The 224,416-nt window shown below is 63.0% G+C and carries 217 protein-coding genes, 6 tRNA genes and 4 pseudogenes (2 of these 227 cut by a window edge); 120 read left to right on the forward strand and 107 right to left on the reverse strand.

Annotated features, from left to right (window positions below; translation table 11 throughout):
- Window positions 1-734, forward strand: the final stretch of a protein-coding gene (pepN, locus tag M3484_RS00295) for an aminopeptidase N (protein ID WP_249495285.1). It extends 1,918 nt beyond the left edge of the window; 734 of the gene's 2,652 nt are visible here — the last part of the coding sequence; its start codon lies beyond the left edge, outside the window; it ends in the stop codon at window positions 732-734.
- A gap of 120 nt (window positions 735-854) precedes the next feature.
- Window positions 855-1,388, forward strand: coding sequence for a hypothetical protein (locus tag M3484_RS00300; protein ID WP_249495286.1), 534 nt, complete (start codon window positions 855-857; stop codon window positions 1,386-1,388).
- Window positions 1,389-1,473: 85 nt separating this feature from the next.
- Here the strand turns inward: M3484_RS00300 and M3484_RS00305 are convergent, their stop codons facing one another.
- Window positions 1,474-2,106, reverse strand: coding sequence for a transglycosylase SLT domain-containing protein (locus M3484_RS00305; protein ID WP_249495287.1), 633 nt, complete (start codon window positions 2,104-2,106; stop codon window positions 1,474-1,476).
- Window positions 2,107-2,501: 395 nt separating this feature from the next.
- Here M3484_RS00305 and gatB point away from each other — a divergent pair, with 395 nt between their 5' ends.
- From gatB to M3484_RS00320, 3 genes are all read left to right on the forward strand, one after another.
- Window positions 2,502-4,013, forward strand: coding sequence for an Asp-tRNA(Asn)/Glu-tRNA(Gln) amidotransferase subunit GatB (gene gatB / locus M3484_RS00310; protein WP_249495288.1), 1,512 nt, complete (start codon window positions 2,502-2,504; stop codon window positions 4,011-4,013).
- A gap of 189 nt (window positions 4,014-4,202) precedes the next feature.
- On the forward strand, window positions 4,203-4,517 hold the full coding sequence (locus M3484_RS00315; RefSeq protein WP_092896846.1) for a DMT family transporter: 315 nt from the start codon (window positions 4,203-4,205) through the stop codon (window positions 4,515-4,517).
- A gap of 173 nt (window positions 4,518-4,690) precedes the next feature.
- Entirely contained in the window at window positions 4,691-5,140 is a 450-nt protein-coding gene (locus M3484_RS00320; RefSeq protein ID WP_249495289.1) for a DUF4177 domain-containing protein, read from the forward strand.
- A gap of 9 nt (window positions 5,141-5,149) precedes the next feature.
- On the opposite strand, the gene M3484_RS00325 is transcribed toward M3484_RS00320, so the two are convergent.
- Window positions 5,150-6,256: a pyridoxal phosphate-dependent aminotransferase gene (locus M3484_RS00325; RefSeq protein ID WP_249495290.1), complete on the reverse strand. Its 1,107-nt coding sequence runs from the start codon at window positions 6,254-6,256 to the stop codon at window positions 5,150-5,152.
- An 84-nt stretch (window positions 6,257-6,340) separates the two neighbouring features.
- Complete coding sequence (locus tag M3484_RS00330) at window positions 6,341-7,129, reverse strand: inositol monophosphatase family protein (protein ID WP_092896854.1); 789 nt, start codon at window positions 7,127-7,129, stop codon at window positions 6,341-6,343.
- Between the two features lie 180 nt (window positions 7,130-7,309).
- Between M3484_RS00330 and M3484_RS00335 the strand changes: the two genes are divergently transcribed.
- The gene (locus M3484_RS00335; RefSeq protein WP_249495291.1) at window positions 7,310-7,786 is read left to right on the forward strand and encodes a DUF2867 domain-containing protein; all 477 of its coding nucleotides are present in this window, start codon (window positions 7,310-7,312) and stop codon (window positions 7,784-7,786) included.
- Window positions 7,787-7,823: 37 nt separating this feature from the next.
- Here the strand turns inward: M3484_RS00335 and M3484_RS00340 are convergent, their stop codons facing one another.
- Window positions 7,824-8,681, reverse strand: coding sequence for a L,D-transpeptidase (locus M3484_RS00340; protein WP_249495292.1), 858 nt, complete (start codon window positions 8,679-8,681; stop codon window positions 7,824-7,826).
- Between the two features lie 152 nt (window positions 8,682-8,833).
- Entirely contained in the window at window positions 8,834-9,739 is a 906-nt protein-coding gene (locus tag M3484_RS00345) for a LysR family transcriptional regulator (protein ID WP_249495293.1), read from the reverse strand.
- Between the two features lie 88 nt (window positions 9,740-9,827).
- Between M3484_RS00345 and metF the strand changes: the two genes are divergently transcribed.
- Both metF and aroQ read left to right on the forward strand, forming a co-directional pair.
- Window positions 9,828-10,697: a methylenetetrahydrofolate reductase [NAD(P)H] gene (metF, locus tag M3484_RS00350; RefSeq protein ID WP_249495294.1), complete on the forward strand. Its 870-nt coding sequence runs from the start codon at window positions 9,828-9,830 to the stop codon at window positions 10,695-10,697.
- A gap of 200 nt (window positions 10,698-10,897) precedes the next feature.
- Window positions 10,898-11,335, forward strand: a complete 438-nt coding sequence (aroQ, locus tag M3484_RS00355; RefSeq protein WP_249495295.1) for a type II 3-dehydroquinate dehydratase — start codon at window positions 10,898-10,900, stop codon at window positions 11,333-11,335.
- Window positions 11,336-11,771: 436 nt separating this feature from the next.
- Here aroQ and M3484_RS00360 read toward each other — a convergent pair whose 3' ends face one another.
- The 3 genes from M3484_RS00360 to M3484_RS00370 form a co-directional block, all read right to left on the reverse strand.
- Window positions 11,772-12,026 (reverse strand): hypothetical protein, encoded by a 255-nt coding sequence (locus M3484_RS00360; RefSeq protein WP_249495296.1) that lies wholly within the window; start codon window positions 12,024-12,026, stop codon window positions 11,772-11,774.
- A gap of 408 nt (window positions 12,027-12,434) precedes the next feature.
- Entirely contained in the window at window positions 12,435-12,701 is a 267-nt protein-coding gene (locus M3484_RS00365) for a YMGG-like glycine zipper-containing protein (protein ID WP_092896870.1), read from the reverse strand.
- A gap of 130 nt (window positions 12,702-12,831) precedes the next feature.
- Entirely contained in the window at window positions 12,832-14,109 is a 1,278-nt protein-coding gene (locus M3484_RS00370) for a 4-aminobutyrate--2-oxoglutarate transaminase (RefSeq protein ID WP_092896873.1), read from the reverse strand.
- Window positions 14,110-14,393: 284 nt separating this feature from the next.
- On the opposite strand from M3484_RS00370, the gene dprA reads away from it, so the two are divergent.
- Together dprA and topA are read left to right on the forward strand one after the other, a co-directional pair.
- Window positions 14,394-15,611, forward strand: coding sequence for a DNA-processing protein DprA (dprA, locus tag M3484_RS00375; protein WP_249495297.1), 1,218 nt, complete (start codon window positions 14,394-14,396; stop codon window positions 15,609-15,611).
- A gap of 123 nt (window positions 15,612-15,734) precedes the next feature.
- A complete protein-coding gene (topA, locus tag M3484_RS00380) occupies window positions 15,735-18,479 on the forward strand; it encodes a type I DNA topoisomerase (RefSeq protein WP_249495298.1) in 2,745 nt (914 codons plus the stop codon).
- Window positions 18,480-18,647: 168 nt separating this feature from the next.
- Here topA and tkt read toward each other — a convergent pair whose 3' ends face one another.
- Window positions 18,648-20,663, reverse strand: a complete 2,016-nt coding sequence (gene tkt, locus M3484_RS00385) for a transketolase (protein WP_249495299.1) — start codon at window positions 20,661-20,663, stop codon at window positions 18,648-18,650.
- Between the two features lie 223 nt (window positions 20,664-20,886).
- Between tkt and M3484_RS00390 the strand changes: the two genes are divergently transcribed.
- The 3 genes from M3484_RS00390 to M3484_RS00400 are packed head-to-tail and all read left to right on the forward strand — an operon-like array spanning window position 20,887 to window position 22,512.
- Complete coding sequence (locus M3484_RS00390; protein WP_249495300.1) at window positions 20,887-21,528, forward strand: hypothetical protein; 642 nt, start codon at window positions 20,887-20,889, stop codon at window positions 21,526-21,528.
- On the forward strand, window positions 21,521-22,165 hold the full coding sequence (locus tag M3484_RS00395) for a cell division protein ZapA (RefSeq protein WP_249495301.1): 645 nt from the start codon (window positions 21,521-21,523) through the stop codon (window positions 22,163-22,165). Before M3484_RS00390 ends, M3484_RS00395 begins: the two co-directional genes overlap by 8 nt.
- The gene (locus M3484_RS00400) at window positions 22,162-22,512 is read left to right on the forward strand and encodes an MliC family protein (RefSeq protein WP_249495302.1); all 351 of its coding nucleotides are present in this window, start codon (window positions 22,162-22,164) and stop codon (window positions 22,510-22,512) included. The genes M3484_RS00395 and M3484_RS00400 overlap by 4 nt, the downstream gene beginning before the upstream one ends.
- Window positions 22,513-22,621: 109 nt before the next feature.
- On the opposite strand, the gene grxD is transcribed toward M3484_RS00400, so the two are convergent.
- The 6 genes from grxD to M3484_RS00430 all read right to left on the reverse strand — a co-directional run bounded on the left by grxD (window position 22,622) and on the right by M3484_RS00430 (window position 28,106).
- Window positions 22,622-22,981 (reverse strand): Grx4 family monothiol glutaredoxin, encoded by a 360-nt coding sequence (grxD, locus tag M3484_RS00405; RefSeq protein WP_092896892.1) that lies wholly within the window; start codon window positions 22,979-22,981, stop codon window positions 22,622-22,624.
- A gap of 157 nt (window positions 22,982-23,138) precedes the next feature.
- Complete coding sequence (locus M3484_RS00410) at window positions 23,139-23,381, reverse strand: BolA/IbaG family iron-sulfur metabolism protein (protein ID WP_092896895.1); 243 nt, start codon at window positions 23,379-23,381, stop codon at window positions 23,139-23,141.
- A 67-nt stretch (window positions 23,382-23,448) separates the two neighbouring features.
- Window positions 23,449-23,949, reverse strand: coding sequence for a GNAT family N-acetyltransferase (locus M3484_RS00415; RefSeq protein ID WP_249495303.1), 501 nt, complete (start codon window positions 23,947-23,949; stop codon window positions 23,449-23,451).
- Window position 23,950: 1 nt separating this feature from the next.
- Entirely contained in the window at window positions 23,951-24,373 is a 423-nt protein-coding gene (locus M3484_RS00420) for a GNAT family N-acetyltransferase (protein ID WP_249495304.1), read from the reverse strand.
- A 32-nt stretch (window positions 24,374-24,405) separates the two neighbouring features.
- Complete coding sequence (purL, locus tag M3484_RS00425; protein WP_249495305.1) at window positions 24,406-26,580, reverse strand: phosphoribosylformylglycinamidine synthase subunit PurL; 2,175 nt, start codon at window positions 26,578-26,580, stop codon at window positions 24,406-24,408.
- Window positions 26,581-27,212: 632 nt separating this feature from the next.
- The gene (locus M3484_RS00430) at window positions 27,213-28,106 is read right to left on the reverse strand and encodes a LysR family transcriptional regulator (protein ID WP_092901534.1); all 894 of its coding nucleotides are present in this window, start codon (window positions 28,104-28,106) and stop codon (window positions 27,213-27,215) included.
- 213 nt (window positions 28,107-28,319) lie between these two features.
- On the opposite strand from M3484_RS00430, the gene murI reads away from it, so the two are divergent.
- The gene (gene murI / locus M3484_RS00435; protein ID WP_092896906.1) at window positions 28,320-29,132 is read left to right on the forward strand and encodes a glutamate racemase; all 813 of its coding nucleotides are present in this window, start codon (window positions 28,320-28,322) and stop codon (window positions 29,130-29,132) included.
- Window positions 29,133-29,193: 61 nt separating this feature from the next.
- Here murI and M3484_RS00440 read toward each other — a convergent pair whose 3' ends face one another.
- Window positions 29,194-29,814, reverse strand: a complete 621-nt coding sequence (locus M3484_RS00440) for a thiamine phosphate synthase (RefSeq protein WP_092896909.1) — start codon at window positions 29,812-29,814, stop codon at window positions 29,194-29,196.
- A gap of 197 nt (window positions 29,815-30,011) precedes the next feature.
- Here M3484_RS00440 and M3484_RS00445 point away from each other — a divergent pair, with 197 nt between their 5' ends.
- Together M3484_RS00445 and M3484_RS00450 are read left to right on the forward strand one after the other, a co-directional pair.
- Entirely contained in the window at window positions 30,012-30,782 is a 771-nt protein-coding gene (locus tag M3484_RS00445) for an RNA methyltransferase (protein WP_249495306.1), read from the forward strand.
- Window positions 30,783-30,893: 111 nt separating this feature from the next.
- Window positions 30,894-32,132, forward strand: a complete 1,239-nt coding sequence (locus M3484_RS00450) for a lytic murein transglycosylase (RefSeq protein WP_249495307.1) — start codon at window positions 30,894-30,896, stop codon at window positions 32,130-32,132.
- Window positions 32,133-32,135: 3 nt separating this feature from the next.
- Here M3484_RS00450 and M3484_RS00455 read toward each other — a convergent pair whose 3' ends face one another.
- The 3 genes from M3484_RS00455 to purD form a co-directional block, all read right to left on the reverse strand.
- Window positions 32,136-32,894, reverse strand: a complete 759-nt coding sequence (locus tag M3484_RS00455; protein ID WP_092901536.1) for an EcsC family protein — start codon at window positions 32,892-32,894, stop codon at window positions 32,136-32,138.
- A 92-nt stretch (window positions 32,895-32,986) separates the two neighbouring features.
- The gene (locus M3484_RS00460) at window positions 32,987-33,475 is read right to left on the reverse strand and encodes a GNAT family N-acetyltransferase (RefSeq protein WP_249495308.1); all 489 of its coding nucleotides are present in this window, start codon (window positions 33,473-33,475) and stop codon (window positions 32,987-32,989) included.
- Between the two features lie 173 nt (window positions 33,476-33,648).
- Window positions 33,649-34,926 (reverse strand): phosphoribosylamine--glycine ligase, encoded by a 1,278-nt coding sequence (purD, locus tag M3484_RS00465; protein WP_249495309.1) that lies wholly within the window; start codon window positions 34,924-34,926, stop codon window positions 33,649-33,651.
- A 157-nt stretch (window positions 34,927-35,083) separates the two neighbouring features.
- Here purD and ctaA point away from each other — a divergent pair, with 157 nt between their 5' ends.
- A complete protein-coding gene (gene ctaA, locus M3484_RS00470) occupies window positions 35,084-36,268 on the forward strand; it encodes a heme A synthase (RefSeq protein WP_249495310.1) in 1,185 nt (394 codons plus the stop codon).
- Complete coding sequence (locus M3484_RS00475) at window positions 36,268-37,755, forward strand: carboxypeptidase M32 (protein ID WP_249495311.1); 1,488 nt, start codon at window positions 36,268-36,270, stop codon at window positions 37,753-37,755. The genes ctaA and M3484_RS00475 overlap by 1 nt, the downstream gene beginning before the upstream one ends.
- On the opposite strand, the gene M3484_RS00480 is transcribed toward M3484_RS00475, so the two are convergent.
- The 4 genes from M3484_RS00480 to chrA all read right to left on the reverse strand — a co-directional run bounded on the left by M3484_RS00480 (window position 37,743) and on the right by chrA (window position 41,829).
- Window positions 37,743-38,939, reverse strand: coding sequence for an MFS transporter (locus M3484_RS00480; RefSeq protein WP_249495312.1), 1,197 nt, complete (start codon window positions 38,937-38,939; stop codon window positions 37,743-37,745). The genes M3484_RS00475 and M3484_RS00480 overlap by 13 nt on opposite strands.
- Window positions 38,940-39,027: 88 nt before the next feature.
- Window positions 39,028-39,546, reverse strand: coding sequence for a class I SAM-dependent methyltransferase (locus tag M3484_RS00485; protein ID WP_249495313.1), 519 nt, complete (start codon window positions 39,544-39,546; stop codon window positions 39,028-39,030).
- A gap of 311 nt (window positions 39,547-39,857) precedes the next feature.
- Window positions 39,858-40,328, reverse strand: coding sequence for an SspB family protein (locus M3484_RS00490; protein ID WP_092901539.1), 471 nt, complete (start codon window positions 40,326-40,328; stop codon window positions 39,858-39,860).
- A 130-nt stretch (window positions 40,329-40,458) separates the two neighbouring features.
- Window positions 40,459-41,829 carry a chromate efflux transporter gene (chrA, locus tag M3484_RS00495; protein WP_249495314.1) on the reverse strand — a complete coding sequence of 457 codons (1,371 nt, stop codon included), beginning with the start codon at window positions 41,827-41,829 and terminating at the stop codon, window positions 40,459-40,461.
- Between the two features lie 860 nt (window positions 41,830-42,689).
- Here chrA and M3484_RS00500 point away from each other — a divergent pair.
- Window positions 42,690-43,628, forward strand: coding sequence for a CehA/McbA family metallohydrolase (locus M3484_RS00500; RefSeq protein ID WP_092896936.1), 939 nt, complete (start codon window positions 42,690-42,692; stop codon window positions 43,626-43,628).
- A 34-nt stretch (window positions 43,629-43,662) separates the two neighbouring features.
- On the opposite strand, the gene M3484_RS00505 is transcribed toward M3484_RS00500, so the two are convergent.
- A complete protein-coding gene (locus M3484_RS00505) occupies window positions 43,663-44,541 on the reverse strand; it encodes a LysR family transcriptional regulator (RefSeq protein WP_249495315.1) in 879 nt (292 codons plus the stop codon).
- A gap of 175 nt (window positions 44,542-44,716) precedes the next feature.
- Here M3484_RS00505 and M3484_RS00510 point away from each other — a divergent pair, with 175 nt between their 5' ends.
- The 9 genes from M3484_RS00510 (at window position 44,717) to pgi (ending at window position 58,108) form a co-directional block, all read left to right on the forward strand.
- Complete coding sequence (locus tag M3484_RS00510; RefSeq protein WP_249495316.1) at window positions 44,717-47,158, forward strand: GcvT family protein; 2,442 nt, start codon at window positions 44,717-44,719, stop codon at window positions 47,156-47,158.
- A gap of 108 nt (window positions 47,159-47,266) precedes the next feature.
- The gene (locus M3484_RS00515; RefSeq protein ID WP_249495317.1) at window positions 47,267-49,726 is read left to right on the forward strand and encodes a GcvT family protein; all 2,460 of its coding nucleotides are present in this window, start codon (window positions 47,267-47,269) and stop codon (window positions 49,724-49,726) included.
- A 61-nt stretch (window positions 49,727-49,787) separates the two neighbouring features.
- Window positions 49,788-50,621 carry an isocitrate lyase/PEP mutase family protein gene (locus M3484_RS00520; RefSeq protein WP_249495318.1) on the forward strand — a complete coding sequence of 278 codons (834 nt, stop codon included), beginning with the start codon at window positions 49,788-49,790 and terminating at the stop codon, window positions 50,619-50,621.
- A 309-nt stretch (window positions 50,622-50,930) separates the two neighbouring features.
- Window positions 50,931-51,419, forward strand: a complete 489-nt coding sequence (locus M3484_RS00525; protein ID WP_249495319.1) for a hypothetical protein — start codon at window positions 50,931-50,933, stop codon at window positions 51,417-51,419.
- A gap of 292 nt (window positions 51,420-51,711) precedes the next feature.
- Window positions 51,712-53,148 carry an aldehyde dehydrogenase family protein gene (locus M3484_RS00530; protein WP_249495320.1) on the forward strand — a complete coding sequence of 479 codons (1,437 nt, stop codon included), beginning with the start codon at window positions 51,712-51,714 and terminating at the stop codon, window positions 53,146-53,148.
- Window positions 53,149-53,300: 152 nt separating this feature from the next.
- The gene (locus M3484_RS00535; RefSeq protein ID WP_249495321.1) at window positions 53,301-54,200 is read left to right on the forward strand and encodes an NAD(P)-dependent oxidoreductase; all 900 of its coding nucleotides are present in this window, start codon (window positions 53,301-53,303) and stop codon (window positions 54,198-54,200) included.
- 157 nt (window positions 54,201-54,357) lie between these two features.
- The gene (gene zwf, locus M3484_RS00540; RefSeq protein WP_092896948.1) at window positions 54,358-55,812 is read left to right on the forward strand and encodes a glucose-6-phosphate dehydrogenase; all 1,455 of its coding nucleotides are present in this window, start codon (window positions 54,358-54,360) and stop codon (window positions 55,810-55,812) included.
- Entirely contained in the window at window positions 55,809-56,480 is a 672-nt protein-coding gene (pgl, locus tag M3484_RS00545; protein ID WP_249495322.1) for a 6-phosphogluconolactonase, read from the forward strand. The genes zwf and pgl overlap by 4 nt, the downstream gene beginning before the upstream one ends.
- 23 nt (window positions 56,481-56,503) lie before the next feature.
- A complete protein-coding gene (pgi, locus tag M3484_RS00550) occupies window positions 56,504-58,108 on the forward strand; it encodes a glucose-6-phosphate isomerase (protein ID WP_249495323.1) in 1,605 nt (534 codons plus the stop codon).
- A 70-nt stretch (window positions 58,109-58,178) separates the two neighbouring features.
- On the opposite strand, the gene M3484_RS00555 is transcribed toward pgi, so the two are convergent.
- The 3 genes from M3484_RS00555 to M3484_RS00565 form a co-directional block, all read right to left on the reverse strand.
- Entirely contained in the window at window positions 58,179-58,532 is a 354-nt protein-coding gene (locus M3484_RS00555; protein ID WP_092896957.1) for a RidA family protein, read from the reverse strand.
- 120 nt (window positions 58,533-58,652) lie between these two features.
- The gene (locus M3484_RS00560; RefSeq protein ID WP_249495324.1) at window positions 58,653-58,922 is read right to left on the reverse strand and encodes a hypothetical protein; all 270 of its coding nucleotides are present in this window, start codon (window positions 58,920-58,922) and stop codon (window positions 58,653-58,655) included.
- A gap of 390 nt (window positions 58,923-59,312) precedes the next feature.
- Window positions 59,313-60,086, reverse strand: coding sequence for a hypothetical protein (locus tag M3484_RS00565; protein WP_249495325.1), 774 nt, complete (start codon window positions 60,084-60,086; stop codon window positions 59,313-59,315).
- A gap of 588 nt (window positions 60,087-60,674) precedes the next feature.
- On the opposite strand from M3484_RS00565, the gene M3484_RS00570 reads away from it, so the two are divergent.
- Window positions 60,675-60,749: transfer RNA gene (locus tag M3484_RS00570), tRNA-Thr, on the forward strand.
- A gap of 338 nt (window positions 60,750-61,087) precedes the next feature.
- Here the strand turns inward: M3484_RS00570 and rsgA are convergent.
- On the reverse strand, window positions 61,088-62,179 hold the full coding sequence (gene rsgA / locus M3484_RS00575) for a ribosome small subunit-dependent GTPase A (protein ID WP_249495326.1): 1,092 nt from the start codon (window positions 62,177-62,179) through the stop codon (window positions 61,088-61,090).
- Window positions 62,180-62,374: 195 nt separating this feature from the next.
- On the opposite strand from rsgA, the gene M3484_RS00580 reads away from it, so the two are divergent.
- Complete coding sequence (locus M3484_RS00580; RefSeq protein ID WP_249495327.1) at window positions 62,375-63,010, forward strand: hypothetical protein; 636 nt, start codon at window positions 62,375-62,377, stop codon at window positions 63,008-63,010.
- An 82-nt stretch (window positions 63,011-63,092) separates the two neighbouring features.
- On the opposite strand, the gene M3484_RS00585 is transcribed toward M3484_RS00580, so the two are convergent.
- The 10 genes from M3484_RS00585 to M3484_RS00630 form a co-directional block, all read right to left on the reverse strand.
- A complete protein-coding gene (locus M3484_RS00585; protein ID WP_249495328.1) occupies window positions 63,093-63,521 on the reverse strand; it encodes an Arm DNA-binding domain-containing protein in 429 nt (142 codons plus the stop codon).
- Between the two features lie 292 nt (window positions 63,522-63,813).
- Window positions 63,814-65,370 (reverse strand): glutamine-hydrolyzing GMP synthase, encoded by a 1,557-nt coding sequence (guaA, locus tag M3484_RS00590; protein WP_249495329.1) that lies wholly within the window; start codon window positions 65,368-65,370, stop codon window positions 63,814-63,816.
- A 62-nt stretch (window positions 65,371-65,432) separates the two neighbouring features.
- A complete protein-coding gene (locus tag M3484_RS00595) occupies window positions 65,433-66,509 on the reverse strand; it encodes a 2'-deoxycytidine 5'-triphosphate deaminase (protein ID WP_249495330.1) in 1,077 nt (358 codons plus the stop codon).
- Window positions 66,510-66,625: 116 nt separating this feature from the next.
- A tRNA-Pro gene (locus M3484_RS00600) sits at window positions 66,626-66,704 on the reverse strand.
- A 112-nt stretch (window positions 66,705-66,816) separates the two neighbouring features.
- Entirely contained in the window at window positions 66,817-67,941 is a 1,125-nt protein-coding gene (locus M3484_RS00605) for a MerR family transcriptional regulator (RefSeq protein ID WP_249495331.1), read from the reverse strand.
- Between the two features lie 136 nt (window positions 67,942-68,077).
- Window positions 68,078-68,380 (reverse strand): integration host factor subunit alpha, encoded by a 303-nt coding sequence (gene ihfA / locus M3484_RS00610; protein WP_092896980.1) that lies wholly within the window; start codon window positions 68,378-68,380, stop codon window positions 68,078-68,080.
- A gap of 119 nt (window positions 68,381-68,499) precedes the next feature.
- The gene (locus tag M3484_RS00615) at window positions 68,500-69,471 is read right to left on the reverse strand and encodes a beta-ketoacyl-ACP synthase III (RefSeq protein ID WP_092896982.1); all 972 of its coding nucleotides are present in this window, start codon (window positions 69,469-69,471) and stop codon (window positions 68,500-68,502) included.
- Window positions 69,468-70,634 carry a phosphate acyltransferase PlsX gene (gene plsX / locus M3484_RS00620; RefSeq protein WP_249495332.1) on the reverse strand — a complete coding sequence of 389 codons (1,167 nt, stop codon included), beginning with the start codon at window positions 70,632-70,634 and terminating at the stop codon, window positions 69,468-69,470. Before plsX ends, M3484_RS00615 begins: the two co-directional genes overlap by 4 nt.
- 27 nt (window positions 70,635-70,661) lie before the next feature.
- Window positions 70,662-70,868: a 50S ribosomal protein L32 gene (gene rpmF, locus M3484_RS00625; RefSeq protein ID WP_092896987.1), complete on the reverse strand. Its 207-nt coding sequence runs from the start codon at window positions 70,866-70,868 to the stop codon at window positions 70,662-70,664.
- A gap of 286 nt (window positions 70,869-71,154) precedes the next feature.
- Window positions 71,155-71,757, reverse strand: a complete 603-nt coding sequence (locus M3484_RS00630; protein WP_249495333.1) for a YceD family protein — start codon at window positions 71,755-71,757, stop codon at window positions 71,155-71,157.
- Window positions 71,758-72,028: 271 nt separating this feature from the next.
- On the opposite strand from M3484_RS00630, the gene M3484_RS00635 reads away from it, so the two are divergent.
- Window positions 72,029-72,487 carry an outer membrane protein assembly factor BamE gene (locus tag M3484_RS00635; protein WP_249495334.1) on the forward strand — a complete coding sequence of 153 codons (459 nt, stop codon included), beginning with the start codon at window positions 72,029-72,031 and terminating at the stop codon, window positions 72,485-72,487.
- Window positions 72,488-72,542: 55 nt separating this feature from the next.
- Here the strand turns inward: M3484_RS00635 and msrB are convergent, their stop codons facing one another.
- Window positions 72,543-72,941 carry a peptide-methionine (R)-S-oxide reductase MsrB gene (msrB, locus tag M3484_RS00640; RefSeq protein WP_249495335.1) on the reverse strand — a complete coding sequence of 133 codons (399 nt, stop codon included), beginning with the start codon at window positions 72,939-72,941 and terminating at the stop codon, window positions 72,543-72,545.
- 92 nt (window positions 72,942-73,033) lie between these two features.
- Between msrB and M3484_RS00645 the strand changes: the two genes are divergently transcribed.
- Entirely contained in the window at window positions 73,034-73,750 is a 717-nt protein-coding gene (locus M3484_RS00645; RefSeq protein ID WP_249495336.1) for a hypothetical protein, read from the forward strand.
- A 12-nt stretch (window positions 73,751-73,762) separates the two neighbouring features.
- Here the strand turns inward: M3484_RS00645 and M3484_RS00650 are convergent, their stop codons facing one another.
- The 3 genes from M3484_RS00650 to M3484_RS00660 are packed head-to-tail and all read right to left on the reverse strand — an operon-like array spanning window position 73,763 to window position 76,035.
- Window positions 73,763-74,746 (reverse strand): methyltetrahydrofolate cobalamin methyltransferase, encoded by a 984-nt coding sequence (locus tag M3484_RS00650; RefSeq protein WP_092896998.1) that lies wholly within the window; start codon window positions 74,744-74,746, stop codon window positions 73,763-73,765.
- Window positions 74,747-74,771: 25 nt separating this feature from the next.
- Window positions 74,772-75,686: a methylenetetrahydrofolate reductase gene (locus M3484_RS00655; protein ID WP_249495337.1), complete on the reverse strand. Its 915-nt coding sequence runs from the start codon at window positions 75,684-75,686 to the stop codon at window positions 74,772-74,774.
- Between the two features lie 34 nt (window positions 75,687-75,720).
- Entirely contained in the window at window positions 75,721-76,035 is a 315-nt protein-coding gene (locus M3484_RS00660) for a virulence factor (RefSeq protein ID WP_092897005.1), read from the reverse strand.
- 249 nt (window positions 76,036-76,284) lie between these two features.
- On the opposite strand from M3484_RS00660, the gene M3484_RS00665 reads away from it, so the two are divergent.
- The 15 genes and pseudogenes from M3484_RS00665 (at window position 76,285) to M3484_RS00735 (ending at window position 86,212) form a co-directional block, all read left to right on the forward strand.
- Window positions 76,285-77,418 carry a Ppx/GppA phosphatase family protein gene (locus M3484_RS00665; RefSeq protein ID WP_092901548.1) on the forward strand — a complete coding sequence of 378 codons (1,134 nt, stop codon included), beginning with the start codon at window positions 76,285-76,287 and terminating at the stop codon, window positions 77,416-77,418.
- Between the two features lie 15 nt (window positions 77,419-77,433).
- Window positions 77,434-78,180, forward strand: a complete 747-nt coding sequence (locus M3484_RS00670) for an RlmE family RNA methyltransferase (protein ID WP_249495338.1) — start codon at window positions 77,434-77,436, stop codon at window positions 78,178-78,180.
- A gap of 430 nt (window positions 78,181-78,610) precedes the next feature.
- A tRNA-Leu gene (locus M3484_RS00675) sits at window positions 78,611-78,694 on the forward strand.
- Window positions 78,695-79,066: 372 nt separating this feature from the next.
- Window positions 79,067-79,375, forward strand: coding sequence for a transposase (locus M3484_RS00680; protein WP_349306257.1), 309 nt, complete (start codon window positions 79,067-79,069; stop codon window positions 79,373-79,375).
- Complete coding sequence (locus M3484_RS00685; protein ID WP_249495340.1) at window positions 79,372-79,596, forward strand: hypothetical protein; 225 nt, start codon at window positions 79,372-79,374, stop codon at window positions 79,594-79,596. The genes M3484_RS00680 and M3484_RS00685 overlap by 4 nt, the downstream gene beginning before the upstream one ends.
- 325 nt (window positions 79,597-79,921) lie before the next feature.
- Window positions 79,922-80,203 (forward strand): annotated as a pseudogene (locus tag M3484_RS23865) (phage tail assembly chaperone); the annotation flags it as partial.
- Window positions 80,200-80,418: a helix-turn-helix transcriptional regulator gene (locus M3484_RS00695; RefSeq protein WP_249495342.1), complete on the forward strand. Its 219-nt coding sequence runs from the start codon at window positions 80,200-80,202 to the stop codon at window positions 80,416-80,418. The pseudogene M3484_RS23865 and the gene M3484_RS00695, both read left to right, overlap by 4 nt.
- Window positions 80,415-80,771 carry a hypothetical protein gene (locus tag M3484_RS00700; protein ID WP_249495343.1) on the forward strand — a complete coding sequence of 119 codons (357 nt, stop codon included), beginning with the start codon at window positions 80,415-80,417 and terminating at the stop codon, window positions 80,769-80,771. The genes M3484_RS00695 and M3484_RS00700 overlap by 4 nt, the downstream gene beginning before the upstream one ends.
- Before the next feature lie 126 nt (window positions 80,772-80,897).
- Complete coding sequence (locus M3484_RS00705) at window positions 80,898-81,632, forward strand: LvrA C-terminal domain-related protein (protein ID WP_249495344.1); 735 nt, start codon at window positions 80,898-80,900, stop codon at window positions 81,630-81,632.
- A 496-nt stretch (window positions 81,633-82,128) separates the two neighbouring features.
- Complete coding sequence (locus M3484_RS00710) at window positions 82,129-82,383, forward strand: hypothetical protein (RefSeq protein WP_249495345.1); 255 nt, start codon at window positions 82,129-82,131, stop codon at window positions 82,381-82,383.
- A gap of 110 nt (window positions 82,384-82,493) precedes the next feature.
- The gene (locus M3484_RS00715; protein WP_249495346.1) at window positions 82,494-82,850 is read left to right on the forward strand and encodes an ArsR/SmtB family transcription factor; all 357 of its coding nucleotides are present in this window, start codon (window positions 82,494-82,496) and stop codon (window positions 82,848-82,850) included.
- Window positions 82,847-83,278: an arsenate reductase (glutaredoxin) gene (gene arsC, locus M3484_RS00720; RefSeq protein ID WP_502942414.1), complete on the forward strand. Its 432-nt coding sequence runs from the start codon at window positions 82,847-82,849 to the stop codon at window positions 83,276-83,278. Before M3484_RS00715 ends, arsC begins: the two co-directional genes overlap by 4 nt.
- The gene (gene arsB, locus M3484_RS00725; protein ID WP_249495347.1) at window positions 83,278-84,336 is read left to right on the forward strand and encodes an ACR3 family arsenite efflux transporter; all 1,059 of its coding nucleotides are present in this window, start codon (window positions 83,278-83,280) and stop codon (window positions 84,334-84,336) included. The genes arsC and arsB overlap by 1 nt, the downstream gene beginning before the upstream one ends.
- A complete protein-coding gene (gene arsH, locus M3484_RS00730) occupies window positions 84,333-85,022 on the forward strand; it encodes an arsenical resistance protein ArsH (protein WP_283258253.1) in 690 nt (229 codons plus the stop codon). The genes arsB and arsH overlap by 4 nt, the downstream gene beginning before the upstream one ends.
- Window positions 85,022-86,212 carry an MFS transporter gene (locus tag M3484_RS00735; RefSeq protein WP_249495348.1) on the forward strand — a complete coding sequence of 397 codons (1,191 nt, stop codon included), beginning with the start codon at window positions 85,022-85,024 and terminating at the stop codon, window positions 86,210-86,212. The genes arsH and M3484_RS00735 overlap by 1 nt, the downstream gene beginning before the upstream one ends.
- A 238-nt stretch (window positions 86,213-86,450) precedes the next feature.
- Here M3484_RS00735 and M3484_RS00740 read toward each other — a convergent pair whose 3' ends face one another.
- Window positions 86,451-86,795, reverse strand: coding sequence for a hypothetical protein (locus M3484_RS00740; protein ID WP_092897023.1), 345 nt, complete (start codon window positions 86,793-86,795; stop codon window positions 86,451-86,453).
- Window positions 86,796-86,851: 56 nt separating this feature from the next.
- On the opposite strand from M3484_RS00740, the gene M3484_RS00745 reads away from it, so the two are divergent.
- The gene (locus M3484_RS00745) at window positions 86,852-87,004 is read left to right on the forward strand and encodes a hypothetical protein (protein ID WP_249495349.1); all 153 of its coding nucleotides are present in this window, start codon (window positions 86,852-86,854) and stop codon (window positions 87,002-87,004) included.
- A gap of 471 nt (window positions 87,005-87,475) precedes the next feature.
- Window positions 87,476-88,138, forward strand: a complete 663-nt coding sequence (locus tag M3484_RS00750; protein WP_249495350.1) for a hypothetical protein — start codon at window positions 87,476-87,478, stop codon at window positions 88,136-88,138.
- A gap of 423 nt (window positions 88,139-88,561) precedes the next feature.
- Here M3484_RS00750 and M3484_RS00755 read toward each other — a convergent pair.
- Window positions 88,562-88,636, reverse strand: a tRNA-Asn gene (locus M3484_RS00755).
- 80 nt (window positions 88,637-88,716) lie between these two features.
- The gene (locus tag M3484_RS00760; protein ID WP_249495351.1) at window positions 88,717-89,661 is read right to left on the reverse strand and encodes an MBL fold metallo-hydrolase; all 945 of its coding nucleotides are present in this window, start codon (window positions 89,659-89,661) and stop codon (window positions 88,717-88,719) included.
- Between the two features lie 24 nt (window positions 89,662-89,685).
- Here M3484_RS00760 and M3484_RS00765 point away from each other — a divergent pair, with 24 nt between their 5' ends.
- From M3484_RS00765 to M3484_RS00790, 6 genes are all read left to right on the forward strand, one after another.
- Entirely contained in the window at window positions 89,686-90,999 is a 1,314-nt protein-coding gene (locus M3484_RS00765; protein WP_249495352.1) for an ATP-binding protein, read from the forward strand.
- Window positions 91,000-91,122: 123 nt separating this feature from the next.
- The gene (locus M3484_RS00770) at window positions 91,123-91,755 is read left to right on the forward strand and encodes an ATP-dependent Clp protease proteolytic subunit (RefSeq protein WP_092897993.1); all 633 of its coding nucleotides are present in this window, start codon (window positions 91,123-91,125) and stop codon (window positions 91,753-91,755) included.
- A 202-nt stretch (window positions 91,756-91,957) separates the two neighbouring features.
- A complete protein-coding gene (clpX, locus tag M3484_RS00775; RefSeq protein ID WP_092897991.1) occupies window positions 91,958-93,223 on the forward strand; it encodes an ATP-dependent Clp protease ATP-binding subunit ClpX in 1,266 nt (421 codons plus the stop codon).
- A gap of 216 nt (window positions 93,224-93,439) precedes the next feature.
- Window positions 93,440-93,817, forward strand: a complete 378-nt coding sequence (locus tag M3484_RS00780) for an NADH:ubiquinone oxidoreductase subunit NDUFA12 (RefSeq protein ID WP_092897989.1) — start codon at window positions 93,440-93,442, stop codon at window positions 93,815-93,817.
- Between the two features lie 40 nt (window positions 93,818-93,857).
- On the forward strand, window positions 93,858-94,340 hold the full coding sequence (gene mlaD, locus M3484_RS00785) for an outer membrane lipid asymmetry maintenance protein MlaD (protein ID WP_092897987.1): 483 nt from the start codon (window positions 93,858-93,860) through the stop codon (window positions 94,338-94,340).
- On the forward strand, window positions 94,340-94,759 hold the full coding sequence (locus M3484_RS00790; RefSeq protein ID WP_249495353.1) for a DUF2155 domain-containing protein: 420 nt from the start codon (window positions 94,340-94,342) through the stop codon (window positions 94,757-94,759). The genes mlaD and M3484_RS00790 overlap by 1 nt, the downstream gene beginning before the upstream one ends.
- On the opposite strand, the gene aat is transcribed toward M3484_RS00790, so the two are convergent.
- From aat to accB, 3 genes are read right to left on the reverse strand one after another with little or no spacing between them, the layout of a single operon-like run.
- Entirely contained in the window at window positions 94,699-95,346 is a 648-nt protein-coding gene (aat, locus tag M3484_RS00795; protein ID WP_249495354.1) for a leucyl/phenylalanyl-tRNA--protein transferase, read from the reverse strand. The two genes, M3484_RS00790 and aat, sit on opposite strands and share 61 nt — an antisense overlap.
- A 6-nt stretch (window positions 95,347-95,352) precedes the next feature.
- Window positions 95,353-96,708 (reverse strand): acetyl-CoA carboxylase biotin carboxylase subunit, encoded by a 1,356-nt coding sequence (gene accC, locus M3484_RS00800; RefSeq protein ID WP_249495355.1) that lies wholly within the window; start codon window positions 96,706-96,708, stop codon window positions 95,353-95,355.
- Between the two features lie 9 nt (window positions 96,709-96,717).
- Window positions 96,718-97,212 carry an acetyl-CoA carboxylase biotin carboxyl carrier protein gene (gene accB, locus M3484_RS00805; protein WP_092897979.1) on the reverse strand — a complete coding sequence of 165 codons (495 nt, stop codon included), beginning with the start codon at window positions 97,210-97,212 and terminating at the stop codon, window positions 96,718-96,720.
- A 63-nt stretch (window positions 97,213-97,275) separates the two neighbouring features.
- On the opposite strand from accB, the gene M3484_RS00810 reads away from it, so the two are divergent.
- From M3484_RS00810 to preA, 4 genes are all read left to right on the forward strand, one after another.
- Complete coding sequence (locus tag M3484_RS00810) at window positions 97,276-97,554, forward strand: hypothetical protein (RefSeq protein WP_249495356.1); 279 nt, start codon at window positions 97,276-97,278, stop codon at window positions 97,552-97,554.
- A complete protein-coding gene (locus tag M3484_RS00815; protein ID WP_249495357.1) occupies window positions 97,551-98,867 on the forward strand; it encodes an NAD(P)-dependent oxidoreductase in 1,317 nt (438 codons plus the stop codon). Before M3484_RS00810 ends, M3484_RS00815 begins: the two co-directional genes overlap by 4 nt.
- Window positions 98,868-99,008: 141 nt before the next feature.
- Complete coding sequence (locus tag M3484_RS00820) at window positions 99,009-99,545, forward strand: DedA family protein (protein ID WP_249495358.1); 537 nt, start codon at window positions 99,009-99,011, stop codon at window positions 99,543-99,545.
- 126 nt (window positions 99,546-99,671) lie between these two features.
- Window positions 99,672-100,973: an NAD-dependent dihydropyrimidine dehydrogenase subunit PreA gene (gene preA / locus M3484_RS00825; protein WP_092897973.1), complete on the forward strand. Its 1,302-nt coding sequence runs from the start codon at window positions 99,672-99,674 to the stop codon at window positions 100,971-100,973.
- A gap of 214 nt (window positions 100,974-101,187) precedes the next feature.
- Here preA and M3484_RS00830 read toward each other — a convergent pair whose 3' ends face one another.
- Entirely contained in the window at window positions 101,188-101,493 is a 306-nt protein-coding gene (locus tag M3484_RS00830; protein ID WP_249495359.1) for a hypothetical protein, read from the reverse strand.
- A 94-nt stretch (window positions 101,494-101,587) separates the two neighbouring features.
- Window positions 101,588-102,232, reverse strand: a complete 645-nt coding sequence (locus M3484_RS00835) for a TetR family transcriptional regulator C-terminal domain-containing protein (protein WP_092897969.1) — start codon at window positions 102,230-102,232, stop codon at window positions 101,588-101,590.
- Window positions 102,233-102,355: 123 nt separating this feature from the next.
- Between M3484_RS00835 and M3484_RS00840 the strand changes: the two genes are divergently transcribed.
- The 8 genes from M3484_RS00840 (at window position 102,356) to M3484_RS00875 (ending at window position 111,857) form a co-directional block, all read left to right on the forward strand.
- Entirely contained in the window at window positions 102,356-103,633 is a 1,278-nt protein-coding gene (locus tag M3484_RS00840; protein ID WP_249495360.1) for a Zn-dependent hydrolase, read from the forward strand.
- 17 nt (window positions 103,634-103,650) lie between these two features.
- Entirely contained in the window at window positions 103,651-104,139 is a 489-nt protein-coding gene (locus tag M3484_RS00845; protein WP_249495361.1) for a hypothetical protein, read from the forward strand.
- Window positions 104,140-104,152: 13 nt separating this feature from the next.
- A complete protein-coding gene (hydA, locus tag M3484_RS00850; protein ID WP_249495362.1) occupies window positions 104,153-105,604 on the forward strand; it encodes a dihydropyrimidinase in 1,452 nt (483 codons plus the stop codon).
- Window positions 105,605-105,678: 74 nt separating this feature from the next.
- Entirely contained in the window at window positions 105,679-106,980 is a 1,302-nt protein-coding gene (locus M3484_RS00855) for a helix-turn-helix domain-containing protein (RefSeq protein ID WP_249495363.1), read from the forward strand.
- Between the two features lie 155 nt (window positions 106,981-107,135).
- Window positions 107,136-107,558, forward strand: a complete 423-nt coding sequence (locus M3484_RS00860; protein WP_092897959.1) for a response regulator transcription factor — start codon at window positions 107,136-107,138, stop codon at window positions 107,556-107,558.
- 168 nt (window positions 107,559-107,726) lie between these two features.
- Window positions 107,727-108,020 (forward strand): hypothetical protein, encoded by a 294-nt coding sequence (locus M3484_RS00865; protein ID WP_249495364.1) that lies wholly within the window; start codon window positions 107,727-107,729, stop codon window positions 108,018-108,020.
- Window positions 108,021-108,027: 7 nt separating this feature from the next.
- On the forward strand, window positions 108,028-110,703 hold the full coding sequence (locus tag M3484_RS00870; RefSeq protein WP_092897957.1) for an ATP-binding protein: 2,676 nt from the start codon (window positions 108,028-108,030) through the stop codon (window positions 110,701-110,703).
- Window positions 110,704-110,822: 119 nt separating this feature from the next.
- Window positions 110,823-111,857, forward strand: coding sequence for a FliM/FliN family flagellar motor switch protein (locus tag M3484_RS00875; protein WP_249495365.1), 1,035 nt, complete (start codon window positions 110,823-110,825; stop codon window positions 111,855-111,857).
- A gap of 64 nt (window positions 111,858-111,921) precedes the next feature.
- Here the strand turns inward: M3484_RS00875 and M3484_RS00880 are convergent, their stop codons facing one another.
- A complete protein-coding gene (locus tag M3484_RS00880; protein ID WP_249495366.1) occupies window positions 111,922-112,359 on the reverse strand; it encodes a protein tyrosine phosphatase family protein in 438 nt (145 codons plus the stop codon).
- Between the two features lie 178 nt (window positions 112,360-112,537).
- On the opposite strand from M3484_RS00880, the gene M3484_RS00885 reads away from it, so the two are divergent.
- Together M3484_RS00885 and M3484_RS23530 are read left to right on the forward strand one after the other, a co-directional pair.
- Window positions 112,538-112,774, forward strand: coding sequence for a hypothetical protein (locus tag M3484_RS00885; RefSeq protein WP_249495367.1), 237 nt, complete (start codon window positions 112,538-112,540; stop codon window positions 112,772-112,774).
- A gap of 410 nt (window positions 112,775-113,184) precedes the next feature.
- On the forward strand, window positions 113,185-114,996 hold the full coding sequence (locus tag M3484_RS23530; protein WP_349306254.1) for an enoyl-CoA hydratase-related protein: 1,812 nt from the start codon (window positions 113,185-113,187) through the stop codon (window positions 114,994-114,996).
- Window positions 114,997-115,033: 37 nt separating this feature from the next.
- Here M3484_RS23530 and M3484_RS00895 read toward each other — a convergent pair whose 3' ends face one another.
- Entirely contained in the window at window positions 115,034-115,249 is a 216-nt protein-coding gene (locus tag M3484_RS00895) for a hypothetical protein (RefSeq protein WP_092897950.1), read from the reverse strand.
- A 145-nt stretch (window positions 115,250-115,394) separates the two neighbouring features.
- Between M3484_RS00895 and M3484_RS00900 the strand changes: the two genes are divergently transcribed.
- Window positions 115,395-115,640 carry a DUF2312 domain-containing protein gene (locus M3484_RS00900; RefSeq protein ID WP_092897948.1) on the forward strand — a complete coding sequence of 82 codons (246 nt, stop codon included), beginning with the start codon at window positions 115,395-115,397 and terminating at the stop codon, window positions 115,638-115,640.
- Between the two features lie 69 nt (window positions 115,641-115,709).
- On the opposite strand, the gene M3484_RS00905 is transcribed toward M3484_RS00900, so the two are convergent.
- The 4 genes from M3484_RS00905 to M3484_RS00920 form a co-directional block, all read right to left on the reverse strand.
- The gene (locus tag M3484_RS00905; RefSeq protein ID WP_092897946.1) at window positions 115,710-116,546 is read right to left on the reverse strand and encodes a metal ABC transporter permease; all 837 of its coding nucleotides are present in this window, start codon (window positions 116,544-116,546) and stop codon (window positions 115,710-115,712) included.
- The gene (locus M3484_RS00910) at window positions 116,543-117,406 is read right to left on the reverse strand and encodes a metal ABC transporter permease (protein ID WP_249495368.1); all 864 of its coding nucleotides are present in this window, start codon (window positions 117,404-117,406) and stop codon (window positions 116,543-116,545) included. Before M3484_RS00910 ends, M3484_RS00905 begins: the two co-directional genes overlap by 4 nt.
- Window positions 117,407-118,303 carry a manganese/iron ABC transporter ATP-binding protein gene (locus M3484_RS00915; RefSeq protein ID WP_249495369.1) on the reverse strand — a complete coding sequence of 299 codons (897 nt, stop codon included), beginning with the start codon at window positions 118,301-118,303 and terminating at the stop codon, window positions 117,407-117,409.
- Window positions 118,304-118,385: 82 nt separating this feature from the next.
- Window positions 118,386-119,288, reverse strand: coding sequence for a metal ABC transporter substrate-binding protein (locus M3484_RS00920; protein ID WP_249495370.1), 903 nt, complete (start codon window positions 119,286-119,288; stop codon window positions 118,386-118,388).
- A gap of 194 nt (window positions 119,289-119,482) precedes the next feature.
- Here M3484_RS00920 and M3484_RS00925 point away from each other — a divergent pair, with 194 nt between their 5' ends.
- The gene (locus M3484_RS00925; protein ID WP_092897938.1) at window positions 119,483-121,024 is read left to right on the forward strand and encodes a trimethylamine methyltransferase family protein; all 1,542 of its coding nucleotides are present in this window, start codon (window positions 119,483-119,485) and stop codon (window positions 121,022-121,024) included.
- A gap of 69 nt (window positions 121,025-121,093) precedes the next feature.
- Here the strand turns inward: M3484_RS00925 and M3484_RS00930 are convergent, their stop codons facing one another.
- Window positions 121,094-121,516: a GFA family protein gene (locus M3484_RS00930; RefSeq protein WP_092897936.1), complete on the reverse strand. Its 423-nt coding sequence runs from the start codon at window positions 121,514-121,516 to the stop codon at window positions 121,094-121,096.
- Window positions 121,517-121,599: 83 nt separating this feature from the next.
- Window positions 121,600-121,887, reverse strand: coding sequence for a DUF6477 family protein (locus M3484_RS00935; RefSeq protein ID WP_249495371.1), 288 nt, complete (start codon window positions 121,885-121,887; stop codon window positions 121,600-121,602).
- A 200-nt stretch (window positions 121,888-122,087) separates the two neighbouring features.
- Here M3484_RS00935 and M3484_RS00940 point away from each other — a divergent pair, with 200 nt between their 5' ends.
- Window positions 122,088-123,266, forward strand: coding sequence for a DUF6456 domain-containing protein (locus M3484_RS00940; protein ID WP_249495372.1), 1,179 nt, complete (start codon window positions 122,088-122,090; stop codon window positions 123,264-123,266).
- Window positions 123,267-123,354: 88 nt separating this feature from the next.
- Here the strand turns inward: M3484_RS00940 and aqpZ are convergent, their stop codons facing one another.
- Window positions 123,355-124,050 (reverse strand): aquaporin Z, encoded by a 696-nt coding sequence (aqpZ, locus tag M3484_RS00945; protein ID WP_092897930.1) that lies wholly within the window; start codon window positions 124,048-124,050, stop codon window positions 123,355-123,357.
- Between the two features lie 159 nt (window positions 124,051-124,209).
- Here aqpZ and lipA point away from each other — a divergent pair, with 159 nt between their 5' ends.
- The gene (gene lipA, locus M3484_RS00950; RefSeq protein WP_249495373.1) at window positions 124,210-125,160 is read left to right on the forward strand and encodes a lipoyl synthase; all 951 of its coding nucleotides are present in this window, start codon (window positions 124,210-124,212) and stop codon (window positions 125,158-125,160) included.
- A gap of 27 nt (window positions 125,161-125,187) precedes the next feature.
- Here the strand turns inward: lipA and M3484_RS00955 are convergent, their stop codons facing one another.
- From M3484_RS00955 to hpt, 3 genes are all read right to left on the reverse strand, one after another.
- Complete coding sequence (locus tag M3484_RS00955) at window positions 125,188-126,105, reverse strand: c-type cytochrome (protein WP_249495374.1); 918 nt, start codon at window positions 126,103-126,105, stop codon at window positions 125,188-125,190.
- A 77-nt stretch (window positions 126,106-126,182) separates the two neighbouring features.
- Window positions 126,183-126,353, reverse strand: a complete 171-nt coding sequence (locus tag M3484_RS00960; protein ID WP_171909509.1) for a hypothetical protein — start codon at window positions 126,351-126,353, stop codon at window positions 126,183-126,185.
- A 183-nt stretch (window positions 126,354-126,536) separates the two neighbouring features.
- Complete coding sequence (hpt, locus tag M3484_RS00965; protein ID WP_502942415.1) at window positions 126,537-127,160, reverse strand: hypoxanthine phosphoribosyltransferase; 624 nt, start codon at window positions 127,158-127,160, stop codon at window positions 126,537-126,539.
- A 135-nt stretch (window positions 127,161-127,295) separates the two neighbouring features.
- On the opposite strand from hpt, the gene M3484_RS00970 reads away from it, so the two are divergent.
- Window positions 127,296-127,763 (forward strand): type II toxin-antitoxin system RatA family toxin, encoded by a 468-nt coding sequence (locus tag M3484_RS00970; protein ID WP_249495375.1) that lies wholly within the window; start codon window positions 127,296-127,298, stop codon window positions 127,761-127,763.
- 93 nt (window positions 127,764-127,856) lie between these two features.
- On the opposite strand, the gene M3484_RS00975 is transcribed toward M3484_RS00970, so the two are convergent.
- Genes M3484_RS00975 through M3484_RS00985 form a run of 3 tightly spaced genes read right to left on the reverse strand, consistent with a single transcriptional unit; the run spans window position 127,857 to window position 130,035 of the window.
- Entirely contained in the window at window positions 127,857-128,357 is a 501-nt protein-coding gene (locus tag M3484_RS00975) for a CinA family protein (RefSeq protein WP_249495376.1), read from the reverse strand.
- Complete coding sequence (locus M3484_RS00980; protein ID WP_171909508.1) at window positions 128,345-128,854, reverse strand: phosphatidylglycerophosphatase A family protein; 510 nt, start codon at window positions 128,852-128,854, stop codon at window positions 128,345-128,347. Before M3484_RS00980 ends, M3484_RS00975 begins: the two co-directional genes overlap by 13 nt.
- A complete protein-coding gene (locus M3484_RS00985; RefSeq protein WP_283258255.1) occupies window positions 128,851-130,035 on the reverse strand; it encodes a bifunctional 2-C-methyl-D-erythritol 4-phosphate cytidylyltransferase/2-C-methyl-D-erythritol 2,4-cyclodiphosphate synthase in 1,185 nt (394 codons plus the stop codon). The genes M3484_RS00980 and M3484_RS00985 overlap by 4 nt, the downstream gene beginning before the upstream one ends.
- 297 nt (window positions 130,036-130,332) lie before the next feature.
- On the opposite strand from M3484_RS00985, the gene dusB reads away from it, so the two are divergent.
- The 10 genes from dusB to M3484_RS01035 all read left to right on the forward strand — a co-directional run bounded on the left by dusB (window position 130,333) and on the right by M3484_RS01035 (window position 143,033).
- Window positions 130,333-131,340, forward strand: coding sequence for a tRNA dihydrouridine synthase DusB (dusB, locus tag M3484_RS00990; RefSeq protein ID WP_249495377.1), 1,008 nt, complete (start codon window positions 130,333-130,335; stop codon window positions 131,338-131,340).
- Entirely contained in the window at window positions 131,337-132,434 is a 1,098-nt protein-coding gene (locus M3484_RS00995; RefSeq protein ID WP_092897914.1) for a two-component system sensor histidine kinase NtrB, read from the forward strand. Before dusB ends, M3484_RS00995 begins: the two co-directional genes overlap by 4 nt.
- Window positions 132,435-132,437: 3 nt before the next feature.
- Complete coding sequence (locus M3484_RS01000; RefSeq protein ID WP_249495378.1) at window positions 132,438-133,817, forward strand: response regulator; 1,380 nt, start codon at window positions 132,438-132,440, stop codon at window positions 133,815-133,817.
- Between the two features lie 63 nt (window positions 133,818-133,880).
- Window positions 133,881-136,235 carry a sensor histidine kinase NtrY-like gene (locus M3484_RS01005; protein WP_249495379.1) on the forward strand — a complete coding sequence of 785 codons (2,355 nt, stop codon included), beginning with the start codon at window positions 133,881-133,883 and terminating at the stop codon, window positions 136,233-136,235.
- A gap of 1 nt (window position 136,236) precedes the next feature.
- On the forward strand, window positions 136,237-137,652 hold the full coding sequence (gene ntrX, locus M3484_RS01010) for a nitrogen assimilation response regulator NtrX (RefSeq protein ID WP_283258256.1): 1,416 nt from the start codon (window positions 136,237-136,239) through the stop codon (window positions 137,650-137,652).
- A 98-nt stretch (window positions 137,653-137,750) separates the two neighbouring features.
- A complete protein-coding gene (trkA, locus tag M3484_RS01015) occupies window positions 137,751-139,127 on the forward strand; it encodes a Trk system potassium transporter TrkA (protein WP_092897910.1) in 1,377 nt (458 codons plus the stop codon).
- Window positions 139,127-140,710 carry a potassium transporter TrkG gene (locus M3484_RS01020; RefSeq protein ID WP_249495381.1) on the forward strand — a complete coding sequence of 528 codons (1,584 nt, stop codon included), beginning with the start codon at window positions 139,127-139,129 and terminating at the stop codon, window positions 140,708-140,710. Before trkA ends, M3484_RS01020 begins: the two co-directional genes overlap by 1 nt.
- Window positions 140,711-140,944: 234 nt before the next feature.
- Entirely contained in the window at window positions 140,945-141,178 is a 234-nt protein-coding gene (gene hfq / locus M3484_RS01025) for an RNA chaperone Hfq (RefSeq protein ID WP_023664101.1), read from the forward strand.
- Window positions 141,175-142,608, forward strand: a complete 1,434-nt coding sequence (gene hflX, locus M3484_RS01030; RefSeq protein WP_249495382.1) for a GTPase HflX — start codon at window positions 141,175-141,177, stop codon at window positions 142,606-142,608. Before hfq ends, hflX begins: the two co-directional genes overlap by 4 nt.
- A complete protein-coding gene (locus tag M3484_RS01035) occupies window positions 142,593-143,033 on the forward strand; it encodes a hypothetical protein (RefSeq protein ID WP_249495383.1) in 441 nt (146 codons plus the stop codon). The genes hflX and M3484_RS01035 overlap by 16 nt, the downstream gene beginning before the upstream one ends.
- 72 nt (window positions 143,034-143,105) lie before the next feature.
- Here the strand turns inward: M3484_RS01035 and M3484_RS01040 are convergent, their stop codons facing one another.
- Window positions 143,106-145,577, reverse strand: coding sequence for a penicillin acylase family protein (locus M3484_RS01040; RefSeq protein WP_249495384.1), 2,472 nt, complete (start codon window positions 145,575-145,577; stop codon window positions 143,106-143,108).
- An 84-nt stretch (window positions 145,578-145,661) separates the two neighbouring features.
- Here M3484_RS01040 and M3484_RS01045 point away from each other — a divergent pair, with 84 nt between their 5' ends.
- Complete coding sequence (locus M3484_RS01045; protein WP_249495385.1) at window positions 145,662-146,528, forward strand: NAD(P)-dependent oxidoreductase; 867 nt, start codon at window positions 145,662-145,664, stop codon at window positions 146,526-146,528.
- Here M3484_RS01045 and M3484_RS01050 read toward each other — a convergent pair.
- From M3484_RS01050 to hemB, 3 genes are all read right to left on the reverse strand, one after another.
- Window positions 146,499-147,098, reverse strand: coding sequence for a DedA family protein (locus M3484_RS01050; RefSeq protein WP_249495386.1), 600 nt, complete (start codon window positions 147,096-147,098; stop codon window positions 146,499-146,501). The two genes, M3484_RS01045 and M3484_RS01050, sit on opposite strands and share 30 nt — an antisense overlap.
- A 6-nt stretch (window positions 147,099-147,104) precedes the next feature.
- A complete protein-coding gene (locus M3484_RS01055; RefSeq protein ID WP_092901718.1) occupies window positions 147,105-147,662 on the reverse strand; it encodes a lipid-binding SYLF domain-containing protein in 558 nt (185 codons plus the stop codon).
- Window positions 147,663-147,818: 156 nt separating this feature from the next.
- Window positions 147,819-148,817 carry a porphobilinogen synthase gene (gene hemB, locus M3484_RS01060; protein WP_249495387.1) on the reverse strand — a complete coding sequence of 333 codons (999 nt, stop codon included), beginning with the start codon at window positions 148,815-148,817 and terminating at the stop codon, window positions 147,819-147,821.
- A gap of 174 nt (window positions 148,818-148,991) precedes the next feature.
- Between hemB and M3484_RS01065 the strand changes: the two genes are divergently transcribed.
- Both M3484_RS01065 and mfd read left to right on the forward strand, forming a co-directional pair.
- Window positions 148,992-149,516 (forward strand): hypothetical protein, encoded by a 525-nt coding sequence (locus M3484_RS01065; protein WP_249495388.1) that lies wholly within the window; start codon window positions 148,992-148,994, stop codon window positions 149,514-149,516.
- A 26-nt stretch (window positions 149,517-149,542) separates the two neighbouring features.
- Window positions 149,543-152,992, forward strand: coding sequence for a transcription-repair coupling factor (gene mfd / locus M3484_RS01070; RefSeq protein WP_249495389.1), 3,450 nt, complete (start codon window positions 149,543-149,545; stop codon window positions 152,990-152,992).
- Window positions 152,993-153,066: 74 nt separating this feature from the next.
- Here the strand turns inward: mfd and M3484_RS01075 are convergent, their stop codons facing one another.
- The 4 genes from M3484_RS01075 to M3484_RS01095 form a co-directional block, all read right to left on the reverse strand.
- On the reverse strand, window positions 153,067-154,299 hold the full coding sequence (locus M3484_RS01075; protein WP_249495390.1) for a multidrug effflux MFS transporter: 1,233 nt from the start codon (window positions 154,297-154,299) through the stop codon (window positions 153,067-153,069).
- Entirely contained in the window at window positions 154,296-154,955 is a 660-nt protein-coding gene (locus M3484_RS01080; protein WP_092897892.1) for a DsbA family oxidoreductase, read from the reverse strand. The genes M3484_RS01075 and M3484_RS01080 overlap by 4 nt, the downstream gene beginning before the upstream one ends.
- Complete coding sequence (locus M3484_RS01085; RefSeq protein ID WP_249495391.1) at window positions 154,952-156,535, reverse strand: class I adenylate-forming enzyme family protein; 1,584 nt, start codon at window positions 156,533-156,535, stop codon at window positions 154,952-154,954. The genes M3484_RS01080 and M3484_RS01085 overlap by 4 nt, the downstream gene beginning before the upstream one ends.
- Before the next feature lie 439 nt (window positions 156,536-156,974).
- On the reverse strand, window positions 156,975-158,693 hold the full coding sequence (locus tag M3484_RS01095; RefSeq protein WP_249495392.1) for an extracellular solute-binding protein: 1,719 nt from the start codon (window positions 158,691-158,693) through the stop codon (window positions 156,975-156,977).
- Between the two features lie 441 nt (window positions 158,694-159,134).
- On the opposite strand from M3484_RS01095, the gene M3484_RS01100 reads away from it, so the two are divergent.
- Window positions 159,135-159,908 carry a 3-hydroxybutyrate dehydrogenase gene (locus tag M3484_RS01100; RefSeq protein ID WP_249495393.1) on the forward strand — a complete coding sequence of 258 codons (774 nt, stop codon included), beginning with the start codon at window positions 159,135-159,137 and terminating at the stop codon, window positions 159,906-159,908.
- A 123-nt stretch (window positions 159,909-160,031) separates the two neighbouring features.
- Window positions 160,032-161,048: a patatin-like phospholipase family protein gene (locus M3484_RS01105; RefSeq protein ID WP_249495394.1), complete on the forward strand. Its 1,017-nt coding sequence runs from the start codon at window positions 160,032-160,034 to the stop codon at window positions 161,046-161,048.
- Window positions 161,049-161,064: 16 nt separating this feature from the next.
- Here M3484_RS01105 and M3484_RS01110 read toward each other — a convergent pair whose 3' ends face one another.
- The 4 genes from M3484_RS01110 to M3484_RS01120 form a co-directional block, all read right to left on the reverse strand.
- Window positions 161,065-161,757: a DUF502 domain-containing protein gene (locus tag M3484_RS01110; RefSeq protein ID WP_092897882.1), complete on the reverse strand. Its 693-nt coding sequence runs from the start codon at window positions 161,755-161,757 to the stop codon at window positions 161,065-161,067.
- Between the two features lie 77 nt (window positions 161,758-161,834).
- Window positions 161,835-161,966 (reverse strand): hypothetical protein, encoded by a 132-nt coding sequence (locus M3484_RS23535; protein ID WP_283258257.1) that lies wholly within the window; start codon window positions 161,964-161,966, stop codon window positions 161,835-161,837.
- A gap of 164 nt (window positions 161,967-162,130) precedes the next feature.
- Window positions 162,131-162,583, reverse strand: a complete 453-nt coding sequence (locus M3484_RS01115) for a pseudouridine-5'-phosphate glycosidase (protein WP_349306258.1) — start codon at window positions 162,581-162,583, stop codon at window positions 162,131-162,133.
- A gap of 533 nt (window positions 162,584-163,116) precedes the next feature.
- Window positions 163,117-163,326, reverse strand: coding sequence for a carbohydrate kinase family protein (locus M3484_RS01120; protein WP_249495395.1), 210 nt, complete (start codon window positions 163,324-163,326; stop codon window positions 163,117-163,119).
- A 259-nt stretch (window positions 163,327-163,585) separates the two neighbouring features.
- On the opposite strand from M3484_RS01120, the gene uvrA reads away from it, so the two are divergent.
- The 6 genes from uvrA (at window position 163,586) to M3484_RS01150 (ending at window position 172,361) form a co-directional block, all read left to right on the forward strand.
- A complete protein-coding gene (uvrA, locus tag M3484_RS01125) occupies window positions 163,586-166,438 on the forward strand; it encodes an excinuclease ABC subunit UvrA (protein ID WP_249495396.1) in 2,853 nt (950 codons plus the stop codon).
- A 455-nt stretch (window positions 166,439-166,893) separates the two neighbouring features.
- Entirely contained in the window at window positions 166,894-167,997 is a 1,104-nt protein-coding gene (locus tag M3484_RS01130; protein WP_092897880.1) for an ABC transporter ATP-binding protein, read from the forward strand.
- A gap of 137 nt (window positions 167,998-168,134) precedes the next feature.
- Entirely contained in the window at window positions 168,135-169,214 is a 1,080-nt protein-coding gene (locus M3484_RS01135) for an ABC transporter substrate-binding protein (RefSeq protein WP_092897878.1), read from the forward strand.
- A gap of 72 nt (window positions 169,215-169,286) precedes the next feature.
- On the forward strand, window positions 169,287-169,856 hold the full coding sequence (locus tag M3484_RS01140; protein WP_249495397.1) for a DUF2314 domain-containing protein: 570 nt from the start codon (window positions 169,287-169,289) through the stop codon (window positions 169,854-169,856).
- A 148-nt stretch (window positions 169,857-170,004) separates the two neighbouring features.
- The gene (locus M3484_RS01145; RefSeq protein ID WP_249495398.1) at window positions 170,005-171,267 is read left to right on the forward strand and encodes an ABC transporter permease; all 1,263 of its coding nucleotides are present in this window, start codon (window positions 170,005-170,007) and stop codon (window positions 171,265-171,267) included.
- Window positions 171,268-171,407: 140 nt separating this feature from the next.
- Entirely contained in the window at window positions 171,408-172,361 is a 954-nt protein-coding gene (locus tag M3484_RS01150; protein ID WP_249495399.1) for an ABC transporter permease, read from the forward strand.
- A 66-nt stretch (window positions 172,362-172,427) separates the two neighbouring features.
- Here M3484_RS01150 and M3484_RS01155 read toward each other — a convergent pair whose 3' ends face one another.
- From M3484_RS01155 to M3484_RS01185, 7 genes are all read right to left on the reverse strand, one after another.
- Complete coding sequence (locus M3484_RS01155; protein WP_249495400.1) at window positions 172,428-173,366, reverse strand: AEC family transporter; 939 nt, start codon at window positions 173,364-173,366, stop codon at window positions 172,428-172,430.
- Window positions 173,367-173,387: 21 nt separating this feature from the next.
- A complete protein-coding gene (locus tag M3484_RS01160; RefSeq protein WP_249495401.1) occupies window positions 173,388-174,191 on the reverse strand; it encodes an MBL fold metallo-hydrolase in 804 nt (267 codons plus the stop codon).
- A complete protein-coding gene (locus tag M3484_RS01165; RefSeq protein WP_249495402.1) occupies window positions 174,188-175,099 on the reverse strand; it encodes a TatD family hydrolase in 912 nt (303 codons plus the stop codon). The genes M3484_RS01160 and M3484_RS01165 overlap by 4 nt, the downstream gene beginning before the upstream one ends.
- A 30-nt stretch (window positions 175,100-175,129) precedes the next feature.
- The gene (locus M3484_RS01170) at window positions 175,130-176,269 is read right to left on the reverse strand and encodes a DNA polymerase III subunit delta' (protein WP_249495403.1); all 1,140 of its coding nucleotides are present in this window, start codon (window positions 176,267-176,269) and stop codon (window positions 175,130-175,132) included.
- Between the two features lie 120 nt (window positions 176,270-176,389).
- Complete coding sequence (gene tmk / locus M3484_RS01175) at window positions 176,390-177,019, reverse strand: dTMP kinase (RefSeq protein ID WP_249495404.1); 630 nt, start codon at window positions 177,017-177,019, stop codon at window positions 176,390-176,392.
- Window positions 177,020-177,026: 7 nt separating this feature from the next.
- Window positions 177,027-178,223, reverse strand: coding sequence for a D-alanyl-D-alanine carboxypeptidase family protein (locus M3484_RS01180; RefSeq protein WP_249495405.1), 1,197 nt, complete (start codon window positions 178,221-178,223; stop codon window positions 177,027-177,029).
- 9 nt (window positions 178,224-178,232) lie between these two features.
- The gene (locus M3484_RS01185) at window positions 178,233-179,342 is read right to left on the reverse strand and encodes an SPOR domain-containing protein (RefSeq protein WP_249495406.1); all 1,110 of its coding nucleotides are present in this window, start codon (window positions 179,340-179,342) and stop codon (window positions 178,233-178,235) included.
- A gap of 556 nt (window positions 179,343-179,898) precedes the next feature.
- Here M3484_RS01185 and M3484_RS01190 point away from each other — a divergent pair.
- Both M3484_RS01190 and M3484_RS01195 read left to right on the forward strand, forming a co-directional pair.
- Window positions 179,899-179,986, forward strand: a tRNA-Ser gene (locus M3484_RS01190).
- Between the two features lie 231 nt (window positions 179,987-180,217).
- A complete protein-coding gene (locus tag M3484_RS01195) occupies window positions 180,218-180,379 on the forward strand; it encodes a hypothetical protein (protein ID WP_249495407.1) in 162 nt (53 codons plus the stop codon).
- Window positions 180,380-180,562: 183 nt separating this feature from the next.
- Here the strand turns inward: M3484_RS01195 and M3484_RS23870 are convergent.
- From M3484_RS23870 to M3484_RS01215, 4 genes and pseudogenes are all read right to left on the reverse strand, one after another.
- Window positions 180,563-181,192: pseudogene (locus M3484_RS23870) on the reverse strand (recombinase family protein); the annotation flags it as partial.
- A 1,419-nt stretch (window positions 181,193-182,611) separates the two neighbouring features.
- The gene (locus M3484_RS01205) at window positions 182,612-183,751 is read right to left on the reverse strand and encodes a helix-turn-helix transcriptional regulator (RefSeq protein ID WP_249495409.1); all 1,140 of its coding nucleotides are present in this window, start codon (window positions 183,749-183,751) and stop codon (window positions 182,612-182,614) included.
- A gap of 100 nt (window positions 183,752-183,851) precedes the next feature.
- Window positions 183,852-184,463: a hypothetical protein gene (locus tag M3484_RS01210; protein WP_249495410.1), complete on the reverse strand. Its 612-nt coding sequence runs from the start codon at window positions 184,461-184,463 to the stop codon at window positions 183,852-183,854.
- Entirely contained in the window at window positions 184,463-185,473 is a 1,011-nt protein-coding gene (locus M3484_RS01215; protein ID WP_249495411.1) for an OmpA family protein, read from the reverse strand. Before M3484_RS01215 ends, M3484_RS01210 begins: the two co-directional genes overlap by 1 nt.
- Window positions 185,474-185,611: 138 nt before the next feature.
- On the opposite strand from M3484_RS01215, the gene M3484_RS01220 reads away from it, so the two are divergent.
- From M3484_RS01220 to M3484_RS01235, 5 genes and pseudogenes are all read left to right on the forward strand, one after another.
- Window positions 185,612-186,094, forward strand: coding sequence for a hypothetical protein (locus M3484_RS01220; RefSeq protein WP_249495412.1), 483 nt, complete (start codon window positions 185,612-185,614; stop codon window positions 186,092-186,094).
- Window positions 186,095-186,326: 232 nt separating this feature from the next.
- Entirely contained in the window at window positions 186,327-186,761 is a 435-nt protein-coding gene (locus tag M3484_RS23875) for an SH3 domain-containing protein (RefSeq protein WP_502942425.1), read from the forward strand.
- 52 nt (window positions 186,762-186,813) lie between these two features.
- Window positions 186,814-187,224, forward strand: a complete 411-nt coding sequence (locus tag M3484_RS01225; RefSeq protein ID WP_143040466.1) for a beta/gamma crystallin family protein — start codon at window positions 186,814-186,816, stop codon at window positions 187,222-187,224.
- A gap of 325 nt (window positions 187,225-187,549) precedes the next feature.
- Window positions 187,550-187,999: pseudogene (locus M3484_RS01230) on the forward strand (N-6 DNA methylase); the annotation flags it as partial.
- Window positions 187,960-189,417, forward strand: a complete 1,458-nt coding sequence (locus tag M3484_RS01235) for a type I restriction endonuclease subunit R (RefSeq protein ID WP_249495414.1) — start codon at window positions 187,960-187,962, stop codon at window positions 189,415-189,417. The pseudogene M3484_RS01230 and the gene M3484_RS01235, both read left to right, overlap by 40 nt.
- 260 nt (window positions 189,418-189,677) lie before the next feature.
- On the opposite strand, the gene M3484_RS01240 is transcribed toward M3484_RS01235, so the two are convergent.
- From M3484_RS01240 to M3484_RS01255, 4 genes are all read right to left on the reverse strand, one after another.
- A complete protein-coding gene (locus tag M3484_RS01240) occupies window positions 189,678-190,511 on the reverse strand; it encodes a hypothetical protein (protein WP_249495415.1) in 834 nt (277 codons plus the stop codon).
- Window positions 190,512-190,529: 18 nt separating this feature from the next.
- Window positions 190,530-190,937: a tyrosine-type recombinase/integrase gene (locus M3484_RS01245; RefSeq protein ID WP_249495416.1), complete on the reverse strand. Its 408-nt coding sequence runs from the start codon at window positions 190,935-190,937 to the stop codon at window positions 190,530-190,532.
- On the reverse strand, window positions 190,823-191,644 hold the full coding sequence (locus M3484_RS01250; RefSeq protein WP_283258290.1) for a tyrosine-type recombinase/integrase: 822 nt from the start codon (window positions 191,642-191,644) through the stop codon (window positions 190,823-190,825). The genes M3484_RS01245 and M3484_RS01250 overlap by 115 nt, the downstream gene beginning before the upstream one ends.
- Before the next feature lie 170 nt (window positions 191,645-191,814).
- A tRNA-Ser gene (locus M3484_RS01255) sits at window positions 191,815-191,904 on the reverse strand.
- A 283-nt stretch (window positions 191,905-192,187) separates the two neighbouring features.
- Between M3484_RS01255 and M3484_RS01260 the strand changes: the two genes are divergently transcribed.
- From M3484_RS01260 to M3484_RS01280, 5 genes are all read left to right on the forward strand, one after another.
- The gene (locus M3484_RS01260; RefSeq protein WP_249495418.1) at window positions 192,188-193,204 is read left to right on the forward strand and encodes a DUF2059 domain-containing protein; all 1,017 of its coding nucleotides are present in this window, start codon (window positions 192,188-192,190) and stop codon (window positions 193,202-193,204) included.
- Between the two features lie 257 nt (window positions 193,205-193,461).
- Entirely contained in the window at window positions 193,462-193,914 is a 453-nt protein-coding gene (rplU, locus tag M3484_RS01265; protein WP_092897842.1) for a 50S ribosomal protein L21, read from the forward strand.
- Between the two features lie 6 nt (window positions 193,915-193,920).
- Window positions 193,921-194,190, forward strand: coding sequence for a 50S ribosomal protein L27 (gene rpmA, locus M3484_RS01270; RefSeq protein ID WP_092897840.1), 270 nt, complete (start codon window positions 193,921-193,923; stop codon window positions 194,188-194,190).
- Window positions 194,191-194,333: 143 nt separating this feature from the next.
- Window positions 194,334-194,954 carry a GNAT family N-acetyltransferase gene (locus tag M3484_RS01275; protein ID WP_092897838.1) on the forward strand — a complete coding sequence of 207 codons (621 nt, stop codon included), beginning with the start codon at window positions 194,334-194,336 and terminating at the stop codon, window positions 194,952-194,954.
- The gene (locus M3484_RS01280) at window positions 194,954-195,472 is read left to right on the forward strand and encodes a GNAT family N-acetyltransferase (protein ID WP_092901703.1); all 519 of its coding nucleotides are present in this window, start codon (window positions 194,954-194,956) and stop codon (window positions 195,470-195,472) included. The genes M3484_RS01275 and M3484_RS01280 overlap by 1 nt, the downstream gene beginning before the upstream one ends.
- A 46-nt stretch (window positions 195,473-195,518) precedes the next feature.
- Here M3484_RS01280 and M3484_RS01285 read toward each other — a convergent pair whose 3' ends face one another.
- Window positions 195,519-196,298 carry a PAS domain-containing protein gene (locus tag M3484_RS01285; protein ID WP_249495419.1) on the reverse strand — a complete coding sequence of 260 codons (780 nt, stop codon included), beginning with the start codon at window positions 196,296-196,298 and terminating at the stop codon, window positions 195,519-195,521.
- Window positions 196,299-196,558: 260 nt separating this feature from the next.
- On the opposite strand from M3484_RS01285, the gene M3484_RS01290 reads away from it, so the two are divergent.
- Genes M3484_RS01290 through M3484_RS01305 form a run of 4 tightly spaced genes read left to right on the forward strand, consistent with a single transcriptional unit; the run spans window position 196,559 to window position 199,657 of the window.
- A complete protein-coding gene (locus M3484_RS01290; protein ID WP_249495420.1) occupies window positions 196,559-197,440 on the forward strand; it encodes a YicC/YloC family endoribonuclease in 882 nt (293 codons plus the stop codon).
- Between the two features lie 14 nt (window positions 197,441-197,454).
- Window positions 197,455-198,090 carry a guanylate kinase gene (gene gmk, locus M3484_RS01295; protein ID WP_249495421.1) on the forward strand — a complete coding sequence of 212 codons (636 nt, stop codon included), beginning with the start codon at window positions 197,455-197,457 and terminating at the stop codon, window positions 198,088-198,090.
- Complete coding sequence (locus M3484_RS01300; RefSeq protein ID WP_249495422.1) at window positions 198,087-198,614, forward strand: gamma carbonic anhydrase family protein; 528 nt, start codon at window positions 198,087-198,089, stop codon at window positions 198,612-198,614. The genes gmk and M3484_RS01300 overlap by 4 nt, the downstream gene beginning before the upstream one ends.
- The gene (locus tag M3484_RS01305) at window positions 198,614-199,657 is read left to right on the forward strand and encodes a sensor histidine kinase (protein WP_092897828.1); all 1,044 of its coding nucleotides are present in this window, start codon (window positions 198,614-198,616) and stop codon (window positions 199,655-199,657) included. The genes M3484_RS01300 and M3484_RS01305 overlap by 1 nt, the downstream gene beginning before the upstream one ends.
- A 16-nt stretch (window positions 199,658-199,673) precedes the next feature.
- On the opposite strand, the gene M3484_RS01310 is transcribed toward M3484_RS01305, so the two are convergent.
- The 3 genes from M3484_RS01310 to mazG all read right to left on the reverse strand — a co-directional run bounded on the left by M3484_RS01310 (window position 199,674) and on the right by mazG (window position 202,111).
- Window positions 199,674-200,618 carry a nucleoside hydrolase gene (locus tag M3484_RS01310; RefSeq protein WP_249495423.1) on the reverse strand — a complete coding sequence of 315 codons (945 nt, stop codon included), beginning with the start codon at window positions 200,616-200,618 and terminating at the stop codon, window positions 199,674-199,676.
- Window positions 200,619-200,861: 243 nt separating this feature from the next.
- Window positions 200,862-200,984 (reverse strand): hypothetical protein, encoded by a 123-nt coding sequence (locus M3484_RS23540; RefSeq protein ID WP_283258258.1) that lies wholly within the window; start codon window positions 200,982-200,984, stop codon window positions 200,862-200,864.
- Window positions 200,985-201,265: 281 nt separating this feature from the next.
- The gene (mazG, locus tag M3484_RS01315) at window positions 201,266-202,111 is read right to left on the reverse strand and encodes a nucleoside triphosphate pyrophosphohydrolase (RefSeq protein ID WP_283258259.1); all 846 of its coding nucleotides are present in this window, start codon (window positions 202,109-202,111) and stop codon (window positions 201,266-201,268) included.
- Window positions 202,112-202,193: 82 nt separating this feature from the next.
- On the opposite strand from mazG, the gene M3484_RS01320 reads away from it, so the two are divergent.
- The 7 genes and pseudogenes from M3484_RS01320 to M3484_RS23880 all read left to right on the forward strand — a co-directional run.
- Window positions 202,194-203,360 (forward strand): M20 aminoacylase family protein, encoded by a 1,167-nt coding sequence (locus tag M3484_RS01320; RefSeq protein ID WP_249495424.1) that lies wholly within the window; start codon window positions 202,194-202,196, stop codon window positions 203,358-203,360.
- 60 nt (window positions 203,361-203,420) lie between these two features.
- A complete protein-coding gene (locus M3484_RS01325; protein WP_249495425.1) occupies window positions 203,421-203,852 on the forward strand; it encodes a DUF6636 domain-containing protein in 432 nt (143 codons plus the stop codon).
- Between the two features lie 112 nt (window positions 203,853-203,964).
- Window positions 203,965-204,861: a hypothetical protein gene (locus tag M3484_RS01330; RefSeq protein ID WP_249495426.1), complete on the forward strand. Its 897-nt coding sequence runs from the start codon at window positions 203,965-203,967 to the stop codon at window positions 204,859-204,861.
- Between the two features lie 63 nt (window positions 204,862-204,924).
- Entirely contained in the window at window positions 204,925-205,980 is a 1,056-nt protein-coding gene (prfA, locus tag M3484_RS01335) for a peptide chain release factor 1 (RefSeq protein ID WP_249495427.1), read from the forward strand.
- The gene (prmC, locus tag M3484_RS01340; RefSeq protein ID WP_249495428.1) at window positions 205,977-206,828 is read left to right on the forward strand and encodes a peptide chain release factor N(5)-glutamine methyltransferase; all 852 of its coding nucleotides are present in this window, start codon (window positions 205,977-205,979) and stop codon (window positions 206,826-206,828) included. Before prfA ends, prmC begins: the two co-directional genes overlap by 4 nt.
- A gap of 284 nt (window positions 206,829-207,112) precedes the next feature.
- A complete protein-coding gene (locus M3484_RS01345) occupies window positions 207,113-208,237 on the forward strand; it encodes a DUF4167 domain-containing protein (protein WP_249495429.1) in 1,125 nt (374 codons plus the stop codon).
- Between the two features lie 654 nt (window positions 208,238-208,891).
- Window positions 208,892-209,753 (forward strand): annotated as a pseudogene (locus M3484_RS23880) (transposase); the annotation flags it as partial.
- Window positions 209,754-210,082: 329 nt separating this feature from the next.
- Here M3484_RS23880 and rsmA read toward each other — a convergent pair.
- The 5 genes from rsmA to lptF all read right to left on the reverse strand — a co-directional run bounded on the left by rsmA (window position 210,083) and on the right by lptF (window position 216,921).
- A complete protein-coding gene (gene rsmA, locus M3484_RS01355; protein ID WP_249495431.1) occupies window positions 210,083-210,928 on the reverse strand; it encodes a 16S rRNA (adenine(1518)-N(6)/adenine(1519)-N(6))-dimethyltransferase RsmA in 846 nt (281 codons plus the stop codon).
- A 93-nt stretch (window positions 210,929-211,021) separates the two neighbouring features.
- Window positions 211,022-212,215 carry a peptidylprolyl isomerase gene (locus M3484_RS01360; protein ID WP_249495432.1) on the reverse strand — a complete coding sequence of 398 codons (1,194 nt, stop codon included), beginning with the start codon at window positions 212,213-212,215 and terminating at the stop codon, window positions 211,022-211,024.
- Window positions 212,216-212,511: 296 nt separating this feature from the next.
- Window positions 212,512-214,677: an LPS-assembly protein LptD gene (locus M3484_RS01365; RefSeq protein WP_249495433.1), complete on the reverse strand. Its 2,166-nt coding sequence runs from the start codon at window positions 214,675-214,677 to the stop codon at window positions 212,512-212,514.
- A gap of 1 nt (window position 214,678) precedes the next feature.
- Window positions 214,679-215,776 (reverse strand): LPS export ABC transporter permease LptG, encoded by a 1,098-nt coding sequence (lptG, locus tag M3484_RS01370; protein ID WP_249495434.1) that lies wholly within the window; start codon window positions 215,774-215,776, stop codon window positions 214,679-214,681.
- Entirely contained in the window at window positions 215,773-216,921 is a 1,149-nt protein-coding gene (gene lptF, locus M3484_RS01375) for an LPS export ABC transporter permease LptF (protein ID WP_249495435.1), read from the reverse strand. Before lptF ends, lptG begins: the two co-directional genes overlap by 4 nt.
- A gap of 214 nt (window positions 216,922-217,135) precedes the next feature.
- On the opposite strand from lptF, the gene M3484_RS01380 reads away from it, so the two are divergent.
- Both M3484_RS01380 and M3484_RS01385 read left to right on the forward strand, forming a co-directional pair.
- Window positions 217,136-218,605, forward strand: coding sequence for a leucyl aminopeptidase (locus tag M3484_RS01380; RefSeq protein WP_249495436.1), 1,470 nt, complete (start codon window positions 217,136-217,138; stop codon window positions 218,603-218,605).
- Between the two features lie 7 nt (window positions 218,606-218,612).
- Window positions 218,613-219,083, forward strand: a complete 471-nt coding sequence (locus M3484_RS01385; RefSeq protein ID WP_249495437.1) for a DNA polymerase III subunit chi — start codon at window positions 218,613-218,615, stop codon at window positions 219,081-219,083.
- Between the two features lie 52 nt (window positions 219,084-219,135).
- Here M3484_RS01385 and M3484_RS01390 read toward each other — a convergent pair whose 3' ends face one another.
- The 6 genes from M3484_RS01390 to M3484_RS01415 all read right to left on the reverse strand — a co-directional run.
- On the reverse strand, window positions 219,136-219,711 hold the full coding sequence (locus tag M3484_RS01390; RefSeq protein WP_249495438.1) for a retropepsin-like aspartic protease family protein: 576 nt from the start codon (window positions 219,709-219,711) through the stop codon (window positions 219,136-219,138).
- A 53-nt stretch (window positions 219,712-219,764) separates the two neighbouring features.
- The gene (locus M3484_RS01395) at window positions 219,765-220,385 is read right to left on the reverse strand and encodes a MarC family protein (protein WP_092897795.1); all 621 of its coding nucleotides are present in this window, start codon (window positions 220,383-220,385) and stop codon (window positions 219,765-219,767) included.
- 118 nt (window positions 220,386-220,503) lie between these two features.
- Window positions 220,504-221,103 carry a nitroreductase family protein gene (locus M3484_RS01400; RefSeq protein ID WP_092897793.1) on the reverse strand — a complete coding sequence of 200 codons (600 nt, stop codon included), beginning with the start codon at window positions 221,101-221,103 and terminating at the stop codon, window positions 220,504-220,506.
- A 127-nt stretch (window positions 221,104-221,230) separates the two neighbouring features.
- Entirely contained in the window at window positions 221,231-223,078 is a 1,848-nt protein-coding gene (locus M3484_RS01405) for an ABC-F family ATP-binding cassette domain-containing protein (RefSeq protein WP_092897791.1), read from the reverse strand.
- 202 nt (window positions 223,079-223,280) lie between these two features.
- A complete protein-coding gene (gene ilvN / locus M3484_RS01410; protein WP_249495439.1) occupies window positions 223,281-223,841 on the reverse strand; it encodes an acetolactate synthase small subunit in 561 nt (186 codons plus the stop codon).
- 64 nt (window positions 223,842-223,905) lie between these two features.
- Window positions 223,906-224,416: the 3' end of an acetolactate synthase 3 large subunit gene (locus M3484_RS01415; RefSeq protein WP_249495440.1), read on the reverse strand. Its footprint extends 1,238 nt past the window's final position; only the last 511 of its 1,749 coding nucleotides appear in the window; its start codon lies beyond the right edge, outside the window — the gene reads right to left on this strand; its stop codon occupies window positions 223,906-223,908.

A 224,416-nucleotide genomic window follows, 5' to 3' on the forward strand; every position in this document is an offset into this window, starting at 1 on the left:
TGCATGATCAGGGTATCGAACCCGATCCCGACGCGATAAGGGCTGCCCGCCGCCTTGCCGTACAGGACCTGGCTCACGCGCTCAAAGCCGACCTGGACGAGCTTATCCGGGGTCTGGCCGATGCCGGCCCCTTCGTCCCGGACGCTGCCGGTGCGGGGCGGCGGGCGCTGACCAATGCGCTGCTTGCGCTATTGTCGCGTCTGGAGGACGGCGCGGCCGCGAGGTCGGCTTTTGCCACCGCCAGCAATATGACCGCAAGCATCGGCGCGCTGACGGCGCTGCTGGATATTGGTGCAGGCGAGGCGGAACTGACGGCCTTCGCGACCCGCTGGTCCGCTGATCGCAATGTCATGGACAAGTGGTTCTCGCTGCAAATCAGCTGCGCCGCACCGGAGCGGGTGGCGGCGCTGGTTGGTGAGCTGACCCAGAGGCCGGATTTCGACCTGAAGAACCCCAATCGCTTCCGCGCGGTGTTCGGCGCTTTCGCGGCCAATCACGCGGGCTTCCACCGTGCGGATGGCTCGGGCTACCGGCTGTTGGCGGACTGGCTGTTGCAGCTGGACCCGCTGAACCCGCAGACGGCGGCCCGCATGTCGACCGCGTTCGAGACCTGGCCGCGCTATGACCCTGCGCGCCAGGGCCTGATCCGTGCCGCGCTGAGCCGCATCCTCGCCACGCCCGGCCTCAGCCGGGATCTGTCGGAAATGGCCGGGCGAATGCTCGCGGCCAGGTAACGGCCGCAGGTCAGGAAAACCTGCCGGAAGCCGCAAGCCTCCGGCCAGGATATTGACCTGCAAAGCCAGATGTCTTCACATGAGCGTGAATTTCAGAGGTGAATTGTTGGAGGTATACTATTGCCGGTTATCATCGCACTTCTCGGGATCATTGCGACGGCTGCCATCTGGTATTGGCGGATGAAGGCGGCCGGGCAGGCAGCGCAGGATCTGGTCGGCGTCGCGCAGGATGTCATGTCTGCGGCGCGGCGCTTTGGCTTTCGGCGCCGCTATAACGAACATCCGGTGGAAAGCCTGCAGGATGGCGATGTCGCCATCGCCGGCGCAGCCCTTGCCTTTCTGGAATTGACGGCTCTGCCGACCTCTGAACAGCAGGATGCGCTGCTGATCTCACTGCAACGTCATCTCGGCTATGACCGGGCGGGCGCAGAGGAGGCGGTGATCCTGGGCCGCTGGCTGATCAATGAATCGAAAGGCGCCGATCCGGGGCTGAAACGGCTGACAAAACGGGTGTGGAAACTGAAGGGCGCCGAGGGTTTTGCGCCGCTGATGCAGGTGGTGAAAGACATCGCAGCCGCCTCGCGCGATGGCAACCTGTCGCCGCGCCAGCGTGACGCGCTTGACGACATTGCCCGCCAGTTCCGCGTCAGCTGAGACGGGTGCGCGCTTTTCCCCCGACCCGAATAGTCAAACGGCCCCGCAAGGGGCCGCTTTCATATCCGCGCCATCATGGCCCGGATCAGAGTTTCGCTGACCCCGAGCACCAGGGCTGAGCCGATGTCCAGGCCGACATCTCGGCGCGCTTTTCGGATTTGCGGAACGGGCCCCAGTCGCGGCCAATGCCCTGATTGCCGGCGCCGGCAACAACCCCGTCCCGTGCCACGGCTTTCGAGAAGATCTCGACCGCACAGCTCAGATTCTCGCCACCGTCTTTCAGTGCCGAAACCGATTGCGCGTCACAGCCATGCGAGGCCGCCGTGCGCGGCGAGATCTGCATCAGCCCGATATAGCGCCCGCCACCGCCCGAAGCTTTCGGGTTCCAGGTGCTTTCATGTTTCGCAACCGCATGCATCAGCCCGACCCAGAAGGCGCGGCGTTGTTCGACAGATGCCGATTTATAGGCCGGGCACCAGCTTGCGATATCAGAGGGCACGCGCGCCGAAAGCTCGGCATCCTTCTGGGAAACGGCGGCCAGGGCCTCATAGGTCCATTCCTTTGATCCGGAATAGCGCTCCCAGCCCATTTGCGAGGTGGCGATGAAACTCTCGGAGGGAACTGCTTTGGTTCTGCCACCGGCCTGAACGCAGGCGCTCAGAGACAGGGCAACCGTTACTGCCGCAAGGGCACGCAGACCCAACCTGGAGATTTTCATGCTTCTTGCCTTCTATGGCCTCGGGACAATGCCGAAAGGGCGAACCGGATAAGAGGCAGGCCAGGGGAATCGACGGTGCGGCAATAAGCGGCAAAGCCCGGATATGCAAAGTTCTGTGCGAAAAACCGGCGGGTTCTCGCCAGTGCTCCTGGCGGGAACCTGGCGGGATTTTGCCCGAAGCGGCATTTTCCTGCGGTTTTTCCCTGCATCTGGCCCGGGATCTTCCCCTGCCTTTCCTGTGCGAAAGCCGCCCCGGTCAGGGGCAGCCGGGTCTTGCCCCCGACCCGCGCGCGCCCTAAACACCGACGGGACCGCTTAACGGGGTGCTTTTCCGGCCTCCCGCAGCGTGTGATTCTGTCAACCGACCCGATCCCGACCTGCCGCAGAGGTGGACTATGCTCGATCTGACCTATACGCCCCCCGTTCCGAAAATTATCGCCGGTGCGAAACATGACTGGGAACTGGTGATCGGGATGGAGATCCATGCCCAGGTCGCCTCGAATTCCAAGCTGTTCTCGGGAGCCTCGACCACCTTCGGCGCCGAGCCGAACACCAATGTCAGCTTTGTTGACTGCGCGATGCCGGGCATGCTGCCGGTGATCAATGAATTCTGCGTCGAACAGGCGGTCCGCACCGGGCTGGGCCTCAAGGCGGAAATCAACCTGCGCTCGGCCTTTGACCGCAAGAACTATTTCTACCCGGACCTGCCGCAGGGCTATCAGATCAGCCAGCTCTATCACCCGATTGTGGGCGAGGGCGAAGTTCTGGTCGAAATGGGCCCGGGCGTCGCGCGTCTGGTCAGGATCGAGCGCATCCATCTCGAACAGGATGCCGGCAAGTCGATCCATGACATCGACCCGAACCTGAGCTTTGTCGATTTCAACCGCACCGGTGTTGCGCTGATGGAAATCGTCTCGCGCCCCGATATCCGCGGGCCGGAGGAAGCCGCAGCCTATGTCGCCAAGATGCGCCAGATCCTGCGTTACCTTGGCACCTGTGACGGCAATATGCAAAACGGCAATCTGCGGGCCGATGTCAACGTCTCGGTCTGCCGCCCCGGCCAGTATGAGAAATACCAGGCGAGCCAGGATTTCAGCCATCTCGGCACGCGGTGCGAGCTGAAGAACATGAACTCCATGCGCTTCATCCAGGCTGCGATTGATTTCGAGGCCCGCCGCCAGATCGCCATTCTCGAAGATGGCGGCCAAGTGGTGCAGGAAACCCGGCTCTACGATCCCGACAAGAACGAGACCCGCTCGATGCGCTCGAAAGAAGAGGCGCATGATTACCGTTATTTCCCATGCCCCGATCTTCTGCCGCTGGAAATCGAACAGGCCTGGGTCGACGGGATCGCGGAATCGATGCCGGAACTGCCCGATGCCAAAAAGGCGCGGTTCATGTCGGATTACGGGCTGACCGATTACGACGCCTCGGTGCTGACGGCTGAACTGGAAAATGCCAGCTATTTCGACGCGGTCGCCAGGGGCAGGGATGGCAAGCTCTCGGCCAATTGGGTGATCAACGAGCTGTTCGGTCGGCTGAAAAAGGAAGGCCAGGAGATCGGCGAAAGCCCGGTATCCAGCGCCCAGCTTGGCGGCATTGTCGATCTGATTTCCGCGAATGTGATTTCGGGAAAAATTGCCAAGGATCTGTTCGAGATCGTCTGGACCGAGGGCGGCGACCCGGCCGTTCTCGTCGAGGAACGCGGCATGAAGCAGGTGACGGATACGGGTGCCATCGAGGCGGCGGTCGATCAGATCATCGCCGAAAACCCTGCCCAGGTTGAAAAAGCCAAACAGAACCCGAAACTTGCGGGCTGGTTCGTAGGCCAGGTGATGAAGGCCACCGGCGGCAAGGCGGCCCCCGGTGCGGTCAATGATCTGGTGATGAAAAAGCTCGGCCTCTGAGGCACGGCCAAAGGGTGGTTGCCTTCGGGCAACAGAAAACAGACAGGCTCCGGCATGGCTTGACCGCCCCGGGGCCTGTGTTATTTTTCGGCCCAAGGGCGTGAAACCGTCGCTCCGATGGCATGGGGACGACCCCGTTGCCTCAGGTTCTGCCCGGGACGGCCCGGCTCTTCTGGAGGCATGGCCGTAATGGCATGGATTTTTCTGATTGTTGCCGGGGTGCTCGAGGTTCTCTGGGCCTATAGCATGAAACTCTCGGATGGGTTTACGAAGCTTTGGCCCAGCGTCATCACGCTGGTGGCGATGGTGTTCAGCTTCGGGCTTTTGTCACTGGCGATGCGGGTGCTGCCTCTGGGCACCGCCTATACGATCTGGACCGGGATCGGTGCGGTCGGGGCGTTTGTGGTCGGGATCATATTCCTGCACGAGCCTGCGACGGCGCTGCGTATTCTTGCCGCCTGTATGATCGTCGGCGGTCTGATCCTGATGAAGCTGTCCTCCTGACCGCAGGAACGGGCTGACAATCTACCATCACCTGGGGCGCGCTGATGGGCGCCCCACAACATAGGCTGCCTGATGCGGTAATGGGGCAGATTACGGAAAAACCGTTTTGTGATTTGGACTTACAGAGAAGAATTCACTAAACTGCCTGCAAGAAACCAAAGCCGGAGAGCAGGATGCAACGGTTCGAATATAAGGTTGTTCCGGCGCCCCGCAGGGGCGAAAAGGCGCGTGGCGTCAAATCCACGGAGGAGCGTTTCGCGCTGGCCCTGAGCACGGTGATGAATGAGCTGGGCGCCGAAGGCTGGGACTATGTGCGCGCCGACAGCCTGCCTTGTGATGAGCGTTCGGGTCTGACCGGCACGAAAACCAGCTTTCAGAACATGCTGGTCTTTCGCCGCGAAATCCTTGCCGAGGCGCCGCGCGCTCCGGTGTTCACGCGGGCTGCGGTGGCGCCTGCGGCTGCGCCCGCAGAGCCTGCATCCGCTATCCCAGTGGCCGCCGCGCCCGTTGCCGCCGCCCCCGAGACTGCCGCCGTCCTGGTCCCGGTTCTGCACGCCCAGCCCCGTGAGGTGAATTCTGCGCCCTCGCTTGGCCCGGCGCGACCCGAAGTCGCGGCGGAATAGGCCCGCAGGTTATGATCCCTGCGCGGCGCGCAGGGCTTCGGGCAGGACTTCGGCGACCAGATCCATCATCGGCTCCGGCCCGAGGCTGATGCGGATACAGCGATCCAGAGGCGCGACACCAGGCATGCGGATGAACAATCCGCGTGCCTCGCATTGCGCGAGGATCCGGCGCGCATAATCGCCATCGCGACCGCAATTCATCGTGACGAAATTGGTGGCCGAGGGCAGGGGATCCAGCCCGTTTTCGCGGGCGATTGCGCTTATCCGGTCGCGGGCCGCGCTGATGCGGGCGCGGATGGTCGGGATCCAGTCCGGGTCCTGCAGCGAGGCCAGCGCGCCCGCGAGGCTGATCCGCCCCATGCCGAAATGATCGCGGATCCGGTCGAAACTTCCGGCAAGATCGGGCGCGGCAATCGCATAGCCGACCCGCGCCCCCGCCAGCCCCCAGGCCTTTGAAAAACTGCGCAACCGGATCACCTGCGGATGGTCGGCGGGAATATCGGGGATCGCCTCATCCGGTGCGAGCTCTGCATAGGCCTCGTCCAGCACGAGGAGCGTTTCCGGCGGCAGCGCATCGGCAAGCGCGCGGATCGTGGCGCCGGGATGATGGCTGCCCATCGGATTGTCGGGATTGGCGAGATAGAGGAGCCTCGCGCGATGGGTCTTTGCCGCTGCAAGCAGCGCCTCTGGGTCTTCATGCGCGCCAAGATAGGGCACCCGGACCAGGTCGGCGCCGGCGCCCGTGACGTGGAAATTGAAGGTCGGATAGGCGCCAAGGCTTGTCACCACCGTCTCGCCGGGTTGCAGCACCATCCGACACAAAAGACCGAGCAGCGTATCCACCCCCGCCGCAATAGCGATATGGTCGCGCGTGCAGCCGTGGCGGGCGGCAAGTGCCTGTTTCAGGTCGTAATTTTCGGGGTCTGCATACATCCACACCTCGGAGGCCGCAGCCTGCATCGCAGCCAGCGCGCGGGGTGAGGGGCCAAAGCCGCTTTCATTGGCGCCCAGCCGGGCGCGGAAGGGGCGGCCGGAGCGGCGCTCCAGCGTCTCGGGGCCAGTAAAGGGCACGGTGGCGGGAAGGGCGGCAATGCGGGGCGTAAGGAAGCGGCTCATGATGCGCGACAATGGCCGCTTCACCGTGCCCCGGCAAGAGGCGGGATACGCCTCTGCGGGTGGATATGGCCCGGGTCGCGCGCCTCAGCCGCGCAACAGGCCTGCGAGCTGGTTGAAGATCTGGTCATTGGCCGCGATGACCGACCCGCTGTCGAGCGGATCCTGATTTTCGCGGATGCCTTCCACCAGACCGCCGGCCTCTTTGACCAGCAAAAGGCCCGCAGCCATATCCCAGGCCTTCAGCTCGCGCTGGAAACAGCCCTCATAGCGCCCGGCGGCGACCCAGGCGAGATCAAGTGCCGACGATCCGGACGAGCGCACGCCAGCGGTGCCGGGGCTGACCAGCGAGAGGTCTTTCATCGTCGCGGGCAGTGTTTTTTGTGCGCCATGCGGGACGCCGGTGACAAACAGCGATTCATGCAGGCTGCGCCGCCCCGAGACCCGCAGGCGGCGATTGTCATTCAGCCAGCAGCCCGAGCCTTTTTCGGCATAGAACATCTCGTCCTTCGGCGCGTCATAGACCACCGCCGAGACGATCTCGCCCTTATGTTCCAGCGCGATAGAGATCGACCAGTGCGGGATCCCGTGCAGGAAGTTATTGGTTCCGTCCAGCGGATCGACGATCCAGCGCCGCGTCGGGTCCTGGCCTTCGGTGCCGCCGGTTTCCTCGCCCAGCCAGCCGTAAGACGGGCGCGCGCCCATCAGGTCTTCCTTGATGATGCGCTCGGCCTCGCGATCGGCTTTCGAGACGAAATCGCCCGGACCTTTGGCGGAAACCTGGAGGTTCTCGACCTCGCGGAAGTCCTTGACCAGCGAGCGCGCAGCCTTGCGGGCGGCCTTGATCATAAGGTTCAGGTTGGCGCTTCCCTGCATGGGCGGACTCCGGGTCAGGCATTGGCTGGAACGGATGGGCCTTACAGGGAAAGACGCGGGAAGGAAAGGGCCGGAAGCAGCTCGCAGGCGCGGTCAGGGCCGGGAATTGCGACCTTTTGTGCTATGGCGCTGTGGCTGTCCTGGCCAAAGAATGGTTCAGGGACTGACGGCAGGGAAAAGATGCAGCCAGAGATCGTAACCCTTGCCGGGCGGGACAGGCTTTGGTTTTACGATTGCGCGCGGGCCGAACTGCCGGTCGCCCTCGGCGCGTTGGAGGTCTGGAACCTGATCATGACCGGGCCACAGCCGCTGATGCAGCTGGCCTTCCGGATCCGCGATGCAGTCTCCGCGCGGTTCGGCGTGCGGCGGATCGGCGGCTTTTCCGGCACAAGCCACGACAGGGTCGGGACGGGGGATCGGCTGGATTTCTTTCGGGTCGAACATGCCGGGCCGCATCTTCTGGTTCTGACCGACCGCGACCACCATCTCGATGTGATGACCTGTATCTCGACTGCGGGAAATATGGTGGCGATCACCTCATCGGTGATCACCCATAATCTTTATGGCCGGATCTATATGCTGCCGGTCGGCATCGCCCATCGGCTTATTGTGCGCAATATGCTCCGGCGATTGCGGCGCCGGCTGATGCGGCGCTGAACCCGCCGGCCGTCCTGCGAAAGTGTGGCGCCTGTGATCAGTCGAGGATCTCGACCTTCATCTTCGACTTGCCCTCTTGCTGCACCATCGCGAAGAGCACCTTCGCATTGGCGCGGCTGAGGCGCACGCAGCCCGCCGATGCCGGGCGGCCAAGCTTTGATTCCTGATCGGTGCCATGGATCGCATAATTGCCGCTGTAGAAAATCGAATAGGGCATCGGCGCGTTGTTATAGAGCGAGGATTTATGGTTCTTTGACAGCCATTGCGGCTTGAAGCTGCCTTTGGGCGTCACTTTGCCCTTCCGCGCGGTCGAGACCGGCCATTCATGAAGGATCTCGCCATTATACCGAACCTCCATCATCTGCCGCGAGATCGAGACGCGAACCTCAATGGTCTCACGCCGGAGTTCCTCGACAATTGCTGCCGCCCGGGTCACGCCCGAGGTCGCCGCCTCCAGCACGATTTCCACCGGTATGGCAGGGTTTTGCGGCAGCGAGGAAGATGCAAAGGGCTCTGACACCAGGGGTTCCACAGTGCCGGTCCAGGTGGTTCCGGTCTCGCTCGTTCCGGGTTCTGATGTGAGAGTGCCGGGCATCGGCGCTCCGCTCATCCCCTTGGCGCTTGCGGGCGGATCCAGGATCTGGGCTGTGTCTTCACCCGTGTCCAGCGTCGCGGCAGAAAGAATTTCCTCTGCGAGGGTGCCCGCCTGCTTCACCGGATCTTCGGTGCCCGGACCCGCGGTGATGATTTCGGGTTTTATGAATTTCGCGCCGGGGGCGGTAGCGGGGCTGCTGGCGGAGCTGTCGGTCGCCGCGCCGGGTTGGGTTTCTGCCTGCAGCGGAGCCGCGGCCAGGGCCAGGAAAAGCGCCAGAGCGGGCAAGAAATCTGCGCGCATAATACTCTCCGTCATCGTCAAATCGGAAAACAGGTGGTCATGGCTCAGCTTTTGGCGGGGCCGGAAAATAGTCAACGACGATTCGGTCAATGCCAGGTTATGAAATCCCGCCTTTTACAGCGAAAAGCCGCTTAGAACAGCAAAGTTGCAGTTCAGCCACGCTGCAGCCGCACCGCCTCGATCCGGGCAAGTCGCAGGAAATGCGCCATATAGGGGCGGGTGCTGTCCTCTTCGCGCGTGGCGGCATACATGCGTTTCAGAACCGGTTCCGGCCCCAGCGGACGGGTGACATAGTCGCTGGACCTGCGCACTTCGCGCATCACCCAGTCGGGCAGCACCGCCACACCCCGGTTCGATCCGACAAGCATCAGGATCACCGCCGTCAGCTCGGCCGTGCGATGGCCACGGGGTTCCACCTTGGCCGGAGTCAGGACTTCGGTGAAGAGATCGAGCCGGTCGCGGCTGACCGGATAGGTGATCACCACCTGATCACGGAAATCCTCGGCCTGGATGAACTCTTTCGCCGCGAGCGGGTTTTGCGACGAGGCCACGAAGGTCGGATGATAGTCGAAGAGCGGATTGAAGGTGATACCGTTTTGCGCGGCCGGGTCCGAGGTGATCACCAGATCGACCTCTTCACGATTGAGCGCCGGCATGGCATCAAAAGCGAGGCCCGCGCGGATATCGACATCCACCTCGGGCCAGGCGCGGCGGAACATTTCCAGCACCGGAAACAGCCAGTCATAGCAGGCATGGCATTCCAGCGTGATATGCAGCCGCCCTGACTTCCCCGATCTCAGGGCAATGAATTCCTCTTCCAGCGCGTCGATCTCGGGCAGGATACGATCTGCGAGTTTCAGCATCCGAAACCCTGCCGCCGAAAGCCGCATCGGTTTCGAACGCCGGACAAAGAGCTCCATCCCCGCCTGATCCTCAAGCCCCGCGACCTGATGCGACAGCGCCGATTGGGTCATGTTCATCATCTCGGCGGCGCGGGCGAGGCCGCCTGCGGTATGGATGGCGCGGATGGTGCGAAGGTGGCGGATCTCGATATACATGTGCCGTATTCATAAAGATGCTGAGGATTATGAATTTGTCTCACATTGGGGAATCTGCGACAAGGGGCTTGTTCACGGAGACCCGATCATGACGAAAACGCCGCGCATCTCGTTCGAGTTCTTCCCGCCGCAGGGGCTCGATGCCTCGTTCCGGCTTTGGGATACGGTGCAGGCGCTGGCACCGATGCAGCCGGAATTCGTTTCGGTTACCTATGGCGCGGGCGGCACGACGCGCAAGCTGACCCATGAGGCGGTCGGGATCATCCATCGCAATTACGGGCTGAATGTTGCCGCACATCTGACATGTGTCGATGCGTCGAAAGCCGAGACGATGGAGATCGTCGAGAGCTATTACGAGGCCGGGGTGCGCGAGATCGTGGCGCTGCGTGGCGATGCACCCAAAGGTGCGGCCGCCTGGGAAAAGCATCCCGAGGGTTTTGCGTCTTCGGTCGAGCTGGTCGAGGCGATTGCAAAGACCGGCAAGTTCAAAGTGCGGGTCGGTGCCTATCCGGAACCGCATCCCGACAGCGCCTCGACGCAAGCAGATGTCGATTTCCTCAGGCGCAAGATCGATGCCGGTGCGACTTCGGCCATGACCCAGTTCTTCTTTGAGGCGGATACGTTCTTCCGCTTCCGCGATGCCTGCGTGAAGGCGGGGATCACGGCGCCGGTCATTCCGGGGATCCTGCCGATCATTTCCTGGAACGGGGCGAAGAAATTCGCGAAACGCTGCGGGACGGATGTACCGGCGAAGCTTGACGAGGCCTTCACCCGCGCCAAACGTGACGGGCGTGAAGAGCTTTATGCGCTGGCGCAATGCACCCAGCTTTGCGACCGGCTGATCGAGGGCGGGGTTGAGGATCTGCATTTCTACACGCTGAACCGCCCGGAGCTGACGCGCGAAGTGGTGCGCGCGCTTGGAATCCAGCCGCAGCTGGTTCTGGAAAACGTCGCCTGAGGGCGAGCGAAGGCAGTGCTGCATCCGGATAAAGACCGCTTGCAGCCTGAAGCCATCTCCCTGGCGGTTCCGTTCCCTCGCTGCGGCGAGAAGGACGGGGCCGCATTTTTTATTGTCGCGAGGGGGGTGCACCGGCTGCCCGGGCTCGGCTATCTTCGGGCGGTGAGCGGGGCCTGAAGGGCCGATGACGGGGAAATGAGATGGTAAAACAGGTCATGCTTCTGAACGGGCCGAACCTGAACCTGCTGGGCAAGCGCCAGCCGGAGATCTACGGGCATGAGACGCTCGCCGATATCGAGGCAATGGTGGCCCGGCTGGCGGAGGCGTTCGGGTTCGGGCTGGTGGCGCATCAGTCGAACCATGAGGGCGCGCTGGTGGATCATATCCATGAGGCGCGGGACAGCTCCGTTGCGATCATCATCAATCCCGGCGCCTATTCGCATACTTCGGTGGCCATCCTCGATGCGCTGAACGCATTCGAGGGGGTGGTGATCGAGGTGCATATCTCGAACATCCACAAACGCGAGGCGTTCCGCCATCATTCCTTCGTCTCGGCGCGCGCCGATGGGGTTATCGCGGGCTGCGGCACCGAAGGCTATGCTTTTGCGCTGCGTCGCATTGCGACGCTGATCGGCTGAAGCCGGATCGCCCGGGCGAAGCGTTTCCTTTCAAAGGAAACGCGCCGATTTCTTTGAAGAAATCGTCCGCCTCTGGTCAGGCGCGTGATGGCAAGGACGTGGCGCGCGCTTTGGCCAGGGAGGCCAGATCAGGCGCGCGAGCACCGCTTTGACGCCGTCACACGGCGAGAAGGCGCCGCAATACAAGATCGCCTGCGTCTGCGAGAAATCCGGCATCCAGGCCATGACCTGATTGGCGCCCGGGTAAAATGTCCCGATGCCCCCGATCACCGGGGGCGGGCAGGGAAGACCAGTCAGGTAACGTGCTGCATCAGCCCCCGCAACGTCGCTGTGAAGGGGAGCCAGGCGGCGCGGGATCAGGCCCGCGAGGTCTTGCCCGGCCAGGGCGCAGTTTCCACCTTCACGGGCACAACACGAATGGCGAGCGTGAGGGCGATCATGAGCCGCCTCGGCGGCAGGGGCGGTGCAAACGGTGCGCGACGTGCCCGAACGCCGCAAGCATTTCGGAAAGCCGCGTGGTCATCGTCACCAGATTGGCCGCCGCCACGCGGGTCAGCGTAGGTAGGGCGATCAGCAGGTCATGGCCGGGCCGTCCGTTCCACCATCTGAACACCAGCAAAGCCGCGGGTTTGGCATCCGTCGGGAGCCTGTGCCAGGGCGCGTCAAGCGGCGAGGTCAGGCCACCATCCACATGCAGGCCTCGCGGCGTCTGATCCCTTGCCGGGAACGCGCGAAGGCCAGCGCTTCGGTGACGATTGGGAATTGGATCCGATGGTCCGGGGTCAGGAACAGGATGCAGGTCACCGAAAGTGCGGTGCGGGGGGCTTATACCTAGCTATGCCGCCGACGCTGACCGAACCGCTTTGTGCCGCGATCAGACTGGCAAGAAGCCGGTCTTGCCCGAACCGTTGCGGCCGATGATGGCAACTCCCCGCGCTGACAGGTTCAGGTCCGGGCCTGCCGGGATGCTGCGTCCCGATGAACCCGCGCAGCCCCGGCGACAGATCGCTCCGGGGCTGGGTTGGAACAGGGCGGCCGGCAAACCGAACGGCATCCGACGAGCGCATGCGTTGTCGAAACCGGCAGATGCGCCTCAGGGTCAGCAGGCTGCGACGTAGCGCTGGCCGGCCGAGTTGCGGTAATAGCACTGACCTTTGGTCGAGGTCTGGCCGAGATAGGTGCCTGCAGCTGCGCCAAGAGCCGCACCGATCAGCGCGCCTTTGCCCATATCGTCGCCCGAAGACAGAGCGGCGCCTGCGGCTGCGCCGGCGACGCCGCCAAGCACGGTGTTCTGGGTAGGCGTGGTCTCGACACAGGCGGAAAGCGCCAGGCCGGAGAGCGAGAGAGCAAGGACGATCGCTTTCATGACAACCTCATATGGTTCGCTCCGCAGAGCTTTGGAGAGCTTTGGTTTTGGGCCGCGCGGTAAACGCGGCCCGATGCCAAAAGGTTCCCTGACTGCGAAGCCTCAGTCAATTACCACTTTCTGACAGCGTTCAACCCTGGCGGGCTGCCGCTACCGAGGCTTCAAGAATCCCGAGCGCTTCGGTGAAATGCGCCTCGGCGATCGTCAGCGGCGCAAGGAAGCGCACCACATTGCCGTAGACGCCACAGCTGAGCAGAATCAGCCCGCGCTTCAGCGCCTCGGCGATGATGCGTTTCACGATATCGCCATCGGGTTCGGTGGTGCCGGGTTTGCCGAATTCGGCCGCGATCATGAAGCCGGGGCCGCGGATGTCGATGATCTCGGGCGTGGTGGCGCGGATCTCTTCCAGCTTCTGCTTCAGACGCGAGCCGAGCTCGGTGGCGCGGGCATTCAGGCCCTCTTCCTCAACCACATCAAGAACCGCATTTGCCGCCGCCACCGAAAGCGGGTTGCCGGCATAGGTGCCGCCAAGGCCGCCGGGCTGGCTTGCATCCATCAGGTCAGCGCGCCCGGTCACAGCCGAGATCGGGAAGCCGCCGCCAAGACCCTTGGCCATGGTGGTCAGGTCTGCCGCCACGCCATGTGCTTCCATCGCGAACAGCGCGCCGGTGCGACCGATGCCGGTCTGAACCTCATCGGCGATCAGCACGATGCCATGCTGGTCGCAAAGGGCACGCAGGGCTTTGATCAGATCGGTCGGCAGCGGATAGAAGCCGCCTTCGCCCTGGACAGGCTCGAATATGATTGCGGCGACGCGCTCGGGGTCGACATCGTTTTTGAAGAGCTTGGTGATGCCGTCAAGCGTGTCTTTGGTGGTGATGCCATGGATCTCCTGCGGGCAGGGAACGTGGAAGACATCGGGCATCATCGCGCCGAAGCCCTTTTTATAGGGCTCGACCTTGCCGGTCAGGGTCATGCCCATGAAGGTCCGACCATGGAAGGCGCCGCCAAGGGCGATCACCGCATTGCGGCCGGTGGCGCGGCGCGCAATCTTGATTGCGTTTTCAACGGCTTCGGCGCCGGTGGTGACGAAGATCGTCTTCTTCTTGAAATCACCCGGGACTGCCTCGTTCAGGCGCTCGGCCAGACGGATATAGTTTTCATAGGGCAGAACCTGGTGGCAGGTATGGGTGAACCGGTCGAGCTGATCCTTGACCGCCGCGATCACTTTCGGGTGGCGGTGCCCGGTATTGACGACCGCAATCCCTGCGGCAAAGTCGATATAGCGGTTGCCCTCGATATCCCAGACTTCGGCGTTTTCGGCGCGGTCGGCATAGATCTGCGTCGACATGCCGACGCCTCTGGAAATGGCATCTTCGCGGCGTTTGGCGACTTCGGCGTTTTTCATGGCAGGCTCCTCTGGGCACCGGGCGGCGCGCGCGCGGCAATGGCAGCGGCGGCTGTACGACCGTCGCTTTCTTGCGCGTATTCGACCAGATCGCCGGGCGCGGATCAATGAAAGCCATGAGGCCAGATCGGCGCATTCCTTCGCGCCAGTATGACCAGATCAGGGAGGGCGCCCATGATTGCAGCGAATTTTACGGGTTCTCTGCGAAAACGCCGGAAATTCGCGCCGTCGGGCGTAAATCTTCAGCTTTCATTAACCAGGTGCCGCCAATCTCGGATCTGCGAATGAGGCGAGGTGACATGGCGGACGGTCAGCTTTCGAACCCCACACACCCCACCCCACCCCGTACGGAGGAGGAACGTCTTACGGTTCTTCGTCTCATTCGTTCCCGCAGGGTCGGCGCGGTCACCTTTCACCGGCTGATCCTGGAACACGGCTCCGCTGCCGCAGCACTGGCCGCTTTGCCGGCGATTGCCCGTGCGGCCGGGGTCCAGGACTATGAATGCTGTCCCGAAGGCGTTGCCAGGGCGGAACTCGCGGCCGGGCGCAGTCTCGGGGCGCGACCGCTTTTCCATGGTGATCCGGATTACCCAGATTTGCTGGCCGCGACCGATGACGCGCCGCCCGTCCTGTGGATGCAGGGCAATGCCACCCTGTTGCGGCGGCCACTTGTCGCGATCATCGGCGCGCGCAATGCGTCTTCTCTTGGTGTCCGCATGGCGCGCAGGCTGGCCAGGGATCTTGGCGAGGCAGGGTTCTGCACCGTATCGGGCCTTGCGCGCGGCATTGATGCCGAGGTGCATCTCGCAACGCTTGCGACCGGCACCATCGCTGTGCAGGCCGGTGGTGTCGAGGTGATCTACCCGCAGGAGAATGCCGGTCTCGCGGCGGATATCGCCCGCCAGGGGCTGCGGATCTCGGAACAGCCGCCGGGGCTTCAGCCGCATGCACGGCATTTCCCGCTCAGAAACCGCATCGTGGCAGGGATGGCCCGGGCGGTGCTGGTGGTCGAGGCGGCGGCGCGGTCCGGCTCACTGATCACGGCCCGGATCGCGCTGGATCTCGGGCGCGAGGTTCTGGCGGTGCCTGGCCACCCGTTTGATGCGCGCTCGGGTGGCTGCAATCATCTGATCCGGGATGGTGCGGCTTTGTTGCGGGATGCGGGGGATGTGTTCGAGGCGCTTGGAACCGGCAGCGATATGCCGGACCTGACCCGACAGGCGGCAAGGCCTCTGACGGGGACGGCTGCGACAAAGCTGCCCGAACGTGATCCGAAGATCGGGGCGCCCGGGCCCGAAAAACCGGCTCGTCCCAGCGTTCTCAGCGAGACCGTCCGGCTGCATGGCATGATCCTCGACCGGCTTGGCCCCAGCCCTCTGGCCGAAGACCAGCTGATGCGTGATCTTTCGCTGTCCAGCGCGGCGCTGGTGCCGGAATTGCTGACACTCGAACTGGAGGGGCGGATCCAGCGGCAGCCCGGCGGGCTTTTGTCGCGACGCTGAGGTGATGCAACAGTCCGGGACCCGCCAGGCGATTGTCAGCGTCACAGTTGACAATTGCCCCTGTTACACCACATCTGGGACCGCCCATATTGCCTGTGTAGAATACGTTCCGGAAAGGGATTCATGCCTGTCGTCGTTGTAGAATCTCCTGCCAAGGCCAAGACTATCAACAAATATCTTGGGCCGGACTATATCGTTCTCGCCTCTTATGGCCATGTTCGCGACCTGCCGCCCAAGGATGGGTCGGTCGATACCGAACACGATTTCGCGATGAAATGGGAGGTGGCGCCCGAGAGCAAGAAGCATGTCCGTGCTATTGCCGAGGCGCTGAAAACCGATGACGCGCTGATTCTGGCCACCGACCCTGATCGTGAGGGTGAGGCGATTTCCTGGCATCTGAAAGAGGCGCTCGCCTCTTCGCTGAAAAAGGGCAAGACGGTCAGCCGGGTGACCTTTAACGCCATCACCAAAGATGCGGTGACCAAGGCGATGAAGGAACCGCGCGAGGTCGATGAGCCGCTGGTCCATGCCTATCTGGCGCGGCGCGCGCTGGATTATCTGGTCGGCTTCACCCTGTCGCCGGTGTTGTGGCGCAAGCTTCCCGGCGCGAAATCGGCGGGCCGCGTGCAATCGGTCTGTCTGCGCCTCATCGTCGAGCGCGAGATGGAGATCGAAGCTTTCAAGGCGCGCGAATACTGGACAGTCAGGGCGATCCTGACCACGCCGCGCGGCCAGGAATTCGAGGCGTCGCTGGTCACGCTGGCTGGCGCAAAGCTGCAGAAATTCGACATTCCCACGCTGGCCGCCGCCGAGATGGCGGTACATGCGGTCACCTCGCGCCAGTTCACCGTGGCGGGCGTCGAGAGCAAACCCGCGAGCCGCAATCCCTGGCCGCCCTTCATGACCTCGACCCTGCAGCAAGAGGCCAGCCGCAAATTCGGCATGGGGGCGAAGCAATGTATGAACGCGGCGCAGCGCCTCTACGAGGCAGGCTATATCACCTATATGCGGACCGACGGCATCGATATGGCGCCCGAGGCGGTGATGGCGACGCGCTCCGAGATCGGCCGGCGGTTCGGTGACGCTTATGTACCGAAAAGCCCGCGCATGTATAAGAACAAGGCGAAAAATGCCCAGGAGGCGCATGAATGTATCCGCCCGACCGATATGTCGGTGGATCCGTCAAAGCTGCGCGTCGAGGAGGACCAGCGCCGCCTCTATGACCTGATCTGGAAACGCACCATCGCGAGCCAGATGGAAGCCGCCCGGATGGAGCGGACCGTGGTCGAAATCACCTCGCCCGATGGTCAGGTCGGTCTGCGCGCCAATGGTCAGGTCGTGTTGTTCGACGGCTTCCTCAAGGTCTATGACCAGGGCCGTGACGAGGAAGAAGATGACGAGGGCCGCCTGCCGCAGATCATGCAGGGCGAGGCGGTAAAACCGGCCCCCGGGGCGCTGAAAGAGGCGTTTTCCAAAGCAGCCGCGCGGGCTGCGGGCGATAAGGAAGAGCGCATCGCTTCGGCGGTTCTGGGCGAGGGCGGCGCGGTTCTGGCCTCGCAAAGCTTCACCCAGCCGCCCGCCCGCTATACCGAGGCGACACTGGTCAAGCGGATGGAGGAACTCGGGATCGGGCGCCCCTCGACCTATGCCTCGATCCTGACGACGATTGTTGACCGCGAATATGTCCGCAAGGACAAGAACCGGCTGATCCCCGAAGATAAGGGGCGGCTGGTGACGGCCTTCCTGTCGAATTTCTTCCACCGCTATGTCGAATATGATTTCACCGCCGCGCTGGAAGGCGAGCTGGATGACGTCTCGGCGGGCGAGCGGGATTACAAGGATGTGCTGGCACGGTTCTGGCGTGATTTCTCGGCCGCGGTGGCGGAAACGGCAGATCTCCGGATCGGCGAGGTTCTGGATAAGCTTGATGAATTCCTTGCGCCGCATCTTTACCCGCCCCGCGCAGACGGATCTGATCCGCGTATCTGCCCGACCTGCGGCACTGGCCGTCTGCATCTGAAAACCGCGCGTTCGGGCGGGGCCTTTATCGGCTGCGGCAATTATCCGGAATGCCGTTACACGCGGCCCATCGCCGGCGATGCGGAATCGGCGGCCTCGGATGGGCGGATCCTCGGTCAGGATGATCAGGGCAACGAGATCTCCCTGCGGGCAGGGCGCTTCGGCCCCTATGTCCAGCGCGGTGAAGCGACCGAGGCGCAGCCGAAGCCTGACCGCTCCAGCCTGCCCAAGGGCTGGACCCCGGACACACTGACGCTGGAACGCGCGTTGCAGCTTCTGTCGCTGCCGCGCCAGATCGGGGCGCATCCGGAAGATGGCGAGGCGGTGGAAACCAATCTCGGCCGGTTCGGCCCCTATGTGAAACATGGCAAGACCTATGCCAATCTCGCCGATGCCGAAGAGGTGTTCAGCCTTGGCATGAACCGCGCGGTGGAACTGCTGGCGCAGAAAAAACTGCGCGGGCCGGGCGCGCGCGGCGCAGCAGCGCAGCCGCTGAAATCGCTGGGCGAGCATCCTGATGGCGGCGAGATCCAGGTGATGCCCGGGCGCTACGGGCCTTATATCAAATGGGAAAAGGTCAATGCGACACTGCCCAAAGACATCGCGCCCGAGGCGGTGACGCTGGAAGAGGCGCTTGCTCTGGTGGCTGAGAAGGCCGCGAAATCTCCGGCGAAGAAGGCGAAAAAGGCCCCCGCCAGGGCGGCAACGGCCAAACCTGCGGCAAAGAAAGCGCCCGCGAAAAAGGCTCCGGCAAAGAAAGCTGCGGCTGAGGGAGTGGCGGCACCTGCGGTTAAGAAAACCGCTGCGAAAAAGCCAGCTGTGAAGAAGGCGGCTGCGTCAGAGGCCTGACCGGCTCTCTGTGCGGTTCCCGGCCCGACTGGCCGATCAAAACGGGCGGGGGATTTCCTCCGCCTTTTTCTTTGCGTGATCGGGTGGCAGGAGGCGGGGAGGAAACCGGAGGTCCAAAGAAAAAGGGCGGCCCGCAAGGCCGCCCTTTTGTCATTCTGTCCGCGCCGCTCAGAGCAGCGCTTTGACCTTTGCCACAGTGGCTTCGGCGGTGATGCCGAATTCTTTGTAAAGACGGTCGTAGGGGGCCGAGGCGCCGAAGGAGGACATGCCGACGAAATCGGCCTTGGCTTCCTTGCCGCGCTCGCCCAGCAGCCAGCGATCCCAGCCCTGACGCACACCGGCCTCGATGCCGACGCGCACCGGACCTGCCGGCAGCACCTTTTTGCGCCAGGCTTCGTCCTGCTGCGCGAAAAGCTCCATCGAGGGCAGCGAGACCACGCGGGTGCCGATGCCTTCGGCCTGCAGCAGGTCACGGGCCTTCATCGCAATCTCGACCTCGGAGCCGGTGGCGATCAGGATCGCCTGACGCTTGCCCTCGGCTTCGGCCAGAATATAGCCGCCTTTGGCGGTCATGTTCTGGTTGGTATGGGTCTTGCGCACGGCGATCAGGTTCTGCCGCGACAGCGCCATGACCGAAGGCGTGGTTTTCTGGGTGAAAGCGATTTCCCAGGCTTCGGCCACTTCGGTCAGATCGGCCGGGCGGAATACCAGCGTGTTCGGGGTCGAGCGCGAGATCGCCAGATGCTCGACCGGCTGGTGGGTCGGGCCATCTTCGCCAAGGCCGATCGAGTCATGGGTCATGACATAAACGACCGGCAGACCCATCAGCGCCGAGAGGCGCATCGCGGGGCGGGCATAGTCGGTGAAGGCCATGAAAGTGCCCGAATAGGGCCGGACGCCGCCATGCAGCGCCATGCCGTTCATCGCCGAGGACATGCCGTGCTCGCGGATGCCCCAATACATGTAACGGCCCTTGCGGCTGTCCACGTCAAAGGCGCCCAGATCGGCGGTTTTGGTGTTGTTCGAGCCGGTCAGGTCAGCAGAGCCGCCGAAGGTCTCGGTCAGGATCGGGTTGATGACGTTCAGAACCTGCTCCGACGCCGAACGGGTCGCGAGTTTCGGCTGGGTCTCTGCGGCCTGTTTCTTAAGCGCACGGATGGCGCCTGCGAGTTTCGCCGGGACATCCAGCGCGAAGCTGCGCTCGAATTCGGCTTTTTTGCCGGTGGGAAGGGCCGCGAGACGGGTTTCCCATTCTGCGCGGGCGCTCGCACCCGGCTTGCCCAGCGATTCCCACCAGGTCTTGATCTCTGCCGGGATGGTGAAGGGAGCAGCGGTCCAGCCGTAAGCGGCTTTTGCGGCTTCGAGCTGCGCCTTGTCGGTCAGCGCACCATGGCCTTTCGACGTGTCCTGCGCGGCATGACCAAGCGCGATATGGGTCTTGCAGTCGATCAGCGCCGGGCGCGGGCTGGCCTTGGCTGCGGTAATCGCGCGGTCGATATCTTCCGGGTCATGGCCGTCGCAATGGAACACATCCCAGCCCGAAGCGGCAAAGCGCGCGCGCTGGTCGGTCACGTCCGAGAGCGACACTTTGCCGTCGATGGTGATGTCGTTATTGTCCCAGAGCACGATCAGGCGCGACAGTTTCTGGCGACCGGCAATGCCGATGGCCTCCTGGCTGACACCTTCCATCAGGCAGCCGTCACCGGCGATGACATAGGTGTAATGGTCCTGGATTTTCGCGCCGTATTTGGCACGCAGGTGTTCCTCGGCCATGGCGAAGCCGACGGAATTCGCGATGCCCTGACCCAGCGGGCCGGTGGTGGTTTCGACGCCCGAGACATGGCCATATTCCGGGTGACCGGCGGTGATGGCGCCCCATTGGCGGAAGTTCTTGATCTGATCCAGCGTCACATCGGCATAGCCGGTGAGGTAGAGCAGCGAATAGATCAGCATCGAGCCGTGTCCGGCCGACAGGATAAAACGGTCGCGGTCGGCCCAGCGGGGCGCGGTCGGATCGAATTTCAGATGCTTTGAGAAGAGCACCGTTGCGACATCGGCCATGCCGATCGGCATGCCGGAATGGCCTGAATTGGCGGCTGCCACCGCGTCGAGCGTCAGCGTGCGGATGGCGGCGGCGCGCATCCAGTGATCGGGGTGACGGGCGCGAAGGGCTGCGATGTCCACTTGGGTGATCCTCTGCGATGATAGCGGAAACAGGAAGCGGCATAGTCCCGCCCAGGCCCAAGATCAAGCGGCGAGGCAGCTCTGATGGCAAGCCGCTGGCCGGAAAGGGGAAATAAGCGCGGCGATGCGGCGCCCAAAACGCGTTAAACTGAGGTGAAGGGGTTTCGCCTGCGATTCGTGCAGGCTATCCTTGCAGCAAGACCAAAAGCCGGTGAGGGCGGGTATGCAGGAAATTGTCGAGTTCGAGCGTCGTATTTCATCGGCCTTGCGGCGGATAGAGGTCGGGTTTTCCGCCATCGACGCCGCGCGGGCAAACGGGGCGGAGCAGCTGGCGCTGGCCGAAGAACGGGCCAGAGAGGCCGAAGCGGCACGGCTCCGGGCCGAAATGGCGCGTGATGCCCAGACGGCGCGGGCCGCCGGGGCGGTCGAGGCTGCGGAACGCGCGGGGCGTCAGGCCGCGGATGAGATTCGCGCCGCCAGAGCCGAGGCACGGGCCGAGTTCGAGGCCCTGGGCGGGCGCGAGGAGCCCACCCTTGTCAGAATGCGCGAACGCCTCGCCGAGGCGCGTGAACGCGAGGCCGCGCTCAGGGCCGCTTATGAAGAGCAACTGGCCGCGCTTACCGAACAGCTTGATGCCCAGGGGCTGGAGCTGGCGCGGATGACGCGCAGCGCGGCGACGCTGCGCGAGGAACTGCGCCGGATCACCGAGGCCTCGGCAGCGGGGCTGGTGGATGCGGCAGCGGTGAACCGGGCGATGCTGACGGAGCTTGATGCGCTGCGGGCGAGCCGGCTGGCCGAGATGGCCGAACTAGACGGGATCGCCACCGCATTGAGCATGCAGATCGGGGAGGCGGAACATGCCTGATATCGAGGTGATGATCGGCGGGCGCGGTTTTATGGTGTCCTGCCAGCCGGGAGAGGAACATTTCCTGCGCTCGGCTGCGGCGCAGCTGGATGTCGAGGCACAGCCCCTGGTGGCGTCGATGGGGCGGCTGCCGGAAACGAAGATGTTGCTGATGGCGGGGCTGATGCTCGCTGACCGGACGGCGGCGCAGGAAGAGGAAATGCGCGAGCTGCGGGCGAAGCTTTCGATGCTGGAGGACCGGCCGGAGCCGGAGGCCAAGCGTATCGAGGTGCCGGTGATCCCGCCACAGGTGCCGCTGACCTTCGCCGAACTTGCCGCCCGGGCCGAAGCCCTGGCCGAGCGGGTCGGTGAGAAAGCCACAGAGACGCAGCGCAGCGCCGTGGCCGATTCAGGGCAGGGCACGCTGAAAAAGGCACCGGCCAAATCGGGCGCGATCCTGCAGGCAGAGGATGCGAAGCCCGAAGGCGATCTGGTCAATGCCGTGGGGCGCGGTCCCAACCTGTCGCCTGTGCCGGACTATGACCCGGAAGGCGACCTGCCGAACGTCTTTGCCCGGCCGGATACCGATCCGGAAGAGCCGGCGCCCGGTGACCAGTCAGACCCTGCAGATGCCCCCCCCCGGAGGACGGAAGAATGAGAAACGGATCTGTCGCAGCTGCGGCTCTTTTTGCCACGACCCTGATCGCCACTATGGCCCAGGCCGAGGCGCAGGACAGCACGTTCCAGACCACCCGCTACCTGTGTGAGCGCGGCGTGGAAGTGCCGGTCACCTATGTGAATGCGCCGGATCTGTCGCTGGCTGTGCTGAATGTCGAAGGGACACAGATCACGCTGGAGATCGAAACCTCTGCCTCCGGTGCCCGCTATGGCTGGCCCTCGGATGGGGCGCATTACATCTGGTGGACAAAGGGCGAAACCGCCTTCCTGATGTGGTCGGAAGGTGGTGAGGAAAAGACCATCCTCGACGGCTGCCAGCAGCAATAAAGCAAATCGCCCGGGCTGCTGCTCCGGGCGGTTGCCAGAAGCCGAAATCTTCAAAGATTTCGGCACGGTTCCTTTGAAAGGAACCGGCGCGGGTGGGACGCGCGCGCCCTCAGCCGTTGGCTTCGCGGATCTTGTCAGCGGCTTCCTTGTTAAAGCTGACGCCGTTCTTCTCGAACAGCGCATCCAGCTCGCCCGAAAGCGTCATCTCGGTCACGATATCGCAGCCGCCGACGAATTCGCCTTTGACGTAAAGCTGCGGGATGGTCGGCCAGTCGGAGAAATCCTTGATCCCCTGACGGATTTCCGCATCGGCCAGCACATTCACATCGGCAAAGTCGACGCCCATGTAATTCAGCACCCCCGCGACGCGGCTGGAAAAGCCACATTGCGGCATGGTCTTGGTGCCCTTCATGAACAGCACCACAGCGTTTTTCTCGACGGTTTCGCGGATCTGATCCTGCGCGCTCATTTCAGTTTCCTCTCGGCTCGCCAGTGCTCGGCCCGGCGTTTATGCGGCGTAGCTGCCGCCATGTTTCAGAAAGCCCTGCAACTGCCGCAGCACCCGGCAAGGGGAAGCAGCGCGGAAAGTGCCGCCGGACCCTGCAGAGACGCTCCGGCATATATGCTCATTCCGGTGCCTTGGTGGTCAGTGCCAGGGCATGCAATTCTCCATGCGCCCCGTCCATCTTGCCCTTCAGGCTGGCATAGACGGCGCGCTGCTGCTGCACGCGGTTCATATCGCGGAAGCTCTCGTCGATCACTTCTGCCGCCCAGTGATTTCCGTCTCCCGCGAGATCGGTGATGGTGATCTTTGCCTCGGGGAAGGTCTCCCGGATCAGGGCCTCAATATCCTTGCCTTCCATTGGCATCGGGCTGCTCCTTGCTCATTCGCTGAAAGATGTAAGCTCTGGTTGCAGGGGCTGCAAGGGAGATGGCTCAGCGCGCCTCTTGCCAGTCACTGCGCAGCAGGCCGAAAAGATGCAGATCGACATTGCGCCCGACATCCGGGCGATACCAGTGTTCGCGCTGCACGCCCTCGCGCCGGAAGCCGAGCTTTTCATAAAGCGCCATCGCGCGCGGGTTCTCGCCCGAGGCATCAAGCCAGAGGCGGCGCGCCTGCAGCCTGTCGAACCCATAGCGGATCAGCTGACCGACAAAGGCGCGACCGCGCCCGCCGCCGGTCACGGCCAGCGCGAGGCGGCGCAGTTCTGTCCTTCCTGAAGGATCGCCGATCTCGCAAAAGAGGGCATAGCCGATCGCGGTGCCATTCTCTTCGGCGATCAGCAGACGGGAATCGGGTGCGGTGACATAGGCCGCCAAAGCGGCCTCGTCCTCGTCGGTGATGAAAGCGCGGTTTTCGGGGCGCTGCGCGAGGGCGCGGATAAAGGCGAAATCGTTGGCGGTGGCCAGTCTCAGATCGATTGGATGCAGATCCATCTCAGCCCCTTATCCTCTGCCATTCCGGCGCCAACATCGAGAACGCATGACAATCGACCCAGATGCCGCCCCGCTTCCAGCATTGCCGCATATTGCCCTCGAAGGTGAAGCCCGCACGCCGCATCGCTGTCATGCCGGCAGCATTGTCGAACACCACGTCACACATCAGACGATGCGCGCCCAGCTCGTCGAACACCACCGCCAGCATGTCCCGGATCAGTTTTTGCCCCTGGCCCGGACCATCGACCGCGAAATTGTCGAGATACCAGACCTGGTCATAAAGCATATGCAATGTCGCAAAGCCCGCGAAACCCTGGTCCTCACGGATCAGGATCTCGCAATCTTCGGCCTCCAGCATCTCTTGCAGCTGTTCGATGCCCTTATCCATCAGGGCAGAAGGGTGGGCCTTGATCAGGAGGTCCACCCGGGCAAGATCATCCGCTGTTGCGCGCCGGATCACAGACCCACAGCAGTGGCAAAGGCACTGCGATACAGTTCCGAAAGCCCGGCGAGGGAGGCGCTGTCCTGGCCGAACGTCACCTTGTCGCCGCCGAAAGCGCCGATCCGGGTGACTGCAACGCCCGCGGTGATGGCTGCGGCCTCAATCTCAGCCGCAGCACTTTCGCGGACTGCGAGCAGATAGCGCGCCTGATCCTCGCCAAAGAGCGCCGAGATGTCGCCCGGGATCAGGGTGATGCCGGTGCCGGCCGCTTCTGCCATTTCAAAAGCCGCCAGCGCCAGGCCGCCATCGCTGAGATCAGAGGCTGCGGTGATCGATTTGCGATGGGCGCGGACGAAATCGCCGTTTTTCTTTTCTGCGGCCAGGTCGACCGGCGGCGCATCGCCGCGCTCATCTCCAAAGGCTTCTGCGATCAGGGCGGACTGGCCGAGATGGCCAAAGCTTTCGCCAATCAGCAGCGCCACGTCACCGGCTTGCGGCTTGCCGTTGATCAGATCATCAAGCGAGGCGAGGATCCCCACCGCGCCGATCGTCGGCGTCGGCAGGATGCCCGAGCCATCGGTCTCGTTGTAAAGCGACACGTTGCCCGAAACGATCGGCATGTCGAGCGCCGAAACCGCCTCGCCGATGCCTTTGATGGCACCGACGAATTGCCCCATGATTTCAGGCTTTTCGGGGTTGCCGAAGTTCATATTGTCGGTGGTCGCCAGCGGCAATGCGCCCATGGCGGTCAGGTTGCGATAGGCCTCGGCCACCGCCTGTTTGCCACCTTCGAACGGGTTCGCCCTGACATAGCGCGGCGTCACATCCGAGGTGAAAGCCAGCGCCTTGGTCGTGCCATGCACGCGCACGACGCCTGCGGGCAGGCCCGGGGTGACGACGGTATCGGCGCCGACCTGGCTGTCATACTGCTCAAACACCCAGCCCTTATGAGCGTAGTTCGGGCTCGACAGCAGCACTTTCAGCCCGTCGATTGCCCCGATCTGGGGCACTGCGCCCAGCGGTTCGGCTTTCGGCGTTTCGACCCAGGGGCGGTTATATTCCGGCGCGCTCGATGACAGCTTTGACAGCTGGATATCTGCCTTGATCTCATTGCCGTGCAGGATCAGGAAGCGGTCTTCCGGGATCGTCTCGCCCACGATGGCGAAATCGAGATCCCATTTCACAAAGATCGCGCGGGCGACATCTTCCAGCTCGGGGTTCAGAACCATGAGCATCCGCTCCTGGCTTTCCGAGAGCATCATCTCATAGGCGGTCATATTGGCTTCGCGCTGCGGCACCTGATCAAGCTGCAGTTTGATCCCGAGGCCACCCTTGTCGCCCATCTCGACCGCAGAACAGGTGAGGCCTGCGGCCCCCATATCCTGGATCGAGATCACGGCGCCGGTCTGCATCAGCTCAAGGCAGGCTTCCAGCAGGCGCTTTTCGGTGAAGGGGTCGCCGACCTGAACGGTGGGGCGTTTTTCCTCGATCGTGTCGTCGAATTCGGCGGAGGCCATGGTCGCGCCGCCAACGCCGTCACGGCCGGTCTTTGCGCCAAGGTAGACCACCGGCATGCCGACACCGCTCGCCGCCGAGTAGAAGATCTTGTCGGTATCGGCGAGGCCGGCCGCGAAAGCGTTCACGAGGCAGTTGCCATTATAGGATTTGTGGAAGCGCACTTCGCCGCCCACGGTCGGCACGCCGAAAGCGTTGCCATAGGACCCCACGCCCTCGACCACGCCTTTCACCAGATGTGCGGTCTTGTGATGCGAGGGCAGGCCGAACGACAGCGCATTCATCGCAGCGATGGGCCGCGCGCCCATGGTGAAGACGTCGCGCAGGATACCGCCGACGCCGGTCGCGGCGCCCTGATGCGGCTCGATGTAAGAGGGGTGGTTGTGGCTTTCCATCTTGAAGATGACCGCCTGACCATCGCCGATATCCACCACGCCCGCATTCTCGCCAGGGCCGCAGATCACCTGCGGGCCGGTCGTAGGCAGGGTGCGCAGCCAGACCTTCGACGACTTGTAGGAGCAATGCTCGTTCCACATCGCCGAAAAGATGCCCAGTTCGGTGAAAGTGGGCGCGCGGCCGAGGATCTCCAGCAGGCGCGTATATTCGTCGGGTTTGATCCCATGCGAGGCGATGAGCTCCGGGGTGATTGCGGGGTCGCGTGCGGCGTCTGACATGATCGGGCCTCCGGGTCTGCAGCTCTGGTCTGGTCGGGCCTGCTGCGGCACTTCTGCGGCAATGCAGGAAATCTGCGCGCGTCTTATTGCATGACGCGCGCCTGGGGAAGGGCTCTGCCCGGTTTGCGGCAGGAATAGGCGTCAGGATAATGCGCAGATGCGACAAAGGCGCCGCCGGTACGCGCAGCCTTGCCGCTGTTGGTGTGATTCCCGGCGTTTCTGCGCGTGCAGCGGCCTGTTGGCACAAAGCAAAAAAAAAAGGCCGAGCAAAGCTCGGCCCAAGTCCAACAGGGAGGTATGAGGCCGATCAGGTTGCCCCGATCCGTGCCTCGTAGCCTGATTTATGGGCTGTTTGCGAATTATGCAAGTGCAGCAATGTCGCAGTCCGGGCAATGCAGCCATGCGCTCTCCGCATGGCTGCGTCTTCGCCTTGTTTGCGGTAACGCCGCAACGCAGATTCCGGTCTCATCCGAAACCCGGCAGGGAGCGGCACTGGCCGGCCCGTCCCCTCGGAACTGCCATCGTGGGCCTGTCAGCACCCACTCAGGAATGAGGGCTGTGCTGCACAGGAGATGGCAGAGGGAACGGGTGCGGCCGCAGGGCGAAAGTGGTCCGGGCCCCGGCGAGGCGTCTCAGCTGCCGTGACTGCGGCGGAAGGTCGAGATCTCTTCCGTCACGAAGTCGCGGAAGGCGGCCACGCGTTTTGAGTGCCGCAGTTCTTCGGGATAGGCGAGGAAGACCGGCACTTCGCCCGATTCGATGTCTTCCAGCACCCGCACCAGATGCGGGTTTTCCTCGGTCGTGTAATCGGGCAGCACACCGATGCCGAGATGGTTGATCACGCCCTGCTGCACACCGAAATAGTTGTTCACATGCAGCGTCGAGGGGATGTCATATGCCATGATCTCCTGCACCAGCCGCGCGCCTGCCGCCACCTGGGGGGTGCCGGGATGCTGGCAGATCAGGCGGTGCTGGCTGAGATCGGCCATGGTTTTCGGCGTGCCGTTGCGGGCGAGATAATCCGGCGTCGCGTAAAGGCGCATGCGGATATTCATCAGCCGGCGACGGATCAGATCGGCCTGGCTGGGTTCTTTCATGCGGATTGCCACATCGGCCTCGCGCATCGGCAGGTCGAGGACACGTTCTTCGAGCATGAGGTCAATCTTGAGCGCCGGGAATTTGTCGTAAAGCCGCGCGAGACGTGGGGCGAGCCAGAGCGTGCCAAACCCCATCGTCGTGGTGACGCGCAATTCGCCAAAGACCTCATCCTCGCTGTCGCGGATTCGGGCTGCGGCGGCATCGAGCCGTTTTGCCATGGCCTGGGTGGCTTCGAACAGAAGCTCGCCCTGTTCGGTCAGGATAAGGCCGCGCGCATGACGGTGGAACAGCGTCACGTCGAGGCTTTCCTCAAGTGCGCGGATCTGCCGGCTGACGGCGGATTGCGACAGATGCAGCACCTCGCCCGCATGGGTGAGGCTGCCTTTGTCGGCCACCGCGTGAAAAATCCTCAGCTTATCCCAGTCCATCTGTCTGCCCTGTTCCATCGGGTCGGGACAGTAGCACAAGCTATGCGCCGGGGGAAAACCTGATCACGCATTTTTGCTGTGACGACAGGGATTTGGCAGGAAAGTCACGGATGCCCCGACGGCAGGCCCTTTCACGGTGTATCTGTTGCGCCTATGATTGCAGCATAAGGCGGTGAACCCGTCAGATTTTCCACCCGGTGAGAGGGCAGGCAGATGGCAGTTGGCGTTTTTGATTCGGGTTTGGGCGGGCTGACGGTGCTGGATGCGGTCTCGCGCCGTCTTCCGGAAGTGCCCTTTGTCTATTTCGGCGACAATGCCCATGCGCCTTATGGCGTGCGCACCGCCGATGACATTTACAACCTGACCTGTGCGGCAGTGGAACGGCTCTGGGCCGAGGGCTGCGATCTTGTGATCCTCGCCTGTAACACGGCGTCAGCTGCGGCTTTGCGGCGGATGCAGGAAACCTGGCTGCCGTCTGACAAGCGGGTGCTCGGTGTGTTCGTTCCGCTGATCGAGGCGCTGACCGAACGGCAATGGGGCGACAATTCGCCGCCGCGCGAGGTTGCGGTGAAACATGTGGCGCTGTTTGCGACGCCTGCAACGGTGTCCTCGCGCGCCTTCCAGCGCGAACTGGCGTTTCGCGCGATCGGGGTCGATGTCGAGGCGCAGCCCTGCGGCGGTGTGGTCGATGCGATCGAACAGGGTGATGAGATCCTTGCCGAAGCACTTGTGCGCAGCCATGTCGAGGCGTTGAAGCGCCGGATGCCGCAGCCCGAGGCCGCGATCCTTGGCTGCACGCATTACCCTTTGATGGAAAAGACCTTTCAGGAGGCTCTGGGCGAGGGGGTCAGGGTTTACAGCCAGGCGAGGCTGGTGGCCGAAAGCCTGAGCGACTACCTCGAGCGGCGGCCGGAAATGCTTGGACCGGGCACCGTGTCGAAGTTTCTGACCACCGGCGACCCGGTCTCGGTTTCGGCCCATGCGACACAGTTCCTGCGGCGCGGCATCAAATTCGAAAAAGCCTGAAACAGTCGGGAAGATCATGGCGGCGACGGCCGGAGAGGTCGTCGCGCGCGGAGAGAAGGTCTCAGCCCAACGGTGCGATCAGCGTTTTCAGCGCCGCGAGCGGGTCTTCGGCGCGCCAGATCTCTTCGCCAATCGCGAAATGGTCGGTGACGGGGGCGAAACGGGTGATCAGCGCGGGCGTCAGCGCGCCTTCGGCGATCACCGGCACTTCGATCACTTCTGACCACCATTCGAACAGGTCCCAGTCGACCTGGCTGCCATCGCCGAGACCGGTTTCACCGACCGGGCCAAAGGCCACGTAATCGGCACCGGCTTCGGCGGCATTCATCCCCTCATGGCGGGTGATGCCGCAATGGGCGCCGATGATCGCATCCTGGCCGAGATCTTTGCGCGCCTTTCTGACCGAACGCGCGCCATCGGTGAGATGCACGCCGTCCAGACCGTGACGCTCGACCAGCAGCAGGTGGTTGTCGATCACCACCGCCACGTCGCGCTGATGCGCGATATCGCGGCAGATATCGGCGGCGAGACCCTGGTCATCGATGTTTTTCGTGGCCAGCGAGATGCGCAGACAGGCGATTTCCACCGCATCAAGCACCCGCGCCAGCTGGTCCGGGAACAGATCGGTCTGGAAGCTCGGGGGGGTGATCAGATTGATCTGCGGGCGGTCATCTGCGGCCATAATCAAAGGCTCCGTAACTGTGTCGGGCGGATTTAGCAGCGTTTGCGGGCTTTGGCTATGGGCGGAAGGGGGCGCTGCCCCCGTCTGCGCTATGCGCAGCCTCCCCCGGGATATTTTTGGACAGATGAAAGGGCTTTGCTTGTTTGCGCCCGGCTGAGAGGCTATCTGGCGGGCGGTTTTCAGATGGGGGCGCGCAGATGGCACAGGCTGATATGGTGGATCCGGTGATCGTGCTGGTGCGGCCGCAGATGGGCGAGAATATCGGCGCGGCGGCGCGGGCGATGCTGAATTTCGGACTGGACCGGATGCGGATTGTCGATCCGCGCGACGGCTGGCCGAACCCGAAGGCCAATGCGATGGCGAGCGGGGCGGGGCGGGTGCTGGATCAGGCCGGGGTGTTCCCGGATGTGGCGCGCGCGGTTGCGGATTGCGATTTCGTTTTTGCCACCACGGCGCGGTCGCGCGAGCTGGTGAAAGAGGTTGTCACGCCTGAGCGCGCCATGGCGATGGCGCGCGAGATGGGGGCGGCGGGCAAGAAGATCGGGATCCTCTTCGGGCCGGAGCGGGCGGGGCTGGAGAATGGCGATATCATCCATGCCAATGCGATTGTGACGGTGCCGGTCAATCCCGAATTCTTTTCGCTGAATCTCGGTCAGTCGGTTCTGCTTCTGGCCTATGAATGGGGGCGCCAGGGCAGTGAGGTTCCGGCCTCGGCTATGGGATTTGCGCGGACAGAGCTGGCGAGCCGCGAAGAGGTGGAGCGGCTGGGCGATCATTACGAGATGCGGCTGGAGGAGGCGGGGTTCTTCTTTCCGCCCACCAAAGCTGCGGGCATGCGGCTGAACCTGAGGAATATGTGGGGGCGGCTGGCGCTGACCCGTGCCGAGGTGCAGACTTTGCATGGGATGCTGCGTCAGATCCTGTTTCGCAAGGGCCAGGAGAGCGGCCAGGATGAGCCGCGCGGGTAACTTCCGGCGAACCCCTGCCGGTGGCCGCGAGAGGGCCCCGGCTCGGTCTTTGCCTGGCGGGGCGGATCGGGTAAACTTGCGCCAAATCTAAAACAAAGGCAGGCAGGCGTTATGATTACCCGCAGATTTTTCACCGCGACCGCTGGTTTTGCGTTGCTTTCCGGCTGTGTCGGGGGCGCCTCCCGTATGGGCAGCGCGGTTCCTGGCAGCCGTGAGACGCCGGCGCCGCGTGCGGTGGCGGATCGCGGCTGGGACAGCTGGGTTGCGAATTACCGCAACCGGGCCGCGGCGCGGGGGATCTCTGCCGGCACGCTCGATATGGGGTTCCGCCATGCGGGGTTCCTGCCCGAGGTGATCGAAAGAGACCGCAACCAGACCGAATTCAAACGCTCGCTTGAGGATTACCTGTCAATCGCGGCCTCGGATGAGCGGGTCTCGCTCGGGCGCGAGATGTATGCCCGCTATGGCGCGACGCTGGCCGCCATCGAGCAGCGCTACGGGGTCGAGGGCAATGTCGTCGCAGCCTTCTGGGGGCTTGAGAGCTTTTTCGGCACAAGGCGCGGCAATGTGCCGGTGATCTCGGCATTGTCGACGCTCGCCTATGAGGGGCGGCGCGCGGCGTTTTTTGAGAGCCAGCTTGATGGCGCGCTGAAAATCCTTCAGGCCGGTGATGTTCCTGCTGACCGGATGGTCGGCAGCTGGGCCGGTGCCATGGGGCATACCCAGTTCATCCCGACCTCGTATCTGCAATATGCCGTTGATTTTACAGGCGACGGGCGGCGTGACATCTGGTCGGACGACCCGACCGACGCTCTGGCATCGACCGCGAATTATGTGGCGCGCACCGGCTGGCAGCGTGGCCTGCCCTGGGGGATGGAGGTTTCGCTGCCCTCGGGGTTTGCGGCGGCACTGCTCGGGCGTGGCAAGGGGAAATCGGCTGCGGAATGGGAGGCGCTTGGCGTCTCGCGCAGCGGCGGCGGCGGGCTGTCGGGTGGCTCGATCATCCAGCCGGGCGGGGCGGGAACACCGGCCTTCCTGCTGACGCAGAATTTCAACGTGATCCTGCGCTATAACAATGCCGAGAATTACGCGATCGGCGTCGGGCATCTGGCCGACCGGATCAAGGGCGGCGGCCCGGTCAGGGCGGATTTCGGGCCGGACCGCACCGGCCTGACCAAGGCCGACCGTCAGGATCTGCAACGGCGCCTGACCGCGCGCGGCTTTGACACCGGCGGCAGCGACGGTGTGATCGGTCCGAAATCGCGCGAGGCGATCTCGGCCTGGCAGGCCCGCAGCGGTATGGCGGTGACGGGTGAGCCCTCGGCCGCGCTGCTTGCCTCTTTGCGATAGGCCTCAGGCTTTGGTGATGCGGGGCCGGGCGGTTGCGGTGGCGAATTGCTCCAGCACCGGCCCGGCGCCGTGTTCCTCGGCCAGCCGCAACAGCCCGAAGCGGATCGCCGCCATCTCGCGGTAATAGCGCAGGAAAGCGGCATTGATCGCAGCCCCCGAAACCGCCCCCATTACCGGCACCGCCTGGGCCATGAGCTTCTGGCCAAGGGCCGCGGCAAGTTTCGGTGCGATGGTGGCGATCAGCTGGTTCAGCGCCGGCCCGGTCAGGGCGGCGCGGGCCGAGAAAAACGCCGTATTGATCCCGTCATCCGCCGCAATCGGGCTGCCCGAGCCAAAGGTGCGCAGCGCTTCTGACATGATCCAGGGATCGTCGGGGTCGTAACCCAGCTTTTCAGCCTCACGCCGGATCGCATGCAGCAGCACAGTGATTGTGAACGGAAGTTCGGCAAGCCCGCCCATGATCCCACCGGCCCCGCCGGCAATCCCTGCACCAATCGCGGCGGCAAGCGTGCCACGATCCCCGCTGCCGGGAAGCCTGCCGCCCTGGCGTGCCACCATCCAGGCCCGCTCCAGCGCCGCCGCAGTCACAGTTTCGGCTCGCTCGCGAAATCCTGCGGGAAGGATCGACATCTGGTCTTCCAGCCTGCCGCCAAACCGGGTCAGAAGCGCCATAACCGGCCCATTGGCCTTTTTCCAGCGCAGCGCGAGGGCATCGACGCCGGCACGGCATTCGGCGGGCAGCGGCAGGTCGGGCAGGGTCATGTTTTCATGGCTCATATCCCGCATATGGGGAGGGCGGAGCGCCGCACAAGACCAGGCCCCGAACGCAAGCGATATCGCGTGGCCGGGCGGCATCAGGTTGCGCGCGAAACCACGCCGGAAACCCCTGCCCAGGCGCCCGCTTTCAGCTCGAGCCCCAGAACCCGGTCGGGGTTGGTCGGGGGTGGCATCACGACATCAGCAAGTTTTTCAAAGCCAAAGCGGCTGTAATAGGGCGCGTCGCCCACCAGGAGCACCCGCTCCCAGCCCAGCTTGCGCGCCTCGGCGAGGCTTTCCGAGATCAGCAGCCCGCCCAGACCCTCACCCTGACGCGTCGGGTGGACCGCGACCGGGCCGAGAAGCAGAATGTCCACCGTGCCGATCTTTGCCGGCCAGTAGCGGATCGCCCCTGCGAGGATCCCGTCGCCATCGCGCAGACAGAGGCACAGAGGCGCGATGGTCGGCACGCCGTCCCGCAGCCGATAAGACGACAAAGCCGTCCGCCCCGGCGCGAAGCAGAGGTCGTAAAGCGCCTCGACCTCCCACCAGTCTGCCTCGCTCTCTTCTTCAAGCCTGTAGACCACAGCGCCTGTCCTCTTCCCTGTGCCGCGTCCGGGCGTGGCAGCGCTTTGCCTGCCATGCCAATATGGATGTGATTGTGACAGTGTCGCCCGCGCGCCGAAGGGCCGCATCTTCTTTTTGAGAAGAATACCCGTGCCGGAGGTATTCCATCCGGGACAGCGACGCGCTCAGCGGGTCAGAGCGCGCGCCAGCCGATATCGCGTCGGCAGAAGCCTTCGGCCCAGTCGATCCCATCAACCATTCGATAGGCGGCATCGCGCGCGGCTTTCAGCGTGTCCGCGCGGCCCGTCACATTCAGCACCCGACCGCCACTGGCCAGTATATCGCCATCACGCGCCACGGTGCCGGCATGGAACACCATATGGCCGCTGTCTTCGGGCAGGGTCTCAAGCCCCTGGATCCGGCTTCCCTTCACATAGGCGCCCGGATAGCCCGCCGCCGCCATCACCACGGTCAGCGCATGATCATCGGCCCAGTTCACTTTCGCCTGCGAAAGCCGCTGATCTGCGGTTGCAATCAGATGATCCAGCACCTGGGCGCCCAGCCGCATCATCAGGACCTGGGCTTCCGGGTCGCCAAAGCGGCAGTTATATTCCACCAGCCGCGCGCGGCGTTCGCCATCGGGGCCGTCATCGATCATCAGCCCGGCATAAAGCACACCCTGATAGGGCGTGCCGCGCCGCGCCATCTCGCGGATGGTTGGCAGCACGATCTGTTCCATCGCCTGGGTCTGGAGCGCTTCGGTCAGCACCGGCGCCGGGGAATAGGCGCCCATGCCGCCGGTATTCGGGCCGGTATCGCCATCGCCGACCCGCTTATGGTCCTGGGCCGTGCCATAGGGGATCGCGGTCACGCCATCGGTCAGGATGAAGAAGCTCGCCTCTTCGCCCTGCATGAATTCCTCGATCACCACCTCGGCGCCGGCCTCGCCGAACTCGCCGCCGAACATATCTTCGATCCCGGCCAGGGCCTCGGCCTCGGTCATTGCGACGATCACGCCTTTGCCGGCCGCCAGCCCATCGGCCTTAACCACAATCGGCGCGCCCTGGGCACGGATGTAGTCCTTGGCAGGTTGCGCTTCGGTAAAGCGCGCCCAGGCCGCAGTCGGTGCGGCGCAGGCATCACAAACCTCTTTGGTGAAGCGCTTTGACGCTTCAAGCTGCGCCGCCTCGCGGCTCGGGCCGAAGGTCAGGATCCCGGCGGCGCGGGTCGCATCCGCCACACCTGCGGCAAGGGGGGCCTCGGGGCCGACGATCACGAAATCAATGGCGTTATCTTCGCAAAACGCCACCACGCGCGCCTGGTCAAGAATATCAAGGCTGGCACATTCCGCGATCTGCGCGATGCCTGCATTGCCAGGCGCCACGATCAGCCGGTCGCATTTCGGGTTCTGCTTTACCGCCCAGGCCAGCGCATGTTCACGCCCGCCGCCGCCAAGGATCAGGATATTCATCTGCTGCGCGCCCCGTTCCGGTCTGATGGTTCTGGCGCCTGATAGTCGCCACAGCCGCTGGTGGCAAGCGCCCGAAACGCCCCTGGCCGGATGCTTTGCCACCTTGAAGCCGGGGGGCGCACGGCCTAGTCTCGCGCCCGTCACGAAGGAAGGCACCATGGCCGGAAAACGCAGCATTTTCGAAGAGGTCGGCGAGACCTCGAATAACCCGAAACAACCGGGGAAGTCCGGCGTTACAGGCGGGATGATCGATCAGGGCCACAGGGGGGCGCGCGGCGCGATCCGGGTCTGGCTGATCGTGCTTTTCCTGCTGGTCGTCGCGATGATCGTGGTCGGAGGGCTGACGCGCCTTACCGGCTCGGGGCTCTCGATCACTGAATGGCGCCCTGTCACCGGGGCGATCCCGCCGATGGATCTTGTCTCCTGGACGGCGGAATTCGATAAATACCGTCAGACACCGCAATACGAGCTGGCGAATGCCGGCATGACGCTGGATCAGTTCAAGACGATCTATTGGTGGGAATGGGCGCATCGCCAGCTTGGCCGCCTGGTCGGCCTGATCTGGGCCGTTGGTTTCCTTGGCTTTCTTGTCACGAAATCCATCCCGCCGCGCTGGTCAAAGCGGCTTTTGCTGATCGGGGCGCTTGGCGGGCTGCAGGGCGCGATTGGCTGGTGGATGGTGTCTTCGGGCCTGTCGGGCAGCATGATCCGTGTCGCGTCTTACCGGCTGGCGGTGCACCTGGGGCTGGCCTTTGTCATCCTTGGTTTCATCGGCTGGTATGTATTCCTGCTGTCGCGCAGCGAATCCGCCCTTATGACGGCCAGGCGGGGCAGGGAGGCCAAGCTCTTTTCGATGTCCACCGGCCTGATGCATTTCGCCTTCCTCCAGATCCTTCTCGGGGCGCTGGTCGCGGGGATTGACGCCGGGCGTGCTTTTCCGACCTGGCCCCTGATGGGCGACAGCTTCTTCCCGGCGGATGCGTTTTACGCGACCGATATGGAGGGCAATGTCCTGCCGGTCTGGCATGCCTTCTTTGAAAACCCGGGCCTGGTGCAGTTCATGCACCGGATGGCGGGCTATCTTCTGTTCATTTTCGGCGTGGTCGTCTGGCTGCGCGGCCGCAAATCCGCGCATCGTGATACCAGGTTTGCGTTTAACATGGTTATGCTGATGCTGGTGGCCCAGGCCGGGCTTGGCATCATGGCGGTTCTCACCTCGGCGCATCTGCATGTGGCGATCACCCATCAGATCGGTGCGGTGATCCTCTGGGTGCTGATCCTGCGCGCGCGCTACCTGTCGCAATACCCGGTTGCGGGCTCGATCCGGAAAGGAACCGCCTGATGGCTGATGTCTATGACGCGCTGATGGCCCATGCCCGCGAGACTGCGGCGCTGGAACAGGTTGCGGGGCGGCTGTCCTGGGATCAGGAGACGATGATGCCGCGCGACGCCGCCGAACAGCGCGGCGAGGAAATGGCAGCGATGGAGGGTGTCTTGCATGCCCGCCGCTCTGACCCGCGTGTCGGTGACTGGCTGTCAAAGGTTGATCCGGTCGAGCTGGTCGCGAAAGCCCAGGTCGCAAAGATCCGCCGCTCTTACGAGCGCGCGCTGAAAGTGCCGGCACGCCTCGCGCAGGAGATCGCGCGGGTGACCTCGCTTTCCCAGGGCATCTGGGCCGAGGCGCGGGCGAATGAGGCGGTTACGTCTTTTCTGCCGACGCTGGAACAGGTCGTCGCCCTGAAGCGTGAAGAGGGGCAGGCGCTGGCCTCCGGGGGAAAGGCGGGCGGCGACAGCTATGACGCGATGCTCGATGATTACGAGCCCGGGATGACCGGCGCTGAATGCGCCGCGATGTTCGACGCGCTGCGTCCGCGCCTGGTGGCTTTGCGCGAAAAGATCCTTGCCTCACCGCGCAAACCTGCCGCGCTGACCGGCAGTTTCGGGGCAGATGCCCAGATCCGCCTGTCGCGCCGCCTTGCGATGGTCTTCGGTTATGACATGCAACGGGGCCGCATCGACACCGCCGTGCATCCGTTCTGTTCGGGTTCGGGGGATGATGTGCGCATCACCACCCGCGTCGCAGAAGGCGATCCCTTCAACTGCCTCTATTCCACCATCCACGAGACCGGCCATGCCGCTTACGAGCAGGGGGTCGATTCCGATTTCCTGCTGACGCCGATTGGTGGCGGCGTCTCGATGGGGGTCCATGAAAGCCAGAGCCGGATCTGCGAGAACCAGCTTGGCCGCTCGCGCCCCTTTACCGAATGGTTGTTCGGTGAGATGCGCGACCGTTTCGGCGAATTCGGCATCACCGATCCCGAAGAGTTCTTCGCCACCGTTAACCGTGTTGCACCGGGCTATATCCGCACGGAATCGGATGAGGTGCATTACAATCTCCATGTCATGCTGCGTTTCGATCTGGAACGCGCGCTGATGGGGGGGGATCTGACGGTCGCGGATCTGGAATCTGCCTGGAATGACCGTTTCCTCAAAGATTTCGGCGTGGCGGTCGACAAGCCCTCGAACGGGATGCTCCAGGACGTGCACTGGTCGGTCGGTCTCTTCGGCTATTTCCCGACCTATACTCTGGGCAACCTTTACGCTGGCTGCCTTTTCAAGGCGTTGCGTGCCGATCTGCCGGGGCTCGACCAGGATCTGGCCGCAGGCGAGATGGGGGCCGCAAATGACTGGCTCAGGGAAAACCTCCGCCGTCACGGCGCGCTTTACGGCCCGCGCGAGACCATCACCCGCGCCTGTGGCGAAGAGCCATCCGCAGGCCCGCTTCTGGATTATCTCGAAGCGAAATTCGGCGCGATCTACGGGTTCTGAGGCGCATTCCGGGGCCGCAGCGCTACCAGACCCATCGCCAGAACCGAGATGCCCGCGCCGATCAGAAACGGCGCGGCTGATCCCCAGGTGACCCAGGCCCAGCCGGCGGCGGTATTGCCGATCAGCATCACCACACCGCTTGCAAGGTTGAAGGCCCCGAAGGCGCTGCCCCGGAGCGCGGGCGGCGCGGTCGCCGCAATCATCGCGCCCAAAAGCCCCTGGCTGAACCCCATATGCAGTCCCCAAAGCGCCACACCGGCCAGAAAAACCGGCGCGCTTTGCGCAGAACCCAGCACCAGATGCGCGCCCGCCAGAAGGCCCAGACCGATCATCAGCGGCACTTTCACCGGATCCTTCCCGGATGCGGCCAGCCGGTCCGAGAAGATCCCCACCGGCCAGGCCGCCAGGGCATAAACCGCATGCAGCGCCACGATGATCAGCGGCACCCAGACCGGCGAGAACCCGGCCTCCAGCGCTTTCAACAGAAGGAATGCCTCGGAAAACCGCGCCAGCATGATCAGCCCCGCCAGCGCGATGACGCCCCTGACCGGAGCGGTCAGCAGCAGCGCGTCGCGAAACCGGAAGCCGGAGCCCTTGCCGGCCTGTGCCGCGACCGGCTCTTTGACCCGAAAGATCAGCAGAAAAATCGCGAAAGCCGCCGGCAGCGCCGCAAGCCAGAATACCATCCTGATATCCCCGGCAAAAACCAGCATGGCGGCAATCGCGAGGAGCGGCCCCAGAAAGCCGCCCAGACTGTCGAGCGACTTCCTGAGGCCAAAGGCCGCGCCCCGTATCGCGGCCGGTGTGGCGGTGGCGATCATCGCATCGCGTGGCGCAGACCTGATCCCCTTGCCGACCCGGTCCATCGCCTTGGCCAGCACGACCTGATCAAGGCTCATCGCCAGGGGAAAGATCAGCCGCGACAGCGAGCCAAGCCCATAGCCCAGCACCGCCAGCGATTTTGCCCGCCCGGACCAGTCTGCCAGAACCCCCGAAAGCGCTTTGGTCACCGTGGCCACCGCCACAGCCAGCCCTTCGATAAAGCCGATGACCAGCGCCGAGGCCCCCAGCCCACTGGCCAGAAACAAGGGCAAAAGCGTGTTCACCATCTCGGAGGACACATCCATCAGCAGGCTGACAAAGCCCAGTATCCAGACCATGCGAGGGATCGGTGAAACGGTCATTCAGAGCGCGGGCCCCTTCCTGCTGACACTAATGCTCCGGCGGGCGGGATCCCCCGCCCGGGACGGCGCGCAGGCTTTGTCGCCTCACTCACGCGCGGCGAAAGCGGTAGACCCGTGCCGGCGGCAGATTGGCCCAGACCTTATGGCCTCTGTCCACCGCCAGGCCCAGATCGCTGATGATCTCGGGCGGCACCGGCGGGCGCGGGCCATAGGTGAATTGTACATATTCTCCGTCCGGCTCCAGCACATCGAAGGCCGCACCGACAATCGCGCGGCGCACCGGGTCCGGCATCGACAAAAGCGGCAGGCCCGAGATCACCGTCGACACGCCGCTGCCGACAAGTGCCCGCACCTCCTGCGCGCCGGTTTTATGCACGGTCACGCGCGGAAATTTCCGCCGCAGGAAATCGACAAATTCATCATCGAGCTCGAAAAGCGTCAGATTCTCGGGCGGCAGGCCGCGCGCAAGAATCGCTTCGGTAAACCGTCCGGTGCCGGGCCCGAATTCCACCACTTTGCCGCTATGGGGGCCGATCTTTGCGGTCATCGCACGGGCCAGCACCCGCGACGAGGGCGCGATGGCCGAGATCTGCCGGGGATTGCGCATAAGGCGCCTCCGGAACAATGCGAGATCACTTTCCATCGCCTATCCTGTCCTCATACGGGATTACTCCCGTGTCATGTCTCAGGTCCATCCGCCGGATGAGCCGGTCTTTCGCAGCATCTCTCGCGGCACCATCGTTTCCGATACAGTCCTGCCGCGCCGAGCGCGCCGCCGACCGGTAGGACGACGACAGATGCCGCCTCTGACGCTGTCGCGGGCCGTAAAGGCCGAGGCCGTTGCCGTCGCAGCCTGGCGGGTCATGCATAAAGACGGATGACACGCATGGGAGGAGATATCCGGCTCAGTGCCCGGGCTCAGGTCTTGCGGAACTGATCAAGGCTGACAACTTCAGCCTCCTGGCGCGGCGCGGGGGCAGCATCCTCTGCCTCGTCCTCGCCTTCCTCTGCCTCGTCTTCCTCATCGTCATCATCATGCTGGCTTTCAAAGCGCAGCCCGAATTCGACCGAGGGATCGACAAAGGTCAGCACGGAATCAAAGGGGATCACCAGCGGCTCGGGCGAATTGCCGAAGTTCAGCGTCACGGTGAATCCCTCATCCGTGACCTCAAGCCCCGAGAACCAGTGTTGCAGCACCACCGTCATCTCGGTCGGGTAGCGCTCTTTCAGCCAGTCGGCGATGGCAACATCGGGATGGGTGGTGTCAAAGGTGATAAAGAAGTGATGCGCTCCGGGCAGGCCATGTGCCGCCACATCGTCCAGCACCGAGCGGATCAGGCCGCGCATAGCCTGATGCATCAGGTTTCCATAGTCGATACTGCGCGTCATCCGGTTCCCCTGCCATTTCGCGCCACCATAAAACATCTGGCCGTCAAGGAAAGGGGCGAGCGCGCGCCTCTGGCCTAAAACTCGCGGCCTGCGGACAGGGAGCCAGTGAAACTGACCCGATTTGAAGCAGTCACAAATGCGAGAGCAGCAGGGCGGCACCGGCAGCCAGTGCCAGAACAAGCGGCATCGGAAGGCGCAGCCGCCAGAGCGCGACGCCGCTCGCCAAAGCGATGGCAAGCGAGAGGGGTTTCAGCGTCGCGAGGTCAGGCAGCAGCATCTGCACCGGTCCGGCGCTGATCTCGCGATGGTCGGTGAACAGCACATGCAGAGCGAACCAGAGCGAGAGATTGGCGATCACCCCGACGACGGCAGGCGTGATCCGCGCCATGGCTCCGGCAAGCACCGGTACCGCCAGCAGCCTGTCGATAAAGGGGCTCGCGGCGAAGATGAACAGAAATGACGGCAGGAAGGTCATCCAGAGCGCAACGCCCGCGCCACCAAGCGCCATGAGGGGGCCACCATCCTGAAACCCCGCGATCCAGCCGGTGAATGAGGTCACAAGGATCAGCGGCCCCGGCGTCGATTCCGCCAGTGCCAGCCCGTCGATCATCTGCCCGGTCGTCAGCCAGCCGCGCAGATCGACCATTTCCTGCGCCATCCAGGCCATCAGTGCGTAAGCGCCGCCAAAGGCCAGCGCCGCCAGTTTCGCGAAAAAGACCCCGATCTCTGCCAGCCGCTCTGGCCCGAAAACCACCAGCAGGGCCAGCGGCACAAGCCAGAGGCCCAGCCAGAGCGCCCCTTGCCAGACGGCCTCCCGCCAGATGTCACCGGCAGCCCGTGCGGGCGCGGGCGGTTCCGTGGCCGAGGGGCTGGCCACGCGCAACGCTGGCCTGGATGCTGATCGGAGCGCCTGCAGCCCGCCCCAAAACGCAGCCGCCAGCAGGATCAGCGGGAAGGGCAGGGCAAAGACAAACAGGCCGAGAAAGGACAAAAGCGCGATGATCCGCGCCTCCTGCGTTTGCAGCGCCCTTTGCCCAAGCCGGATCAGGGCCGCCGCGACAATCGCCAGTACCGCCGCCTGGATGCCGGTAAACAGCACCGGAATCAGGGGGATGGTGCCAAACCCTGTATAGAGCGCCGCGAGGACTGTGATCAGCACCGCGCCCGGAGCCACAAAAAGCCCGCCGGCAATCAGCCCGCCTTTAATGCCGCGCAGCCGCCAGCCGATCCAGGTTGCAAGCTGCATCGCCTCGGGGCCGGGAAGCAGCATGCAAAAGGAAAGCGCGCGCGCATACTCCTCCTCGTTGATCCAGAACTTTTCTTCCAGCGCCACGCGGTGCAGCAAAGCGATCTGCGCCGCCGGGCCGCCAAAGGACCAAAGGCCGATCCGCCAGAACGCGGCCGACAATTCGGCCAGCGACGGCGCCGGGGCGCGACCCGGAAAGGGCACCTCGCGGCTGTCTGAGGGGGGGCTGGCTTTTGTCGGGCTGGCTGAAGTCATGGCTGCCAGGACGCTAGCGGGGTTTTGTGACGGGGGGAAGACGTGCCCATCATGCGCCATGGACCGATCGCGCCTCTCATCCCGCCCTCTGGCGGCTCCCGTTGCCCGGCAGTGGGTACGGGAGCCGCCTCCCTTGCGCAGAGATCACGATCTGACCCCTCCCGAGGCCCCGCATTGCGCCGTGACGATCTGGGGGGTGACAAATGGCTCAGGCTCGTCACCGCAGTGGTCATCAGATACGGCGCAGCCCGGGTGCCGGTACCGGTAACGCGGCCTGCCAGATCCATCCCGCGATGGGTGCGACCGCTATTCCGGCTATCGGGCATAGTGGGGCCTGAAGCCGGATCACGCGTTCCGCCCGCCAGCGGCATGAGGCGATGGCTTTGCACAGATCCCACGGGTGACATGTTCGGATCCGGAGGGATTTCTGACCAGGCTAAAGGGGGGGGGCGATGCCGGGATTTCGCGACAGGCAAGGCCGCCCGCTGATATTGCGGGGTCGGGCGTGGGGATCACTCGACGTCGCGAAACAGGTTGCATATCGCGCCAGGGAACATGCCCGGCCCCGCAGGGTCTGGCCCTGTGGGGCCGGTCGGAACAGCGCCGCGCAGCGCGGCCTCGCTGATTGTGGTTTGCGCATCGGGATGAGAGCCGCCCATTGCTGCCGGTGAAACCACATGCCGGCCATGCGCCGTATCGAGGTGGGGACTTGCCGCCGCCTCTGTAGCGCGGCAGAGTTGGCCGCGCCGCCCCTGTCGCATAAGCGTTACCGGAGCCGGCGATATGGTCCCTGGCCCCGCCACCCGTGCCGCCCTCGCCGGCGGCCTGGGATATTAACATGCAATTCAACCGGAGCAGACATGGTCCGCCAATCCGCCTTCACCGCCCCTGGCCGCTTCTGGCGCGGAAATCTCCACAGCCATTCGGATCGTTCCGATGGCGCGCTGCCGCCTCAGGAAGTTTGCCGCCGCTACCAGGCGGAAGGCTATGATTTTCTTGCCCTGACCGATCACTATGTCGGGCATTATGACTATCCGCTGGTTGATACCCGGCCGTTCCGGGCCGAAGGTTTCACGACCATTCTGGGGGCAGAGCTGCATTCCGGCGCGATGGAGAACGGCGAGCTCTGGCATATCCTTGCCGTTGGCCTGCCGCTGGACTTTCCGAAAGTGGGCAGCGCTGATTTCCATGCCCATCCGGGCCAGGAAACCGGACCCGAGATCGCGGCCCGTGCCGCCGCCGCCGGTGCTTTCGTGACCATCGCGCATCCGCACTGGTCGGGGATGACCCTTGATGATGCGCGTTCGATCACCGCCGCCCATGCGGTCGAGATCTATAATCACGGCTCGGCTGTCGGCGCGGATCGCGGCGATGGCGGCACGATTGCCGATCTGCTGATCTCGGAAGGGCGCGACATTACTCTGATCGCGACCGACGATTCCCATCTGGCGGTTCCCGACGCCTTTGGCGGCTGGACCATGGTGAAGGCTGAGGAAAACACCCCGGATGCGCTGCTGGAAGCCCTGAAACGCGGCGATTTCTATTCAAGCCAGGGCCCCGAAATCCATGATTTCCGCGTCGAAGGCGACCGGGTCATCGTCGAATCGAGCGCCGTGGAATGGGTGATCGCCATCGGCCATGGGTCAAGCTCAAACGTCACACACGGATCCTCCATGACCCGTGCCGAAGTGCCGCTGAAATGGCAGGGCGAGACGCCCTGGATCCGGGTTGTGGTTATCGACGCTGCCGGTCGGCGGGCCTGGACCAACCCGATCCGGCGTGACCAGGTTTCCGCCTGAGCTAAATGTTCCCGCCGGAGGCAATCGACAGCCGTCATGCCTCCGGCTGCGTCTGAAACGCACCATGCCCGCCAAGCTTGCGGCTGACGATCCGGCTGAGCTTTCGGTGCAGTGGCGTGATCCGGTGCCTGATATGCATCGCCGCATAGACCGGCTGGCGCAGAACCGGCGCATCCGCCACCGCCATGACCTTGCCGGCGGCGATCATCTCCCGGGCTGTCGCCTCCAGCACATAGCCGGTGCCGCCCATTCCCATCAGAAGCGAGGTGACCGAGCCGCTTTGCCCGACCGAGATCGGTGAATTCACCAGGTCGGGCGTGACCTGGCGGTGCATCTCCTGAAAAGCGGGCGAGAAATGCGAGAAGATGAACCGTTCCGGTCGCACCCCGGAAAGCGCAGTCACTTCGGTCGAGACCATGTGATAGCCGGCATCGCCCAGGCTTTCGAAATGCAGATCCGGATGCGGTTTCGGTGAAAACATCACCGCGAAATCAAGGATCCCTGTGAGCAGATCCGCGCACATCTGATTGGAATAATCGGGCTCGATATGAAGCGCGATATCGGGAAATTGCCGCCGGATCCCGACAACCCATTCGCCGAGATAAATCGCCGAGAGGTCATTCTGGATCCCGAGCCGCAGCAGATGTCCGGCACCGGTCGGCACCTGGATATGGCGGCGCGCCTCGTTCCATTCATGCCGCAACATGCGGGCATGGGGCTCAAACCGTTTGCCTTCGGTTGTCAGCATGGTGCCGGCGCGGGAACGGTCAAAGAGCCGCGCGCCGAGCGCGGTTTCCAGCACCTGGAGGCGGGCCGAGATGGTCGATTGCGTGACGCCGAGGCGCTCGGCCGTGCGGTGGAAGCTGCGGCTTTCGGCAAGATCGAGGAAGGTCTCGATAAGTTCGATTTGCATGGCTGCGTTCTTTCTGAAGCCGCCGGGGGCAGGCCCCCGGATCCCCGGACTGTTGCTGTCATGAGGATGGCCAGGTGAGCGGTTCTGATCGGATAGGCCGATCAATAGCCGCCTCTGCGCCGAATTGAAAGGGGCGGGAAGCTGGCGGATATTGGAGGCAATCAGGGAGAATAAAATGACGGAACTGGCCAGCGCGCGGGTCGCGATCATCGGGGGGGGCGTGGTGGGCGTCTCGGCACTTTACCACCTTGCGAAAGCAGGCTGGAAAGATGTGATCCTGCTGGAGAAAAACGAGTTGACCGCCGGGTCGACATGGCATGCGGCGGGGAATGTGCCGACCTTTTCCGCCTCCTGGTCGATCATGAATATGCAGCGCTATTCAGCGGGGCTGTATCGCGGGCTTGGTGATGAGGTCGGCTATCCGATGAATTACCATGTCACCGGCTCGGTGCGGCTGGGCCATAGCGATGAGCGGCTGCTGGAATTTAAACGTGTCGCCGGCATGGGCCGTTATCAGGGGATGGATCTGGAAGTGCTGGGGCCGGATGAGATCCGGGGCCGCTATCCTTTCCTCGAGACCCATGATCTGACCGGGGCGCTTTATGACCCCTATGACGGCGATATTGATCCGGCGCAGCTGACCCAGGCGCTGGCTACAGGGGCACGCCAGATGGGCGCGCGCATCGAGCGGTTCTGCCCGGTGACAGCGGCGAAATGGACCGGGTCGGAATGGGTGCTTTCGACGCCGAAGGGCGAGGTCCGGGCAGAATATGTCGTCAATGCCGCAGGTTACTATGCGGCTGAGGTCGGTAAGCTTTTCAATCGCCGGGTGCCGATGATGGTGATGAGCCATCAGTATCTGCTGTTCGACACCATTCCCGAACTTGAAGCCTGGTCGAAAGAAAGCGGCGCCAAGCTGCCGCTTCTGCGCGATGTCGACTCGAGCTATTACCTGCGTCAGGAGAAGATGGGCTTTAACCTTGGCCCTTATGAAAACCCCTGCCGCGCGCATTGGGCGACACCCGATGACCCGATGCCGGAGGATTTCAGCTTTCAGCTCTTCCCCGATGATCTTGAGCGGCTGGAATGGCATATTGCCGATGCGATGGCCCGGGTGCCGCTGCTGGAGAAGGCGGCGCTGCAAAAGGTCATCAACGGGCCGATCCCCTATACGCCGGATGGCAATCCGCTGATCGGGCCGATGCCCGGCGTGCCGAATGCCTTTGAGGCCTGTGTCTTCACCTTTGGCATCTGCCAGGGCGGCGGGGCCGGCAAGGTGCTGGCCGAATGGATCACCGAGGGCGCGACCGAATGGGATATGTGGTCCTGCGATCCGCGCCGGTTTACCGGGTTTGAAGATCACGATTACTGCGTCGCCAAGGGCAAGGAAGTCTATGGCAACGAATATGCGATGCATTTCCCGCATCACGCCTGGGGCGAGGGGCGCGGCAAAAAGCTGTCGCCGGTGCATGACAGGGTCGAGGCGCTTGGCGCGCAATTCGGGCCCTATAATGGCTGGGAGCGCGCGCTCTGGTATGCGCGGCCCGGTGATGACGTCACTGAGGCGGCGCAGCGCACCTGGAAACGCGAAGGGCCGTGGTTCGGGGCGGTGAAGGCCGAATGTGAGGCGGTGCGCGATGCCTGTGGTATCCTCGATCTGCCGGGCTTCTCACGTTACTGGCTGTCGGGTGAGGGCGCGGCCGCCTGGCTGCTGGAGCAGACCACCGGCAAGCTGCCATCGGTCGGGCGGCTGGGCCTGGCCTATTTCGCCGATGACAAGGGCCGGATCGTCACGGAAATGTCGGTCGCGCGCTTTGCGGAAGATGAGATCCTGCTGATCACGGCGGCAACGGCGCAGTCGCATGACCGTGCCTGGCTGGAGCGGCATCTTGCACCGGGGCTGAGCCTGACCGAGGTCACCAATGACTGGTCCTGCCAGATCCTGACCGGGCCTCAGGCGCGGGCGGTGCTGGAGGCGGCGGGGACTGAAGCTGATCTTGCGAAGGGCTGGCTCTCGCATCAGACCGGGCGGATTGCCGGGCGCGAGGTCTGGCTGGCGCGGGTGAGTTTTGCCGGGGAGCTCGGCTGGGAGATCCATTCCCGCCTGGCCGATACGCCGGTGGTATATGATGCGATCCTTGCGGCAGGCACGCCTTTGGGGCTGAAACCCTTCGGGATGTTTGCCCTGAATTCGCTGCGGATCGAGAAAGGCTATCGCGGCTGGAAGGGTGATCTTTCGACAGATTACAATGTCTTGCAGGGCGGTCTTGAGAGATTTGTCGATTGGGGGAAACCTGCTTTCCGCGGTCGCGCCGCTTTGGAGGCCGAAAGGCAGGCCGGTGTTGCAAAGCGCTTTGCGACCCTGGTGATCGAGGCAGGCGCCTTTGATCCGCCCTATATGTCGACAATCTGGAAAGGCGATCAGGTCGTGGGTGAACTGACCTCGGGCTATTTCGGGCATCGGGTTGGAAAATGCATTGGTCTCGGGATGTTGCGGGTTGATCTGAATGTGCCGGGTGAGGCGCTGGAAGTTGAGATCTTCGGCGAGCGCTTTGCTGCGGTGGTGCAGGCGGATGAACCGCTCTGGGATGCGAAGAACGCGCGGATCCGCGCCTGACTTGAAAGCGGGACCGGGGCGCTGCCCCATGCCACCGGATCGCTTGATCCGGTGGCGCTGATCCGGGGCATACCCGGGATATTTACAGACAGATGAAAGGGTAACATCGTGGTCGATGTTCCGAAAACGGCGCGGGCAGTGGTGATCGGGGGCGGCATTTCGGGCTGCTCGGTGGCCTATCACCTGGCGAAAGCGGGCTGGACGGATGTGGTTCTGCTGGAGCGGCGCAAGCTGACCTCCGGGACCACCTGGCATGCGGCGGGGCTGATCGGGCAGCTGCGCGCCAATCAGAATATGACGCGGCTCGCGAAATATTCGGCGGATCTTTATGGCAGGCTGGAGGAAGAGACCGGCGTTGCGACGGGCCTGAAACGGGTTGGGTCGATGACGGTGGCGCTGACCGCCGACCGGATGCAGGAGATTTTGCGCCAGGCGACAGTGGCGCGGATCTTCGGTGTGGATGTGACCGAGATTTCTCCTTCTGAAATCAAAGCGATGTATCCGCATCTTAACACCGATGGTGTGATCGGCGGCGTGCATCTGCCGGGCGATGGCCAATGTGATCCGGCCAATATCGCGATGGCACTGGCCAAAGGCGCGCGGATGCGGGGCGCGAAGATTGTCGAGGGCGTCAAGGTCACTGGTGTGACAGAGGGGCCGGCAGCGGGCGGCAAGCGCCAGGTCACGGGCGTCGATTACGAGGGGCCGGAGGGCCCGGGCCATATCGCGGCAGATGTGGTGATCAATTGCGGCGGCATGTGGGGGCGTGACCTTGCGGCGCAGTCGGGGGTCACGCTGCCGCTGCATGCCTGCGAGCATTTCTACCTGCTGACGGAGCCGGTGGCGGGGCTCACCGATATGCCGGTTTTGCGGGTGCCGGATGAATGCGCCTATTACAAGACCGATGCCGGCAAGATGATGGTCGGTGCGTTCGAGCCGGTGGCAAAGCCCTGGGGGATGGCGGGGATCCGCGAGGATTTCGAGTTTGATACGCTCCCCGAAGACTGGGATCATTTCGCGCCGATCCTTGAGGATGCGGCGAACCGGATGCCGATGTTCCAGACCGCCGGCATCCACACTTTCTTTAATGGTCCTGAAAGCTTTACCCCCGATGACCGCTATTACCTTGGCCCCGCGCCGGAGCTGGGCGGTTATTGGGTGGCGGCTGGCTATAATTCGGTGGGGATCGTGTCTTCGGGCGGCGCTGGCATGGCGCTGGCAGAGTGGATCACCACCGGCGAGGCTCCTTTCGATCTCTGGGATGTCGATATCCGCCGGGCACAGCCGTTCCAGAAGAACCGTCGTTATCTGAAGGATCGGGTGACCGAGACCCTGGGGCTGCTTTATGCCGATCACTATCCCTATCGCCAGGTGGTCACCGCGCGGGGTGTGCGCCGCACGCCCCTGCATGAACACCTGAAAGCGCGCGGTGCCGTTTTTGGGGAGGTTGCGGGCTGGGAACGGGCGAACTGGTTCGCGAACCCGGGGCAGGAGCGTGAATATCGCTATGCCTGGGGGCGGCAGAACTGGTTTGAGAACCAGAAGGCCGAGCATATGGCGGTGCGCGAGACTGTCGGCCTGTTCGATATGTCGTCTTTCGGCAAGATCCGGGTCGAGGGGCGCGATGCGGTGAGCTTCCTGAACCGCGTTTGTGCGGGGCAGATGGATGTGGCGGCGGGTCGTATCGTTTATACCCAGATGCTGAACCAGAAGGGCGGCATCGAGAGCGATCTGACCGTGACGCGGCTGTCGGAGCGCGCATTCATGCTGGTGGTGCCGGGGGCCACTTTGCAGCGGGATCTGGCCTGGCTGCGCCGCCATCTCGGCGATGAATTCGTGGTGATCACCGATGTGACCGCAGCGGAATCGGTGCTCTGCGTGATGGGGCCAAAATCGCGTGACCTGATGCAAAAGATCAGTCCGAATGATTTCTCGAACGCGGCGCATCCTTTCGCGACCATGCGCGAGATCGAGGTCGGCTACGGGCTCGCCCGGGCGCATCGGGTGACCTATGTCGGCGAGCTCGGCTGGGAGCTTTATGTGTCAAGCGACCAGACCGCGCATGTCTTTGAGGCGCTTGAGGCCGCGGGGGCGGATCTGGGGCTTAAGCTTTGCGGGCTGCATGCGCTGGATTCCTGTCGGATCGAAAAGGGCTACCGCCACTGGGGCCATGACATCACTGACGAGGATCACGTGCTGGAGGCCGGGCTTGGCTTTGCCGTGCGCACCAAAAAGCCGGAGTTCATCGGGCGTGACGCGGTGCTGCGGGTCGAAGCCGAAGGCGTGGCGCGGCGGATGGTGCAGTTCAGGCTGGAGGATCCGATGGTGTCCCTGTTCCATAATGAGGCGATTGTGCGCGACGGCGAGATTGTCGGCCCGGTGACATCGGCAAATTACGGTCATGCTTTGGGCGGTGCGATCGGCATGGGCTATGTGCCCTGCAAGGGGCAGAGCGAGGCGGATGTGCTGGGCTCGGCCTATGAGATCGAGGTGGCGGGGGTGCGGCATAAGGCCGTCGCGAGCCTTGCGCCGATGTATGACCCGAAATCGGAGCGTATTCGTATGTGACGGGCCGGGACGGGGGGCTTTCTGCCCCCCGAACCCCCCGAGGATATTTAAGGACAGATGAATGAAGCTGGCAGCGCGGCATCAGGATTTTGCGGATTTGCACCTTTCGGGGTGTTTTGTGATTCCCAATCCCTGGGACCGGGGATCGGCGCGGATGATGGCGGCTTTGGGAGCAAAGGCGCTGGCGACGTCGTCGGCGGCGCATGCCTTTACGCTCGGGCGGCCGGATATGGGCGGCGTCAGCCGCGATGAGGCGCTGGCCCATGCGGCGGATCTGATCTCTGCCACCGATCTGCCGGTTTCGGGCGATTTTGAGAACGGTTTCGGCGATGCGCCGGAGGTGGTGGCCGAAACCGTGCGGCTGGCCGCAGAGGTCGGACTTTCGGGAATTTCGGTTGAGGATACCCGGATGGTTGCGGGCAACCCGGCCTGTGAGTTCGGGCTTGCGGTGGAGCGGGTGCGGGCTGGGGTTGCCGCATCCCGCGCCCTTGGCCGGCCTTTCGTGTTCTGCGCGCGCGCCGACGGGGTGATGAACGGGGCCTATGATCTGGGTGAGGGGATCCGCCGTTTGCAGGCCTTTGAACTGGCCGGCGCGGATCTTTTGTATCTGCCGGTGCCACCGGGGCGGGCAGAGCTTGCGCAGGTTCTTGCGGCGGTCAGGGCGCCGGTCAATGCGCTGGCGGCGGGGCCGCTGAAGGCGATGACGGTGGCAGAGCTTGCCGCCATGGGGGTGCGGCGGATCTCGACCGGCAGCCAGATCGCGCGGCTGACCCATGCCGCGATCCGCGACGCAACGGCCGCGATGCTGGGTGAGGGAAGCTTTGCGCCGCTCAGCGCCACGGCCTCGGGGGATGAGATCGACAGGCTGCTTTTGCGAGGCGCGGCGCGGGAATGAAATCGGGCCTGCGCGGATGCCGGTTTCCGCTCAGCACGCTCGAGTTGAAGGTTGTCACCTGGGGGCGGCGCCTTTGCCGGTAGGATATGCGCCCGATCCGGCCCGGGTGAAAGGAGGATCAGCAGAAGCCACATAAAGGTGCCAGGATGGAGGTGATCCACCGCGCCGTGCCTCTCGGGCGCTGGTGATGATCGATCTGCAAATACGCCGTCTTGGGGCGTCATGGTCCAGATCAGGGCCGCGGAGATCCAGAGCGAAAATGGTGGCATCTGATGCCCGCGCGCGCTGATCGAAGAAATGTTGGCGAAGATGGCACCCCCTTTAACGCTGCCCGCGCGCGATCCGAAACATGACCATTATCCCTCGGGGACCAACATACATGCAGGGATCGCGGGTTTTGCAGTGCGTGGTATCGATCCGGATACGCTTTGCACCAGTCTTTCCAGCACGACGAAACAGGCTGGCACCCCGATCTTTGATATGGACCATGTCGGCGATGTGTTTGCGATCTGGCCTATGGTCACGGCGGGCGAAGTTGTTTGTCTCCGGCTTGGCCCGCTTCGCCGTGCCAGTGCTGCAATTCGCGAAAGAAAGCGGCGAGGTGAGGGAGGCGTGCATCTGCTGATACTGAGTGCGGCCAGCGCGCAGATGCAGCGGTTTTACCACCTGCCCGGCGGGGCCGTATCGGTGATCCCGGGAAGCAGGTTCCCCGACAGGCAGAGCGTCTGGAAAACGGCGGTCACCAATTCCCTGGCCGTGCTTTCCGGGCGAGGACTTGCAGCTTGTGAGGGGCATTGATGAGGCGCCGGACAGCGCTTCGAACGAGGCGATGAAAGAGGTCTTTATGGGCGGGCCGGGACATTATCTGGGGTCAGATCTGAGTTTGCGGCAGATGCCGACGGGGCATTGGCGAAGACGAACGAGTTTCCTGGAAAAGCCGGTTGCCGGAATGATCCGCAGATCGACGCCGCTATGCGGGCGCGGTTCAATATGTAGGGTGGCTGAGCTTGCGCCTGGGGGTAATCCACCGCAAGCTGCGCCAAAAGGCGGCGCTGCCAGGGCACCGCGATTGTAATGACTGGAGGATGATATGGCGATTTCAAAGCATCTGGGGCAATTCTATATCAATGGCGGCTGGGTAGATCCGCTGCCCGGGGGCACGAAAGCCGGGGTCGAAAACCCGGCGACCGAGGAAATCGTCGGGGATATCGCGCTTGGCACCGAGGCGGATGCGGATCGGGCGATTCTGGCAGCGCGGGCGGCCTTTGACGCCTGGACTGTGGTGCCGGTGGAAGAGCGCATCGCGCTCGTGAAGAAGATCCTCGAGGTCTATAATTCCCGCTATGAGGATTTTGCCCAGGCGATGTCGACTGAGATGGGCGCGCCGATTGAATGGGCGCGCGGCGCTCAGGCCTGGGCGGGGCAGGTTCATATCGAATCGACCATCAAAGCCGCGGAAGAGATGGTCTGGGAATATATGCGCGGCGATACCCGGATCGTGATGGAGGGGATCGGTGTCTGCGCCCTGATCACGCCCTGGAACTGGCCGATGAACCAGATCGCCTGCAAGGTGGCGCCGGCGCTGATCGCGGGCTGCACCATGGTGCTGAAGCCCTCGGAAATCGCGCCGCTTTCCGGGCTCTTGTTCGCGGAAGTCTGCCATGAGGCCGGGGTCCCGGCAGGGGTCTTCAACCTCGTGAATGGCGTAGGGCCGGTGGTCGGCGCGCGGATGTCCTCGCATCCCGAGGTGGATATGGTGAGCTTCACCGGATCGACCCGGGCGGGCACCGCGATTGCTGCCGCTGCCGCACCGACGGTCAAGCGTGTCGCGCAGGAACTGGGCGGCAAAAGCCCGAATATCATCCTGCCTTCGGCCGATATCCATGAGGCGGTGAAGGCGGGCGTTGCGGGCTGTTTCGCCAATACCGGGCAAAGCTGTGATGCACCGACGCGGATGTTCGTGCCGCGCGCCGCGACAGCGGCCGCCTATGCCGCCGCGAAAGAGGCCGCTGATGAAGTGGTGATCGGGGCGACAACCGATGCCGCGACCACGATGGGGCCGCTGATCTCGAAACTGCAATATGACAAGGTGCAGCGCCTGATCCAGGCCGGCATTGATGAGGGCGCGACGCTGATCAGCGGTGGTACCGGGCGGCCTCAGGGCGTCAATCGCGGCTGGTATGTGCAGCCGACCATCTTCGGCGATGTCACCAATGAGATGACCATCTCGCGCGAGGAAATCTTCGGGCCAGTGCTGGCGATCCTGCCCTATGACAGTATCGACGATGCGGTGCGGATGGCGAATGACACGCCCTATGGCCTTGCCGCCTATATCGCAGGCCCCGTTGAAGAGGCCAAACCGATTGCGCGGCGGTTGCGGGCCGGGACGGTGAACCTCAACTACCCGGACTGGGACACCTTCGCGCCCTTCGGGGGCTATAAGCAATCCGGCAACGGGCGCGAATATGCCGATTGGGGCATCCATGATTTCTGTGAAATCAAGGGTGTGGTCGGCTGGGGTGCCTGAACGAGGCGTCGCGCCTGCCCCCGGACGCAACTCTTCCGGGGGCGCATAGCAGATGTGCAGCGGACAGCCCTTGAATGTCCCGGGGCAGAGGCGTTGACTGTGGTCTGGCGGGGGGAGTTTCCCCCGCCTTTTCATCATCCGGAGGAGCGGCCATGCGCTATGGCTATGTTGGTCTGGGCAATCTCGGCGGTCACCTGGCGGCAAGCCTGCTCAGGGCTGGGTTCGATGTTACGGTCTGGGACCGCGATCCGGCTGCCGTTGAGCGGCTTTGCGGCAAAGGCGGCGACCGTGTCGGCTCGCTGGAGGAACTCGCGCAACAGGTGGACCATGTTTTCACCTGTCTGCCCTCGCCCCAGGCCTCGGAAACCGTGCTGGCGCAGATGCTGCCTTTCATGAAACCCGGATCGAGCTGGATCGAGAATTCGACGCTCGGGCGCGATGATGTGCTGCGGCTTGCGGGGCTTGCGCGCAGTGCGGGCGTTCGGATGATGGAGGCGCCGGTGACCGGTGGTGTCCATCTGGCGGCGAAAGGCGAGATCACCGTCCTCGCCGGGGGGGACCGCGATCTTTACGATCTGCATTTCCCGGCGCTCGAGGTGATCGGCGGCAAGATTTTCCATATGGGGCCGCTTGGCTCTGCGGCGGTGATCAAGGTGATCACTAATATGCTGGCCTTCATCCATCTCGTCGCCGATGGCGAGGCATTGATGCTGGCCAAACGCGGCGGGCTTGACCTGAAAACCGCCTGGGAGGCGATTGCGGCCTCATCGGGCAGCTCTTTCGTGCATGAAACCGAAGGCCAGCTGATCCTGAACGGCAGTTACGATGTTGGATTCTCGATGGATCTGGCGCTGAAGGATCTGGGATTCGCCATCGGCTTTGGCCGCGAATTCGGCGTGCCGCTGGATCTGGCCTCGCAGGTCAACCAGACCTTCCTGCGCGGGCGCGCGGCCTTTGGCGGCCAGGCGCAATCGACCCAGATCGTGAAACTGCTCGAGGAACTGCTTGCCACGGATTTGCGCGCCGAAGGTTTTCCGGACCGGCTGGAATGAGCGGGCGGCAAAGCCGGCATTTGCCAGAGCCCAATCCGGTGCTAGACATGGCATTGTCGGGCCGATAGAAGGCTGGCATCGTATCGTTAGCGCTAACGGTCCTGCGAAGCCGTGATGGCAACCGCACCGGACCGTGATCAGTAAAGACAGGGATTCCATGGCTTCGCGCGTCATTCCGGTCGAGATTTTCGATCTTGTGATCTTCGGTGGTACGGGTGACCTTGCCCGCAGGAAGATCCTTCCTGGCCTTTATCTGCGCTGGCTGGCGGGGCAGATCCTGCCCGAGGCCCGCGTGATCGGTGCCGCGCGCGCCGATCTGACCGAGGCAGAGTTTCGCGATTTCGTCGCCGGTGCCATAGCCGAATTCGTCCCCGAGGCGAAACGCGACGAGGCGGCGATCAGGGGGTTTCTGGACCGGCTTGGCTATGTCGCGATCGATGCGACGGGCGAACGCGGCTGGAAGGATCTCAAGGCGCTGATCCGCCCCGATGTGGTTCAGGCCTTCTATTTCTCGGTGGCGCCCTCGCTCTTTGGCGCGATTGCCGAACGTCTGACCAGCAATGACATCGCGGGCCCAGATGCGCGGATCGTGGTGGAAAAACCCTTCGGCCGTGATCTCGCATCGGCCAAAGCGCTGAACGCCGCGCTGGCCCGGCATTTCGAGGAACGCCAGATCTACCGGATCGATCATTACCTTGGCAAGGAAACCGTGCAGAATCTGATGGCGGTGCGCTTTGCCAATATTCTGTTCGAGCCCCTGTGGAAGTCGGAATATGTCGATCATGTGCAGATCACGGTGGCGGAAACCGTCAGCGTGGACGGGCGCGGCGCCTATTACGACACATCCGGCGCGATGCGCGATATGGTGCAAAACCATATCATGCAGCTTTTGTGCCTGATCGCGATGGAGCCGCCCTATCATTTCGATCCTGACGCGGTGCGTGATGAAAAGCTCAAGGTGATCCGCGCGCTGGATCCGGTGCTGCCCGAAGATATCGTGCGCGGCCAGTATCTCGCCGGTGGCGGCGAGGCGGGCTATCTGGAACATGCGGAAAACCCGGCAAGCCGCACCGAAAGCTATATCGCGCTCAAGGTGAATATCTCGAACTGGCGCTGGAAGGGGACACCCTTTTACCTGCGCACCGGCAAGCGCCTGCGGGCGCGCGAAAGCGAGATTGCCATCACTTTTAAAGAGCCGCCGCATTCGATCTTCGACGATCACGCCGGCTGGCGCGACAATGTGCTGGTGATCCGGCTGCAGCCCGATGAGGGGATGAACCTCAAGGTGATGATCAAAGAGCCGGGGCCGGGCGGTATGCGCCTGACCCAGGTACCGCTGGATATGTCCTTTGCCGATGCGCTGAAAGACAGCCTCGAAGACGTGCCTGACGCCTATGAACGGCTGGTCATGGATGTGATCCGTGGCAATCAGACCCTCTTCATGCGCGGCGATGAGGTCGAGGCCGCCTGGGCCTGGACCGATCCGATCATCCAGGGCTGGGAGACGCGCGGCGACCGGCCCCAGACCTATGATCCCGGCACTTCAGGTCCGGAGGATGCGCTGATGCTGATGCATCGGGACGGGCGGCGCTGGCGGGGGATGGGGGCATGAATTTCAACGCCTATCCCGACCGCGATTTCCTGCATCTGCAACTCGCGGACCGTATCGCCTCGCAGCTGGGGGAATTCATCCGGCGCGACGGCCGCGCGACATTTTCGGTGCCGGGCGGCACCACGCCGGGGCCGGTCTTTGATATCCTCTCGGGCGTTGATCTCGACTGGGGGCTGATCTCGGTTGTCCTGAATGACGAACGCTGGGTGCCCGAACATTCTGACCGCTCCAACACCAGGCTTTTGCGCGAACGCCTGCTGCAGGGCCGCGCCGCCAGGGCGAAACTGATCCCGCTTTACACCGCGACCGACACGCCGGAAGAGGGCATTCCCGCGCTGGAGGCCACTCTCGCGCCGGCTCTGCCGATCTCGGTGCTGCTTCTCGGCATGGGGAGCGATATGCATACTGCATCACTTTTCCCGGGTGCCGACCGTCTGGCCGAGGCTCTGGCCCCGGATGCGCCTTTGCTGATGCCGATGCGCTCGGATGCGGCGGTGGAACCCCGCGTCACCCTGACCGCGCCGGTTCTGAGCGCAGCCATGCATATCCATGTGCTGATCACCGGCGAGGCAAAGCGGGAAGCGATTGAAAAGGCGGCAGGCCTGCCTGCAACCGAGGCGCCGGTCCGGGCTGTGCTGGATCACGCCGAGGTGCATTGGGCCGAATGACGCAAAGACCGGAAGGGCAAAAAATGGATAAGTGGCAGGCGCTGAAAGCGCATCATGCGAAAGTGGCAGAGCGCCGGATCCTCTCATTGTTCGATGCGGATCCGGCGCGGGCGGCTGGCTTTTCTGCGGAGTCCGACGGGCTTTTGTTCGACTGGTCAAAGACCAATATCGACGCCGGGGGCCGCGATCTCCTGCTGGCGCTGGCCACGGCTTCGGGCGTCGCCGACAGGCGCGCCGCGATGTTTTCCGGCAAGAAGATCAATGAGACCGAGGGCAGGGCGGTGCTCCATGTCGCGCTGCGTGCCGGCGAGGAACACCGGATCCTGGTCGACGGCCAGGATGTGATCCCCGAAATCACCGCAACCCGCAAACGTATGGCGGCATTCGCCAACGCGCTGCGCTCGGGGGCCTTTCAGGGGCAGGGCGGCAAGATCACCGATGTCGTCAATATCGGCATCGGCGGCTCTGACCTCGGCCCGGCCATGGCCGCGCTGGCGCTGGTCCCCAATGCTGACGGGCCGCGCACGCATTTCGTCTCGAACGTAGATGGCGCGCATATCCATGACACGCTGGCCGGGCTGAACCCGGAAACCACGCTTGTGATCGTCGCCTCCAAGACCTTCACCACCATCGAGACCATGACCAATGCGGATACCGCAAAGGCCTGGATGGGCCGCGTGGTCAAAGACCCGGCCGCGCAATTTGCCGCCGTTTCGACCGCTGGTGATAAAACCGCCGCTTATGGCATTGCGCCCGAACGTGTGTTCGGTTTCGAGGACTGGGTTGGCGGGCGTTATTCGATGTGGGGGCCGATCGGCCTCGCGCTGATGCTGGCAATCGGGCCTGAGGATTTCGATCAGTTCCTTGCCGGCGGCCGCGCGATGGACAATCACTTCCTCGAAACCCCCTTCGCCGACAATATCCCGGTGCTGCTGGCGCTGGTGGGCATCTGGCACAACCAGCTCTGCGACTATGCCACCCGCGCCGTGCTGCCCTATGAACAACGCCTCTCGCGGCTGCCGGCCTATCTCCAGCAGCTCGAGATGGAATCAAATGGCAAATCGGTGGCGCTGGATGGTTCTTCGCTGAGCATCAACTCCGGCCCCGTGGTCTGGGGCGAGCCCGGCACCAATGGCCAGCACGCCTTTTACCAGCTGATCCACCAGGGCACCCGCGTCATCCCCTGCGAATTCCTCGTCGGCCGCCACGGCCATGAGCCGGACCTCGCGCATCAGCACCTGCTGCTCGTCGCCAATTGCCTCGCGCAATCCGAGGCGCTGCTGCGCGGCCGCTCCCTCGACGAGGCCCGCGCCATCATGGCGAAAAAAGGCCTGACCGGGGACGAGCTGGAACGCCAGGCCCGCCATCGTGTCTTCCCCGGCAACCGTCCGACGACAACGCTCGCCTATGACAGGCTCACTCCTTTCGTCCTCGGCCAGATCATCGCGCTCTATGAACATCGCGTCTTTGTCGAAGGCGTGATCCTCGGGATCAATTCCTATGATCAATGGGGGGTCGAGCTCGGCAAGGAACTCGCCCTTGCGCTGCAACCGGTGCTCGAAGGCAAAGAAACCACCGAGGGCAAAGACGGCTCCACCGCCAGCCTCGTGGCCTTCCTGAAAACCTGAGCCATATTCATCTGTCCCCAAATATCCTCGGGGGGTGAAGGGGGGCAGACAGCCCCCCTTCCTTTTTAACTCACTTCAGCGCAGCGGTCACGATGACCTCGACGCGGTAATCCGGCGTTGCGAGCTTGGCCTCGCCGGTGGCGCGCGCCGGGGTATTGCCCTGCGGCACCCAGGCATCCCAGACCGCATTCATCTCGGCGAAATCCACCATATCGGCGAGCCAGATCTGGGTCGACAGGATACGGGTCTTGTCAGTGCCTGCAGCCGCAAGGATCCGGTCCACTTCGGCAAGGCAGGTGCGGGTCTGATCCGCAACCGAGTCGCCGGGGTTCCCGACCTGGCCCGCGAGCCAGATGATGCCATTGTAAGACACGCCCTCGGACATACGCGCGCCCACGCCATAGCGTTTGATTTCCGAACTCATCTTGCACTCCCTGCTTTGGTCGGTTCCCTGCAAGGAATAGCGGTGCGGCGCGGGGAAGAAAAGCGCTCCTCCGGCAAATGCGGCGCGGCGCTTTTGTGCCGCAGGATCCGGGAGAGGCCGCTAAGGCGTGCGGCGGCACAGAAAGCTGTCACCACTGACCGGAGAAAACCAGGTCATTGTACCATCGGGGTTCATCGCCAGCGAGAGCTGGTAATCATCCTCGAAGGTCAGGGTGAATGTATCGCCCTCGGGGGCGATATCGACAATGGGCATCGGCGCTTCACCGCTGTCATAATCGCTGCCGGTAAAGGTGAAAGTCCCTACCTCGCAATCCCAGACCCCTTCGAAAGGCCAGGGCGCGGCGGCAACCGATGGCCCGGCTGCGATCACTGTGAGTACCCAGAGAAGTGCCGCCCCGCCTGAACGGCCCAGGATGCCAGAGCGGTGAGCGGAAGGATTGCGGCATGGAGCTGAACCATCAAATCCCGGATCAGGACTATCAGAGCTGAGGCCCTGGAGGCGGGTCGCCGTCCGGCCCTCGGATCTGGCCCTGGATTGCCTCATTTGCCTCATCGCGCTCCACTATCCCTCTGTCAGGGGGTGCAAATATACGTCCGTCGCTCCCCCGGAGTAAAGGGAGAGCAGTGTCCCAGATCTGGCGCTGCAGGTGTCGCCCCGGTCAAGCCTGCGGCTGGCTTGCGCTGTGACACCGGCACCCGATTGCCGACGGTCTGCTTTGATCGGGCAAGAGATGGCCGGGCCTGGCCCAGGCGCGTCCGCTCAGGGGCTGATCAGCGTGACGCCGGGCATGTCGCGGATCACTTCGATATCTTCGAGATAGGTCCGGGTGAGCCGGTCGACCGTTTCCTGCGTCCAGCCGGGCAGGGCGAACTCCATATTGATCCGCTCGGACATCGCGAATTTGTCGAGAAAGGCCGAAACCACCCGGCGGCGCTGGCTGACCGAAGCCGGCGGGTGGCTTGCGAGATAATTGCGCAGCCGTGTCAGACCGTCCCCGGCCATGATTATCGACAAAAGCTCGTCAGTCTCCTCCAGCCGGGTGTCATCGCTGAAGCTACCCACCGCCTGCAACACTTCCGGCCAGATCAGCGGCGTGTCTTCGTCGCACCAGATTGTCAGCGGCGCCCCGGGGTTTTCGGCGATGATCTGGCTGATCACATCCGACCAGCGCAGCTGGCTGATATCGGTGCCCTCGACGAATTCCTCATAGCTGCGGCTGTTCCTTTGCTTTTCGTAAAGCGCGGGCAGCCAGGTGGCGGGATTGCGGATGGCGAGAAAGAACTCGGCCTCGATATGAGGGAAGATCTGGGTAAAGGCCCGAATGCGTTCCCCGGCAAAACCATAAAGCCGGCCGCGCAGCGCCCATTGCGGAAAGGCAAGGAAACTGTCCCAGCTGAGGATCAGCCGCCCGGCCGTGTCATCATCCATGATCTGTCCGATCACCAGCGCCTGGGTCTCGACGCTGGCCGGTGCGCCGCGCAGCTGCACCGCCGTATCGCGCAGGAGCCGCCGGTAGCGCGTCGGCGCCGGCACATGAATCCCCTGTTCCGCCAGAACCGACCGATTCTTCAGCAGGCAACGGATAAGCCGCTCCTCATCGGTGCAGTGCGCACCCAGGTGGTAGACAATGCGCATGATTCGGATCGGGGCTCCCGCTGCCATCCTCGCCGCCCGCGCCAGTCGGACGGCCTGCTTTCTCCCATATACAGCACGACAGCTTGTGGCAAATGCGTTTGTCTTAAGGCGTTTGTGAGGAATTGCCCCAAAATGCGCCGGGCCATGCTTCCCGATCAATCTCCACAGGTCACATCGGCCAAAACCCGAAACCCGACCCGGCCGGCCGGATCCGGCGGCGCAACAGGGGAGGCGGAAGGGGCGCCTCTGCTGCGGCAAGCCGGTCGTTGCGCCGTCAGGACGCCAGCGCAGAGCCGACCACTGTTCCCCCCGGTAGGCGCATCGGTGCTGGCCCGCGCGGCGCTTGCGCAGACCACTGCGACCAGCGGAGGGCGCGTCGTCTCCGGCAAACTGCACCCATCGACCAGATTCGGCTTAAACCGCCAGTTTGCAGACAGCGCTCCGTCTTGCACCGGCGGGCGGGAGTTGCTACATCATCGCCCTGTGGCCCCTATAGCACAGCGGTAGTGCAGCGGTTTTGTAAACCGAAGGTCGGGAGTTCAAATCTCTCTGGGGGCACCATTTCACAATCCCTGTCCGAAATGATCGCGTGAAACACTGAACTGACGGATTAGGCTCCGGATCAGGGCGGGTCATGCCATTATGACCGGCGCTCAGATCCCTGCTTTTGCCGGCGCGTGAACCGGCAGGCCGGTGGTATGCCCTGCGCTGTCTTTGGCTCCGGAAACAGACCAAGCCAATGACCTCTCCCGCCCCTGACTTTCTTGTCGAAGGCCCGTCATTTCCGATGACTGTGCTGGCAGAACCTCTGGCAGATCAGCCTCTCCGTAAGCGGCGCGGTGCTGGTGGGCCAGTTCAGCCTCTTGCGCGCCTGGGGTCTGCGCCGGCCGGCGGGGGGTTCAGCGGCGCTTGCCGCCCGGGCGCGTGGTTTTGTTGCCGCGCGGGCCGGTCAGAATCGGGGTATTCGCGAGGTTCTCTTCATGCAGCTTGCGCCAGCGATCCAGTCGGGCGGGGTCGAGCGTTCCGGCTTTGACGGCGGCCTGCACCGCGCAACCCGGCTCATGGCCGTGGGTGCAGTCGCGAAAGCGGCATTCGGGGGTAAGCTCTGCGATTTCGGCAAACAGCTGATCCAGTCCGCTGGACAGATCGCTGACATAAAGCGACCGGATGCCGGGCGTGTCGATCACCATCGCCCCGCCGGCAATCGCATGCAGCGAGCGCGAAGTCGTGGTGTGCCGCCCCTTTGCGTCATCCTCGCGGATGCTGCCCGTCAGCTGCGCATCCTCGCCGGTTTTTTCCGCAAGCGTGTTCAGCAGGGATGACTTACCCACCCCCGACGATCCGACCAGGGCCACCGTCTGACCGGTGCCAAGCCATGGCGCCAGCACCCGGGCCGCATCGGGCGATGTTGCATCCAGCCAGACCGCCTGCAATCCGCGCTGCAATGCGACAGCCTGATCGCGAAACGCGCCCGGATCCGCGATCTTATCGGCCTTGGACAACACGATGACCGGTGTGGTTCCGGCCTCATTCGCGACGGCAAGATAGCGTTCCAGCCGCGCCGGGCTGAAATCGTCATTGCAGGAGGTGACGATGAACAGGGTGTCGACATTCGCGGCGATCAGCTGGGGCGCGCCGCCACCGTCGCTGCGCCGTTGCAGAAGGGTCTGCCGGTCAAGCCTGCGCACCAGCATCCCGCTTTCGCCATCGGTCAGGATCCAGTCGCCCACCGCATAATCTGCGGTATTGGCGCGGGGCGGCAGGGTAAGCCGGACAGGGCCCGCGACAGATTGCGCCGTCATCCTGGCGCGGTGGACGGTCGCAACCCGCATCGGCACCAGCCCTGCATCCGCCTCGCCGAGCTGATCAGAAAAGAAGGCAGACCAGCCGAGAGCAGCCAGTGCCGGATCGCTCAGGCCTGGGCCACTCAGGGCAGGGCCGCTCAGGGCGGGCGGGATCTGATCTGAGACATGTTTCACACCTGCCTGCATGTCTGTCACCCGGGACCATTGCAAGCCTCGCATTGCAGACCCGGCATGTTTTTCCTCCCGATCCGGCGCGGTCAGATATTTGCAGCTTATCGCCCGTTTAGGGCGCCCCTCGGGCTGATGCGCTGTGGCCCGGGTGGACCTGGTCCGCCTGAACGCGCTACATAGCGGTCTCGCGATCAAGAAGGGGAGCCGATCATGCTTTGGGAAATCCGGGCGCTTATGAAACCTGCCCTTTCGGTGATCGACATGATCCCGAACATCCATCGCACACCGGCACTGGCGATGCTGCGAAGGGCGGTGCTCGACGGGCGGCCCCTGTCAACGCGGCTGCACGCCGATGACAAAGAGCTGGCCTTTCTGGATGCCCATGTTGCGATGACTTCGCCTGTCGGGGCAAAGGTTCTGAAGGCGCTTTATACCGGTGGCCATCTCAGGCTGAAGAAACCTGCGCAGAAATTGCTTCCGGCGCTGGACGCCTATATCGCCACCGAGCCCGCCTTTCGCAGCGAGGTCGCGCGGATCATCGCCAGTGAAAATGCGAAACGCGATCGGCTGGCCGAGATCATCGCCAATCCGGATTGCGCAGATGAAAGCGAGCTGAACCCCTGGCTGATCGACCGGGTCATCTCGGCGCATCTTGGGCATGGTGCGACCGGTACCATGCTGATCGCCGGGCTGACCTGTGAGCGGGCAGAGCGTCTGTCCACCGGGTCCGTACACGACCCGCACCGCGCCCCGTCCGATATGATGTGCTGGTGGTTCGATCATGCGGGACAGCGTCAGGGCGATGCCGGGCCTGGTCTCGCTGATAAACCCGCATCGACCGGGTGATGCGGGGCGTCACAATCGACCGAGATCCGCACATGCGAGAGGCGCAGTTATCGTTTTCTCAGGGCCACCTTCCTGTCTTAGATCACCGCATCGTCGTCAGGGAGCCGAGACGATTGCGCCAGACGGGTAAAAGCTCCCGTTCGAAAATGGAACGCCGCATGGCACGCGTGCTGTCCGCCATCGGCGCTAACGTGAGCCACTTCTCCCCGAACTCTCCAAAACTCTTCGCTTCTTTCAATCGGCGCTTGTCGCGCTGCTTCTCGATCGCAGGCAATCGTCCTTCTGCTACTGCGCGCCTCGCATCGATGCACTTCTCTCGAGCCCGGGCAAGCGAGATACCATCGCGCCCATACCTGCCCAGATAGACAGTCTCCCGACGGCCGTTGAGCCGGTAGTCTAGTCGAAACGAGATCGCGCCGCTTGGCATGACGCGAGCATACATGCCGTCGCGGTCGGCGACTTTGTAAATTTTCTCTTTTTTCAATGCCTTAGTGGCGGCATCTGTCAGCATCTCTACTGCCTCCTGAAAAGTACCGTCAGCACGAATTCGAGGCTTTGCGACACGTTTTCTCCATTAATTTCAATGTGTTAAAGAGATAAAAGTACCGTCACAAGCCTCATTGCCCGTGACGGTACTTTCAAAAATGCGGCTAAGCAATATGCCCGAGGTCCGTCAGGCGGACCGCTAACGCCAAACTCTACCCACCGATAGCTGCCGATCGAAACAGGATGAAATAATTTTAATTTTCAGTGGCTTACGTCGTGCAATAGCTTAGTTTCGGCGGCGTTCGGTTGGGCCTGAATCATTCCAGTTCGATGGTGCCCGGCGGTTTCGATGTCAGGTCGTAGAACACCCGGTTGACGCCTTTCACCTCGTTGATGATCCGCGTCATGGTTTCACCGAGGAACTCATGGGTGAAGGGGTATGTGTCGGCGGTCATGCCGTCTACGCTCGTCACCGCGCGGATTGAGACCGCGAAATCATAGGTGCGCCCGTCACCCATCACGCCCACGGTTTTCATCGGCAGGATCGCCGCGAAAGCCTGCCAAATCTCGTCATAGAGCCCGTGTTTGCGGATCTGGTCGATATAGACCGCATCGGCCTCGCGCAGGATGGCGAGTTTCTCGCGGGTGATCTCACCAGGGCAGCGGATCGCAAGGCCCGGGCCGGGGAAGGGGTGGCGGCCGATGAAGGACGCCGGCAGGCCAAGCTCGCGGCCAAGGGCACGGACCTCGTCCTTGAAGAGCTCGCGCAGCGGCTCGACCAGTTTCAGGCCCATCTTTTCCGGCAGACCGCCGACATTATGGTGCGATTTGATCGTGACCGAAGGCCCGCCGCTGAAAGAGACCGATTCAATCACATCGGGATAGAGGGTGCCCTGGGCGAGGAACTCGGCACCCTCGATCTGGTTCGCGTATTTCTGGAACACGTCGATGAAGAGCCTGCCGATAATCTTGCGCTTGGTTTCCGGGTCGGAAACGCCTTCAAGCTCGCCGAGGAAGAGGTCGGATTCATCCGCCGCGATCAGCCTGATCTTGTAATTGTCGCGGAACATTTTAACGACTTCCGCCGCCTCGTTTTTCCGCAGGAGGCCGTGATCGACAAAGACGCAGGTCAGCTGGTCGCCGATAGCCTCATGGATCAGGATCGCCGCGACAGAGCTGTCAACGCCGCCCGACAACCCGCAGATCACCTGTTTGTCGCCGACCTGTTCGCGGATCTTCGCGATGGCTTCCTCGCGGTAGCCGGCCATGGTCCAGTCGCCGGTAAAGCCCGCAAGCCGCACGAAATTCTCGTATAGCTTTGCGCCCTTGGGGGTGTGATGCACTTCGGGATGGAACTGCACGGCATAGAAGCGGCGCGAGGGGTCGGCGGTGATCGCAAAAGGCGCATTGGGCGAGGTGCCATAGACCTCAAAGCCCGGAGCGATCTGCGACACATGGTCACCATGGCTCATCCAGACCTGTTCGTCACCGGCCTGGAACCAGCCGTCGAGAATCTCGAGATCGGCGCCTTTGCGGGTCACAAAGGCGCGGCCGAATTCAGCGGTGCCATGGCCCGATTCCACCAGGCCGCCCAGCTGTTGCATCATGGTCTGCTGGCCGTAACAGATGCCCAGGACCGGCACGCCGGCAGTCCACAGGCTTTCCGGCGCGCGGGGGCTGCCCTCACGGGTCACCGAATCCGGCCCGCCCGACAGGATCACCGCCTGGGGCGCGAATTCTGTCAGAAAGGCGTCAGAGACGCGCTGATAGGGGTGGATTTCGCAATAGACATTCAGCTCGCGCAGGCGCCGCGCGATCAGCTGGGTGACTTGCGAACCGAAATCGATGATGAGGAGGCGTTGGGGCTGGGTCATGGCTTTGCCATAGGTCCGACGCCGGAGAATCGCAAGCGGGGAATGGGGGCAGGGTGGCCCCGTCAGCGGAACTGTTTCGCCAGTTTCAGGCCCTGACCCTGGTAGTTCGATTTCAGATCGGCACCGTAGATCCGACCGGGCGGCGACGACATCCGCTCATAAACCAGCCGCCCCACCACCTGGCCATGTTCCAGCACGAAGGGGGCCTCGTGGCAGCGGACTTCCAGCACGCCACGCGAGCCATGGCCCCCGGCGGCAGCATGGCCGAAACCGGGGTCGAAAAAGCCCGCATAATGCACGCGGAACTCGCCCACCATCGCCAGGTAGGGCGCCATTTCGGCGGCATGATCGGGCGGGATCGTCACGGCCTCGCGCGAGACGAGGATATAAAACGCGCCGGGGTCGAGGATAATACTGCCGTCTTCGCTATGGACCTCTTCCCAGAAATCGCGCGCCGGGTAATGGGCAATGCGGTCCAGGTCGATCACCCCGGTATGGGGCTTGGCGCGGTAACCGGCCAGGGTGCCCTCGGTCGGGCGCAGGTCGACGGAAAAGCCGAGGCCTTCGGAAATCACCGGTGTGCCATCGACCAGCGGCACCTCCTGATGCAGCTTCGCAAGATCGGCATCCGAGAGGCGGGCTTCGCCCGCACGAAACCGGATCTGGTTCAGGCGCTGGCCCTCGCGCACAAGGACCGAAAAAGAGCGTGGGCAGACCTCGGCATAAAGCGGGCCGCTGTAAGCTTCGGGGATCCGGTCAAATTCGGTGCCGCCATCGGTGATGGTGCGGGTCAGCAGATCCAGCCGCCCGGTCGAGCTTTTGGCATTGGCGACCGCAGTGATTCCTTTGGGCAAGGCAAGGCTCTCGGCCAGTTCGATCAGATAGACGCAGCCCTTTTCCAGCACGGCGCCTTCGCTGAGGTCGATGCGATGCATCGCAAATTCCTCAAGCCGCGCGCTGACGCGGCGGCCACGGCCGGCGAGGAACGAGGCCCGCACCCGCCAGGCATACCGCCCGAGCCGCAGGTCGAGGCTCGCTGGCTGCACCTGGGCATCAAGGATCGGGCTGGTGGCTGCAATGGCCCCGTCAGCCATCAATACGCGGATTGCGTGATCGGGCAGGACGCCGCTCTTTGCCATGCTGTGCTTCCTTTCGTCCGATCCGTTGCCGTCCGGCTATTTATCCGAAACTCCCGCCCCGGTATGCCGCAAATGAAAACCGCCCGCGCTGCAAAAGCAGGCGGGCGGTTTTTCGATGGTCGGGCCGGTGAGATTCGAACTCACGACCTCCCGCCCCCCAGACGGACGCGCTAAACCAGGCTGCGCTACGGCCCGACACTGGCGCCTGAATAACGATTTCCCACGCAGGTTCAAGCACAAAGCAGCGCCGTCCTCGTCATTTTCTTCCGGGCTCTTTCGCAGGCGCGGGCGCCACAGAGGGCAGGGCTCAGCCGCCGTGCTTTTGCGCTTCGGAAAGCCTCTGACGGAGCGCGGTGATCCGCCGTGAAAGGGCGCGCAGGGAATCGTTGCGCGCAGACAGGCTGCCCGGTGGCAGCGCCCGCAGCCGTGCTGCGAGTGTCTGCGGGCGGAAGGCGGGTGTTTCGCTGGGGCTCCCGGTCAGTGCATCTGCGTGCTCTGGCCCGGCTGCGCCGGGGGCATCCGCGCTTTGTTCAGCCAGACGATCCGTTTCCGCGACTGTCACGCGGTCCGCCTCGGGAATCGGGAAGGCAGTGATGCTTGCCGTTTCTGCGGCGAGGTCATCTTCGGGGCCGATATCAAAGGCGAAAGGCGCCTCTTCATGATCGGCCAGATCCGCATCCGCCCCGGCCCCGGCAGGAAACTGAGCGTCGGGCCGGGCAGACAGATCATCGGGATTGTGGAGCTGCGCCTCTTCCTCTTCTGTCTCTTCCGCTGTGGTCATTACCAGAGATTCGTCCGGATCATGGGGCGGTTCAAAGCCCGGGAACATCGACTGACGCGGATCGAAGGCAGACAAGGCAGGCTCTTTCACGGGCGGCTCTGTGGATTGTGGGCTGGTTTCCGGCAGATCGGAGTCCGGGGGCGCTTCGCGGGACGGCTCGCCGGGGAAGGCGATGACGGTTCCGGTGGTCTCGCCTGCGGAAAGATCACCTGTGTCAGAATCAGGCCCGTCATTGCGCGCCTTTGCGTCATGCGCTTCGCTCTCAAGCGCTTCGATACTGGCCTCATTGGCCTCACGCGGGGTCAGCCTGGTCACCTCGGCGCCGCGCCGGGTGGTTTTGACCGACATTGCAGAAATCAGCGCCTCTTCCTCGGCGCTGGTCTCATCGGTCAGGCCGGCGACATGGCGCACCCCCTGTTCGCGCAGGATCTTCTGCACGCCACGGATCGTCATGCCCTCTTCATGCAAAAGCCGCCTTATCCCGGCCAGCAATGCCAGATCAGACGGGCGGTAATAGCGCCGTCCGCCCGCCCGTTTCACCGGGCGAATCTGCGGGAACCGCGTTTCCCAGAAGCGCAGCACATGGGCCGGGGTATCCAGCACCTCGGCGACTTCCGAGATGGTCCGGAAGGCGTCGGGAGATTTGTCCATCGGACGCTCCTGCCTCATCATGGCCGCAGCGTCTGAACCGCTCCGGCCGCTTTGGATAGTCTTTGCCCTGCCAGGCGGAACTGCGGCGGGCATCAGCCGGGCCGCAGATCACAGTGCCGCAAGGGCAGGCGGGCCTTCAGCTGCCGGAGCCGGCCGCCACGCGATCTTTCATCAGATGCGAGGGACGGAAGGTCAGCACCCGCCGGGGCGAGATCGGAACCTCGTCGCCGGTCTTTGGGTTGCGGCCGACCCGCGCCGTCTTCGCCCGTACCGAGAAGGTGCCGAAAGACGAAATCTTGACGGTCTCGCCGGCAACCAGCGCGTCAGAGACATGCTGCAGCACAGTTTCAACCAGGTCGGCAGATTCGTTGCGGCTCAGCCCGACTTCGCGGAACACCGCTTCGGTCAGATCCATCCGTGTAAGCGTTTTCTCACTCATGTCTCAAGGTCCCCCCCGGGATTGACCTCGCAAGGATGGCGAGTCCGGAATTGCTTTGTCAATATCAAAGACTTGTGCGGCAGGCTTCAGGCCGCGTTTCCGGCGAAAACCGGCTGGAATTACCAGCGCAGAACGACCGAACCCCAGGCAAGACCGCCGCCGATTGCCTCGGCGACCAGCAGGTCACCCTGTTTGATCTGGCCACGCGCATGGCCGACCGACATGGCGAGGGGAATCGATGCGGCCGACGTATTGCCGTGATCCTGCACGGTGACGACCACCCGCTCCATCGGAACCTTCATCCGTTTCGCGGTCGATTCGATGATGCGGATATTGGCCTGATGCGGCACGATCCAGTCGACATCGTCGCCCGTCAGCCCCAGCTTGTCGAGCGAGGCATGTGCGGTCTCGGCCAGTTTCTCGACAGCATGACGGAAGACTTCCTTGCCTTCCATCCGCAGATGCCCGGTGGTGCCGGTCGAGGTGCCGCCATCGACGTAAAGCAGATCGCGGAAGCGCCCGTCGGAATTCAGGTCAGTGGCGAGGATGCCGCGATCCGCATTGTCTCCCTGGCCTTCGACGGCCTCAAGAACCAGCGCGCCGGCGCCGTCGCCGAACAGCACACAGGTGCCGCGATCGGTCCAGTCCATCAGCCGCGAGAAAGTCTCGGCCCCGATCACCAGCGCGCGTTTCGCCTGGCCCGACACGATCAGCGCATTGGCATTCGAGAGCGCGAAGACGAAACCGGCGCAGACCGCCTGCACGTCAAAGGCGAATCCCTTTGTCATGCCGAGCCGGCCCTGCACCATGGTCGCAACCGAAGGGAAGGTCAGGTCAGGGGTCGAGGTGGCGACGACTATCGCGTCGATGTCATCGGCGGTCATTCCGGCCTGGGCCAGGGCGGCCTCGGCCGCTTTGCAGGCCAGATCCGAGGTCATCTGACCTTCAGCCGCGAAATGGCGGCGCTCGATCCCCGAGCGCGAGCGAATCCATTCGTCAGAGGTCTCGACCAGTTTTTCGAATTCGGAATTCGGAACTACCCGCTCGGGCAGGTAATGCCCTACGCCCCTGACGACTGCACGCAAAGTCATACGGATGAACCGCCCTCTTTCGCGGGACCGGTTCCGGTTGCACCGGAAGATCCCTCCGGTGACCCCTCTGGCCCCGTTTCCTCAGACGCACCATCCTGACGCGCTGTTTCGATAGATGCAAGCCGGGCCGCGATCCGTTCGGTCAGCCCGCTGAGCGCGAGGCGCCGCGCCAGCCCGATGGCCGCCGAAATGCCGGTCGCATCGGATCCGCCATGCGATTTGACCACGGTGCCTTTCAGCCCGAGGAAGACCCCGCCATTGACGCGGCGCGGGTCGATATTCTTCTGAAACCGTCTGAGCGAGCGCATCGCCAGCAGTGCCGCGATTTTGGCGAAGAAACCGGCGGTAAAGGCTTCGCGCAGGCGTTCGACCACCAGTTTTGCGGTGCCTTCGCCGGTTTTCAGCGCGACATTGCCGGTAAAGCCATCGGTCACGATCACGTCAGCGCGGGCGCCGGGGATTTCATTGCCTTCGACAAAACCGACATGGGTGAAGCCGCCCGAAGCCGCATGGGCGGCAAGGATCTCATTGGCTTCTTTCAGCTCGGCCCGGCCCTTGTGGTCTTCGGTGCCGACATTCAGCAGGCCAACACGCGGGCGCTGGATCGACAGACCAAGCGAGGCATAGGCCGATCCCATCACCGCATATTGCAAAAGATCCGAGGGCTCTGCCTTCACATCGGCGCCGACATCCAGCATCACGTTAAAGCCGCCGGGATTGCGCGAGGGCCAGAGGCAGGCAATCGCAGGGCGATTGATCCCCGGCAGCTTGCGCAGCCGGATCATCGACACCGCCATCAGTGCGCCGGTATTGCCGCAGGAGACCGCGGCCCCCGCCTCGCCATTCCTGACGCAGTCAATCGCCGCCCACATCGAGGTGTTCTGGCCATGGCGCATCACCTGGGCAGGCTTGTCCTCCATCGTCACCACTTCCGTCGCGTGACGCAGTTCAACCCGGCCTGCGAGGACCGGGGTCTTTGCAACCAGGGCAGAGAGCTGCGCCTCGTCGCCATGAAGGATGACGAAGAGATCAGGATTCCGGGCGATGGAATCGGCAAGGCCGGCGACAAAAACCGCCGGGCCCTGGTCACCGCCCATAGCATCCGCAGATATGATAACGCGGGCAGCAGTGCCGGCAGGCGAGGTGTCTTTCACGCTCTTCATGCTGGGATGCCGCTGCCCTGGGCAGGCTTATGCCGCGTCTTCGTCGATATCGACTTCGCGTGCCACAGCCACGACTTCTTTCGAATCGTAGTGGCCGCAGGACGGGCAGACATGGTGCGGGCGCTTCAGCTCGCCGCAGTTGTTGCATTCGTTCGGATTCGCAGCAACCAGCGCGTCATGAGCGCGGCGCATGTTGCGGCGGGATTTGGTAACTCGGTTCTGAGGGACGGCCATGTCACAACCTCGGGGCTTGGCTAGCGGGGACAAGCCCCTGATTTCTATAGGGCCTTCTGTTGCCAGCGGGCCTGGTTTTCCTTGTGACACAGCGCTGGCGAGACCATGCCCTCAGGGTCACAGGGACCGTTTGGACAATAGAAAACCATTGCTGTTTCACAGCTTGAATGAGGCGCGGAAAATACTCGCTTTCGGCGGAGGTTCAACCCCTATTCCGCTGCGATCCTGACCTTAGCCCGATATGTGCTCTCTGGTACCGGTCACGAAGGCCGACAGCGACCTGCGATCACGATTCCTGTGCACCATCGGGCTTGTCGCCTTTTTTCAGAAGACCCGCAAGCCCGGCAAAAGGTTTCAGGGCCTCTTGTGTCAGGGGCGTCTCTCCGGGGGGCGCAAAGACCGTCTCGCCAAGCTCTGCTCCTTCGGCGCGCGGCCAGGGCGGCAGCGCCAGCGCCAGCGCCTCGCGGGCGACATCGGCAATGTCGAGCACTTCGGGAAGCGCTTCTTCGCTGTCGCCTTCGGGGATCTCGAATTCCTCGGCCTCGGGGGGCGTCCAGTCTGAGAGGAAGCTGCGCCTGACCTCTTCGTCGATCTTCGCGGGGACGGGGGCGAGGGTGACGACACAGGACTGGGTCACATCGGCCTCCATCCTGGCGACCAGACGGAAATCAGCGCGGCCTTCCGGCAGGATCTCGCCGACAAAGGTAAAGCGGTCGATTCGTGGCAGATCGAGGCTCCGGGCGAGTTCGGCCCGCCCCGCCGCGTCCGGGCGCCAGCGAAAGCGCGTGGGCTTGCGATGCGAAAGCGTGGCCGCGCGCAGAACCGGTGCAGTGCTGTCGCGGCCTTCGGCGGCTGCGGGGGCGGGCGGATTGGGGGTCTTGGCTGCCATAGGTGTCACTTTGCCTGAATTTACTGCGGTCTTATGCCCGTCCTCAGGGCGCGGTCTTCGGATCAGATCTTCCCGGACCCTGTCGCGGCACAGATCGCGGGCCGGTACCCCGAACCGGCAATCCCGGGTGGGGTCCCGGTGAGGTCGGAGAGTGCTGCCTTGAACAAAGGGCGATCCTTCTGCTATCTCAGGGCGCAAGAGGGTATTGCCGGCCGGGACGGGCGGTTATCGACCTTATCGCAGAGAATTCGGGCAGAGCAACGGGGCAGGAATGGCAGGCAGGACTGGAATGGCGCTGCGTATGGCGGCCCTGGGGCTTCTGCTCATGGTCGCGGCCTGTGCGAAAGTCTATCGCAATCACGGCTATGTTCCCGATGATACCGAACTGGCAAAGGTCCAGGTTGGCGTCGATACCCGCGACACGGTGGCGACAAAAATCGGTCGCCCCTCGGCCCAGGGTCTGCTGAATGACCTTGGCTGGTTCTATGTACAGAGCCGGTTCGAACATTACGGCCCTAAAGAACCGACAGAGATCGAACGCCAGGTCGTCGCGATCAACTTCTCGGAAAACGGCACGGTGCAGAATATCGGTCGTTACGGACTTGAAGATGGCCGCGTGATCGAATTGTCGCGCCGAGTGACCGAAACGAATATCAAGGGCGTGAGCCTTATCGGCCAGCTTCTGGGCAATGTGGGCCGTATTCAGGCCAGTGACCTCGTCCGGAACTGATCTGACGCATTGAGGAAACGGCGCCGGTTTGCCCGGCGCCGTTTTTATTTGCCTGTCATTCGTCCTGGCGGTCGAAGTCCAGCGCCACACCGTTGATGCAATAGCGCAATCCGCCCCGCTCCGGCGGACCATCGGGGAAGACATGCCCCAGATGCGCGTCACAGCGTGCGCAATGGACCTCGGTACGGACCATGCCATGCGTGGTGTCGCGCGAGCCCTCAATGCTTTCATCGGCAACCGGCGCGGTAAAGGCGGGCCAGCCACAGCCCGAATCGTAGCGCTCCTCTGAGGTGAACAGCGGCGCGCCGCAGCAGATGCAGGTATAGACGCCGTCGCCTTCCGGCGTCTCGTCATGCGAGAAGGGGCGCTCGGTTGCATGGTGGCGGGTGACCTCATAAGCGAGATCCGAGAGCTGTGCGCGCCAGTCCTGATCTGATTTGACGATCTTGCTCATATCGCTCTCCCTGAGATGATGGGTGTCTGAGCACGAATCTAGGGCGTGGGATGGGAATGTCGAGGGGCGGGGCTGCGATCATTGCGCCACAAATGACCACGATCACGCGCGGCGGGATGCGGGCGCGGCTGGCAGGTGATGCCGGCGATATCGACGCGGTGATGGCGCTGAGGCACCAGGCCTGGCCTTCGGATGGTGTCGATCCGCTGGATGCGGTCGCGGGGCAGCTGATGATCGAGGGCAGGGACGGGCGGCTTCTGGCGACATTGCGGGTAGGGCTGGTGCCGGCTCTGGCGCTGGCGGGCAGCTATTCGGCGCGGTTCTATGACCTTGCGCCACTTGCTGCGGAAGGCGGGCTCTGGCTGGAGCCTGGCCGCTTTGCCGCAGCCCCAGGTGCCGGCTGGGAGGCGCTGCGGCTGTGCTGGGCGGCGCTGGCGCGGATCGCGCTGGAGGCGGGGGTGCGGGGGCTTTTCGGTTGCGCCTCTTTTCCGGGCGCCGACTGGCAGCATCACCGCGAGGCGCTGGCGCTGCTGGCGGCGCAGCCTGTGCCGAGCGGCGGCCTGCGCCCGGGGCCGCTTGCATCAGAGCGGGTGGCATATCCGGCGCTGGCCGGTGCGGTCAGCGATCAGAAGGCGGCGCTGGCGGGGATGCCGCCGCTGCTGCGCTTTTATCTCTCGCTTGGCGGCCAGGTCTCGGATCATGCGGTGGTGGACCGCCAGCTCGACACGCTGCATGTCTTCACCTGCATCGAGACCGACAGAATACCAAAGGCGCGCAGAGAGTCGCTGCGCGCCCTGGCTATGGACTGACAAGCCGAGGGATCAGCCGCGCGCGCGGCGCCCGCCACGACGGCCACCGGCCGCGCTTGTCGCGGCTGCCGCCGAAGCTTCCGAAAAGGTCTGGCCGCCTTCAACCGCCTCGATCACTTTCGAGAAGCGGATCCATTCGCCGCCATTCGCATCATGGTTCATCAGGAAATTGGCGGCACGGATCGCTTCCATCTCCTGCTGGCGGACCGGGTTCATGATCGCGCTGGTCATGCCGGCGCAGATTGCCATCGGCAGGAAGGCGCCGTTGATTCCATGGCGATGCGGCAGGCCGAACGAGATGTTCGAGGCGCCGCAGGTGGTGTTGACACCCAGCTCGTCGCGCAACCGGCGGACCAGCGTGAAGACCTGCTGCCCGGCAGAGCCCATGGCACCAACCGGCATCACCAGCGGGTCAACGACGATATCATGCGCCGGAATGCCGAAATCGGCGGCACGTTCCACGATTTTCTTCGCCACAGCAAAGCGCACATCCGGATCGGGCGAGATGCCGGTATCGTCATTCGAAATCGCCACCACCGGCACATTGTATTTCTTGACCAGCGGCAGCACGAGTTCCAGCCGTTCCTCTTCCCCGGTGACCGAGTTCAGAAGCGGGCGGCCCTCGCAGGCCATCAGCCCGGCCTCAAGCGCGCCCGGGACCGAACTGTCGATGCACAAAGGCACGTCGACGGTCTGCTGCACGATCTCAATCAGCTGTTTCATCAGGGGCGGCTCGACAAAGTTATTGTCGGCGTAGCGCGGGTCTTTCGCCATCATATTGGTGAAGACGGCGCCCGAATTGATGTCGAGTACGGTTGCGCCGCAGGCGACCTGTTCCAGTGCATCCCGGATGACGGTGTCGAAATTCCCCGCCTCAAGCTCGGCTGCGAGCTTTTTACGCCCGGTCGGGTTGATCCGTTCGCCGATGACACAAAAGGGCTCGTCGAAACCGATGATCACGGTTTTCGTTTTAGATTCAATGACGGTACGGGTCATTCCTGATCCTGTTGATTAAGTATGTTCAGGCAGCGCGTGCGGGTTTTCCGGCGAGGCCGCCATTGGCGGTGACCCATTCCGCATTGGTTTTGATGCCGCCCAGCGGGAAGAAATGCACCTGCTCGATCGCGAAACCGGGATTGGCGGCCTTATGGGCGGCAAGCGCGGCAAGCACATCGGTCGGCTCATAGGGAAGGAGTAGTTTGGTCACATCCAGAGCGCGTTTTTGCAGCACTTTCAAAGACGGGCCAACGCCGCAGGCAATGGCGAATTTGATCAGGGTCTGCAGCTTTGCCGGCCCCGCGATGCCGATATGGACGGGCAGGGACACGCCTTCCTGTTGCAGCCGGTTGACCCAGGCAATCACCGGTTCCGCGTCAAAGCAGAACTGGGTCGCCATCGCCATTTTCGCATCCGTCCGCTCGGCAAAGGCCGATTTCCAGCGCGCAGCCTCCATCACCGCACGATCCGAGCCATCGGCGTCGATATCCTTATTTCCCTCGGGGTGGCCCGCGACATGGAGACGCTCGAACCCGTCAAAGGCGCCCGTTTCCAGCAGCTGCATCGAGGAGTGGAAATCGCCATATGGCTTTGCGACCCCACCGGCGAGCATCAGCCCCTGGCGCACGCCGACATCTTTGTAGCGCGAGATCCAGTCGACCAGCGTCGCCTTATCCCTGATGATGCGGGCCGGGAAATGCGGCATCACCGTATAGCCTTCTTCGCCGATCCGTTTTGCGGTGGCGACCATTTCCTCGATCGGCGTGCCCTCGATATGGGCGATATAGACGCGGGTGCCCTCGGGCAGCAGCGCGCGAAAATCCGGGATCTTCTCGGCGGTGCGCGGCATTACCTCGATGGAATAGCCTTTCAGAAAGCTTTCCAGAGAGCCGCCGGATGTCGCGGGAGCGGCGGGTTTGCGGAAGGAAAACAGGGCCATCAGTCGCTCCTTTAACGTCAGTTGCATTCAGAGATCAGCCCGCGGTGGGGGGCGTGGCCCAGCCATCATTGGCAATCAGCGCTTTGATCCGGTCGGTGTCGTATTCCGCCTCTAGGCGGGCGGCGGCATCGCGGGCGATGTCATCGGGATCGCCTTCGGCCTCGCCTTCGACGGCCTTGCGCCATTCTGCGAGATAAGCGTCAGAGTCCCGCGCGCCGATCTTCATCGCACAACGGTCGATTGCCTGTTCAAACCGCTCGGGCAGCTGCACTTTCGACCCGCGCCGGCCCTTGCCGACGATGACCTGGGCGGGAATGTCTCTCCAGCGAACGATGGTGATTTCGGGCATTGCTGCGATTCCCCCCTCAAGCCTCTCTGTCTTTGTGTAGACGTCGCAAACCAGCCGCCATGGTCGGTTTTCGACATGGCGACGCCTTGCAGCGACAGCGGGCACAGGCCTGTCCGGCGCGCCGATCTCTGCGCGCCGCCAGCGCCACACCCTCGCTGCCGCCACCCTGCCATGACGTGCCCCGTGATGAAACCTTGTCATACCAGGGCCACGCTATTACATTCGTCTCAACCACATATGGAGGGCGGTATGACGCCCGAGCGTCCCCAAGGGGCGGACGCGGCACCAGTCAGGGTCGAGCCAGAGCAATCCGGTTCCCTCCCCGGTGTTTCGTCACCCCGCGAAGGCCGGGGATCAGCGCTTTACGCTGCGCTGGATCTTGGCACGAATTCGTGCCGCATGCTGATCGCCCAGCCATCGGGTGCGCAGTTCGCGGTGACGGACAGTTTTTCCAAGACCGTGCAGCTTGGCGCGGGGCTGGAAGCATCGGGACGGCTCAGCCGGACCTCGATGGCGCGCACCATCCAGGCGCTGCGCATCTGTCAGAAAAAGATCGAAAAACATGGCGTGACCCGGATGCGTCTGGTCGCGACCGAAGCCTGCAGGCGGGCGCGGAATGCCCGCGAGTTCATCCGCCAGGTGCGGCGTGAAACCGGCATGAGCCTCGAGATCATCTCGGCCGAGGAAGAGGCGCGGCTGGCCGTCGTCTCCTGCGCGCCGCTGGTCAGTGCAAAGACCGAACAGCTGCTGGTGGTCGATATCGGCGGCGGATCCACGGAACTCGTCTGGATCGACCTTTCCGCTGTTCCGCCCGAGGACCGCGCCAAATCGATCATGCGGCTCAGGACCGGGTTCAACCAGGCCTCAGATCTGCCCCAGGCGCGGGTGGTGGACTGGATTTCGGTCAAGCTCGGTGTGGCGACGCTGAAAGAACAATTCCAGGATGTCGAGGATGACGCCGCGCGTTTCGCACTGATGTCCTGGTTTTTCGAGGAAAACCTCGCCTCCTTCAGCCCTTATCACGCGCAGTCGAAACGCGACGGTTTTCAGATCATCGGCACCTCGGGCACGGTGACCACGGTTGCGGCCTCCTGGCTGGGGCTCAAACGCTATGACCGCGCCAAGGTTGACGGGCTCGAGATGACCTCGACCCAGATCGACGGGGTGATCCGCGACTATCTTGCACTTGGCCCCGAGGGGCGGCGCTCTGACCCGCGGATCGGGCGCGACCGCCATACGCTGATCATGTCGGGGGCGGCGATTTTGCAGGCCCTGATGCGGATCTGGCCTACCGAACGGCTGTCAGTTGCGGATCGCGGTCTGCGCGAGGGCCTGCTATATGCCCAGATGAGCGCCGATGGCGTACTGGATGAAGCGCCGTAAAAGAAGGGCCGCAGGATGTCGAAACCGCCAGAGGGCAAGAACACGTCGGGCCGTGGTGCGCGCGATCTGCGCGTCAAGGTCAAGACCGCCAAGGGGCGCAAGCTTTCCTCGACGCTCTGGCTGGAGCGGCAGCTGAACGACCCCTATGTCGTCCGCGCCAAACGCGACGGGTTTCGCGGGCGGGCGGCCTATAAAATCATGGAGCTTGATGACCGCTACGGGTTTCTCAAGCCGGGTGCGCGGGTGGTTGACCTTGGCTGTGCGCCGGGCGGCTGGTGCCAGGTCGCAGTGCCGCGCGTCAATTCGCTGGGCGAGAACCTGAAAAAACCGCAGGGCTATGTGCTTGGGGTCGATCTTCAGGAGGTGGAGCCGATCCCGGGGGCCGAGATCCACCAGCTCGATTTCCTCGAAGACGGCGCCGATGACAAGGTCAAGGCCTGGCTGGGCGGGCGCGCTGATGTGGTGATGTCGGATATGGCGGCGGCGGCCTCGGGCCATAAGGGCACCGACCACCTGCGGATCATCGCACTGATCGAGGCAGCGCTGGCTTTCGCCTATGACGTGCTGGAAGATGGCGGCACTTTCGTTGCCAAAGTGCTGGCTGGCGGCGCCGAGAATCAGATGCAGGCCGAGCTGAAGCGGAACTTCACCAAAGTCGCCAATGTGAAACCACCCTCAAGCCGCAAGGATTCCTCGGAAAAATTCGTGATCGCCATGGGCTTTCGCGGCCGCAACCGCGAGCAGAGCCCGGACGAGGAATGACCTGTCCGGTCGGCGGGTCATAGAGCGGGACAGAAACCGGTCCGGAAATGCTGCGACCGTGAGGGCAGGTGACGGTCGGCGCGCGGGGGGAAGGGCACTCTGCCGGAACCTGCCCCCGGCTCTCACGGATGTTTGCTGTCTGTTATGCCCTTTTGACGCGCCCGCTCCGGTAATGCCGCGACCGGGCGGAACTCTGTCCCGTGCGGGGAAGAGGCCGCTGTCCCGTCGCTTTTCAGCCGCGCCCGAGTGGCAACCTTAACCCGGATCTCAGAGTTGCGACTCCAGGACCCTTGACGCCCGGCCCGCATTGACGCCATAAGCGCGGCAGCGGGCGAAGCGACCCGGGCGTAACGGCCCGGAGACCAGTCCGCGAAACGGTGCCCTCCGGCCGGATCCTGATCCTGTCGCTGCCATGCGGGTTCCGTGCGTTGCGGGTGTGGCGGAATGGTAGACGCGACAGACTCAAACTCTGTTTCCGCAAGGAGTGTCGGTTCGAGTCCGACCATCCGTACCATGACTTTCCCGGGGAGTCTTCTTTCGCAGTAAAATAAGGGAAATTCCGACCTTTGCTGGATGAAGTTTCCACCCTGGGGATGTCAATCTGACCAGTTTTGCCCTTCATATTGCGCAGGAATTACGCACCTGCGTAGAAGGTGGTCATGGTAACATTCCGTAGCTCCCCTCGGGCGCCATAAGGACGGAGGTCTCTTGCAAAGACAAGCGGTCCTCGAAGTCATTTCCGACCAGGCAGGCTGCGAAAGAGTGGGCGGCGCGGCAGGAGTTCACGATCGCCGAATCTAACGTGGTGAGCTACTCCCCGGTAATCGGACAGTGACGGAAGCTACGATCTGACGTTTGCTGGTCTGCAAGGACGAGGAGATCAGGAATTCGGAAACGCAGGAACCCTGACGCTGGCTTCAAAGCGCGCGTTGTGCTTGAGGCCGTGAAAGGCGAGCGCACTGTGTCGGAGCTGGCGGCCGAATACGGGGTGCCTCCGACGCTGATCCATCAGTGGAAGAAGGCGCTGCTCGACGGGGCTGCGGATATGTTCGAGCGCGGCGGCAGAAAACCCGTTGCAGAATTGGATGAAGAGACGGTCCGGTTGCTGCACGCCAAGATCAGGGAGCTGGCCGTCGCCAACGATTTTTTGTCACGAAAGCTCAAGCCGTGGACCGGCAAGCGAAGCGTAGGATGATTGAGCGGGGCCATCCAGCATTGTCGATCGGCGCGCAGTGCCGCCTGCTGTCGATCTCGCGCTCGTCTTTCTACCACGAACCGGCGGGTGAGACGGATCAGAACCTCGGCCTGATGCGGCTGATCGACCGGCAATTCCTCGACACGCCCTTCTATGGGGTTCGCCAGATGACCTGGCACCTGCAGAACGAGGGGCATGGCGTGAACCGGCGCCTCGGGTAGGGCGCGATCATTCCCAAGCGTTCCGTGGTGGATCACACGCGAGGCCAGAGCGCAGGCGGCGGCGGTTCTTCGCAGGTCGATGTGCGGGTTTCGGTCGATCAGGATGGTAATTGGCAGGCGGCGGTGGAGCGGATCTCGACCCGCACCGCCGGCAATGTGGTCGGAAAGGCCGCGCCCGGAATTGTCGGGCGGTCTGTCTCAGCGACGGCCCACGCTTCGCGTCGGACGAAATCTGCCTTTGGTATCCGCTGATGCGCCGCCTGTCTCGCCAGCTCTGCACCGCTGTCGCTGCTTCGCTGAAAGGTGACAAGGTCCGCCCCCCGAGGCTGGCCGGATCCTCTGGAACACCTTCCAGCGCCTGAGTCTGACCCGAACCTATCATCCCGCCGGCCCGAATGCGCTCCAGCCCTCAGAGGTGGAGGCTTGGTGCCGGATGATGGGGCTCGCCATGGAGCCGCGCCATATCTCGATCCTGATGGAGATGGATCGTGCCTGGCTGGATCAGGTTTATGCGAAAGAACGAGCGAAGGCCTCGGGTCAAAAGACCTTGCCGCCCATGTCAAAGCAGCCGCTCTCCGCCGCGCTTCTGGACGTGATGCTCAAATGACCCCGGACGCCATTCGGAAGAAGCAGCAGCGTCGGGATCGGGACGCAAGGCGCGGGCGGCTTGGCAAAGGTGGCGGCATCTCGCTCTCGGCGCTTGAGCGCTGGATCCGCCGGCCGGAACTCGCCTTCCCGAAACCCCGTATGATCGGCCAGCGCCGGTTTTGGGTGGAGGCCGAAATCCTCGCATGGCTGGAAAGCCGGGAGGTCGCGGCATGAAGTTTGATCGCACCCTCGCGCAAGCAATGCAGCGCCTCGCCCAGTTCGAGGAATGGACCGGCACAGAGGCTCCGAGCGCCATCACCGAAGGGGAAGGTAAGGATCGCACGTTCGCGCATGATTTCCTTATTTATGCAAATGAGAACAACCTCAGCCTCGACTGGCTCTGGATGATCGCGATGCTGGCGGCCTGTGTGCCAACTCATTCCAAATCGGAATTGGTTCGCCAGAAGGGCACCAAGCGCTCAGTCACAGCCAAAGGACGGCGACAGATGGACGACATGCGGGACGGGGGCGAACGCTTCCGCCAGCTGGCTCATCGAGTCAATCGCAACCTCAGACACGGCACCTAAGCTCTTCGAGAGCCCTCTATGCCCCCGGATTTACCGGAGGCCTTTGCGGCGAGCTGAGTCTCGCTCTGTCCCGCCACGAACATTGGTTCGCGATGGCGGGCGGTGAAGTCAAATCGAGGACTAACCATGTCAGCAATCGGGACGTTTCCCGCGATCAGCCATATCCGGGTCTACCTTTTGCTGCTGATCACCATGTGGCGCCATGACGCCAGGCTTCCAAATAGCCCGACAAAATTGGCGCGGATCGCTCGCGTCCACCCTCCGCGCTGGTCCCGTGTATGGGCTGAAATCGAGAAGTTCTTCATCGTCACAGAGGATGGGTTCATCACCAATTCCCGCCTGCTCAAGGAGCATGAAAAGGCGCGTCATAAGTCCCAGTCTAGGGCTGCATCGGGCGCCAAGGGCGGCAGAGCTAAGGCATTGAAAAGCCTAAACACAGGTGTAGCAAATGCTACCGATTTGCCAGAGCATTGTCAGAGGTCAGAACCAGAAGAAGATAAATCTTCTTCCAGTGCGCGCGTGTCGCGATTTGAAGAGTTCTGGCAGGCCTACCCCCATCGAAACGGGGCGAAGAAAGGCCGAGCCGCAGCTGAGGCGAAATATGCCACTGCGGTCAAATCCGGCATTGATGAGGCAGTTCTGATCGATGCGGCCCGGCGGTATGGTTTCGACCGGCAAGTGGCGGAAGGCTTTGCCAAGGATCCTGCCACCTGGCTCCACCAGAAATGCTGGTGGGATGAAGTCGAGGTGGCGAAGCCTCAGGCCGTGAAGCACGCCGAGATTGGCGAAATCCGAATGATCGGCGGCAAGCGGAAGAAATTCGCGGGCGTCGGCGCGGGCTGGCTGGTGATCCATGACTGAGCCCTTCGACATCGACGCCTTCGAAGAGCGGGCGGCAATCATCGAGTTTGACGGGGGGCTGTCCCGCTTCGAAGCGGAAACCCGGGCGGCACTCGCCCAAGCGTGTTGACCCCCCTGGCGGGTTCATCACCGGATTGCTCGACCTGCCACCGCTGCCGCCTCGGCGAGTGCTTCGGATCGGGATGGCCCCTTACGATTATGGCATCGCTTTCGAGATCGGCACGCTTTCGGTCGGCACCGGCACGCCCGGGGCTGGGAAATCCACATTCACGACCTTTGCGGCCTATCAGGTGGCTCAGCATGAGAAAGTGAGGGTCGCGTTCCTCGCGTTCGAAACATCAGCACAGCGGATCCGCGACCAGCTTTGCCGCCTGCACGGCCGGAAGCCTTTTGATGACATGGGGCGGGACGAACAGCTCAGAGTTCTGACCGAGCTTCACCCGCAGTTCAGAATTGTTCACCGGACCTATGAGGACGGCACGAAGCACCACCTCGCGTGGCTGCGATCCATGATTTCTTCGCCGAGATGGATCGCTTCATGCAGCCGGAAAACCTGTGGCATCTGGCGCAGTATCACGAGACCCTGCCGCATAACGGATCAATGATGTCGCTCAAACGCGCGTCATATGGGGTCGAAATGCACATCTTCCGCCCGGGTGAGGGCGTGGTGCGGTATCAGGTCGGACAGCGAGTCAGCTTTGATGGCGTGCTCCTGAGCAGGTTGCTGACGACAGATCGGGTGGCGATCTGAGCGCTGAGCTTTAGTAATACGGACAAAGCGGAGGCTCGCGCTCGCCACCAACACTTGTGTTTAGGCCGTCATCGTTTTAACTAATCAAGATTTATTGAGGAGTTGATTCGATGGAGGAAGAACGCGCACTTGCTGCCTTTGCGGCGCTGTCGCAGGAAACGCGGCTCCGAATCGTGCGGTTGCTGATTCAAGCAGGACCAGAGGGTATGGCGGCAGGAGCCATCGGGGAGGTCATTGAGGCAACCACATCGCGCCTGTCCTTTCACCTGACGCATCTGGAGCATGCGGGGCTGATACGGTCACGGCGCGAGGGTCGCTTTATCATCTATACCGCGCTCTATCCGTCCTTTTCCGGCCTGATCGAGTTCCTGATGCGCGACTGCTGCCAAGGACACCCCGAAATTTGCACGCCTGCTGTTACGGCAATGGCGTGCGCCTGCGAACCCACAGCCACGGAGAAGTCATGACCATGGACATCGTGATCTACCACAACCCCGCCTGCGGCACGTCTCGCAACACGCTGGCAATGATCCGCAATGCGGGCATCGAGCCGCATGTGGTTGAGTATCTAAAAACGCCGCCGTCCCGTGATTTGCTCAGCCGGCTCATCGAGCGCATGAGGATAGCGCCCCGTGCCCTACTGCGCGAGAAGGGCACTCCTTATGCCGATTTGGGCCTTGATGATCCTGCTCTGTCTGATGAGGCCCTGATCGACGCAATGATGGAGCATCCAATCCTGATCAACCGGCCCATCGTGGTCGGCCCTAAGGGGGTCCGGCTTTGCCGCCCGTCTGAGGCCGTGCTGGATCTGCTACCCGCGCAGCAAGCCGCCTTCAGAAAAGAAGATGGCGAGCAAGTCGTGGACGAACTTGGCAATCGTGTGCGGAGCGCATGATGCAGCGTCTGTCTTTCCTCGACCGCTACCTGACGCTGTGGATATTCGCCGCCATGGCGCTGGGCATCCTGCTTGGCACCCTGTTCGCCGGCTTGTCGGAGGCGCTGAACGCCATGTCTGTCGGCTCTACAAACATTCCCATCGCCATCGGCCTGATCCTGATGATGTATCCACCTTTGGCAAAGGTGCGTTACGAGGAACTGCCGCTGGTATTCACAGACAAGCGCGTGCTGCTGCTGTCGCTCGTGCAGAACTGGATCATCGGGCCTGTGCTGATGTTTGGCCTTGCGGTGATCTTCCTGCACGATCAGCCGGAATACATGACTGGCCTGATCCTGATCGGCCTTGCCCGCTGCATTGCCATGGTTCTGGTCTGGAACCAGCTCGCGCGGGGTGACAACCAGTATGTCGCGGGCCTGGTGGCCTTCAACTCGATCTTTCAAATCCTTTTCTTCTCGGCCTACGCGTGGCTGTTCCTGACCGTGCTGCCGCCGCTGTTCGGGCTGGAAAAGAGCGTGATCGACGTGGGGTTCTGGACGGTAACAGAGGCCGTACTGATCTATCTCGGCCTGCCCTTCCTTGCAGGCTTTGTGACACGCCGTGTCCTGATCGCCCGCAAGGGTGAAGGCTGGTATCGGGACAGGTTCCTGCCGAGGATCAGCCCGATCACGCTGGTCGCACTGCTGTTTACCGTCGTCGCGATGTTCAGCCTCAAGGGCGGCGACGTGTTGCGTCTGCCTTTTGACGCGCTGCGGATCGCGATACCATTGGTGATCTACTTCATCGTCCAATTCATCGTCAGCTTTGCCATGGGTCGGTGGATCGCCAAAGACTACCCGCGCACCACGGCCATTGCCTTTACGGCCGCGGGCAATAACTTTGAACTGGCGACTGCCGTTGCCATTGCAGCCTACGGCCTGGCGTCGCCCGTGGCCTTCGCCGCCGTCATCGGCCCGTTGGTCGAGGTGCCGGTTCTTATCTTGCTCGTCAGTGTGGCCCTACGCCTTGGCCGCCGCTGGTTCCCGGGCGATGGCGCGCTGAAGGAGGCCCGCGCATGATCCCCGATTTGCCTAACCTGATGCCGGATGCACTGCATCTTCCGCTTATCGACGGTCCGCCGCCGCGCATTCTCCTGCTGTATGGCTCGCTGCGCGAACGGTCGTTCAGCCGGTTTGCCACGCTGGAGGCTGAACGCTTGCTGCGCCACTTCGGTTGCGAGACGCGGGTGTTCCATGCAGATGGCCTGCCACTGCCCGATGATGCCAAAGCCGACCACCCAAAGGTGCAGGAGCTGCGCGATCTGTGCCACTGGTCCGAGGGACAGGTCTGGACCAGCCCTGAACGGCACGGCGCGATGACCGGCGTGATGAAGTCGCAGATCGACTGGATTCCGCTGTCGATGGGAGCCATTCGGCCCACGCAGGGGCGGACGCTGGCCGTCATGCAGGTGTCCGGCGGATCGCAGAGCTTCAACGCCCTGAACCAGATGCGCATCCTCGGGCGCTGGATGAGGATGGTGACAATCCCGAACCAATCCTCAGTCGCCAAGGCGTATCAGGAATTTGGCGAGGATGGGCGCATGAAGCCGTCGCCCTATTACGACCGGATTGTGGACGTGATGGAGGAGCTGGTGCGCTTCACCCTTCTGACGCGGGACCGGCCCGACCTGACGGACCGATACAGCGAGCGGAAAGAGGCTGCCGAGAAGTTGCAGGAGCGCCTGAACCTGAAGGATGCGATCTGATGCATGCGGCGCGGCGCTGGTCGGTCATTTCCGCCCTTGGTATCGTTCAGATTTTCGCGTGGGGCAGTAGTTATTACCTGATGGCGGTACTGGCTGCACCCATCGTGGCGGATACGGGATGGGCGCAGCCGTGGGTGGTGGGCGCTATCTCGGTGGCACTGGTATGCGCCGGACTAGTGTCGCCACGAGTAGGCGGGGCCATCGCGCGCTTTGGTGGACGGCCCGTTCTGGCCGCAGGGTGCGCCCTTTTGGCATTAGGCCTAATCCTCATTGCGACGGCCCCGAACCTAGCTGCCTTCTATGCGGGATGGTGCGTCATAGGCCTTGGCATGGGTGCGGGACTTTACGACCCCGCCTTCGCCACGCTTGGCCGTCTCTATAAGCAGGACGCACGCGCCGCGATCTCGGCCCTGACCCTGTGGGGCGGGTTCGCCAGCACGGTCTGCTGGCCCCTGTCCTCCTGGCTGTTGGATCAGGTCGGTTGGCGCGGAACAGTGGCGACCTATGCCGTGATCCACCTACTGATCTGTCTGCCCCTGATCTTCGGCCTGATCCCGAGGGAGCCGCAGGTCCAGCCCGAGGCGCATCTGTGCGCGGCAGGCTCCGGGACATTGGTCGGCCACGAGTGGATGGTGTTTATGGTCATGGCCTCGATCCTCATCACGGCCGGACTGGCCGTCACCCTGATTTCGGTGCACCTGCTGACTCTCCTTCAGGCGCAGGGTCTGACTCTTTCGGAGGCCGTCGCCATAGGTGCGTTACTGGAACCGGCACAAGTTGCGGCGCGTGTCTTGGAAATGGCTGGTCGCGAACGGCACCACCCGATCTGGACGCTGATCGTCGCAACTGGCAGTGTCGCAACGGGCATCGTGCTTCTGGCAATGAATATGAATGTGCCGGGGCTGGCCGTGATCCTATATGGCGCAGGCAATGGTATCTTCTCAATCGCACGCGGCTCGCTGCCATTGGCGCTGTTCGGGGCTGTTCGCTATCCGGTCGTGATGGGCCGTCTGGCGCGGCCTTCACTTCTGGCGCAGGCCGCGGCCCCCGTGCTCGGCGGAGCGCTAATCGCAGGCACTGGTGCGGAGGCTGCTTTGATGGTCATTGCCTGCATCGGCATGGCGAACTTCATGCTGGCAATGACGATGTGGTGCATGATCCGAAAGCGCGCGAAACTACCGTCAGTTTAAGACCGAGGAAATGCGACCTCCCGCAACGGACTCAAAGCAACATTGACCTGATACACCAGAGTCAGTATGTTGTCTGTCAGGTGGGGTCGACCTGAGGCGAGGCGAAAGCTGGACGCCCAGACCCTCAGCCGCAGGACTGCCCGGATGGGCCACCCTGCGCGCACGTCAGCGAAGCTATGACCAGACGAGAGACGCGCCCGGATTGCCGAGGGCGTTTTGCTTACCGCGGGGCCGATCATCAGGCCTTCGGGCGCTTGGTCGATATCGGGAAGTTGGGGTTCTCGGCGTTATACCAGTCGCGGATCGCGCCACAGATTGTGGATAATGCGAAGCCCCGGCTCCCCCTGGAATCCAGTTCCAGGAAGTCTTCGGTGATTATCGCAGCATCCGCGCCTTGAGGGATAAACTCGTAGCGACCGTCCTCTTCGCCATATGCGGCATTCGGGTCATAGTCAGCCACCCGCCATCGACCGATCACCTCACCGTCTCTGGTGACCACCTCACCTCCGGCAAGATCCAGATCGTAACCGCTGTCCATCCACTCGTCGTGGCCAATGAAATTTATGGGGAATGTCAGGTCCATTCGCTGCGTGTCGCAGGCGCATCCGATTCCCGCAAGCACAATCACGAGGCGACCACATGGCCCAGAACACCGGAAAACTGACCCTCTCGACCAAGGAAGTAATGCAGGGCTTCACCCTCACCATCCGCATGCCTCGCGGCTTCACCATCCGCTCCCGGATCGCCTGCTGGCTGATCGGTCTGGCCGGTCGCGTGATGGATGTGCCGTGAGAGGTCGAGATGCGCCAAGATGGTGATGGATTTTGCGGATCTACCCTTTGTTCAAGCACACAGGACAAGTGACGACGCTACCTGTTTGCCCCGATCCGAAACATGGACGGCAATCCTTGCCATCTTCATGTTTGTCCCGTCCCTTGCAATGCGGACATTGGGCGAGGAAATCGAGCGTTCCCTTCCCGTTACAGGTTGAGCAATTCCGACGCTTCACCATCTTTTCCCTCGTGAGTCTGGGTACCCCAGGATGCGCCTGACATTTGCGCCGATCAACTAGAGGATAGGTGATGCACTGCACCTATTGCGGTTCGCACCGCCACGACATCCGTACATGTCCGAAGACATGGGCAGGATCCTCCGCCCGCAAGAACCTTCGGTGCAGCTACTGCGGTGGCAAGGATCACGACAAGCAGGCCTGCACCAAGCGCCACATCATATTCATAGGAGGCTGCAAAGCAGACTGGCGAGATGCGCGCAGAAATGGAGAGGCTTGGTCTTTACGCCCCCAAGCTGATTGAAGCGACAGAAGCCGCGGGGCAAAGCCTCGATGATCTTGTCAGTGAGGATAGGATCGAGAAGATCAAGAAAATGCGTGAGGAGCTTGATCGACTTCGCGGCAGTGCAGTATTTAACGCCGGAGATAACTTCGCAAAAATTGCAAATGAGGCATTCAATGCGGCGGTCAGGACGCCGCAGGGCGGGCTTCAGGAAACTCTGGGGGAAATCGCAGCACTTGCGGAGGCACTGAAGGCGGGCGGCATCGAGCTCAATGAAATAACGGCGAAGATCGACAAAATCTCCAAGATGGAGATGGATGAGCAAGCGCGTGAATTGCTCAACAGTCTGATTGAGATTTCGGCTCTTGATGGGGCAATCGAAAACGCACTGACCGCAGAGGGGGCCACTGCTGAAGTCGATGCGGTGAACGCCGCACTGAAAGTGATGAAGGACGAGCTCCTAAACATCAGGGATATGCCTGGCGTCGATAAGAATGTGGTTGATAGCCTTCTGAAGATCCTCGACGCGGCTGCTGAGACTGTCGCCCTTGTAGCGGATACCAAACCGGCGCCTAGGGTAGGGCGCGATCATTCCCAAGCGTTCCGTGGTGGTAGACACGCCCAGAGCCAGTAACACCTCGATCACTTCCAGATGGAATTCTGGTGTGCCGCCCAAAAAACGTACCCGTGCTTGCTTTACCTCGCGCAGCTGTGTGCTGAGGAATCGGATATCGTCGTCGTCAAGCTCGGTGAAATGCTGTTCGTCCTGAGGCACTGTGCTGCTCGCCTTCTTGTGGAGCGGCGGGGCTATCACGGGCGCTAGCTGGGGGCCATGTCGCGGATGTCGCACTCGGAGGGGATCAGCGCGGGCAGCATTCGTCGCGGCAGCCCCTGGCTAAACACTGGGCCGATGCGCTTCAGTTCCGATTCGTCACCTGGCAGGGCAGGGGCATTGGTGGTCAGCGCTGCTGTTACCCCATATGTTACCCGGCCCAAAACGAGAAAGGCCCGCTCGAAAGCGGGCCTTTTCTAAGTAGCTGTAATCCCTGAGGATTTATGGCTCCGGCGGTAGGGATCGAACCTACGACCAATTGATTAACAGTCAACTGCTCTACCGCTGAGCTACGCCGGAACATGGGGCGACGTATAGCCAGAGGATTCTGGGGCGGCAAGAGGCAAAACCAGAAAAACATGCGAAAAAATTCTTTTGCGTCATCGGGCGGTTACCAGGGGTGAGGGGCCGGGCCAGGCGGTGGCTGTGACCTGCTCGCGGCTGGTCAGATCGGCGATATGCGCCAGAAGGTTGCGTCTTGCCGCAGGCCAGAGGGCCTCGGGCGTATCGGCATAGACGATGGGCAGGAGGTCGTCCGGGCTCATCGGGTGCGAGGTGAGGGCGGCAAGGAGTTTGGCCTCGCGCTTCAGGCGGTGATCAATCAGCGCGGCGATTCTTCCGGCGGAATCGTCAATAACCTCGCCATGGCAGGGCAGGAGGCAGGTCCAGCTTTCTGTGGCAAGGCGCTGCAGTGACGTCATATAGGCGCCCATATCGCCATCGGGCAGCGAGACGAGGCTCGGGGCCCAGGCCATGATGTGATCACCGCAAAACAGCGCGCCGCGCCAGGCGAAGCTCAGATGCTCGGCGCTGTGACCGGGGGTGTGGAGGGTGCGAAAGGTCTCGGATCCGATCTGAAACTCTGCGCCATCTGCGAGGCGGATATCCGGCGCGAAGCTGCGGTCGATTCCCTCGCCACCGCTCAGGCCGGCTGCCTCAAGCGCCTGCATCGCCGGAGAACGGCCCGATCCGGCAGGGCCAAAGCCGTAAACCGGGGCGCCGGTCGCGCGGGCGAGATCCGGCACAAGCGCCGAATGGTCGAGATGCGGGTGCGTCACGAGGATGGCGGCGATTCTCTCGTCGGGATCCAGGGCCGCGACTATTGCCTCCAGATGCGCGGGCAAGGCCGGGCCGGGGTCGATCACCGTGACCGCACCGCGGCCGACAAGCCAGGTCGTTGTGCCCGGCCCGGTCAGCGGTCCGGGATTATCCGCAAGCACCCGGCGCAACGGCAGACCGGCAAGCGCTGTCTCGCCGATTGCCTTGTCAGTTGCCGCGCCGACAGTCGCGGCCAGCACGGACGGCTTTTCTTCTTCGGACGACATCTCTAGCCTCTTCGCATGATCACAATGAAACATCTGCTTCCGCGCGGGATCTATGGCAGGGCCGCCCTGATCCTGGTGCTGCCCATCGTCATCATTCAGCTGGTGGTGTCCATGGCTTTCATCCAGCGCCATTATGAGGGGGTGACGCGCCAGATGACGGGCGGCGTGGCGATTGATCTCGCATATCTCCTGCAGGAGTTCAGGGCCGGAAGCAGCGCGGAAGAGGCGCGGGCGCGGGCCGATGCGGTCGGCGGGCCGCTGCAGATCACGGTGACCTTTCCGCCCGGTCCGTTTGCGCCGGTCGATGACTCGGTCGCGGTCTTCGACTTCTCCGGCCAGGCAATTGTCGAGACCCTCCATGCCGAGATCCCCGAGATGCGCGCGGCCGATGTCTCGGGGGATGACCGGATTGTGCGCACCAGAATCGCGACGCCTTTCGGCGATATCCAGGCCGATATCGCGCGGCGGCGGATGTCTGCGACCAATCCCCATCAGCTTTTGGTGCTGATGGTGCTCACCTCGGTGCTGATGACAGTGATTTCGTTCTTCTTCCTGCGCCGGCAGCTGCGCCCGATCGCGAAACTGGCCGAGGCGGCAGAGGCCTTCGGGCGCGGCGAGCGGATCGCCTACCGGCCGCGCGGCGCGCTGGAAGTGCGGGCGGCAGGGCGGGCTTTCGTCGAGATGCGCGACCGGATCGAGCGCCAGATTGAACAGCGGATGCTGATGCTATCGGGCGTCAGTCATGATCTCCGGACGCCGCTGACCCGGATGCGGCTGGCGCTGTCGCTGATGCCGGAAGATGAGGACAGCCGCGACCTCCAGGCCGATGTGATCCAGATGGAGCGCCTCGTGGATGAGTTTCTTGCCTTTGTGCGCGGCGATGCGACCGAGGGGGAGGAGGATTGCGACCCCGCCGCCATCGCGACCGAGGTGATCCAGGCTGCCAGGCGCGGCGGCGGCACTGTGGCGGATCTTGTGGTGACCGGTGTCTCCCGGCGGGCGAAGTTGCGGGGGCAGGGGGTGCACCGTGCGCTTGAAAACCTGGTCGGCAATGCGCTCCGCCATGGCAGCATGGCGCAGATCAGCCTCAGCTTTTCGCCTCACACCCTTGTCTTCGCGGTGGAAGACAATGGCCCCGGCATTCCTGAGGCCGAGCGTGAAAAAGCGGTTCAGCCCTTTACCCGGCTCGGCAGCGCGCGTGACCCCAACCGGGGCGGTGGTGTCGGGCTTGGCCTTTCGATCACCGCGGATATTGCGGCGAGCCATGGCGGTGCGCTCTGGCTTGGGACAAGCAGGGATCTGGGCGGGCTCAGAGCCGAGATGCGGTTGCGGCGCTAGGGGCGCGATGCGACGGGGCGGGGAAAGGTGGGAGCCCTCCCTTGCAGCCCCTCTGGCGCATGACTAAGATTCCGGAAACTTTACGGCAGTAACACAGATATTGAACTGAAGAGGCAGGCCCCGATGCGCGATCCCGTTGAACACTATATGAATACGCTGGTCCCCATGGTCGTCGAACAGACCAGCCGGGGCGAGCGCGCCTATGACATCTATTCGCGCATGCTGAAGGAACGGATCATCTTCCTGTCCGGTCCGGTGCATGACGGCATGTCCTCGCTGATCTGCGCGCAGCTTCTGTTCCTTGAGGCGGAAAACCCGACCAAGGAAATCTCGATGTATATCAACAGCCCCGGCGGCGTGGTGACCTCGGGTCTGTCGATCTATGACACGATGCAATATATTCGTCCGAAGGTCTCGACGCTGGTGATCGGCCAGGCGGCCTCGATGGGCTCGCTTCTGTTGCAGGCCGGCGAAAAGGGCATGCGGTTCAGCCTGCCGAATTCCTCGGTCATGGTGCACCAGCCCTCGGGCGGCTACCAGGGCCAGGCGACCGACATCCTGATTCACGCCCGCAATACCGAACGGCTGAAACGGCGCCTGAACGAGATCTATGTCAAACATACCGGCAATGATCTGAAAACGGTCGAAGACGCGCTGGAGCGCGACAATTTCATGACCGCCGAAGAGGCAAAAGCCTGGGGGCTGATCGACGAGATCGTGGCCGAGCGCGGTAAGGCCGACGATCTCGCCAAGTGAGAACCGGCCAGGGAAGAATCATTTCTGGCACCGGCGCGGCAGGTTTATCGCCTGCCGTGACCGCATAATGACAGCGATGTGAAGATTGGCCCGGGAGCGGGCCATCCTCGGGCGATTTGGCGTTGTGGAGGTTTCGGACCTGTCCTAGACTTCTCCACTGAAATGGCCGCGTTATCTGCGCGGCGACTGCAAAGGGTTACGCATGGCCACCAATTCGGGCGACAGCAAGAACACGCTTTACTGCTCGTTCTGCGGCAAAAGCCAGCATGAGGTCCGCAAGCTGATCGCCGGACCGACCGTGTTCATCTGTGATGAATGCGTCGAGCTTTGCATGGATATCATCCGCGAAGAGACCAAGACTTCGGGGCTGAAAACCGGTGAGGGCGTGCCGACACCGCGCGAGATCTGCAAGGTTCTCGACGATTATGTTGTCGGCCAGGCCCATGCGAAACGGGTGCTCTCGGTCGCGGTTCACAACCATTACAAGCGTCTGAACCATTCGTCGAAACAGGATATCGAACTTTCGAAATCGAATATCCTGCTGATCGGCCCGACCGGGACCGGCAAGACGCTGCTGGCGCAGACGCTGGCGCGCATCCTTGATGTGCCATTCACCATGGCCGATGCGACCACGCTGACCGAGGCGGGCTATGTCGGTGAGGATGTCGAGAACATCATCCTGAAACTGCTGCAGGCCTCGGAATATAATGTCGAGCGCGCACAGCGCGGCATCGTCTATATCGATGAGGTCGACAAGATCACCCGCAAGTCGGACAATCCTTCGATCACCCGCGACGTCTCGGGCGAGGGGGTGCAGCAGGCGCTTCTGAAAATCATGGAGGGCACGGTTGCCTCGGTGCCGCCGCAGGGCGGGCGCAAGCATCCGCAGCAGGAATTCCTCCAGGTCGACACCACCAATATCCTCTTCATCTGCGGCGGCGCTTTTGCCGGTCTTGACCGGATCATCGCGCAGCGCGGCAAAGGGTCGGGGATCGGGTTCGGTGCCAAGGTCAAAGGCCCGGATGAGCGCGGTGTCGGCGAGCTGTTCAAAGAGCTGGAGCCGGAAGATCTGCTGAAATTCGGTCTGATCCCGGAATTCGTCGGCCGTCTGCCGGTGCTGGCAACGCTGGAAGACCTTGACGAGGCAGCTTTGGTCACCATCCTGACCGAGCCGAAAAACGCGCTGGTGAAACAGTATCAGCGGCTTTTCGAGATCGAGAATGTGAAGCTGACCTTTACCACCGAGGCGCTGTCGGCGATTGCGCAGCGCGCGATCAAGCGCAAAACCGGTGCCCGTGGTCTGCGCTCGATCATGGAAGATATCCTGCTCGACACCATGTTCGAACTGCCGGGCATGGAAGGCGTGCAGGAGGTTGTGGTGAATGAGGAAGTGGTCGGCGGCAAGGCGGTGCCTTTGCTGGTCCATACCGAAACGCCGGGCAAGAAAAAGCAGGCCGCCAGCGCCTGAGGCATTGGTCGGTGAAAGTCAGGGGGCGTGCCGGGAACGGCGCGCCCTTTTTCTGTTGTTGCGGTTGTCGCAACTCCGGATGCCTCCGGCGGGGATATTTTCAGACAGATGAAAGGCGGAACGGCGCGCCAGTAGGGGGAGGCGGCGCGCTGGCTCTGGACCTTTGGTGATGGCTGGTTCATATGGGGGGACGAAGATATGCCCGGAGAAACAGGTATGAAAAAGTTCCTGCTCAGCCTTCTGACCTGGTGGAACAGCGAGACGCTGAACACGAGGTTCTTCACCTGGAGAAACGGGGTGAAGGTGGGTGAAGATGATCAGGGCAATGTGTTCTACCAGTCGAAAGACGGTAAGAAACGCTGGGTGATCTTTAATGGTGAGATGGAGGCGAGCCGTGTCGCGCCGGACTGGCATGGCTGGCTGCATCACACCTGGGAAAAGCCGCCGACCGAGGCGCCGCTGAAACATAAGGTCTGGGAAAAGCCGCATCACGAGAATCTCTCGGGGTCGGATCTGGCCTATGCGCCGCCCGGTTCGATCCGGCGCGGTGTGCCGGCAGAGCGCAAGGATTACGAGGCCTGGGCGCCCGAATGACGGGATCGCGCAGGCCAGGGGGCAGGGTGAGGTTTCACGGATGAGTCATTCTGTTGCAGAAGTGCTGACCGGGGCCGCTGTGCTCGCCGTTGGGATCGGTTTTGCCGTCTGGGCCGCGAATGGGGCAGGGCGTGGCTTTGGCGCCACCCAGACCTATCCGCTGACCGCCTCCTTTCGTGCGGTGGACGGGATCCAGGTTGGCTCGGATGTCCGGCTCGCAGGGCTGAAGGTCGGCACGATCACAAAGCTTGAGTTGAATCCGGCAACCTTTTTCGCCGATGCCACGATCTCGATGCGGCAGGGGATCGAATTGCCGAGCGATTCCGCGATTCTGATTTCGCAGGACGGGCTTTTGGGCGGCAGTTACGTCGAGATCCAACCGGGCGGCATGGCGGATGTGCTGGGCCCGGGTGATGAGATCGAGGATACCCAGGGCTCGGTTTCGCTGATTTCGCTCCTGCTGAAATTCGTGGGCAGCGGCTCCTCTGACAGCGGCGCGGCGGCGCCGGCGGATGGCGGCTGATGCGGCGGCGGGCTCTGGCTTTACTTCTGATCTGCGCCGCTGGCCCTGCTTTCGCGCAGGGATTTGCAGAGGGCGAAGGCGCCGAGATCCGCTGGCTTGATACGTTGACCGGGCGCACCGGCGATCTGGAGCTGTCGCGCGGCCAGGCGGCGACCAATGGGCGGCTGACGATCCAGCTGAACCAGTGCCGCTACCCCCAGGAAAATCCGGCTGCCGAAGCCGAGGCCCATCTCACCATTCTTGATTCCAGCCGTCAGGACCCGGTGTTCACGGGCTGGATGCTGGCTTCTGCGCCGGCTTTGTCTGCGATGGATCACCCGCGCTATGACGTCTGGGTGCTGCGTTGCATCGTGCCGGGCTATAAGCCGCCCGAGACAATCGAGACGCCGGAAGAGACCGAAGAGGGTGAAGGCGAGTAACCCGTCGGGAGAAAGCTGGCCCTGCGGCCCAGAGCCGCGCGCAGGCGCTCGTGATAGGCGGCACGCGGGATTTCGACGCCGCCAAGGCTCGCCAGATGCGGCGTGATGAATTGCGTATCGAGCAGCAGATAGCCGCCGGCCCGCAGCCGGTGCGTCAGATAGGCGAGCGCCAGTTTTGACGCATCGGTCCGGCGCGAAAACATGCTTTCGCCGAAAAACGCCGCCCCGAGGCTGACGCCATAAACACCGCCGACCAGGGCATCATCTTCCCATACCTCGAGGCTATGGGCAAAGCCCATCTCGTGAAGCGATTGGTAAAGCGCCAGGATCTGCGGGTTGATCCAGGTCTCTTCGCGGTCGGCGCAGGCCAGAACCACATCGCGAAACGCCTCATTGACCGAGACACGCCAGGGCGCGCGGCGGATTGTTTTCGCAAGGCTGCGCGAGATATGGAACCCGTCCAGCGGCAGCACGCCGCGCCTGTGCGGATCGACCCAGTGAATTTCGGGATCGTCGCGCGAATCCGCCATAGGAAAAACTCCCGCCGCATAGGCGTGCAGCAGGAGTTCCGGGGTAGTCGCCGTCATCCGGGCTCAGTCGCGGGGCGCGAACTGGGCCGCGAGCCACTTTTCGAGCCAGTGGATATTGTAATCCCCGCTCTGAATGTCCGGCTCGTTCAGCAATGCCTCAAAGAGCGGCACCGTGGTCTCGATCCCGTCGACAACCAGCTCGCCAAGCGCGCGGCGCAGACGGGCCAGGGCCTCGGGCCGGTCGCGGCCATGGACGATCAGCTTGCCGATCAGGCTGTCATAATAAGGCGGGATCGAATAGCCGCCGTAAAGCGCCGAATCCATCCGCACCCCAAGCCCGCCCGGCGCGTGGAAGGTCTTTACCCGACCCGGAGACGGGGTGAAATTCGGCAGTTTCTCGGCATTGATACGGACCTCGATGGCATGGCCATTCACTTCGAGATCGGCCTGGGCCAGCGACATCGGCAGGCCGGCCGCGACACGGATCTGTTCGCGCACGAGATCGACGCCATAGATGAACTCGGTCACCGGATGTTCGACCTGAAGGCGGGTGTTCATCTCGATGAAGTAGAATTTGCCGTCCTCATAGAGGAATTCGATGGTGCCGGCGCCGATATAGTTGATCTTCGCAACCGCGTCGGCGCAGATCTTGCCGATCTCGGCGCGCAGTTTCGGGGTGATCGCCGGGCCGGGCGCTTCCTCGAAAACCTTCTGGTGGCGGCGCTGCAAAGAGCAGTCGCGCTCGCCCAGATGCACTGCTTTGCCTTTGCCATCCCCGAAGACCTGGATCTCGATATGGCGGGGTTTTTGCAGGTATTTCTCGATATAGACCTCGTCATTGCCGAAGGCCGCCTTGGCCTCGGAACGCGCGGTGCGGAAGGCGATTTCCAGATCGGCCTCGGTCAGCGCGGTTTTCATACCGCGCCCGCCGCCACCGGCCGTCGCCTTGATGATCACCGGATAGCCGATTTCTTTGGCCACGCGTTGCGCGGTCTCGTAATCCGGCACACCGCCATCCGAGCCGGGAACCACGGGGATCCCCAGTTCCTTCGCGGTCTCTTTCGCGGTGATCTTGTCACCCATGATCCGGATATGCTGCGCGGTCGGGCCGATGAAGGTGATGCCGTGATCTTCCAGCGCCTGGGCGAAATCGGCATTTTCCGACAGGAAACCATAGCCCGGATGCACGGCCTGGGCGCCGGAAATCTCGCAGGCCGAGATCACCGCCGCCTTGTTCAGATAGGAGCCCGAAGAGGCAGCCGGCCCGATACAGACGGATTCGTCCGCCAGCCGCACATGCATCGCATCGGTATCGGCGGTCGAATGGACCGCGACCGATTTGATGCCCATTTCCCGGCAGGCCCGGATCACGCGCAGCGCAATCTCGCCCCGGTTGGCGATCAGGAGTTTTTCAAACATCCGATGGCCTCACTCGATGATCATCAGGGGCGCGCCAAATTCGACCGGCGTCGCATCATCGACGACGATGCGCTTCACCGTGCCGGATTTCGGCGCCGGGATGTGGTTCATCGTTTTCATCGCTTCGATGATCAGAAGCGTCTGGCCTTCCTTGACCTGGGCGCCCACGGTGACGAAAGGCGCGGCGCCGGGTTCTGCCGACAGATAGACCGTGCCGACCATGGGCGAGGTCACGGCGCCCGGATGCTGGGTCGGATCTTCCGAGGCGGCAGGGGCTGCGACCGCTGCGGCTGCAGGAGCGAGCCCGGGTGCCGCTGCATAGACCGGAGCAGGCGCGGCGACAGCCGTGGTCACGATATTCGCCTGTTTGACGACCCGGACCTCAAGGCTGTCATCTTCGCCATATTCGCGTTTGACGGCGATCTCCGTCAGCTCGTTCTTGTTCAGAAGCTCGGCGAGTGCCGAGATGAATGCGACGTCTGCGTCGGAAGAATGTTTGCTCATGCCGTCCTCTGATGGCGTTTCATCGCCTGTTGACTTTGTTGCACCTGATTGAACGGCGCGGATATGGGCGCGATTGTCAGCGCTCACAAGGCCCCGTTTCTGCTGATCTCCGCTTATAGGGCAGCCATTCACCAGAGAAAAGCGCCGATCCATCACCACGGGCCTGAGGCGCTGATTGGCGCTTTTTTCAGCTGCGGGCGCGCGGCATGGCAGTCGGAACAGGGTTTAAAATTTTTCCATTTGGTAAAATTTAAGACCTGTGAGACGCTGAGCCCGGAAGAAGAAGCCCAGGAAGAGCCGAAACCAGCAACTATCCCCCAACAGAGAGGTCTTGTGCGATGAGCAACAGCCCGCTGACCCCCGGTATCGCATCGGGACGTTTGCCAGCCGAGGAATATGACCGCAATTTTCTCGACCACCTGCCGGCGCTTGATGTGCATGAGGCGCGGGTGGCCGCAGACCGGTGCTATTTCTGCCATGACGCGCCCTGTATGACGGCCTGCCCGACTGCGATTGATATCCCGCTTTTCATCCGCCAGATCGCAACCGGCACGCCGGAGGCTGCGGCAAAGACCATCTGGTCGCAAAACATCCTTGGCGGCATCTGTGCCCGCGTCTGCCCGACCGAGACCTTGTGCGAAGGGGTCTGTGTGCGCGAGGTGGCCGAAGGAAAACCGGTCGAAATCGGCCGTTTGCAGCGGTTTGCCACCGATTTTGCGATGCCGAAGGGGCATCCGTTCCAGCGCGCGGCGCCCACGGGGCGGCGGGTGGCTGTGGTGGGGGCAGGGCCCGCAGGGCTCGCCTGCGCGCATCGGCTGGCGATGCTCGGTCATGATATCGTGGTGTTTGAACGCCGCCCCCGGCCGGGGGGCCTGAATGAATATGGTATCGCGAGCTACAAATCGACCGGCGGTTTCGCTCAGGCCGAGGTGGACTGGCTTTTGCAGATCGGCGGTATCGAATTGCGCAATGGGGTGGAGCTTGGCCGTGACATCACGCTGGCCGAGCTGCGCCATACCTATGATGCGGTGTTCCTCGGGATCGGTTTGCAGGGCGTGAATCTCCTTTCCGCCGGCGGCGAGGATCTGGATGGCGTCGGCAATGCGGTCGATTTCATCGCGGATCTGCGCCAGTCAGATGATCTCTCGACGCTGCCGGTCGGGCGCGATGTGGTGGTGATCGGGGGCGGCATGACGGCGGTGGATGCGGCGGTGCAGTCGCGGCTTCTGGGGGCGGAAAATGTCACCATCGTCTATCGCCGCAGCCAGGAGAAAATGTCGGCTTCCGAACATGAACAGGATCACGCCACCAGCAAAGGCGTTCGAATCATCCATAACGCGGCGCCCCTGCGGGTGATCGGCGAAACCCGCGCCGAAGCCGTGGAATTCGCCTATACCGAGGACGGGCCCGATGGGTTGCGGCTTTTGCCCGAGACCTTCACGCTGAAAGCCGATCAGGTGCTGCGCGCCATCGGCCAGCGCCTCACCGGTCTGCCCGATGGGGTGACTGCCAAAGGCGGCAAGATCGACACCGCGCCGGCGCAGGTCTGGGCCGGGGGCGATTGCGCCGCCGGGGGCGAGGACCTGACCGTGACCGCCGTGGCCGAAGGCCGTGACGCCGCGCTCTCGATCCATCGCCAACTCTCGGGATTGTAACCATGGCTGCACAGCAAAGTGGCATCGCGATGCCGTCAGGGCCTTATACGCGAAGTTTGCGTAACTGCGACGGCGCGCCGGAGCTTTGGTCTTGTTCCCAGGGTTTTTCTCGTCCAAAGGTCTCGCAACTAGCGAGGCACTATGACCGATCTGATCGACCAGATAATCGACTTTATCGAGCGCCATCATGCGTTTGCCCCCTGGATCATGCTGGTCTTCGCGGCCGCCGAAACCACCGCTTTTCTGTCGATCCTGATCCCGTCGACGGCGATCATGGTCGGGGTGGGCGCCTTTGCGGCCAATGGCATCCTGAACTTCACAACGCTGTGGATCGGGGCCTCGATCGGGGCGATGGTCGGCTCGTTCTTCTCTTATTGGCTGGGATGGCGCTACGGCGCGTCTATTCTGCAGATGCGCCCAATGCGCGACCATCCGGAATGGAAGGCGAAGGCGAATACGGCGTTCCTCAGCTGGGGGCCGGTGACGATCTTCGCGGGTCACTTTGCCACCCTGCTGCGCCCGGTGGTCTTTCTGATGGCGGGGATGAGCGGCATGACGCTGCCACGCTTTGCCTTCTGGAACATCCTCGGCTGTATCACCTGGGCCGGGGTCGTATTGAAGTTCGGCGAGGTCGGCGGCTGGGTCATCAGCTGGGCCTGGGGCTGGCTCTTCGGCTGAACGCCCCTTCCTGCACAACATCTCAAGGCGCGGCGGATCTGCATCCGGCCGCGCCTTTTTCTTGCGCGAAACCTGTTCCCAGACACCAGAGACGGCGCAGAGCCGTTCATCTCCAGGGAGGCTCAAATGGCTGATCTTTCGACGAATTTCCTCGGTATCCGCTCGCCCAACCCGTTCTGGCTGGCCTCGGCGCCACCGACCGACAAGGAATATAATGTCGAGCGCGCATTCGAGGCGGGCTGGGGCGGTGTGGTGTGGAAGACGCTCGGGGCCGATGGCCCGCCGGTGGTCAACGTCAACGGCCCGCGCTACGGCGCGGTCTGGGGGGCGGACCGGCGGCTGCTGGGGCTCAACAATATCGAGCTGATCACCGACCGGCCTTTGCAGGTCAATCTGGATGAAATCAAATCGGTACGCCGCCGCTGGCGGGATCGCGCCCTGATCATCTCGCTGATGGTGCCTTGCGATGAGGAGAGCTGGAAAGACATCCTTAAGAAGATCGAGGATACCGAAGCAGATGGGGTCGAGCTGAATTTCGGCTGTCCGCATGGCATGGCGGAACGCGGCATGGGCTCGGCCGTGGGCCAGGTACCCGACTATATTGAGATGGTGACCCGCTGGGTGAAACAGCATTCGCGCATGCCCTGTATCGTGAAACTTACGCCGAACATCACCGATATCCGCCTGCCTGCCGAGGCTGCCAAACGCGGCGGCGCCGATGCGGTCAGCCTGATCAATACGGTGAATTCGATCACCTCGGTCAATCTCGACACGTTTTCGCCCGAGCCGATGATCGACGGCAAGGGATCGCATGGCGGTTATTGCGGCCCGGCGGTGAAGCCCATCGCGCTGAATATGGTGGCCGAGATCGCGCGGTCGCGGGAAACTGCGGGCCTGCCGATTTCGGGGATAGGTGGCGTGACCACCTGGCGCGACGCGGCAGAGTTCATCGCCCTTGGCTGTGGCACGGTGCAGGCCTGCACTGTGGCGATGACCTATGGGTTCAAAGTGGTGCAGGAGCTGATTTCGGGCCTCAGCGAATATCTCGATGAGAAGGGAATGACGCTGGATGAGCTGCGCGGCCGCGCGGTGCCCAATGTCACCGACTGGCAATATCTGAACCTTAATTACGTCGCCAAGGCGCATATCAACCAGGATGATTGCATCAAATGCGGCCGCTGCTATGCGGCCTGCGAGGATACCAGCCATCAGGCGATTGCGATGGGCCCGGGGCGTGTCTTCACCGTGAAAGACGATGAATGCGTCGCCTGCAATCTTTGTGTCAATGTCTGCCCGGTCGAGAATTGCATCACGATGGAGCCGATGGCGAAGGGTTCCGTCGATCCGCGCACCGGGCTTGTGGTCGGCGATTACGCGAACTGGACGACGCATCCGAACAACCCGTCCTCACGCCCGGCGGCAGAATAGGCGGAACGGGCTCTGGTGCCGTCCGCAGATGTTGGTTCGGCGCCACTCTCCGGTCGGGAAAGCCTGTTCCGGCGGGCCTGGCGTGTACCAGTCGTACGCAGCAAAAGATCACGCGCGACCCTGCGTGCGGCAGAGGCACATGGGCAGTGCGTGTGCCGCTTGGGGCCCCCTGGGCCATCGGAGCGCGCCGGAGGTCGCGGTTTGCCTGCGTCGCTCAGGGCACCCGGTTTGCCAGCGGATTCACCCCGACCGCGCGGAGCGTCATCATATAAGCCCGCTGCGCGGCCGCGACCTTGTCGCGCGCGGCTTCTGAGAGCAGGCTCTGATCGGTCAAAGGCGGTCTTGAACTGTTGGTCCCCGAGGCCTGAGCCACCGGACGCGCGATCTCGCTTGTGGCGGCGGCCGAAGCGCGGCTGCCGCTTTGTGATGCCGGAGCTGATCCGGCAGAAGTCCCGGCCTGGGCATTCGCAACCGGTTCTACGGCTGCCATGACCGGCCGGACGGCGGAAATGAATTCCATAACCGTCACCCCACGATAGAAAGCCCCACCCGAAGAGCCTGACACAGATCAGCGCCTCTCCCTAGGAGGTAATGTCTTGCTTTTTAATGGTCTTTCAGGGGATGCCCATGCCCGGCTGCGGCGATAACAGCCGCAGATAGAGGGTTTCAAGAAAGCCCGCGGCCTCGGTCCAGGGATCGTGACCCGCGCCCAGCACCGCGCGCGTCTGGCTTTCGAAATCGGCATAATGCTGGGTCAGGGCCCAGACCGAAATGATCAGATGCACCGGGTCCGAACGCCGGATCCGCCCCTGATCCATCCAGCGCGCCAGCAGCCGCGCTTTTTCCTGCACCAGATCGTGCAATTCCCCCTGAATCGCCTCGGAAATACGCGGCGCACCTTGCAGGATCTCATTGGCGAAGAGCCTGCTTTCACGGGGAAAATCGCGCGACAGATCCAGCTTGCGACGCATATAGGCCAGCATCTCGGCAAGCGGGTCACCGTCTTCGCGCATCGCCCGCAGGGGCTCCAGCCAGGAGGTCATCAGCCCGGTCAGCAGGTCGCGGTGGATCTCTTCCTTGGATCCGAAATAATACAGCAGATTGGGTTTCGAGAGCCCGGCCTCAAGCGCGATCTGATCCAGCGTGGTGCCGCGAAACCCCTGGGCCGAGAACACCTCCAGCGCCGCCGCGAGGATGGTCTCGCGGTTCTTTTGCTGGATACGGCTGCGGCGCGGGGCGCGGACGGTCTGGTTCTCCATAAAGTTTTTAAATCAGGCGCGGGGCATTCGGTCAAACCTCTGTCGCGCGTCCGGGGAAAATTCTTGACCATGTGGTCAGGCTGTGCTGGCTTCTGGCTGACACCACAGCAGGACGGGAACATCATGGCCAACACCAGCAGAATCGGGGCCAGAACAGGCGCAGGTGAAAACCTCCGTATCAATTCCGAACGACTGTGGGAAAGCCTGATGGAGATGGCCAGGATCGGGCCGGGTGTCGCAGGTGGCAATAACCGCCAGGCGTTGACCGATGCGGATAATGAAGGCCGCCATCTGTTTCGCGTCTGGGCAGAGGCCGCCGGCATGACCATGGGCGTCGATCAGATGGGGAATATGTTCTTCACCCGCCCTGGCGAGGAGGCGGAGGCCGAGCCGGTCTTCATGGGCAGCCATCTCGATACCCAGCCGACGGGTGGCAAATATGACGGGGTTCTGGGCGTTCTGGGCGCGCTTGAGGCCATCCGCACGATGAACGATCTCGGCATCCGCACGAAACATCCGATCACGGTGGTGAACTGGTCGAATGAGGAAGGCGCGCGGTTTGCACCTGCCATGGTGGCCTCGGGCGTTTTCGCAGGTGTCATCGACCAGGATCATGCCTGGTCGCGCCAGGACCCGGACGGCAAGCGTTTTGGCGATGAGCTGCGGCGGATCGGCTGGCTTGGCGATGAACCGACGGGCGCGCGGAAAATCCACGCCTATTATGAGCTCCATATCGAGCAGGGGCCGATCCTTGAGGCGGAAAACGTTGATATCGGCGTGGTGACGCATGGCCAGGGGCTGTGGTGGCTTGAATTCACCCTGACCGGGCGCGACGCGCATACCGGCTCGACCCCGATGGCGATGCGCAAGAACGCAGGCCTCGCTATGGCGCGGATATTTGAGCTGGTGCAGGAGGTCGCGATGGCGAACCAGCCTGATGCGGTGGGCGGTGTCGGTCAGGTGCGGTTCGCTCCGAATTCAAGGAATGTGCTGCCGGGCGTGGTGGTGTTCACCGTCGATATCCGCACCGTGGATCTGGCAAAGCTGAACCGGATGCGGGCGGCAATCGAGGAAGGCGCCGCAAAGATCTGTGCCGCGCTGGACGTCGGCTGCGCGGTCGAGGCGGTCGGGCATTTCGACCCGGTGACCTTTACCCCGGATCTGGTCGGATCGGTGCGCCGCGCAGCAGAGAGGCTGGGGTATTCCCACCGTGACATCGTTTCGGGCGCGGGGCACGATGCCTGCTGGATCGCGCGCGTGGCGCCGACCACGATGATCTTTTGCCCCTGTGAGGGCGGGTTGTCGCATAATGAGGCAGAGGCGATCAGCCCGGAATGGGCGGCGGCAGGCACGGATGTGCTGCTGCATGCCGTGCTGGAAACGGCGCAGGTCGTGGCGTGAAAAGAAAAGGCCGAGACATGACTTCTTCTCCGGTGATCCTTGCGGCGCTGCTGGCTGTTATGGGCACGGCCGCGGCGGCGGAAGGCTGGCAGCTGCAATATCTGGCGGATGGCGGCGGCTCGCGCCCGGTCGTGGTCGAGCGCTCCGAGGCCGAATTCTCCGAAGCCTATCTGCGCGATGGGGTCGGGAACGGGCTCTATCTTTCCTGCTGGACCGATGAGGGCGGCAATCGCACCATCCGCTATTCTGCCGCAGGCGAGGCGGCCTTCGGCAGCACGATCACCGCGCGGCTCGGTCTTACCGATGGCGACAGTATCGACCTGAACGAGATGCCCTATGCCGGCGGCAGCTATTTCACTGCGCTTGGCCCGGCCTCGGTGGAGCGGCTGCAAAACAGCGCCGGCGTCATCCTCTCTGTCAGGGGCGAAGAGGTCGGAACCGAATTCGATTTCGCTGCCGGGGGGCTGCGCGAGGCGCTGGCCGATCCGGTATGTGCGGGACAATAACAGGGAGAAGATCATGAGCACGGTCATCAAAGGCGGCACCATCGTAACGGCGGATCTGAGCTATGTTTCGGATGTGCTGATCGAGGCGGGGCAGATCATTGCCATCGGGCATGGGCTGAAGGGCGACAAGGTTCTTGACGCCACCGGCTGCTATGTGATGCCGGGCGGCATTGATCCGCATACCCATCTCGAAATGCCGTTCATGGGCACCTATACGGCGGATGATTTCGACTCCGGCACCCGCGCCGCGCTGGCGGGCGGCACCACGATGGTGGTCGATTTCGCGCTGCCCGCGCCGGGCCAGGGGCTGATGGATGCGCTGAAGCTCTGGGATAACAAGGGCGCGCGGGCGCATTGCGACTATTCGTTCCATATGGCGGTGACCTGGTGGAGCGAGCAGGTCTTTGACGAGATGAAAGAGGTCGCGGATCGCGGCATCAACTCGTTCAAGCATTTCATGGCCTATAAGGGCGCGCTGATGGTGAATGACGACGAGATGTTCGCGTCGTTCTCGCGTTGCGCCGATCTGGGCGCGATCCCGTTTGTACATGCCGAAAACGGCGATCTCGTCGCGGAATTGCAGACGAAACTCATGGCCGCCGGCACCACCGGGCCTGAGGGCCATGCCTATTCGCGGCCCCCGGCGGTCGAGGGTGAGGCCACCAATCGGGCCATCATGATCGCCGATATGGCGGGGGTGCCGGTCTATATCGTGCATGTCTCCTGCGAAGAGGCGCATGAGGCGATCCGCCGGGCGCGCCAGGCCGGGCAACGTGTCTGGGGCGAGCCACTGGTCCAGCATCTGACGCTGGATGAGAACGAGTATTTCAACCAGGACTGGGACCATGCCGCGCGGCGCGTGATGTCGCCTCCGTTCAGGAACAAACGGCACCAGGACAGTCTCTGGGCGGGGCTTTCCTCGGGATCTCTGTCCTGCGTCGCGACCGATCACTGCGCGTTCACCACCGCGCAGAAACGCACCGGGCTGGGGGATTTCACAAAGATCCCCAATGGCACCGGCGGGCTTGAAGACCGGCTTTCGATGCTCTGGACCCATGGGGTGCGGACCGGCCGGATCACGATGAACGAATTTGTCGCGCTGACCTCCACGAATATCGCCAAGATCCTGAACTGCTACCCGAAGAAGGGCGCAGTGCTGGTCGGGGCCGATGCCGATCTGGTGGTCTGGGATCCGGAAAAGACGAAAACGATTTCGGCTGCAAGCCAGCAATCGGCCATTGATTACAATGTCTTCGAGGGGCAGGAGGTCATCGGTGGGCCGCGTTATGTTCTGTCGCGCGGGCATGTGGCGGTGACGGATGGCCAGCTGACCTCGGCCGAGGGACATGGCAAATTCGTCGCCCGCGACCCGCGCGGGTCGGTCAGCCGCGCCTATACGCAGTGGAAAGATCTTACCGCACCACGCCCGGTGCAGCGCGGCGGCATTCCGGTCACGGGTGTGTAAGCCTCGGTTGTAAAGTTTTCACCGCGCTGTAAATTCTCCGGGCGAGCCTGTCGCAAGCCCCGCCCGGAGTTCCCATGTCACGCGCCCCTCTGATCGGCACCCGCCTGCGGGAGCGGCGCATTGCGGCGGGGATGCGGCAGGGCGATCTCAGCCGGGCGGCGGGGATCTCGCCCTCCTATCTGAACCTCATCGAACATAACCGCCGCAATGTAACTCCGGAGGTGCTGGAGCGGCTCGCACAAGCGCTTGATCTTGCGCCGGAGGAGTTTTCCGAGCGGGATCCCGGCGCTCTGGTGGCGGAATTGCGCGCGGCGGCGGCGAGTTTTCCGGGGTCGGGCGCCGAGGCGGACCGGGCAGGCGAACTTGCCGGGCGCTATCCCGGCTGGGCGCAGCTGATTGCCGATCTCCAGACCCATATCGCGGGCCTCAGGCAGGGGATGGCGGCGCTGAATGACCGGCTGGGCCATGACCCACATCTTTCGGCGGCCCTGCATGAGCTGTTATCGGCGCTGTCGGCGGTCCGGGCGACGGCGGGGATTCTGGTCGAGACCGAGGATCTCAGCCCCGACTGGCAGCGCCGCTTTCATCTGAACCTGCATCAGGACAGTGAACGTCTCGTGGGTGGCGCCGAAGCCCTGGTCTCCTGGCTGGACCATTCCGGGGAGGAGCCGGAGAGCGTCGCCGTCGCCCCCCAGGATGAACTGGAGGCCTGGCTGGCGCGGATCGGCTGGACGCTGCCGGATGAGGCGGCACCCGCTCAGATCCAGGGGCGCGAGGCGCGGGCACTGGCGCGGGCCTGGACAGGCCAGGCACAAAAGGACATCGCGATGATCCCCGAGGCGGGGTTGCGCAAGGCGCTGGCGGAGGGGGGCGATCCGGCGCTGATTGCCGCCAGATTCGGGGTGCCGGTTCATGCTGCGATGCGGCGCATTGCCTTCCGGCCCGGTTCTGACGCCGGGCTGGTGGTCTGTGATGCGTCGGGGACGCTCTTGTTTCGCAAGCCAGTGCCAGGGTTTTCGCCGCCGCGCTATGGGGCGGCCTGTCCGCTCTGGCCGCTGTTTGCGGCGCTGGCGCGGCCCGGCCAGCCGGTCCGGGCGGTGGTCGAGATGCCGCAGCCCGGCGGTGGGCGGTTTCTCTGTCTTGCCTGGTGCGAGGCGCGGCTGCCCTGGGGCTTTGCCGGGCCGGAGCTGCGCGAGGCGGCTATGCTGATCCTGCCGGCTCCGGCGCCACCGGCCGATCAGGCACCGATTGCGGCGGGAACCACCTGCCGCATTTGCCCGCGCGAGGCCTGTCCCGCACGCCGCGAGCCCTCGATCCTTGGGGCAGCGCCGACGGCGGCGGCAAAGCCGCAGCGCGGCGCGGCACGCCCCGGTTGAACCCTCGTGCCGCAATGCAGCGCGAGATCGCCTTTTGACAGGTGCAGGAAAATCATAAGATACTGGCGTTCCGGGCCAGGTGTCCGGAACCGGGAGGGCCGGGAGCGCCGCGTCACAGGCGGTTGAACGGGGCGGAAGAAAGGCGGGGGACGGGCATGGAAAACAGCCGCAAGGTGCTGCTGGTCGAAGATGAACCGAATATCGCCGAGGCGATCCAGTTCATCCTGTCGCGCGCCGGCTGGGAGGTGATCCATCATGCCGAAGGCCGCGATGCGGCCCAGATCGCACGAAGGCTGCAGCCGGGCCTTGTGATCCTTGACCATATGCTGCCCGGGCTTTCCGGGATCGAGGTGCTGACAGCCCTGCGCGCCGATCCGGTGACGGCAGGGGTGCCGGTTCTGATGCTGACCGCCAAGGGCCTGCCGCGCGACCGCGAGGCCGCCGAACGCGCCGGGGCGACGCGTTTCATGACCAAACCCTTTTCGAATGCCGAGATCGTGGCCGAGGTGCGCAGCCTGACCGGGGCTGGCGACATAGCCGGCCGGGCCGGGGCGGAGTCCGGCAATGTCACCCCATAATGTCGCCGCAGGGTTTGTGCATCTGTTGAGCCCCGGGCCCGGTTCTGTTTCTGGTGCTGCCGAAAGCGGGTGCCTTTGCCAGGCGGGGCCGCGCTCTGTCTGCTGCCGCATCGCGCAGCGTCCTTGTCTGTCGCGCAGGGCCCGCCCGGCCGAGATGGCAGGTCTCGCGTGAGGCGGCCGCTTTTTCTGGGCCGCATCCCCTATCGCCGCCGCCGGCTGCGCGATGCCGCGCGGCTGTTGCCGGTGGCGGGGGCCTTTCTGATGATCCTGCCGATCCTCTGGACGCCCGCGGGCGGTGATGGAAACCGGCTCCTGTCCTCGGATGTGATCTGGTTCTTTGTGACCTGGGCCTTGCTGATCCTTGCTGCCGCCGTGCTGGCACCGGGCCTCGCGCGCCCAGACGCGCCGCGCCCGGATGCCGCGAGGCCCGGCGTCCTGACGGGCGACGAGGAAGAAGGCTGATCCCCTGATGTCCTTCAACCTGCTGGTTGCCTCCTGCCTCGCCTATGTGATCTTCCTCTTTGCCGTCGCATTCCTCGTGGAGCGGCGCTCGGGGCAGGGCAAGCTCGGCTGGCTGCGCTCGCCCCTGGTCTATACGCTGTCTTTGTCGATCTATTGCACCGCCTGGACCTTTTACGGCGCGGTGGGATATGGCGCGCGGTCGGGGCTGGAATTCATCACCATCTATCTGGGGCCAACGCTGGTCTTCATCGGCTGGTGGTGGATCTTGCGCAAACTCGTCTATATCGGGCGCCAGCAGCGGCTGACCTCGATCGCCGATCTGATCTCGTCGCGATATGGCAAGTCGAACTCGCTCGGCGTGCTGGTCACGGTGATCGCGATTGTCGCGGTGACACCCTATATCGCGCTGCAGCTGCAATCGGTGGTGCTGGCCTTCGAGGTTTTCGCCAGCGCCGCCCCGGGCGAGGCCCGCCCGGGCGCTGGTCAGACCGCGATCTGGGTAGCGGCGGGGCTTGCGCTTTTCACCATCCTTTTCGGCACCCGCAATCTGGATGCGAAAGAACAGCATACCGGGATCGTCACTGCCATCGCGGTCGAGGCCGTGGTGAAGCTGGTCGCGCTGATCGCGGTCGGCTGTTTCGTGGTCTGGGGCCTTGCGGGCGGTGTCTCGGGGATCATGGCCAAAATCGACGCCTCGTCCCTCCATGACTGGCAGCTGCAACCGGGGCGCTGGACCGCGATCCTGTTTCTTGCAGGCGCCGCCGTGATCTGCCTGCCGCGCATGTTCCAGGTCATCGTCGTCGAGAATTCCGATGACCGCCAGCTTGCCCGCGCCTCCTGGGCCTTTCCGGCCTATCTGCTGGCGATGAGCCTTTTCATCATTCCCATCGCCGTCATGGGGATCGAAAGGCTGCCTGCGGGATCTAACCCGGATATGTTTGTCCTGACATTGCCTCTGGCCGAAGGGCAGGGCGGGCTTGCGATGCTCGCCTTCCTTGGCGGGTTCTCCTCCGCAACCTCGATGGTGATTGTCGAGGCGATTGCGCTCGCGACGATGGTGTCGAACCATATCGTGATCCCGACCTGGCTGAGGCTGCGCCGGTCGGGCGCAATTTCCGAAGATGTGCGCTCGCTGGTGCTGACCGCGCGCAGGCTTTCCATCGCGCTCGTTCTCGCGCTTGGGCTGGGCTATTACCGGCTTTCGGGCGGCTCCGGGGCGCTGGCCGAGATCGGGCTGATCTCTTTCGCGGGGGTTGCACAATTCCTGCCGGCGATGATCGGCGGCATCTTCTGGCGCGGCGCCACGCGGACGGGCGCGCTCCTCGGGCTGGCGACGGGCTTTACACTCTGGGCCTATTGCCTGTTCCTGCCGTCTTTCGGTGATGCGATCCTGCCGGCATCGGTGCTGCAGGCCGGGCCCTGGGGCCTGAGCTGGCTGCGGCCCAATGCCATGTTCGGGACCGAGGTGATGGACCCGCTGGTCCATGCGCTGTTCTGGTCGCTGATCGCCAATACCGCAGCCCTCTGCGCCGCATCGATCCTCAGCTTTCCCGGCCCGGTCGAGCGGCTGCAAAGCGCCGCTTTCGTCAATGTCTTTGATGGCCCTGTCGGCCCGCAACGCTGGGCGCGTGGCGAGGCGGAACCAGAGGCGCTCCTGATGATGACGCAGCGCATCATGGGCGAAGAAGAGGCGCAGGGCCTGTTCGAGCGCGCCGCCCGCGACCAGGGCAAGAGCGAGTCGATGCTGCCCGACCCGACCCCGGCCTTTCTGGCGGCGCTGGAAGAACGGCTTGCGGGCTCTATCGGGGCGGCCACCGCCCATGCGATGATCTCGAAACTGGTTGGCCTGGATACGGTCACGGTCGAGGATCTGATGGTGGTCGCGCGCGAATCCGCGCAGCTGATGGAACATTCCGCCCAGCTAGAGGAACAGCGTTTCGAACTTGCCCGCACCGCAACGGCATTGCGCGAGGCGAATGAAAAGCTGACCGCGCTGTCGGTGCAGAAAGACGCGTTCCTGTCGCAGATCAGCCATGAGCTGCGCACGCCGATGACCTCGATCCGCGCCTTTTCCGAGATCCTCGCCGAGGGCGACCTGCCGGTCGGCACTGTGGCGCGCTCGGGCGGGATCATCCGCGATGAGGCGGTGCGGCTGACCCGGCTGCTTGATGACCTCCTGGATCTTTCGGTGCTGGAAAGCGGCAAGGTGCAGCTCTCCGTCAGCCTTGTGAGTATGCGCGATCTGATCGACCGTTCGATCCTTGCGACCGAAAAGGTCAAGCCAGAGCGCGATATCGAATTCATCCGTGACCAGGTCGCCGAATCCGTCTGGATGCGGACCGATGCGGACCGGCTGACGCAGGTGTTCATCAATCTGATCGCCAATGCGCGCAAATATTGCGATTCGAGCCATCCGCGCATCCGCATCGCGGTGCGGGTCAGGGCCGGGCGGGTGCGGGTCGATGTCGCGGATAATGGGAAGGGCATTCCCAAGGCGCTGCAATCCATGGTGTTCGAAAAATTCTGGCGCCTTCCCGGTGAGGCGCGGGCCTCGGGAGCCGGGCTTGGCCTCGCGATCTGCCGCGAGATCGTGACCAATCTGGGCGGCACGATCGACTATCTTCCGGGGCAGGGCGGGGCGGCATTCCGCGTGGTGCTGCCGCTTCGGATCGAGCCGGGCTGAAAAACCAGGCAGTGCGGCGCTGGCAGCGGGTTTTAGACGATTTTCTCTGTCCCGTTAATATTGCGCAAACATTCTCGCGGCCAGAATGGCGCTGCCTGGACAGAACGGGAAGCATTGCCATGAGCGAGATCCTGCGCCGCAAACTCCGCCCCGCGCATGAGGAACAGGCCCGGCCCCATGCGCTGGTTGATCAGGCCTGGCGGCTGGCGCTGGCGCGGGCTTTGCGTGAAGGGGCGGGGTTGCCGGCCGAGACCACGACCCTGACATCGCGGCCCTGCGATCTGGCGGAACTGCCGGAGCTGCCGGCTGAACGCGCGCTGATTGCGCTGCTGGACGGGCCGGGTGGCGCGATGGGGGTGGCGGCGCTGTCGCCTGATCTCACGGCCTCGCTGATCGAGATGCAGACGATCGGTCGTATCGGCGCGGGTCCGCCGGGGGCGCGGCGTCCGACCCGGACTGATGCCGCGATGATCTCGCCGGTGCTTGACCGGGCGCTGGCACGATTCGACTTCCTGGTCCGCGATCTGCCGGACCGACGGGTGGAGGCCGGGTTCCGTTTTGCATCACAGCTCGATGACGCCCGCAGCATCGGGCTTTTGCTCGATGATCAGCCCTATCATCTGATGAGTGCCGTGCTTTCGCTGGCTGATGGCAGGCGCAGCGGTGAGATATTGCTCGCTTTGCCGCTGACCGGGGCCCCGGTCGCCGAGGCCTCTGCCAATACGCCGGGGTCTGAGGGATTTGCTGCGGATCTGGGGCAGACAGAATGCGAATTGCAGGCCGTGCTGGGGCGGCGGATGCTGACGGTCAATGAAGTGATGCAGCTGGAGCCGGGGCAGCTTCTGACACTGAACGACGCCAGTATCACGAAAATCAACTTGCATGGGATTGACGGGCGGGTGGTGGCGGCGGCGCGTCTCGGGCAGCAAAATGGCTATCGTGCGCTGCGGATCAGCGCTGTTGCGATGCCTGGGAGCGAGATTGAAGCCGGCAGCTTTGACATGGCCGTCGGGCGGGATCGGCCATCAGAGACCGCCGTTGGATCTTTGGATTTCCCGACCGGCTTTCCGATGGAACAGGGGCCTGCGCCCGATCCCGGTTTCGGGCCGGACACGGGTTTGGGCGAAGGGTTTGATATCCGTGTCCCGGCCTGAGCGTCTGGCCCGGAGCGGCATCGGAAGGGTTGCGCGATTCCGCCAGCCCCCCGGCTCCGATATCTCAGCTCGCGGATTTTTGCGCGGCGAGTGCCTCGATCTGCGGGGCAAGATGGGCCAGCTGATAGCCATGTTGCGCGGCGGCGGCGATCAGCTCGCTCGCAGGCCGCGTGCCAGCCTGGGACAGGGCCCAGACGATCGACGATCGGTTGCCGCTGGCGCAATAGGCTAGGACCGGGCCCGGCGCTGCGGCAATAGCTTCGGCCTGGGCCGTGACATTCTGCATCGTCAGCGCGCCGCCGATCACCGGATTGGCAAAAAATGCAATGCCAAGCGCTTCGGCCTGCGCGCGCATTGCCCCGGTATGAAGCTCGTCGGGGATCTCGGCATCGGGGCGGTTGTCGATCACTGCGCGATAGCCGGCGTCCCTGATCGCCTCAAGGTCCTCAAGGGCGATCTGGGGCGAAACGGCATAGGTTTCACTGAGCGGGCGGATATCCATCTTGACGTCCCTTCGGAAATTCTGCCGCAGCCTACTCCGCAGAGCGGCGGGGGAAAAGCCCCGATGCGGGGGGCAGCAGCTGGCGAAAAGCGGCGTGATCCTGATCTGGATCATGGTCGGGAAAGAGAATCTGAGCAAGATCAGCCCGGAAGTACCGGCAGCCGGAGGAGGAACGGCCATGGAAATTTACAACCGATTTTCGCGATTGCAGCATCTGACCCGGGAGGCGGTCAGGCTTGCTCAGGACGGCGCTTTGCAGGATCTGAACGCGACACTCGCAGAGCTTCAGGCCCTGGCGCATCGCTTTACGGCCTTGCCCGACAGCGGCGGGCGCGAGAGTCTGATGCAACGCGAGGCGAGGCGCCTGCGCGAAGAAGAGGAAATCGAACAAAGGTTCGACAATATGCCGGTGTGACATTCTCCGACCCGGCAACGGTTGTTTCTGGTGGACCTTTCGCAAGGGCAGATCTTTGCGGGCCCCGGCATAATCGCGATGGGGTCCGGGCGCGATCTGCCAGGATGTTGCGGATCTGGAGGTCACAACGGGGGCTATGGCCCTGGTTGTGGAAGAGGCCGGGAGGCCAGAGCTCCGGCGGGCTAGGGCCTGCGCTTGCAGGAGCTTGCCGGATAATCAGGGTAAGCTCTTGTCAAGCAACCGGAATGTCCTGTTAACTTGCACCCCATAGAGTGACGGGTGAAGGCGGGGGCATGACTCGGGTTGAGGGGAGTGGGACTGCGGGCAGCGGTTCTGCCAGATATGCAGCTGACGCGCATGAAACGGCGGCGCCGGATAATGCTGTTGTCGGCACAGCTGCGGCGGCACCGGTGCAGCAGAGCCTTGTCGGGCCAGACGGGTGTGTGCTTTTGCTGGAGATCGGCCATCCGCCCCTGAATGGCCTGACCCGGGAGGTGCGGGCTGCGCTTGCGGCAGCGCTCGCGGTCGAATGCAGTGCTGGAGAGACATGGGCCGGCGGCGCCCGCCCGGTGGTGATTGCCGGTGCCGCAGGCGCGTTTCCTTCGGCAACCCTAGTCGAGGCCGGCGCTGCACTTCTCGAGGGCAATCCCTCGCTGGCTGGAATTTGCCGACAGATCGATCTTTATCCCGCGCCGGTGGTGGCGGCGATTTCCGGCCGCGCCACCGGGCCGGGGGCAGAGCTGGCGCTGGCCTGTCACGCGCGGATCATGGCGATCGATGCGCGGATCCAGTTCCCCGAGGCCGGGCTGGGCCTTTCGCCCATGGCCGGCAGCAGCCAGCGTCTGCCGCGGCTGACCGGGCTGGATGAGGCGATCTCGCTGCTTTTGAATGCGACACCGCTCGATGCCGATCAGGCGCTGGCCATCGGCCTCGCCGATCATGTGACCGAGGGCGACCCCGTTCCGGCGGCGATTGCACTTGCGGCGCGGATGCCCGCCCCGGCGCCGGTGATTGCCCGCGAGGAGGGGATCCGCGACAGCACGGCATTTGGCGCCACCATCGCCCGGGCGCGGCGCGATCTGGCGCGCAATCCGATGCCGGCTCCGGCGCGGATCATCGACTGCATTGAGGCCGCGCTTTATTTGCCGCCGGAAAACGGCTTTGCGCTGGAGGCGGTGGTCTTCGATGATCTGCTGGCCACCGGGGAAAGCCGGGGGCTGATCGCCGCCGCGCGGGCCGAACGGGCGGCGCATATTTTGCCACCGGGCGTGGCTGGCAGTGGCGGTGCCGAGATCCGGACACTTGGGCTGACCGGGGCTGGCCCGCAGCTGGCCGCGCTGGCGCTGCTGGCGCTTGGCCGGGGCCTACGGGTGATCTGGGCCGGGCCGGAGGGTGGTGGTGACGCGGCGTCGCTGGAGCGGATCGCTGCCTGGGTGCGCGAGCGGCTGGAGGCCGAGACACGCTCGGGCCGGCTGAGCCAGGCGCAGCGTGACGCCGATTTCCTGCGGTTTGAGACCGGGCAGCCGGCCGGGGCGCTGGCGCAGGCGGGGCTGGTGGTCCATGCGCGGCCTGGGGCCGTGGCGGATGGCCTGGCCCGGCAATACCCGGCGACGCTGCATCTGGTGATTGGCGGGGGGGGCGGGCGCGCAGGCCTGACCATCGCGCCGTCCGGGCGGGTCTGCGAGATCAGCACCGGTGGCGTGGCGGGGCCGGTGGCGATGGGCGGGCTCTGGCGGCTGATGCGCAGTTTCGGCCTGCAGCCGGTGCTCAGCGGCACCCTGCCGCAGGTCGGGCGCCGCGTTGCGGCAAGCGGTCAGGCGGCGCTGTCGCGGATGCTTGCGATGGGCGTGCCGCGCCGGCTGATTGCGACGGCGCTGGAAGGGTTTGGCCAGGCGATGCCGGATTTGCCGGAGCCGGGGTCTGAGGTCGCCATGCGCGGTATGGCTGCCGAAGAGGTGATCCGGCGCTGGCTGGCGGCGCTGGCGAATGAGGGTTACCGGCAGATTGCGGATGGGGCGGCATCAGGGCCGGCTGCGGTGGATTTTCTGATGGTGCAGGGGCATGCCTTCCCGCGCTGGCGGGGGGGGCCGATGCATCTGGCGGAGGAGCGGGGCGCTATGGTGCTGCGCAGCGATCTGCGCCGCTGGCAGGAGGATGATCCGGTCTGGACGCCGCATCCGTCCCTGGACCGGCTGGTCTCAAAGGGGCGGTCGGCGGCATAAGTCTGCGCCCCGTTCCGGGGGGCAGCCCTGCGACTGATCAGCCGAGCGAAATGCCCATGATCACCATTGCGAGGCCCAGCACCGAAAGGCCAAGCGCGCCGAAATTCACCGCGAAAAGTTTTTGCAGCTCGCTGCGCATCTGTTCATCCGTGGCGCCCGAGCGGCGGATTTTCAGCCCGCGCAGGATGCACCAGAGCAGGCCGAAGACGCCAAGAAGCGACAGGAAGGCGCCGGGCCAGATCAGATAGGGCATTGAAAGCTCCGCCATGTGCTGCGGGATGCTGGCTAAACGCTGGCGGGCTTTCGCGCAAGAGGGGTCGCAAGAGCGGGCGGCAGCGCTTGAAATCGGCGGCCCCGGCAGGGTATCTGTCGGGCAAAGCATAAAGCGGAGAGCAGGAATGAATGACGCCTTCAATGTGACCGCCGATGAGCTGCGTCAGCTGATCGAGCGGATCGAACAGTACGAAGCCGAAAAGAAGGACATCGCCGAGCAGCTGAAAGAGGTCTATGCCGAGGCCAAGGGCCGGGGCTTTGACACCAAGGCGCTGCGCAAGATCGTATCCCTGCGCAAGCAGGATGCCGAGGAGCGCCAGGAAGCGGATGCGATCCTCGAAGTCTATATGACCGCGCTCGGGATGAACTGAGCAACGCATGCGGAATACGAAAACGGGGGCCAGTGGCCCCCGTTTTCATTTCGCACTGCGGCGCTGGTGTCAGATCGCAGCGCGGCTTTGGGCGCGGATTTGCAGGCTGCGCCGGAAAAAGGCGGCGAGGAACATCGCGGTCAGCACCAGGATGATGGTGGCGGCGGGCGAGGCATCAAGCCAGAAACTTGCCCAGATCCCGGTCATCATCGCGGTGAAGCAGGCGATGCAGGCCACGACCAGCATCTGGCCGAAGCGGCGGACCAGCAGGAAGGCGATGGCGCCTGGCGCGATCAGAAGGCCCACCGCCAGGATCAGCCCGGTTGCCGACAGCGTCGCGACGATGGTCAGCGACAGAACTGCAAGCAGCCCGTAATGCAGCATCCCGACCCTGAGCCCTGAGGCCCGCGCCTGAGCCGGATCGAAAGCCTGCAGCATCAGGTCTTTCCAGCTTACCACCAGCGCCAGCGTCACGAAGCCGGCGATCAGCCCGGCGGTCCAGAGATCCTGGACACTGACCCTCAGCATATTCCCGAACAGGATATGGTCGAGATGCGCGTCGCTCTCGATCGAGGTGTAAAGCACGATCCCGGCGGCAAACATGCCGGAAAACACCACACCCATGATGGTGTCAGGCTTGATGCGGCTGTTTTCCGACAGCCAGCCGGTCGCGACCGAGGTGAACATGCCGGCGGCAAAGGCGCCGATGATCAGCGGAAAGCCCCAGATATAGGCCAGCACAATCCCCGGCAGCACGGCATGGCTGACCGCATCCCCCATCAGAGCCCAGCCCTTCAGAACAAGAAAGCAGGACAGAAGCGCGCAGGGCACTGAAATCATAGCAGAAATCAGGAAGGCCTTTTGCATGAAGGGAAACTGGAACGGCAAGAGAAACGTCTCGATCATATCGCGTCCTCCTCGCGCAGGGCAGCGGCGGCGCGGCGTTTCGTAGCCAGAAGCCCGTGTTTCGGGGCGAAGATGAAAACGAGAAGGAAGATCGCGGTCTGCAGGCAGACGATCACGCCTCCGGTCGCGCCATCGAGGAAATAGCTGACATAGGCGCCGACAAAGCTGGTCACGGTGCCGATGGCAACCGACAGCACGATCAGCCGGCCGAAGCGGTCACAGATCAGCCAGGCGGTGGCTCCGGGTGTCACGACAAGTGCGATCACCAGAAATGCGCCGACCGTCTGCATCGCCGCCACAACCGAGGCCGACAGCAATGTGAAGAACACGCCTTTCAGAAACCCCGGATGCAGTCCGACAGAGCGCGCGTGGTTTTCGTCAAAGAACACCACCATCAGGTCTTTCCATTTCATCAGCAGGACCGCCAGCGTCACAAAGCCGATCACCGCCAGTTGCAGCGTGTCTTCGGGCGTGATGGCGAGGATATTGCCCATGGTGATGGTCTGGATCGAGACCGCCATCGGGTTAAGGGACACCATGAACAGGCCCAGCCCGAAAAACGCGGTGAAGATCAGCCCGATCACCACGTCTGATTTCAGCCCGCTCCGGTCTGAGAGAAACAGCATGGCGAGCGCCGCGAGCCCGCCCGAGAGAAAGGCGCCAAGTGCGAAGGGCAGGCCCAGCATATAGGCGCCGGCCACCCCGGGCACGACCGAATGCGAAAGCGCATCGCCGATCAGAGACCAGCCTTTCAGCATGAGATAGGCCGAGAGAAAGGCGCAGACGCCGCCGACAAGCGCCGAGACCCACATCGCATTAAGCATGTAGGAATAGGTGAACGGCTCCCAGAGGATCTCCATTCAGCGACCCTCCCGCGTGCGGGTCTCATGGCCATATTGCACCAGCGGACGTTCATCATCGGTCAGGATCGAGACATGGCGCGGGTCGTCATCGTCATGCAGCTGATCGCCCGAAAGGGTGAAACGGCGCAACACGCCGCCAAATGCCTCTTCGAGATTGTCATGGGTGAAGGTCTCGGCGGTCAGGCCATAGGCGAGTACCGTGCCCCTGACCAGCACGACGCGGTCGCAGAATTCCGGCACCGAGCCGAGGTTATGGGTCGAGACCAGCATCACGCGGCCTTCATCGCGCAGTTCGCGCAGAAGGGTGATGATCTGTTCCTCGGTCTTGACGTCAACGCCGGTAAAGGGCTCGTCGAGCAGGATCACCTGGCCATCCTGCGCCAGGGCGCGGGCCAGAAAGACGCGTTTTTTCTGGCCACCTGACAGCTCGCCGATCTGGCGGTGGCGGTAATCCAGCATATTCACCCGCGAAAGCGCCTGGTCGACCGCCGCGCGATCCGCCGCAGACGGGATGCGCAGGAACCCCATATGGCCATAGCGGCCCATCATCACCACATCCTCGACGAGGACGGGGAAGGACCAGTCGACCTCTTCGGATTGCGGCACATAGGCGACAAGGTTCTGTTTCAGCGCCTCGCGGACCGAACGGCCAAGCAGGCTGATCTGTCCTTTCGCAACCGGCACGAATCCCATGATCGCTTTGAAAAGCGTGGATTTCCCCGCACCGTTCACGCCGACCAGCGCGGTGACGGTGCCCCGCGGGATCCCGAAAGTAGCATTCCTGAGCGCGGTATGGCCGTTGCGATAGGTGACCGTGACATCCTGCGCGGTGATGCCACCACCCGGATCATCGGCTGCTGTGGCCTTTGTCCGGGGGTCTGGGGTCTGCGGCATGATAGGAAGGGCTTTCTCAGCTGGAATTATGGGAACTCTGCCACGGGAAACCGCGGCAGAGAAGTGTTTTTGAGAATGGGTCTCAGTTGGGGCTGCTCTCAAGCCCGATGGCGATGGTCTCTGCTGTGACTTTCAGCAGGTCGAGATAGGTCGGGACCGGGCCATCTGCGGTGGAAAGACTGTCGACATAAAGCACGCCGCCATAAGAGGCGCCGGTCTCGCGCGCGACCTGTTCGGCGGGGGCGGTATTGACGGTGCTTTCGCAGAAGACGACCGGGATATGGTGCTCTTTAACCCCGTCCACCACCGCGCGGACCTGCTGCGGCGTGCCCATCTGATCGGCATTCATCGGCCAGAGATACAGCTCTTTCATGCCGAAATCGCGGGCGAGGTAGGAAAACGCGCCTTCGCAGGTCACCAGCCAGCGTTTGTCTTCGGGAATGGCGGCGATGCGGGCACGCAGCGGCTCGATCGCGGCCTTCATCTCTGCCTTATAGGCCGTAGCATTGGCGGCATAGGTCGCGGCATTATCCGGGTCGTGCTCTGTCAGGGCTTTTTCGATATTGTCGATATAGATCAGTGCATTATCCAGGCCCATCCAGGCATGCGGATTGGCTTTGCCCTGATAGGATCCCGATGAGACCGCAATCGGATCAATCCCGTCGGTCAGCGTGGCCGAAGGCAGGTCACCGAGGTTTTCCAGAAAACCCGCGAACCAGAGTTCCAGATTCAGCCCGTTCCACAGGATCAGATCGGCATCCATCGCGCGGACCAGATCCTGCGGTGTCGGCTCATAGCCATGGATCTCGGCGCCGGGGCGGGTGACCGAGACCACATCGGCGGCATCCCCCGCCACATGCTGCGCCATATCGGCGATCACGGTGAAGGTGGTGACGACTTTCAGCTTGTCTCCGGCGAAGGCCAGTCCGGTGGTCAAAAGAAGGGCGGCGAGGGCGGTGGTCGGGGTTTTCAGCCAGGCTTGCATTATTTCTCCTCTCGGCATGGTTAGATGTAAATGCAAATCATTCTCAACTGTCAACTGCTGATTTGCGGGGGATCCCGGGGGCTGTCGCTGTCGTGCGCTGCAAATGTCGCAAACGGCACAAAAGCGCCGCAAACCCGAAGCGGTGAAACTTCGGGCAGGAGTATTTCCGGTTCAGAGCCGTTCAGGAGGATAAGATGTCGGAAGTGATCGAGGGTCGTCGGGCGCGGGGTGGCGGCGCGGCACGGCGCGCGGAACGCACGGCTGTCAGCTTCGAGACGGCGAAATTCATCAGCCGCAACATCCCGAATTTTGAAGTGCTGAATGAAGAGGCGCTTCAGATCATCGAATATAACGCCGAGACGATTCTCGAAGAGATCGGCGTCAATTTCGTGGAGAATCCGGCAGCCCTCGTGCGCTGGCGCGAGGCCGGCGCGGATGTGCGCGGCGAGCGTGTGCATATCCCGCGCGGCCTTGCACGCAAGCTTTGTTCGACTGCCCCCGCGACGTTCACCCAGCATGCCCGCAACCCCGAGCGCAGTGTCGAGATTGGCGGCAAAAACCTTGTGCTGGCACCGGTTTACGGCCCGCCCTTCGTCCGCGATCTGGAAGGTGGCCGCCGTTACGCGACCATCGCGGATTTCCAGAATTTCGTGAAGCTGGGCTATATGTCGAAATGGCTGCACCATTCCGGCGGCACGGTTTGCGAGCCAACCGATATCCCGGTGAACAAACGCCATTTCGATATGCTGCACGCGCATATGACACTGTCCGACAAGCCCTATATGGGGTCCGTCACGGAACCCTCGCGGGCGCAGGATTCGGTCGATATGTCGAAGATCCTGTTCGGCGATGATTTCGTCGACCAGAACACGGTGATGACCTCGCTGATCAACATCAACTCGCCGATGACCTTTGACGGCATCATGATGGGCGCGCTTGAGGTCTATGCGGCCAACAACCAGGCCTCGATTGTCTCGCCCTTCATCGTCGGTGGCGCGATGGCGCCGGTGACGGTCGCTGGCACGCTGACCCAGGTGCTGGCCGAGATCCTTGCCGGTGTGGCCTACAGCCAGCTGGTGCGGGCAGGCTCGCCGGTGATTGCGGGGGCGTTTGTGACCTCGATCGACATGAATTCCGGCGCGCCGACCTTCGGCACGCCCGAGGCCGCACATATCACCTATGGCGCCGGTCAGCTGGTCCGCCGTCTGGGGCTGCCGTATCGTTCCGCCGGTTCGTTCTGCGGCTCGAAACTCCCCGATGCGCAGGCGGCCTATGAGACCTCGAACAGCCTCAATATGGGGCTGCTCGCGGGTGTGAACTTCATGCTCCATGCCTGTGGCTGGCTGGAAGGCGGGCTGGTCTCCTCCTACGAGAAATTCGTGATGGATGCCGATCAGCTGGGCGCGTTGCATGGCATCGCCAAAGGCGTTGCGGTGGACGAAAACGCCCAGGCGCTGGATGCGATCCGCGAGGTCGGTCCGGGCGGCCATTACCTTGGCTGCGCCCATACCCAGGCCAATTTCAAGACCGCTTTCTGGCGTTCGGATGTGCTGGATTACAAGCCGTTCGAGACCTGGGAGGAAGAGGGCGCCCGCGATACCGCAACGCTTGCTTCGCTGAAGGTTAAGAAGATGCTGGCGGATTATGTGGCGCCGGAACTCGACGTGGCAAAGCGCGAGGCGCTGGATGACTATGTCGCGAAACGCAAGGCAGAGATGCCCGACGCCTTCATGTAACAGTTTTCCAATTCGAAACAATTGGCCCCGCCCTGGCAACAGAGCGGGGCCTTTTTCGGTCAGAACGGCTCAGTCAGGATCAAAGCGAAGCACACCCGCACGCCGCGTTGTGCCCCCGGTATCGCTCGGATGGCTTATGCCGTCGCTCACCGGGATTTCGCGGAAGTCAAACGGGCTGACCCCTTCGATACAGGCGACATTGACGCCGTATTGATCGGTATTCGATCGGCGCTGATGATGGGTGTAGATGCCGCAGGTTTTGCAGAAGTAGTGTTTCGCGGTGCCGGTGTTGAACTGGTAGAGCGTGAGATTGTCTTCGCCTGCCACAAACGCGATGTCACCGAGACCGGCCGAGACGGCGACCGCACCGCGCATCCGGCAATAAGAACAGGTGCAGCGGCGGATCGAAGCGAAGCCCCCGGTCAGACGCAGCCGGAAGCGGACAGTGCCGCAATGACAGGCTGCGCTGAAATCCTCTGTTTTCTGGCTCATTTGCCCCTCCCTGAAGTGGTGAGAGCCTACTATGTCCCGGCAGTAACGGCCACAAGACCGCCGGGATGGACAGGGAGGGGATTTCAGCCGGCGGCAGTCCGCGGTTGCAAAAGCCGGCACTCGGCCACGAGAGCTGCGAGCACCTCGATATGGTCGCAGATCGAATAGGTAGACGCGCCGCTCTGGCGGATTTCCTCGATCTGCGCCTCGGTCTCAAACAGCTTCGAGACAATGCGCTCGGGGCGGTTTTCTTCCGGGGCAAAGCGCTTCAGCGCACTGGGCCGGTGGTAATCGGTCAGGGCAAACCGGACCGCGCGCATCAGGATTCCGGGGCGGCGGATTTCAGAGAGGCTGGTGCGGATATCGGACATTCACGGCTCCTTCAGCGGGTGAGAAGGGCAGTCTGTCCCGGATAATCCCGGCGTTGCGCAGGCCTTAAAACCGGCGCGCGCCCGGGAAGGGGCTGTTTAGCTTTTGGTTACCATTATCGACAAATCGTAACCAGTTAACATCTGAGTAACCACGATCCCCTAAGCTGCATTCAGCACCAGCCGGATATTCAGACCTGAACATGCAACAGATCAGAGATTTTGAAAGCCCAGCCAGCGCGTCCCAGTTCCCGGTCTGCCTGCCGGCCTGGATTCCGGATCAGATCAGGCTTTATCTCGGTCACACCGAAGAGGGGATCTCACTCAGGGCGCTGGCGCGCGAACGGGGGGTGCATGCCTCAACCGTGATGCGCCAGGTCCGCCGCTATGAGTGCCGTCGCGACGATCCGCTGATGGATGCGGCACTCAGCCAGCTCAGCCGGGCGGCGCGGTTTTCCCCCAATCCGGTCCGCCAGGAGGTAATCCCCGCGATGACATCCCATATTCCGCAAGAAGCCGCCCGCCGCACCAAAGCCGTCCCGGCGATGAGTGCAACGCTTCCCGATGAAAGCGAACTCGACCGCGAGGCGCGCCGCATCCTGCGCCGCCTGGCCGAACCGGGCGCGCTGCTGGCCTTTGCCGGCGATATGGACAAGGCGGCGGTCCTGCGGGAGTTTCCCGATGGGCGCGCGGTCAGGACGGCGGTGCTTGAACGCGCGGTCGCCCAGGCCTTTTGCCTCAAGGACTGGATCTCGTGCCGCAAAAGCGGGCGGATCTCAACCTATGGCATCACTCAGGCGGGGCGGGCGGCGCTGCGCCGGCTGATGGGTGACGAGGAGGTGCAGCCGGGTATGGCCGAGGCGGCGACGCCTTTTGCCGATCAGCATCGCGTCTTTGCCGAGCGGGAGGTGCAGACCCCGGAAGGCCCGCGCCGGATGCGGTTTAACATCGCGGAAAGCCCGGTTGCGGTGCTGGGGCGGCGGCGCGAGAAAAATGGCGAGCTGTTTCTGACCGCGGATCTGGTGGCGGCGGCCGAGCGGCTGCGCGAGGACTTTGAGCTTGCACAAATGGGGCCGCGCGTGGCGCAGAACTGGGAGAAGTTCCTGACCGGCAGTGACCGGGGCGGCTTTCGCGGGGACAGCGGGCTGGCCGAGGGGCCGGGCCGGGCGCGGGACCGGGTGGCGCTCGCCTTGCGTGATCTTGGGCCGGGGCTTGGCGATATTGCCCTCAGGGTCTGTTGTTTTCTCGAAGGCGTCGAAAGTGCCGAGCGCCGCATGGGCTGGGCGGCACGGTCGGGGAAGATCGTGCTCCGGATCGCGCTGCTCAGGCTCCGCCGGCATTATGATGAGACCTATGGCCGGTCGGGCCCGCTGATCGGCTGAGGCTCTGGGCCTGACCCGCCAGAGGGCGGGAATGGGATAAAGATGCGCGCCCTTTTCAGGGCGCGCAGTTGCAGTTCATCCGCGCAGGTCAGTCTGCGCGCGTCAGGCCGGCCGCATGCACGACGCCGGCCAGGGCACCCCCCACCAGAGGGGCTATGATAAAGACCCAGAGCTGGCTCAGCGCGGCGCCGCCGGCAAAAAGTGCCGGGCCGACCGAGCGGGCCGGATTCACCGAAACGCCGGTGATCTGGATGCCGACAAGGTGGATCCCGGTCAGGGTCATGCCGATGGCAAGCCCGGCAAGGATGGTCGATGCGCCGGGATGGGTCGCGCCAAGGATCACCGTGACAAAGAGGAAGGTCGCCACGATTTCGAAGATCAGTGCCGAGGTCAGGTTGTATTTGCCCAGATAATTCTCGCCATAGCCGTTCGAGCCGAGCCCGTATTCCCCAAGCGTGAAGCCGGTTTTGCCGGTCATGATCAGGTAAAGCACTGCCGCGCCGAGGATGGCGCCGGCGAGCTGGGCGATCACATAGGTGATGAAGGCGCCGGGCGTCATCTTGCCCGCCAGCAATATGCCAAGGCTGACCGCCGGGTTAAGATGCGCGCCCGAGATCGCGCCGATGCCATAGGCGGCGGCGACGATCGAGAGGCCGAAGGCCAGCGAGATGCCGGTCAGGCCCACGCCGGTTGTGCCATCAGCGCCGGCGATCACCGCCGCGCCACAGCCAAAGAAAACGAGGATGAATGTGCCGATGACTTCGGCAGTAAATTGTTTAGACATTGTCCCTCCGGGTGACAGTGCCGGGTGAAAATTCCCCGGCGGATACTGGTCAGGCGGCTCCGGGGACGTGTATATGCACTATCCGTTGCCTTGGAGCCTCTCTCAGCTTATGTCTGGGGTGATCCCCGGAAAAGGGGGAAAAATTCCAGAGGTCAGCCCATGCGCGATCTGAAGATCCCCGATCAGCGTCACCCCGAAAAGGCGCATCGCCCCGATCAGGAGCAGCCGAAAAAGCCGTCCTGGATCCGGGTCCGGGCGCCGAATTCGGAAGGGTATAAAAAGACCCGCGACATCATGAAGGAAAACCGTCTGGTGACGGTCTGCGAGGAAGCGGGCTGTCCCAATGTCGGCGAATGCTGGAGCCAGGGTCACGCCACCATGATGATCATGGGCGAGATCTGCACCCGTGGTTGCACCTTTTGCAATGTGGCGACCGGCAAGCCGCAAAACCTTGATGCGTTCGAGCCGGGGCGGGTGGCCCATGCGGTCTCGAAGCTCGGTCTGAACCATGTGGTGATCACCAGCGTCGACCGCGACGATCTGGAAGATGGCGGCGCCGAGCATTTCGCCCAGACGATCCGCGCCGTGCGGCACCGCTCGCCGGATACCACGATCGAGATCCTGACGCCCGACTTCCTGAAATGCGCGCCCTCGGCGCTGGAGAAAGTGGTCGAGGCGCGGCCCGATGTTTTCAACCACAATCTCGAAACTGTGCCGGCGCTTTACCATGAGGTCCGTCCCGGCGCGCGCTACTTCCATTCCCTGCGGCTTTTGCAGCGGGTGAAAGAGCTTGATCCGACGATGTTTACCAAATCGGGGATCATGGTCGGTCTTGGCGAGACCCGGCCCCAGGTCTTGCAGGTGATGGATGATATGCGCTCGGCCGATATCGATTTCCTGACCGTGGGCCAGTATCTGCAACCAACCCCGAAACATCACCGTGTTGCGGAATTCGTCACGCCGGAGGATTTCAAGGCCTATGAGAAATCGGCCCGGAACAAGGGCTTCCTGATGGTCTCGGCCACGCCGCTGACGCGGTCTTCCTATCATGCGGGCGATGATTTCGCGCAATTGCGCCAGGCGCGGATGGAAAAACTCGGCCAGGCCTGAGCCTGGTCCGGGCCGCCCTTGGGCGGCTCACTCTGCCGGCGCGACCTTTTTCAGCCAGGCCGCGACGGCTGCCGCCTCTTCCGGGGGCAGACGGGCGAAATTCTCGACCACATGCGCCATATCGCCGCCGACGGAATCATAACCCGGGGTGAAGCCGGTGGTCAGATAATCGGCGATTTCCTCCGCGCTCCAGTCGAGGGCGGCGGGGGTGATGTTCGGGATCTGCCCGCGCCCCGAGGGATTTGGCGCACCCGCAAGCCAGCGCGAGCGGTCCATCGCCCCGAAAAGGTTGCGCGGCGTATGGCATTCGCCGCAATGCGCCATGGCCTCGCCAATATAGCGGCCGCGCTCTTCCTCAGGCGTCAGATCGCCGGTCACCACCCAATCCTTGCGCAGGAACAGAAGCTTCCAGCCGCCCAGCAGCCAGCGCTGGCTGAACGGAAAGCTCAGCTCATGGTCGTGGCTGGGCGACGGATCGGCGGGCAGCGTTTTCAGCCAGGCGTCAAGGTCGGCCACATCCTGCAGGGTGAGCTTTGCATATGAGGCGTAAGGCAGCGCCGGGTAGAGATGTTCGCCGCCGCGCGAGACGCCCCTTGTCAGTGCATTGGCAAGATCAAGGGCTGACCAGGCGCCGATGCCATACTGCCTGTCCTGGCTGATATTTGGTGCATAGAATGTGCCGAACTGCGATGCGAAGGCCTGCCCCCCGGCCAGGACCGGCCGGTCATCGGCGCTGTTCTCCTGCCCGGGTGCAAGATGGCAGGAAGCGCAGCCGGTGGCGAGGAAGACCAGCCGCCCGGCTTCGGCATCACCGGAAAGCCCGTCCATGGCATCGGCCGAAAGCGGGGCGGGCAAAGTGGCCCATGTCAGCACGGCTGCCGCAAGCGCGGCGCCTGACGCGAGGATCAGCGCGGCACGGCGCAGGGGATGAGGGGCTCGTGGCATCGGCTTGCCTTTCCGGGCTGGCTTTCCCCCATCCTGGACCGCTCAGCGCCGTTTGTCAGCGCGTTTTCCTGCGGCCCTCAGAACCGCATCCTGTTCACCCGGAGCCAGTCCGGCCAGCCCCAGATCCATTCAAATGCCGCAAAGGCGAGACAGGCGGCGATCACGCCCAGCACCAGCAGCACCCGCTTCATCGGCGGCGGGTTCTGCACCCAGCGTTTGGCACGCAACAGCCAGACGGTGATATTCATCGACACCCCCTTATCGCGGTATTCGCCCTGTTGCGGGAGGCAAACAGGACGCGCCTCACTTCAGACACCCGGGTAAAGCCACCGGAATGGCGCCTGGCAGGACCGAAACAGCGCAGGTCACGTTGCACCGAGGACTGCTCCTCGCCCGAACAGGGGATCTCGCCCGGAATCTGCGGGCAATGCTCAGGCGCCGTCGGTGAATCTGACCTTGCCAATATAGGGAAGGTTTCGGTTTCTCTGCGCAAAATCAATTCCATACCCAACGACAAACTCATCGGCGATCTCAAATCCGGTCCAGGTTGCGCGGATCGGCACCTCGCGCCGCGACGGTTTGTCAAGCAGCGCACAGATCTCAAGCCGGCGCGGCAGCCGCGACATCAGCAGGTTTTTCACATGGGTGAGGGTATGGCCGGTATCGACGATATCCTCGACCACCAGCACATCGCGGCCCTGAATCTCGCCGCGCAGATCCTTGAGGATCCGGACCTCGCGCGAGCTTTGCGTCGAATTGCCATAAGAAGAGGCTTCGAGAAAATCGACCTCGACCGGCAGGTCCAGCTCGCGCACGAGATCTGCGATGAAGACGAAAGAGCCGCGCAACAGGCCGACGACGACCAGCTTCTCGGTTCCCTGATAGGCGGCGGTGATTTCGCGCGCCAGCGTCTCGATCCGCGCGGCAATCGCTTTGGGGCTGATCATCTGGTCGATGACATAGGGCCGCCCCGCCGGGGTTTCGAGGGCCGGGCCCGGTGCAGTGGCCCGGGCAGGGTTCCTGGTGGTGGACTGGGCTTTGGTCGGATCGGTCATGGCTGGCGCTCGGTTCTGGCGGAATGATTTCTTTTCACCCCGAAAACGGGTGGGGGAAAGCGGAAACTCCCGCAATGGGGTTGAATTCCGGCGGTCGAGCGGTGAGATGGGGGTGTATCCGCAAGATTATCAGACATGCCCAGACATCAAGAGACCCGCAAATTGCCCTGGTCGGCACAAGAGATGTTCGATCTCGTCGCCGATGTGGAAAGTTATCCGAAATTTCTGCCCTGGAATGCGGCGGCACGGATCAAATCGCGCCGGCCGGTCGAGGGTGGCGCCGGGGGCGATACTGTGATCGAGGCCGATCTGGTGATCTCGTTCAAGGTGTTTCGCGAACGCTTTGGCAGCCGGGTCACGCTGATGCGCGACGAAAAGCGGATCCTGACGGAATATATCGACGGGCCGTTCCGGTATCTGCGGTCGACCTGGGAATTCCGCGATCTGGAGGAGGGCGGCTCTGAGGTCGGGTTCTTCGTCGATTTCGAGTTCCGCAATGCGATCCTGCAGGGCGTGATCGGGCTGGTTTTCAACGAGGCGATGCAGCGGATCGTGCGGGCGTTCGAGCGGCGCGCGGCAGAGCTTTACGGCGTGCGCGGGTAGCTGGCGCATCTGTCGGGGCTGAGGCGTAGAATGCGTGCCCTTACGGGCCTGCGCCTGTTTTAAGTCAGCATTAAGCGGATCAGCTCTGTGATATCAGGCCTTTGCCGTCGGGGCGGCTGCGTTATGGAGAAGGCGCAGCGCATATTCAGTGGCGGCCCTGCGCACATTGCTGCGGCCGAGGGCGCCGAAATCCCGGGTCTCGGTCAATGTTGTGCCACCGGTCCGGGCGAGGCCGAAACAGACCCGGCCTTCGGGTTTATGTTCGCTGCCGCCGGGGCCGGCGATGCCGGTGACCGAGACCGCGAGACCGGCGCGGGACTGGCGCAGCGCGCCTTCGGCCATTTCGCGCGCGACCTCCTGGCTGACGGCACCGAATTGGGTGAGGCTGCGCTGATCCACGCCGAGCATCGTCTGTTTCGCCTCATTGGAATAGGTGACGAAGCCGCATTCGACGACATCGGAAGAGCCGGGAATATCGGTCAGCGCGGCCGAAACGAGGCCGCCGGTGCAGCTTTCGGCGGTGGCGATCCTGAGCCCGCGCGCGCGGGCCTCCTGCAGGACGGCTTCAGCGAGGCGCGCGATCACATCAGCCATGGCTGCAGCACCGCATGATAAAGCCCGGCCAGGACGACCGATCCGATGCCGGCGAACAGCCCTGCAAGAACGTCGTCCAGCATCACCCCGGTGGCATCATGGCGCCTGTCGGCCTGGCCGATGATCCAGGGTTTCCAGATGTCAAAAAGGCGAAACAGCAGGAAAGGCACGACCCAGGCCGGCCAGGCGCCCCACCAGAGCCCGATATCAAGGCTGTGGTTCATCGCCGGAATGGCGGTGAAGCTCAGCGCGATCCACTGGCCGGCGACCTCGTCAATCACCACCTCGGACGGGTCGGTGTCGGTTGTGCCACGCAGGTAAAGCGGCACCGCCCAGAAGCCGAGCAGCGTCGCCAGCACCGCCCCCACCGGCACCAGCCAGTAAAGCCCCTGGTTCATCGCCAGCAGCGCCAGCAGTGCCGCCGCCAGCGAGGCCCAGGTGCCCGAAGCCGGACGGAGATGGCCAAGGCCAAAGAAAGTGGCAGTCAGGTTGATCATGCTTTCACCAATACCACGGTTGCAATGGAGGCTATACCTTCTTCGCGACCGGTAAAGCCCAGTCGCTCCGAGGTGGTTGCTTTGACGCTGATCCGGCTTGCGTCGAGTTCCATGATAGCCGCGAGGGCGGATTGCATGGATGCGGCATGTGGTCCGATCTTCGGGCGCTCGCAGATCAGGGTCACGTCGCAATTCGAGATCGCGAAACCGCGATCTGAGGCCAGCGCCACGGCATGGCGCAGGAAGATATGGCTTGCAGCTCCCTTCCATTGCGGATCCGAAGGCGGGAAATGCCGGCCGATATCGCCTTCTGCCAGCGCGCCATAGATCGCATCTGTCAGCGCATGCATCCCGACATCAGCATCGGAATGACCCAGCAGGGCGTGGTCATGCGGGATCTTTACACCACAAAGCCAGAGATGATTGCCCTCGGTGAAGGCATGGACATCAAAGCCATTGCCCATGCGGATATCCATGGTGCTTTCCTTTCCGCGCCGTTGCGCGAGGATCTGTTCCGCGCGGGGGAAATCCGGCGGGAAGGTGAGTTTGAGATTGTCTTCCTCGCCTTCGACAATCGCGACCTCCAGCCCGGATGCGAGGGCGAGTTCGACATCATCGGCGGCCTGGCCTGCCATGTCGGCGCGATGGGCGGCGAGAATGGCATCGAAATGGAAGGCCTGGGGGGTTTGCGCGCGCCAGAGCCCGTCGCGGGGCTGAAGACCGGTCACAACCGCGCTTTCGCCCCGCCAGAGCGCATCACTGACCGCAAGCGCAGGGGCGGCGGCCGGGCTGTGATCCAGGGCCGCAAGCATCCGTGCGATCAGTGCAGGGCTGGTCAGCGGCCGGGCGCCGTCCTGGATCAGTACCCTTTTGTACCCCTGGCCCGCCATGGCTTCGAGCGCGCGGCGCACCGACCCGGCCCGCGTGGCGCCGCCTTCGACAAGACGCGCCCCCGGCGCAATTTCTGCGACAAGTCCGGCGGCGGTCTCACGGTCATCGGGATGGATCACCAACGCCAGATCAAAGCCCTGAAAAGCGCGCAGCGTATGGGCGAGCACCGGTTCTCCGGCGAGAAGACGCCATTGCTTCGGCATGCCCCCACCGGCCCGCACCCCACGCCCGGCGGCGGTGATCACCACCAGCGTCTTTGGACTTGCGCTGGCCGGACCGGCTTCCGACATGTGTGAAACAATCTGGGGATGGGTCACAGAATTTTTGCCTGGTTCGGACTGGGGCTGTTGCGGCGGTTTTAGGCCAGGGAAAGGATGCTGGCAATCTGCGTGTCCCTGCCCAAAATGCGGGCAAGTGTGATTAATTATTGTGCAGGCTCTCGTTCCGGTGCAGGTCTGCCCGCGAATTATCCGGGCATCTGCCTTGGAACTATGCCGAACGGCAAATAGCACTTTCCCAAAGACAAAAGGAACCCGACCTTGGCTTTGACCCCTGGCACTTTGGAAAACGGTCCTTCGCAAAGGGATATGCCTGCAGCACCTGTCGCAGCGAGGCTTGCTGCAGTGGATATCGGGTCGTTCAGCCTTTACCCGCCGGTGTTTCTGGCGCCGCTTGCGGGGATCACTGATCTGCCGAACCGGCGGCTTGTAGGGTCATTTGGCGCAGGGCTTGTGGTGTCGGAAATGGTCGCCTCGGATGAGGTGCTCAGGAACCGTCCCGAAGCGCGGGCGCGGGCAGAGCTGGGTTTTGGTGAGAATATCACTTCGGTCCAGCTGGCGGGGCGCGAGCCCGCATTGATGGCCGAGGCGGCCAGGTGGTGCGAGGGGCAGGGCGCTGAGATCATCGATATCAATATGGGCTGCCCGTCGAAACGGGTGACGACGGGGCTCTGTGGTTCGGCGCTGCTGAAAGATCTCGACCTCGCGGTCGGGCTGATCGAGGCGGTGGTCGGCGCGGTGAAAGTGCCGGTGACGCTCAAGACCCGGCTGGGCTGGGATGAACATCTGCTGAATGCGCCCGACCTGGCGGCCCGCGCCGAACAGGCGGGGGTGAAGATGGTGGTGATCCATGGCCGCACCCGCTGTCAGTTTTACAAAGGCCAGGCCGACTGGGCCGCGATCAGACGGGTGAAAGAGGCGGTGACGATCCCGGTGATCGCGAATGGCGACATTATTGATGCCGCCACCGCGGCCGAGGCGCTGGCGCAGTCGGGGGCGGATGGCGTCATGGTCGGGCGTGGCGCCCAGGGCGCGCCCTGGCGACTGGCCGAGATCGCCCATGCACTTTACGGCACGCCTGCGCCGGTGATCCCCGAAGGGCCGGCGCGGGGCGAGATGATCGTCCGGCATTACGATGAGATGCTTGGTTTCTACGGGCGCGAACTGGGCCTGCGCTGCGCGAGGAAGCATCTTGGCTGGTATCTGGAAGAGGCCGGGATGGACCATGCCCGCGAGGCGGTGCTGACCGCAACCGACCCCGCTCTGGTCCGCGAGCTGATCCTTCGCGCCTTCAGCGAGACCGAGGAGGCCGCATGAGCAGCTATCGCTCTCCCTGGCCGGTTCCCGGTGTGGTCTGGGCGTCATTGCCGCTGCCGGCCCTGCTGGTCGGGCCGGATGGCCTGATCCGCGAGGCCAATCCGGCGGCGGAGAGCTTTCTCAACGCCTCGGCGAAATCCCTGTCCGGTCAGCCGGTGCTGGACCGCATCATGATCGACGCGCCGATGGAGGAAGCCTTCGCCCGCGCCCGCGCCAATCAGGCACCGATGAAGATCAACAATGCCGACGTGACCAGCGGAGACCGCCCGCCGGTGCAGTGTTCGGTCCATATCGCGCCGATGCAGGACCAGCCGGACCATCTGATGCTGATGTTTTCGCCGCGCGAGATTGCCGTCCGGCTGGGGCGCGCAGGGGCCTCGAAAACGGCGGCGAAATCGGCGATCGGCATGGCCGAGATGCTGGCGCATGAGATCAAGAACCCGCTCGCGGGCATCGCAGGCGCGGCACAGCTATTGTCAATGTCGCTGACGCCGGAAGATCGCGAGATGACCGATCTGATCGTGGAAGAGACCCGGCGCATCGTCAAATTGCTGGAGCAGGTCGAACAATTCGGCAATCTGCGGCCGCCGGAACGCCGCGCGGTGAATATCCATGACGCGCTCGACCGGGCGCGGCGTTCGGGGCTTGTGGGTTTTGCCTCGCATATGGTGATCCAGGAAGATTACGACCCCTCGCTGCCGCCGACCTGGGCCGATCCCGATCAGCTGATGCAGGTCTTTCTGAACCTGATCAAAAATGCCGCCGAAGCTGCAGGGCGCAAGGGCGGCACCATCCGGCTGCGCACTTTTTATGACCTGAGCCTCAGGATGCGCCGCAAGGATGGCAGCCAGGCGGCGCTGCCGCTGAATGTCGAGGTGATTGACGATGGCCCCGGCCTGCCACCCGATATCGCGGCCGAGGTTTTCGACCCCTTCGTTTCGGGGCGCGAGAACGGCACCGGGCTCGGCCTCGCGCTGGTCTCGAAAATCATCGCCGACCATGAGGGCTGGATTTCGGTCGATTCCGTTCCGGGGCGGACGGTGTTCCGTCTCTCGCTGCCGATGGTGCCCAAAGAACCAAGGAAAGAGGTGTAACCCATGGATGGAACGGTTCTGGTCGCGGATGACGACCGCACGATCCGCACGGTTCTGACCCAGGCGCTGACCCGGGCGGGCTGCAAGGTGCATGCGACCTCTAGCCTGATGACGCTGATGCGGTGGGTGGAAGAGGGCAAGGGGGATCTGGTGATCTCGGATGTGATCATGCCGGATGGCAACGGGCTGGATGCACTGCCGCGCATCGCGCGTATGCGGCCCGGCCTGCCGGTGATCGTGATAAGCGCGCAAAACACCATCATGACCGCGATTCAGGCCGCCGAAGCCGAGGCGTTCGACTATCTGCCGAAACCTTTCGATCTGCCCGATCTGATGAAGCGCTCGGCCCGCGCGCTGGAGCAAAAACGCCGCGCCGCCCCGGTCGCACAGCCAGTCCGCGAACCCGCCGAAGAACTGCCGCTGGTCGGGCGCACGCCCGCGATGCAGGCGCTGTACCGGCTGGTGGCGCGGGTGATGAATACCGATATTCCGGCGCTGATCTCGGGCGAATCGGGTACCGGAAAAAGCCTGCTCGCGCGCGCCATCCATGATTTCTCGGACCGCCGGACGCTGCCCTTCGTCACCGCGACCGCAAGCGATCTGCAAGGGGTCGAAGGCCCGTCTTCGCTGATCGCGAAAGCGCGTGGCGGCTCGGTCGTTTTCGATGAGATCGGGGATTTCAACGAGGATGCCCAGGCACGGGTGGTGCGGCTCCTCGATATGCTCGGGGACGATTCGATGGCCGGCAAGGCCCCCCGGATCATGGCGACAAGCCAGGTCGATCTGGCCGGGCGGATGGAGACAGGAGGTTTCCGCCAGGATCTTTACTACCGGCTCGGCGGGGTGACGCTGCATGTGCCTTCCTTGCGCGAGCGCGTCGAGGACATCCCGCTGCTGGCCGAACATTTCCTCGCGAAGGGCGAGCGCGATTTCGGCACCACCCGCCAGCTGGCCCCCGACGCGCGCGAACTGATCCGCAACCATGCCTGGCCGGGCAATGTGCGTCAGCTGGAAAATGCGATTCGCCGTCTTCTGGTCACCGCCTCCGATGCCGAAATCAACCGGGCCGAGGTGGCGGCGGTGCTGGGTCAACTCCCGGTGGCGGAGCCGAGCCGTGGCGTGATGGAGGGTGAGAAACTTTCCGCCACTGTGATGCGCCATCTGAAACGCTACTTCGATCTGCATGGCGGACAGCTGCCACCCCCCGGTGTTTACCAGCGTATCCTGCGTGAAGTGGAGATGCCGCTGATCGAAATCGCGCTGGATGCGACCGGTGGCAACCAGGCAAGATGTGCCGATTTGCTCGGGATAAACCGCAATACTTTGCGCAAGAAGATCACCGATCTGGATATTCGCGTGACACGGCGCCGCAAGCTGATGTAAAACCGCAACATCAAGCGTGGCAGACGGGTCGCACAAGGGCCTGTCCACAAGATGTTGAAGGTGATGGCGGGATTTGAATCCGGTCGGGTTGTGAAGCGCGATGTCTGGCAAAGGGTTTCGCGCCTGCGCCGGCAGCGGCGGATTCAGACAGCCTTCACTCTGGGGCTGGTCTTCCTTGGGCCGGTGCTGGTGGTCGCGACCTTCCTCCTGCTCGGGCCGATGAACCACAGCGGCAACTCGCCTGCTTTGCGGCTGATCCTGCTTGCCGACCTGGTCTATGTGCTGCTGATCGCGGCGCTGGTGCTGGCGCGGGTGATGCGGATGGTGGCCGATCGCCGCCGCCGCTCGGCCGGGTCGAACCTGCATATGCGGCTGACCGCCGTTTTCGCCGGCATGGCGCTGGTGCCGACCATCCTCGTCGCGGTCTTCGCGGTACTTTCGGTCAATCTTGGCCTGGAGGGCTGGTTTTCAGAGCGCGTCCGTTCAGTGGTGGGCGCATCGCTTGCGGCGGCCCAGGCCTATGAGGGGGAACAAAGCGCGAGCCTTGCGCAGGATGCGATGGCGCTGGCGGTCTATCTGAATGCCGCGCGCGAACAAAGCGTGATGCTGCGCGATGACCAGCTGCGTCCGCTTTTGGCCAAGGGGCAGGAACAGATCCAGCGCGGGCTCAAAGAAGCCTATCTGGTCGATGGCACAGGTCAGCTGAAGACGCGGGGTGAAAGCTCTTATCTCTTTGACTTTGAAGTCATTTCTTCTGATGATCTGCAAAAGAGCCAGGCCGGTGGTGTCGTGCTGATCCGCGACTGGCAGAATAATGAATTCCGCGCGCTGGTGCGGCTGCCGGCCTATGCCGACCGCTATCTCTATGTCTCACGCGCCGTGGACGGGCGGCTCCTGTCATTGCTGGACGAGACGACCGAGACCGTGAAGCTTTACAACCAGCTGGAAGCGGATCGCGGCAAGCTTCTGCTGAATTTCGGTTTCATCTATCTGGGCTTTGCGCTGATCCTGATTCTTGCTGCGATCTGGCTGGGCCTGTGGTTCGCCGAACGGCTGTCGCGCCCGGTGGGGCGGCTGACCGGCGCTGCGCAGAGGGTCGGCGAAGGCGATCTTGACGTGCAGGTGACCGAAGAACAGGGCGATGACGAGATCGCCATGCTGGGGCGCATCTTCAACCGCATGACCCGGCAGCTGAAGGGCCAGCGGCTTGCGCTTGAGGCCAGCCACGCCGAGACCGAGGAACGCCGGCGGATGTTCGATTCCGTGCTGTCGAATGTGACGGCGGGAGTGATTGGCCTTGGCGGTGACGGGCGGGTGGATTTCATCAACCGCGCGGCTTTGCGGGTGCTGGATCTGGGCGATGAGGTGGAAGACCGGCGTCTGGACGAGATCGTGCCCGAATTCGCCGGCTTGTTCGAAACGCTCCAGGCCAGTTCCGGCCAGGTTGCGCAGGAGGAAATCCGCGTTACCCGGCGCGGTCAGATCGAGAGCCTGCTGGTCAGAATGGGCGAACGGCGCTCGGACAGTGGCGAGGCCGAAGGCTATGTGGTGGCCTTTGACGATGTGACCGACCTTGTCTCGGCGCAGCGTATGGCGGCCTGGGGCGATGTCGCGCGCCGCATCGCGCATGAGATCAAGAACCCGCTGACGCCCATTCAGCTTTCGGCGGAACGGGTGAAGCGCAAATTCTCGAAACAGGTGCAGGATGTAGAGGAACTGGCGAGCCTGACAGATGTTATTGTTCGGCAAACCAATGACTTGCGCCGCATTGTTGATGAGTTTTCCAAATTCGCCCGTATGCCTGAACCGGACCGGCGCGAGACCGATCTGCTGGCAATCCTGCGTGATGCAGTGACCTTGCAGCGTGCGGGTCAGCCGGGCGTTGCTTTCACGGCCGGGATCCCGGATGGCCAGCTTCTGATGGATCTGGACGCGACCATGATCAGCCAGGCCCTGACAAATCTGATCAAGAACGCCGGAGAAGCTACTGAATCTCATATTGAAAATGGGGCAGGTGAAGGATACCGTCCGCAGATCCGCGTTACCCTTGCCAGGGATGAGGCGGAAAGCGTAATCCGCATCATGGACAATGGCACCGGCCTGCCGGAAGACCGGGCGCGGCTGTTTGAGCCCTATGTCACGACGCGCGCCAAGGGGACGGGCCTTGGCCTGCCGATCGTGCGCAAGATCATCGAGGAACATGGCGGCACGCTGACCCTCACCGATGCGCCGGTCTTCGAGGGAGAGACCCATGCCGGCGCCATGGCCGAGATCAGGCTCCCGCGTCTGAACCGGCGCAGGATGGGACGTAACATGGCACCGCAAGGCACTGCTGCGGCTGAGAAAACGGATAACAACTCCCGTAACGGGGTGGCTTTTGCCCCTGGCAACGGACCCGGGAACGGGAATGGAGGCTGAGATGAGCATTCTGATCGTCGATGACGAAAAGGACATTCGCGAACTGATCGGCGATATCCTGAAAGACGAAGGTTACGCGATACGCCTCGCCGGGAATTCCGAGGATTGTATCAACGAAATCAATACAGAGGCGCCCGATCTTATGGTGCTCGACATCTGGCTGAAAGACAGCCGGATGGATGGGATCGACATTCTTAAAACCGTCAAACGCGATAACCCGGATGTGCCGGTGATCATCATCTCGGGTCACGGCAATATCGAGATTGCGGTCGCGGCGATCAAACAGGGCGCTTACGATTTCATCGAAAAACCCTTTAATATCGATCAGTTGGTACTGGTTGTTGCGCGTGCGATGGAGACATCAAGGCTCCGCCGTGAGAACAGCGAGCTCAAGCGCCGCGATGTGACCTCGACCGAGATGATCGGGTCGAGCCCCGCGTTCAAAGGGCTGCGTGCCCAGCTCGACAAGGTGACGAAGTCGAATGGCCGCGTGATGCTGACCGGGCAGCCGGGATCGGGCAAGGAACTGGCGGCGCGCTATATCCATCTGAACTCGAACCGCGCCTCGGCGCCCTTCATCACCGTGTCTTCGGCGACCATCGAGCCGGAGCGGATGGAGGAGGTGCTTTTCGGGCGCGAGACGCCGGAACGCGGCATCGAGCCGGGGCTTCTGGAACAGGCGCATGGCGGTGTGGTCTATTTTGACGAGGTCGGCGACATGCCGACCGGCACGCAGTCAAAGATCCTGCGCGTGCTGACCGAACAGCAATTCAACCGCGCCGGCGGCAGCGACAAGGTGCGGGTCGATCTGCGGGTGATCTCCTCGACCTCCCGCGATCTGCCGGGGGAAATCCGCGCCGGGCGTTTCCGCCAGGAGCTGTTTGACCGCCTTAACGTGGTGCCGATCCCGGTGCCTTCGCTGGCCGACCGCCGCGATGACATTCCCGAACTCGCCCGTCATTTCGTGGCCTGGTTCCATCGCAGCCAGGGCCTGCCTTTGCGCCCGATCAGCCCTGATGCCGAGGCGATGCTGCAGACCATGTCCTGGCCGGGCAATATCCGTCAGCTGCGGAATATGATCGAACGCGTACTGATCCTCGGTGAGGGCACCGACGAGATCGAAGCGCGTGAGCTGCCCGGGGCTGAAGGGGCCAGCGGCGCCGGTGAGACGATGGTGCTGGGCGGCGCGGTGGCGACGCTGCCGCTGCGCGAGGCGCGCGAGCTTTTCGAACGCGAATATCTTCTGACCCAGATCAACCGCTTCGGCGGCAATATCTCGCGGACGGCGAATTTTGTCGGCATGGAGCGTTCGGCGTTGCACCGGAAGCTGAAAAGCCTCGGCGTGGTGACCTCGTCGAAATCAGGCACCCGCAGCGCCTATTTCGACGACGAGTTCCAGGAGGGAGAGGCGGGCTGAGCACGGCCCGGGCGCCATTGCCGGCGGGGGAATTGACCTTTCGCCAGGGCTTTGCGAAACAGGAAGAATGACGGCGGGCGAGGCCAGAGGAGAACCCTATGAAGGTCATCATCTGCGGCGCCGGCCAGGTCGGCTGGCAGATTGCGCGCCAGCTGGCCGGTGAAAAGAACGATGTCACCATCGTCGACACCAATGCCGATCTGATCCGCCGCGCGACCGAAGTTCTGGATGTTCAGGGCGTGGTGGGTTTTGCAAGCCATCCCGATATACTGGAAAAAGCCGGCGCCCGTGACGCCGATATGGTGATCGCCGCGACCTATTCGGACGAGGTGAATATGGTCACCTGTCAGATTGCCGCTTCGGCCTTTAACGTCACCCGCCGCATCGCGCGGATCCGGGCGCAGAACTACCTCGAGACCGGCTATTCCGATCTTTATAACACCGACCGGCTGGCGATTGACGTGATCATCAGCCCGGAGCTTGAGGTGGCCGAGGCCGCGCTGCAACGGCTTGCCGCGCCCGAGACTTTTGACACCGAGGTTTTCATGTCGGGGCGCGCGCATCTGCTGGGGATCCGCCTTGGGCCGGAATGCCCGGTCCTGAACACGCCGCTCAGGCAGCTCAATGATCTCTTCCCCTCGCTCCGGGCGATCGTGGTGGGGGTGCGCCGCAATGAAAAGCTTTTTGCGCCACATCCCGAAGATCAGCTGCTGGAAGACGATCAGATCTATCTTTTCGTCCATACCGAAGATGTCAGCCGCAGCCTCGGGATTTTCGGCAAGCGCGAGCATAAACAGGATAGCATTGTCATTATCGGTGGCGGCAATGTCGGGCTGACGGTCGCGCGGGCGCTGGAGGCGCGGTCGGATCGGGTCCGGGTTCGGATGATCGAGAAGAACCGCCAGATCGCCGAGGCCGCTGCCGATCAGCTGTCGCGCACCATCGTGCTGAATGGTGACGGGATGGATATGGATCTGCTGGCCGAGGCTGGGGTGGACCGGGCCGATGCCGTCCTGGTGGTCACGGATGATGACAAGACCAATCTTCTGGTCTCGGTTCGCGCCAAACAGGCGGGCTGCCCGCTGACCATCGCGCTGGTGAATGACCCGACCATGGCGCCTCTGATGGCGGCGCTGGATCTTGACGCCTGGATCAACCCGCGCGCGACGACGGTCTCGTCGATTCTGCGCCATATCCGTCATGGCCGCGTCCGCGCCGTCTATTCGCTGGGCGATGGCGAGGCCGAGATGATCGAGGCTCAGGTCATGTCGACCTCGCCGATCTCGGGCAAGATGATCCGGGATATCGCATTCCCCGAAGGCGTGCTGGTCGGCGGCGTGATGAAGGGCGACCGGATGCTGAAACCCGAGCCCGATACGCGGATCGAGCCGGGTGACGTGGTCGCGGTCTTTGCCCTGGTGAAAGATGTTCCCGAGGTCGAGCGCCTGTTCCAGGTCTCGATTGATTTCTTCTGATGCGGCCGCTGGCAGGGCTCCCGCGGGGTGGCAGACGCCCGCTGTTATGGGATGTGCCGCTTCTGGTGCTGGCTCTGGGCGTGGTCGGGGTCCTGTGCTGGATCCCGGCGGCCCATGCCGCAAGCCTGAGCGATCACCGCACCGCGCAGAGCTTTTTCTATTCCGGGCTGATCCTCGTCGTGCTGACGGTGATGCTGGCCATGGTGACCCGCGACTCAAAGCGCCGCCATTCCGCCCATAGCCAGCTGGCGGCACTGGCCGGAACCTATGCGATTTTGCCCTTTGCTTTCGCACTGCCCTTGATTCCGCTGATCCGCGACACCACGCTGCTCAATCTGTGGTTCGAGATGATCTCGTCTTTCACCACCACCGGCGCCACGGGTTATGCGCCCGACCGGCTGCCGGCTTCTGTCCATCTGTGGCGGGGGATGGCGGGCTGGCTGGGCGGCTATTTCGTGCTGATCGCGGCCTGGGCGGTGCTCGCACCTCTGAACCTGGGCGGGGCCGAGGTGATCTCGGGGCAGCTTCCGGGGCAAAAGAGCCAGCTGATCGGCCGCGGCGGCGGGTTGACCGATCCGCGCGAGCGGCTGACCCGCGCGTCTTCAGCGATCCTGCCGGTCTATGCCGGGCTGACCTTCGCGCTGTGGATCATGTTGCTGATCGCGGGCGAAAACGGGCTGATCGCGCTGACCCATGCGATGGGAACCCTGTCGACCAGCGGCATTTCGGCGGGGACGGGACAGGCGGTCCTGTATTCCGGCCTCGCGGGCGAGGTGCTGATCTTCTTTTTCTTCCTGCTGGCGCTCAGCCGGCATCTGATGCCGTTCAACCTGCCGGGCCAGGTGCACGGATCGCTGCGCCAGGACCCCGAGATCCGGCTCGGCCTGATCCTGATTTCGCTTGTGGTCGTCGTTCTGCTGCTCCGCCATCTGGTGGCGGATGCCGGGGCGGGCGGCGAGGAAAGCCTGGCCGCGCTGATCCGCGCCTTCTGGGGATCTCTCTTCACTGCGGCCTCGTTCCTGACCACCACCGGCTATGAAAGCGTCTGGTGGAGTTCGGCGCGCAACTGGGCGGGGATGGGGTCGCCGGGGCTGATGCTGATGGGGCTTGCGATAATCGGTGGTGGTGTGGCGACGACCGCCGGGGGGGTGACGCTTTTGCGGGTCTGGGCGCTTGGCCTTCAGGGCAAGCGTGAGCTCGAGCGCATCATCCACCCCCATTCCATCGGCATCGGTGCCGAGGTGCGCAGGCTTGCCGGGCGCGGCGCCTGGTTCGCCTGGATTTTCTTTATGCTTTTCGCGATATCTGTCGCACTGATCACTGCCGCGCTGACCCTGTTCGGGCTGCGGTTCACCGAAGCGCTGATCTTCTGCCTTTCGGCGCTGACCACGACCGGTCAGCTTGCCTGGCTTGCCGGGGCCGAGCCGCTGTCCTGGGCGGCGCTGTCTGCCCCGGTGAAGGTGATTCTCGCTTTGACCATGGTGCTTGGCCGGGTGGAGACGCTGGCGCTGATCGCGCTGATCGCACCGGGCAACTGGTCGGGAGGCTGGTCGGCCCCCTGGTCGGGCAAGGCGGGGCGCTGAGAAGTCAGGGCTCTGACGGGCTTTTGCGCAACAGTCTGACGCTCACAGGTCACAACCAGGTGGAGATTCTGCATTTCCTCTCTGGAAACCATGCGCAACATTCCTATTATTCGCGCAACCCGGTCGGTTTTTCCGCATCCGGGCGAGGTGGGCTTGATGCGGGTGTTCCGCCGGCCTCACCGGATTTCTCAAACCCGCAAGTGAAGCGGGCCCAGGCGCAAGGCAAAACAAACAATGGCTGGCGATAAACAGAACCTCCAGGACGCCTTCCTGAACCATGTCCGCAAGGCAAAGGTTCCGGTGACGATCTTCCTGATCAACGGGGTCAAACTCCAGGGTGTGATCACCTGGTTCGACAATTTCTGCGTGCTGCTGCGGCGCGACGGTCAATCGCAACTCGTGTATAAACACGCGATTTCGACCATCATGCCCGGTGCGCCCATCAATCTTTATGAAGGCGAAGATTGAGCAATAAGCCCTCCGATCCCGCATCCGATCCCCCTGAAAATTCAGACGGGCCCGAATATCAGGACGCGCCGGGATCTTCCGCTCTGACGGACGATGATGATCTGTTCTCCGACCTGTCCGCGCTGCGGGCAGAGCGGAGCAAATGGCAACTGACCGCGACTGAAAAGACGCGGGCAGTTGTTCTGCATCCCGATATCCGCAGCCGCCAGACCCGCCGTCTTCCCGAACATGGTCTGGCCGAGGCCGTCAGCCTGGCCGCAGCCCTTCCGAATATGGATGTGGTCTGGTCCCAGGTGGTCAAAGTGTCAAAGACCGTGCCCGCAACGCTGTTCGGCCCCGGCAAGGTCGAAGAAATCGGCGAAAGGCTGAAGGCGGAAAAGATCGGCCTTGTCTTTATCGACGGGCCGGTGACGCCGGTGCAGCAACGCAATCTTGAACGCGACTGGAAGGTCAAGCTCCTTGACCGGACCTCGCTGATTCTCGAGATTTTCGCCGACCGCGCCCGCACCCGCGAAGGTGTGTTGCAGGTGGAACTGGCGGCGCTGAACTATCAGCGCACCCGCCTGGTACGCGCCTGGACCCATCTGGAACGCCAGCGTGGTGGCTTCGGCTTTGTCGGTGGCCCGGGCGAAACGCAGCGCGAAAATGACCGCCGCGCGATTGACGAACAGGCGATCCGGCTGCGGCGTCAGCTGGAAAAGGTCGTCCGTACCCGTGAATTGCACCGCGCCGCCCGTGCCAAAGTGCCGTTCCCGATTGTGGCGCTGGTCGGCTATACCAATGCCGGCAAATCGACCTTGTTCAACCGGGTGACCGGGGCCGAAGTGCTGGCGAAAGACATGCTTTTCGCCACGCTCGACCCGACGATGCGCGCGCTGGAAATCCCCGGAGCCCTTGGCGGCAGCCGCCGTGTGATCCTCTCGGATACGGTGGGTTTCATTTCCGACCTGCCGACCCAGCTGGTCGCCGCCTTCCGCGCCACGCTGGAGGAGGTGCTCTCTGCCGATCTGATCCTGCATGTCCGCGACATCTCGCATCCCGAAACCGCCGAACAGGCCGCCGATGTCGAAGAGATCCTGACCTCGCTTGGCGTGCCGCCAGAGACGCCGAAATTCGAGATCTGGAACAAGCTCGATCTCGTCGATCCGAGCGCCCGTGAGGCGCTTGCGGCCCAGGCTGCGACCCGCCCCGATACATTCGTGATCTCGGCGCTCACAGGTGAGGGGGTTCCCGATCTTCTGACCGCCATTTCCGCCAGTTTCGAGGCCGAGCGCCGCGAGGAAGAGCTGGCGCTTGGCTTCAGCGAGGGCCGCAAACGCGCCTGGCTGCATCAGACCGGTGTCGTGGTCCGCGAGGATCAGACCGATGAAGGCTGGCAGATCACAGTGCAATGGACCGAAAGGCAGGCGCAGGAATGGGCACGGCTCTGACCAGGCTCGGGCGGGCCCTCGCGGCGGGCCTGATCGGCACGGCCCTCGCGACCGGCCTGCATTTCATGATCCTGACCTCCGGCGCGGCGCGGGGCCTGATCGGTTCGGGGCAGGGGCTGCCGCAAACGCCCGGCCTGCCGCTGACGGCGGGCGGGCTCGTGCTTGAATGCCTGATCGCGGCCCTGCCGGTTCTGCCGGTTGTTGCGCTCACCGTCTTTGGCGGCCGCGTCCTGATGAGCCTTGGCTTTCTCGCCGCCTGGGCCTGGGGCGGTAATCGCCTCGGCACGTTCTTTACGGCTGTAAGCGGCGGCACCTTCGGCTGGGGGGACGGCTTCTCGCTGTTTTACAGCACCGGCATGTTCACGATGATCGCCGCGCTGACCGCCGCCTTCGTGCTCTGGATCCTTGCGCCGCACCCGCGCTGAGGCGCGCCGCGCCCTTTCCGCCTGACCCTATTATGCCCCGCTGGAACAGTTGTCCGGCGAGGGATCGGTGGCTCATTCCGCCGCAGAGGCCGGGGTCAGCAGCATCACCCCCGCCGCTGCCGCATGGGCGAGGTCCGGGTCCAGCGACATCGGGATATATTCGCCGCGCCGCCACAATTCGCCCAGATCATCATAATGGCGCGACAGCGGGTGCCCCGACTGTCCGGTTGCCGTGATGAAGATCGAGCTGTCAGGGTCGGCGAAATCATAGACCCCACGATAGCCGGCGCCATGGACGTTCAGATAGGGTTCCGGCCCCGATCCCTTGGTCACACCGCGCATCAGCGTGTCATCGCCTCCGGATGTCGACTGGCGGATATTCACGAACCACCTGACAAAGGGAATATTTCCCAGCACCGGATGGTCATGCGTCGCCTGATGCGCATCGCCCCATCGCCAGCTTTCGATATTGCGCCCATAGGTCTCGCTCAGCTCGATCAGTGCCTCGTCCAGCGCCATCCGCGCCATATCGGTGCAGGTCTCGACCGGAGCCGATTGCACCACATCACACCAGACCGCCGCACCATCGATATTGCGATAGACGCGTTCGAGGAAGACCGGGTCGATGCGGCGGAAATTCTGCGCAAGCGGCCCGAGTTCATCGCGGATCAGCCGATCCATCAACACCCTGAGCCAGGCTTCGGCGATCAGCGGTTCGGGCGCATGTTCGCTCATCTCGCCATTCCAGGCCGCCAGCAGCTTGAGCGCGCGCTGGCGGAATTCCTCTGCTGTACCCGTTTCTGCCGCCCCGCCGGTGAACCACAGATCCGCCCCGATCAGCGGCAGCAACAGCCGCGCCGTCGGGTTCATCGTATCGAGCTGCGCCTCCATAAAGCTTTCGCGGGTATGGACCTCGCGGGTGCGGATCAACGCGAGCCAGGCCTGGATGCGCTGCGTATCGCCCCAGGTAAAGCTGACATGATTGGGGAAGGGGCGGTCGACAGTCTTATTATTGGTGTTCCCCAAAATGCCCTCGGGCGGGTTCACGAAGCGCGGATTTTCCTCATAGGGGAAGATCCCCTTGAAGCCGGTGGCCTCGACCCAGCCGGGCGATGGCATCCGACCCTGGCTCGGATGGGCCGCGTCACGGATCGGCATGGCGCCGATCAGCTGCATCGCAATGCCGTCTTTTCCCGCGAGCATCAGGTTCTGCGCCGGTGCGACATAGAGCCGCCCGGCCTCGATCGCATCCGCGACCGTGTTGGCCGACATCAGCCGCACGGCGGCCGTCATCGAAGTATCTGCCGGGGAAAGCGCAGTCCAGGACATCACAGCGACATGGCCGGTGGGTGTCACCGATTGCAGGTCATATTGCTTGCCCGAAAGCACCGGGCCATTTCTGGACCAGCGCAGGGTCAGCGTGATCGGCGCGCCGTCCTTGACCCGCACCACGCTCTGGCGGGTGATAAAGCGCTCATATGTGCCATCGGGGAGCAGATATTCTTCCTGGTTGTCCGGGTTCAGCTTTTCGATGACGATGTCCTGGTCATCGAGATAAGCCGTCGTCAGGCCCCAGCCGAGTTCTTCGCTGCGCCCGATCATTACCACCGGAATGCCGGGGATCGTCGCGCCGATCACGCCGCCTTTTTGCAATTCCAGCCGCGCCAGATACCAGATCGTCGGCGCGGTAAAGCCCAGATGCGGATCATTCGCCAGAAGCGCACCGCCCGCAGCCGAGCGTCCCGCCATCGCAGCCCAGGCGTTCGATGCGCCCGAAAGCGCCGGCTCCACCAGAGGCGACAATGGCCCGAGCGCGAAATCGACAGGCTTGTCGCCGGGCTGCACGCCGGGGATAAGGCTCGCGTAGTTGGGCGAGGTGATGCCTTTGGTCGGATCTTCCGGCAGGATATCGGCCAGCCGTTCGGGTGACAGCACCAGGGATGCGCGGGCGCGCAGGACTTCGCTTTGCCCCATACCGGTCAGTTGCAGCGCCATCAGCTTCAGGATCGCGATGGAATCGGCCGGCGCCCAGGCGGCGATCTCGGGGGCAAAAAACCAGAATTCCGGCGCACCACGCCCGCGCGCGCCCGTGTTCACTTCATTGATCCAGGCGTTCACCCCGGCCGAATAGGCCTCAAGCACCGCCAGCGTCTCGGGATCCTGCGCCTTCACCGATTCCAACGCGAGGCCGTAGAGATCGTAGCGCCGGATCAGCTCATCGACTGCCAGTGTCCGCTCGCCGAAAATTTCCGACAGGCGGCCCTGGGCCGTGCGGCGCAGCATGGTCATCTGCCAGAGCCGGTCCTGGGCATGGGCAAAGCCAAGTGCGAAATAGGTGTCATGATCGTTCTTGCCGAAGATATGCGGCACCGAGTCATTATTCCTGACCACCTCGACCGGGGCCGAGATGCCCTCAAGGGTGAAGCCCTCGTTGTAATCCACCAGCGAGCGCGACAGGAACCAGTAGCCGGTCAGAACGGCAAGGCCCGCAAGCAAAAGCAGCCCGGCGGTAATCCGCATCAGCCAGCGAAAGAGGGTGAGCATCCGGCCTGTCCTTGACGTCCTTGGTCCAAAGGGTTCCTAGTCCATCACGAAACCAAGGGCAATTCACGGCGACAGGAGCGGATCATGGCAAAGGTGGCATTTCTCGGGCTGGGGGTGATGGGGTACCCGATGGCCGGGCATCTTGCAGCGCAGGGTCATGAGGTGACGGTGTGGAACCGCACCGGGGCCAAAGCCGCATCCTGGGGGGCAAAGTTCGGCGGCCATGTGGCTCTTACCGCGAAAGAGGCGGCGTCGGGTGCAGAATTCGTCATGGCCTGTGTCGGCAATGACGAGGATCTGCGCGAGGTCTGTCTGGGCGAAGAAGGCGCTTTTGCCGGTATGGGGAAGGGCGCGATCTTTGTCGATCACACTACCGTTTCGGCGAAGGTGACACGCGAGCTGGCAGAGATCGCGGCGGCGCGCGGCTTTGGTTATGTTGATGCGCCGGTCTCGGGGGGCCAGGCGGGGGCCGAAAATGGTGTGCTTTCGGTTATGTGCGGCGGGTCTCAGGCCGATTACGACCGCGCGGCCCCGGTGATCGACGCCTATTCCCGGATCTGCCGCAGGATCGGCGATGCGGGGGCAGGGCAGCTTGCGAAAATGGTCAACCAGATCTGTATCGCGGGGCTGATGCAGGGGCTTTCCGAGGCGCTGGCCTTCGGATCGAAGGCCGGGCTTGACGGCAAAGCCGTGGTCGAGGTGATCTCGCAGGGCGCTGCGGGCAGCTGGCAGATGGTGAACCGGCATCAGACCATGCTGGAGGACCGGTTCGATTTCGGTTTTGCCGTCGACTGGATGCGCAAGGATCTGAACATCTGCCTGGAAACCGCCGAAGAGATCGGCGCAAGCCTGCCGGTGACCGCACTGGTCGATCAGTTCTACAAGGATGTGCAGCTGATGGGTGGCGGCAGGAATGACACGTCAAGCCTGATCCGCCGCCTGCCGCGCTGAGCGGCGTCGTGCCTTGCGCCGCAGGATCAGATGCAGCGCAAGGCCGACCCCGGCGATCATTATCAGCATCATCCCCAGATGCATCCCGTGGAGGCGCCCCAGCATAAGATAAACCGCGCGCCCGAAATGATAGCCAAGTGCGGTGAACAGCATCGCCCAGATCGCGCAGGACAGCGCATTCAATGCGGTAAAGCGCCGCCATCCCATCGCGGTCTGCGCCAGCAGGACCGGCCCGACGATCCGCGTCCCCGGCACAAAGCGGAAGGCAAGCGTCAGCCCGTCCGGATGGCGCGAGAGCCATTGATGCAGCCAGTTCGCCTTTGTCCTGTCAGCCATCCGGCTCAGCCAGCTGCCGATGCGCCCCTCGCGCGGCATATGCCGGGACAGCAGGAACCAGATCTGATCGGCAAGGAAGGCGCCGGCGAAAGCGGCCAATGCAGTCAGCGCCCAGTGGCTCAGCCCGTGATGGGTGATGACGCCGCCAAGAATGGCGGCGGTTTCGCCTTCGAAAAAGCAGCCCCAGAAGACCGCGACGAGACCCCAGCGGGACAGGAGGCCCTCAAGGGTCATCGCAGATCAGGGAATGATGCGGGTATATTTGACGCCCGCAAGCGTTGCGCCCGCAATCAGCCCCTGCTGGCCGAAGATCAGCGCGATCACCGGGTCGCTTTCGGTGGTGGCCTTGCCGATCGAGGCGCCTTCCTCGGGCGTGGCATAGCGCAGATCCGCCGAGGCGGCCCAGCCGGTTGAGCGGCGGAAATCCTCCAGCGCGTTCGGCGTCATGTAGAACAGCGCATGGGCATATTGCTGCGCGCCGATCTGCAGGCCGACACTGGCCTTGGTCGCGGAATAGTAATCCACCGTCGCGCCCTGGATCCTGAGCGCGCCGCGCCCGAAAGCGCCGCCCCAGACCAGACCGGCCTCGGTCATCAGCGGCATATAAAGCACGCCATTGGCGCGCGACGCCAGCTCACGCGTGCCGGGGTAACGGCCGAAGAGATAGTTCTGCGTCGCATCCACCCGCGCGTCGATCTGCGCCGCACCATTCGAGCCGACACCATTGCCGCAGGCGGCGGTCAGCAGCGTGGCCGAGCCGGCTCCGGCCAGCATTGCGCGTCTTGTGATCTTTTCCATGGCTCTGCCTTCAATGATTTTTGCCGGCATATCCGGCCGAGGCTCTGCGGCCCCATTCCCGCTGAATCTAACGGCGGATCTGTGATTTGTCATCGGTTATGCGCAATTATCCCCGGTATCGGCGGCATTTCCCGCCGATCCTGCTCGCTCCGGCGGTCAGCCGCGCAAAAGCCGGGCGGCTTCCGGCGCGAAATAGGTCAATACGCCGTCACATCCGGCACGGCGGAACGCCATTAGGCTTTCCAGCATCACTTTTTCGCCATCGATCCAGCCATTCAGCGCCGCCGCCCGGATCATCGCATATTCGCCCGAGACCTGATAGGCGAAGGTCGGCGCTCCAAATGCCTGTTTCACGCGGTGGCAGATGTCGAGATAGGGCATTCCGGGCTTTACCATCACCATATCGGCGCCCTCGGCCAGGTCGCGGGCCACCAGACGGATCGCCTCATCGCCATTGGCCGGGTCCATCTGATAGGTCTTCTTGTCACCGACCAGCCGCCCCGATGCGCCCACCGCATCGCGGAACGGGCCGTAAAAGCCGCTCGCATATTTCGCGGCATAGGACATGATCGAGACATTCCGGTGGCCTGCGGCCTCGAGACCGGTGCGGATCGCGCCGATCCGGCCATCCATCATGTCGGATGGCCCAAGGATATCCGCGCCCGCCTCGGCCTGGGCCAGCGCCATTTTCACCAGCGCCGCGACCGTCTCGTCATTGATGATCTCGCCATTCACGACGAACCCGTCATGCCCGTTGGCATTATAGGGGTCGAGCGCGATATCGGTCATCACCGCCAGATCCGGGATCTCGCGTTTCAGCGCCCGGATCGCGCGATTGGTCAGATTTTCGGGGTTCCACGCTTCTTCGCAGGTCTCGGTGCGCAGGGCCGCGTCGGTATAGGGAAAGAGACAGATCGCGGGGATCCCGAGCTTTGCGGCCTCTTCTGCGTGCACAAGCAGCCTGTCGAGCGACAGCCGGTTCACCCCGGGCAGCGAATGGATCGGCTCTTCGACACCGGTGCCCTCGCGGATGAAGACTGGCCAGATCAGGTCATTCACGGAAAGCTCATTCTCGCGCGTCAGCGCACGAAGAGCTGGCGTCCGGCGGATGCGGCGGTGGCGGGTGGCGGGGAAATCGGCCTGAATCGGGTGCATATCGGATCCTGCAGGATGGCGGCACGGTCACAGATCGCGCCGGACAGGCTGCCTTGCTTTGTGTCTCTCGTCCTTGGGGCTTGCGGCCCGTGCCCTTGCCTGCCATGGAATGGGGCGGGTCTTCAAGCGAGACCCGTCGGGATCGGCATCGGACAGACGAAGGATTCTTCGCGCTTGGAGCTTTACGGCATTCTCTCTGAAGTGATCGACCTGCGATCCTTCTCTAACCTGTGGTACTGGATTGTCCTGGCGGTGCTGTGGTCTTCGGCCAGTCACTGGGTTCTGGGCGTGCCCTATGACCTGATCACGCGCGGGCGCCGTGTCGGCGGTCAGGCGCAGCTCGATGTCGAGGCCATGGTCGCGATCAACAGCCGCCGGATGCTGAATGTCACCCGTACCGCTGCCGTTCCATTGTTCTTCGGCGTGGCCTTCTTTTTCACCACGCTCGCGATGCTGGCCTTCTGGTACTGGCTTGAATTCGCCCAGGCGCTGTTCTTGCTGACGGTCTGGCTGGTACCGGTGGGGTGGATATCGCTCTGGACCGCGCTCAGGATCGAGGCGGGCGAGAATATCGGCGAGGCGCTCAACCGTCGCCTGATGATCCTGCGCCGCCTGGTGCAGGTTCTGGGGATGTTCGCAATCTTCATCACCTCGCTGTTCGGCATGTGGCGCAACCTGTCCTATACCGTTTTCCACTGACTTCTGATGAGTTTACCTGACCTGCCATGACCACACGTCTGCCGATCATTCTCGGAGGCGCCCCCGAGGGCTATGACGGGCACCTGCTTGCGCGTGAGCTTGAGCGCGGGGCGCCGGTAATTTTTGTTGCGCGCGATGACAAGCGGGCCGAAGCGATGCGGGTCGCGCTCGCGGCTTTCGCGCCGGGCGTGCCGGTCCTGAGCTTCCCGGCCTGGGATTGCCTGCCCTATGACCGGGTCTCGCCCAATCCCGAGACATCTGCGCGGCGCATGTCGGTGCTGGCGGGGCTGGCCGATGGCATGGCGGGCGCCTTTGTCCTGATCACCACGCTGAACGCCGCCACGCAGCGGATTCCGGCACGCGAAGTGGTGCGGGCATCTTCGTTCCAGGCGAAGCTCGGCGACCGGGTCGATGAAAAGCGGCTCAGGGATTTTCTGGCCCGGATGGGGTTCACGCCGGTTTCGACCGTGGCCGAAACCGGGGATTACGCGCTCAGGGGCGGTATCGTCGATATCTGGCCGCCCGGGGTTGGCGGACCGGTGCGGCTGGACTTCTTCGGAGATCAGCTTGACGGCATCCGCCGCTTTGACGCGACCAGCCAGCGCACCACGGAAAAGCTGAAATCGGTCGAATTCGCGCCGATGTCCGAGGTGATCCTTGACGAGGCTGCGATCAGCCGGTTCCGACAGAATTACCGGGTGGAATTCGGCGCCGGTGGCTCGGATGATCCGCTTTACGAGGCGGTCAGCGCCGGGCGCAAACATCAGGGGATGGAGCATTGGCTGCCCTTCTTCCATGAGCGGCTGGAGACGGTGTTCGACTACCTGCCCGACGCCACCGTGATGCTGGATGACCAGGTGGTCCCGATGCAGCTCGCCCGCTGGGAGGCGGTCGAGGATGCCTATGACGCCCGCACCGACGCGATGGCGGCCCGGGCAAAGATGGACAGCCCCTATAAGCCGGTGCAGCCGCAGGGCCTCTATCTGGATGAGGATGCCTGGAAGGCCGCTTTGATCAACCGGCGCGAGATCCGGCTGTCGCCGCTGGCGCAAAGCCCGGGGCCGTCGGTGCTGGATGCGGGCGGGCGGGCAGGGCGAAGCTTCGCCCCCGAACGCCAGCAGGAAAGCATCAATCTGTTCGAGGCGCTGGCCGATCACATCCGCGCGCTTCGCGGTGATCGCCATGTCGTGCTGGCCTCCTGGTCGGAAGGCGCGCTGGAACGGCTGCGCGGGCTTTTGTCGGATCAGAAGATCGCGACCGAAACGATCCGGGATCTGCGCGCCATCGAAAAGCCGCCCGCAAAAGGCGCGGGCCATGTGCATCAGATCATATGGGCGCTGGAGGCGGGCTTCACCGCCAGGGGCCTTGCCGTCATCTCGGAACAGGATGTACTGGGCGACCGCCTGATCGGGAAACCGGCCCGCAAGCGCAAGGCCGAGAATTTCCTGCGCGAGGTCGACAGTCTTGCCGTGGGCGATCTGGTCGTCCATGTCGAACATGGCGTCGGGCGATATCTGGGGATCGAGACCATCACCGCGCTTGGGGCCCCCCATGCGATGGTGATGATCGAATATGCCGAAGAGGCAAAGCTTTACCTCCCCGTAGAGAATATCGAACTGCTGTCGCGCTACGGCCATGAAGAGGGGCTTCTGGACCGGCTTGGCGGCGGTGCCTGGCAGGCGAAGAAGGCAAAGCTCAAAGAACGTATCCGTGAGATCGCCGACAAGCTGATGCGGGTCGCGGCAGAGCGGATGCTGCGTTCGGCCCCGATCCTTGAGGCGCCACATTCGGCATGGGAGGCCTTTGCCGCCCGTTTCCCCTGGCCCGAGACCGATGACCAGCTTTCGGCGATTGCCGATGTGGTGGCGGATCTTGAAAAGGGCTCGCCCATGGACCGGCTGATCGTCGGCGATGTGGGCTTTGGCAAGACCGAGGTCGCGATGCGCGCAGCCTTTGTGGCGGCGATGGCGGGGATGCAGGTCGCCGTGATCTGCCCGACCACGCTGCTCGCGCGCCAGCATTACCGCAGTTTCGCCGAACGGTTCCGGGGCTTTCCGCTGAATGTGCGCCCCCTGTCGCGTTTTGTCAGCGCGAAAGAGGCGGCAGAGACCCGCAAGGGTCTCGCAGAGGGCGGCGTCGATATCGTCGTCGGCACCCATGCGCTGCTGGCGAAAGGGGTCTCGCTGAAAAACCTTGGCCTGCTGATCATCGACGAGGAACAGCATTTCGGCGTGTCGCATAAGGAACGCCTGAAAGAGATGCGCTCCGAGGTGCATGTGCTGACGCTGACGGCGACGCCGATCCCGCGCACGCTGCAACTGTCGCTGACCGGGGTGCGCGATCTTTCCATCATCGCAACACCGCCGGTCGACCGCCTGGCGATCCGCACCTATGTCTCTGAATTCGACACGGTGACGCTGCGCGAGGCGCTGCTGCGCGAACGCTATCGCGGCGGGCAATCCTTCTTCGTGGTGCCGCGCGTTTCCGACATTCCCGAGATCGAGGAATTCCTCAAGGCGCATGTGCCGGAAGTGTCTTACGTCATCGCGCATGGCCAGCTGGCGGCGGGCGATCTCGATGAGCGGATGAACCAGTTCTATGACGGGCGGTTCGATGTGCTGGTGGCGACGACCATCGTTGAATCCGGTCTGGATATCCCGACCGCGAATACGATGATCGTGCATCGCGCCGATATGTTCGGGCTGAGCCAGCTTTATCAGATCCGGGGGCGGGTGGGCCGCTCCAAGACCCGCGCCTATTGTTATCTCACGACGCGGCCCCGGATGATCCTGACACCGCAGGCCTCGAAACGGCTGAAATTGCTCGCGAGTTTCGACAGTCTCGGCGCCGGGTTCAACCTGGCCAGCCACGACCTCGACCTGCGCGGGGCCGGCAATCTGCTGGGTGAGGAACAGTCGGGCCATATCCGTGAGGTCGGCTATGAACTCTATCAGCACATGCTGGAAGAGACGATTGCAAAGCTGAAATCGGGCGAGATTGACGGGCTGGCGGATGTCTCGGATGACTGGTCACCGCAGCTGAACCTCAATGTGCCGGTGATGATCCCGGAAACGTATATTCCCGACCTGGATATCCGGCTGGGGCTTTATCGCCGTCTGTCGGGGCTGAGCTCAAAAGTCGAGCTGGAGGGCTTTGCCGCCGAGCTGATCGACCGGTTCGGCGCGATCCCGAAAGAGGTGAACACGCTCATGCTGATCGTGCGCATCAAGGCGATGGCGAAAAAGGCGGGGATCAACCGGCTGGATGCCGGGCCGAAAGGCGCGACGCTGACCTTCCAGAATGACCGATTTGCCAATCCGGCGGGGCTGGTGGAGTTCCTGAAAGCCCAGGGACCGGCCGCGAAGGTGCAGGGCAATAAGATCGTGCTGCTGGGCGAGATGAAGACCGAAGCCGAGCGGATCCGGGGGGCTTTCGCGATTGCCCGCGATCTTGCGGAAAAGGCGCGCGGTAAGTAACCGCGCGCCTTTTGATTTACGTATTTCCGGCGGAAGTATTTGACCGGGTGGAAATGGCTGACCCCTGCGCAGGGTCAGCGTTTCGCCAGCCGCATCAGGGCGAGGGCGAGGCCGAGGAAGACCACCGAACCTGCCACCAGCGGCAGATGGCTGCCGGAAAAGCTCTGCGTGACCGGCAACGAGATGATCACCGACAATACGGTCGAGACCCCCGCCATGATCGAGGCGGCAAAGCCTGCGATATGGCCCACCGGCTCCATCGCGAGGGCGTTGAGATTGCCCATCGTCAGGCTCATCATGCAAAAGAGGCTGATGATCCAGACCATGAACAGGGCGAATTCCAGTTCCTGTGGCAGGGCGACCCAGAGCAGCGAGGCCAGCACGAGGACCGAGACCAGCAGAACCCCCGAAAAGGTCAGCGTGATCACGCGGCGCATGCCCACGGTCATCACGAGACGCGCATTGGCAAGCGAGCCCATCGCCGAGAAACCGGCCGCCAGCGCGAACCAGAGCGGGAATTCCGCGCCGCGCTCGAAATGCTGCTCGAAAACCGGCGAGATCGAGGAAAGCAGCGAGACCAGCACCGCCATCACCAGCGCCTGGATCAGGATCGTCACCACCACGACGCGATGCGAGAACATGTCCTTTGCCGAAGCGATCAGACGGGGCATATTCAGCGGGATGCGGTCGCTCACCGGCAGGGTTTCGGGCTGACGCAGGCCAAGCCAGACAAGGCTGACCAGTGAGAATAGCACGAAGACAAGGAAGATCGCGTGCCAGTCGGCAAGATGGATCACGGCCTGACCCATCAGGGGGGCAATGGCCGGGGCGACCATGAAGATCATCATCGCAAAGGACATGATCCGGGCCATTTCACGGCCGCTATACATGTCGCGCACCATGGCAAGCGAGACCGTGCGCGGGCCGGCGGCGCCGATGCCCTGAACCACACGGGCCACGATCAGCATTTCGAGCGAGCCGGCGAAGTAGCAGACCAGCGAGGCTGCACAATAGACCGCGCCGCCGATCATCATCACCGGTTTGCGGCCCCAGGCATCAGAGAGCGGGCCCGAGACAAAAGTGCCCAGCCCCATCCCGAGGAAGAAGGCGCCGATGATCAGCATGGCGCGATTGGGCGCCTCGGGAGAGAGGAGCTTCCCGATATCGGTTATCGCGGGCAGCATCGCGTCGATGGACAGCGCGATGGTCGCGAAAAGCATGGCAATCAGCGCGATGAATTCGGGCTGGCTCAGCGCCGGTTTCGCGTGATTGGGGCCAGTAGCGCGCGGGCTGTTCGGAGTTTTCATATTTCGGTCTTTGTTATTTCCTGGATCACATTCCCCCAAAATTCAGGGGGTTGAGCTCCGTTTACGACATATTGCTGTGCGACGAGGAAGGTGGGCACCGCGTTCACACCTTTGCGGCGCGCCTCGCCTTCGCGGGCGATCAGCTCTGATTTATCGGCATCCGACTGCAAAAGCCGCAGCGTCGCCGCCCGGTTCATGCCGGCGCTGGCGGCGATATCAGCCAGCACTTCGGCATCACCGATGTCACGGCCTTCGTCCCAGTAGGCCTGGAGGATGAGGGTGACAACCTCATGCTGCACGCCTTCGATCCCGGCCCAGTCGATCAGCCGATGCGCGTCAAGCGTATTGGGAATGCGTGACGGGCGGTCGGGGTCGATCTCTCCCCCGGCGTCACGGGCCACCTGGCGCAGACGTTCATTGACCTCGTTGACCTTTTCCTCGCCCCCGAAACGGGCAGCGAGATAGCTGCGCTTGTCGACGCCTTCGGCGGGGATGTCGGGGTTCAGCCGGAACGGGTGCCATTGCAGGCGGAACGGATGCCCGGGTGCGGCGGCAAGCGCACGTTCGAGGTTCTGCATCCCGATATGGCACCAGGGGCAGACGGGGTCGATGAAGATGTCCAGCCTGACGTCAGGCCGGGTTACGTCGATGGTCATGTTGAGGCTTTCCGGCTCGGGGGGGAATGAAAACCCGTCTCCATACACAAGGCCACGAGACGGCGGCGGAGCACTTTGCCGGTCGGACCACGCGGCAATTCCGTCAGCCCGAGGGATGAGAGCGGTATCCATGCGCGCGGGCACTTATAGCGCGCGAGGCGCGCGGCTGCAAAGTCATTTGCGGTGCGATCAGACACAGCCTCGCCTGCGTAAAAACACGCAATGATGCGGGTGCCGCTGCCCGGGGTGGCGCCTGGAGGCTCGATTTCAGCCACGGCCAGTTCGGTGATCCCGGGGAGGCCGGCCAAGGCGATCTCGACTTCGCGCGGGCTGACGCGGATGCCGCCTGCATTCATCATCTCGTCGGCGCGGCCCTGGTAATGGAAGGCGCCGGCCGCATCGGTTGCGACAAGATCTCCGGTGGTGAACCAGGCCCCTGACGGGGCAGCACTGCCCTCATAAGACAGCATGAGCCCCGGATCATCGGTTGCGATGGCGAGATGGCCGGTCTCGCCAGGGGCGACCGGCTGGCCGGCATCATCCAGCACCGCGATGCGGCGGCCGGGCTGGGGAAAGCCGCAGCTTCCCGTGGGGGCGGGGCGGGCGGGACTGCCGGAGAGAAAGGTCGAGACCTCGCTCATCCCGAGGGCTTCATGGATGTCGGTTCCGGTCTTCACCTGCCAGTCGCTGCGCAGGGCGGGGGGCAGTGCTTCACCGGCGCAAAGCGCGTGGCGCAGGCGCGGGAGCGCGGGCAGCGGCCCCCGCAGCAGGCGGCGGAAAATCGCGGGGACCGAGGCGAAGATCGTCGCATCATGGCGTCTGAGCACCAGAGCGAGCTGTTCCGGCGCGATATCCGGCGCCGCAATCAGCGCGGTCGCCCCGACCGTCCAGGGGTCCATCAGACCGGTTCCCATTGTATAGGTCCAGTTGAAGGCGCCCGAATGCAAAAGCCGGTCCTCTTGCCGCAGCCCCTCCCAGCCGTCATGCATCGGCTGGCGGCCGAGAATGGCGCGATGGGCGTGGCGCACCGCCAGCGGCGTGCCGGAAGTGCCTGAGGTGAAAACGATGTAAGCCTCGCGCCCGGCCGGGCCGTAATGCCAGTCGGCGGGGGGCAGGGTCTCGGGCGTGGGTGGCGGGGTCAGGCGGCGCAGCCCGTCGGGGCAGGCGATGCCTTCGCCGGCGATCACCGCCTGAGGGCTGACCTGCGCGGCCATGCGGGTGATTTCAGGCCCGGTCAGAAGGGGCGAGGTCGCGACGGGCACGAGGCCTGCCGCCATCGCGCCAAGATAGCAAAGCGGATAATCCGGCGTATTCCCCAGCCGCAGGAGCAGGCGGTCGCCGGACTGCAGCCCTTCATCGAGCAGCCAGCCCGCAAGCCCCCGGACCGAGGCGATCAGCCGCGCATAGCTCCAGCGTGTCGCACCCGTCAGGCTCAGAACCGCCAGCGCGACCTTGTCGGGCGTCGCCGCCCCGGCGCGCAGCACATGTTCTGCGAGGTTGAAACGGCTGGGGTCGGTATAGTCCATCATCGAGACGGCCTCCGGTGCGGGATGCGGGGGCAAAGCGGCTGCGTCCGGCATAATCCGCAGCCCGACCCGGTACAAGCCAGGGCGGGGGCTGTCACAGGCATGGGGGCTTAGTGCAACCGGAAGAAAATCAGCCCCGAAGTCGTGCCACAGCCCTGTGGCCGACACGCAGTCGGACGGCGCATGAAAGGGGATGGTCCCCGTGGTGTCGGGAAAGTCAGGAAACCGCTCTCCCAAAGGGCGCAGTCGTCGCATATGCGTTCAGGTCAGAGCCGGAAGGCCTTGACCGAAAGCGCCTCAGAACCAGCCCTGCACGGTGCGCGCGCCGCCCGAGACATCGTCGCCCACGCCCGCAACCGTGTTGCAGCCTGCAAGCCCTGCGACAAGCGCACCAAGAAGAAGAAGTTTTTTCATGATCTTACTGCCTTTCTGCCCAAAGGCCGGACCATCTGCGCGGTCCCGAACCCGATTTTCTGCACGAGAATATAGCCACTCAATCGGCCTGATACCACCATGTATCCGGCTGGAACCCGTTCCAGTCGCCATAGAGTGGGATTTTTGCCGGATAGCGCAGCTCTTTGCGATGCGCGATGCGGGCGCGGTCGGAATACCAGATCGGCATGACATAGCGCCCGGCCGTCATGATCCGGTCCAGCGCCCGGACGGCGGCCTGAAAGTCCTCCGGATTGTCGGCGCGCAACAGGGCCGCGATCATCGCGTCGGCGGCGGACGAGTTCATCCCCATCCAGTTGCCGCTGCCCGGGGTCGTGACGCCCCCCGAACCCCAATAGAGCACCAGCTCATTCCCCGGAGAAAGCGAGAGCGAGCGGATGTAATGGGTGACCTCGAAATTGTAATCCTTGGTGCGTTCGCGCATCTGCGCGGCGTCGATGATCGAGACCCGCGCCTCGACGCCCAGCTGTTTCAGCGCCTCGACCCAGATCGAGGCCACCGCGATCAGCTCGTCCTGGCCGACGCTCAGAAGGATCTCAAACCGGAACGGGGTGCCGTCGGCATCGCGCAACACGCCCCGGTCATCGACCAGCCAGCCGGCCTCTTCCATAAGCCGCGCCGAGCCCCTGAGCTTGCGGCGGTAATCGCGCTCATCACTGGCAAAGGGCAGCTGGTAGCCTTCCAGCGTCCCGGGCGTGAGGCTGTCGGCAAAGGGCTCCAGCAGCGCGCGTTCCAGCCCCCCGGCCGGGGTGCCGGGGATCATGCCAAGCGGCGAGTTCGAGAAATAGCTTTCGATCCGGGGCTGCACGCCGCCATTGATCACCTGATTGACGAACTCGAAATGGAAGGCCTGGATCAGCGCCTCGCGCACCCGCCAGTCCTGGAACAGCGGGTTGCGGGTATTGAACACGAATCCTTCGATCCCCGAGGGCCGGTGATGCGGGATTTCCGATTTCACCACATCGCCCGCAAGCCGCGCCGGGAAGTCATAGGCGGTCGCCCATTTCGAGGGGTTGGTCTCGCGGAAACTGGTGATGAAGCCGGATTTGAACGCCTCGAAAATCGCCTGAGGATTGGCGAAATACTCATAGCGGATCTCGTCAAAGTTCCACTGGCCCCGGTTGAAGGGCAGATCCTTGCCCCACCAGTCGGGATTGCGGCGATAGATGACACTGGTGCCGCGTTCGACTTTTTCGACAAGGTAGGGGCCGGAGCCGAGCGGAGGATCAAAGCTGGTCGCGGTGAAATCGCGCCCGTCCCAGCTCGCCTTTTTCAGGATCGGGCGCAGGCCGAGGATCAGCGGCAATTCACGGTCTTCGGTGGTGAAGGTGAACCGCACCTTGCGCGGGCCGGTCTGTTCGGCCCTGGCGATCTTTTTCCAGGCAGTGTGATAGCGCGGTGCGCCATCGGTCCCGAGCGTCTCGAAAGACCAGAGCACATCCTCGGGGGTCACCGGCGAGCCGTCGGAGAATCGGGCCGCCTCACGAAGGGTAAATTCTGCGTATGTCCGTGCCGAATCTGTCTCAACCGATTCGGCCAGCAGCCCGTAAAGCGAGAAGGGTTCGTCGTAATTCCGCCCCAGCAGCGTCTCGGTCACCAGGGGAGAGACGCTGACAACCGGCTGGCCCGAGGTGATGAAAGGATTAAGGCTGTCAAAGGTGCCGGGAAGCGCAATGGTGATCGCGCCCCCCTTGGGCGCATCGGCGTTGACCTGGGGCAGCGACACAAAATCAGGGGGGAGCGCGGGCTCTCCATACATAGCTATGCCATGCTTTGGTTCTGCAACTGCAGGGTGCGGCATCAAACCCGCCATAAGCAGGCCGGCAAGAGCCCCCATAAGAGCCGGGCTGCCGCGCATCGGTCGCAGGGGAGATTCGGTCGACATAGTGGAAACAATCCCTGGGCCGTCATGGTGTATTGGCGCGACCCTAAGCCGAGGGGCCAGGGTTTTCAAACTTTTAGCTTGGCCATCGGCGCAGAGAGGACTATATAAGACTCACTGCTCGATAGGTTTCTTGCCTGTATGAAACCTGCCTCAACGACTTAACGCCGGCCTAGCGCCGGCGTTTTTTTTGGCCCAAAGGCCATATGTGATGCAAGAGCGGGCAGCCTGAGAACACCATAGATTTACCAATCCTTGCTGGAATTCCCGGGTTCAGACGCTAGAGTTCCTTGCAGGTGCAGCATGGAGTATCGGGTCATGTATCTGAGGGAAAAACGCGCGGTGATCACCGGTTCGAATTCGGGAATCGGTCTCGGAATCGCTGAGGAACTTGCGAAGGCGGGGGCCGAAATTATCCTCAACAGCTTCACCGATCGCGCGGAAGATCACGATCTCGCGAAGAGTTTCACCGAAAGATTCGGGGTGAAGGCGCGCTATATCCAGGCCGATCTTTCCTCGGGCGCGCAGGCGCGGGCGCTGGTGGAACAGGCAGGCGGCTGCGATATCCTTGTCAACAATGCGGGCATCCAGCATGTGGCCCCGATCGATGAGTTTCCGGTCGAGACCTGGGACCGGATCATCGCGATCAATATGAACTCGGCCTTCCACACAACGGCGGTGGCGCTGCCGGGGATGAGGGCAAAGGGCTGGGGCAGGGTGGTCAATATCGCTTCGGCGCATGGGCTGACGGCAAGCCCGTTCAAATCGGCCTATGTCACCGCGAAACATGGGGTGGTGGGCATGACAAAGACCGTCGGGCTGGAGACCGCGGGGCAGGGAATCACCTGTAACGCGGTCTGCCCGGGCTATGTCCTGACGCCGCTGATCGAGGCGCAGATCCCCGACCAGATGAAAGTTCATGATATGGATCGCGACACCGTGATCCGTGAGGTGATGCTGGAACGCCAGCCCTCGCGCCAGTTCGTGACCACGGAACAGATCGGCGGCACCGTGGTCTGGCTGTGTTCGGATTATGCGTCCCAGGTGACCGGGACGACGATCTCGGTCGATGGAGGCTGGACCGCGCTTTAGGGCGTTACGACAGCACCGTGCGGGGCGCGCCCCGGATCCTGTACAGGATCCGGACCGTTTCCTCTACAGGAAACGGCGCTGACGCGGCGGCGGGATGTCAGGGCAGCTGAAAGAGGAGGATCTATGACGGCCATCAGCCTTGCATTGCAGGGGGGAGGCGCGCATGGCGCTTATACCTGGGGCGTTCTTGACCGGCTTCTCGAGGAGACGGACCTGGAGTTCGCTGCGATCAGCGGCACCTCTGCGGGGGCGCTGAATGGCGCGGCGCTGAAGGCCGGACTGGTTGCAGGCGGGCGCGAGGCCGCGCGCAAGCGGCTGCGCCGGCTCTGGGACGATATTGCGGATATCGGTGACTTTCGTGTTTTGCTGCCCTGGTTTCAGCCTTTCCTGCCAATGATGCGTATGGTCCAGGATGTGACCGAGGCGCTGATGCCCGTCAGCCCGCAGGGTATGGCGGCGCAGATCTACAGCCCCTATTCCTGGGGCTCGGCCTGGCGCAATCCGTTAGAGCCGGTCATCCGTGACCTCGATTTCAGCCATGTCTGCACCGCTGCCGGCCCCGCGCTTTTCATTGGCGCCACCAATGTCCGCACCGGCAAGGCCCGGATCTTCCGGGGCGATGAGATCACGCCCGAGGCGCTGATGGCCTCGGCCTGTCTGCCCTCGGTCTTCCAGGCGGTCGAGATCGGAGGCGAGGCCTATTGGGATGGCGGTTTCGCCGGCAATCCCTCGCTCTGGCCGCTTTATGACCGGGCGCTGCCCGACGATATTCTGATCGTGCATGTCAACCCGCTGCGGCGCGAGTCTCTGCCCGAGACGCCGCTCGATATCCAGAACCGGATCAACGAGATCAGCTTCAACGCGACGCTTCTGTCAGAGCTGCGCTCGATTGCCTTTGTCAGACGGCTGATTGCCGAGGGTCGTGTCCTGCCGGGTCAGATGAAGGATCTGCGCCTCCATATGGTACTTGACGATCCGCTGATGAATGACCTTTCGGCCAGTTCAAAACTGCAGCCCTCCGGCGCGCTGATTCAACGGTTGTTCGAGGCAGGCCGCACCTCGGGCGAGGGATTTCTGAACAATTGTTCGGATAAAATCGGACGCGCATCTTCCGTGGATCTGGCCGCCCTGTTCGGCTGAGGCTGCTTTACCGTGATCAGACCAGCTCTTTCGGGGTCGGATAGACCAGCCCGCCCGAGACGATCAGCTTGGCCGCATCATCCACGCCGGTCTCGTCAAGAATCACCAGTTCCCGCGTCGGCACAAAGATCAGCATGCCGCTGGTGAAGGGCGTCAGCCCGACAAACACCGCCGACATCTCGCCGCCCAGCGTCCCGAGACGCTCTGCGATCTCGCCTTTCGGCCGCGTCGAGATGAAACCAAGCGCCCAGGAGCCGGGGCGGGGAAACTCGACCAGACAGGCCTTGTCGAAACTGGTTTCTTTCTTGTTGAAGAAAGTTTCGGCCACTTGTTTGATCGCGCCGTAAACCGACCGGACCACCGGCATCCGGTCGACCATGGTCTCGGCTTTGCGGATGATCGAACGCCCGATCAGCCCCTTGGCGATCCAGCCGACCAGAATGGTGAAGATCAGGAAAACGAGCACGCCCACGCCGCGCACCGGGAATTCATATTCCGGCCCGAGATAGCGCAAAAGCACCGCATCGGGCTGCCAATAGGCCGGGATCAGCGGCAGAATCCAGCCGTCGATCCAGCCAATCACCGCCCAGACGAGGTAGAGCGTCAGCCCGACCGGCAAGACGACGACAAGGCCGGTGAGGAAACTGGCCCTGAGGCTTGCGAAAAATCCGCGCTTTTGGGGCGGAATGGGCAGGATCGGATCGGACATGCTAACTCCCTGATAGCGCTAATCTAGGGGGGGCTGCCCCCCCCGCGCAATGGGCGATCCGGGAAAATCCATACAGATCAGGCGTGTTTTACCGAAGTCGCCGTATTCCGGGAGGTGCGCCGGGCAGTGTTCAGCACCAGTCCGACATTCGCGGCCAGCGCGCGGGTGCCGGTCAGCTCACAGATCCGGTTGGGAAGGATGGGCGTCACCTGTTTTGCCGTGATGTGATACGCCGCGACCTTCGATCAGTGCGGCCTCGCCATGGGGCGTGCTCTCGGTCAGCGGGGTCTTATGTTCGGGCGGGATCGGGTTGACCACCAGCTGGCCGCCGCCACCGCGATTTGCGCCGGATCATCCATGCGCAGGGGCGCCTTCAGGCCCGGGTCGCGCGCTCAGAAGGTCGGCAGATCGTCCCGGCCAAAAGCGACCAGCGGCACACCGGCGCTTTCAGGATATTCCAGGGTCTTTGGCAGGTGGAGCTTCGCTTTGAGCCTGCCGCCACCACTGTCACCGGGGGCCGGGCGATTTCCTGGGGATCGGCAGAGATATCGAGACTGGTCTCGTCGCCGCGATGTACACCGCCGATGCCGCCCGTTGCGAAAGTGGTGATCCCGGTGGGACGCGCGCATATCATCGTCGCGGCCAGCGTCGTCGCGGCAGTGCCGCCCCGGACCACGCATGCCACGAGATCGGCGCGCGAAAGCTGCGTCACATCAGTGAACCGGTCAGGGGTGTCCAGTTCTGCCTCGGTCAGCCCGATATGGATACGCCCCGGGCACAGCCATGGTCGCGGGCACGGCGCCGGCGCCGGCGGCGCGGATGTCAGCCTCGGCCCTGGTGGCGGTCAGGAGGGTGACACGCATGGTCGCCTCGCGGGGCAGCCCGTGCAGTCCGGCCGAGATATGGGCGGCCATGAAAGTGTCGCCGGCGCGTATCACCCGGGTCACGAGGACATGCGGCGGGCAGACGGAAACGGTGGATCTCAAACGGCAGGCTTCGGCCGCCGCGGCCGCGCTGTCACAAGAAGCTCCTGCCAGCAGCCCGGCCTCTTCGGGATTGAGATAAAGCGTCGCGCCGGGATGGGCGAGCAGCGGGCGCAGCCTTCCGGCCTGGCCGGAGCGATCCTCAGATCGGCCTCGCGAAACAGGGGTGAGGTGGAGTTTTCCGCGAACAGCGCTTCGGTCTGATTGCCATCAGGCGCGATCATGCCGGTCCAAGGTGCGATCGCGGAGCCAGGCCGACTGTCTTCGAGAGTGGCAAGAAGACGTGAAGGCCGGTGCCAGCGAATGGGCTTCGGAGATGGCGGCGATCAGCCTGTTCGGAGCTTCGACCGCCAGATTGCGGTCGGTCGGCAGATCCTCAGATCGCAGGGCAAATCCGGTGCCGACACCAGGCACGGATCAGGTCATCACCCTCGGCGTCGCGGCTGATCAGCGTCAGATTCTCGGGGCCGAAGCCAAACCGTACCAGTTCCATCGCGATGTTCAGCGCGATGCCGGCCGGCAGGCGGGTGATGCGACCAGGCAGATCCGGGCCCTGCCGCATCGCCGCCGGACTGCGCCCGATCATGTCTCTCAGGAGCGAGCCGATGAAGAGACGCCGCTACTCTTCTGTAATGGTCCGCTTGTTGCGCGGGTTTCAGGGCCACGCCGGCCTGTGCTGTCCGGAGGGGCAACGCTTGCGCGGGCGCCGGCGCCAAAATGCGCATGCCTCGCTAAGTTGAATAATGTTCATATTTCGTTCACGAATTGCAGTTGGCGCGGCGCGGATTTTATCCTATCTCTCTCTTTCGCGTTTATCCCCTGAGTGTCGAGATGGCGGTGTGATGATGGCCGAGCATAAGTTTATCGAAGTGCGCGGCGCGCGCGAACATAATCTGAAGAACGTCGATCTTGATATTCCGCGCGATCAGTTCGTGGTGATCACCGGGCTGTCGGGCTCGGGAAAATCTTCGTTGGCCTTTGACACGATCTATGCCGAAGGGCAGCGCCGCTATGTCGAGAGCCTTTCGGCCTATGCGCGCCAGTTCCTCGACATGGCCGGAAAGCCCGATGTCGACCATATCTCGGGTCTGAGCCCGGCGATTTCCATCGAGCAGAAGACCACCTCGAAAAACCCGCGTTCGACGGTGGGGACGGTCACTGAAATCTACGATTACCTCCGTCTGTTGTTCGCGCGTGTCGGCGTGCCATATTCACCGGCGACCGGGCTGCCGATCACCGCGATGCAGGTGCAGGATATGGTCGATGCGGTGATGGCGATGCCGGAAGGCACCCGCGCCTACCTTCTGGCCCCCATCGTGCGCGACCGTAAGGGCGAATATAAGAAGGAATTCCTGGAACTTCGTAAACAGGGCTTCCAGCGCGTCAAGGTGAATGGCGAATTCTACGAGCTGGAAGAGCCGCCGACACTCGACAAGAAATTCCGCCATAATATCGACGTGGTGGTCGACCGCATCGTGGTGCGCGAGGGGCTGGAGGTGCGGCTTGCCGACAGCTTCCGCACCGCGCTGAACCTTGCCGATGGTATCGCCGTGATCGAGATGGCCGATGAGGGCGCCGAACGGAAAACCTATTCCGAAAAATTCGCCTGCCCGGTTTCCGGCTTTACCATCGCCGAAATCGAGCCGCGGCTGTTTTCCTTCAACGCACCTTTCGGCGCATGCCCGTCCTGTGACGGGCTGGGGGTGGAGCTGTTCTTCGACGAGCGTCTCGTCGTGCCCGATCAGGGCCTCTCGATTCTGCAGGGCGCGATTGCCCCCTGGGCGAAATCGAAATCGGCCTATTTCACCCAGACGGTCGATTGTCTGGCGAAGCATTATGGCTTTGACAAAAAGACCAAATGGCGCGATCTGCCAGAGCAGATCCGCCAACTTTTCCTTTATGGATCAAAGGGTGAGGAGATTGACTTCACCTATGATGAGAATGGTCGCGTCTATAAGGTGCGTCGTCTTTTCGAGGGGATCATCCCCAATATGGAACGCCGCTACCGCGAGACCGACAGCACCTGGTCGCGCGAGGAAATGGAGCGGTATCAGAACAATCGGCCCTGTTCTTCCTGTAACGGCTACCGTCTGAAACCCGAGGCGCTGGCGGTGAAAATCGCCGGGCTGCATATCGGTCAGGTGGTGCAAAAATCGATCCAGGAAGCGTTTGACTGGATCTCGACGGCGCATGAGACGCTCACGGGCCAACAGAATGAAATCGCAAAGGCAATTCTCAAGGAAATACGTGAACGCCTTGGATTCCTTGTGAATGTCGGGCTGAACTATCTGACGATGGCGCGTAATGCCGGCACGCTTTCCGGCGGCGAAAGCCAGCGGATCCGGCTGGCGAGCCAGATCGGATCGGGGCTGACGGGTGTGCTTTATGTGCTGGATGAACCTTCGATCGGATTGCATCAGCGCGACAATGACCGGTTGCTTACGACCCTGAAAGGGTTGCGCGATCAGGGCAATTCCGTGCTGGTGGTCGAACATGACGAGGATGCGATCCGCGAGGCGGATTATGTTTTCGACATCGGCCCCGGGGCTGGTGTCCATGGCGGGCAGATCATCGCGCGCGGCACACCGGCCGAGATCGCGGCCAATCCCGACAGCCTGACCGGCCAGTATCTTTCGGGGCAGCGCGAGATTGCAGTGCCCAAGGAACGTCGCAAGGGGAACGGGAAAAAGCTTACGGTTGTAAAGGCTTCCGGGAATAACCTCAAAGACGTGACCGCCGAATTCCCGCTGGGCGAATTTGTCTGTGTCGCGGGGGTATCCGGGGGCGGCAAATCGACCCTGACCATCGAGACGCTCTACAAGACAGCTGCGATCCGGCTGAATGGCGCGCATGAGACGCCGGCGCCCTGCGAGACGATCAAAGGGTTCGAGCATCTCGACAAGGTCATTGATATCGACCAGCGCCCCATCGGGCGGACTCCGCGGTCCAATCCCGCGACTTATACCGGCGCCTTCACCCATATCCGCGACTGGTTTTCGGGTCTGCCCGAGGCGAAAGCGCGCGGCTACGGGCCGGGGCGGTTCTCGTTCAACGTAAAAGGCGGGCGCTGCGAGGCCTGTCAGGGCGATGGCGTCATTAAGATCGAGATGCATTTCCTCCCCGATGTCTATGTCACCTGCGAGACCTGCAAAGGGCAGCGCTACAATCGCGAGACGCTGGAAATCAAGTTCAAGACCAGGAGCATCGCGGACGTTCTTGATATGACCTGCGAAGATGCGCGCGATTTCTTCCAGGCGGTGCCCTCGATCCGGGAAAAGATGGATGCGCTGTGCGAGGTGGGCCTTGGCTATATCAAGGTCGGCCAGCAGGCGACGACGCTTTCCGGGGGCGAAGCGCAGCGGGTGAAACTCTCAAAAGAGCTCAGCCGTCGCGCCACGGGCCGCACCCTCTATATCCTCGATGAGCCGACCACGGGCCTGCATTTCGAGGATGTGAGAAAGCTTCTCGAGGTGCTGCATTCCCTGGTCGATCAGGGCAATACGGTCGTGGTGATCGAGCATAATCTCGACGTCATCAAGACCGCCGACTGGGTCATTGATATCGGCCCCGAGGGCGGCGATGGCGGTGGGCAGATTGTCGCGAGCGGCACTCCGGAAGAGGTCGCGAGGGTCGCGGCCAGCCATACCGGGCGCTATCTCGGCCCGATGCTGAAGCCGCGGAGGGTGGCGGCAGAGTAAGCCGCCAGAGCCCATTCAGCCGGGCCTGGCTCTCACGTCGCTGGTCCTCACTGTACGGTCCGTGACACTGCCCCTGCGACCCATATGATCGCGGGGGCGTTTGCGCCTTTCCTGATCACCGGGGGCGTTTCCTGCCTTCTTTTCAGGCGAAACCGGTCTACCCGGCCTCCGCCGCATCGAGAATCAACCTTTCCTCTCCGTAAAAACGTGGCGCCAGGCTCCTGATCGGTCTGGAACCGGCCCGAAGACGGGCGCTCATCGCGGCGGAGTTCCTTTTTCGAGGCGCTTTTTCGGGCAGATTTCCTGCATGCTCCGGTCGCACCGCTTTGGCGGCCGGGATCTTTTATTGCCCGTTGCATTGCGCTGCCGCATTTGCTTACGTCTGTGGCAAGAGAGCGGTTAATCCGCCGCAGAATTCGGCTGGCCAGGCCAGCAATGAAGTCAGGGAGAACTGAGTGACGGTTGATCCGAAGAACGACGCTTTCGTCGCTTTCGAGCATGTTCAAAAAAGCTATGACGGTGTCTCGCTGGTCGTTAAGGATCTGAACCTCCATATCGCCAAGGGCGAGTTTCTGACCATGCTCGGGCCATCGGGATCGGGTAAAACGACCTGCCTGATGATGCTGGCGGGGTTCGAGACGGCGACCCATGGCGAGATCCTTCTGGATGGTCGTCCGATCAATCAGGTGCCGCCGCATAAGCGCGGCATCGGGATGGTGTTCCAGAATTACGCGCTTTTCCCGCATATGACGGTGGGGGAGAACCTGTCCTTCCCGCTGGAAGTGCGCGGCATGGGTAAGGATGAGCGCGAGACGCGGGTGAAACGCGCGCTGGATATGGTGCAGATGGGCGCATTTATCGCACGGCGCCCGGCGCAATTGTCCGGCGGGCAGCAGCAGCGTATCGCACTCGCGCGGGCATTGGTGTTCGACCCGAAACTGGTGCTGATGGATGAGCCGCTGGGGGCGCTCGACAAACAGCTGCGCGAGCATATGCAGTTTGAAATCAAACACCTGCACGAATCTCTTGGCATCACGGTCGTCTATGTGACCCATGACCAGGGCGAGGCGCTGACCATGTCAGACCGGGTCGCGGTGTTCAATGATGGCCGCATCCAGCAGCTTGCCCCGCCCGCCGATCTGTATGAACGCCCCGAAAACAGTTTTGTCGCGCAGTTCATCGGCGAGAATAACAAGCTGCCGGGCACGATTGAAGAGATCGGTGGCGGCAAGGCACGGGTGCGGCTTTCGACCGGCGAGCTGATCGACGCGACGCCGGTGAATGTCACCGCGAGCGGTCAGAAGACGCTGGTCTCGATCCGGCCGGAACGGATCGAGTTCAAGCCCTCGCTGATGCCGCCGGGCGCGCTGACGCTGGATGCCGAAGTGCTGGAGGTCATCTATATGGGCGACATCCTGCGCACCAGGATGCGCGTCGCCGGGACCGATGATTTTGTGGTGAAATGCCGCAATACCCTCGATCAGACCCGGCTCAATCCGGGCGAAAAGATCAAGGTCGGCTGGCATCCGCAGGATGCCCGCGCGCTTGACGCGGTCTGAGAACCGCTGCGTGTAAGCGCCCCCCCGGTATACCGGGGCCTTGCCTCAGAGGCTGCGAAAACGGGCATAAGACCCGTGCGGCTCCGGGGTCACTGTTTTCCCCGCAAGGGGACCATTTTCAACACGGGAGACTGATAATGAAAAAACTGCTCGTCCTCTCCACCGCACTTGGCGGGTTCGCGCTGCCAGCACTGGCGCAGGAGGTCACGGTCATGGGCTGGGGCGGCGCCTATGCCAACAGCCAGATCGAAGCCTATTTCAAACCCTTTACCGAAAAGACCGGCATCAAGGTCAATTCAATCGATTCCGACAATCCGGCGATCCCGGTCAAAGCGCAGGTCGATGCGGGCAATGTGACCGTTGATGTCGCCGTGCTTGAAATCGCCGATGCCGTGCGTCTGTGCGACGAAGGCCAGCTGGTTCAGATCGATGGCGCCGATCTGCCTGATGGCGCTGATGGCACCAAGGCGATGGACGATTTCCTTCCCGGCACCGTGACCGAATGTATGGTTGCTGCTGACATTTTTGCGACCATCATTGGCTATGACACCACGAAATTCGCCGAAGGCGCCGGGCCGAAGACGATCGCCGATTTCTTCGATACCGAGAAATTCCCCGGCAAACGTGGCGTCCGCAAGAACCCGAAAGTTACGCTTGAAATGGCGCTGATGGCGGATGGTGTTCCGGCGGCTGAGGTCTATGCCCTGCTCGAGACCCCGGAAGGCGTCGACCGCGCCTTCGCCAAGCTTGATACAATCAAGAAAGATGCCGTGTTCTGGGATGCCGGCGCACAGCCGCCGCAGCTTCTGGCGGATGGCGAAGTGGTGATGACCATGGCCTATAACGGCCGGATCTTCAACGCGGCCCATGGCGAGAACAAGCCCTTCGATATCGTCTGGGACGGCCAGGTCTATGAATGGGAAGGTTTCTCGATCCCGAAAGGCGCCCCCAATGAGGCGGCGGCACTTGAGCTGATCAAATATGCGACCTCAAGCGAGGTTTCGGCGAAAGCGGCGTCTTACATCTCTTACGGCCCGCCCCGCAAATCGGCCGCAGCTTTCGTCGGCAATATCGACGGCTCCGACAAGCCGATGCTGCCGAACCTGCCGACCGCGCCGCAGAACCTCGGCAATGCGCTGGCCTCGTCACAGGATTTCTGGGTCGATCGCGATACCGAACTGGGCGAGCGCTATAACGCCTGGCTCGTGTCGAACTGAGCTGAAACGGGGGTGCGGGGGGCATATCCTCCCGCACTCCCGCCATTCCCTCCCTGTCGCCAGAGTGCTGTGATGACCTTTGCCCAACCGTGCCGGATCGCCGCTGCCCTGTTTTTTGGTATCGGGCTTTCGCTCGCCATACCGCCGGAGCTGCAGGCCAGAGATACCGGGGCGGTGACGTCGTCGAAATCGGGTGCGATGGCCTTTCTTACCGCTGATATCGCGATGAATGCCGCGATGGATGCCGCGCGCGAAAGCCTGCCACCGGTTCTGGCGGCGGCTGCGAAATCCGATCTCTCAGATCACAGCTATATGGTGAAATGGGCGCATCCCGTCGATCTGGGCGATGCCGGCACCGAACATAGCTGGGTCGTGCTGACGGGGGTTCACGGAAGTCTCGTCGAGGGGACACTCGCCGCTCAGCCTCAGGGCTTTTACGGCAAGGCCGGCGATCCGGTGTCTTTCCCCGCAAGCGAGATCTCGGACTGGATGCGGTTTCGGCCCGATGGGGTGATCGAAGGCGGCTATACGACCCGCGTGATGATCAGCCAGATGAGCGAGGAAGAACGCGCCTCTTATGATGTTGAATTCGCAGCACTTCCCGCCGCGCCCTCAGGTCTGAAACTAAGCGCCGGCAACTGACCGGCCTCGCAAGAGGCTGACCATACTCCGCGACGGGCCCTTTCGTAGATCGGACCATGCCCGCCGGGCCTGAGACGCGATCCAGGCCGGACAGATCAGAAGAATAAGCGCCCCTGCAGATGCGGGGCAGAAGTTTCAGGACAGAATTATGGCAGAAACCACCATGGATCCCACCGCCGCCGGGCTGAAGACAGCCGATGGCCGCCCGCTGAAGGCGGCGCTGGCCGCGGCACAGTCGCGGGCGAAACGGCGGGCCTTCCTGCTGGTTCTGCCGCTCCTTCTGTTCATCGTGATCACCTTCGCGCTGCCGATCGGGCAGATGCTGCAACGCTCCTTCTATCATGACGGGTTCTCCAAGGCCTCGCCCGCGCTCGGGGCCTGGTTCGCCGCCAACCCGGCGGGTAAGGAACCCGATGAGGCCGCCTATGCCGCACTCGCCTCCGACCTGCTTTTTATGAAAGAAAACCGCCTTGCCGGTGAGGCGGGCACCCGGATCAACTATTCCGTCCCCGGGACACGCTCGCTGATCACCTCTGCCGCGCGCGGGGCGGATGATCTGCAGCCGCCTTACCGCGAGGCTCTGCTGGAACAGGACAGGAAATGGGGTGAGCCGCTGTTGTGGGTCGCGATGCGGGAGGCGGCTTCACCCTGGACCACCGATTTCTACCTCTCCGGCATCGATATGCAGCGCTCCGCGGATGGCGGTATCGAACGCGTGGCCGAGGTGAACCGTGTCTATATCTGGCTCTATGTCCGGACCTTCCTGCTCTCGGCGGTGATCACCGGCATCTGCCTGCTGCTGGCCTTCCCGATCGCCCATATGCTGGCGACGCTGCCGATGGCAAAGGCCAATCTGCTGATGATCCTTGTGCTGCTGCCATTCTGGACCTCGCTTCTGGTGCGGACGACATCCTGGATCGTGCTGTTGCAGGGCCAGGGGGTGATCAATTCCCTGCTGGTCACGATGGGCGTGATCGATGACAGCGGGCGGCTCGCGCTGATCTATAATCAGACTGGCACGATCATTGTGATGGTGCATATCCTGCTGCCCTTCATGGTGCTGCCGCTCTATTCGGTGATGCGGGTGATCCCGCCCAGCTATGCCCGTGCCGCACGCTCGCTCGGCGCCACCTCCTGGACCACTTTCCGCCGGATCTATCTGCCGCAGACCCTGCCGGGGATCGGGGCAGGCGTGCTTCTCGTCTTCATTCTGGCGGTCGGCTATTACATCACGCCCGCCCTGGTCGGCGGCGCCGATGGTCAGCTCTTCTCGAACCAGATCCAGTTCCATATGACCAAATCGAACTGGAGCCAGGCCGCAGCCCTCGCCGCCATGCTGCTCGCCGGCGTGCTGCTTCTCTACTGGCTCTATGACCGCCTGATCGGCATCGACAAGCTCAAGCTCGGCTGACGTCACTCCGATGAAAGGGGCAAAAGTCAGGCTCCTTTCATCTGTCCTTAAATATCCTCTGGGGGTCCGGGGGGCGAAGCGCCCCCGGCGTCTTTCTCCCCGCGGCAGCCAGAAAAGACACCACCTGTCAGGAGACAGCCATGGCCCTTCCGACCTATGCCGACCCGCTCGAGCGCGCCTGGTATTACGCCTATATCGTGATCTGCACGCTGATCTTCATCTTCCTGATCGCGCCGATCCTTGTCATCATGCCGCTCTCTTTCAATGCAGAGCCCTATTTCACCTTTACCTCAAAGATGCTGAGCTTCGATCCGGAGGGCTATTCCCTGCGCTGGTATGACGAGCTGGTGGTCAAGGGCATGCAGAGCACCGGCGCCACCGGCGCGGCCTGGTGGTCGGATATGTGGCAGAATTCGGTCTGGGTAAAAGCGGCGAAAAACTCGGTGATCATCGGCTTCTGGGCGACAATTCTCTCGACCGTGCTGGGCACGCTCGCAGCTCTTGGCCTGTCGCGCCCCGAAATGCCCTATCGCCGGCTGATCATGGCGGTGCTGATCTCGCCGATGATCGTCCCGATCATCATCGTCGCCACGGGGATGTTCTTTTTCTATTCGAACCCCTGTTCGGTCATCGGCGTGACCTGCGGCACCGAAGAGCAGCCCTGGCGGCTGACCTCGACCTATACCGGCGTGATCCTCGCCCATGCAGCCCTTGGCATTCCCTTCGTGATCATCACTGTGACCGCAACGCTGTCGGGCTTTGACCAATCGCTGATCCGAGCAGCCGCAAGCCTTGGCGCAAACCCGCGAACCACGTTTTTCAAGGTGATCATGCCGCTGATCCTACCCGGTGTGATCTCGGGCGCGCTGTTCGCCTTCGTCACCTCGTTCGACGAGGTGGTGGCTGTCCTGCTGATCGCGGGCCCGGAACAGCAGACCATTCCGCGCCAGATGTGGAACGGCATCCGCGAAGCGATCTCGCCCGCGATCCTTGCCGTGGCAACGATCCTCGTGGTGATTTCCATCGCGCTCCTGACCACGATCGAGGTGCTGCGCCGCCGTTCCGACGCCATGCGCGGCGTCACAGGGAGCTGAACGCGCCGCCGATTTCTTCAGAAAGAAATCGGGCCGGAGTTTTACTTAAAACTCCGGCGCACCGCGTCAGGGCAGGATCTGCAGCCAGAGCCAGACCGAGAGGATTGAGAATGCAGTGCCAAACAGCACCGCCGAAGCATTCACCCGTTTGGCCACGCCATACATATGCGCGAAAAGATAGGCATTGGCGCCAGGCGCCATGGCTGCTGTCAGGATCATCGAGCGCAAAGCCGCATCGCTGATCCCGAAGATCCCGCGCCCGATCCCCCAGGCGATGGCCGGATGGATCACCAGCGACGTGACGCAAATCCACACAATCGTCCAGCGATCCCCTTCGGGCCGGTAGCGAAACAGGACGCCGCCCAGCCCGAACAACGCCGCCGGCAGCGCCGCCAGCGCCAGCATATCCACCGCCGACCAGACCGGACCGGGCAGGGCGACCCCGCTCAGATTGACCGCAAAGCCTGAAATGATCGCCAGCACCAGCGGCTGATGCAGAATCGCGCCCGCGATCTGGCGTGACAGTCGAAAAGCCGAGAGACCCTGTCCGCGCGAGCGCGCCCAATCCATCAGCGAGATCCCCAGCCCGTAAAACAGCGGCGAATGCACCGAGATGATCGCGAAATTCCCCGCCAGCGCTTCGGTCCCAAAGGCGCGTTCGGTGATCGGCAGGCCGAGAAGCAGCGAGTTCGAGAACATCCCCGCAAAGCCGATGGCGATGGAATCGGTCAGCGGCCGGTGGAACAGCCACAGCGCCCCGGCAAAGCAGATCGCAAAGCCCGAAAACGCCCCGATATAAAAAGAGAGCATCATTCCCGGATCATAGGCGAGCGACAGATCCAGCCCGGCCACGCCACGAAACAGCACACAGGGCAGTGCATAGCTCTGGGCGAATTTCATCAGCCCGTCGACATGGCTTTCGCTGAACTTGCCCGTTCTTGCCGCCAGCCAGCCGAACCCGATGACGAGGAATACCGGCAGGATAACGTCTAACAGCGCGGACATGGCAGCTACTCTTGCTGGGCCTCAGCCCGGGATGTCGTATTCTATGACCATGCCGTCAAAGGCGGGGCGGATATGCCGGGGCAATTCGCCACATAGCGTGTCATAATCCAGGTCGAGATGCATATTGGTCAGAACTGCCCGCTTCGGCGCCGCGCGGGAAATCCAGTCCAGCGTCATCGCCAGATGGGCATGGGTCGGATGCGGTTTGCGGCGCAGCGCATCGACCACCCAGCAGTCAAGCCCCTGCAAATGCTCCCATGCTGCATCGGGCAGGGCGACGGCATCGGGCAGATAGGCCAGCGGACCGATCCGGAAACCGAGCGCATCGATGGTGCCATGTTCGGCGAGGAAGGGAATGAATTCGATCGCGCCGCCCGCGCCTTCGATCACGACGGCGCCGTCGATCGTGTTCATCTCGAGGATCGGCGGATAGCTGCTGCCGGCGGCCTGGATGAAAGCATAGGCAAAGCGCGAAAACAGCGCCTCCTGGGTCGGGCCATCGGCCCAGACCGGCAACCGACGCTGCATGTTCAGAACGATCTGGCGCAGGTCATCCAGCCCATGGACGTGATCGGCATGGGAATGGGTATAGATCACCGCATCCAGCGTGCCGATGCCGGCATCCAGCAGCTGATCGCGCATATCCGGGCCGGTATCGATCAGCACACGGGTGGTGCCCCCGGCACTGATCCGTTCGACCAGCATGGAACACCGGCGACGCCGGTTTTTGGGATTGGACGGGTCACAATCGCCCCAGTTATTGCCGATCCGCGGCACGCCACCGGAAGAGCCACAGCCGAGAATGGTAAAGCGCAGGACGCTCATGGCTGGCCTCCGGTCACCGACACGGCACTGGCTGACGACAGGACCCGGTCAGGTGCGCGGCTTTCACCCTGCAAAGCCCCGAACGCAGCGGCCCGGGAAAACAGCCGGTCGAAATTCGCGCTGGTGGCGCGGGCAAATTCGGCCTCGCTCAGCCCGAAAAGACCCGCGCCCACACGGGCGGTATGGGCGACATAGGCCGGCTCGTTGCGTTTGCCCCGATAGGGCGGCGGCGCGAGATAGGGGCTGTCGGTCTCGACCAGCACACGCTCAAGCGGCGCGCGGGCGAAGATATCGCGGATCTCCTGGCTTTTGGGGAAAGCGGCGATCCCCGACATCGAGAGATAAAACCCCAGATCCAGCGCCACTTCCGCCAGCCTTGCGCCGGAGGTGTAGCAATGCATCACGCAGCTGAAGGGCGCGGCTTTCATACCATCTGTCAGCAGGCGCTCCATATCCTCATCGGCATCGCGGGAATGGATCACCAGCGGCAGGCCAGAAAGCTGCGCCGCCTCGATATGGACCTGGAGCGAGGCAAGCTGCGCGTCGCGGGTCTCGGGCGTATAGTGGAAATCGAGGCCGGTTTCGCCCAGTGCCACGAATTTGGGATGCTGGCTCAGCGCGATCAGCTCCGGCGCGGTGATTGCCGGTTCCTCGGTCACATGCAGCGGGTGGACGCCATAGGTGTAGAATACGCCGGGATGGGCCTCGGCCAGGCCCTGGCAGAGGGGCAGCCGTGCGATCCTGGTGCAGATCGTCACCATCCGCGTGACACCGGCTGCGGCCGCACGGGCGATCAGGTCATCGGTCTGCCCTTCGAAATCCGGGAAATCGAGATGGCAATGGCTGTCAACAAGCAGCGGCAGGGAGGGCATATCGGCGGGCGTATCGGGCAGCAATTCGGGGGGCATCGTGTTCCGGTCTCGGTTCTGGCCGGCATGTCAGCCGGAGGCGAGGCTTCCCGCCATGGCGTCGATCCTCAGCAGGATATCCATGAGAAGGGCGGCAGGGTCAAGGTTGACCGACTTGCCGCGCCTGGCGCGGAGCGTCAGGCTTTGCGCAAGTTCGGCCCAGGGGCGGGCCGCAGCGGTTCCGGGCGCGAGCCGGGCAAAGAGCGCGGCTTCGCCCGGCGCGGCCTCGGGCGGGGTTTCGCGTTTGGCGGCAGCGCGGGCGAGGCGCGAGAGGAAAAGCTCGATCTGGGTCAGGACGAGGTCGAACCGGTCACCCTGGCCCCGGGCACCGGCGGCCTCGCTCAGCGCAAGCGCGCGCGGGCGGTCAAGGCGCGGCAGGGTGGAGAACAATGTCACCAGCGCGGCATAGGTTTCCAGCCCTTCGAGATTGGTCAGGCGAAAGGCCTCGCCCGCCGAGCCGCCTGCGAGTTCGCTCAGGGCCGCGATCTCATACGGCTGGGCCAGGCCGCCGGCCTGGGTCAGCGCATCGGAAAGTGCATCGGGGGCCAGCGGTGTCAGGCGCAATTCGCGGCAGCGCGAGCGGATCGTCGGCAACAACCGCGCCGGCTGATGCGAGACCATAAGGAAAGTGGTGCCGGGAGGCGGCTCTTCCAACAGTTTCAAAAGCGCATTGGCGGCATTGGGGTTCATCTCGTCCACGCTGTCGACAATGGCGACGCGGCGGCCCCCATCGGCTGCGGAGAGCGCGAAGAAGCTCTTCATCCGCCGGACCTCATCGACAGTGATCACCTGAGAGATGGCGTTGCGTTTGTCATTCGGGGCGCGGCGCAAGAGGAAAAGCCGCGGCTCGGCCAGGGCGCGCATCCGCCGTGCGACCGCGCTTTCGGGATCGGTATCGAGCGAGGCGGGCGGTTCAGGCGCGCCGAAAAGGCCGCCATCCGTGCCGGGATCCGGGGTGGTCAGAAGGAAACGGGCGATCTTCCAGGCCAGAGTGGCCTTGCCGACGCCTTTGGGGCCGGTGAGCATCCAGGCGTGATGCAGCCGGCCATGGTTCCAGGCGTCGAGGAAACCGGCCTCGGCAGCCTGCTGGCCAAACACCGCGGCGGTCTCGCGCGGATGGGGCGCGCCTTCGGTGCGGTCGGGTTCCGGGAGATCAGGATCGTCAGCCATGGGCTTTCATTGCATGTCAGGGGGCCTGGGGAAAGGGGCTGCAGGCAGGATGCCGCGCGAGGGGGCATTGCCCCGGCTTTGCGCGGTCAGGTCCGCGCAAAGCCCCCCGGAATATCTCAGTCAGGAGGAAGGGGGCAGTTCCGGCGCCACGGTCTCGCGGATGCGCGCGGCGATCTGGTCGGGGGAGGCATCACCGCTGATCACCCGGAACCGGCCCGGATGGGCATGGGCGAGGGTGAGAAAGCCGTCACGGGCGGCGGTCTGGAAGGCGAGGCCCATATCCTCGAACCGCATCTCATGGCCCTGGCGGGCGGTGGCGCGGGCAAGGCCGGTCTCGGGGGCGAGGTCGATCAGCAGGGTGAGGTCGGGTTCGATCCCGATCATCAGGTCGTGGAGCTGGTCGACAGTTGCCGTCAGATCGCCCCGGGTCAGGCCCTGGAAAATGCGGGTACTGTCGGCGAACCGGTCGCAGATCACCACCTCGCCGCGGGCAAGCGCCGGGCGGATGGTCTTTTCAACATGGTCACGGCGGGCGGCGGTGAAGAGGAGGATCTCGGTCTCGGCCGACCAGCGGTCGGTGGCGCCCTCAAGCACGAGGCGGCGGATTTCTTCGGCCCCCGGAGAGCCTCCGGGTTCGCGGGTCAGGGTGACCTTGCGGCCCTCGGCACGCAGGCTCTCGGCAAGGCGCAGGGCCTGAGTGCTTTTGCCGGATCCGTCGATCCCTTCGAAGGAGAGGAACAATCCCGTCAACTCGGCCTCAGCTGGCCGGAGCGGGCGCAGCCGCTGGCGCTGGCCCGACATAGGTGTTCCACAAGATGCCCGAGGTTACCGTCAGGCGCCGCACAAAACCGGCTTTCGCGACTGGTGCCTCGGCCACCAGCGGCACATGGTGATCGGGCAGGCCGGGGATCTGGATGATCAGCTCGGCAAGCTCGGTGCCGGCTTCGACCGGGGCGGGGATCGGCCCGTTATAGACCACAGAGGCGTTGATATTGGTCTGGCCCATGGTCGGCACCAGCAGCGTCAGGTCCTTTGCCGGGGTCAGCCCGACGGTCGCGGCCTCGCCCATGAAGACCTCTGCCTCGGCAACCCGGCTGCCCTGTTTCACCACGGTTTTCGCGGCGAACTGGCGGAAGGCCCAGTTGACGATGGCCTCTGATTCCTGGGCGCGCGCCGCATCGGTCTCAAGCCCGGTGATCACAAAGACCACGCGACGCCCGTCATCATGGACTGCCGATCCGACAAGGCCAAAGCCCGCCTCCTGGGTGTGACCGGTCTTCAGTCCGTCGGCCTTCCAGTCGCCGCCCTTGATCCTCAGCAGCGGATTGCGGTTCTCGCTGTTCGAGGGCACGCGGTCTTTATAGACAAAGCCCGTCATGCCAAACATCGGATAATACTCGGGAAATTCTTCGATCAGCCGCACCGCGAGGATGCCCAGATCCTGAAGACTCATCCGCTGGCCCGGGTCCGGCCATCCCGAAGAGTTGGCGAAATGTGACTGCGCCATGCCCAGCTCGCGCGCGCGCTCGGTCATCAGGCGCGAGAAATTCTCCTCGGACCCCGCCATGCCTTCAGCCACGACCACACAGGCATCATTGCCGGAATTGATGATGATCCCGTGCAGGAGGTCTTCGATACTGGGCCGGTCATCGGGTTTGACGAACATTTTCGACCCGCCCATCTTCCAGGCCTTTTCCGAGACCGAGAATGTGTCGGTCATCTGCATCCGGCCCGATTTCAGCGCCTCGAACACCATATTGATGGTCATCAGCTTTGACATCGAGGCCGGCGGCAGCGGCTCGGTCGCGTTCTTGTCCAGCAGGACCGTATGGGTGGTCACATCATACACCCAGGCGGCACGCGCCTGGGTCTCAAAGGCCTGAGCCGGCACCAGGGCGGTTGCAAGTGCCGCGATGGCGTATTTGAGCGAAGAGAAAAGCCGTCTCAGGGACATATCTGTATCCTATTTCAGCATATAGGCATCGGCAAAGCCGGCGGATTTGATTTTCTTCAGCGTGGCAGAATCGCCTTTGGTGAAGACCGACCAGTAATCCTTGCCCTGCGAGCTTTCCTTGCGGATCTGGGCGGTGACACCGGCCTTTGCAAGCTGGCCCTGGGCGCGGGTGGCATTGGCCTCTTGCGAGAAGAAGCCGATCTGGATCGACCGGCCTTTGGTGGCGGCCGGCGCGGGGGCAGGGGGAGCAGCCTGGGCTGCAGGCTGTGCCGCGACCGCACCCGCTGTCGTGCCGGCGCCTGCGGCAGCGGTGGCTTCTGCGGCTGCAAGCCTCGCATCTGCCTGTTTCGCGGCCTCTTCCGCCTCGCGTTTCAGCTGGCTTTTGGTCTTTTTGGTGCCGGCCTGTACCGGGGCTGCAGCAGCAGTTGCGCCGGCGGCGGGCAGGGCGGACGAGGTGACGCCACCACCATCCAGTGGACCCGTCGTTACCGGAGCCTTCGCGACAGCGAGGCTTTCATTGCTGTCGAGCACCGGCTGACCGGGCGCAGTCTGCTGCGTCTCTTCGCGCCGCAGGGCCGTCACTGAAAGCTTTGCCGGTTGCCCGGCCAGGAGCCCGAGCGCATCAGCCGCATCTGACGAGATCTGCAGTTTCGGCCCGGGATTGTCGGCCTCACGCCTGAAAAGCGCGCCGATGACGAATTTCCCATTGGCCTGATTGCGCATGATCACCCGCTCGGGGTCGGTCACATTCGGCGAGGCGACCCAGACGCCGCCCAGGGACGGCCGCCCGTCCCAGAGCGCCTCCTCGGTGACCTGGAAGACCTGAGGCGCTTCGACATCGCGCTCGACGATCGTGGTTGACCGTTTCGGTTTGGCGGTATTCGACGCGGATGCTGTCGCCGCGCTTCCGCCGGGCGAAGATGTGAACGGTCCGGTCCCGGGCTCGCAGGCCGCAAGCGCCAGCAATGCGCCCGTGGCAAGCAGGGCCGTGCGAATCCGGCCCATTGCAGCCAGACCGCCCTTTACCGGCGCACCGGCCGGCCGGCCTGCGCCACGCAGTGCCGGGAAACCGACGGGAGCCTTCAACTCCGGATCGGCTGGCTGTTCACATCTGCTCATGTCCGCCCTCATACGCGCCATACGCGGTCTCGAATGCCGCGCTTTTAAATTGTTTTTCAGGCGATCACAGAAAAACGGGCACCACCCAGTGGGGATCCCTCATCCCGCACCTGGAACGGGTCGGTCCTGTCGCCGGCCGCCCCGCTTGCGGGAATGTCTGTCTGCTTTGCCTGTCTGCTCTTTTGCGCGTCAGTATACCCAGAGCCCCCCATTATGGAAAGAGCCGAGGCGGCCCTGCCTTTCACGATTGGCGGAGATTGGCAGGGGGTTGGGGTTCTGTGTATTTTATAATGAAATACATATGCTTAAGTAGTATAAAAGGTGCAGATGCCCTGACGCCGTCCTGCCGGATCTGCTTATCCTCGAGTGATGGCCGCACCTTCAGTCCACAGCTGCCCGCCCATGCGATGCGCCAGGGGGAGGCGCCGTCAGGCAAAAGGTCGGAGGCCGAGTTCACATTATCAGCTTGGAAATTGTTTCAGCAGTCAGTAAGCAAGACCTGCGTGATCGGGCGGGCAACCGTCGCCTCGGGGTGACCCCCCTGAAACGCGCATGCGGATGAGTGGCCGAGTGGTTTAAGGCACTGGTCTTGAAAACCAGCGAGGGGCAACCCTCCGTGGGTTCGAATCCCACCTCATCCGCCACTTCAGTCCGCTTCTGGGCACGCCAACCGCCGCCGACTGCCGCACTTGGCCAGCAACAAGCGTTCTCAACAATTCCTTCTTCGATCCCATGATGCGAATCGCATCGTCCGCGACTTCGACGCGTTGCGCCAAGGCGCGCAGATGATCCCGCCGATAGCCCCCTTCGCTGCCCCGGATGCGTTCGCGTGCGCGGCGGGCAAAGCCGAGGACCATCGTCGGAGTGATGGCGCTATGGCCGGGACTGTCGAGCAGCGCCTGAGCCCGGTCGGCATCGGCTCGCGCCTGATCGCGGATGACCTTGAGGCCGGCGATGCGCTCCTTGAGCGCCGGGTCGTCGAGATCGGCGACGCCGGCCTCGATGGCGTCATAGGGGCGCTTGAGGCGCATGTCTGATTCGACCGCCCGCCGCTCCAGTTCGGCAATGTGCTGCCGGCGTCGGTCGGCCTGATCCTCGCGGCGGCCGAGGACGGTCCCAAGCAGCTTCTCCAGCCGGTCGGGATCGAGCAAGCGGTTCTCGATGTGGCTGACCACCATGCGGTCGAGCTTGTCCATGGGGATCGCACGGCCCTTGCAGCCCGTTTCGCCCTGCCGCGCCTTGATCGAGCAGGCATAGTAGCGATAGCGGCCGCCCTTGCCGGTGCGGATGGTCATGGCTCCCCCGCAATTGCCGCAATAGCAGATGCCGGTGAGCAGCGTCGGCCCGATGACGACCCGCGCCGGCACCTGAACGGTGATGACCTCTTGCTCCGGCTTCAGCTCCTTGGCCTTGGACCGCTTGTTGAACTGGTGCTCGCCAATATAGGTGCGCCGGGTCAGGACACGGTGGACCTGCCCAATACCCCAGCGCCCGCCGTTGCGGGCGAAGATGCCCCTGCCGTTGAGGTATTTGACGATGGCCTTGACCCCCATCTGGCCCGATGAGCCTTCGCCCTCCAGGGCAAGACGATAGATGAGCCGGATCGTGTCCGCGTGCAGCCGGTCGATTTCTAGTTTCATCTTGACCTTCGCACCACGTTGCTCGGCTGCGACCACGCGGTAGCCGATGGGCGGCAGCGAACCGTTCCAGAAGCCTTGCCGGGCATTCTCCTTCAAGGCGCGCAGGACGTGCTTGGCGTTTTCCTTGGACTGGTATTCGTCGAACAGCGCCATGATCTGCCGCATCATGACGTGCATGCTCGTCGGCGAGACCGGGGGTGTAAGGTGCATGGGCGACCCGGACGGAGGGGGATCACCCGGCCTGCACAAGCGGATCGAGGCCGTGGGCGAGAGTGAGAAACACGCATCCGCGCGGAAGGCTGGGGATACCGTCCCGGTCGAGCGCCAGTGATCCCTTGTGTCGCGCCAGGGGGGCAGAGCCACCAAGCAACCGGCCCGGCCAAAGCGGAGCGGCGGCCGGGCGCAAGGACGGGATCAGGAGATGAAAGGACGAAAAGCTGAATGCCGTGACATCCTGATCGCCTTAGAATTAGCGGAGACGAGTCGGAAGCCAGCCAACGTCCATGCAATGAGAACAGGACTGCCCTTCTTGGGCTAGGCATTCTCGGCAGACGATCCAGTCACCGTCTTGCAGCATCCCGCCCATGGTGCCGTCGCATCGCTTTCGGTCATAGACCTTCGGGCATCTCTCATTTGTTGCTTCCACGGAATATCTTACGAAGCCGCAGATGGTGCATTGGGTGACAGGTATTGGTTTCATCGCACGATCCTTCTTTCATCGTGCGAAGAATGCCCGGCGAACGGTTGCTGCGACCAATCATCCCGGAGTCGCTGGAAGCTGACAGCGTGCCGAACAGGGGGAGATTCATGTATGGAATGCGCAGCCGAAGGCCAGAAGCCGCCGTCAATTTAGGGGCTTCCGGCCTAATTTCGGCTACGTTTTTAGAGGGCTATAGAGTAGACGTAGTGCTCATCCGTATCCCGCACGTCCCGCCACAACTTCAGAAACATAGATTGTTATGTAACTGATTTTAAGTGATATATTGGCTGTATTCCTGTTGTCAAGGCGCCTCTGGTTTCGTGCTGCTGGGCATTTTGCTACGTAAAACGCTGCACCTTGCCCTGCTCGTACGCGGGAGCGGGGGTTCCAGTCCTCCCACTTACCTTTGTGCTCCTGCCTTGAACAGTATTTCGCAAAGGAAGCCGATCAGAAACTGGAATGGCGCGTCGTGGCGGTGCGCATAGGCCAGCTGATTGGCAAGATCGCTGATCGCAGGGGAAAGCGGGGCGGAGTTTCCTGTTTCGTTCTGCGCCAGAATGCAGTGCATGAGGTCGGTATACTTCCTGGCAAGTGCACTTCTCGGACATCTGCCCGGATATCTAACGGATTTCACCGTTACCGCTGCCGAAACCTGGGTCTAGCGCCATCGCGCCGTGATAAAGCTGATCGCGAGCTGGTTGGCCACCTGGTATCACCTGTGGCGTCGGGGCGAAGCATTTGCGCTGAGCAGGTCAGGCTTCTGTGTCTGTTACATGGCACTGAACAAGGCGCCTTCTCTGGCCCGCGCTTTAGGACTGCGTCACTCGCCTGACCGCGGGCAGTCGGCGAGGCTGCGCGGGGGCATTGGCCGGCGTCGCCCGGTCGGGGGGCACGACCCGATCACCTTCCGATGGGCCGAATTGTGCTGTTCAGACCGGGGCCAGCGCACCACGGGTCAGCGCGACCAACTCTGCCTGGCGATGCAGCCCTGTCTTCTCATAGATCCGCAATGTGTGGGTTTTCAGGGTGCTGAGCGCGATGCCAAGATCTTCAGCGATCTGCTTCGCAGACTGACCGGTGCAAAGCCGTTGCAAGACCTGCGTTTCTGCGCCTGTAAGTGCGTAAAGAGACGCGAGCGCTTCCAGCGCAGCCGTCCCTTCACGCATTGACGGACCCGCGAGGAAGAGCATGTATTGCGCGCCTGCCGATCGCGCCCTGTGCGTGATCGGCAGGACATGCGCGACCCATGGCGCATTCTCAGCATCTGTGAAGGCCGTGCCAAAGGGGCTGGCCTTTGCGGGATCGTCGCATGCGCCGACCGAAAGCAGCGCTTTTCTGACCCGGCGCTGCGCTTCCGGGTCCGTCAATATAAGCGTGCCATTGACCACCCTGAGGATGCCGCTATCTGCGACAACCTTTTCCGCCGCACTATTGTGGAAATGCAGATGCAGATCACTGTCGATCATAAAGAGAGGAACACGGAGCGCGTGCAGTGCGGTTTCCAGATTGGTCTGACGGATTTGCTGCATTTCCAGCACGCGGCTCACGGCTATCGCGCGTTGCAGATGCGGCACAAGGAGCCGCATGATCGCGATCTCGCGCGGGCCGACCAGGCCGTGGCTTTCATGACGATTGAAGCCGATGGTTCCGAGCATGGTCTCATCGCGTGTCAGCCCCACGGCAATGGCATCGACAAAACCCTGAGGCTGATTGAAACCGAGATGAAAGGGATCAGCGCTCTCCTCCGAAATCGCAACCGGATTGACCGCCGAGAGCACCGCCGGTTCCTCAAGCGGCATGTTCCGCACAACGGCTTCACCGCCCCAAAGCGAAACCAGCCCGTCCGAGAATTCGTGCAGCCGCCCGAGCCAGGCGGGATCAAACCCGGTGGCAGAGGCCAGCAGGGGCTGGCCCGTTCCCAGATCAATCAGACTGACAACACCGGTGCGAAGATCAAGCTCGTCACAAATCGCGCCCATCGCATCCGGCCAGAGGGATGGATCAAGGGCACAGTCATAGATTCTGGCAATCAGAGCAGAAAGGCGTTCCGGGGAAATATGTAAGTCCATATGGCAAAATCCTGGTCAGACCCGCCATATTGATCCCTGGGCTCTGCTTTCTGGCAAGAAAAATCGAACGCTGCCGGTGGTCAGACAAAACGGGGGCAGCTCAGGGTTTCGGGAAATTGCCACCTTTGAAAACGCGATCCTCAAACCGCGGCCAGTCTCTCAGCTTCAGTTCTTTTCGGGGCGGCGCGCCGTTGTTCTCGGTCGGAGGATCGACGCTTTCCCGGCAGCTGTCCCTGCATTCCATCACAAAGTAGGAAACCTTGCCGTCGAGCCCATTCTTGCGCCTGTATTCAACTTTGACTGCGCCATTGAGGTTGTTCTCGAATGTGCCGACGCAAAATCCGCCGGGCGGGAAAAGCCGGATATCTTTGATCCAGATATGGGCCTCGTCATCGACGGAAGGGCGGCCTTCCGGGTCATCGTAAACGGCAAGATAACCGCCGGCGATATCGGCCTTTTCCGGGTAATCCGTCACGAATTTCACCGAGCGGAATTCATCATTCAGATTGCCAAGGCCATGGCCGCGGATCCCGTTCACCGCCCGGAACTGGGTGGTCAGACGCACCTTTCCCCGGCAATGGTTCTCGGAATAGAAATAGATCATGACCGCCTCGGCACGATCAGGCGTGACAGAAAAAGCGGCGACGGCAAGTGCTGCGGCCTTTGTCCAGGCTCGCGCATGGTTCCGAAGCAGGGCTATGGTCCGGCTCATCAGCGCAACCTCAGCTCTACACGGCGATTTTTGGCTTTTCCGGCGGAGGTCGCATTGCTTGCCACAGGCTCATCCATGCCCCGCCCGGAGGAGGTCAGTCGCTCGGCTTCGATGTCAAAGCCATTGACCAGCGCATCGACCACAGCCGCTGCACGTCTTTCTGACAGTCCCTGGTTATGTGGCCGCCCGCCATCGCTGTCGGTATGGCCGATGATCTCCAGCTTCAGTGCAGGATCATCACGCAGCATCATGGCAATCTCGAAAACCTGTTCGCGCGATGGCGGCAACAGGATGGCGCTGTCCGTATCGAACAGCAGATTGTCGAGCGTAACGTTTTCCCCGGCGACCAGCTTGTCGCGCATCGAAGTGGCGCCGGTCAGCCCCGGCTCATCCCCGGTGATTACGGTCTTGGTGATCGCCATGACCCCCTTTTCCGGGGTATCGGCAAGCGCCACCTGCATATGGATGACATTTTCGCCGGTGCCTTTCGTCAGATAGAGCAACCGAGCGCCGCCTGTCTGAAAGAGATTGCGCACGATCTGCATGTCAAGCGCATCCAGCGCGGGCATATTGTTCGGCTTATCAAGCAACAGTCCGACATAGAGCCCCGGCACCTTGTCGCCGCTGGTAAAGCAGTCGCCACGTTCGGAGTTGCAAGAGAAGACCACGTCATAATCGGCATCCTTCGCCGCCGCCTCAAAGCTGCGGGTGATCTGCAGTGCGCTGTCGCCCGGCGCGAAGCGGTAATAGGCATAGATGATCCGCCCCTCGAGAAGCTTCCAGTTCTCGCCCTCGGTCGCTTTCGTGAGCGAATCAGATACCGGGCCGGTGATCATCCAGGTCTCGTCATAATTGTCGATCTGGGGTGTCTTTTCGGTCGGAGTCGCGATGGAAAAGAAGTCCAGCAACTGTGGCAGCTCCTGCGCACCGGCCGTTGTCGTCATAAGGTGGCTGGCAAACAGGCAGGACGTCAGGGCGCGCGCAACATATAAGATGGACCGGGTCTTCATGGGAACTCCTAAAGCGTAATTATCCAACCAACGGCAGATTTTAGAGGAAATATTTTCAGCCACATCCACCATTTGGTGGATGCTTTCCCGGCTGGGGCCGCAATGATCCGGAAAGGACATCCCGTCGCTGAGAGGCATATGAGCTTGAATTATTCCACCTGCCCTCTGCCAACGCCTTGCAGTATCGGCGCCCATCTTCCGACATGGCTGTCCGGGATGTCGGATCCTGCGCAAAATAACGCAATAAGGTTGCCGGATGGGCGGACATGCTTCGGTCGCGGCCGCGTGGCAGATGCCAATCCGGGCTTGAAAGGCGCGCAACTCAGCCTCGTCAGAACCATAGTTGTCATCGCCCTGACTTTTGCCATGCATACCCCGCCAAAGGCAGCCATCACCGGATACAGAGACAGTGCAAAGGTCATTAAAACAATCCTCGATGACAGATACATTTCAACTGCCCTGAATGATCGAAAAATCAGCTCAATAGAGGAAATAAATCAGGGGTATCGGATCAGCAGCGATAAATGTCATGTTGACGTCATTGTAACGCATATGATCGCTGCACGCCCTGGGTCGACCCCATTCACGTTTCGGATAGAAAATATTAAATGTATGCCGTAATTTTTGAATATTTCCCTATATTGCAATCATTGCGGATGCGCAAAAAACCCTTTCGTCATCATTTGTTTTTTGAAGATTGCGGTGAATTCTGGTGACCAAACACCACCCTGTCAGAAATGTGAGAGGAAAATTTATGCGATTTGGCGGAATATGTGCGGCCATATTTATCCTCGCGGTCGTGGCAGGTCTCCCTTCCGCGTCAATGAGTCAACTTATGGGGCGTGGCGGAAGCATGCCCGGCATTCGGGGTGAAGCAACGCAACTTCTGGCTGTTCGCAATGGGCCGGGTAAGTCCTACACGAAACTTGGTGAGTTCCCCAAAGGAAGTGAGTTCGTGTTCCTGAACATATCCAGTTGCATGAACGGATACTGCCTGGTTCAGGGACCGGGAGGCATCCGAGGCTGGATCCTGAAAGATGGGACTACTGACATTACAGTTCCCTTGCCAGACCGTATTGATTCTGTCGGCTATGGCGTTTCCCAGAACAAGCTCAACCTGCGGTCAGGCCCAAGCAAACACGACGAAGTGATTACGGTTATTCCAGTCGGACAGCCTCTGCATATGCTGAAATCGAACTTGTGCCGGAACGGCTATTGCTATGTCGAGACGGCTTCCGGTCAGCGTGGCTGGGTTTTGAGATCCCCTCTGTCAATCGCAAAGTACTGATGCCGTCCGGAGCGATGTCGACATTGTCACTTTAAAACAACGGAGATCTGATGTGATCGGAAAAATAAAATCACTTCCCTGGATTGTGGCAGCCACAATATCTTTTCTGTCTCTGCCTGTGCATGCAGAAACAACGCCAGGTCTGAAAAATGGCTGCCAGGTATTCGAGCATAAGGATTTTAAAGGGCGGTCATATGTTTTGACTTCAGGAATGATGCTTATTGCAGCCGATGACCCCGGATACAGAAGCACCACGAATGGACATAGTTTTCAATATACCGAAGTGTTTTCCAGGCGCTGGAACGATGACATAGGTTCGGTCAAGATGGGCCCCGGATGCAGGGTTACCCTCTATGAACACGTCGACAAGCGAGGAAAAAGTAAAACCTTCTCAGGAAACACCGCCCGGCTGGGGTGGTGGAATGACGAGGCAGGAAGAGCAAGCTGCCTGTGCGACAAATAACGCTCCAGCGGTGCGCTCTTTGTGGAGCGCTGACAGAACATCGGAGAAGGTTGTCCCGGTGCCTCGGGTGCCAGGTGACATGACGACCGGCTCGGGATCGGGTTCGGTCAGGAGGGGCAAGCTCGGTGCGCTGACCTTGACCTTGCCTTCGTCGCGCTCCTGGAGGGCGTTTAATGCTTTGAGCTGCACTTCGGCCAGCGAACGCAGCAGCTCGACTCTCGCACGTCAGGCGCCAGACCGCGCCTTTAGATCGTCGGCCGCATATACGCGCATGCTAGGTTGGATCTGAGAAGCAACCTAATGTTGGGTCCATAAAGACAACGGGCGTGCGGGCTTTGTCATGGCCAATTCTGCTTCAGACGCTGGCGGGTCAGAGCGCGATCTGCGCCGCAAGCTGATCGAAAGCGGGGCGGTTGATGTGATCGTCAGCACCTCGCCCAACATGTTCTTCACCGTTACCCTGCCGGTGACCTTGTGGTTTCTCGAAAAGGTGAAGAAGGACACGCCGCGTGCCGATGAGGTGTTGTTCATCGACGTTCGGCAAATCTTCCGTCAGGTCGGCCGCGCCCAGCGGGATTTCACACCGGATCAGATCGAATTCATCGGCAATATCGTGCGGCTTTGGCGCGGCCAGGATGCAGAGCTAACGGCAGGCAGCGGTGCGAAGATGACCGAAACCTTCTGCGGTGCTGCGTACAGAGATGTGCTCGGTTTGTGTAAGGTGGCAACCCGAGCTTGCCAGCTGAAGCACTTGCGCAGGCTGAAACTGAGCTGACCCGTGATCGCTCGGCTTTGCTGCCGGTCGTGGCCAGTAGCGAGGTGCTGTCCCTCATCCGCAATGGTGTTCCGGTTCAGGTGCGCCGTGATGACGGGAAATTCGATGACTTGCTGGTGCGGGTGATCGACTGGCGGGATATTTCAGCCAACCACTTCCTTGTCGCCAGTCAGGTTTGGATCGACGGGGTGCTGCACCGCCGACGGCCCGATACCATCGGTTATGTCAACGGCCTGCCGCTTCTCTTGGCAGAATGGAAGGGGCCCGCCTGTCCGCTTGCCGATGCCTATGACAATAATCTGCGTGACTACCGTGACACAATCCCGCAGTTGTTCCCTGCCAATGGCTTCGTGATACTCTCGAACGGGCTGGAAGCGGTGACGGGGGCGGCACATGCGCCCTATGATGTCTTTGCGCCATGGAAACGGTTAGAAGAGGAAGGACCGGACGATCCTAGCCATGAAACCCTGCTGCGCGCCACCTGCGAGCCCGCCCGTTTCCTCGATCTGATCGAGAGTTTCGTCCTGTTCGACGAAGCGCGGGGCGGCTTGCGCAAGATCGTCGGCAAGTATCATCAGGTCCTAGGCGTCAACCGCGCCATTGATGCTGTTCGGCATATTGAGAGTAACCAAGGCAAGCTGGGTGTGTTCTGGCACACGCAAGGTTCGGGCAAGAGCCTGTCGATGGTGATGTTCGCGGAAAAGGTGCTGCGTCGATTGGGTGGAAATTACACCTTCGTCGTTGTGACTGATCGAACCGAACTGGACGACCAGATTGCGGGTCAATTCGCCTCTGTGGGCGCATTGACCAAGGATATTCATCAGGCGCAAGCGGGCAGCCGCGCGCATCTGAAAGAGTTGCTGGCGGGCAACGAACGCTATGTGTTCTGCCTGATCCAGAAGTTCAGCACGGCGGACAGAGAGCCGATGCCGGTTTTGTCAGAACGCTCGGATATCATCGTGATGACAGACGAGGCACACCGCAGCCAGTACGACCAACTTGCAGCCAATATGCGAGCCGCACTGCCAAATGCGGCCTTCATCGGCTTTACCGGAACTCCGCTGATCCAAGGCGAGGCCAGTCGCACGCGTGAAGTGTTTGGTGATTACGTCTCGATCTATGACTTCGCGCAGTCGGTGCGTGATGGTGCGACGGTTCCGCTGTTCTATGAGGCGAGGAAGCCTGATTTGCAGCTGAACGCCGGCGAATTGCGGGAGGAAATGGACGCCCTGCTGGATGAGGCGATGCTGGATGAGGAGCAAGAAAAGAAGCTCAGTCAGAAATTCGGGCGGCAATATACACTGATTACCGCGCCCGACCGCTTGGACAAGGTGGCCGAGGATATGGCACTGCACTTCGCAATGCGTGGCTATCGCGGCAAAGCGATGTTTGTTGCGCGACGCCCCATTTTCAGGTAGGTCGGCCCGACATTCCTGTGCCGCCATTGAGCGCGACGGTTGCGATCAGCGATCATGTCCAGCTCTTCATCGCAGTCGTCGTATATCCTTTTTGGATCAGATACTTCTATCTGATTGTGTCACATTAGATTGCTTCCTAGCGTGTGGTCTGCAATCGAAGGTAAGCGATAGATGTCCAGCACGCTTGCAGAACAAAAAATACAATTTTTCAAAAATTCTCACCCAGTGAAGCCCCGTGGTCGATGTCGATACCTGACACATTAAGACATCTTCCGGTTATTAATGAGAGATACGGAAGGGGAATATCGAGCGTCGTAAAATATCGCGCTGACTGGGGTAGGCGGTTCCGGGCAATATTGCTCTCGGAGGACAGCTATGATCTCTGCTAGTTGCTCGTCGTTCTGCGGGAGATTTTTGGCTATTCGCGCGTAGCGGTAAAAGTTTACTGGAATTCCCGCTCGGGAAAAAATCTCCTGAACGCACTTCCCATATTCTCCTTCTGGAACCTGTTCGGTGATGCCCAATGAAATGGGATTTTCAGAGTGCACTTCAAAAACTGCGCGTACTGCAATAGCGGTTGTCCGTGCCCTGATATGTCCGGATCGGCCTTTTCGGTCTTTGGCGTATTCAGTAAATAATACGTGGATGTGTGATAACAGTCGTAGCCACCTCTCCAGAGTGTCGCACGCTGCGTTTTCAATCCAAAGACTGACTGGAGGTGGGAGGCCCTTCATACAGATGATGGCTCGGTCCAGTTCCAATTTTGACGCGCCGTTGTCCCCCTTATTGTCGAGGTTAATCGCGGATTGAATTGATTGCCTTGCCCGGCGTGTTTCCTTGATGACCTTGCGTATATCTCCAATTTCTTGTCCTTGATCGGCGTGCATCCAGACAGGCCCATCGTAAAGATCTATCATCAATAATGCGGGTAAGAATGTCTGGTTGTAATCGAGTGGAATCTTCAGCCATTTTTCGAGACATTTCGTAACTTCATAGGCTGCTCGGTAGAGGATGTAATCGTGATCCGATGCACCGTGTCTCAGGTGGGGGCGCTTCACTCTTTTTCCATCCTCCCAAACTTCAAGAGGCAACATACTCGCACCACCTTTCCATCAGCACTCGTCTTTTTCTAACATATCTGACCGCGCATAAGCCCTTTCAACCTCATTGCCGACCTTGTGGCCAAGGCTCAGCTCTGCCACCTCGCGCGAGACATTACCCTCCTCAGATACCCAATCTCGGAAGGCAGAGCGGAAGCCGTGCACAGTCACATTGTCGATGCCCATCCGGCGCGGCAGCATTAGCATCGACATGTTGGACAATGGCTTGTGCCGCCGCTGCCCCTCGAACACCACTTTGGAACGAAGCGCTTTGAGCGGTTCCAGCACTGCCAGCATCTGATCGGTCAGGGGGACGCGGTGGATCGTATCTGTCTTGGTGCGGTCGTCGGGGATAACCCAGAGACGCTCCTTGAATCGAACTCCTCCCAGACAGCTTGTAGCACTTCGCTTGTGCGGCATCCGGTCAGACAGGTGAACATCAGCGCTTTGGCAGCCATGCCATTCTGTTTGGTCAGTTTGGCATAGAAAGCGGGCACCTCGCGCCAGTCCATGGCGTCGTGATGTTTGACCTTGTCTTTCAGACGGGGCAGGACGCGGGCGCTCTGGACCAGAGAAACCGGGTTTTCGCCCTCACGGTAGCCATGCGCTTGCGCGACATCGAGTACCGTCTTGATCCGCTGAGCCACGCGTCGCGCCGTTTCATGTTTTATTGTCCAGATTGGTGAAAGGATCTGCATCACCTCGCGCTGACCGATATCGCAGACAGGTATCCGGCCGATCTTAGGAAACGCATAGTCTTCGAGCGTGTCAATCCATTGCTGGCCGTGCTTGGGGTTTTTCAAGGTTGGCATGCGTTCAAGGTGAACCTGCCGGGCGATATCCTCAAAGCAGAGGATCTCCTGCTCGCGGTGTAACTTTGGGTTCAGCCCTTGCCGTGCCAGTCGCTGATGCTCTAGCGCTCGATCCCGGGCTGTGTTCAGCGGCACGACATTCACCCCGCCCAGTCCGAAGTCCGTGCGCAGCGGCTTTCCAGCGCGGTTGCGCTGCCCCTTAACGGTCACGCGAACAATCCGGCGTCTCGCGCCTGAAGGATCGACCACAAGATAGAGCCCGCCACCATCCGCATGCCTGCCGGGCCCTAGCGTGCGCACAAGGTTCTTCGTCAGTTTTCCCTAGGAATAGCCCATAACTCGTACCACCGTTCATACCACAAAATGAACAGAACCGAGCGCAATCGAAGCGAAGCGAACGAAATCAACCAACGCAAATCAGGGCATAAGTTCAGCGACTTATACGCTAGAACGCAATGATTCGGGGGGGCAATGAAAATGCCAAGTGGCGGAGAGGGTGGGATTCGAACCCACGGTAGGCGCAAACCTACAACGGTTTTCGAGACCGCCCCGATCGACCACTCCGGCACCTCTCCGCGCTTTCTGGGGGTCGTCTATGGAGGCGGGGTTTAGCTTCGTGTTTCGGGAAGCGCAAGCCCGTTTCGACAGGATTTTTCTCGGGATGAATGTTCAGGGCGGAAAATTGGCAGCGGCCGGGTTGGATGGCGCGCGCCCTGTGAAAGATCAGGCGGTCTTTGCGTCGCGCAGGGTCTGCTGACCCGGCGCGGGCCGCGCACGCAGGTTTGAGCGATCCCCCACTTGGCCTCTGGCCTGGCCATGCTTAGGCTGCATCTGAAACCGGCAAACGGGAGAAGCGGGATGCAGCGCAATGAGGGAAGGCGAGGTCTGGCGGTCAGGCATCTGGACCAGGGCGCGGCTTATCCGTCCCGAAGCTGGCCGCATGCGGCAGCTTTCGCTGCGCTGATTGCGATCTTGCCCATGCCGGGCGCCGATTTTGCGGCGCTTGCCGAGGGGCGTGACGGGGCGGGCACCGAACAGGCGCCCATCGATCAGGCCCCCATCGGACAGGCGCTGACAGACCAGCCTGGCGGAGGGGACGCGGCCGCTCAGGGCGCGACTCTGGCGGCTCTTGAGGAGAGCCTCGGTCTCGGCGCGCTGTTTGAGGTGATCGCGCGCGAGGGGCACGTATATGGCGAGGGGCTCGATCAGGGCCTGCTCGGGGGCAGGGGAGGTCTTCGCTGGCAGGCCAGTGTGGCGCGGATCTATCAGCCCGACGTCCTGCGGACGCGATTCTCGCAGGCGCTGAGCGAGGCGCTGGCGGGCAGGCCTGAGGTTCTGGCCGATGCGGTTGCGTTCTTTTCATCTCCGACCGGCAAGGCCATTGTGGCGCGCGAGATCGCGGCACGCGAGACGCTGCTGGAACCGGACAGCAAGGAGGCCGCCGAGGTCGCTGCAGGCAAGCTGCGCGATGCGCGTGCGCCAAGGCTCAGACTGATCCGCAATCTGATTGACGCTTCGGATCTGATCGAGGGCAATGTCGCCTCGGGTCTCACCGGAGCGGCGGCGTTCAACGAGGCGCTCGCGGCCACGCTGCCGCCGGAGCAACGCTTGCCGGAAGCCGACCGGATGGCCCAGGTCTGGGCGCAGGAGGCCGAGATCCGGGCCAGCACCACCTCCTGGCTTCTGACCTTCATGACCGAGGCCTATGCACCGCTCAGTGACGCCGAGCTGGAGCAGTTCCTCGCTTTCAGCAAAAGCGAGAGCGGCAGGGCGCTGAACCAGGCGCTGTTCACCGCTTATGGTGAAACCTTCCGGGTGGTGATGCAGGAGCTGGGCCACGAAGCGGGGCAGGTGCTGCGCGGCGCGCGGATCTGAACATACCGATTTGGGACGGGCAGGGGACGGAAGCAAACCTGTCGGGCCCGGGCCGGGCCCGCTGAATGGCTTGACGCGATGCCTGATGCAGATCATAAGCGCACATCTTCCCCAGGGCGCGAATCCAGGGGCGGATTCTTTTTGAACATCATCCGGTGACGGATGCGCTGTCCGAAGGCGGGGGAACCCATGAACACCAAAGACCCGGTAAAGGGTCAGAGGGGCCACAGGACGCGGGCAATGAAGGAAGACAGATTATGACCTTTGCGGTCCTGAAAACAGGCGGCAAGCAATACAAAGTGCAGGCGGGTGACGTTCTGCGCGTGGAAAAGCTTGATGCCGTCGCTGGTGAAAAAATCCAGTTCAACGAAATCCTGATGGTGGACAGCACCGTCGGCGTGCCCTTCGTGGCCGGCGCCGCTGTGCAGGCCGAAGTGATCGATCAGATCAAAGGCCCGAAAACCATCCACTTCGTCAAGCGCCGCCGGAAGCATTCGTCGCAGCGCACCAAAGGCCACCGTCAGCACCTGACGCTGGTTCGCGTGACCGAAGTTCTCGCCGCTGGCGCTGACAAGTCGGGCGTCAAAGCTGCGACCGGTACCGCTGATGCGCGCCGCACCGCTCATGAAGCCCCGGGTGCTGCCAAGGCTGCTCCGGAAGCTGCCGAGAAACCGAAGCGCGCCCGCAAGGCCGCTGCTGCAGAGGAGTAATCCCCCATGGCACAGAAAAAAGCAGGCGGTTCGTCCCGCAACGGTCGCGACTCGGCTGGTCGTCGCCTTGGTGTGAAACTCTATGGCGGCCAGGCTGTCATTCCGGGCAACATCATCGTGCGTCAGCGCGGCACCACCTTCTTCCCGGGTGAAGGCGTTGGCATGGGCCGTGACCACACGATCTATGCGGTTGCCGAAGGCGCAGTCAAATTCCGCAAGGGCCTCAAGGGCCGCACTTTTATTTCGGTGCTTCCCGTTGCGGAGGCGGCCGAGTAAGCCGAACCTTTACATATCAGATGTATCGGAGGGATCGGCTCTAAAAGCCGGTCCCTTTTCTCATTTCCGCCGTGGAAAAGCCCGGGCGGCTATGGGAGAACGAGGATCCGATACCCACATGAGCTTCGAGCAGGAGGGAAGCCATGGAATTCGAGACGATCCGCAGCCCGGGGCCTTACGGCGCCGGTAAGGGAATCGCTGCGGCAGCTGCTTCAGTGGAAGGGGTCAGTGACCTGCAGATCGCGGCGGGGCGCTTTATCCTGCGCCCGGTCCGGGCCTCTGACGCCGGTCTGATCGCGCATTACGCCGGCGATAAACGCGTGGCCGATGCGACGCAGAACATCCCGCACCCATTCCCGCCCGGCGCCGCAGAGGCCTATGTCAACCGGTCGATGAACCATGACCGGCCGGGTTCGGTCTGGGTGATGGACGGGGCCGCACATGGTCTGTCCGAACTTCTCGGGGTGATCAGCCTTAAACCCATGGAGGTGAAGGCAGGCCGCTCCGGCCAGTCCGAGGTCGCCTATTGGGTCGCGCCGGTATTCTGGAATACCGGCATCGCCTCCGAGGCGGTGCGGGCGCTGGTTGCAGCCAACCCTCTGGAAGACAGCACCTATTTCGCCGAAGTGTTCCAGGACAATCCCGGATCGGCCCGCGTGCTGACCAATGCGGGGTTTGAATATCTGGGCGATGCCGAGGCATTTTCGGTGGCGCGCAATGCGATTGTACCCACCTGGACCTATATCCGCAAAATGGTGAAATGATGCAGATCCGCGATGCCCTTGACCATGACGCCGCGGGCATCGCGGAGATCTATAATCACGCCGTGCTCCATACAACCGCGATCTGGAACGAAGCGACGGTGGATGCCGCCAATCGCATCGACTGGATGGCGGCCCGGCGCGCGGGGGGCTACCCGGTGCTGGTGGCGCAGGCCGAAGATGGCGGGGTCACCGGCTATGCCTCATACGGCGCCTGGCGGGCCTTTGATGGCTATCGGCTTACGGTGGAACATTCGGTCTATGTGGGCGTCGCCTATCGCGGTCTTGGCCTCGCTCATGCGCTGATGGAGGCGCTGATCACCCGTGCCCGTGCGCAGGGCCTGCATGTGATGATCGCCGGGATCGAGGCGGAAAACACCGCCTCGCTGGCGCTGCATCGCAAGCTCGGCTTCAGCGAAGGCGTGGTGATGCCCCAGGTCGGGCAGAAATTCGGCCGCTGGCTCGATCTGCACTTCATGAGCCTGCAACTGGATCAGCGCGAAACCCCTGCGGCGGGCTGACGGCCGGGCAGGGTGCCAGGCGCTGCCCCGTTATTGCCCGCATGTTTCAGTCTGACGAATGCACCAGGCGCAGCTTTGGCCGTGCCGGAGGTTCTGTCGCCTGCCCGTCGCCACCCGCAGCATCCCCGAGGTCGGGCACCGTAAAATCGGCAGGTCTTTCCGCGAAGATGTAATCCGGGACCCGCTCTTCCGGCTGGCTGTTCGGGGCCTGCGGCAAAGCGGCCTGGCCAAAATCCGGCAGGGTGACTGAATGCACCGGCCTGGCGGAGGCCGATTTGATCCGCTGGCCCAGCCGCTCTTCCACCGCGCCTGCAACCATGAACCGACGCGGCGCACGGCCGATCTCACCCAGGGTCGAGAGGCATCCGAGTACCGTCGGCTGGCCCCGCAACGGTACTGCCAGCGGCAGGAGCAAAAGCCGTGCCGTCAGCGCCGGGCGACCAGGGCCGCCTTCCGCCTTCAATTCCATCGTCACGAGGGAATTATGATTGCAGACCCGTTCCGCCGTATGGGTCAGTGCCGGCCGTGCCTCGGGCAGGAACATCGCCGAAAGCGGCAGGCCCTGCATATCGACCCCGGCCGGAGCAGAGACCCGCCGCCCGGCGATTCTCAGTCGCAAAAGCCCTTCGCCGATCCGCTCGGCCAGGAAGACATCTTCCAGCGCCGGCAAAAGCCCGCGCGGGTCCAGCGCCGCTGGCTCCGGAAGCGCGCCGCCCGGCCCGATCAGCCCTTCCCAATAGCCGCGCACCCTTTGCAGGCTGATAAAGTGTGCCTCTTCAGCCGGGTCGCGCCGTGCAAGTCCGAGGGTGAAGAAATCCTGTGTCAAACCCGCCTCCTGCAACAAAGGCCGGGCGGACCCGGTCGCCTGTGTGCCTGTAACGTAACCTGTAACGCCCCCGCGCCCCTGTACCCCGATACGCGAGACCGGTGGAGCCAGCCGTCGCAGTGATGTTGTATCGTCAGGTATATTTTAGAACAAAATCTACCGGGTTTGCATGGAAATCTCTTAAAATGGTAAAGAGCTGTTATGGGAACCTGAACGGTCCGGGCCAACCGGGCTGATGGGAGATTATTTTGACAATTTCAATGACGGGATTTGCGGCCGGACGTGGTCAGGCTGCGGGATTTTCATGGGCCTGGGATCTGCGCTCGGTCAATGGCAAAGGGCTTGATCTGCGGCTCCGGGTGCCGGACTGGATTGACGGGCTCGAGGCGGGGTTGCGCGCCGCGCTGCAAAAGGCGCTCGGGCGTGGCAATGTCAGCCTGTCCTTGCGGCTGAGCCGGGACGAAGGCGCCCAGGCGGGTCCGCGCCTGAACACGGAGGTGCTGGATGTGCTGTTGCGGCTTGCGGGCGAGGTGACGGCACGGGCGACTGCGGCCGATCTGCTGCTGACGCCACTGACGGCCGGCGATCTGATGGCGATGCGCGGTGTGATCGAGACCTCGGGCACCGATGAGGATACCGCGCCGCTTGCTGCAGCGATTCTCGCCGATCTGCCGGCGCTGATCGAGGCTTTCAATGTCTCGCGCGCGGCGGAGGGCCAGGCCCTGAACAGCGTGATCGCGGCGCAGCTGGGCGGGATTACCGACCTTGTCACGGCGGCGAAATCCGCCGCAGAGGCCCGCCGCCCGAAAGCCCGCGAGGCACTTGGCGAGGCGCTTGCGAGGGTCGGCAGGAATGTCGATGGCCTTGATGAAACCCGCCTCGCGCAGGAACTCGCGCTGATGGCGGTGAAAGCCGATATCACCGAAGAGATCGACCGTCTTACCGCCCATGTCGCGGCGGCCCGGGCCTTGCTGGCCGATCAGGCGCCGGTCGGTCGTAAATTCGACTTCCTGATGCAGGAATTCCTGCGTGAGGCCAATACGCTTTTGTCAAAGTCTCAGGATATCGACCTGACCCGGATCGGGCTTGACCTGAAGACGGTGATCGACCAGATGCGCGAACAGGTGCAGAATGTCGAATAACGGGGAGTGGTAATTTGGCGCGGCGCGGGCTTCTTCTGATCCTTTCCTCCCCCTCGGGCGCAGGCAAATCCACCATGGCGCGGCGGCTGATGGACTGGGATCCGACGCTGAAATTCTCGGTCTCGGCCACCACGCGTAAAGCGCGGCCCGGCGAGGAACATGGCATCCATTACTGGTTCCATGACCATGACGGCTTTCGCGCCATCGTGGATCAGGGGGGGATGCTGGAACATGCCGAGGTCTTCGGCAATTTCTACGGCAGCCCGCGCGCGCCGGTCGAGGCCGCGATGGCCGAGGGCCGCGATACCCTGTTCGATGTCGACTGGCAGGGCGGCCAGCAGATCCGCAATTCGGCCCTAGGGCGCGACGCGGTATCGGTTTTCATCCTGCCGCCCTCGATTGCGGAACTCGACCGCCGGCTGCGTGGGCGGGGTCAGGACAGCGAAGACGTGATCGCAGGCCGGATGGCGAAAAGTCGCGATGAGATCAGCCATTGGGCCGAATATGATTACGTGCTGGTCAATGACGACCAGGATAAATGTTTCGAGCGGCTGCGCGCCATCATCACCGCGGAGCGGCTGAAACGGGAGAGACAGCCCGATCTGGCCGGCTTTGTGCGCGGTCTCAATGAGGAGTTTGCCGCAAGATGATCTGGGAACTCGATGGACTCGCGCCTGAAATTGATGCGGAAGCCTGGGTTGCGCCCTCGGCCGAACTGATCGGCAAGGTGCGGTTGGGGCCGGGGGCGAATGTCTGGTTCGGCGCTGTGCTGCGCGGCGATAATGAGTTGATTGATGTGGGCGCGGGCTCGAATATCCAGGAACATGCGGTGCTCCATACCGATATGGGCTATCCGCTGGTGATCGGCACCAATTGCACCATCGGCCATAAGGCGATGCTGCATGGCTGCGAGATCGGTGAGGGCTCGCTGATCGGGATGGGGGCGACGGTGCTGAACGGGGCAAGGATCGGTAAAGGCTGTCTGATCGGCGCCTGCGCCCTGATCACCGAAGGCAAGGTCATCCCCGATTACAGCCTTGTCATGGGCAGCCCCGGCAAGGTGGTGCGCGTGCTGGATGAGGCCGCGCAAGCCCGGCTGATCCTCTCGGCCGAGGGCTATCAGGCCAATGCGCGCCGCTTCCGCGCCGGACTGAAACCGGTGGGGCACGCGTGATGTCGGACGAGGACGGCGAGGCACAGCCAGGGCTGGTCGAGCAATTGCTGGATGGGCTGCCATTGCCGGCCTTCACGCTGGACGACCGCGACACGGTCCGCGCGGCCAATGTGCCGGCGCTGGCGATTTTGGGCGAAAAGGCGCGGGGCCGCAACCTGGCGCTTTCACTGCGCGGCCCGGAGCTGCTGGATGCGGTTTCAGGCACGCGGCGGGATGGGGCACAACGGCGCATCCTTTTGCGCCTGCCCGATGATGCGCAATACCGGGTCAAGGTCTCGGGCCTGCCCGCCGCCGATCCGCCGCAGGTGATCTGCGTGATGCAGGATGTGACCTCGGAGGCGCAGAACGAGGCGATCCGCCGCGAATTTGTCGCCAATGTCAGCCACGAGCTGCGCACGCCGCTGACAGCGATGATGGGCTTTATCGAAACGCTGCAATCGGCGGCGAAGGATGACCCGGTGGCGCGCGACCGTTTCCTCGGCATCATGTCGCGCGAGGCCGGGCGGATGAACCGGCTGGTGCGCGATCTTCTGCATCTGAGCCGGGTCGAGGCTGAAGAACGGGTGCGGCCGCGCGAAACCATTGATCTGCCCGGAATTCTGCGCTCGGCTGCGGCCTCGGTGCGCCAGGTGGCCGAGGCGCATGGCTGTACGATCCGGTTCGAGGGGATCGACGGGCGGGTCATGGTGCCGGGAGATGCCGACCAGCTGACCCAGGTCTTCCTGAACCTCATGGAAAACGCGGTGAAATACGGGGCGCGCGACAAGCCGGTGACGGTGACCATCACGCGCGAGACCACCTCGCGCGGGCCGGCGATCCGGGTGGATGTGGCCGATCAGGGCGACGGGATCGACCCGATCCACCTGCCGCGCCTGACCGAGCGGTTTTACCGGGTCGATGCCCATCGTTCGAGGGCTGAAGGCGGCACCGGACTGGGGCTCGCCATCGTCAAACATATCATCAACCGCCATCGCGGCTGGCTGAAGATCGAGAGCGAAAAGGGCAGGGGCTCGGTGTTTTCGGTGATGCTGCCCGAAACCTGACGGCCCCCAAACTGATTTACAGCCGCGCGATGCGTTCGGTCAGCAAGGCGTAAAAGCCGTCGCGGTCGACCGATCCGATGAAAAGCGCGTTGGGCGCCCGTTTTGTGACGCCCCACCAGTCGGCCACCGTCATGCCAAGCGTAAGTTCGGATTTCGTCTCGATCGCGACATTGATGAAGCGACCGGAAAAGAGCTCGGGGCGCAGCATGAAGGCGATCACGCAAGGGTCATGCAGCGGCGCGCCGTCGGTGCCATATTTCGCGGTGTCGTAGCGTTCAAAGAAATCGGTCCAGGCGGCGACCGCGTCTCCGGCGCGGGTGCCAAGCGCGCGCAGACCATTCACCCAGGCGCGCGAGGTCAGCGCCTTATGGGTGACATCAAGCGGCAGCACCACCAGATCGACGCCGGAGCGGAAGACGATATCCGCAGCCTCGGGGTCGACATAGATATTAAACTCGGCCGCCGGGGTGATATTGCCGCCTTCGAACAGAGCGCCGCCCATCAGCACGATCCGGCGGACCCGCGCGATGATATCCGGGGCGCGGCTGAAAGCGGTGGCGATATTCGTCAGCGGGCCGAGGGTGCAGAGTGTTACCGTTCCGGCCTCTTCGCGACGCAGCGTTTCGACAATGAAATCAACGCCGTGTTGCGAGCTGACGGTCAGCTCTGGCTCGCCCAGGTCGATCCCGTCCAGCCCGCTTGCGCCATGGACCTCTTCTGCGGTGACACCCTCGCGGTTCATGGGCCGGTCGCAGCCGGCAAAGACCGGAACATCGCGCCGCCCCGTGAGGCCGACGATATTCAGCGCGTTGCGCACCGTCAGCGACAGCGGCACATTGCCGGCGACCACGGTCACGCCAAGCACCTGCAGCGCCTCGGGGCTGGCCAGCGCAAGCAGAAGCGCGACCGCATCATCCTGGCCGGGATCGGTGTCGATGATGATCTTTTGCTGTTCTGACATGAGCTTGACCTGCGCTGCATCCGGGATCTGACGCAAGCTTAGCCAATCCCGTGCCGCGTTGCGAGAGGGCGCGATCCGTGGGGGGGCAGCAAGCTGACCGGGCTACCATCGTAAAGATCGGAGTTTTTGATCTCGCAAATATAGTCGCCATCCGCAAATGCGAGTGAAGCGCCCGAGGCGATGGGCCTGGTGAAGACACAGACCGACCGGACAATATGGTCGTCGCTACCGATCTGCTCGATATCACGCTTTCGGCGCCTTGCGAGCGCTGCCCCGGCTTACACTGCTGGTCACAAGGCTCAGGGCCTGGTCATTTTCAACGCCGGTCTTATCGTCAAAGACGTCTTCGTCATCCTTGACAGACATGTTTCTCGGCGCGCCGTTAAGCGTAAAACTGCCCCTGTGCCAGCTTGTATCGCCAAGGCCGGGACTGCGGTTGGAGACAACGGAGAAGGTGAGAATCAGCTGGCACCGGCAGACGGGAGAGGGCGCAGAGCGGGGCATCTGCCGGGTATCCGGAAATTTGCCTGCAGAGCGATTAACCCCCGCGCGCGTGCCGTCGGTTTCGCGGTCTCATCTCCCGAAATCTCCGGGCAAATCGACGTATAACCTGCGGAATGCCGGCCTGGAAAGCTACCCCCTGGCGCTCACTTTGCGGCCTTCTCTTCTGCCTTGGCCCGGTCCCACAGCGCATCCATCTCGGCAAGGTCCGACGCCGTCGGGCTGCGGCCATCCTCGGCCAGCCAGTCCTCGATCCGGTTGAAGCGGCGGGTGAATTTCTGGTTTGCTGCCCGCAGCGCAGCCTCGGGATCGACCTTCAGGTGCCGCGCGAGATTGGCCATGACGAAGAGCAGATCGCCCATTTCCTCCGTCAGCTCGACCTCGCTCAGGGTGTCGCGCGCCTCGACGACCTCGGCGGCCTCCTCGGTGATCTTGGCCAGCACATCGCCCGCACCGGGCCAGTCAAACCCGACCCGCGCCGCCCTGTTCTGCAGCTTGACCGCCCGCGACAGCGCCGGAAGCGCCATCGCCACGCCGTCGAGCACTCGCGCAGGTCCGCGCTCGCGTGCTTTCAGCTCCTCCCAGTCGATGCGCTGTTGATCGGGGCTTTTATCGCGGCTTTCGTCACCGAAAACATGCGGATGGCGGGCGATCATCTTGTCGGAAATCGCGCGGATCACATCTGACAGATCAAAGCGCCCGGCCTCTTCCTGCATGCGCGCATGAAACACGACCTGGAGCAAAAGATCCCCCAGCTCACTCTTCAGCTCATCCCAGGCCTCACGCTCGATGGCATCGACCACCTCATGCGCCTCTTCCAGACAATAGCGTGAAATCGAGGCCGGGGTCTGTTCCACATCCCAGGGGCAGCCGGTTTCCGGATCGCGCAGCCGCAGCATGATTTCCGCCAGCCGCGCGATATCGCCGGCCCGGGTCGCGTCATCGTTAACCAATTGGTCGCTTTCGGCGCGGTCAAGGCGGGATACGGACATTGCGAAGCTCCGGTTTGGGTCACATTATACGGGTGATGAATCGGTCCCTCCGGGCCGTGAGACAACCAGGAAAGCCGCCGCAATGCCCGTACTGAACCGTATCGCTTCTTATGCCGGGGAAATGAAGGGCTGGCGTCAGCATATCCATGCCCGGCCCGAGCTGGAATTCAACTGTCACGAGACCGCGGCCTTCATCGTCGAACGGCTGCGGGAATTTGGCGTCGATGAGATCCATGAGGGGATCGCGAAATCCGGCGTTGTGGCGATCATCAAGGGGCGCGGAGCGGGGCCGGTGATCGGGCTCAGGGCCGATATGGATGCGCTGCCGATCACCGAGCTGACCGGGGCGGACCATGCCTCGACCGTGCCGGGCCGCATGCATGCATGCGGTCATGACGGGCATGTGGCGATGCTGCTGGGGGCAGCGAAATACCTTGCCGAGACCCGCAACTTCGTCGGTGATGTCGCGCTTCTGTTCCAGCCGGCCGAGGAAGATGGCGGTGGCGGCGAGGTGATGGTGAAAGAGGGCGTGATGGATCGCTTCAACATTGCCCGCGTCTTCGGGATCCATAATGCGCCGAACCTGGCGCTTGGAAATTTCCAGACCACGCCGGGGCCGATCATGGCATCGGTCGATACGGCCTGGGTCACGGTGACGGGCCGTGGCGGCCATGCAGCGACGCCGCATGAATGCGTCGATCCGGTGGTGGCAATCGTGGCCATGGTCCAGGCGGTGCAGACCATCATCCCGAGAAACGTCTATGCGCTGGACGAGGCGGTGATCTCGGTCACGATGATCAATGCGGGTTCCGCCTCGAACATCATTCCCGAAAGCGGCACTTTCGCCGCCACGATCCGCGCCTTTCGCCCCGATGTGCGCGATCTTCTGAAAAAGCGCTTTCTTGAGATCGTCTCGGGCACCGCGACCGCTTTCGGCGTCGAGGCCGAGGTGAATTACGAATGGGGCTATCCGGCCACCATCAATGACGAGAAAGAGACCGAATTCGCGGCCTCGGTCGCGCGCGAGATTTCGGGTGATGCGGCGGTGAATGATCAGTCAAATCGCGAGATGGGATCCGAGGATTTCTCTTATATGCTGGAGGCGCGTCCCGGATCTTATCTCTTCCTCGGCATCGGGCCGGGGGCGGGGCTGCATCACCCGGCCTATGATTTCAACGATGAGGCCGCGCCGATCGGCGCAAGCTTCCTCGCCCGCCTTGTCGAAAAGTCGCAACCGATCCCGGGGTAAGGCCGGTTTTTGCCGGTGTCTGGCCCTGATCGGTCCCCGGCCAGAACAGGAGCATAACAGATGTGGCGGTTTCTTCTCCTTTCGGTGCTGGCCTTCGGGCCAGCCACCATCTTCGATGCCAGGGCGGCGGCGGCTCAGGATCAGAGCGGCAGCTTTCGCAGCCCATCAGACAATATCCACTGCTATTATGATTCATCTGAGGGCGATCTCTGGCTGCGCTGTGACATGGCAGAGGGCAAACAGACCTATACCGTGCCGCCCGAGGATTGCGATCTTGACTGGGGTATGTCCTTCCTGCTCGGCGAGACCGGGCCGGCAGAGCTGACCTGTCACGGCGATACGGTCCGCGATCCTCGTTCGGCGGTTCTGGGCTATGGGGCAGAGCTGGTGATCGGTGAGATAATTTGCCAGTCGGAAAAGACCGGTCTGACCTGCCGGAATGGCGAAGGCCATGGCTTCCACCTCGCGAAGGCCGGTCAGAAAATGTTCTGAACCAGGGTGTTATGGCTTTTTTGTTCCAGCGCGCCAGAATCAGGCGGCTGGCGCTTCCCGCGCGATCAGGGCAGGATCGGATCCTGGAATTCCGGGCGCAGGGCCGATCACGATGAGACAGACCGATATCGCCGGCTGGCAGCTGGTGCTGGTGATCTGGGGCGAGAAATACGGCGCTCAGGATGTGAATGGCCTTGTCGCGGCCGTGCGCGAAACTTCGGCGGGGCTGCAGCGCGTGCTGCTGATCACCGACCGGCCCCGGGAAGGGCTGGCAGACGGGATCGGCACGCTGGCCTTCCCGCCCGAATTCCTTCAGCCTGCATGGATGCGCGGCGGCTGCCAGGCCAAGCTCGCCATGTTCTGCCCGGGGCTTGTGCCCGGGGATCTGCCGGCGATTTATCTGGATCTTGATACGGTTGTGCTGGGCGATCTGTCGCCGCTGATCCGGCGGCGCAGCGACCCGGATGCGATCTCGATCCTGCAAAGCACGGTTCTGCCTTTTGGCGCGGCATCACGGGTGCTGCACCGGCTGACCGCAGGCCGGCGCTATGCACGTGGCAACAGCTCGGTCGTGGTCTGGCAACCAGGGCGGTGCGATTACATCGCCGGGCAATTCCTCACCATGGCAAAGGGCAGGGAGGATTTCACCGGTACCCCGATGCGGGCGGATGAGCGCTTTATCTCCTGGGTGGCGCAGCCGGTGATCTCGGCGGTGCCGCGCGATATGGTCGTGAAGCTCCCTGCCGAATTCATGTTGCCCTGGCTCTGGCTGGGGCGGCTATACGGCGCGCTGCCATGGGTGCGGCGGCGGCGCGCGCGTCTTGCCGCCATCACGCTCCCCGGGGCCGAGGTCAAGGCCGGGACGCTGGCGGATCTGCCGGAAGGCAGCGAAGTGGTGGACCGCAAGGGGCGGCGCATGATCTGGTCGGATGCCTGGCTTGGGCCGGTGCGCCAAAGGCTGTTGCAGGCCATCCGCGCAGCAGGCGGCAAGGGGGGCTCGTCTTCCTGACCCCGGGCTCCGGGACCGCTGCGCCCCCTTGACCCGCGCCGTCGCGCACGGCAGGGGTTATCCATGCTGCCCCAGGATAAACTCGCCCGCATCACCCAACGATTTGAATATGTCGAGGCCCGGCTGAATGCCGGCGCCGCGGCAAGCGAGATTGCCGCGCTGAGCCGTGAATATTCCGACCTGAAGCCGGTCGTCACGGGGATCGCGGCCTGGATGCGGGCCCGCGCCGATCTGGCCGAGGCCGAGGCCATGCTCGGTGATCCCGAAATGCGCGCGCTGGCGGAAGAAGAACTCCCGCGTCTGCGCGAGGCATTGCCCGAAATGGAACATCGGCTGCGCCTCGCGCTATTGCCGAAAGATGCCGCCGATCAGCGTCCGGCGATCCTCGAGATCCGCCCCGGAACCGGCGGCGAGGAGGCGAGCCTTTTCGCAGGCGACCTTGCCCGCATGTATCAGCGCTATTCAGAAGCCCAGGGCTGGCGGTTCGAAGTGCTGGAAAGCCAGACCACGGATCTGGGCGGCGTCAGGGAATTCACCGCCCATATCCAGGGCACCGGGGTCTATGCGAAGCTGAAATACGAATCCGGCGTCCACCGCGTGCAGCGCGTGCCCGAGACCGAGGCAGGGGGGCGCATCCATACCTCGGCCGCGACCGTCGCCGTTTTGCCCGAGGCGGAAGAGGTCGATATCGACATCCCGGCCTCGGATATCCGGATCGACACGATGCGGGCCTCGGGCGCCGGGGGCCAGCATGTGAACACCACCGACTCGGCAGTCAGGATCACCCATTTGCCCACCGGCATCATCGTGACCTCGTCGGAAAAATCTCAGCATCAGAACCGCGCCAATGCGATGGCGGTGCTGCGCGCCCGCCTGTTTGAGATCGAGCGCGACCGGCTGGCCCGTGAACGCGCCGCCGACCGCAAATCGCAGGTCGGCAGCGGAGACCGCTCGGAACGCATCCGCACCTATAATTTCCCGCAGGGCCGGATGACCGATCACCGGATCAACCTTACGCTCTATGCGCTGAACCAGATCATGCAGGGCGATCTGGACGAGGTGATCCAGGCGCTGAGTGCCCATGACCAGGCCAGCAGGCTGGCCGAGGAAGAGGCATGAGCACCGGCCCGGGCCGTCTGGCGAAACTGGTGCTGGCGGAGGCCGTGGCGCAGCTGCGCGCGGCAGGGGTCGAAGATCCGGCCCGTGATGCGCGGCTTTTGCTGGCACATGCCATCGGGATCGGGCCTGAACGGCTTTTGCTGCATCTGGCGGATCCGCTGGATCATGGCTCTGCGTCCCGGTTCGATGCCGCGGTTCTTGCCCGCGCCGCCCGCATGCCCGTATCGCAGATCGTCGGCCAGCGGCTGTTTTACGGTCGCAGTTTCATCGTCACAGCCGACACGCTCGACCCGCGCCCCGAGACCGAGATCCTGATCAGCGAAGCGCTGCGGCTGCCATTCTCGCAGGTGATCGATCTTGGCACCGGGACAGGGGCGATCCTTCTGACCCTGCTTGCAGAAAACCCTGCGGCGACGGGGATTGCGACCGATATCTCGGCTGCGGCGCTCGACGTGGCGCGGCGCAATGCCGAAGCACTTGACCTGAGCGGGCGGGCAGATTTCGTCCGGACAAGCTGGCTCGACGGCGTCACGGAAAAGGCCGATCTGATCGTCTCGAACCCGCCTTATATCACGCTCGACGCCATGGCCGGCCTTGAGCCCGAAGTCCGCGATCATGAGCCCCATCTCGCGCTGACCGATTTCGGCGACGGGCTGAGCGCTTACCGCGCCATTGCGACCCAGGCCCCCGCAGCCCTGCGGCCTGGCGGCCGGCTGATCGTCGAAATCGGCTGGGATCAGGGCAGGGCGGTGGCCGAGATCTTTGCCGCCGGTGGCTTTAAAAATGTAGACATAATTCAGGATTTTGACGGCAAAGACAGGGTTGTCAGCGCCAGCGCTGCGGTCTGATCTGCGTCTTTGCCGACCTTAGTAAGCGGGGCATATGCTGATATTGCGCGTCTTGAACCCGGCAAATGGGCAACTATATCGTATTTCACCGAAAAAACCCTGTGGATGAGTGCATTTCCCGGCAGAATCAGCTTGCCAGACTGCGGCTCACATGGTTTAGCAAATTCATGCGGTGGATCTGGCGCTGGCCGCGCCCTTCCCGCAAAACCGATCCCGCCCCTGCATTTCCCGTCGCACAAAGCGGCATTATGGGGGCCACGGTGATCCCTGGACATTAGGCAAAGATGCGCTCTTCCAAGAAACGCTCGCGTTCAAATCAGAACCGCCCGCGCTCGCTCGGCAATATCGTCAACCGTGTGTTCGATTCGTCGGGTCCTGAAGGCAAGGTGCGGGGAACGCCGCAGCAGATTATCGAAAAATACCAGACGCTGGCGCGGGATGCGCAGCTGTCGAATGACCGCGTGGCGGCAGAGAATTTCCTCCAGCATGCCGAGCATTATACAAGGATGCTGGCCGAGGCGCAGCGCGAGCTTGCTGTCGAGCAGGAAGCCCGCCAGCAGCAATATCAGCAAAGCGGCACCGGCCAGAGCTCTGGCAACCAGAATTCCGGCAACCAGAATGGCGGCCAATATGGCAACCAGAACGGCGGCAATCGCGACAATCGCGAGCGTGGAGAGCGTGACAACCGCAATGAGCGCGGCGACCGCTTTGAGCGCAACGATGGCCGAAATGACAGCCGCGGTGAAACCCGTAATGATGGCCGCAATGACCACCGCGGGGACAACCGGGGTGAAGGCCGTAACGAGGGCCGGAATGAGACCCGCGCTGAAGGGCGCAACGAGAACCGGAACGACTCGCGCAATGAACTGCGCGGCGAAGGTCGTAGCGAAGGACGGGAGCCGCGCCATCAGCGCGAGGACACCCGCCAGCCGGATCTGATTTCAGATGTGATCGATTTTGGTTCGGATAATAGCGGCCTCGTTGATCTTCCCGAACGTGGCGCCCCGGCGCCCGCACCTTCGGAACCGGTACTGTCCGGCGGGGAGAGCGCGCCCGCTCCGACCCCCGAGACCGCTGCAGATACGCCGCTTTTCGCCACTGCCAGCAAATCGGCCGAGGCCGGCGAAGAGCCTGCAGCCGCACCTGCCGCGAGCGAATCTGCCGCGACCGAATCTTCACCTACGGGTCGCGCCGCGCGTGGTCCGCGCGCGCCGCGCGCTGAGAAACCTGCCGAAAAACCTGCGAAAGCCGAGCGTCCCGCCGGCAGCCGTGCGCCACGCGCCAATACCCGTCGTGAGGCTGACGAAGCTGCCGGGCCTGCGGAGGTTGCCGAGATCGAAAAGCCGCGTCGCGTCAGCCGCCCGCGCAAGACCGCCAGTGGCCCGGATACCCCCGAAGCCGCCGAGTGAAGGAAAGAAAGGCCGCCCCGGGGCGGCCTTTTTATTTTCCCGCAGACTGGCGTGGCACTGTCGGCGGGTGCTCAGTGTCGCCTCTGCTCGGGACCGCACGCGTCCTTTTATAGAGAAGCGATGGGCGAGCCGGAAATGAGCCCAACCTGATATGACGGATTGAACGGCCCGGCCCGGACAGGCCTTTTCACTGTCAAAGGCAAATGACCTTGCCTGTGCCGAACAAGGTCTATGATGCAAAGCAGAGGCCTGTCCGGCGGGTGCATGTGCTGGCCGCCGATCTGAACTGGAAACCCAAAGCTGACAATCCGGCAGAGCACTGCGCGATCTCCCCCTGCAAAGTGGAAGGGTTGCGCCGGTAGCGCGCCAGTCAGACCTGGTTCGCGGCACCTGCGGTCTGGCCTCGCAACGGGGGGGCAACCGTCAGGTCGCCAGCATGGGATGGTGACCTCCCGCAAGGTTCTGGCCTCGTGGGTGTCTGACACGCCGGAACGGCGCTTCTGCTTTGCTGCGCTGAACGCAGCCCCCCACCGCTTCGCCGCAGCAAAGCGCGCGATCAGGCGACGCATCTCAGGGTGCTGAATTAGTCCCGCCACTGGAACAGTGTTCACCTTTGCCTTTCGATGACGGCGGTGATGCGGGGCACAGATGAGGCGAACGGTGCTGTGTCCAGCTATGTTGATCCGGTTCAGGCTGATCCAGATCCTGTTTTCGATCCGGTCCGCGCGTCAGGTGATGGAGAAGATGCAGGTTAACCTGCTGTTTCTCTGGTTTGTGGGGCCTGGGCTTGATGATGCAGGCTGGGTGACGGTTGTGTTCACGAAGAACCATGACCCTCTGTTGAACAGCGCGATGTCGCACAGGGTCATGGCAGCATCGCGAAGTGAAGCCGCTTCTGTCGGATGGTCGAGGCAATCCACTGCCGCCAATGACCAGCCCACGACGACGGGGCCCGATCCGATGCGCCGCACAAAACCCAGCCCCCGCAATAGCGAAGTCTCCTTCAGGGGCGAGAAGCGCTCGAATGCGACCCGGGCCTCGACAACGTGTCCGGTTGCACGGCTTTACAAGAAAGAACCCGGCAGCAGGAGCATGCTGTGCTTCATCGGAGGAGGTGGATCAGTGAAGGCTCAGGGGGATCATTTTCCCGAAGACCGCTCTTACGGACATGACGCAGGTTCCGCCATCGGTTCGAGGAACATGCCGATTGCGCAGCGGGCTGATCGTCCAGGCGGATCTGACCCGCGCAACGGGCGTGCCGAGCGGCAGTCCGCGATCGACCTTTCGCCATTCGCCAGACTTGAGCTGGCGGCTGACGCCCGGCGCCGACAAAGGCTATGACGCGGCAGAGTTCGTTGCCGAACTGCGCGAGGCCCGCGTCACGCCCCATATCGCAAAGAAATCAGGTTATTCAGCGATTGATGAGCGCACCGCAAGGCACAAGGGCTACACCCTGTCCCACAGGCATCGCAAACGGATCGCAGAGGCTTTCGGCTGGGCCAAACCCGCCAAATAGGTCAGATGCACAAACCAAAGCCCTGAAAGGGCAAAGAACAACATTCTCAGCCCGGTGCTAAATCAGCGGCCTGTCAGACCACGCCTTCCCTGAGCGCCTGTTCGCCTTGCTGAAAGACACATGCGTCATCTGCACGGCGGTCAGATTGGCTCACAGGCCCGGGGACGGCTCCCGCGATGGGGCGTCCTGAAACATCATCGAAACTGATCCGCGAGCGGACCAACAGCGCAAATCAGCCGAACAACTGTCCAGAGATCAGGGCGAAACTCAAAGTATCTCGTCGGAGGCGATGTTGCTGCCAGCCTCGGCAGCCACCGACCCGTCAGCCTTCAGGTTCCGGCCGAAATATTGCGGGCCAGCGCGCAAAAGGCTTCCAGCCCGATTTCTTCGGCCCGCGCAGTCGGCGCGATTCCAACCGATTCCAGCCGCGCCTCGACATCAGGCGCGAGGCCCTTCAGCGAGGAACGCAGCATCTTGCGGCGCTGATTGAAGGCCATGGCGGTAATCCGGTTCAGCACTTTGCCATCGGCCGGAAAGCGCGGCTCCTCGAGCCGGGTCAGATGCACCACCGCCGAATGCACCTTCGGCGCCGGGGTGAAGGCTTCCGGCGGCAGGGTCATGACAATCTTCGCATCGGTCCGCCAGCCCGCCAACAGCGCCAGCCGACCGTAATGGTCGCTGCCGGGCTTTGCCACGATCCGTTCGGCCACCTCTTTCTGAAACATCAGCGTCAGGCTCTGCCAGAAAGGGGGCCAGACCGGCGGCGACAGCCAGCGGATCAGAAGCTCGGTGCCGATATTATAGGGCAGGTTGGCCGCAATCTTTACCGGTGCGGTCAGATGCGCCGCCACATCCAGCTCCAGCGCATCGCCATGCAGCACCGTCAGCCGCCCCGGATAGGCCGCAGCGATCTCGGCCAGCGCCGGCAGCGCCCGCGCGTCCTTTTCAACCGCAACCACATGGCGGGCGCCTTCGGCCAGCAGCCCACGCGTGAGCCCGCCGGGCCCGGGCCCGATCTCAAGGACATCGGAGCCGCTCAGATCGCCCGCCGAACGGGCAATCTTCGAGGTGAGATTAAGGTCGAGCAGGAAATTCTGCCCCAGTTGCTTTTTCGCGACCAGGTCATGGGCGCGGATCACTTCGCGCAGTGGCGGCAGCCCGTCTATCGTCGCCAAAGCTCCGCTCCTGTCTTTCTCTTGATCCAGATATTCCGGGGGGCGGGGCCGACCCCGATTATATGCCCCCCGGGCTTGCCCGTCAGCCTGATATCAGGGCCGGCGGATCAGCGCCGCATGGCGCAGTTCCTCGAGATAATTCTCGGCCAGACCATCGAGCTTCTGGTTCATCAGAACCTCTTTCACCCGCTCGCGGTTCGGTGGCGGATCCATGACCGGCTGCCGTTTGCACAGCATGATCAGCCGCCGCCAGCCATCACCGCGCGGCTTTGTCACAAACTCCCCCTGATCCAGCTTTGCAAGATCAAGCGCAATCTCGGGCGAGATTTCCGACAATGCCTGTGTCCGGATCGTCAGATTGTCGGCCGGCAAGCCCTTTGCCAGGGCGTAAAGGTCGTTGCAGACATCCGAGCCCGCGCTGACCCGCACCAGTTCTTCCATCGAATCCGGGATCAGGAAATCGGCCCATTCCACCGTGACGCTGATCGGCGCGGCCTTTTCATCCGTGGCAATCGCGCGCAGCTGGAACAGAACCACCGCCCCCGGCACCGAGATGGGCGCCGAGGTCTTCCCCGGCGACAGCGCCAGCAGCTGCGAGGAAATCGCAGGCGGCAGGTTGGAAAGCTGAAGCCAGTCGGGCACGCGGCCGCCGGTCGGCGCGGTGGGCGCCGCCGAATAGTTGCGCGCCGCCGCCGCGAAGGCGCTTTCGGATTTGACCTCGCGCGAGAGCCGCTCTGCCAGTGCCATCGCCTCGGCCTCACGGCCGGGTTCGGCCGGGATCACCAGCTCTGAGACCTGAACCTTCATCGCCTTTGGCCGGGTCGCGGCTTCCAGGAACTTGTCGACATCGGCGTCGGAGGCCGGCACTCGCCCGGCAAAACGATCGCGCACCACCTGGCGCCACAAGGCACCGGCCTGGACGAAATCGCGATAGGTTTCGGCCGAGACACCGGCCTTGGCCAGTTCCGCAATCAGCTGTTCGGCGGTCAGATTGGCGCGGGTGGCGAATTCTTCCATCCCCGCAGTCAGCTCTTCCGGCTTCAGCTTAACGCCAAGCCGTTTCGCCTCGCTCATCCGCAGCCGGTCGTCGATCAGCGATTTCACCGCTTCGGTTTCAGGATCGCCCGGCGCATTCAGGATCTGGAGGAAACGCGCGCGCTGCGTCACCTCATATTCGGTGATCACCTGCTCATTCACATAGACCCGCGGTGCAAACAGGTTCTGCGCCAGCGCGGGCTGTGCAAAAACCACCGGCGCGACCAGCGGTGCGGCGAATGCCGCGCTCATGACTGCGCTCATGATCGCGCCCCTGACCGTGCACATGTCCGGGGCTTTCATCAGGACCAGTCCCGATTTCGCATTGCGCAGCCTGTTGCGCGGGGTGTTCTCAGCTTTTACCATCTGTCCGACCGCCTGCCCGTAGTCTCTTGTCAGCTCGTAATCTCTGGCAAACCTGTGACTGACAGGGCCAATCGGGGCCCGCCGCCGCAGCTTTCCTCTTATCCCTGCCTGCCACTCCCGAAGCCGGGGCGCAAGCCCTGCCTGCCTGACCCGCCCCGGTCGGGCGGCGCCTTGCGCGGCGATCAGTAGCAGCGTCGCGACGGGCCAGCCTTCTGGCCGCTGCCGAAGCCGATCAGATCGACGGAAAGGCCGAAGGACGTGGTGGGGGTCACACTATCTGACGAGGTGAAACGCCGCGAGAGGGAAACATCCACCACAACGCATTCATTGCGGAACTCCAGCCCCAGGCCTGCAATGGTGCCGCGGCTCTGGTTGAAATCATAGCGCCCTTCGGCCTTGGCCGCGAGGGCAGGGTTCACCCGCCAGACCGCATCAAAGGTCAGCTCGCGCGTCGGGTCGGGGCGGTTTTCCTCGATATCCGCGACCGCCCAGAGTGCGGAAGATGACAGGGTCACTGTCTCATTCGCGGCGCTCAGCCGCAGCTCGGCCTTGCTGAGTTCAAGATCATTGTCAAAAACCGTGCGCCCGGTGGCAGAGAGACCATTCGGGAGCCCCACGGTCGCCGCCAGCAGCCAGTCGGAATTCAGCCCGCCAAGGCCCGATCCGGGGCTGAAGCTGTCGCTGTCATTGCGCCGGAACACCTTGCCCAGCGTGAAACCTGCATTCCAGCCCGCCGGATCATAGCGCGTCCAGGTCAGCCCGACATTGGCGCGGCTGGATTGTTCAATCGCATCCGCCCCGGGAAAGCGGTCAAGCGCATAAATATTGCCCTCGTCAAACTCGACCAGCACCGAATCCTCATTGGGCAGGCCAGAGCGGTCACGGGTCGCGCCGATCAGCTGGATCACCGGCTCGATCACATGGGTCGCGCCTGAGGCGGTCGCCTTGACCAGGGGCCAGCGCAGCTCCAGCCCGGCCGCCGCATGGGCACGGGTATAGCGGCCGGCAAAAACCGCATCCTGGCGCAGACGATAGGCGTCAATCTGGCTTTCGCCGAGAATCGTCGCCACGAGGCCCTGATCCGAGACAAAGCTGCGGCGCCAGTCGAACCGCGCAGAAAGCCGGCTCACGTCACGGCCATCGGCGATCCCGTCGGCTTTCGCCGGATCACTGCTGTCAAACGGGTTCGACGAGGTGCGGTAATGCGAATGCCATTGCAGCCGGAACCCCCCGAGGCCCCCGATCGGACCCAGCGAGAACCGCCGGTGAAAGGTCAGATCGGTCGCAAGCGCGGGGAGGGTGTCATTGTCCTCGTCATCCCGAAGCGACTGGAAGCTGACCATCCTTGCCGAGAAAAACCCGTTGCGGCGCACCCGGCTGATCTCGGCCCGGCTGTCGAGCCGGTCGGTATCGGAATAGCCGTAATCCAGCAGATAGGCATTGTCCGATGTGGCCTGGATATCGAAGGTCAGCCGGAAATCTTCGGGCAGCTGAAAGCCGCCCCGGGCACGGACCCAGCCGCGCGTTGCGTCTTCGGTCAGCTTGTCCTTCGTTACGGAGCCTTCAAGCTGGATCGCGCCGGTCCGGAAGGCCTGACGATAGCGCAGTTCCAGAGTCTGACTGTCGCGGGTGGTGACATAGGGCGTGAGCGTGACATCGCGGCTTTCCCCAAGCGCGATGAAATAGGGCAGTTTCAGCCCCGAGCCGAGGCTCGATGTCGTGCGCAGCCGGGGCGCCAGAAAGCCGGTCGCCCTTTCGCGGGTGGAATCGGGCAGGCGCAGACGCGGGATATAGGCCACCGGCATCCCGGCGACGCGGAATTGGGCGTTTTCAAAGAAGATCATCCGCTCTTCAGCGTCATGGATCACGCGTTTCGCCCGGATCTCCCACAAAGGCGTCGGATGGCTGGCGCAGACCTTGCAGCTTGAGGCGACCACATTCGACATTGCCGAATAGCGCCCGCCGATCCGCGCGATATTGCCCGCCGCCAGTTGCAGCTGCCGGTCCAGAACGACACGGGCGCTCTGCAGGATCCCCTCATTCATATCGGCGGAAAGTTCGGCCTGCGAGGCGAGGATCAATACGCTGCCATCGGCATCGGTCAGGCTCAGCGGCCCTTCGATCAAAAGCCTGTCGGTCGATTTGTCATAGATGACCCGCGTGGCCGAAAGCCGGTAGCCGCCTTGCAGCACCTCGACCTTGCCCGAAGCGACGAGTCGGTTGTTACCCTCGATTTCCAGCCGGTCAGAGATCAGAGTGGCGCGGTCATCGGTTGCCTGCGCCAGAAGCGGCGCGGTGGAGCATAAAAGCGAGACGGCCAGCGATGCGACGAGGCGGCGTATCCGCATATCAGCCGTCCTCCAGATGCAACAAAAGACCAAGCGCCAGCATCACCGCTGCAAGCGGCGGGCTCCACGCGGCCAGTGATACCGGAATCTGGCCACTGTCGCCAAGGGCCTGCGCGAAATTCCTGAGGAAGAAGAGCGCGAATCCGGCAAGGATGGCGTAAAGCACACGGATGCCGGTTTTGCCGGCGCGGGTGTGGCGCATGGTGAAGCCTGCGGCAACCAGTACCATCGCGGTCAGCAAAAGCGGCTGGGCCAGCTCCATCTGGAACCACAGACGGTAGGCGCGGGCGGAAAAACCGGCTTGCTCCAGGTCTTTGATGTAATTCGGCAATTGCCAGACCGGCACGGCCGAAGGCGTGCCGAAACTGTCGCGGATCCGTTCGGGCGTCAGGTCCGTGGGCAGGCGGGTGCCATCGGGCCAGGATTTGACCGACAGTTCGGGATTGTCGGCGTTCAGGTTCCAGACCCTGGCGCCGGAGAGGATCCAGGCGCCCTTGACCAGTTTCGCACTGGTGGTCTCGATCCGGGTGACCGGCAATCCCTGTTCGCCAAAGGTCAGGAAGGTCACGCGGGTCAGTTCGGTTCCGTCGAAATTGGCGCGTCCGGCCTGGATCACCGTCTGGCCATAGCTGCCACCCTGGCGCAGCCAGAGCCCGGCATCTGACACCGACAGGACCGAACTGCCATCCGCCGCATAGCGGGCTGAGAGGTCATCATACGCGCGCGAGGTCGCCGCCACCATCGGGTTCAGCACCGCGACCGCCATCAGCCCGATCAGCGTCGCCACCACCACCGGCGTCGCAAGAAAGCGCATCCCCGAACGCCCGGCCGCCCGCACCACCACCAGCTCGGAAGAGCGCGCCAGCGACAGGAACATCGCGATGGACCCCATCACGAAGATCAATGGCAGGATGCGGTACAGGGTTTCGGGCACATTCAGGATCGAGAGATGGAACGCATCGCCAAGACCTGCGCCCTTGCCCGAGAATTTGCGCAGCTGCTCGATCATGTCGATCAGCATCAGGATGCCGAAAAATACCAGAAACACCTGGCCCACGGTCATCGCAAAACGGCGCGCGATATAGAGGGAAAGCGTCATGCAACGCCTCCGGTCTGGGGGCCGGCTTCGGCCTGTGCTGCGCGGATGCAGCGCGGGCGCCCGGCATACCACAGCATCACCGTGGCCAGAACGATACCCAGGATCGGCGCTGCATAGACCAGTGGCCAGCGGATTTCCGACCGCAATGCCGCGCCCGAACCGGCGGTATTGACCAGTTGCAGCAGGATGATCAGCAGTACCGCCAGCCCGATCTGGCGCCACAGCCCGAAGCGCGAATAGCCCCCGAGCATCAGCGCGGCAAAGCCAAGCAGCGGCGCCGCGATCCCAAGCAACGAAGTCGCGATCCGGCCATGGCCTTCCTCCAGCAGCTTTGCCCGGCTCTCGCCGGTCTCGGCCTGCAGGTCTGGCCCGGCCATCAGCAGATCGGGCGTCGATACTTCACGCAGGCTGCGCAGGCGGGTCGCCTTGGCGCCAACGATTCCCGCCATATCAAGGGTGAAATCGGAGAATCGCGTCACTGAAAGCCGCGCGCTTCCGTCCTGGGCCAGGTTTTGCGCCATCCCGTCCAGCATCACGAGGCGTGGCCCTTCTTCGCCGCGCACAATCAGTGCCTGGCGGGCAGTATAGGTGACGCGCTCCCTCGGGTTGCGGTCATCGGCAAGGAAAATGTCATTCAGCTCGCCCAACTGGCTGATTTCGCGAATGTAAAGTGTGACCCCGGCGGCGGGATGCATGAAGCGCCCTTCATTGAGAAACCGCGCGGTGACGTTTTCCGAGATTTCGGCCGAGCGGGCGGTCAGCCGGGCCTGGCTTCTGGGGACGAGGAAATTCGTCAGGGCCATCTGCATCGCGAAAACACAGATCCCGAAGAACAGCACGGGCCGCGCAAGGCGAAAGGCCGAAAAGCCGGTCGCCTGCATCACCACCAGCTCTGAATCCTGCATCAGCCGGTTCACCGCATAAAGACAGGCGGCAAAGGCCGAGACCGGCAGCACCAGGCGGATCACATTCGGCAGGGTCAGAAGCGAGAATTCGACAAAGACCAGCGCGGTCTGACCGTCACCGATCAGCTGGTCAAAAAGCCCCACTGCGCGATTGACCCAATAGACCGCCACCAGCACAAGGCTGAAGAAGCCGAACAGGGCCAGAAGCTGGGAAAGCAGATAGCGGTCGAATTTCGACAAGTGGGATACCGGAAGTCGCAATCTGCGGGCACGCGGGCCGGCAGGGGGAGTGGCTGTTTCGGCGCCGACCCTAGCCGATATCTCGGTCAGGGAAAACTCATATCTGGTCAAGCGCCGTCCGGGGGGCTAGCTTTGGGCGAAAGTGCGGAAATACCGGTCGCCGGCCCTTGATTTTCGTGCTGAAATCATCTTCTTTCGCAGGGAAATCAACATCATGTCGCATCCTGTTCAGATCCGTTTTGAAGATTCCGATAAGGGGGATCTCACGGATCTTACCGGACGGATCGCCCTTTTCGCCGATGCCGCAGGCGCCTTGTCGCCCATGGCGCGCAAGCTGGACCGCGCGGCAAAAGGCGCGCTGACCCGCGCGGTCGGGTCAGAGGCTTTCGGCAAGCTCAAACCTGGCGAAGCGCTGGAGCTGGCCTTTCCCGCCGGGCTCGCAGCGGATGCGGTGCAAATCCTGCGCCTGCCAAAGCGCACCGATGCGGAAGCCGCGCGCAAAGCCGGCGCCAGCATTGGGGCGGCGCATCGCGACAAGGCGCTGACGGTTCTGGCCGAGACCCATCCGCGCGCGGCAGAAATTGCCTTCGGCCTCGCGCTGCGGGCCTATGAATTCGAGATCTACCGCTCTGGCGAGAAAAAGGACTTTGGGCCGGTTTCTTTCTGTGTCGCAAAACCCGAAGAGGTCGCGGCCGAGGCCGCCCCCTTTGCCGCGCTGGCAGAAGGGGTGTTCTTCACCCGCGATCTGATCAATGAGCCTGCAAATGTGCTGAACACCTATGAATTCGCCGCCCGGCTGGCTGCGATGGGGGAACTGGGCCTTGAGGTCGAGATCCTTGAGGAAGAAGAGCTGGAAAAGCTGGGGATGCGGGCGCTGCTGGGGGTTGGTCAGGGATCGGAAAGCCCGTCCAAGGTCGTGGTCATGCAATGGAAGGGCGGCGCAAAAGACGAGCCGCCACTGGCGCTTGTGGGCAAGGGCGTCTGTTTCGACACCGGTGGCATCAGCCTGAAACCTGCGGTCGGTATGGAAGACATGGTGATGGATATGGGCGGCGCCGCCACCGTGGCCGGGGTGATGCGGACGCTTGCGCTGCGCAAAGCAAAGACCAATGTGGTCGGACTGGTGGGTCTTGTCGAGAACATGCCTGACGGCAAGGCACAAAGGCCCGGCGACGTAGTGCGCTCGATGAAGGGCGACACGATCGAGGTGATCAATACCGATGCCGAGGGCCGGCTCGTCCTGGCGGATGTGCTCTGGTACACGCAGGAGCGGTTTGCGCCGCGCGGGATGATTGATCTGGCGACCCTGACGGGCGCGGTGATCGTGGCGCTTGGCGATGAGAATGCCGGGGTGTTTTCCAATGATGACACGCTGTGCAACGCCTTCCTGAAGGCGGCGGCGGGCGAGAATGAGGGCGCATGGCGGCTGCCTCTGGGCGCGGTCTATGACCGGATGCTGAAAAGCCGGGTCGCCGATATGCGCAATTCCTGCGGGCGCGATGCCGGCTCGATCACCGCCGCGCAGTTCCTGCAGCGCTTTGTGAAACCCGATACGCCCTGGATCCATCTGGACATCGCCGGCACCGCCTGGGCGAAATCGGGAACCGAGTTCAGCCCGAAAGGCGCGACCGGCTGGGGCGTCAGGGCGCTGAACCGGCTGATCCAGGACCGGTTCGAGGGCTGATCCGCCCATGGGCGCGGTAAAATTCTACCATCTGACGGCGCGCAGTCTTGCCGAGGCTGCGCGCCCGATCCTGACCCAGGCTCTGGGTCAGGGCTGGAATGTGATGCTGCGCGGCCCGGATCCTGCGTTGCTGGAGCGGCTGGATATGCAACTCTGGCTGGAGCCGAGGGAGGGGTTTCTGCCGCATGGGCTTGCGGGGGGCGATCATGATGCCCTCCAGCCGGTGTTGCTGGGCACGGGGGCCGCGGTCAATGGCGCGAAGGCGGTGATGCTTCTGGCGGGATCACCGGTCGATCCGGGCGAGGCGGCATCGATGGAGCGCGTCTGGCTTTTGTTCGAGGGCGCCGATGAGCGGCAGATGCAGGCGGCGCGGGCGGAATGGAAAGCGGTGGTCGCGGCCGGGCTGGTGGCGGAATACTGGTCGGACGCTTCGGGGCGGTGGGAGATGAAGACCTCGACCGGCGGTGCTGCTGGCTGACGGTGCGCGCCCGCTGCGGGAGTATTTATGTCAGGTGGAAGCTGGCAGGGCTTCAGCGCGTCAGGATCATGCGATCGCCTTCGATGCGGATCGAGAAGCGGCGCAGGTAATCCATGCCAAGGAGCGAGCCGTCCATTTCCCCCTCATTCACCCAGGCGTCCATGGAGCGGTCAGTGAAGGGGCCGAAATCGATTTCATCAAGCGTGACGCGGGCGGTTCGCACGATGCCGTTGGCGGTAGAGGCCTCGCCGAAATAGCGCAGCTCATCAGGGTGGAAGCCCAGCCGTTCCGCATCGCGGCGCGAGATCACCATATTGGTGGCGCCGGTATCCACCATGAAGAAGACTTCGGTGCCGTTGATGTCGAGGGCGGCGTAGAAATGGCCATCAGCGGCGCGGCGCAACACCATCTCGCCGGCCTCGCTCGCCATCTGGCGCGGGCGGTTCTCGCCCTGGATATCCTTCCAGAGCCCATAGCCTGCGGCAAGGCCGACGAAGATCAGCCCCCAGGCGGCGAAGGTGCGCAGCGCCGTACCGAAGCGACCGCGATATTCGACCAGGATCCAGCTCCCAAGTGCCGCCACCAGCAGGCTGAGATAGATGACGCGCGGCCAGAGCTCTGAATCCATTTGGGTCTCCTTTGGGCCGACTATGGCGTAAAGGCGGGCGGGCTGGAAGGGCGTCAGCCGGTGATCAACCCGGTCTGGCGCACCCCGTCGATCACGAACTGGACAGAAAGCGCGGCGAGCAGCATGCCCAGAAGCCGGGTGATCACCACGGTGCCGGTGCGGCCAAGCAGGCGCTCCAGCAGCGGCGAGGCGAGGAAGAAGAGGAAGGTCACCAGCATAATCGCCGCGAGGAGGAGAAGGACGGCGAGTTTGGCGCTCCAGGCCTCGCCCGCCTGGCCCATCAGGAGGATCATGGTGGCGATGGCACCGGGGCCGGCGATCAGCGGTGTCGCGAGCGGGAAAACCGAGGGGTCATGATCGGGATCGGCCTGCTGGCCTTCGCGGCGCTGCGTGCGGCGCTCGAACAGCATGTCGAGGGCGGTGAGAAACAAAAGGATGCCACCGGCAATGCGGAAAGCCGGCATCGAAATGCCGATGAAGTTCAGGATCACCTCGCCGAAGAGACCGAAGATCAGCAAAAGGGCGGCAGCGATCAGGCAGGCGCGGCGTGCCATGGCGCGGCGATGGCCTGGGTCCATCCCCTGCGTCAGCGCAATAAACAGCGGCACGAGGCCCGGCGGGTCGATCACCACGAAAAGCGTGGCAAAGGCGGTGATCAGAAAGGCGCTGTCCATGGCTGACTGTCAGGGGGGAAACCCGTTCCCGTCAACCGGCTTTCACAGCTCCGGGCGGCAGAAATGCAAAAGGGGAAGGCGCCTGGCCTTCCCCTTTTACGGTAAGTTCCGACCCGGCTTATTTGCCGAGGGTAACGAAGCGATGCGCGTCTTCGATGAAGGCCTTGTCGAGGAAAGGCGCTTCATTCGAGCCGAACGGCATCTGCGCCTGGAGTTTCCAGCTGGCGGGGAGGTTGAACGCGGCGGTCAGGGCCGCATCGGCGATCGGCGAATAGTGCTGCAGGCTGGCACCGATGCCTTCTTCGGCAAGCGCGGTCCAGACGGCAAGCTGCGCCATGCCGGCGGAATGCAGCGAGAAGCCCGGGAAAGCATCGGCATAGAGCGGGAAGTTTTCCTGCAGGCCCTTGATCGTGTCCTGGTCTTCATAGAACAGAACAGTGCCGACACCGGCTGCGAAGGATTTCAGCTTGGCCTCGGTCGAAGCGAAAGCCTCGGCCGGAACGATCTTGCGCAGTTCGGCATCGATCAGCGACCAGACTTTCTCGCTGTCGGCGCCGAAGAGGATCACGGCGCGCGAGCTTTGCGAGTTGAAGGACGAGGGGGCCTGGCGGATCGCCTCTTTGATCAGCGCTTCTATCTGATCTTTCGACAGGGTGACGTTGCGGCCAAGTGCATATTGGGTGCGGCGCTTGGTCAGGGCTTCGATGGTCTTCGACATTTTCAGGTGCCTATCTGGATGCCGCGTTGCGGCGTTTGCGTTGACACCTATCAACTATCGCACCAGAAGAATTTCAAGACGGCTTGAATGTGCAGAGATGAACAGTTCGGGTTCATCTCTGCGGCCATTATGGATTGGCTTTCTCCAGCGCCTCCTGGGCGTTGATCCAGAGAGATTCGGCGCGGTCCAACGCCTCCATCACTTCGGCATATTTCCGGTTCCAGACCCCCAGATCGCCTTTACGGTCATCCTCGTACAGCGCCGGATCCGCAAGTTTCACCGCCAGTTTCGAGCGCATATCCTCGATCTTGGCGACGCGTTCTTCGCATTTCCGGAGCTCGGCCTTCAGCGCGGTCATTTCCTCGCGGCTGGCCTTTTTCACCACAGGCGCGGCTTTCGCGGGTTTCAGGGCCTCATCCGGGGTCAGAAGCAGACGGCGGTAATCCTCGAGATCGCCATTATAGGGCTCGACCGCGCCGCCTTTCACCAGCCAGAGCCGGTCGGCCACAAGCGACAGCAGATGCATGTCATGGCTGACAAGGATGACCGCGCCGGAATATTCGGTCAGCGCCTCCACGAGCGCCTCGCGGCTTTCGATATCGAGGTGGTTCGTCGGTTCGTCGAGGATCAGCATATGCGGCGCGTCGATGGTCGCAAGCAGCAGCGAGAGCCGTGCTTTCTGCCCGCCCGAAAGCCGCCCCACGGCCGTTTCCGCCTGATCGGCGCCGAGGCCAAAGCCTGCAAGCCGCGCGCGCAGTTTCGCCTGATGCTCGGAGGGACGCAGGCGCTGGATATGCTGCAGCGGCGTTTCGTCGATATAGAGCTCATCGACCTGGTGCTGCGCGAAATAGCCGATGCGCAGCTTTGAGGACCGGGTGACGCTGCCGCCCGACTCTTTCAGCTTGCCGGCAAGCAGCTTCGACAGCGTCGATTTGCCCTCACCATTGCGGCCCAGAAGCGCGATCCGGTCATCCTGGTCGATCCGGAGCGAGAGTTTTTTCAGAACCGGCGGCCCGTCATAGCCCACGCTCGCGCCATCCAGCGTCAGGATCGGCGGCGAGAGCTCTTCCGGTGCAGGGAAGGTGAAAACCACCCGCGCCGCATCTTCCGGCGCGGTGATCGAGGTCATTTTCTCAAGCATCTTCACGCGGCTCTGAGCCTGCGTCGCTTTCGAGGCCTTTGCCTTGAAACGGTCAACAAAGCTTTGCAGATGGGCGCGGCGGGCCTCCTGCTTTTTGGCTTCGGCGGCCTGGAGGGCGCGGCGCTCGGCCATCTGGCGGGCGAATTGATCATAACCGCCCTGCCAATAGGTGAGCTTTTTGGCGTCGAGATGCAGGATGCCCTGCACCGCGCGGTTCAGCAGGCCGCGATCATGGCTGATGATGATAACGGTATGGGGGTATTTCTGAAGGTAAGCCTCCAGCCAGAGCGCGCCTTCAAGGTCGAGATAGTTGGTCGGCTCGTCCAGCAGCAAAAGATCGGGCTGCGCGAAAAGAACCCCGGCCAGCGCGACCCGCATCCGCCAGCCGCCGGAAAAAGCCGAACAGGGCATGAGCTGCTGATCCGCGTCAAAGCCAAGACCTTTCAGGATCGAAGAGGCGCGGCCCTCTGCCGACCAGGCGTCGATGTCACTCAGACGCGACTGGATCTCTGCAATCCGGGCCGGGTCGGTCGCGGTCTCGGATTCCAGGATCAGGCTCGCGCGCTCGGTATCGGCGGCGAGAACCGTATCGAGAAGCGAGGTCTCGGACGAGGGCACCTCCTGCGCGACGCCACCGATCTTTGCGCGGCTGGGCAGCGAGATATCGCCGCCCTCCAGCGCGAGCTGACCCCGGATCAGCCGGAAAAGGGTGGTCTTGCCGGCGCCGTTGCGCCCGACAAGGCCGACCTTGTGGCCGGTGGGAATAGTGGCCGAGGCCCCTTCGAACAGGGGGCGGCCTTCGACGGAATAGGTGATGTCAGAGATGCGCAACATGGCGCCCGCCTTGCCAGCGCCCGCGTCTCAGGTCAACCGGGATCAGCCAGAGATCAGCAGGGAAGCCGCGCTTTTGGCCCAAAGCCGCGGCGCGGCTCCGGTCCGGAAGGCGCGGGTGGGGGCAGGCCTGCTGATGCAGGCCTGCGGTCGGCATGGGGGCAGGCGGCGCCGCGCCGGCCCGACCACAGGGTCAAGGGCCTGGTCACAAGCCGCGCGACAGGGCCGCGACACCGGTACGGGCGATTTCTTTCAGGCCAAGCGGGCGCATCAGATCAGCAAAAGCATCGATCTTGTCCGGGGTGCCTGTCAGCTCGAAAATAAAGCTTTCGAGGCTGGTATCGACCACTTTGGCGCGGAAAATCTCGGCCAGCCGCAGGGCCTCGATCCGCTGATCTCCCTTGCCGACCACCTTGAACAGCGCGAGTTCGCGCTGCACGCTCGGCCCTTCGGCGGTCAGGTCATGCACGGCATGCACCGGCACCATGCGCGAGAGCTGTGCCTCGATCTGGTCGATCACGGCCGGTGTCCCGCGCGTCACAACGGTGATCCGCGAGCGATGCCCGGTATGGTCGACCTCGGCCACGGTAAGGCTGTCGATATTATAGCCCCGGCCCGAAAACAGCCCGATGACGCGCGCCAGCACGCCCGGCTCATTCTCGACAATCACCGCCAGTGTATGGCTTGCCTCTACCTCGCTGTGATGATCGCGAAGGTCATAGGCGGAATGGCTCGTCGAGCCCTTTTTGATCTTAAGCGCAGACATCTGCTGCCCTTTCATCTGTCTCTAAATATCCCGGGGGTCCGGGGGCAGGGCCCCCGGCACGGCATCACACCAAAACAGCGCCCGATTTGAACGCATCCGCATCGGCCGAAAGCAGCATCTCATTATGCGGCCTGCCCGAGGGGATCATCGGGAAGCAATTCTCATGCTTCTCGACGCGGCAATCAAAGATCACCGGCCCGTCATAACGGATCATCTCCAGGATCGCGTCATCGAGATCCTTCGGATCGTCGACCCGCAACCCTTTGCAGCCGAAGGCTTCTGCCAGTTTCACGAAATCGGGCAGGCTTTCCGACCAGGAATGCGAATAGCGCTCGCCATGCAGCAGCTCCTGCCACTGGCGCACCATGCCAAGCCGCTCATTGTTCAGGATGAACTGCTTGACCGGGGCGCGGAACTGCATCGCCGTCCCCATCTCCTGCATATTCATCAGCCAGGAGGCCTCACCCGCCACGTTGATCACCAGCGCGTCGGGATGCGCGACCTGCACACCTATGCTGGCGGGAATGCCATAGCCCATGGTCCCGAGGCCGCCAGAGGTCATCCAGCGGTTCGGC

This window comes from Pseudomonas sp. GX19020, from assembly GCF_023371075.1.
Taxonomy (GTDB): Bacteria; Pseudomonadota; Alphaproteobacteria; order Rhodobacterales; family Rhodobacteraceae; genus Pseudogemmobacter.

Bases quoted from the DNA above. Each gene is read 5' to 3' on its own strand.
- M3484_RS00305 (WP_249495287.1), bottom strand. From the start codon at position 2,106: ATGAAAATCTCCAGGTTGGGTCTGCGTGCCCTTGCGGCAGTAACGGTT.
- gatB (WP_249495288.1), top strand. From the start codon at position 2,502: ATGCTCGATCTGACCTATACGCCCCCCGTTCCGAAAATTATCGCCGGT.
- M3484_RS00315 (WP_092896846.1), top strand. From the start codon at position 4,203: ATGGCATGGATTTTTCTGATTGTTGCCGGGGTGCTCGAGGTTCTCTGG.
- M3484_RS00320 (WP_249495289.1), top strand. From the start codon at position 4,691: ATGCAACGGTTCGAATATAAGGTTGTTCCGGCGCCCCGCAGGGGCGAA.
- M3484_RS00325 (WP_249495290.1), bottom strand. From the start codon at position 6,256: ATGAGCCGCTTCCTTACGCCCCGCATTGCCGCCCTTCCCGCCACCGTG.
- M3484_RS00330 (WP_092896854.1), bottom strand. From the start codon at position 7,129: ATGCAGGGAAGCGCCAACCTGAACCTTATGATCAAGGCCGCCCGCAAG.
- M3484_RS00335 (WP_249495291.1), top strand. From the start codon at position 7,310: ATGCAGCCAGAGATCGTAACCCTTGCCGGGCGGGACAGGCTTTGGTTT.
- M3484_RS00340 (WP_249495292.1), bottom strand. From the start codon at position 8,681: ATGCGCGCAGATTTCTTGCCCGCTCTGGCGCTTTTCCTGGCCCTGGCC.
- M3484_RS00345 (WP_249495293.1), bottom strand. From the start codon at position 9,739: ATGTATATCGAGATCCGCCACCTTCGCACCATCCGCGCCATCCATACC.
- metF (WP_249495294.1), top strand. From the start codon at position 9,828: ATGACGAAAACGCCGCGCATCTCGTTCGAGTTCTTCCCGCCGCAGGGG.
- aroQ (WP_249495295.1), top strand. From the start codon at position 10,898: ATGGTAAAACAGGTCATGCTTCTGAACGGGCCGAACCTGAACCTGCTG.
- M3484_RS00365 (WP_092896870.1), bottom strand. From the start codon at position 12,701: ATGAAAGCGATCGTCCTTGCTCTCTCGCTCTCCGGCCTGGCGCTTTCC.
- M3484_RS00370 (WP_092896873.1), bottom strand. From the start codon at position 14,109: ATGAAAAACGCCGAAGTCGCCAAACGCCGCGAAGATGCCATTTCCAGA.
- dprA (WP_249495297.1), top strand. From the start codon at position 14,394: ATGAGGCGAGGTGACATGGCGGACGGTCAGCTTTCGAACCCCACACAC.
- topA (WP_249495298.1), top strand. From the start codon at position 15,735: ATGCCTGTCGTCGTTGTAGAATCTCCTGCCAAGGCCAAGACTATCAAC.
- M3484_RS00390 (WP_249495300.1), top strand. From the start codon at position 20,887: ATGCAGGAAATTGTCGAGTTCGAGCGTCGTATTTCATCGGCCTTGCGG.
- M3484_RS00395 (WP_249495301.1), top strand. From the start codon at position 21,521: ATGCCTGATATCGAGGTGATGATCGGCGGGCGCGGTTTTATGGTGTCC.
- M3484_RS00400 (WP_249495302.1), top strand. From the start codon at position 22,162: ATGAGAAACGGATCTGTCGCAGCTGCGGCTCTTTTTGCCACGACCCTG.
- grxD (WP_092896892.1), bottom strand. From the start codon at position 22,981: ATGAGCGCGCAGGATCAGATCCGCGAAACCGTCGAGAAAAACGCTGTG.
- M3484_RS00410 (WP_092896895.1), bottom strand. From the start codon at position 23,381: ATGCCAATGGAAGGCAAGGATATTGAGGCCCTGATCCGGGAGACCTTC.
- M3484_RS00415 (WP_249495303.1), bottom strand. From the start codon at position 23,949: ATGGATCTGCATCCAATCGATCTGAGACTGGCCACCGCCAACGATTTC.
- purL (WP_249495305.1), bottom strand. From the start codon at position 26,580: ATGTCAGACGCCGCACGCGACCCCGCAATCACCCCGGAGCTCATCGCC.
- M3484_RS00430 (WP_092901534.1), bottom strand. From the start codon at position 28,106: ATGGACTGGGATAAGCTGAGGATTTTTCACGCGGTGGCCGACAAAGGC.
- murI (WP_092896906.1), top strand. From the start codon at position 28,320: ATGGCAGTTGGCGTTTTTGATTCGGGTTTGGGCGGGCTGACGGTGCTG.
- M3484_RS00440 (WP_092896909.1), bottom strand. From the start codon at position 29,814: ATGGCCGCAGATGACCGCCCGCAGATCAATCTGATCACCCCCCCGAGC.
- M3484_RS00445 (WP_249495306.1), top strand. From the start codon at position 30,012: ATGGCACAGGCTGATATGGTGGATCCGGTGATCGTGCTGGTGCGGCCG.
- M3484_RS00450 (WP_249495307.1), top strand. From the start codon at position 30,894: ATGATTACCCGCAGATTTTTCACCGCGACCGCTGGTTTTGCGTTGCTT.
- M3484_RS00455 (WP_092901536.1), bottom strand. From the start codon at position 32,894: ATGACCCTGCCCGACCTGCCGCTGCCCGCCGAATGCCGTGCCGGCGTC.
- purD (WP_249495309.1), bottom strand. From the start codon at position 34,926: ATGAATATCCTGATCCTTGGCGGCGGCGGGCGTGAACATGCGCTGGCC.
- ctaA (WP_249495310.1), top strand. From the start codon at position 35,084: ATGGCCGGAAAACGCAGCATTTTCGAAGAGGTCGGCGAGACCTCGAAT.
- M3484_RS00475 (WP_249495311.1), top strand. From the start codon at position 36,268: ATGGCTGATGTCTATGACGCGCTGATGGCCCATGCCCGCGAGACTGCG.
- M3484_RS00480 (WP_249495312.1), bottom strand. From the start codon at position 38,939: ATGACCGTTTCACCGATCCCTCGCATGGTCTGGATACTGGGCTTTGTC.
- M3484_RS00485 (WP_249495313.1), bottom strand. From the start codon at position 39,546: ATGCGCAATCCCCGGCAGATCTCGGCCATCGCGCCCTCGTCGCGGGTG.
- M3484_RS00490 (WP_092901539.1), bottom strand. From the start codon at position 40,328: ATGACGCGCAGTATCGACTATGGAAACCTGATGCATCAGGCTATGCGC.
- chrA (WP_249495314.1), bottom strand. From the start codon at position 41,829: ATGACTTCAGCCAGCCCGACAAAAGCCAGCCCCCCCTCAGACAGCCGC.
- M3484_RS00500 (WP_092896936.1), top strand. From the start codon at position 42,690: ATGGTCCGCCAATCCGCCTTCACCGCCCCTGGCCGCTTCTGGCGCGGA.
- M3484_RS00505 (WP_249495315.1), bottom strand. From the start codon at position 44,541: ATGCAAATCGAACTTATCGAGACCTTCCTCGATCTTGCCGAAAGCCGC.
- M3484_RS00510 (WP_249495316.1), top strand. From the start codon at position 44,717: ATGACGGAACTGGCCAGCGCGCGGGTCGCGATCATCGGGGGGGGCGTG.
- M3484_RS00520 (WP_249495318.1), top strand. From the start codon at position 49,788: ATGAAGCTGGCAGCGCGGCATCAGGATTTTGCGGATTTGCACCTTTCG.
- M3484_RS00525 (WP_249495319.1), top strand. From the start codon at position 50,931: ATGGCACCCCCTTTAACGCTGCCCGCGCGCGATCCGAAACATGACCAT.
- M3484_RS00530 (WP_249495320.1), top strand. From the start codon at position 51,712: ATGGCGATTTCAAAGCATCTGGGGCAATTCTATATCAATGGCGGCTGG.
- M3484_RS00535 (WP_249495321.1), top strand. From the start codon at position 53,301: ATGCGCTATGGCTATGTTGGTCTGGGCAATCTCGGCGGTCACCTGGCG.
- zwf (WP_092896948.1), top strand. From the start codon at position 54,358: ATGGCTTCGCGCGTCATTCCGGTCGAGATTTTCGATCTTGTGATCTTC.
- pgl (WP_249495322.1), top strand. From the start codon at position 55,809: ATGAATTTCAACGCCTATCCCGACCGCGATTTCCTGCATCTGCAACTC.
- pgi (WP_249495323.1), top strand. From the start codon at position 56,504: ATGGATAAGTGGCAGGCGCTGAAAGCGCATCATGCGAAAGTGGCAGAG.
- M3484_RS00555 (WP_092896957.1), bottom strand. From the start codon at position 58,532: ATGAGTTCGGAAATCAAACGCTATGGCGTGGGCGCGCGTATGTCCGAG.
- rsgA (WP_249495326.1), bottom strand. From the start codon at position 62,179: ATGCAGGCAGGTGTGAAACATGTCTCAGATCAGATCCCGCCCGCCCTG.
- M3484_RS00580 (WP_249495327.1), top strand. From the start codon at position 62,375: ATGCTTTGGGAAATCCGGGCGCTTATGAAACCTGCCCTTTCGGTGATC.
- M3484_RS00585 (WP_249495328.1), bottom strand. From the start codon at position 63,521: ATGCTGACAGATGCCGCCACTAAGGCATTGAAAAAAGAGAAAATTTAC.
- guaA (WP_249495329.1), bottom strand. From the start codon at position 65,370: ATGACCCAGCCCCAACGCCTCCTCATCATCGATTTCGGTTCGCAAGTC.
- M3484_RS00595 (WP_249495330.1), bottom strand. From the start codon at position 66,509: ATGGCAAAGAGCGGCGTCCTGCCCGATCACGCAATCCGCGTATTGATG.
- M3484_RS00605 (WP_249495331.1), bottom strand. From the start codon at position 67,941: ATGGACAAATCTCCCGACGCCTTCCGGACCATCTCGGAAGTCGCCGAG.
- ihfA (WP_092896980.1), bottom strand. From the start codon at position 68,380: ATGAGTGAGAAAACGCTTACACGGATGGATCTGACCGAAGCGGTGTTC.
- M3484_RS00615 (WP_092896982.1), bottom strand. From the start codon at position 69,471: ATGACTTTGCGTGCAGTCGTCAGGGGCGTAGGGCATTACCTGCCCGAG.
- plsX (WP_249495332.1), bottom strand. From the start codon at position 70,634: ATGAAGAGCGTGAAAGACACCTCGCCTGCCGGCACTGCTGCCCGCGTT.
- rpmF (WP_092896987.1), bottom strand. From the start codon at position 70,868: ATGGCCGTCCCTCAGAACCGAGTTACCAAATCCCGCCGCAACATGCGC.
- M3484_RS00630 (WP_249495333.1), bottom strand. From the start codon at position 71,757: ATGGCAGCCAAGACCCCCAATCCGCCCGCCCCCGCAGCCGCCGAAGGC.
- M3484_RS00635 (WP_249495334.1), top strand. From the start codon at position 72,029: ATGGCAGGCAGGACTGGAATGGCGCTGCGTATGGCGGCCCTGGGGCTT.
- msrB (WP_249495335.1), bottom strand. From the start codon at position 72,941: ATGAGCAAGATCGTCAAATCAGATCAGGACTGGCGCGCACAGCTCTCG.
- M3484_RS00645 (WP_249495336.1), top strand. From the start codon at position 73,034: ATGACCACGATCACGCGCGGCGGGATGCGGGCGCGGCTGGCAGGTGAT.
- M3484_RS00650 (WP_092896998.1), bottom strand. From the start codon at position 74,746: ATGACCCGTACCGTCATTGAATCTAAAACGAAAACCGTGATCATCGGT.
- M3484_RS00655 (WP_249495337.1), bottom strand. From the start codon at position 75,686: ATGGCCCTGTTTTCCTTCCGCAAACCCGCCGCTCCCGCGACATCCGGC.
- M3484_RS00660 (WP_092897005.1), bottom strand. From the start codon at position 76,035: ATGCCCGAAATCACCATCGTTCGCTGGAGAGACATTCCCGCCCAGGTC.
- M3484_RS00665 (WP_092901548.1), top strand. From the start codon at position 76,285: ATGACGCCCGAGCGTCCCCAAGGGGCGGACGCGGCACCAGTCAGGGTC.
- M3484_RS00670 (WP_249495338.1), top strand. From the start codon at position 77,434: ATGTCGAAACCGCCAGAGGGCAAGAACACGTCGGGCCGTGGTGCGCGC.
- M3484_RS00685 (WP_249495340.1), top strand. From the start codon at position 79,372: ATGATTGAGCGGGGCCATCCAGCATTGTCGATCGGCGCGCAGTGCCGC.
- M3484_RS00695 (WP_249495342.1), top strand. From the start codon at position 80,200: ATGACCCCGGACGCCATTCGGAAGAAGCAGCAGCGTCGGGATCGGGAC.
- M3484_RS00700 (WP_249495343.1), top strand. From the start codon at position 80,415: ATGAAGTTTGATCGCACCCTCGCGCAAGCAATGCAGCGCCTCGCCCAG.
- M3484_RS00705 (WP_249495344.1), top strand. From the start codon at position 80,898: ATGTCAGCAATCGGGACGTTTCCCGCGATCAGCCATATCCGGGTCTAC.
- M3484_RS00715 (WP_249495346.1), top strand. From the start codon at position 82,494: ATGGAGGAAGAACGCGCACTTGCTGCCTTTGCGGCGCTGTCGCAGGAA.
- arsC (WP_502942414.1), top strand. From the start codon at position 82,847: ATGACCATGGACATCGTGATCTACCACAACCCCGCCTGCGGCACGTCT.
- arsB (WP_249495347.1), top strand. From the start codon at position 83,278: ATGCAGCGTCTGTCTTTCCTCGACCGCTACCTGACGCTGTGGATATTC.
- arsH (WP_283258253.1), top strand. From the start codon at position 84,333: ATGATCCCCGATTTGCCTAACCTGATGCCGGATGCACTGCATCTTCCG.
- M3484_RS00735 (WP_249495348.1), top strand. From the start codon at position 85,022: ATGCATGCGGCGCGGCGCTGGTCGGTCATTTCCGCCCTTGGTATCGTT.
- M3484_RS00740 (WP_092897023.1), bottom strand. From the start codon at position 86,795: ATGGACCTGACATTCCCCATAAATTTCATTGGCCACGACGAGTGGATG.
- M3484_RS00745 (WP_249495349.1), top strand. From the start codon at position 86,852: ATGGCCCAGAACACCGGAAAACTGACCCTCTCGACCAAGGAAGTAATG.
- M3484_RS00750 (WP_249495350.1), top strand. From the start codon at position 87,476: ATGCGCGCAGAAATGGAGAGGCTTGGTCTTTACGCCCCCAAGCTGATT.
- M3484_RS00760 (WP_249495351.1), bottom strand. From the start codon at position 89,661: ATGTCGTCCGAAGAAGAAAAGCCGTCCGTGCTGGCCGCGACTGTCGGC.
- M3484_RS00765 (WP_249495352.1), top strand. From the start codon at position 89,686: ATGAAACATCTGCTTCCGCGCGGGATCTATGGCAGGGCCGCCCTGATC.
- M3484_RS00770 (WP_092897993.1), top strand. From the start codon at position 91,123: ATGCGCGATCCCGTTGAACACTATATGAATACGCTGGTCCCCATGGTC.
- clpX (WP_092897991.1), top strand. From the start codon at position 91,958: ATGGCCACCAATTCGGGCGACAGCAAGAACACGCTTTACTGCTCGTTC.
- M3484_RS00780 (WP_092897989.1), top strand. From the start codon at position 93,440: ATGAAAAAGTTCCTGCTCAGCCTTCTGACCTGGTGGAACAGCGAGACG.
- mlaD (WP_092897987.1), top strand. From the start codon at position 93,858: ATGAGTCATTCTGTTGCAGAAGTGCTGACCGGGGCCGCTGTGCTCGCC.
- M3484_RS00790 (WP_249495353.1), top strand. From the start codon at position 94,340: ATGCGGCGGCGGGCTCTGGCTTTACTTCTGATCTGCGCCGCTGGCCCT.
- aat (WP_249495354.1), bottom strand. From the start codon at position 95,346: ATGACGGCGACTACCCCGGAACTCCTGCTGCACGCCTATGCGGCGGGA.
- accC (WP_249495355.1), bottom strand. From the start codon at position 96,708: ATGTTTGAAAAACTCCTGATCGCCAACCGGGGCGAGATTGCGCTGCGC.
- accB (WP_092897979.1), bottom strand. From the start codon at position 97,212: ATGAGCAAACATTCTTCCGACGCAGACGTCGCATTCATCTCGGCACTC.
- M3484_RS00810 (WP_249495356.1), top strand. From the start codon at position 97,276: ATGGGCGCGATTGTCAGCGCTCACAAGGCCCCGTTTCTGCTGATCTCC.
- M3484_RS00815 (WP_249495357.1), top strand. From the start codon at position 97,551: ATGAGCAACAGCCCGCTGACCCCCGGTATCGCATCGGGACGTTTGCCA.
- M3484_RS00820 (WP_249495358.1), top strand. From the start codon at position 99,009: ATGACCGATCTGATCGACCAGATAATCGACTTTATCGAGCGCCATCAT.
- preA (WP_092897973.1), top strand. From the start codon at position 99,672: ATGGCTGATCTTTCGACGAATTTCCTCGGTATCCGCTCGCCCAACCCG.
- M3484_RS00830 (WP_249495359.1), bottom strand. From the start codon at position 101,493: ATGGAATTCATTTCCGCCGTCCGGCCGGTCATGGCAGCCGTAGAACCG.
- M3484_RS00835 (WP_092897969.1), bottom strand. From the start codon at position 102,232: ATGGAGAACCAGACCGTCCGCGCCCCGCGCCGCAGCCGTATCCAGCAA.
- M3484_RS00840 (WP_249495360.1), top strand. From the start codon at position 102,356: ATGGCCAACACCAGCAGAATCGGGGCCAGAACAGGCGCAGGTGAAAAC.
- M3484_RS00845 (WP_249495361.1), top strand. From the start codon at position 103,651: ATGACTTCTTCTCCGGTGATCCTTGCGGCGCTGCTGGCTGTTATGGGC.
- hydA (WP_249495362.1), top strand. From the start codon at position 104,153: ATGAGCACGGTCATCAAAGGCGGCACCATCGTAACGGCGGATCTGAGC.
- M3484_RS00855 (WP_249495363.1), top strand. From the start codon at position 105,679: ATGTCACGCGCCCCTCTGATCGGCACCCGCCTGCGGGAGCGGCGCATT.
- M3484_RS00860 (WP_092897959.1), top strand. From the start codon at position 107,136: ATGGAAAACAGCCGCAAGGTGCTGCTGGTCGAAGATGAACCGAATATC.
- M3484_RS00870 (WP_092897957.1), top strand. From the start codon at position 108,028: ATGTCCTTCAACCTGCTGGTTGCCTCCTGCCTCGCCTATGTGATCTTC.
- M3484_RS00875 (WP_249495365.1), top strand. From the start codon at position 110,823: ATGAGCGAGATCCTGCGCCGCAAACTCCGCCCCGCGCATGAGGAACAG.
- M3484_RS00880 (WP_249495366.1), bottom strand. From the start codon at position 112,359: ATGGATATCCGCCCGCTCAGTGAAACCTATGCCGTTTCGCCCCAGATC.
- M3484_RS00885 (WP_249495367.1), top strand. From the start codon at position 112,538: ATGGAAATTTACAACCGATTTTCGCGATTGCAGCATCTGACCCGGGAG.
- M3484_RS00895 (WP_092897950.1), bottom strand. From the start codon at position 115,249: ATGCCCTATCTGATCTGGCCCGGCGCCTTCCTGTCGCTTCTTGGCGTC.
- M3484_RS00900 (WP_092897948.1), top strand. From the start codon at position 115,395: ATGAATGACGCCTTCAATGTGACCGCCGATGAGCTGCGTCAGCTGATC.
- M3484_RS00905 (WP_092897946.1), bottom strand. From the start codon at position 116,546: ATGATCGAGACGTTTCTCTTGCCGTTCCAGTTTCCCTTCATGCAAAAG.
- M3484_RS00910 (WP_249495368.1), bottom strand. From the start codon at position 117,406: ATGGAGATCCTCTGGGAGCCGTTCACCTATTCCTACATGCTTAATGCG.
- M3484_RS00915 (WP_249495369.1), bottom strand. From the start codon at position 118,303: ATGCCGCAGACCCCAGACCCCCGGACAAAGGCCACAGCAGCCGATGAT.
- M3484_RS00920 (WP_249495370.1), bottom strand. From the start codon at position 119,288: ATGCAAGCCTGGCTGAAAACCCCGACCACCGCCCTCGCCGCCCTTCTT.
- M3484_RS00925 (WP_092897938.1), top strand. From the start codon at position 119,483: ATGTCGGAAGTGATCGAGGGTCGTCGGGCGCGGGGTGGCGGCGCGGCA.
- M3484_RS00930 (WP_092897936.1), bottom strand. From the start codon at position 121,516: ATGAGCCAGAAAACAGAGGATTTCAGCGCAGCCTGTCATTGCGGCACT.
- M3484_RS00935 (WP_249495371.1), bottom strand. From the start codon at position 121,887: ATGTCCGATATCCGCACCAGCCTCTCTGAAATCCGCCGCCCCGGAATC.
- M3484_RS00940 (WP_249495372.1), top strand. From the start codon at position 122,088: ATGCAACAGATCAGAGATTTTGAAAGCCCAGCCAGCGCGTCCCAGTTC.
- aqpZ (WP_092897930.1), bottom strand. From the start codon at position 124,050: ATGTCTAAACAATTTACTGCCGAAGTCATCGGCACATTCATCCTCGTT.
- lipA (WP_249495373.1), top strand. From the start codon at position 124,210: ATGCGCGATCTGAAGATCCCCGATCAGCGTCACCCCGAAAAGGCGCAT.
- M3484_RS00955 (WP_249495374.1), bottom strand. From the start codon at position 126,105: ATGCCACGAGCCCCTCATCCCCTGCGCCGTGCCGCGCTGATCCTCGCG.
- M3484_RS00960 (WP_171909509.1), bottom strand. From the start codon at position 126,353: ATGAATATCACCGTCTGGCTGTTGCGTGCCAAACGCTGGGTGCAGAAC.
- hpt (WP_502942415.1), bottom strand. From the start codon at position 127,160: ATGACCGATCCGACCAAAGCCCAGTCCACCACCAGGAACCCTGCCCGG.
- M3484_RS00970 (WP_249495375.1), top strand. From the start codon at position 127,296: ATGCCCAGACATCAAGAGACCCGCAAATTGCCCTGGTCGGCACAAGAG.
- M3484_RS00975 (WP_249495376.1), bottom strand. From the start codon at position 128,357: ATGGCTGATGTGATCGCGCGCCTCGCTGAAGCCGTCCTGCAGGAGGCC.
- M3484_RS00980 (WP_171909508.1), bottom strand. From the start codon at position 128,854: ATGATCAACCTGACTGCCACTTTCTTTGGCCTTGGCCATCTCCGTCCG.
- M3484_RS00985 (WP_283258255.1), bottom strand. From the start codon at position 130,035: ATGTCGGAAGCCGGTCCGGCCAGCGCAAGTCCAAAGACGCTGGTGGTG.
- dusB (WP_249495377.1), top strand. From the start codon at position 130,333: ATGCCTGCAGCACCTGTCGCAGCGAGGCTTGCTGCAGTGGATATCGGG.
- M3484_RS00995 (WP_092897914.1), top strand. From the start codon at position 131,337: ATGAGCAGCTATCGCTCTCCCTGGCCGGTTCCCGGTGTGGTCTGGGCG.
- M3484_RS01000 (WP_249495378.1), top strand. From the start codon at position 132,438: ATGGATGGAACGGTTCTGGTCGCGGATGACGACCGCACGATCCGCACG.
- M3484_RS01005 (WP_249495379.1), top strand. From the start codon at position 133,881: ATGGCGGGATTTGAATCCGGTCGGGTTGTGAAGCGCGATGTCTGGCAA.
- ntrX (WP_283258256.1), top strand. From the start codon at position 136,237: ATGAGCATTCTGATCGTCGATGACGAAAAGGACATTCGCGAACTGATC.
- trkA (WP_092897910.1), top strand. From the start codon at position 137,751: ATGAAGGTCATCATCTGCGGCGCCGGCCAGGTCGGCTGGCAGATTGCG.
- M3484_RS01020 (WP_249495381.1), top strand. From the start codon at position 139,127: ATGCGGCCGCTGGCAGGGCTCCCGCGGGGTGGCAGACGCCCGCTGTTA.
- hfq (WP_023664101.1), top strand. From the start codon at position 140,945: ATGGCTGGCGATAAACAGAACCTCCAGGACGCCTTCCTGAACCATGTC.
- M3484_RS01035 (WP_249495383.1), top strand. From the start codon at position 142,593: ATGGGCACGGCTCTGACCAGGCTCGGGCGGGCCCTCGCGGCGGGCCTG.
- M3484_RS01040 (WP_249495384.1), bottom strand. From the start codon at position 145,577: ATGCTCACCCTCTTTCGCTGGCTGATGCGGATTACCGCCGGGCTGCTT.
- M3484_RS01045 (WP_249495385.1), top strand. From the start codon at position 145,662: ATGGCAAAGGTGGCATTTCTCGGGCTGGGGGTGATGGGGTACCCGATG.
- M3484_RS01050 (WP_249495386.1), bottom strand. From the start codon at position 147,098: ATGACCCTTGAGGGCCTCCTGTCCCGCTGGGGTCTCGTCGCGGTCTTC.
- M3484_RS01055 (WP_092901718.1), bottom strand. From the start codon at position 147,662: ATGGAAAAGATCACAAGACGCGCAATGCTGGCCGGAGCCGGCTCGGCC.
- hemB (WP_249495387.1), bottom strand. From the start codon at position 148,817: ATGCACCCGATTCAGGCCGATTTCCCCGCCACCCGCCACCGCCGCATC.
- mfd (WP_249495389.1), top strand. From the start codon at position 149,543: ATGACCACACGTCTGCCGATCATTCTCGGAGGCGCCCCCGAGGGCTAT.
- M3484_RS01075 (WP_249495390.1), bottom strand. From the start codon at position 154,299: ATGAAAACTCCGAACAGCCCGCGCGCTACTGGCCCCAATCACGCGAAA.
- M3484_RS01080 (WP_092897892.1), bottom strand. From the start codon at position 154,955: ATGACCATCGACGTAACCCGGCCTGACGTCAGGCTGGACATCTTCATC.
- M3484_RS01085 (WP_249495391.1), bottom strand. From the start codon at position 156,535: ATGCCGGACGCAGCCGCTTTGCCCCCGCATCCCGCACCGGAGGCCGTC.
- M3484_RS01095 (WP_249495392.1), bottom strand. From the start codon at position 158,693: ATGTATGGAGAGCCCGCGCTCCCCCCTGATTTTGTGTCGCTGCCCCAG.
- M3484_RS01100 (WP_249495393.1), top strand. From the start codon at position 159,135: ATGTATCTGAGGGAAAAACGCGCGGTGATCACCGGTTCGAATTCGGGA.
- M3484_RS01105 (WP_249495394.1), top strand. From the start codon at position 160,032: ATGACGGCCATCAGCCTTGCATTGCAGGGGGGAGGCGCGCATGGCGCT.
- M3484_RS01110 (WP_092897882.1), bottom strand. From the start codon at position 161,757: ATGTCCGATCCGATCCTGCCCATTCCGCCCCAAAAGCGCGGATTTTTC.
- M3484_RS01120 (WP_249495395.1), bottom strand. From the start codon at position 163,326: ATGATCGGGCGCAGTCCGGCGGCGATGCGGCAGGGCCCGGATCTGCCT.
- uvrA (WP_249495396.1), top strand. From the start codon at position 163,586: ATGGCCGAGCATAAGTTTATCGAAGTGCGCGGCGCGCGCGAACATAAT.
- M3484_RS01135 (WP_092897878.1), top strand. From the start codon at position 168,135: ATGAAAAAACTGCTCGTCCTCTCCACCGCACTTGGCGGGTTCGCGCTG.
- M3484_RS01140 (WP_249495397.1), top strand. From the start codon at position 169,287: ATGACCTTTGCCCAACCGTGCCGGATCGCCGCTGCCCTGTTTTTTGGT.
- M3484_RS01145 (WP_249495398.1), top strand. From the start codon at position 170,005: ATGGCAGAAACCACCATGGATCCCACCGCCGCCGGGCTGAAGACAGCC.
- M3484_RS01150 (WP_249495399.1), top strand. From the start codon at position 171,408: ATGGCCCTTCCGACCTATGCCGACCCGCTCGAGCGCGCCTGGTATTAC.
- M3484_RS01155 (WP_249495400.1), bottom strand. From the start codon at position 173,366: ATGTCCGCGCTGTTAGACGTTATCCTGCCGGTATTCCTCGTCATCGGG.
- M3484_RS01160 (WP_249495401.1), bottom strand. From the start codon at position 174,191: ATGAGCGTCCTGCGCTTTACCATTCTCGGCTGTGGCTCTTCCGGTGGC.
- M3484_RS01165 (WP_249495402.1), bottom strand. From the start codon at position 175,099: ATGCCCCCCGAATTGCTGCCCGATACGCCCGCCGATATGCCCTCCCTG.
- M3484_RS01170 (WP_249495403.1), bottom strand. From the start codon at position 176,269: ATGGCTGACGATCCTGATCTCCCGGAACCCGACCGCACCGAAGGCGCG.
- M3484_RS01180 (WP_249495405.1), bottom strand. From the start codon at position 178,223: ATGTCCCTGAGACGGCTTTTCTCTTCGCTCAAATACGCCATCGCGGCA.
- M3484_RS01185 (WP_249495406.1), bottom strand. From the start codon at position 179,342: ATGAGCAGATGTGAACAGCCAGCCGATCCGGAGTTGAAGGCTCCCGTC.
- M3484_RS01195 (WP_249495407.1), top strand. From the start codon at position 180,218: ATGGCCGGGACTGTCGAGCAGCGCCTGAGCCCGGTCGGCATCGGCTCG.
- M3484_RS01205 (WP_249495409.1), bottom strand. From the start codon at position 183,751: ATGGACTTACATATTTCCCCGGAACGCCTTTCTGCTCTGATTGCCAGA.
- M3484_RS01210 (WP_249495410.1), bottom strand. From the start codon at position 184,463: ATGAGCCGGACCATAGCCCTGCTTCGGAACCATGCGCGAGCCTGGACA.
- M3484_RS01215 (WP_249495411.1), bottom strand. From the start codon at position 185,473: ATGAAGACCCGGTCCATCTTATATGTTGCGCGCGCCCTGACGTCCTGC.
- M3484_RS01220 (WP_249495412.1), top strand. From the start codon at position 185,612: ATGAGCTTGAATTATTCCACCTGCCCTCTGCCAACGCCTTGCAGTATC.
- M3484_RS23875 (WP_502942425.1), top strand. From the start codon at position 186,327: ATGCCCGGCATTCGGGGTGAAGCAACGCAACTTCTGGCTGTTCGCAAT.
- M3484_RS01240 (WP_249495415.1), bottom strand. From the start codon at position 190,511: ATGTTGCCTCTTGAAGTTTGGGAGGATGGAAAAAGAGTGAAGCGCCCC.
- M3484_RS01245 (WP_249495416.1), bottom strand. From the start codon at position 190,937: ATGCCGCACAAGCGAAGTGCTACAAGCTGTCTGGGAGGAGTTCGATTC.
- M3484_RS01260 (WP_249495418.1), top strand. From the start codon at position 192,188: ATGCAGCGCAATGAGGGAAGGCGAGGTCTGGCGGTCAGGCATCTGGAC.
- rplU (WP_092897842.1), top strand. From the start codon at position 193,462: ATGACCTTTGCGGTCCTGAAAACAGGCGGCAAGCAATACAAAGTGCAG.
- rpmA (WP_092897840.1), top strand. From the start codon at position 193,921: ATGGCACAGAAAAAAGCAGGCGGTTCGTCCCGCAACGGTCGCGACTCG.
- M3484_RS01275 (WP_092897838.1), top strand. From the start codon at position 194,334: ATGGAATTCGAGACGATCCGCAGCCCGGGGCCTTACGGCGCCGGTAAG.
- M3484_RS01280 (WP_092901703.1), top strand. From the start codon at position 194,954: ATGCAGATCCGCGATGCCCTTGACCATGACGCCGCGGGCATCGCGGAG.
- M3484_RS01290 (WP_249495420.1), top strand. From the start codon at position 196,559: ATGACGGGATTTGCGGCCGGACGTGGTCAGGCTGCGGGATTTTCATGG.
- M3484_RS01300 (WP_249495422.1), top strand. From the start codon at position 198,087: ATGATCTGGGAACTCGATGGACTCGCGCCTGAAATTGATGCGGAAGCC.
- M3484_RS01305 (WP_092897828.1), top strand. From the start codon at position 198,614: ATGTCGGACGAGGACGGCGAGGCACAGCCAGGGCTGGTCGAGCAATTG.
- M3484_RS01310 (WP_249495423.1), bottom strand. From the start codon at position 200,618: ATGTCAGAACAGCAAAAGATCATCATCGACACCGATCCCGGCCAGGAT.
- M3484_RS23540 (WP_283258258.1), bottom strand. From the start codon at position 200,984: ATGTCTGTCAAGGATGACGAAGACGTCTTTGACGATAAGACCGGCGTT.
- mazG (WP_283258259.1), bottom strand. From the start codon at position 202,111: ATGTCCGTATCCCGCCTTGACCGCGCCGAAAGCGACCAATTGGTTAAC.
- M3484_RS01320 (WP_249495424.1), top strand. From the start codon at position 202,194: ATGCCCGTACTGAACCGTATCGCTTCTTATGCCGGGGAAATGAAGGGC.
- M3484_RS01325 (WP_249495425.1), top strand. From the start codon at position 203,421: ATGTGGCGGTTTCTTCTCCTTTCGGTGCTGGCCTTCGGGCCAGCCACC.
- M3484_RS01330 (WP_249495426.1), top strand. From the start codon at position 203,965: ATGAGACAGACCGATATCGCCGGCTGGCAGCTGGTGCTGGTGATCTGG.
- prfA (WP_249495427.1), top strand. From the start codon at position 204,925: ATGCTGCCCCAGGATAAACTCGCCCGCATCACCCAACGATTTGAATAT.
- prmC (WP_249495428.1), top strand. From the start codon at position 205,977: ATGAGCACCGGCCCGGGCCGTCTGGCGAAACTGGTGCTGGCGGAGGCC.
- M3484_RS01345 (WP_249495429.1), top strand. From the start codon at position 207,113: ATGCGCTCTTCCAAGAAACGCTCGCGTTCAAATCAGAACCGCCCGCGC.
- M3484_RS01360 (WP_249495432.1), bottom strand. From the start codon at position 212,215: ATGAGCGCGGCATTCGCCGCACCGCTGGTCGCGCCGGTGGTTTTTGCA.
- M3484_RS01365 (WP_249495433.1), bottom strand. From the start codon at position 214,677: ATGCGGATACGCCGCCTCGTCGCATCGCTGGCCGTCTCGCTTTTATGC.
- lptG (WP_249495434.1), bottom strand. From the start codon at position 215,776: ATGACGCTTTCCCTCTATATCGCGCGCCGTTTTGCGATGACCGTGGGC.
- M3484_RS01380 (WP_249495436.1), top strand. From the start codon at position 217,136: ATGTCGCATCCTGTTCAGATCCGTTTTGAAGATTCCGATAAGGGGGAT.
- M3484_RS01385 (WP_249495437.1), top strand. From the start codon at position 218,613: ATGGGCGCGGTAAAATTCTACCATCTGACGGCGCGCAGTCTTGCCGAG.
- M3484_RS01390 (WP_249495438.1), bottom strand. From the start codon at position 219,711: ATGGATTCAGAGCTCTGGCCGCGCGTCATCTATCTCAGCCTGCTGGTG.
- M3484_RS01395 (WP_092897795.1), bottom strand. From the start codon at position 220,385: ATGGACAGCGCCTTTCTGATCACCGCCTTTGCCACGCTTTTCGTGGTG.
- M3484_RS01400 (WP_092897793.1), bottom strand. From the start codon at position 221,103: ATGTCGAAGACCATCGAAGCCCTGACCAAGCGCCGCACCCAATATGCA.
- M3484_RS01405 (WP_092897791.1), bottom strand. From the start codon at position 223,078: ATGTTGCGCATCTCTGACATCACCTATTCCGTCGAAGGCCGCCCCCTG.
- ilvN (WP_249495439.1), bottom strand. From the start codon at position 223,841: ATGTCTGCGCTTAAGATCAAAAAGGGCTCGACGAGCCATTCCGCCTAT.